Origin of the sequence: Nostoc sp., from assembly GCF_036917675.1 — a bacterium.
In the GTDB taxonomy this organism is placed as follows: Bacteria; Cyanobacteriota; Cyanobacteriia; order Cyanobacteriales; family Nostocaceae; genus Nostoc.
Window position 1 is genome coordinate 57672 of sequence record NZ_JBALCT010000053.1, and the last position, 230686, is coordinate 288357.

Below are 230686 nucleotides of genomic sequence, written 5' to 3' on the forward strand. Positions count from 1 at the left end.
TGGCTAAAAATATATTGATTGTGACATGACTCCTTTCCTGTTGGTACGCAGCAACTAAAGAATCACTTCAAAGACTTCCTAGTTACTCCCTTACAGGATTTCGACTTTGACCTAGACCGGAGGCGGAGCGTCTCCGGCTCCGCTGAGATATCTCAGTACAAGAGCAAACCGTCTGCATTGGCGTTTTGGATTCCCGACTGTCCATCGGTACTAATTAGTATCTTAATATATTAGTGGCAAATGCAACACTCGTAAATATAAAGCCGTGCTTCTAGCACGGGGTTTTAAACCCAACTTTTCGATAAATTTAGCAAAGTTTCACAAGACCCCAGCGCTTTGCTAGATTGTAGAAGCAAATTACTTTGGGCTAGGCACTATGCCAGTTCAGATGCAATCGAAAGCAATGGGTGGTTTTCCACACCTAATGGTGCGGCTAGCCCCTCTGGTTGATGGGCGAGGTTTTCCTCTCCTACGTAGCACAATTGTAAAAGAGACAGCCGACTCGGCAGTGAGAAGTCTGAGCAGAGGCTTCCCCTGTTCCTAACTTCTATCGCTTTTGTCGTCTCCCACGAGGAAAGCACCTGTTGCTCAAGATTTGTCGGTGATTTTTGTGAAAGGTAAAGGGTAAAATCAGTTATTAACAAAAATTAATTTTCTCTTCTGCCTGACCTCCGGCAAGCCGTCCTCTGAAGGACACTGCATTGCTCTTCCAGAGCTTTAGGCATAACGCCTTCCCACAGGGTAGCAAGTGACCGTGAGTGACCTTCTACTGTCCTTCGGGTGATGCCTCCGGCACGCCAAGGGCGAACGCCCGTCGCTCATGGGGGAAACCCCCTGTTCTGCGCGTCTGGCTCACCTTCTGCTTTCTTCCTTCTAACTTTTACCTTTGCTATATGGCCCGCGACTATTATGAAATCCTGGGTGTCTCTCGTGACACCGACAAAGAAGAAATCAAACAAGCCTATCGCCGTTTAGCCCGGAAGTATCACCCAGATGTGAACAAAGAACCCGGGGCGGAGGATCGCTTTAAAGAGATTAACCGCGCTTATGAGGTACTCTCGGAACCAGAAACCCGCGCTCGTTACGATCGCTTTGGCCCAGAGGGTGTGTCTGGTGCTGCTGGCGCGGGCTTCCAAGATGTCGGCGATATGGGCGGTTTTGCCGATATCTTTGAAAGCATTTTTAGTGGCTTTGCTGGCGGTATGGGTAGTCCCACTCAACAAAGACGGCGCAGTGGACCTGCCAGAGGTGATGACCTGCGGCTAGACCTGAAGTTAGACTTTCGGGAAGCAGTATTTGGCGGTGAAAAAGAAATTCGCATTTCCCATTTAGAAAATTGTGAAGTTTGTAGCGGTTCTGGTGCTAAACCTGGAACCCGCCCTCGGACTTGTTCCACTTGTACGGGATCGGGTCAAGTCCGTCGTGTCACCAGAACACCCTTTGGCAGTTTCACCCAAGTCTCGACTTGTCCCACCTGTAATGGGACAGGGATGGTAATTGAAGATAAGTGTGATGCGTGTGATGGTAAAGGCGCAAATCAAGTTACAAAGAAACTCAAAATTACCATTCCCGCCGGGGTGGATAATGGCACACGCTTGCGGATTTCTAGTGAAGGAGATGCTGGTCAACGTAGTGGTCCTCCTGGGGATTTGTACGTTTACTTGTTCGTGAATGAGGACGAGGAATTCCAACGGGATGGAATTAATATTCTCTCGGAAATCAAAGTTAGCTACCTGCAAGCGATTTTAGGTTGTCGGTTTGAGGTAGATACGGTAGATGGTCCGGTGGAATTGATTATTCCAGCTGGAACCCAGCCGAATACGGTGATGAAGTTGGAAAATCGCGGCGTACCCCGTTTGGGTAATCCCGTCAGTCGTGGGGATCATATGCTGAACGTATTAATTGATATTCCCAACAAAGTCACCCCAGAGGAGAGGGAACTGTTGGAGAAGCTGGCTAAAATTAAGGGAGATCGCACTGGTAAAGGCGGTCTAGAAGGATTCTTGGGAAATCTATTTAAGTAATAATGAAGCCCTCTTCTGTTTTAACTCCCGATGCTCAACTTGATTTGCGCGGCACCCCTTGCCCAATTAATTTTGTGCGGACAAAACTACGTCTGGAGAAAATGCCATTGGGAGGTTTGCTAGAAGTCTGGCTAGACCCAGGTGAGCCGATTGAGCAGGTTCCCGATAGTCTGACAATGGCAGGTTATCAGGTGGAACAAATTACAGACTACACTAGTTATTTTTCTCTGTTAGTGCGCCGTCCAGTTGTTGAATGACAGGGGAAAATTTTACCGCAACTGGACAGTTATTGGGTACGGTGGTTGCTGTACAGGCTAATTTTTACCGAGTACAGCTAGATCAAGAGGATGGGGAGCAGAGGAGTCGGGGAGCAGAGGAGAAACTGGATTTGAATGCCCCTGTGCCCCTCTTCCCCCCTGCCCCCTTGACTCCCCTTCTCCTGTGTACTCGCCGAACCCGCCTGAAAAAAATTGGGCAACAGGTGATGGTGGGCGATCGCGTTGTGGTAGAAGAGCCAGATTGGGCTGGGGGACGGGGTGCGATCGCTGATGTCTTACCCCGCCAAAGTGAGTTAGATCGTCCAGCGATCGCCAATGTGAACCAAATCCTCTTGGTATTTGCCGTCGCCGATCCACCTTTGGAACCTTACCAGCTAAGTCGGTTTCTAATTAAGGCTGAGTCTACTGGTTTGGATGTGCTTTTATGCTTGAATAAAAGTGATTTAATTTCACCGCCAGAACAGCAGCAAATTAGCGATCGCCTACTTAGTTGGGGCTATCAACCGATATTTATCAGTGTTCAAGATGGTATAAATACTGAGCAAGCAGCCAGATATTTGAGCAATAAAATTACTGTAATTGCTGGGCCTTCCGGCGTTGGTAAATCTAGCCTGATTAATGCGCTGATTGACTCTGCCAAGCTGCGAGTCGGAGAAGTTTCTGGCAAACTGGCTCGTGGTCGTCATACCACTCGTCATATAGAATTATTTGAGTTACCTGAAGGTGGTTTGCTTGCAGATACTCCCGGCTTTAATCAGCCTGACATGAATTGTAACCCAGAAGAATTAATCCGTTATTTCCCGGAAGCCAGAAAGCGGTTGGCAATTGCTAACTGTCGGTTTAGTGATTGTGTGCATCGAGATGAGCCTGAGTGTGCGGTGCGCGGAGACTGGGAACGATATGAACATTATTTAGAATTTTTGGACGCTGCGATCGCTCATGAAACTCATTTGCATCAACAAGCTGATCCAGAATCCAGCTTGAAGTTAAAAAGCAAAAGCAAAGGCAAAGGGCAGAGTCAATACGAACCCAAGCTAGAAAGTAAGAAGTATCGCCGGATTTCCCGAAAGACTCAGTTACAAGACTTGCAAGAGTTATATCGGGATGAGGAATAAGCAATGCGATGTCTACGACGGGCTGTTCGGTGTCGCACTTCTCTATAGCGTTTCCTTTCCTAGTACATCATAACCCCCTCCCTGCAAGCGGGGAGGGGGGTTGGGGGTGGGGTTCTTGACCTCACTCAAGTGAGAACTTCTATATAAAAGTTTGTCACGATAGCATGGATACAAACAGAAAAACTATCTTCTATGTCTTTGCCCCTTGCCACCACCTCTAGTTTAGAAGCTGTCACTGAGAGTATAATTTTCCCACCAGGCGACATTTATAGTGACGAACCCCCGTTGGAATCTGATTTGCACCGAGAACAAATTGATTTACTGATCCGCCTGATTAAATGGTGGTGGCGCGATCGCCAGGATTTTTATGCTACCGGCAACCTGACTATCTATTTCAGCCCTAACCAGAAAAAATCAGAAGAATTTCGAGGCCCTGATTTCTTTGTGGTTTTAGATACAGAAAAAAAAGACCGCAAAAGCTGGGTTGTCTGGCAAGAAAATGGTAAATATCCCAATGTGATAATTGAGATGTTATCGGATTCCACTGCCTCAGTTGATAAAGGTTTGAAAAAGCAAATATACCAGAATACATTTCGCACTCCTGATTACTTCTGGTTTGATCCAAATAACCTAGAATTGCAGGGATTTCACATAGTTGATGGCCAATATCAAGAACTTGCTCCCACTGAGTTGGGTTGGTTGTGGAGTCAGCAGTTAGATATGTATTTAGGAGTTGAGTCTGGTAAATTACGCTTTTTTACCCCAGATGGGCAGCTGGTAATATTGCCAGAAGAAGAAGCAAACCAACAGTTGCAACAAGCAAATCAACAATTGCAGCAAGCGAATCAACAATTAGAACAGGAACGCCAACGGGCTGAAAAATTGGCAGAACGCTTACGAGCCACAGGTATTGATCCTGAGCAAATATTCTGAAAATAGAATTTTATCTCTAAACTAGGCATGGAAAAATAGTGCTATGAACCAAACAATATCTGATCGAGTCCGTTGGACAACCTCAGACTTAGAATTACTCACAACTGACGAATGGAAGCGCTATGAAATTATTGACGGAGAACTATTTGTAACTAGAGCGCCTCACTGGAGACATCAAGGGACTACGGGAAATATATGCTTAGAGTTACAAATTTGGTCTCGCTCTAGTGGGCTGGGGGAAACCCGTCAAGCTCCCGGTATAATTTTTACAGATGCGGATAATGTCATACCGGATGTAGTTTGGATTAGTCATGAGCGTTTAGCACTATTGCTAGATGACCAAGGGCATTTGAGAGGAGCGCCAGAACTGATTGCAGAAGTGCTTTCTCCTGGGACAACCAACGAACGCTAAGACACAGAAGCCAAGCTCAAACTATACTCATCCACAGGAGTTCAAGAATATTGGATTGCAAATTGGCAATTACAGCAGCTAGAAGTTTATCGCAGAGAAGCTGCCCAATTAAAACTGATTGCAACCTTGCTGGCTGATGACGAAATCACATCACCACTTTTACCAGGTTTTGGTGTTCGAGTTCAGCGTTTTTTTGGATAATTCTGGCGAAAACTTATTTTCAATAATGTGTGCCTGCCACTTTCCCTCGAAACACAATGTAATTGTAGATGTTGTAAAACAACATAATGGGAATAAGAAAGCCAATGAAGATAATCATGAAGACTAATGCACTAGGTGCTGCGGCTGCCTGATAAATGGTGATGCCTGGGGGGATGATATAGGGAAAAACAACTAATCCTAACCCCACAAAGGTAAGTAGGAAAAGCAGTACTGTCCAAACGAGGGGAGTAGTTTCTTCTTTGCGGTTTAGACTTCTAATCAATAACCCAATCAGCAACACACCTAGCACTGGAATGAGTGAGAATAGATACACTTCCGGCTGGTGAAATAACTTTGCCCTGGCATTTTCATACACAATAGGGGTGGCGATCGTGATTAAGATTGCACCTAACAGAGTTGTCCAGGCAGCGAGTTTGGCTGTGCGGTAATGAGACGTTTGCAGTTCTCCCTCAGTTTTTAAGATCAGATAAGTGGAGCCAATCAATACATAACCCTGGATCAATGTCAAGGCAACCAAGAGCGATCGCCAATCAAGCCAGTCCCACATGCCGCCGATAAAGTGACCCGCTTCATCCACCGTAATGCCTTCCAAAATGCTCCCCAAGGCAAATCCTTGAAACAGCGCCGCCATGAAACTACCGACTCCAAACGCCACATTCCAAAACATTTTGTTCGTAGAATGCTCTCGAAACTCAAAGGCCACAGCCCGAAAAATCAAGCCAAAGATCATCCCAAAAATGGGAATGTAGAGCGCATTCAGAATGGTGCCATAAGCGAGAGGAAATGCCCCAAACAACGCACCTCCCATTAATACCAACCAAGTTTCATTTGCATCCCAAATATTACCCAAACTCGTCATTAAGATGTCGCGTCGGTCGTCATTGGAACTAGTTAGCGATAGGATGCCTACGCCTAGATCAAACCCGTCTAACATGACGTAGAGAAATAAAAACAGAGCCAAGATGACAAACCAGACCTGCGCTAAAAAGTGTTCTAGATTCTCCATACAGTTACCTATTGATTTACCATACTTAGCACGGGCTAAACCCTAGCTATCCGCTAACAGCACTCTTCATTGCTCTGCTTCAACAGGGCGTTGATCTGGAACAAATTTAGCCGGAGTAGTTTCTACCGCAGGTTGAGTGTCAATACCTGGAACCGGAAGCTCCAGATTCGGGCCTTGACGAATGATCCGACTACCAAAGAATAAGGCACAAATAAACAGGGCTGTATAAATTCCAGCAAAAATCACCAGAGATGTTAAGACCTCACTAGCAGGTAGATGGGAAGCTCCATCTGCCGTGCGAATTTGCCCGTAAAGCACCCAAGGTTGACGCCCAACACAACGCACAATCCACCCCGATTCGACGGCAATGTAGCCCAGTGGAGCCGCCAAAATCCAGATTCGCAGTAGCCATTTCTGCTGGGCGATCGCCTCTGATGAGAGTTTACCCCGCAACCACTGAATCACACTGAGGCCCATCAATCCAGCTAAAAAGAAGCCAATGCCGCTCATCATGCGGAAGGCGTAATAAATCAAACCCACCATCCGGGGGCGATCTTCAGGTTTCCAATGTTTCAGTCCGAGAACGGGTTTAGAGAGGTTCTTTTTGAATTCTAAAATGTAGCCTAAGCCGTTGGGAATTGAGATTTCCCAGTCGTTTTGCTCGGTCTGATTATTGGGCAATGCCACTACACTCCAGGGAGCAGGCTGACCAGCAGGAGAGGTTTCCCACTTGGCTTCCATTGCCGCGAGTTTGGTAGGCTGATAGTCAGCTACCTGCTCGGCGCTGAGGTGTCCGATATAGATTTGTAATGGGGTGACAGCGATCGCAGTTGCCAAGACAATTTTGAGCGATCGCGCAAAGAAAGCCTGATGACGGTTATTGAGAATATACCAGGCGCTAATTCCCCCAATCACAAACAGAGAAGTTTCCAGCGTGGCCAAAAACATATGCGAGACGCTGTTGACCATGAAGGGATTTAAGATTGCCTGAAAGTAATCATCTACAACAAACTTCCCATTTACCATTTCTCCGCCTGCTGGAGTCTGCAACCAAGAGTTTGCTGCTAAAATCCAGAAGGTAGATAGGTTTGCGCCAAAGGCAACCATAATTGTGGCAAAATAGTGAATCACCGGGTTTACCCGTTCCCAGCCAAACAGCATAATGCCCAGAAATCCGGCTTCTAGCATGAATGCCATCGAAGCCTCAAAACCTAAAATGCTACCAAAAAAGTCGCCTACCGCTTCCGAAAACGGTGCCCAGTTCGTGCCAAATTGAAACTCCATCGGCAAGCCGGATGCTACACCAATGCCAAAGTTCAACACATATAGCTTTGCCCAGAAACGAGCATGGTGGTAATAATCAGGATTGCGTGTTTTTAGCCACATTCCTTCGACAATAACCAGATAAATCCCCATCCCAGTGGTCAGAACAGGCCATAGCATATGAAAGATTGCCGTCAGTGCAAACTGCATCCGCGATAGGGCAACGGTGTCAGATAGAAAATCCATTTTAACTAAATTTAAAACTGCTATAAATCTACCTTACGATCCCCATAAAGTCTTAAAATATTGTTGATTTCTGCCCAACCTCTCGACCTTCAACTTACAAGTATCACCCCAAAATCATTATGGCTATCGGCTACGTCGCGCTTGTACTCCACGCACATCTACCCTTCGTTCGTCACCCGGAAAGTGACTACGTGCTGGAGGAAGAATGGCTTTATGAAGCCATCACAGAAACCTACATCCCCTTATTGAAAGTATTTGAAGGCTTAAAGCGAGACGGTATCGACTTTAAAATCACGATGAGTATGACACCGCCCCTAGTGTCGATGCTTCGCGATCCTCTGCTTCAAGAACGCTATGAAGCACACTTAGCCCAACTAGAAAAACTTATAGAACTAGAAGCAGAACATAATGTCAATAATGGGCATCTTCGTTATTTAGCCGAACATTATGCTACTGAGTTTAAGGAAGCGCGTCAGCTATGGGAAAGCTATAACGGTGACTTGGTGACAGCTTTTAAGAAGTTCCAAGACAGTAATAACCTGGAAATCATCACTTGCGGCGCTACCCACGGCTATTTGCCGTTGATGAAAATGTATCCAGAAGCAGTGTGGGCACAGATTCAGGTAGCGTGCGAACATTACGAACAAACCTTTGGACAAGCACCCAGAGGCATTTGGTTGCCGGAATGCGCCTACTATGAAGGTTTAGACCGGATGCTAGCGGATGCTGGGTTACGCTACTTCCTCACCGATGGGCATGGCATCCTTTACGCCCGTCCCCGTCCACGCTTTGGTACTTATGCCCCAATTTATACAGAAACTGGTGTTGCTGTCTTTGGTCGAGATCAGGAATCTTCCCAACAGGTATGGTCTTCTGAGGTGGGCTATCCTGGAGCGGCGGAATATCGAGAATTTTATAAAGATTTGGGCTGGGAAGCAGAATATGAGTACATCAAGCCCTACATCATGCCCAATGGTCAACGGAAAAATACGGGGATTAAGTATCACAAAATTACTGGACGTGGTTTAGGGCTGTCAGATAAGGCACTCTACGATCCCTATTGGGCTAAGGAAAAAGCAGCAGAACACGCTGCTAACTTTATGTATAACCGAGAGCGGCAATCGGAGAATCTCCATGCTCTAATGGGGCGATCGCCAATTATCGTTTCGCCTTATGACGCAGAGTTATTTGGACATTGGTGGTATGAAGGACCCTGGTTCCTCGATTACCTATTCCGCAAGTCGTGGTATGACCAAGGAACATATCAAATGACCCATTTAGCAGACTATTTGCGGGATCAGCCAACGCAACAAGTCTGTCGTCCTTCGCAGTCGAGTTGGGGTTTTAAGGGTTTCCACGAGTATTGGTTGAATGAAACGAATGCGTGGATTTACCCACATTTGCACAAAGCTGCTGAACGGATGATTGAAATCTCACACCTGGAACCAGAGGATGAGTTGGGGTGGAAAGCATTGAACCAAGCAGCGCGAGAATTGTTATTAGCACAATCTTCTGACTGGGCTTTTATTATGCGGACGGGAACAATGGTACCCTATGCAGTCAGACGGACGCGATCGCACTTGATGCGGTTCAATAAGCTCTACGAAGACGTGAAAATCGGCAAAATTGATAGTGGTTGGCTAGAAAAAGTCGAATTAATGGATAATATCTTCCCTGAAATCAACTATCGCGTTTACCGTCCGCTATAGTCTTCACAAAAAGTAATCAACAGTAGTAAGGTGGTCACTGTCCACCTTATATTAATAGTAAGGAGCGTTTATTTTACCAACAACAGAGCAAGCCTTAGCCTGTGTAAGGGTTTGTCAAATGCTGTCAAATCTTTAGTTGCCACTGGGAAATAATTACCATCGACCAAGTGTAAACCCTGGAGTTGGGGATTAAGATAATCGCCTGTAGGGTCATATTGGAAATATTCACCTACTCCCAGAAAGGCGTAAATTCCTTTCTTTGCACCTTGGTCTTTACTGCGGGTAGTTTTTGAGGTAATCTCTAGAACAAAATCTGGGGTTTGATTATTTTCTTCCCAGGTTTTGTAAGATCGTCTATCATGATTTTCCACTCCAAACACCACAAATACATCTGGTGCAACAGCTGATTCTGGATAACCTTTTTCGTAGTAAATAAATAGATTACCAGCGACGTATACATCTGGATGATTTTGGAAATAAATTTCCAGCACAGTGGTAGCGTATACGAGACACTTGCGCTGTAAATCACCTTCAGCCATCGGCTTACCGTCCTCATCTGGGTACTCAATTGGGGTAACAGGGATATACTCTACCGAGGCTGTCATGGCTAGTACCTCAACTCAACTAGGGCTAGATTAAATTTAGCATCTGAATTCTTTAGCCAAACTGACATTTTACTGACTGCGACATTTGGCAGCATGGCGTTCATAATCTTCAAATCTTAGCTTTGCGATCGCACTTCTAGAAATTGTTCTAGCAACAATTCCCTCCGCTCGATCCTTTGCGCCTTCATCAAGAGCAACACTAGTTTTAGGAATTATCTTTTTGAGAAATTCGTGTGTTTCCTGGATACTTACTGGCATTGCAGGAATTGTTGTAATTCGTGGTGTTAGTTCAAATCCATAATTAATTGCTCTGCTATTCAGCACCCATAAAACCCTACTAGTGCCACCCACGGAGGTTCTACGGGATCAACCGATCTGCGCGTAGTTGCTCGAACAGGTCGAAAAACGACTCGTCCGTTTTTTGGTATATAGAGAAGCCGAGTTTGCGGCTCTTCGACATGTCGGTCATGACCTCAATCGGACGCCCAAGATCAAGATCGGTGTGCCACGCAGACGACAGACGGCTCAGATCCGGCTCGGCGAGGCCATGCTGCTTTGCGATCTCGCGCCAGAGAGCATCTTCATTCGCCATTTCAGCTTCGAGCGGGTGGATTGTGCCGTCGAACCCGATAGGCTCGATGCCGAACCAGTCAGCCAGCCGCCCCCACAACCATATCCAGCGGAAGATGTCGCCATTGACGATGTTAAACGCCTCATTGTGGGCCGCTTCGGTCATCGCCGCCCAGACTAGGTGCTTCGCTAGCACCCGTGCGTCGGTCATGTCGGAGATGCCCTTCCACTGCGCTTCAGAACCTGGCCAGCGAAACGGGCGTCCGGTCTCCTTGCAAATCGCGGCATACACGGCCAGCGTCGTGCCGAGGTTCATTGCATTGCCGACCGCCTTTCCAATGATAGTGTGAGGGCGATGAATGCTCCAGGTGAAACCGTCACGGGCAGCTGCTGCATAGACCTCATCTTCCTGAGCATAATAGAAATTTTCGACATCGAGCCGCGGATGCTCCTCACGCAATGGAGTTTCTGGCAACGATCCGGCCTTGGCGTATGCATCGAATGGCCCAAGATAGTGCTTGAGTCCGGTGACGAGGGCGACGTGCTGCACCGTGTCCTTCGGTGACAGAACATCTAGCAGATTGCGAACCATTGTGCCGTTGACCCTGACGTTCTCGGCCTCTGTCGTATTACGCATCCACGTCGTGATGAAGATGTGCGTCGGGGCAATGTCTGACAGTGCAGTTTTCAGGCTAGCTAGATTGAGCAGATCGGCAGCAACAGGGCGTAACCCTTGCACCTCGTTTCTAAGATTTCGGGCCAACCCGTAGGTCGTCCATCCATTCGCGATCAGTTCCCGCGCAAGATAGCTGCCTATGATGCCACTTGCGCCCACAACTAAAGCTGTTCCATGCATGTCGTGTCTCCAGTTCCAGTACGGAAATTTTATATGTAATATCCAGATTTGGATATCAATACCTTCGCCAATTTTTTAGAAAGCCCACACAATGCGGGTTTCGGGATATAGGCTTAAAGCCCAATTCAAAAGCCTGAAACCATTGTAATCCAAGGGATTGAGCCTTTTTGTCTCCCCCTAACCCTCTAATTTTGGCAGAGGTATTGGATAATGCCTTCATCTTCATTAGCTTCATAAACATTAGAGACTTCCATAAGTTAATATAAATATTTTTGACTAATTACATAATCTTCCCGAAGGGAATTTGGATATAAATATTTAAGTCTCATGCACAGTTTCTTCATCTTCAACCTTTTCTTCCGCACAACTATCATTGGGTATAGTCCCTTATTCTTCCATAAATTCTTTTTGAAAAAGGTGTATTTTGTTTATTCTTTTAAAGCATTTACGTTCAAATACTAGCAGTCAAGTCCCAAATTTCCAGGCTTTGTGTAAATAACGTAAAAAAAGACAGGCATCTTGCCTGTCCTACAAATAATGATTGAACAAAAAAATTAGAAATTCATCTCAGCAGCTTGAACTTTCTCAACCTGTTTCTTCTTCAGCACTAGCATAACTTGAGCCAACATTACAAGAGCGATGAACGCAATCAACCATTTGACTCTAGAGGAATCTTGCAATACGATTTCTGCATCTTTTTGACCGAATCCACCGACGACGTTCGGGTTATTGGTCAAAGCATCACCAGTTTTAACTGTTTGCCCTTCGGAAACAATCAATTCTGGCCCTAAAGGAATCGTGTCAACAACAACATCACCGGATTCAGGTTGGATGTTTACTAGATATTTGACGTTCCCATCTGCATCTTCCTCTTTAGCTATCTTGGTAATTGTGCCAGTAGCGGAAGAGTTGTAAACAGTGTTGTTGCTCTTTTCGCCAGTGGGATAAACTTGTCCGCGTCCGCGATTAGCACCTACGTGAACTGAATATTTACCGAAGTGGATGTTCTTGTCGGTTGCGGGGTTGGGAGAAAGAACTGGGAAGACGATTTCTTGATACTGTTCACCGGGTAAAGGTCCGACGATGACGATGTTTGTTTTGTCTTCGCTGTAGGGTTGGAAGGGAGTGTCGCCAACTTCTTCTTTAAGTTCCTCGGAAAGACGATCTTCAGGAGCAATCTTAAAGCCTTCAGGTAGCATCAGTACAGCACCGACGTTCAAGCCAACTTTAGAACCATCGGCACCAACCTGCTGGGCGCTGGTATCGTAGGGGATTTTCACCACAGCTTTGAATACAGTATCAGGTAGCACCGATTGGGGAACTTCCACAACTGTCGGCTTGGCTGCTAGGTGACAGTTGGCACAAACAATCCGCCCGGTTGGTTCGCGGGGGGTTTCGGGATAGGTTTGCTGTGCCCAAAAGGGATAGGCGGCAGCAGATTGGGGAAGGGCTAGATCGCTGGTGAAGTAAAATGTCACGGTAGCGATCGCTATGAGCAATGTTTTGACGATCGCTCTAGCACTGCGAGTTAACCTCGCTGTTAAGAAAACATTTCTCATCTCTAATAAGGGCAACGATTGAATTAGTCATTAGTCATTAGTCATTGGGCATGGGGCATTGGGCATGGGGCATTGGGCATAGGGCATGATTATTTCTTCCTCACTCCCTCACTCAGCACTCAGCACTCAGCACTCATTAACTCCACCAAGGTGCATCACCAGTGCGGAAGTCGGTTTCAGTCCAACGGGTCAAAACAATTTTGTCGTCGTTTACTTTGGTATGAGCTAAAGCCAAAGATAGAGGTGCTGGTCCGCGAATAACCTTACCAGTTTCGTCATACTGGGAACCATGACAAGGACACTTAAATTTGTTCTCAGCAATGTTCCAGGGGACGACACAACCTAAGTGGGTGCAAATGGCGTTAATGCCATAATCTTTGATCGCCTCTTTGCTTTCTACCACAATATAGGTGGGATCTCCCTTTAGTCCTTGGACTAGGTTGCGATCGCCTTCATTCCGGTTTTCGAGAAATTTACTGACGCTAACATCGTTACCTAGCTCGTCTTTTGCTGTTGCACCACCACCAGCACCGCCAGTTACCGGTGGAATAAAGTACTTCACAACGGGATACAATGCACCCAGAGCCACTCCAGTGACAGTCCCAAAAGTGAGAAGATTCATGAACTGACGGCGCCCCATATCGGGCACGTCTGCTGATTCAGAAAATTGAGCCATAATCTACGCGCTCTTTGTGTATTTTGTTAAGCATTTTGACAACAGTACTAGTACTTGAGCAACTCTTGTCTAAGTCGAAATGCTAGCGCTCACAAGGATGCCATACTTCTTAGTTCCAAGACATATTTAGCATCTTTTCTGTTAGCATTACATTTCTTTATATCCTTATCATACTGGAGTCACGGAACTTAACATCATAACTAAATGTAAAATCTGATTGAGAAAAGCTATGACAGGACAGGAATTACGTCAGATGTTGCTTGATAAGTGGGGATATTCTTACGATGTCCAGTTGCGGCGGGCACAGGGAAAGATATTTTTGCAAGTAATGTGGAAATATCTGGAACAAGCTTCTTTTCCCTTGAGCGAGGCGGAGTACCAAGAGCATCTTGATAGCATTGCCAATTATCTTCATGGCTTGGGTGGGTCAACACAAGTACAAATTTTTATTGCCCAAACACGCGATCGCCCCCGGCTCGGCAAAGCTGTCAGCATTCCTCTAGATTTGGGCGATCGCGCTTCGGAATGGATATTATGACCTACCATTGCATTAACATTAATAAACTTCTGAATAATTACAGTATTTTTTATCCAAAAATACCATAACTTGCTCTAAAATTCCGTTGCCCATCGCTACATCTCTATTGGGCTGAATTAATAGAACTTCTCTATCGTTTAAAACCACTCCCAAGACTAAAACTACTCTCTCAGAGAGGTTTTAGCTTAGGCGATCGCTCTTTTGAAAAAAAACTTTTCGATTTTTAGATTCACAACTTTTGATTTCCAAAATCGCTTACTTCAGTTATGCAATCACCAAATCCGATCTCACTTTCCTCACTCACCTCTATACTGACGGCTTTAGAAGTGTGCAGTGATGAATCAGTATATTCTCCCGGTTATATTCAGCCGCATGGAATATTGCTGATGCTGCAAGAGCCACACCTGAGAATTTTGCAGATTAGTGAAAATGTGGAACAGTTTTTTGGGATTTCGGCAGAAGCATTGCTGGGTAAACCTTTACAACGGTTGTTTTCTGGCGATCAAGTGCAGCGACTTGCTGGCTATCTAGCTGAAGATAACCTGGAGCTTTGCAATCCATTTGAGCTAAAAACGCGGCGGAGGGTTGCCGAGACTGATTGGCAACGGAAAAATCAGACATTTACAGGTGTAATGCACCGGGTGGTAGATGGGTTGATCCTGGAACTAGAACCTGTGCGATCGCTCAAAAGTACCGATTCAACCCAGTCTTATCAGCGCCTGCAAGCCGTGATCGCCAATTTCCGTAATGCCACTAGCCTGAAGAATCTGGCTCAAACCCTTGCCAGAGAGGTGAAAGCAATGACTGGGTTTGATCGGGTTATGATCTACTGCTTTCTGGCAGACGACAGTGGCGTGGTGATTGCGGAGGAAAAACAGAGGCATCTAGAAAGCTACCTGGGACTGCACTATTTGGCAATAGATATTGCCCTGCCAGCCCGCAAGTTGTTTTGCCGCAACTGGATGCGATTTATTCCCGATATGAATTACACCCCTGTCTGCCTGATTCCCACCAACCATCCTCTGACGGATACACCCCTTGATCTGAGTAATTCTGTGTTACGAGGAGTGTATCCCTGTCACATTGAATACTTACAGAATATGGGAGTTGCTGGGTCGATGACGATTTCGTTGATCAACGACAAAGGGCTTTGGGGATTAATTGCCTGTCACCACTACAGCCCGAAACTAGTGGATTATGAAATTCGCAAAGCCTGTGAATTTTTAGGACAGTTTGCCTCGATTGAACTGGTGCATCAGCAAGAACGAGAATTGTATGTTTACCGAAGGCAGGTGAAAGCGATTCAGGATGAATTGCAACAGACGTTATTGCAGGAGTTCAATTTTATTGAGCAAGTGTTGATCCGAAATACTTTTCACTTGCTGGATCTAGTTCATGCTCAAGGAGCCGCGATTTTGCTTGACGGTCATCTGACATTAATTGGTCAAACGCCATTCGCTACCCAGGTGCAGGAGCTGGTGACGTGGTTAGTGCAACACAAGGGAGAACGAGTGCTTGCTACCGATTCGCTCTCACGTTTATATCCAGAAGCTAAGGCATTCAAAGATCAAGCCAGCGGCCTCCTGGCAATTTCAATTTTATTCAACCATGTCAAACAAAAGTCTTACCACATTATCTGGTTTCGACCGGAGCAAATCCAGACGGTGAATTGGGCAGGCAACCCCCACGATACGGTAACAATCAACGAAATTGGAGAGATGCAATTGTCTCCCCGGAAATCCTTTGAAATGTGGAAGGAAACCGTGCGGGAAACTTCTTTGCCTTGGGAGGTTACGGAACTGGAAGCCGCTACTGAGATGCGAAATACGCTGATGTTGGCAGTGCTGGAGTTTTCCCAGATCGCCCTAGAACAAGCCGCAGAACAAGCCGCGATCGCCAGCCGCGCCAAAAGCCAGTTCCTCGCTAAAATGAGCCACGAACTACGGACTCCCCTAAATGCCATTTTGGGATTTACTCAGTTGATGAATCGCAACGAGAAGATTCCATCTGAGTTTCAAGAAGATTTAGGCATCATCAGCCGCAGTGGAAAACACTTGCTAACTCTGATCAACGATGTGCTGGAAATGTCCAAAATTGAAGCGGGTCAGTTAGAGTTAACAGAAAGCTCTTTCGATTTGCATCAGCTAATCCACTCGACCAGAGATATGGTTGCTCTCAAAGCTTTAGAGAAAGGAATTGATCTGATCACAGAGCAGCATCTGAGCGTTCCTCGCTATGTGTATGGTGACAAATCAAAATTGCTGCAAATTCTGCTCAACCTATTAAGCAATGCGATCAAATTTACGACAACAGGCAGTGTCACCCTGCGATTCCAAGCTTTGACTAGGAGAGTCGGCAGCGTCAACTCACTTGATTCAATTTCTACCGATGATTCCAAACGAGTCATCACTCTTCATGTGGAAGTTGAAGATACTGGATGTGGTATCGCTCAGTCCGATCTGGAGACTGTGTTTGAAGCCTTCACGCAAACAGAACCAGGTCGCTATGTTCAAGGTACAGGCTTAGGCTTATCGATTAGCCGTCAGTTTGCCCGTTTAATGGGTGGTGATATTACAGCGCGAAGCACCCTGAATCAGAAGTCAACCTTCATTTGTGAGGTTTTACTGAGTCTGGTAAGCTCAGTGGATATCATTGCGCCGGAAACGACTCGCACTGTTATCGGTCTGGAACCGGGACAGCCCACTTATCGCATTCTGGTGGCGGAAGACTTGAGAGAAAATCGTCTGTTGCTCGTCAGGCTATTGGAATTAGTTGGGTTCGATGTCTGTGGAGTCGAGAACGGAAAGGAGGCGATCGCTCTGTGGTCAGAATGGCATCCCCACTTGATTTTGATGGACATTCAAATGCCTGTGATGGATGGCTACCAAACTACCCGGCAAATTCGAGGGAGCGAGGGAGGTAGAGAAGTAGTGATCATTGCATTGACAGCCTATGCCTTTGAGGAAGATTACAGCACCAGCATTCAAGCAGGCTGCAACGACCACATCACCAAACCATTTACAGAAGCTATCCTATTTGATCGGATGGCACACTACTTGGAAGTCCGCTACCGCTACAAGGAAGAAGCTTTACCAGGGTTAGACCAGCAAATCTTACTTCAGAAATCCCTAACCGCCAAAGATTTACAAGTAATGTCGCCAGAGTGGATTATTCAGGTGCAGGAAGCAGCTCTGGATCTCAACGATGCCAAACTCTACAATCTCATCGCCCAAATCCCCAACCAGGAGCAAGTTCTCGCCAATGCTCTGAAATCTCTGGTAGATAACTTCCAGCTGGAAGCGATCGCAATTCTAACCCAAACTTAGAGGATGTTTGGAAAGTCGTAAAGTATACTACGGAAAACCTCACCCTGTCCTGGCGGACATCCCTCTCCTTATTAAGGAGAGGGAGAGATGAAAGCGTAGCATAACCCCTTGGAAAACCTCACCCTGTCCTGACAGACATCCCTCTCCTTATTAAGGAGAGGGACAGGTTTTGCGTAGCATAACCAGGGTGAGGTTTTTTGCGCTACTCCGATAAACAGACAATTGCGTTGAGAAAGACTTGTGTGTAGACGATCGCTTAGAGAAGCGGAAAAGGAATGGAAAAGAAGAGAATTAATTTAGAATCATCAATGATACCGTTACCTGAACCTATTACGGAAAATTACTTAGAAATTCGAGAAGTTTCTACAGGTTTTGTGGTGACTTCTATCGAAGTTTTATCTCATAAAAATAAACGCCCAGGCGAAGGGAGAAAAGCGTATGAACTGAAAGGCAAACAAGTTTTAGCTAGTCTTTCTCACTTAATCGAAATTGATTTACTCAGAAGTGGAAAACCCATGTCACTTTTAGGGGAAGTTCCTGTAACAGATTATCAAATTATTGTTAGCAGAAGTGAAATACGTCCTCAAGCTAAATTATACGGATTTAGCATCAGAGAAACGATTCCCGTATTTCCATTACCGTTACAGTCAGAAGATACAGAACCGATTGTAGATTTGCAATCTTTATTACATGGTATATATAATCGCGCCAGATATTATTTAGCAATTGATTATAATAAAGAATCAGTACCATACCTAAAACCAGAAGATGCTGTATGGTGTGATACCCTTTTACGCGAACAAGGGTTAAGGAGTAATTAGTAATTGGTAATTTGTTAAGAATTTTTCCCATTCACCCTTACCTTATGGCTAATTTACTTAAATCCGCTTCGGAAACCAATATCCTAATCGTGGACGATACCCCTGACAATCTACGATTGTTAACCAAAATATTAGAGTCGCAGGGTTATATCATCCGTAAATCGCTCAATGGGAAAATGGCATTACAAGCTGCCTCTCGACATCCGCCCGATCTGATTCTGCTTGACATCAATATGCCCGAAATGAATGGCTATGAGGTTTGTCAACAGTTGAAAGCATCAAAAACAACAGATCAAATTCCGATTATTTTTATTAGCGCCCTTGATCAAATCAATAATAAAGTGCTGGCATTTGAACTGGGTGGACAAGACTATATCAGCAAGCCCTTTCAAGAACTTGAAGTGCTAATCAGAGTCAGAAACCAGCTACTCATCAAACAGCAAAACCAAGAACTTATTGAACAAAATGAACGCCTAGAGCATGAAGTTAAGGAACGCCTGAAGGCTGAAGCAGAGGTAAGGGAGCTATCCCTAACTGATGAGTTGACAGGACTATATAATCGACGTGGTTTCTTTTGGCTGGCACATCAGGAATTAAAAATTGTTCAACGCAGACAAATGTTCTGCTGTCTTTTGTTTGTTGATATAGATGGTTTAAAGCAGGTTAATGACTCTCTAGGTCATGAAATAGGAGACAGAATGATCGTTGACACAGGCCAATTATTAAAAGAAACCTTCCGTGATTCGGATATTATTGCTCGTCTAGGAGGAGACGAGTTTGTAATATTAGTTCCTATCGAGTCCATAAATACAGATGAATTTTATCCTCGATTGCAAGCAAATATTGCTCGCTTTAATCAAGAGCATAATTACTCCTATCAACTATCCATAAGTGTTGGTGTCACGCAATGCGCCTTAAATGAAAATGTTTCACTAGAACAATTGATAGAACAGGCTGACAAACTAATGTATGAGGAGAAACGCGCTAAACGCCTCGTAAATAAAAAAAAGTTATCAACGTAATTTACTGAGGTCAGATAAAAAACAAACGATGCCTATGCTGGTTTTGATATCTGATTTGACGCTTCCCGTGCTAAAGCAACGGGGATTCTTAAAACATCACTGTTTTAATATCCTGATTTATCAGGTTCCCAGGCTCACCACGTTTGCACAGAAGTGCGTAGTGATATCTCCTTATAGTTGTTTCGGGCGTAACTTTCTCCCAGTCCAGGAGTAGGTTTTTAAATCTTGTCTGATAAGGTTATTAAACCATGTTTTACTCAGGCGTAAACACCAAAATCCGCCTTCATCCCTTGCCTGAAGTACGGAAGACGCAACTACATTGCTGTTACTCAAGGGTTTTCGGCATCTTTGTTATAAAAAATAATCACATTTATTCTCTATGTTATTTACCTGTAAGCTTAACCAGTCCAACACCACCGAAATAAAGCGCTAAAACTGCTCCCGCTAAGAGACTTTGAGTTAGAGGGTCAGTAGAAGGTGTAAGAACGGCTCCTAAAACCACTGCTCCCATAATCACGTAACGCCAACCAGAAATCATCCGTTCTGACGAGACAATGTTCAAATTACCGAGCAACAGTTGAATGATCGGAATTTGAAATGCTAAACCAGTGCTGAATAACAGTAGCAGCACAAATTCAAAATATTTATCAATTGACCAGAGTTGTTCGACTACATCTGCTCCGTAGCTAATGAAAAATTTCAACGCTGCGGGGATAAGCAGTAAATAGGCAAATATTAACCCCGCTCCAAACAGCACACTCGAACCCAAAACCACAGGCCCCAGTAAACGGCGTTCGCGGCGAGTCAGTCCTGGAACCACAAACTGGATAATCTGGTAAAGAATAAAAGGACTAGAAAGTATGAACCCAGTGTAGGCTGCCACTTTGAGGGAGACAAAGAAATATTCTCCGGGTGCAAGTTGGAGAAATTTTACTCCTTGTGCTGGAACCTCAAGTAACTGAACAATCGGTTTAACGGCAAAGAAACAGCCAATAATGCCCACCGTTACGGCAATCAGCGAATAGAAAATCCGTTGTCGCAACTCTTCTAGATGGTCGAAAAGAGACATTTCGATTTCACCTGGTAACTCATCAAGAGGATCGGTGTCTGAGTTACCATATTCTTCGGCGTCGATGTTGGGAACGTTTACAGTATCTACATCTTGTGAAGGCGTCATGAGTCAGCTAGTAGGCAACATTTATAATTGAGTAATGAGTGAGCGGTTTTTTAACTCAGCACTTTTTATTATTTTATTCGGGGAATGGAGCTACCAAGATATCTTTTTGGCTGCTGTGGGTTTTTATCCTGTTTTTTGGGGTTGCATCTGCATAAGTTAGTAGGAAGCGATCTTGTAAGCAATGCCTAACCTAAAAAAAAGGGTGGAACCGATAATTTAGAAATCACGTCTCTGCGGCTACTAGCGCTGAGTAAATCGACACAACATTAGCATAATAATACTCAGTTTTAAAAATCCGGTTCATCAAGGTGGCATCTATCTATACATAGCGCAATCGGAAATTTTTAGCTGAGGTTGGGTATGAACCGGACAATTTGCATTGCCCTGATGGCATTGCCTGTTTATTTATACAATGTTGAGCTAGGCAACAGTTGTAGTCGTGACGTGCCGATTGTTAAAAACCAGTTTCCCATAATAGCTGCTCTAATTGCTTACAACGCAAATACTCAGTCAGACAATTTTCCGTGGCAAATATCGGCTAGAGATGACCAAACGGAAGATTGTCTTCGCGCTGGTACTTGCAAAGATTGATACTAATTCGTAATTACGGCAGTCTGATCATAAAAAAAATTAATGGTTACAAAGAATCAACTTACGGTAGTGGTTACAGGAGCATCAACAGGAATTGGTCAGGCTTGTGCTTTGCTTTTAGACCATTTGGGCTTCTCTGTTTTTGCTGGCGTGCGTCAAGATATTGATGCTCAAACACTTAGACAGAAAGGGTCAGAAAGGCTTATTCCGATTTTTTTAGATGTTACTGACGCTGAATCGATCGCAGCTGCGGTTGATAAGGTAACAAATGCAGTCGGTGATGTCGGGATTTTAGGTTTGGTGAATAATGCCGGAATTGCTGTTCCTGGGCCGTTGGAATTATTAACGATCGCAGATTTTCAATATCAGATGCAGGTTAATGTTACCGGACAATTAGCTGTCACACAAGCATTTCTTGGTCTATTACGCCAGAGTCGGGGTCGAATTGTCAATATGGGTTCCATTTCTGGTATAAGCCCTGCGCCGTTTTTGGGAGCTTACAATGCCTCAAAGTTTGCTTTGGAAGGACTCACTGATGTAATGCGGATGGAGTTACGACCTTGGGGAATCTCGGTTTCCATTATTGAACCTGGTGCGATCGCTACTCCACTCTGGGAAAAGTCTCTAAGTCAATCTGAAGTAGCACAGGAGGATTTACCACAATCGGCACAAAATCTTTACGGACAGGCGATGAATATTGTCCGTAAAAAAATGCAGATTCTTGCATCTAAGGGAATTTCTGCGGATATTGTTGCTCAAGCTGTTGTCCATGCGCTGACTGCAAAACAACCTAAGACACGCTATCTTGTTGGACAAGATGCAAAAATTGCAGCTGTGCTAAAGCATATTTTACCCGATAAGCTACATGACCGGATAATTTTATACTCAATGGGTTTGTAGGGTACTTACCCAAAGAAACCTCACCCTGGTTTTGCGAAAGCAAAACCTGTCCCTCTCCTTAGTAAGGAGAGGGTGTACACACAAGTCCGCAGCCATATTTTTATTAATATATCAGTCTCATTCTGTCTCACGATCCCTCTCCTTTATAAGGAGAGGGATTGAGGGTGAGGTAAGCCAGGGACATTTTAAGAAAAAAATCGTCTTTTTAAGAAAAAAGTCATCTTTTTAGGAAAAAAATCATCTTTTTAAGAAAAAAGTCATCTTTTTAAGAAAAAAGTCATCTTTTTAGGAAAAAAATCATCTTTTTAAGAAAAAAGTCATCTTTTTAAGAAAAAAATCATCTTTTTAAGAAAAAAATCGTCTTTTTAAGAAAAAAATCATCTTTTTAAGGAGTAAATAATCGCGTTAAGGCGTAACCCATCGCTTTCACGGGTAAATCATCACTTTCAGGACTAAATTATCCCTTAAAGGAACAAATTTCTTCCATTCCGAGTCTCGGCCTCTTAATGCCTCATTACGGCTCTGCCGCCAGCAAGGGAGGCGGAGCCTCTAGAACGGCATTCCCAGTCGGAGACTCTTAACGAGAGAATCTAAAAGCTGGTTCTAGGCAGGTTTTTACATTAAGTTCACACCTATGCCCTGTCCCCGCCCTCTTCGTTGAGAACCGCTATATATTTAAGAGCGCGACAAAATTGTACTTAACAGTACCTTTTTTTGTGCTAGATTTTTTTAAAATTGATAAGATAACCTTATTAAATATTAGCGATATCTCCTAGTTCTACTTATAGCAGTATTTCTGCTTACTTAAAATCAAATATTAGCCTTGCCTTGTGCTAGATAAAACCTAGATATGAAAAATCATCCCGAATACTGTTAATTTAGTTAGTATTTTGAGTGAGATGTACTTAAATTAAGGAAGAAATTCCCTAAAACCAAATATATTTATTTAGCAGATTTTTTCATCCCTATTCCTAAGTGAACTCGATTAGTTATGCTCCTAGATTTAGAAAGATTTTATCAGGCTTGCAATCCCAGCAGACCTCTAATTATAGGAAATGCCAGCGATCGCAGATACTATATCGATTTTGCTGCGGTGCGGGGTGGCAAAATCATTGAGGCTTTGCAGCGCACGATCGCTCGCATCTCCCCGGATGCTCCAACTTGTCAGCTATTTACAGGACATCTCGGTTGTGGAAAATCAACGGAGTTGTTACGGCTGAAAGCTGAGTTAGAGGAGGAGCAATTTCATGTAGTTTATTTTGAGTCTACCCATGTCTTAGAAATGGCAGATGTAGATGTGACTGATATTTTGTTAGCGATCGCCGGACAGGTAAGCGAAAGCCTAGAAGCGATGAAAATTAGGTTTAAGCCTAGCTACTTTACTAAGTTGTTTGGTGAACTCGTGGATTTTCTGCAAACGCCAATTGATCTGAAGGTAGAAGCAGAGTTGTCTGTGGGAATTGCCAAAATTACAGCTAAAGCTAAAGAAAGTCCCCAATTGCGGCGGCGGTTAAGAGATTACTTGGAACCGCGAACAGCAAATATTTTACAGTCAATTAATCAAGAATTGCTAGAACCTGCCACCAAGGAACTGAAAGCTAGGGGTAAAAAAGGACTGGTGGTGATTGTTGATAATTTGGATAGAGTCGCAATTCGGCCTTTACCATCGGGGCGATCGCTGCCAGAATACTTATTCATTCAGCGTGGTGAACAGTTACGCAAACTTAATTGTCATGTAGTCTACACTATTCCCTTAGCTCTGACTTTCTCTAACGATAGCGCCGAACTTCAGCATCGTTTGGGGGGAGGAGTCGCGCCAAAAGTCTTACCGATGATACCTGTACGTTTGCGCTCTGGGGAGATTTTCCCGCAAGGCTTAACATTGTTGCGGCAAATGGTGCTAGCTAGAGCTTTCCCAGACATTTTGGCTAGCGATCGGTTAGGCTTAATTACAGAAGTGTTTGATAGTCTGAAAACCTTAGATCGGTTGTGCCTGATTAGTGGTGGTCATGTACGCGACTTGCTAGGGTTGCTATTTGACTGTCTGCGAGAACAAGATCCACCTTTTGATCGGGAGTGTGTTGAACTGGTGATCCGAAGACAGCGTGATTACCGAACTAATGCTATCGATCCCCATGAGTGGGAATTAATCTTTCAGGTGGTGCAACAGCAGAGAGTTAGAGGTGATATAGAATACTACACCCTATTGCGAAGTTTGTTTGTATTTGAATACCGCGATCATCAGGGAGCTTGGTTTGCCGTCAACCCAGTTTTAGCAGAGACAGAAAAATTTAAATCATGGTTGAACGACACCCACAAGCAGATGTAACAGCAGCTAATGAGCGAGCTTTGAGAAATTTGGGAAGAGCAATTGCCCTTTCTAACGGTCAATTCTCCCTGGTTTTGGTGTGCTGCAATTATCAAGTTTTGCAAGAGCAAATGCTGCAACAACTCGAAGAACTCTCTTCAGGAGTACATCAAATTCAAAAGGTAGTTTTGCCGCATAATGCTAGAAGTCTTTACACAAGTATTCATTTACAACTCCTAACCGAAAAGAATCCGCCATCGGCGTTGATGATTTTGGGTTTAGAGTCAGTAGATGGACTTGATGATCTACTTAGGTCGATCAATCATATTCGTGATGAATTTCGCAAACGTCACCCGTTTCCAATGATTGTATGGGTGAATGAAGAAGTGTTGCAAAAGGTAGTGCGTTTAGCACCAGATTTTGCTAGTTGGGCGGCAACACCAATTCAGTTTGAAATGACTAGTCAATCACTGCTGCAATTTTTGCAACAGGGAACTGACTCTTTATTTGCTACGGTATTACCAACCGATGTTGCACCAAACCAACATCCTGAAGTTCTAAAGCATTATTCCACTGTGGAGCAAGTCTGGAAACATAGCTATGAACTCCACTTCGCCATTAAAGAGTTGCATAATCGTGGTATTAGCTTAGAGCCAGAATTAAACGCTAGTTTAGAATTTGTTTTTGGTCTAGATGATTATATTAGCGATCGCATTCATCCAGCTTTAAACCATTTTCAGCAAAGCTTGCAAGTTTGGCAAAAGTTGGCACAAAGAGAAATCAATTCCAAATACCAAATTTCAAATTCCAAATTCAAGGAAAAAACTGAGGATAAGGGAGTATTTTCTGATCCTACGCCTCCTAATCGCCCATCTCCCCTACTTTTGCGACAGGGAATTTTGCTATTTTATATTGGGCTGTGTCATTGCCGTTTTGCAGAGCAAAATCAAATAGAAAACCGCCGTCATTGGTACACAGCTAAATCTTATTTTCAGCAATGCTTAAATGTTTTACAGGTGGCTGGACGTTTAGATATAGTTGCTGGATTTATTAATCAACTCGCAGAGGTTTTGCAATATCTGCAAGAGTGGGAAGAATTGCAGACGGTTGCTCAAAAGTCTCTGGAGTTACATCAAACTTATGGTACTCAAATCGAATTAGCTTGTGACTACGGTTTTCTGGCGCAAGTGGCTGTGCAGCAGTCGCGGTGGGTACAGGCGAGTATATTAGCACACGTATCACTGTTGAAATTAGGTGAGGCGCAAAAACACAACGACCCTTACAACTGCTTATTTCCATTATTATTGGGGCAAATTTACTATTTAGTTTTAGCGAAAGCCCAGCGAAATTTAGGTGAACTAGAAGTTGCGCGTGAATACCTCGACAAGGCAACAAAAGAACTACCAGCAGCCTTAGAAAGCAGCGCCCATCAATACGATGCCCATCGTTATATTCGCTTATTGCGGAGACTGCGATCGCTCTACTTTGAAGAAGGGCGCTATTTGGAAGCCTATTACATTCGACAGAAACGGCGTTCTGTTGAGCAACAGTACGGTTTTCGGGCTTTTATCGGTGCGGGACGCTTGCAACCGCAAAGACAGGCGACAAACCCCGCATTGATGTCACCTTTTGGGAGTAGCAGCGTTGCTTTAGAAATTGCGGCTTCTGGTCGAGAGCGTGATATTAATAACTTAATTGGTAGAATCAGCCGCGCCGATCAAAAGCTGACGGTGATTCACGGTCAATCAGGGGTGGGTAAGAGTTCTACTGTCACGGCGGGCTTAGTTCCAGCACTGCAAAATCGAGCCGTTGGCGATCAAATAGCCGTGCCTGTGGTATTGCAAGTTTACACCGATTGGGCGCGAGAATTAGGAAAATCTTTAAGTGAGGCGATGTCTAGTGACACATCCCTTGCCATCTACGCTGATATGAAGCCAGAAGTAGCCATTAAACCGGAAGCTTTAGCTTACTATGCCCAACCGATCACTATCATGAGGATTTTACAACAACTAAAAGAAAATGCCGATCACCATTTGATCACAGTTTTGATTTTTGACCAGTTTGAAGAATTTTTCTTCGGTAATAGCGATCGTAAGCAAAAGCAAGAATTTGATAAATTTATTAGTGACTGTCTGAATATACCCTTTGTGAAAGTTATCCTTTCCTTACGAGAAGATTATTTACATCGGTTATTAGACTTTAAACATCTTTCGGCACTGGAAGCGATTAATAATAATATTCTCGACAAACATATTCGCTACCAGTTAAATAACTTTACGCCAGAATATGCCAAAGCAATTATCCGAAAATTAACAGAGCGATCGCAGTTTAATTTAGAACCAGCTTTAATTGATGCCTTAATCGAAGATTTATCCACAGAATTTGGAGAAGTCCGCCCGATTGAATTGCAAGTTGTGGGAGCGCAAATTCAAGATGAGCGCATTACTACACTAGAAGAATATCAGCCATATAGACCGAACAAACTCATTGAGCGATATCTTAAGGAACTGATTAAAGACTGCGGCCCAGAGAATGAACGAGCCGCGTTACTCGTCTTATACTTATTAACAGATGAAAGTAACAACCGACCTTTTAAAACTCGTGCTGAGTTAGCGACGCAGCTAGCAGAGTTAGAAGATGCTAGCAAATTAGAGTTAGTCTTAGACATTTTAGTACGCTCCGGTTTAGTGGTACTATTCCCCGATGTACCAGAACGTTATCAACTGATTCATGATTATTTAGTAGACTTGATTCGCTACTTGCAACAACAAGAATCGAGTTTACAGGTACAACTAAATCAGCTACGCCAAAAAGTAGAACAAAGTCAAGCTGAGATTGAACGACTTAAGAGTGAACTTAGCCAAAATAAACAGCGTTCCAAATTAGTAGATATTCATCCCCAACCGGGTTTGGACTTATTAACAGAATTGCGGGAGTTACACAAGCGGGAAGAATTGAGTCAGTTAGAAATTGAACACTTGCGAGCTGAACTTAAAGAAAAAGAGTTAACAGCTAAACTCGCAGAAAGTCAAAAGAAACAAAGGCTAAGTGAAGCTCAATTAAATCGTTCGCTGAAAATTGCCCTAACTGCTTGCGTTCTGGCGATATTAGGATTAAGTGTTTCCATAGTCACAGCAGTAGATAGTGAAATTAAAACTCTCAGTGCATCCAGTGAAGCCCTCTTTGCTTCCCAAAAAGGTATTGATGCTTTAAAGGAAGCTTTAAAAGCGGGGAGAAAATTACAACAAACAGTCTGGGTAGATTCCAATACAAAAGAGGAAGTACAAACAGCACTCTATCAAGCAGTTTCTGGGGTAAGAGAGTATAACCGCTTAGAAGGACATATATCTGGAGTAAATAGTGTTATATTTAGCCCCGATCGCTCTTTAATTGCTTCAGCCAGTGCGGATAATACAATTAAACTCTGGCATCCCGATGGTAGCTTGGTTAAAACCTTATCGGGGCATGAAGATGTAGTTAATAGCGTCAGTTTCAGTCCCGATAGTCAAATCGTTGCTTCCGCCAGTCAAGACAAGACAGTAAAACTTTGGAATCGGGACGGTCAACTGCTTGCTACTCTATTAGGACATCAAGCTGTAGTGAATAGTGTTAGTTTCAGCCCAGATGGTCAGATTATTGCTTCAGCGAGTACAGACAAGACAATAAAACTTTGGAGTCGGGATCACAAGCTGCTCAAAACTTTGCAGGGACATGATGGTGCAATCTTAAGTGTCGCTTGGTCGCCCGATGGTCAAACTCTTGCTTCCGGGAGTGCTGACAAGACAGTAAAATTGTGGAGTCGGGATGGTAAGCTGCTCAAAACTTTCCAGGGACATGATGATGCAGTCAAAAGTATAGCTTGGTCGCCTGATGGGAAAGCGATCGCTTCTGCAAGTTTAGACCAGACTATCAAACTATGGAATCTGGAGGGTAAGCTACTGCGAACCTTATCCGGGCATAGTGCTGGAGTTACCAGCGTCAGCTTTAGCCCTGATGGTAAGACGATCGCTTCTGCAAGTACCGATGAGACAATTAAACTTTGGAGTTCTGAAGGTGTGCTGCTGGGAACTTTGAAAGGGCATAATAATTGGGTGAATAGCGTCAGTTTCAGCCCAGACGGCCGCACCCTTGCTTCTGCAAGTCGGGACAAAACTATTAAACTCTGGCATTGGGATGATGTGCTGCTGCGAAAGCCCAAAGCCGATAATGATGACTGGGTAACTAGCATCAGTTTTAGCCCAGGCGATCGCACCTTAGCAGCAGCAAGTCGAGACAAAACTATAAAACTTTTCAGTCGAGACGGTAAACTAATCCGTATTTTCACGGGGCATCAGGGTCAAGTTTGGGGCGTTAGTTTCAGTCCTGATGGTCAAGCGATCGCTTCGGCTAGTAAAGATAAAACAGTGAAACTTTGGAGTAACGATGGTAAATTACTCAACACCTTACAGGGTCATAATGATGCCGTCTTGGGTGTAGCTTGGTCGGCTGATGGTAAAGTAATTGCCTCAGCTAGTAAAGATAAAACAGTGAAGCTTTGGAGTAGGGACGGTAAACTGCTTAACACCTTGCAGGGACATCAAGACGCGGTGAATTGGGTAAGCTTTAGCCCAGATGGAAAATTGCTAGCCTCAGCCAGTGATGACAAAACCGTGAAAATCTGGAGTGTAGATGGTAAATTACTATACACATTAACTGGTCATAGCCGCCGTGTAAATGGGGTTGCTTGGACACCTGATAGTCAGGCGATCGCTTCAGTTAGTATTGATAGCACGGTAAAGATTTGGAGTCGGGACGGTGATTTGCTAACTAATCTCGCTGGAGATGGCGATAGTTTTATTAGTGTCAGTTTTAGTCCAGATGGCAAGACTCTGGCAGCCTCCAGTGATGACGAAGTGAGGATTTGGAACCGAGAAGGGACTTTGCTGATTGCTTTGAAAGGTTATAAGGATGAATTAACCAGCGTTAGTTTCAGCCATGACGGTAAAACTTTGGCTGCGGGTAGTGCTAACGGTACGGTGATTTTACAGAATTTGGCAGATATCCAACTGGAAAAATTACTGGCACGGGATTGCAATTTACTACACGATTATTTGAACACTAACCAGAAAGTAATGAAGAGCGATCGCGCTTTGTGTTCTGCTAGGTGAGGAATCAGATTTGAAGCAATGATTATATAACTAAATAAATCATCAGTTGCAACTACTTTCTAACTGTTTTATTTGCTGTTCTTGATATTCTTCAGGAACGAAACTGTAACCAAACTCAGAACACTTAGACTTAACGATTTTGGCTAATTCAACCATTTCTTTTTTTCGATTACCATTCTCAAACTTGATTAAATTTTTCTCATCAGCCCCCTTAGCTTCAAATTTAGGGTCTGCTAAATTATCTCGTAAATTTAGACGTGTTGGGTTTTTGATATTTGTAAATAAGGCTTGAATTAAGACTTCAGCAGCATCGTAAGCTGTCACAGCCCAAGGACTAATTTCTCTACCTTGCCATAATTCTTTGGCTTTATTAGCAAAATTGGATTGATAAACTGTTGTTTGTATCCACGGAGCAGTCACCACTAAACGATTTACAACATCTTCACCTAACAGAAGTGTTTCATCAGTGAAAAGGGGATTTGCTCCTACTATCACAAAATCTTTAGGACTAGCTTTGATTAATTTAAAGGTATTAAGTAGGCTATAGTCAGTGGTTCCTCCATCAGGAATAACGACAAAGGCTTTAACCCCTTTATTATTTGCATATTTAATAGCTTTGCTTGGCTTAAAGAAAGGGCTAGATAAATGAAATAAATGAAAATGTTTATTTTTTAAATCATTTTCATTTATAATATCTATCTTAAAGTTATAGCTGCCAGAGAAATTACTCTTTAATTCGTTCAAAAATGATCTACTGAATGCACTGGATGGATTGTAAAAAACTGCTACTTTATGAATATTTTTATTTTTTAGATATTCTGCTACAGTTGTAGTGTTTACCTTAAGAGAGGGAATTGTGCGGAAGAAAAAATGATCCTTTGGACGTGGAAGTTCTGCGGAAGTACTCCCAGGAGAAACCGATACTAACTCGCCCTTTTCATAAATGTCCCTTGTTGCCAGAGTAAGATCGCTAGCATAATGACCTATGACTGCAAGTATATCCTTCTGTTCTACTAAAATGCTTGCAATTTTTATAGCTTCCTCAACGTCATTTGCGTCATCCACTATCAATACTTTAAGAACTTTACGACCACGCTGATATTTTACTTTACTCAAAAATTCTTGTTGGGCTTGGGCAACTCCCCTTAAAATTTGTAATGAAGTATAAAGGTTGCTATTTATAGGAACTACTACAGCGATTGTATAAGCTTGTGTCTTTTCTTTTTCAATTCTGGCATTATTAAGATATATCAATGTTTCAGGATCATTTGGTTCTTTGTTTATTGCTTTTTCAAAAAAATCAATAGCTGTTGGATAATCATTGCTCTTATAAGCCTCTATGCCCTTGCTTTTATCAGTTAAAATAGACCCTGATATTAGAGATTTTTCACCGCAACTTAAAGATTTAATCGATGAAAAGTTTATCTTGCTATTTCCCTTAATATTTGGACAAATAGTATTTGAAAAATTTAATCCTATTGCTAACAAAAAGCCGATACTTATAATTCCAACAGGAATCAGTATTTTTTTTAAATGTCTTCTGATTCCAATTTTGTGCGTTTTTGAGCCATTTTTACTTGTATCGAGCGGATTCCTTACTGGTTGAAAATCACCTGTTTTTGGTTGTGATTCCTCAATCCTATCAGGTAACTTTTCTATCTGAGTTTCTTTTGCTTTTGATGTTTTTAAATTTTGCTCTATTTTTACAATCTCATTTTGATGCTCTGTTATCCTTTGATTTATTTGTTCAATTTCATTTGTCCACTTAAATTTTCGCCTTGGATCTGTTTCACAACGCTCCTTATTGCATAGCTCATTCCATAGCTTCCTATCTTTTGCAAGTTGCTCTTGGAGATATTTAAGCTGATCATCCATAGCTTAGTTCCTCCGCAACTTAGCGATTAACTGTTCCCAAGCAGACTTAATGTTAAAACCACTTCCAAACTCCAACTCACCTTCGTATTCCACAAGCATCGGCACAATTGGTAGAGTTATTTTTAGCTTATGTTTGGCATCTAGCTCAGGATCTTTGATAATTTCAGCTACTGCTACACTATTGAGAGGCAAAGCAGGAATTCGTTCTTCTAATGCTGCTAACATCTGTTGCATCTGTTGCTCTGAAATCAAGTTTGCTTCCAATGCATCTATTAGGTTCTGAATTAAAACTAATTGTGTTTGGTCTAGTTGCTGAGTAATAGCACTAATTATGGCTCGTTCGATAGCATCATAGCGGTTTAATAGAGCTTGACGCATTTGATTCTGATTTTCATAAATGGCAACTTGACCATTTAGTAAAACGTTTAACTTCGCATCCATCTGCTGCAATTGGCTTTCGACTTTCTGCATCTGAGCATTTGGAGTATTTGATAATTCTTGATCTAGTTCAGCGTACTCTTGCTTGTAGCGAGCAAGTGAATCGCATTGTCGCTCAATTTCCTGGCGATACCCAGCCTTTACACGAGGGTTTGTCTCGTAACGTAATGCTTCTTCAAACTCCTTAAGCAGTTCTTGGTCTTTGCTAATGTGTATTTCCAAATCTTGTAGTCTTTGAGAAAAGCCTGGAGAGAGCATAAGGTTAATTTTTTACTTCCTGGATAGCTAACTTTGTAAATTGCAGATAGATTCAGTAAACTCAACAACACTTGGTTTTTATTCGGAACTCAACTGAAGTGAAGCCATACCGTAATTACCGTAAGTCCTTTTTAGTGTAGCAATGTCTCGTAGGCGCAGGGGGCGATCGCACCCCAAAAAATCCTTAGCTGATAAATAACTCAACTTAAAAGCGATCGCACTATATCACCAATTGCGATCGCCTTTTATTACCCAACCTCAAGCCGTTGTTTCAGAACTACAGCAGGAAAATCAGCCAGAACTCATAAACAAAGCTGTACATCTTGGTAGCATTGAGTGAAGTACCCGTCAGCAAGGGAGCGAGGGCGATGTACGCAACCGTCACACAACCACTGACTTTTGAAGAGTTTCTTGCCTGGGACGATGGTTCAGGCAGAGACTTTGAGCTATTGGATGGGATTCCCGTGCCATTATCAGAACCAAATGCAAATCATGAGGATTTGATCCAGCGACTGTGTACCTATTTAGAAAATCACTGCCAAGAAAATGACCTACCTTACATCTCGCGCCAGTCCAAGCAGGTTCGGCTCAAAATAGCACCAGGAGAAAAGGAAAAAAGCCGGAAAGCAGATATTGTCATATTTGCAAGAGTTGAATGGCAGAGGATGAAAACTAGCTCTAGTTCTGCTGCTGCATATATTCCACCACCCGGAATCATTGAGGTCGTTAGCAACAACTGGAAGGACGACTATCTGACAAAACTTGCTGAATATGAGGACTTGGGCGTTTTCGAGTACATCATTGTGGACTATGCTGCTTTTGGTGGCATTCGGTTCATTGGCTCTCCCAAGCAGCCAACCATTACAATCTACCAACTTGAAGATGGAGAGTATTTACCCCCAAAGGTGTTTCGAGGGCAGGATCGAATTGATTTTAGATTGTTTCCGAACATTCCCTTAACGGCTGAACACATTTTTGCAATGAGTCGCTGATTAGTATTACTCAAATTCACACAACACTTTGAGCAGATGGCTTAGTTAATGGTATTTCATCAATCTCAGTTTATGCTGTCGGTGGTACGTTGGTCAGGAATAAAATTAAATAATATAGAATTTATGTCCCTGGCTTACCTCACCCTCAATCCCTCTCCGATATATTGGAGAGGGAAGCTAGAAACAGGATGAAGTTTTACATTTTATTTCAAAAGGCAGTGAAAGCCCTGATTTCCCGTAGGGGCAATTCATGAATTGCCCCTACAGCGTGTAGTTTTGCCTAAGTCTTATATCATATAAAATCCCTATGACCTGCTATTAGTTAAGGTCTTAGGGATTTTTTAATTACGGGACTAGTGCGGCTCGAACGCACGACCTGACGCTTAGGAGGCGTCCGCTCTATCCAACTGAGCTACAGCCCCAAATAGGAAGCATATATAATCATAGCAGGAGTTTTAGCGAGATTGCCAACAATTATCCCAAGAGCCGCCGCCTACTTCTAAACCACAAAGAAAACTTTCTGCTTTTAGGATTATTTGAGATTTTCTGCCATTTAGTTCTCGTAACTCTAAATTTAACTTTCCTTGCATGGTGTCTCGGCAACAATATCTTAAACCATCCTCTGTGGGCGCACGCAGAGGTGTACCAGGTAAATCCGTGGTTCCTGTCAACTCAATTTCATAATTAGAGTTTGTAGCTTTCATTTGCCATCTACCCCAAGGCTGAATTTCCCAGTCTACTTGTGAATTCCAGGGAACAAATTCATAAAACTTGCCTTGATAGTGCAATCCAATCATCGCTACAGATTCCATCCACCACAGCACACCCCGCCGTCCACCGCCAGCAGTTAATGCTAAGTCGGGTTCACCCTCGAAGCAATTACAGTTTATCCAAAACCATTTTTGGGGAAAAGCACCACCCCAATTTTTCTCGCCGTAGGCTGGGGCGTTGGTGAATTCGTAGATTTTGCCATTCCAGTCAATCTTCCCACTGGCTAAACCGTGAGCCATCAAAATTTGCCATCCGGGTTCAAAAATCTGCAAGAATGACACCCAGCCTGCGGTTGATTGCTGAATGCTATTTTTATTGCCCCAACCGTATACTGGTTGAATTTCATAGTCCCAACGGCAATAATTATTGGTGGCGCGTTCGCCCTTGGCGTTGGCGAAGCCATCGCGGATAATTCCCTGATTCAAGGTGGCTGTGGCTTGATATCCCTCTTGAACATGATGCTCAAACTCTGTTGGAAGCAGGTATAGGGGAGAAACTTGCAAATCTGTTTTACCCCAATGACCTAAACCCAGAACATCTCGACTACCCCAAAATTTGTTCACATCAGGAAAAGTACGACATAAATACCCATCATCCGGTCCGAGGATTTGGGCTGCACCGCCGCTATGGGGTTTACCGCCAATGGGGTCTTCAATGGAGTACATAAAGGCGAATGTTTGCCCAATTTCTGGTAAGGTGACGCGATAATACCAGCCTTCAAAGAAGCGGCGACTACTACCATCCCAGTGATAACCAGAATGGGGCGTTTGAGTTGATTGGAGAAGATTTAGGGGAATAGTTAACATAGATTTATATAGTTGCTTATTTCTCAGTATGCGCGATCGCCTGGATATCAATTATGCTTATGAAATTCTTGGGCTGGAACCTGGTGCATCACAAGCACAAGTGAAGCGAGCTTACCGTCAACTGGTGAAAATTTGGCATCCCGATCGCTTTGTTGAGCAAAAGCAAAAGCAGGAAGCTGAGGAAAAAATCAAATCAATCAACGCAGCTTATAACCAGCTTAAATCTGAAAGTCCATCTGAGGCTCCCACTAGTGAAAATCCATCTTCATCTTCGCCTACAAATCCCCCAAAAATATCTGTCAATCGTTGGGATGCAGAAACTTTCTATACTTTGGGAGTAGAGAATGCTACAAAAGAAAGATATGAGGATGCGATCGCAGATTTTACCCACGCAATTCGTCTCAATGCTCACTATATTGACGCATATAAATATCGTGGGCTAGTTTGCTCTCAACTGGGATACGAATATAGAGCCGCTTCAGATTTAAATAAAGCCGCACAAATAGAACAAGAGTTAAAAAATCCGGGTGCTACGCGGACATCGCGATCGCCTAGATATACATCAAAACCTAGACCTCTGCTAAAAAGATTTTGTCAAGGGATTAAAAAGGTATTGCGGTTAAATCGGCGTTGGAGATAAGAAGCGGAATACATACCATTTGTAAAAGCGCAGCAATGCTGTACCCCTGCACGTCGCTTCAGATGGCGACACCATACCTTGAGTTAGATAGTACGTGTAATTGGGAATACTAAGTTTAGTAAGATTTGCTGCTGATTTCTTAGTTTTCCTAGTATGAGCGATCGCTTTGATATAAATCATGTTTACGATATCTTTGGGTTAAAACCAGGTGCATCTGTTGATGAAGTCAAGCAAGCTTATCGCCAGATGGCTAAAACTTGGCATCCAGATTGTTTTCTGGAACCGCAGCAAAAGCTAGAAGCAGAAGAAAAAATCAAAGAAATTAATCAAGCTTATGCAAGGTTAAAATCTTATCAGCCAAGTGAGATAAATCAATCTGCTTCCACTACGACCAAAATTGATTTCACTCCATCCAATGCTGAAAGTTTCTACAAACTGGGCATGGATAAAGCACAAAGAGGAAAATATACTGAAGCAATTGAAGACTTTACCCAAGCGATTCGTCTCAACCCTAACTACTCTGAAGCCTATAAATATCGAGGGCTTGCTTGCTCGAAACTAGGATATGAAAATAGAGCCGAGTCAGATTTCAAAAATTCTATACAACTGGAACTGAAACAGAAAAAAGCAGCACCCAAACCTACATCACCACCGCCAAAGCCAGCAACGCCACCACCTGAATCGCAGTCTCAACCTTCACCTTTTAAAAATACCGCAGAACTGGAACTAAAACAGAAAAAAGCACCGCCCAAACCTGCATCACCACCATCAAAGCCACCAACACCACCACCTGAATCGCAGTCTCAACCTTCACCGTGGAAATGTGTACACACCCTGAATCATCTAAACTGGGTTTTTACAATTGTAATCAGTCCAGATGGGCAAACTTTGGCTAGTGGAAGTACTGATAAGACTATCAAAATTTGGCATCTCGACACAGGGAAATTACTACATACTCTCACTGGTCATACAAAATGGGTAAGATGCCTAGCCTTTAGCCCGGATAGTCAAACTCTGGTTAGTGGCAGTGATGACAGCAGCCTGATGATTTGGGAAGTGTCTACAGGTAAATTACTCAACACGCTCAAAGTACATTCAACCCCAGTTTTTTCTGTAATCATTAGTCCAGATGGTCAGACTATTCTGAGTGGCGGTAGAGATACTACTATCAAGATTTCCCATATAGAGATGGGACAATTGCTGCACGTCCTTAAAGGTCATTCTTACTTGGTTTACTCCCTTGCCATTTGCCCAAAGCAGCAGATTTTAGTTAGTGCTAGTGCAGACAATACCATTAAGCTGTGGAATTTAAAAAGTAGAAAACTGCTGCAAACTATCAACGGGCATTCAGGTTACGTGACTTGTGTCGCCATTAGCCCCGATGGACAAATTTTAGCTAGTGGGAGTTATGACCAGACTATCAAGTTATGGAACATCAATACAGGTAAGCTAATTAACACACTTGCCGGACATCATAATTATGTTTGCGCGATCGCTTTTAGCCCCGATGGTCAACATCTCGCTAGTGGTAGTGCAGATCATACGGTGAAACTATGGGATATTAACACCCGACAAAATCTTTATACTTTGGATAACCATTCAGATTGGGTTAACTCTGTCGCTTTCAGTCCTGATGGCAAAACTTTGGTTAGTGGTAGTCGAGACATGACAATCAAGCTTTGGGGCTGCGATGTCTAACCAGAAATTAAAAATTTAGATGATTTCAGTAAATTGCTATATTTTGTATAAAAACATCAGATACTAGCTTAGTAACATCCATCTTTGGGATACTTTTTCTTTAGATTAAGTATTAACTCCTTAGAAATAGAGCCACTTGCTGATCACAGAGGTTATACTGAAAACTCCCAACAGTTGAGTAGCAAATAAAACTGATATTCATCAGCAACATAGATTTTTGGACTCATTAAAACCTCTCGTTTTTACAAAGCTTTAGTTTCTCAATATCGTATCAAGGAGTTAAATCAACAGTTATGCCTATTCCTACCAATAAAGGCGAAAGTGAAAACAGTGAAGTCAAGCAAGAGTCTTACACTGATAGTAATGGTGATACTCACAGCCATGTGACACGAACCACTGAAACATCTAAAAACAACACACCTGATCCCAACTCTTACCAAAAAGGTTACGTACAAGGTCGAAATACTGAGCATGGCAATCAGCAAGCTGATTTAACCGAGCGTGATAATAACAATGCTAATGGTGGTTTGGTGTTGGGTATTATTATTACTTCCGTGCTTGCTTTGGTTATAGGTGGGGTCTGGTACTTCAGCCAGCAAAATAACGCACCGGTTAACAATATTGTGCCAGTCGTAGTTCCTGTACCGAGTAAGAGTAGTCCAACTCCTAGTGCATCTGCTCAACCACGAACGACAATCATCGAAAGAACCAGAGAAATACCTGTTGTTGTTCCTGTTCCTGTTCCACAACAGCAGGTTACACCTCCATCTGTACCTCGCCAACCGAATATTAACATTACTGTTCCACCCCAGCAGCCTGCGGCAGAAAAAGCACCTGTAACCCAGCCAACCCCGAAAGCGGTACAAACTCCGACGACGAGTCCAACTAGTACTACTCCGACTTCGCAGAACAAGGACGATGCTTCTACTAGTACTGTCGCTCCAGGTACGAAAAGTGATACCTCTAAAACCACTCCACCTCAATAAGTAGACCAGTCAAACAGTAAATCTAATTGCAGTTCTGCTCAATAATGGCTTCTGAACTTTCAACCCACTTGATATCCTGGCATTAACGCCAACATATCAAGTGGGACAATTTTTTAGTCAATATTTCGGAATTGTTGCGATAAATTAATGGTATTTAAGTTTAGTAAAGATGTAGTGTAGCTAAACAAACATAGGCTAGATTAAGAGCAAGGTACAAACAGGTTAAAAGTTAAACAAAAACTTTCAAGTTAGAGCCTCTGCCTCCTGCTCTAATGTTCTTGCGTAGGCATAGCCCGTCGTAGACATCGCTCTGAAGTTGTAGCATCCATTGAATGTATTTTTACATTGAGTTCAATGAGTTGTTTGGGAGGTTTGAAAACGCACAGCCCGAAAATGCCTGTCTAACTTCAAATGTAAGGATGTGCAATTCTGAGTATAGCGAGCGCGAATGCTGTCCACCTTAGTTAGTTGAGTTATTTACTTCTGAATTCTCTAATCTTCAAGAAACCGTCCCAAGCTGCTGAGATTTATCCATCGCAGCTTCCGGCGGTTTCTGCGTTGAGTTAATTAAAAAGTTCAGAATTGTTAATGACTAATTAAGGTAATCACAGTCACTTCTGGCGGACAAAATAAGCGTCCTGGTTTATAAGTTCCTAAACCCCGATTGACATATAGTTGATTTTTTTCAACCTTGTGAAACCCTTGCGCCCACTCCCAATATCGCACTACTTTAGAACAGTCTCCCAGGAAAAATATTACCCAACGCCGTAATTTTTTGGGAATTTGTTTGAGGAGCTTTTTATAATAGAGTACTACAGGTCCAATGCCGGGAATTACGATGTGACCACCGTGGGTATGACCAGATAGTTGCAAATCTACGCGCCATTGTTGCAATATCTTAGCTGTATCTGGATTATGGGATAAAACGATGCGGGGTGTAACGCAGTCTAGTTGATTCATGACTGGTGCGGGGTGAAATTCTCGTGACCAATAATCAGCTAGTCCTATTAGTGGTAATTCTTTTCCTAGTGGATAGGCGATTTCATTCCAAAGCACATGCACCCCAATGCTAGTTAACGCCTGGGTAACTTCTGCTTTTGAGTGGCTGTAATAGATATCGTGATTACCAAGTACGGCGTAGATACCATAGCGACTTTGCAGATGTTTTAGTCGAAGCACCAGTTGGTGAATTGGCGTGGGATCGTCAGTTACGTAGTCACCAGTTAATAGAATTAAATCTGGTTCAGCTTGGTTAGTAAGTGCGATCGCTTTTTGTAACATATCTTCCGATAGCCGCAAACCATCGTAGTGAAAATCTGACAACTGCACTAGCGTTGTACCTTGTAAAGATGCAGGAAGATCCGCAATCTTAACCGTTATTTTATCTACTCTTAAATGTCCCGTAAACAACCAATGCATAAAGCAACCGATACTCCTGATACCAGCGTTTACAGCTTACCAAAAATCAAAATGCAACTTGAGTAACTGCAATAATTAATGTCACATACTCCAGATACAATTAACTAATTGATTTATTTGAAATCGCTGAATTTAGTTATAGGGTTTTACTGCTGCCTTCTCATTCACCTTGTAGCGTGATTATAGTAACTTCTGGGCGGCAAAATAAGCGTCCTGGGAGGTAGGTTCCCAAACCCCGATTGACATATAGCTGATTTTTTCCTAGCCGATGGAAACCTTGTGCCCATTCCCAATGCCTGACTACAGAAACATTGACTTGCAAAAATGGGACTCGACGCCGCACTTTTCTAGGTATTTTTTTTACAAGCTTTTCGTAAAAAAACATCGCCGGGCCAATTCCGGGAATCACGATTTGACCACCGTGAGTATGACCAGATAATTGTAAATCGACTCGCCAGGATTGTAATATCTCCGCCGTATCTGGGTTGTGGGATAAAACGATACAAGGTGTATCGGGGTTTAGCTGGTTCATGACTGGTGCGGGGTGAAATTCCCGTGACCAACTATCCGCCAGCCCAACGAGTGGCAATTCTTTTCCTAGTGGATAGGCAATTTCATTCCAAAGGACGTGAATTCCAATGCTAGTAAGGGCATCTGTAACTTCTGCTTTTGCGTGTCTGTAATGTATATCGTGATTGCCAAGAACAGCATATATACCACTGCGACTTTGGAGATGTTTGAGTCGAAGTACGAGTTGGTGAATCGGTGTCGGATCGTCAGTTACGTAGTCACCAGTTAATAGAATTAAATCTGGTTCAGCTTCGTTAGTAACTGCGATCGCTTTTTCTAACATATCTTCCGACAGCCGCAAACCATCGTAGTGAAAATCTGACAACTGCACTAGCTTCTTACCTTGTAACGATGCAGGCAACCCTGCAATGTTAACCGTCAATTTCTCTATACTCAACGGCCCAGATAACAACCAATGCATAAGACGTTCAATAAAGCTCAATCATAGCGCTTACAGCTTAACTGAACATTGTCGGTTTGTGTGTAGTGACCAGTGCAACTTCTTGAAAATTTTATGAAAGTTATAGACTTTAGCGTATTTATATTTATTTAAATGAGACGTAACTTTGCTGTTATTTTATATCAGAGTATGGTGCATTTTTCTGAAAGAGGAGGGATAGTGAATAAACTATACGGTGAAGGTTAATTTTGGTAGAGTATACTGTATTACATACTACTGGATTAAAGCAAAACACTTAAAGCAGTTTATGTCATCACCATTAGAACCACAATTCATCCAGGATTTTACCCACTTTGAGCAGCACGTAGCAAAACTGATCCATAAAGCAGGTTGGACAGTTGAAACTGCAAAGACGAATCAACCTGGCTATGATCTAGTAGTCAAAAAAGGAAACCTAGTTGGTGTTGTTCAGGTTAAATGGCTAAAAGGTAACGTAACAGCGCCGCAGCTTTTAAAGTTTGCTGACTTTTTAGATTCTGACGAAGGTAAAAAATTTAATTTTGGTTGGTTCATAACCACAAAAGGATTTGGCGGCCCAGCATTGGCATTAATGAGAACCTGGGGTAAAGATACTAAAATTCGCTGTGGGATTGCCCATGAAAATAAGCTGGTTGGGATTGATAGTGATTCTGTTATTGCTAGCAGAGATAATCCGAACTCTCACGAAGAAACTACGCCAAAAAAAGTTTATTTTGGAGTTTTTACATGTAAAGGTGGAGTAGGAAAAACAACTGTAGCAGGGCATTTAGCAGGAGCATTAGCACTGCAAGGATTTAATGTGGCGCTTGTCGACTTAGACCCAGAGCCAGAGCAAAATCTGCACAAATTAGTAGGTGATGGTGTTTTCGTTCCCAATCCTAAAGGGGTAGGTACAACTATTCAAGTATTTGATGGAGATGATTGGGATGAAGATGCCGCACGTGACTGTCAAATAGTAATTTGCGATTGCTCACCTGCACTAGAACGTAATCCATCAGATATCATTAAGCGATTAAATTATTGTATTATCCCAACAACCTTCAATCCACTGGGAATAAGTAAGCATGGTAAAGTTATTCAAGAAACTGTTACACAAATACGTGAAATCAATAATGAAGCTCATTTATTTGTGCTAGTTAAAAATTTTAAAGATCCTGGGATTAAGCGTTTAAGGCTTTTAAAAGAAGTCTATTCTAATGCTTATAAGGAAATTAGCAAAAAAGATAATAAGTTTCATTGTATAGATCCAGAAGAAGTTTGTATTCGGGCTAGCGACCTACTTTACTACTGGGGTATACATATACTCGAAAATCCAGAAAATCCTGCCAGTAGATTAGCATTTGATCTGGTTGGCGGAAGATGCTACCCGCGTGAAGATTTTATCAACTTAGCAGATTACATTGAAAGAGAAGCTGGCATAGGAATTCTTAGAGCTAATTAAGACTTTTAAGCAAAATCTATTGCTGTGCGATCGCACAGCATTAGCTTACCAGCAATTATTGTTTTATTTATCAGTAATTAAAAAAATAGCGCCAACCTAATTACAGGTTCGCACTATTTTTTTGATTTAATTCACAGTTAAAAATAGTTAGATAAATTTGCTAAATCTTTCTCGTTAGATTCACCGCAATCTTATTTCTATACAGCACTGCGGTTGGTTAATAGATTCCACAGGAAGACTGCGACAATTGCACCGAGAACTGCTACCCCAATTCCTGGAATGCTGAAAGTAGGAGATGCCAGAGCTAAAGTACCCGTACTAAAGAATACACCTAAACTACCGCCAACAAAAGCACCGATGATTCCTAGCACGATTGTTCCCAGAATTCCGCCACCTTGATGACCAGGGTAGATAGCTTTTGCGATCGCACCAGCAATTAGACCTAAAACAATCCAAGCAAGAATATTCATTGTTCTTAATTCGGTAAACGTTTTTTACTTCAATGAATTTATATTAGCAATCTTAATCTTTTGATTCCATCTATCATCAGAATTAATTAATTATATCCATAAGGAATAGTTTAATCGATACTAATTTTTTTAAAATATAACCCACTTGAAGTAGATAATCAATTAAAAAAAAGCTCCTAGTAGGTCTTTAACTAGGGGCTTATCAAACAAACTATTGCTTGGTAATTGCAGTATATGCCTTTTAATTAGTTCTCTCCTCTACTAGAAGAATTAAGCTGAGTTTTCAAAGACTGCCTCTAAGGTAATGTAAAGGAAGCAAAATCAGGCGATATCTACGGCGGGCGTTGTTGTAGCAACTTTTTTAGCAGCATTCTCCACTTGGGCATCCTATTTATTCTCTACGAGACGCTACGCGAATATTTCTAACTTTTAATTTTTAATTGCTTATCCCAATTACTCTCAATGACTCGATGACTGAGAAATGGCAACAGTCTGCGGTAAGACCAATGCATATTTAAGAAAATCAAGCTTACCAAGGTGAGCAGCATAACGCCCAAAATCGTTCCATATGCCTTAGTGTGCCACCAAAATCTTGCACTTAGTCGCACAAGCTTCCACAAGCTACCTATATCGACGCTTTCGGAATCTTGAATGCTAATTGCTAAGGATGCTGCTGTGTTTTGTCGCGCAATTGTCATTTTAATTACTCCTTTAGACCTAAACACTGAGGTATTTAATCTGAAAATACGGTAAATTGATAGGCTTTATGATGTTTATATGTAATATCTCATAGCTTGATGCAAGAAGCAAGTTTTAAGAGCATTGGGGATGAGGTATTGGGCATTAGTATTGAAAATTAGGTATTAGGAATCCCTAGTCCCCAATCCCTAATTCCCAGTCAAAATGCCTAATCAAATTTGGTTATCACAGTTGCAAAAACATAAAGCGATCGCAGTCATCCGCGCCCCTAAAATCGAAGTAGGACAGCAAATGGCAATGGCTGTAGCATCTGGGGGAATGCAGTTAATAGAGATTACCTGGAATAGCGCTAGCGCCGGGGAATTAATCAGTCAACTACGCTCAGAATTACCAGCCTGTATCATTGGCACTGGTACGCTATTCAATGTGCAGCAGTTACAAGAAGCGATCGCATCTGGGGCGCAATTCCTCTTCACACCTCACGTTGACCCTGCAATGATTCAAGCAGCACAAGAAAAAAATGTGCCTATTATACCAGGAGCGCTGACTCCTACAGAAATTGTTACCGCCTGGAGTCAGGGCGCTAGTTGTGTAAAAGTGTTTCCCGTGCAAGCAGTGGGAGGGGCTGACTATATCAAAAGTTTGCAAGGGCCACTAGGTCAGATTCCCTTAATTCCTACGGGCGGTGTCACTGTGGAAAATGCTAAAGAATTTTTGCAAGCCGGAGCGATCGCAGTCGGTTTGAGCGGTGAATTATTTCCCAAAAAGCTTGTCACAGAGGGAAATTGGTCAGCGATCGCATCTGGAGCAAGAAAGCTGATGCGACAGTTAGCTTAACTTAGAATCAAATCATCAAAAATTCACGTCTATTAAAGTAATAGATATGGAAATAAAGGTGAAAACTGATAAGTTTCTCAAAACCCGATGATTTGAGTGTGAGTGTATCTAAAATGAAAAGACTAATTTCTCCTGACTGGGTGCGTCGCTTACAAATACTCCTTACTGGTACAGCACTGTCCTTAAGTGTTTTTACTACTACTGGAACCAGTGAAGTTTGGGCGAATTCCAAAGATCAAGTGATTGCACAAACAATCCAGACATTACAACAATCGGATCAACGCTGGATTCAAATTAATCTTTCAAAGCAACGGTTAATAGCTTGGCAAGGTGACAGAGTGGTTTATGGAAGTGCTATTTCCTCTGGTAAAAAAGCTACTCCTACTCTTGTTGGTACTTTTAAGATTCAATCTAAGTTCAAAACTACACAGATGCAGGGAGAAAACTACAATGTTCCCAACGTTCCTTATGCGATGTTTTACCAAGGTAATTACGCTATTCACGGAGCTTACTGGCATAAGAAATTTGGCACTCCAGTGAGCCACGGCTGTGTGAATATCTCACCTAAACATGCTAAATGGCTATTTGAGTGGGCATCAGTAGGGACACCAGTAGTCATCCAGAAATAGTAGGTGAAGCAGCCAAAAAGCAATTTAGGTAAAATCATAAATAACAATAAATCAAGACAATTAAGTGATTCCCAGCAAGATTTTATGCTGGGAATCTTCGGAGTCGGAATTACTGAACTTGAAATAAAATATAAAAGAGGGCATTCAACAATTGTCCCAAAAAAATAAGCGTAAATCCTGACAATTCCTGTGTGAAATTACAAATGCAAATATGAATTCGGGGAAAATTTGCATTTAGGCATTTAAATGACAGATTTTTTGTAAAGGCTGTCCTTTGTAATTAGTCATTAGGAATGTGGATTAAACAAAATGCAAAACTTCTGTTTCGTAGGGTGCGTTAATCAAGGGCATAACGCACCATCACAATATTTTTGGTGCGTTACAGAAGCCGTAACACACCCTACGAATAAATCTGTGTTCCTTAGTCAATAACAAATGACAAATGTGCAAATGGGACGCAGATTAGCTTAGGACTTGTCTTGAGAAGCATTAGCGGATGAATTGCGTAAATCCTCGACAGGAAGCTAGTAGTCACTCTGGAAATTTGTAGTTTTCCAGAAAATTACTTCACTTCATGATTTTTGCGTAGTTTATAAGATGAGGCACAATGCAAACCTGGATTCGCAATGGTGGAATTCGTTCCTCTGGAACTTTTTGTACAAGCGTGGCGCTGATGGTGGTGACTTTATTCTCTTGGTCATCACCGTTAACTGGTACACCCAACTCGACTACAGCAACAGCCACGTCAGTTGATGAAAATAACATCACTGCATTTAATAATATCAGGCAAAGATCCCAATCTCGCTGGATTGAAATTGACCTGTCAGAGCAACGCTTACGTGCATGGGAAGGTAATAAAGTTATTCATTCATACCGCATTTCCACAGGTAAGCGCTCGACTCCCACACCCATAGGTAGATTTCGGATTAATTCTAAGTATCGCACTCACCGAATGCGAGGCAGTGACTACAACATTCCTGACGTTCCTTACACAATGTATTTCTACAGAGGCTATGCCATCCACGGTGCTTACTGGCATCACCGTTTTGGAACTCCAGTCAGCCACGGTTGCGTAAATTTACCTGTTACACAAGCTCGCAATCTTTACAGATGGGCTTCAATGGGAACTTTAGTAGTCGTGCGGAAATAATTCGTAATTAAGAGTTTCAATTACGAATTATCGTGATCATGAATTAATCATTGCTGGAATTCTTACCTTGATGTGTGGACAGGTGCGTTTACCGAGTCTAACGCACCTGTTCATATATACTGTTAGACTAAAAACATATCTTCGAGGGATTCAGGAGCCATGAGCGCCACAACTACTCAACGACTTACCCTGAAGGAATTTCTGAAGCTCCCAGAAACAAAGCCTGCAAGCGAATATATTAACGGTGAGATTATTCAAAAGCCAATGCCGAAAGGGAGACACAGCCGCTTGCAAGGTAAACTCGGTGCTGTAGTTAATCAAGTCACGGAAAATCAGAAGATTGCCTATGCATTTCCCGAATTACGGTGTACTTTTGGGGAGCGCTCAATTGTACCCGATGTAGCTGTATTTCAGTGGAAACGCATACCGTTCACCGTTGATAATGAACTACCTGATAATTTTGAACTTCCACCAGACTGGACGATTGAGATTCTTTCGCCAGAACAAAAACCCAACAAAGTAATTGGGAACATTCTTCACTGTCTAAAGTATGGCAGCCGCCTGGGATGGTTTCTTGATCCTGATGACTTCAGTATTTTGGTATTTCTACCAGAGCAACAGCCAGTGCTACTCTAGGGAGAAGATTTTTTGCCTGTATTACCAGAAATTGAACTTGTACTAACCGTCAATCAAGTTTTTCGATGGTTAAAGATGGGCGGCTAGAAATAACTCGGCTGGAATGAGAAGGTGCCGTAGCTACGCCCGTCGTAGACATCACTCTCTGGCGAAAACCAAATTATAGACATAAATCGTGTCTATAATAGGCATGATTATGAATAAAAGAGGTAGGAGAATGAATTGGAGAATTGCAGAAGCGAAACAGAGGTTCTCCGAACTAATTCATGCTGTAACGAAAGAACCGCAACTCATCTACAACCGAAATCAACTGGTAGCTGTTGTTGTTGAAGCTGAGATGTTTGAAGAATTCTTGACGTGGCGCAAGCAGCGCGAAAAGATTTCTTTAGCTGATGCCTTCAAAGAACTACGTCAGATAGCTGCTGAAGAAGATTATATCCTCGAAGTACCATCCCGCCAAGACCGTCCTAATTCTTTCGCTGATGCCATTGATGACTTTTCTCTGTGACACTAACATTATCAGCGAATTAGTAAGACTCCAACCTAACTCTGGTGTACTAAAATGGGCAGCATTAGCTCCCTCAATAGTTCTGAGTGCAATCACCGTTGAAGAAATATTTTACGGACTGACATTTAAGCCCAATTCTAGAATTCAAATATGGTTCGAGAGCTTTTTGGAAAATAACTGTGAAGTATTGCCCATCACCATTGAAATTGCGAAGCGCTCTGGTGAATTGCGAGGTCAACTAAGATTAAGTGGGAAAACACACACTCAAGCAGATATGATGATTGCTGCTACTGCTCAAATTCATCAATTGACCTTAGTAACGCGCAACATCCGGGATTTCGACGGTTGCGGTATCCCACTTTTAAATCCTTTTAGTTAATTAACTCAATTGTGCTACGAGTTGATTTTCCAAAAGTGTATTATTTGTTAACAAATCTTCAACGGTGATTCGCAAAAAGCGTTGCTCATCAACTTGAAAAAGAATTTTGATCCGATCGCTTCCAGGATATCCGGCTGGTGTCAGTTGGGCAATTGTCCTGGCACCTTCTTGATCGTTGAGGGGTTTGACGCTGGTTTCACTACTGTCCACACGGCGAGTAATTAAGCGATCGCCATCAAAATAAACTTCAGTATTGCCTGTATCTGCTCCCAACTCTCCCATAATTAATTCAATGCTGGGTTGATTTTCCACAGAAGCGCCTAAGACTAATTCCACTGGCTGACTCATTGGATATGCCTGTCCAGCTTTAATCAAAGAATGCCATTTGTGGCGCTGATTGCGGCGATCCCAGTAGCGGATACCATAACTATGATACAGAAAGTCTTTGATTTGTATCCCTTGAGCTAACTGTAATGCACCTTGAGCGATCGCTTCAAAAGGACGTTCGCAACGGATTTTTTCTGGCTCAAAATACTGTTTGATCCATGTCTGCACTGCTGGTAATTGCACTGTCCCACCAACTAACAAAACTGCATTAATGTCTGGAAGTTCTATCCCTTGGCGTTTTGCTTGCTGCAATAGTGTCGTCATCGACTCATCCAATAACTCAAAAAATGCGTGTTCTTTGAGGATATTTTCAAAAGTGTCGCGGTTTAGTTCCAGTTCATAACTTTCAAATGTCTCATCGTCAAAATAAACTTCACTAGCTTGGTTTTGGGTTGATAACTGAATTTTCACCCGTTCTGCCAATCTTGTTGTCAAGGGACTTACCGCCAATTCTTGAGTTCTAGCAAAGTAATCTACTAACCAATTATCAATATCAGTACCGCCCAAGTTTTGCCCAGCTTTCGCCAGGACACGGGCTGTTTTGACTTTTTGTTTTGAATCTTCAGCCAAAGACTTGTTACCCCACTTGAGGATAAATCCCAGAGGCTTTGTGCTTGCTTGCACACCTTGATCCAATCGGACAAGAGACAAATCCAAAGTACCGCCACCAAAGTCAATCACCAAGAGAATTTCTTGATCTGCCAAGCCATAACCCAAGGCGGCGGCTGTGGGTTCATCCAGCATCCGCACCTGTTCGACGGGAAGGGCTTGACAAACTTTCCCCAACCAGTGACGATAAGCTTCAAAACTGTCTACGGGTACGGTTAATACTAGAGAATCTAACCCACCTTGCAGAGGTGCTAGTTGTTCAATCACCTGAGTCAGAAACCATTGCCCTACTTGTTCAAATGTGACAATTTGCCCATCTAGTTCGGGTAAGAAACCTTGGATATCTGCACCGATGCCCCGCTTGAAGCTGCGGAAAAATCGCGTTTCGCCTTTGAGGTCAAGACCGCGATCGCGTACTTGTTGCCCGACTAAAACTTTATTTTGGGCTGCGTCTTCAACATAAACCAAGCTGGGAATCAGTGGCGGATTGAGACTTTGTTTAATTGATAAACCTGGTAGAGTCAGGGTTTCAGGCTGCTGGGTAACGGGGTTCCAACGAGCAATGACTGTGTTGCTAGTACCAAAATCGATTGCGATCGCCATATTTTATATTTATTATCTCGCACGAAGAGGCCAAAGCTGCTTTATTTTTGATTATTCTCTATAAAGTCACCAAGAATGCAAATGCGCCCAGATGCTTGCTTCTTTGTATCCCAACCCAGATATTAATTTAGTCCGTTCTGGTGCAGCTAGTCTTTATCTCTCCTCTGATGTCAAAACTAGTACTCTGTCAAATACATTTTGACAGATACTGGGAGATATATTTCCGGCAATATATAAGCTATGCCCGCAAAACGATACATTGTCTCTCTGACTTCTGAAGAACGCCAAAGTTTAGAAAAATTAACCAAAACAGGTATTGCCGCCGCCGCCAAAATCAATCACGCTCATATCCTGGTGAAAGCAGATGTGAATCATCCAGATGGGGGATGGAAAGATCAAGCTATCAGCGATGCTTTCAAGATTAGCACCAGAACCATTGAGCGTGTCCGGCAACGGTTTGTGGAAGAAAGTTTAGACGATGCCCTTGTACCCCGTCAGCGACATTCATTAAAGTTGCGACGGCTAGACCGAGAAGCAGAAGCTCATTTGGTGGCAAGGGAAATAAACAACCCATTTCAAATCAACGAAACGCTTACGCTGTATACCTATTTGACCCAACTTTTGAGAGGCTGCGCCAACGACTTCGCTCAGGATCAACGCCGAGCAAAGTCGAGGCGTTGACTTCCGCCTTGCCGTACTAGCCCTTTTTGTCCCCCCGCAAGATTTTTTTCTCATTCATACAAAAAACCAGATCAGGTGCCAATAAATTTTCCTACAGCTTCTCGCAATTGTTCAGCATCAAAAGGTTTGATCAGATATTCTGTTGCACCCGCCAGATGCCCCTTCACTCGGTCGAAGGGGGAATCTTGAGAAGTCACCATAATCACGGGCAAATGCTGAAACTGGGGTAGGCTTCGCACTGTGCGGCAAAACTCCAACCCATTTACATCCGGCATCTGTACATCCAACAGTAAGACTGAAATCCGTTGATGATAAATGATTGACAGGGCATCAACCGCGTTAGCGGCTGTCATCACTTGATAACCCGGTTCTAAGGCTCGTTTAATCATTTGATGAATCACAGGGCTATCATCAAGCGCGAGAACAATCGGTAAGCTTGTCGTACCATTTGACATACTTTACACTCGATGAATCAATCATCGTTGGTCATTTACTCTAGCATTCCTAAAGCAAAACTTGAACAATCAATATTTTGATAATTTTATACACACTTCAAGTACTTTTAAGCAGAAGCTGAACCGGAATTTGAATCCAGAACTCGCTACCTTTCTCCAGTTCTGATGAGCATTTTAAAATGCCACCATGTTTTTCAACCACAATTTGATAGCTGATGGACAGTCCCAATCCGGTTCCCTTACCAATTGGTTTGGTGGTGAAAAATGGATTGAACAGTTTTTTCTGGGTTGTTTCTGTCATCCCAGAACCATTATCTCGAATTCGAATCACTACACTATCCGCGTAGGAGAGTTGGGATAGATGAGAACTATCCGATTTTTGTCTACTAATGAGTTCTGTTTCAATGGTAATGATGGGATTAGGGGTTTCATCTAAAGCATCGATCGCGTTACCCAAAAGATTCATGAATACTTGATTCAATTGCCCCGCATAACAATCAACAGGCGGTAAATTTTCGTATGCTTTAATCACTTGTATCTCAAACTTGGCACTGGTGAATTTCAAGCGACTTTTCAAAATCAACAAAGTGTTGTCAATCCCTTCATGGATATCCACAGGTTTCATCTCAGCTTCATCCAGGCGCGAGAAATTCCGCAGAGACAAGACAATTTGCCGAATTCGTTCTGCACCCATTCGCATCGACGATAATAGATTGGGCAGGTCTTGTCTTAGGAAATCAAAGTCCATCGCCTCCATCTTTTCTTCAATAGCAGCAGTCGCATTTGGACAGGTTGCCTGATAAAGATCCAATAATTCCAGCAAATCCTGGACATAATCGGTTGCATAAGCAATATTGCCGTTAATAAAGTTCACCGGGTTATTGATTTCGTGGGCAACTCCGGCAACCAATTCCCCCAGGCTCGACATCTTCTCTTGCTGCACCAGTTGCATTTGGGTTTGCTGCAACTGGCTCAGTGCGTTCCCCAGATAGCTTGCCTGAGTTTGGGCAGCAAAGGCGGTTGCTTGAGTTTGGGCAAGCAGTTCTGCCTGATCAAGGGCGATCGCCACTTGATCGGTGACAGCTTTGAGTAACCGGACTTCGCTATCAGTCCATTGGCGAGAACCGCGACAGTGATGGCAAATAATAGCACCCAATTGACCAGAATGGGTTCTGAGTGGCAGCAACAGCAACGAGCTTACTCCCAGTTGGCGCAGCAGGGAGTGATCCTCCGGGGTGAGTGCCTCTGAGGTAGCAGAAATATCTTCAATCCTTAGCATATCTAGATTTAAGATGGTTTTTGCCAGAATGGAGCCTGGCCCAAGGGAAAGTTCTCCCAGCGCCATGCAAATCTCTGGGTTAATAGCTTCGTGAGTCACCATAAAGTTGAATTGATCTTTGTTGGGCAGACACCATACAAAGTCACAGCGATCAACTTGCAACAGAGTATGAATCTCATTCACCGCCGTTTGTAAAATCGTGTCCAGATCCAGAGAATTACGGATTTGAGTTGCCAGATTAAACAAAATTGAATCTTGTTGACCAAGCAATTCCTGAGTCATCAATTGCTGTTTTAGTTGTTTGATTTCCGGGATTATTTGACGCAGCTTCGTGGTGTTGCGCTTTAGCTCAAACTGCGCCATTGCTTGCTGGCTGAGTGTCTGCAATCCTTTTCGTTGTTTCTGGTTCAGGTGACGCAGTTCGGAGTCCATGACGCAGAGTGTACCCAGGACGCAACCGCCAGCCGTTACCAGTGGGACTCCGGCATAAAACCGGATATTGGGAGCATTTATGACGAGGGAATGGGTGGCAAAGTCGGGATCAGCCAGGGTATCTGGAATCACAAAGACATCTGACTGGCGAATGGTGTGGTTACAAAACGCGATATCTCGTCGAATTTCTGTTAACGTGATTCCGACCTTAGACTTAACCCACAGGCGATCAACTCCGATAAAACTCACCAAGGCCATTGAAGTTTGACACAGATCAGCCGCTAGTGCTGTCAAGTCATCCAATGCCTGATCGGGTGCGATATCCAAACTCTGAAACTGATATACTGCTTTAAGTCGTGTCAGTTCGTTGGTGCAGGGCATCGTTGTACAGGAAAGTATCGAATCAATTAGTAATTCCGAAATTTTCATCGTTTTTTAATTAAGGCGTGATTGAGAAGGAGTGAGAAGATGCTGACTGCTGATTTCTCAACTCTGGCTCACACTGTAATGATTCCCTCTGCTCTCCTAATATTTGCAGGCATTCACAAATTTTGTAACAATGCGACTGAAACTGAACTTGAAGAAGAATTCAGAAGTCAGATTCCTATTGTTCTCTCGTTCTTATGCAGAGCATATTCGTAACAACTTAAAGTTACGGTTCATTTATCAATAAGCAATCATACTTAAAATATTGCCCAAATCTGGGTAAAAAACATAATTTTTAGCTCGGCGATCGCTAGCCTTTAAACCCATCATGATGTTTTTGTGCTGAAAAGTCAGTATGGAAGTGAATTTAATACCTTATTTTCCACTACTGTTCAAGGATAATTACGAATTGACAAAATTTTTTATGTCTTAAGTTGTCACCAATGTGCAGAGCATGGGAACGAGGAAAGCCTCATCAAGCTAGGTTTTTGAATTTTCCCCCTTCCCCCGTCGGGAAGGGGTTAGGTTTAACGCGAGCTTTTCCACATGACCTGAATTGTCAGATTCTGTTTCGATAAGGCTAACGCCGCAAAAGAACCTCCCAAGTAGAGCCACCAACTACACCGTCAGCTTCTAAACCATACCGCTTTTGTGCAGCTTTCACAGCTTCCTCGGTTGTTACGCCAAAATCCCCATCGGCATCGCCTTTCAAGAAACCAAGCTTTTTCAGTTGTTGTTGCAACTTAACAACTTCAGAACCACTCAACCCTAAACGCAAAATTGGCAATCCTTCTGAGGTGTATTGAATACCAGGGGTTCGCTTAGTAGTTGTGTTTGACTGAGCTCGAGTAGTTGATGTAGTACGATTCGGTGTTTTCTGTGTCCTGGAAGTTGTACCTTTTTTTGGTGTAGCAGGTTTTGGCTCAGGGTTGGTCGCAACAGCTTTTTTTGGAGTAGGTTTTGGTTTGGGGCTAGTCGCAACTTGTGTTACTGCTTTTTTTGGTATAGTAGGTTTTGGTTTGGGGCTAGTCGCAACTTGTGTTGCTGCTTTTTTTGGAGGGTTGGAGTTGGGATTTGCAACGTTGGTGAGGTTGCTAGCCTGGGTTGGAACAGGAAAATTCGTGGTTGAGTTAAATCTTGGCTGGGATGAAGGAACGGTTGATGCTGCTACCGGTTGATTAGGGAAAAGTCGTTGCCAAGTGCTGGCATCAACAATGCCATCTGGGTTTAAGCCAGCTGCTTGTTTAAAGCGGGAAACAGCACTGGCCGTCTTCTCACTATATACACCATCTACGGCACCAGAGTAATAACCCAAAAGTTTTAAAGCTCCTTGAAGTTCAGACACGCGTTCGCCTTGACTACCAACTTTCAGGGTAGGGCGGTTGATGTTATCTCCAGGATTTGCTTGGGCAATTTTTTGTGGTGCAGCTATTGATACTACAGCCGTTGAGGCAATCAAGAGAGGTGTAGTGGAGAACAAGAGTATTTCAATAGCTGATAAAGATTTAGAGCGTTTTGTCCACCAACCTTTTTGCCGTTTTTCCATCTTACAGCGATTTACAGTTGGATCTAGTAATTTTAAGTAACTCAAAATACTTGCTCTCAGGCTGCCTTGCATGGAATTTACTCCCAAATTATTCTCATGCTAATGGTACAGCCGCTTGGTCTAAAAAACAGCTGCATTTACGGATGTCTCCGACGGTCACTGAGCTTGCCTGCCCTGAGCCTACGTCGTACCCCTACGGGGAAGCGTAAGAGCGTCTCGTAGAGAAGGGTCGAAGTGCGGGCATAGCTGCGGCACATAATCCAATACGCTTGCTCCCTAACGCTTCTCAAAAAAGGGAGAATTAAAGCAAGTCTATGCGTAGGCGCAGCCCGTCGTAGACATCGCTCGATTAATTGCTTCTTCTTGACCAACTAAAGACAAGTAAGGTGATTTTAAATACTTACAGGCTGAAGCGATCGCATCCTTGGCACTCACAGCCGCAATCAATTCTTGAAACTTTGTGTCAAAATCAATTCCTAAGCCCAAAATTTCATACCAGCCGTATATTTGAGCAATTTGCCCATTCGTTTGTTTACCCAAGGCATACTGCCCCAATATCTTATTTTTAGCAGCTTGGAGTGCGCTTTCAGATATTTCAGCAGTAGATAATAAATCTACTTCTGTCCGCAGTCCTTCTAGGGCGATGCTGGTGTTCTCCGGTGCTGTACCCATGTAAACCACAAATGACGCTGGAAATAGCCTTGTGGAGTAAAAGGCGGATACTTCGTAAGCTAAACCTCGTTTTTCCCGCAATTCGACAAACAAGCGACTAGAAAGCCCATTTCCCAAGTAGGTACACAGCAACTTCAGTGGGGCGTAGTCAACAGAACTCACCGATGTTCCCAAATAACCAAGCATCACGATTGATTGTTGTGTCTGTACTGGCTTCACCCTCACCTGCGGTTCCACCCTAATTTCAGGTAAATTTAGTATTGGCAGTGCTTGGGCTGGCGCTTGCCAATCAGCAAAAACTTCTTCCACTAATGCTATTGCATCTGCGGGTGTGACTCTACCAGCAATACTAATTACTACATTATCTGGACGAAAATAAGTCTGGTGATACTCCACTAAATCAGCACGGGTTAAGCGGCTCATGGTGGTTTCATCTCCCAGTACTGACATAGAGTATGGATGATTTTGGTACATTACCTGTCGCATTTGTTCAAAGGCGACATTGAAGGGTTGCTCTTTTTGGGAACGAATATCTTGGAGTGCTAAACGCCGTTCTAGTTCCACTTGAGTTTCGGGAAAAGTAGGCGATCGCAAAATCCGCCCCGCCAATGTTAAAATTTCCGCAAAATCTGATGTTACCGTTTTGAAAGATAGCAAAAAATAATCAGTACTGGCATCTGCACTCAAACTCGCTCCTACAGACTCGACAATTTCGGCAATTTCCAAACTAGAAAGACCATCGCATCCTTTTGTCATCACTGCTGATAGCAAATGTGCTAACCCTGCTTGCTCCCGGTTTTCGTGACAACTACCCGCACGCACAAAGATTCGGACCGCAATAATGTCAGCAGCAGGGTTTTCTGCCACTAGCCCGACAATGCCATTTTTCAATACGGTGCGATGGATAGGTGATTTTTGCAGCAAGGTTGTCATTTATAATTTGTCCTTTGTCCTTTATCAAAAACTAATGCCCAATGCCCCATGCCCAATGCCCAATGCCCAATGACTAACACGGTTTAAGTACAGTAACCGCATAATTTTGCGGCGAGAGATACTGTTTAGCTAATTTTTGCAGTTCTTGGGCATCAAAAGACTGAATCTGTTGGGGATATGTCACAGCTAATTCCGCTTTGGCGATCGTATTGTAATATCCATAAAGCCCTGTTAGCTGATTTGGCGTTTCGGTAGAAAACGCATACTCATTACATAGCAACCTGCGTCCGCGAGCAAGTTCCTGTTCACTAATTCCTCTACTCTGCAAATCATCCAAATGAGCGCAAATTAAGGACTCAACTTCCTCCAGATTTTCTGGTTCCAACCAGGCAGTAATTGTAAATAAACTTGATTCCCGTTGTAGAGAAAAACTACTGCAAATTCCCTGTACCAATTGCAAATCTTCTCGCAAATCGCGCACTAAACGCGAAGTCCGCCCTTCTGCCAATAACACCGACAACAAATCTAAACCATAACCAGTGCGGATTTCTTCTACTCCGGGTACCAGCCACGCCATCAACAATCGCGCTTGCTCAATGCGTGGTAAACACAGTTCTTCACGCTGAATACCTGTTATCACTGGCTTTGCTACTTTCTCAAACTGCGGACAATTCGAGCGTTCGGCAAAATCAGCAAATGAATGATTTACCATTTCCCAAGCTGGTTGCTGGGCTATACCCCCGGCAATTACCACCGTCATGTTTTCCGGTTGATAGTGAGTGCGGTGAAAACAGCGCATTGCTTCTGGTGACTGCTGCATAAGTTCTTGCTCAGTACCCAGCACCGAACGTCCGTAAGGATGATGTTGATAGATGCTTTGAATCAGAGCTTGGAATCCTATCCAGTCGGAATCGTCATTACAAGAGCGAATTTCCTCTAGCACCACGTCCCGTTCGCGGCTAAATTCATCTTCTGGAATTGCCGCATTCAGCAGTAGTTCTCCCAAGTAGGGCAGAGTATCTTTTAAATAAGGGGCAGCTGTGGTGAGTGAATAATGAGCATAATCATAGCTTGTCGCCGCATTACTTACGCCCCCACGGTTTTCAACTTTATAATCGAACATTCCAGGGGGTAGCGTCGCTGTACCTTTAAAAATCATGTGTTCTAAAAAGTGCGCCATGCCGAACCAGGGTTCTGGCTCTAGGCTTGCTCCAGCACGCACCCAAACATCCGCCACAACTACAGGAGTAGTGGGAATTTCTTGATGAATAAACGTTAAACCACTGTCTAGTCGGAAGACCGAGCCTGGAAACACGGTATTAGTTAGTTGTTTTAACAATTTTTGTAGCTTTAACCACAATTTCAGATAATTTTGTTATCTTAACTCTGAACGATACCTAATTTAGAATCAAGTTATACAGATTTTGTAGAATTGTGTTGTTGCTGTTCTCCACACTACCGAGAAATTGGAAGCGTTAGGCATTGAGAGGAAAATCGTTCTACTCCTGTCTCAAGAAGGGATTTAATTCCTCTTGCCATCTCAAAATAAGCGAACGTACAGCACAGGTAAGTAGGTAAGCGTAATTAAATATAAGATCAAACCTCACCCTCAATCCCTCTCCTTATTAAGGAGAGGGAAGCCGGAGGCAGGGTGAGGTATTATATTTAATTTGACCCACTTACTTATCTACTTCTTGAAATCAGAGTAGTAGCCATTAAGATACTGGAATCTCAATGACAAATTCTGTTCCTTCGCCCAGCACAGAATTGCAACTCAACCGCCCATTGTGGGTTTCCTCGACAATTTGACGAGCGATCGCTAATCCTAATCCCGTTCCTTTCCCCACCTCTTTAGTTGTAAACAGGTGGTTAAAGATCCGCGTTCTAATCTCCTCTGGCATCCCCTGACCGTTATCTCTAATGCAAATTGTTACCGTGTGTTGGTCACTGGATACTTCGGTGTGAATCAGTATTTGCTGATGCTCGGCTTTCACTTGGGCAAAAGAACGCCCCTGAATAGATGTATCTAAGATATCAATTGCATTAGCGAGGATGTTCATAAATACTTGATTTAACTGTCCTAAAAAGCACTTGACAGGCGGTAATTTTCCATATTCGGTGATGACTTTAATCGCTGGACGTTTTTCGTCAGCTTTCAGGCGATACTTCAAAATCAACAGCGTACTCTCAATTCCTTCATGGAGGTTACAAGCAACTTTTTCGGTTGTATCGGCTCTGGAAAAGGTGCGGAGACTGGTACTAATGTCTCTAATCCGTTCGGAAGCTACCTTCATTGAGCTTACGAGCTTTGGTAAGTCCTCAGACAAGAATTTTAGGTCAATTTCTTCGCTATGCTCAATGACTGCGATCGCAGGAGTGGGATAATGTTGTTGGTAGGATTGGATATGCGCGAGTAAGTCTTGAGTATACTCTTGGGCATTGTTGAGACTGCCTTCAAGAAATCCAAGAGGATTATTAATTTCATGTGCCACCCCTGCAACTAAATTGCCCAAGGTTGCCATTTTTTCATTTTGCACCATTTGTAGTTGGGCTTGCTCAAGTTCTTGCAGCGATCGCTCTAACTCTTGTCCATAATTTTGAGATTCTTGATAAAGACGGGCATTTTCTAGAGAGATGGCAGCTTGGGTGCATAGCAGTTGGATAACTTCAATGTGATCGCGAGTAAATGCACCAATTGTGAACGGATTTTCTAGATATAGCAGCCCGATGATTTTACCCTGATTTAATATCGGCATACACAACACACTCTTAGGTTTTTGCTGCATGAAATATGAGTCGGCGATAAAATCAGTTTGTGCTGTGGCATCATCTAACACAACAGTTTTTAAGCTGCGTTTGACAGAGTTTACCAGTGTAATCGGAATGCATTCGCTGGTTGACAATGGTACAGATACCAGAGTGACTCCTTCATTGATGCTGGCTACAGCCTCAACCACTAAGTTGCCCTGTTGGAGTATAAGCAGGGCAGCTTTTTGTGCCCCAGCATTTTCCATCACCACTTGCAAAAGAACAGTGATTAATTGCTCTAGTTGAATTTCACTGGAGAGAACTTGTGAAGCTTTAAAGATGGTGGCAAAATCGAGGGCTTGATAAATACTGCTGCTAGAAAGGTTTCTGTGGATGGTTTGATATGGGAATGATAATGTATCGACAGTTGAACTCAGTTGAAAGTGATTAAGTTGCCCTTGTAAGATGGGAGCCAGAAGTTGAGGATAACGTTTTTCTAAGTCCTCGGTTTTGGCTTTAGCGCCCCAACGGGCATAGCAATAATAAGCTTCTTGCATATAAATTTGAGCGATTTTTTCTTTGCCCCAGTCAAGGTAGAACTTGGCCGCGAGTTCATTGCTCAAGGCTTCTTCTTGGATATATTCGTTTTCTTTAGCCAGAGAAATGGCGCGATCGTACAGTTCCATTGCTGCCATCTTTTCGCCCAAAACCCGATGGCGTTCTGCTTCCACCAAATCAAATTTGTGCTGGAAATTCATCGGTGCAAATTTGGCTCGAAACTGTAATTTTTCCTGGTTTTCGCTAACCTTTAAGAGTAATTGCTCCTGTTGAGACGGTTCAGCCGTTAGATAGATAGCAAGCCGGGACAAAGAATCGTAGTAGTAGAAGACTGGCACAGATAGCATTCCTGGGACACCGTTGAGGTATTGATCTCCCTGATTTGCATTCTCAACTGCCGCCGGAAAATTCTCAAACAGATAACTGAGTGTTAACTTATTTAAAAAAAATATATGGGGTGTTAATTCGTCTTCTTTGAGGAGCGCAGATAAAAGTTGTTCTTCTTGACAATATTCACCAATAAGTAACTCTGGATTATTGCTATATTCGGTTAGATTTTTAATGCTTTGACAGACTATATTAGACCAATTTAATAAGCGCTGGTTTTTGGCAAAATGCAACTTGTAGGCTTTAATATCTGCTAGCAGGATTTCTAAAACTTCTTTGCCACTTAAATAGACATAGAAGAACTTGAAAATCATGGATGTAAGCACATGAAAAAAATCGCCTGTCTCTAATCCAATAGTATGAGATTCCTGTAATAAACTTATTGAGGTGCGAACATGTTGTTTATTATATTGATTTAATGCAGCTACCTTAAATATAGTCATGCTTTGAACAGATTTTGCTTGAAATCTATCTACAAGCATTAAAGCTAGCTTACCAAATTCGTAGCCTGACTCCAGTTGGTTGCAAGCATTAAGTACAATTCCAAAATCTGCATACCCTGGTGCAGAAAGTGGTGCATTGCCGTATTTAAGAGATAAATTCACTTCTTCGCAGGCCAAAATTGGAAACAGATACGAGCAATTCTGGTGGATGGCGGGAGCGATACTAGCCATAATCCGCAAAGCAACTAAAGCTTTGGGATCATCCATCAATGGCAAATCAATTAAGCCCTCAATACTTCTACCGGCCAATGTAGAGAGCGTGTTTAATACATATTGCTGAATGTCTGAAGGTGTTACTGATTTAGGTAATGTTACCCCAAGTTGCTCGAGAAGTTCACGCCCAGTTACGATCGCTTCTAATGATTGATCCCGCAACTGATAAGCTTGAAGTTGAACTTCATAAACTTTCACTCTATCCAGTATGGTGGTTGTTTCTTGGATGACAACCTGGATCAGAGATTCCATCTGCTCAAATTCATTGTTGAGAAAGGCAGCTTCGGCGGCTTCTTCGTATAAATTTAGAGTCAGTTCGTAGGCGATTTCCCAACTATTAATCGTCAACAGCTGCATTCCATAATTGAGGTAATGAATTGCTGCACCATAAGCGGTAGCTTCTTTCGCTTTTCGACCAGCATTCAGATTTAACTGAGCTAATTGTTGACGTTCAGTCGGCTGGGTAATTAGTGTTATTCCACAATTTAACTGACTGACAATCTCAAAAAGTCGCTCCTCTTTCTGAGACTCAGAGGTATTTTGTAAGAGTAATTGACCAATTTTCAGATGGGTAAATTGTTTCTCTTCATCTGGAATCAGCGAATAGGCAGCTTGCTGGACACGATCGTGTAAAAATTTGTAGATTGGGATTTGGAAATTGGAATTTAAGGGGTTTGAGTTAGAATTATGCCCACTATCTTGAAAGAATTTATAAACTTCACTAGTAGGTAAAACTAACCCTTCTTGTAAAGCTTTCCATAAAGATGCTGCCGTTTCGGTTTCACATTGTTCAGAGACGATTGCTAAGGTTAGCAAATCAAACTGGTTGCCAATGCAGGCGGCTAATTTCAACATATTTTGCGTTGCTGCTGGCAACTTCTGCAATTGTAGCGCTACGAACTTTACGACATCATCCGTGAGGGCGAGTGCCTTCACCGCAGCAATACCACATTGCCAGTACCCTTGATCAAAATTAAAACTAATCAGTCTATCTTCATACAATGCTTTAAGAAATTGCGTTGCAAAAAACGGATTTCCCTGGGTTTTTTGATAGACGAGTTGTGTTAGAGGTTGGGCAATTTTATCTGAACAACTCAAGGTATCAACCACCAATTGATTTAAACTGGCTTGACTTAACGGAGCTAAAGTAATAGTGTGAATCGTGGCATTGGCTTTGCGAATATCGGCTAAAGTCAACATCAACGGATGCGCTGTAGATACTTCATTGTCTCGATAAGCCCCAATTAAAAGTAAACATCCACTTGCTGATTCGCTCATCAACAACTGCATCAATTTGAGTGACGCTGAATCAGCCCACTGCAAATCATCGAGGAAAATTACTAATGGATGTTCTTTTGTGGTGAATACCTGAATGAACTTTTGGAAGAGTAAATTGAAGCGATTCTGGGCTGCACTGGGTAAAAGTTCCGTTGCAGGTGGTTGTTGACCAATAATTTGTTCTAGTTCGGGAATTACCTCAAGAATGACTTGCCCCTGCTCACCCAGCACTTGTAAAATTTTATTTTTCCAAGTTGACAATTGGGCATCACTTTCACTCAGCAATTGCCCCATTAAGTCTCGAAATGCCTGCACAAAAGCAGAGAAGGGAATATTCCGATTAAATTGGTCAAATTTGCCTTTGATGAAGTAGCCTCTCTGCCGAGCAATGGGTTTATGAACCTCGTTAACCAAAGCAGTTTTACCAATACCAGAAAAACCAGCTACCAGCATGAGTTCTGTCTGATTGTTGATAACGCGGTCAAAGGCTTTTAGCAGAGTTTCGATTTCATACTCACGACCATAGAGTTTTTCTGGGATAATAAAGCGATCGCACACATCCCGTTGAGCAATTGGGAAACTCTCAATTTTCCCTGTTTCCTTGAGTTGGTCTAAACAAATTTCTAAATCATATTTTAGCCCGAATGCACTCTGATAGCGGTCTTCGGCATTTTTCGCCATCAATTTGCTAATAATAGATGAGAGTACAGGCGGAATTTGGCGATTAATCTCATCTACTAAAGGCGGAAGTTTGGCAATATGACAATGTACCAATTCCATTGGATCGTGCGATTTAAATGGTAATTGCCCTGTTAGTAATTCGTAAAAAGTTACACCCAAAGAATAAAAATCAGTCCGGTAATCAATCCCCCGATTCATCCGTCCAGTTTGCTCTGGAGACAAATAGCCGAGTGTCCCTTCTAGCACATTAGGACTCATCAAGATTTGAGTTTCTCGTGGTAGCAGAGATGCAATACTAAAGTCAATTAACTTAACTTCTTTAGTTTCTGGATGAATTAAAATATTGGCAGGTTTAATATCTTTGTGAATGATCCGATTACGAATTAGAATATCTAATGTATTGCACAGAGCGATCGCAATTCGTAAAAACTCCATCAGAGATTCTACGTTTTCCCCCACTCCCCATTGCCCACTCCCTATTCCCCATTCCTTCAAGGAAATTCCCCCAAAGTCTTCCATCACTAACGCATAGCCATTCTGATAGGGTTCCAAGCTGTAGGTTTGGATGATTCCAGGTAGATTCAGATTTTTGGCGATGGTGAACTGGTTGCGAAACTGTACCAATTCACTGAAGCTGGGATAAGCAGTTTTCATCAGCTTAATCACCACAGATTTCTGGTCAGTTTCTCGATTAGCGCCATAAACTAAGGTTCTCGAACCGTTGTATAGTTCTTTGCTAACCTGATATCCGGGAATGCTGACCATACGGCTTAATTCTTGAGACTTCAGTATCTAGCGTTCCCAAAAATAGGGCAATATTTACAAGTAATACTGATTTAAATTATTAAAGCTCCCAAATTCTAACTGACTTTGGGAGCTAATAATTTTAAGTTCACCGCGACGCCGTTTTACCTAAGTTTATGACCTGGTTTAACCAGGTGGGAATCAAATTTCTCGTTTAAAGTTTCCGGGTACATGCCCGGTCTACTGCCACGAAAACTGTTTAACTCCCTTGTCTTTAAAGGCATAGATCAAAAAACTTGATGGCAGTCACCAACGTCGTAGTGCAACTCACCCATTATAGCTTTCAAAAAGATGTTGTGTGTTCAACGTCGAAAGTTTCTGAAAAATTTACCTGGGATACCAGATAGATTCTATGTTTTGAGCGATGGCTGCGCCGACACCAAGGGCGTACGCACTTCCCGATTCTCTATTTTGATTATCTAGCAAAACGGTGACATGTCCCAACTTTCGCCCAGGACGTGATTCTGTCTTCCCATACCAGTGAAGGTGCGCCTGGGGAATCTCTGCTATTTGTTGACGCTGGCTTTGGTAGTCGCTGTGAGAATTTTCATACCCCAAGAGGTTCACCATCACAGCACCAGCGCACTGCAAAGCCGGATTTCCCAAAGGTAAACCACAAACGGCTCTCAGGTGTTGTTCAAATTGAGAAGTTTCACAAGCATCAAGAGAAAAATGCCCAGAATTGTGAGTCCGGGGCGCAATTTCATTTACCAGAATTTTGCCATCAGCACTGAGAAATAGTTCAATTCCAAAAATTCCCACTACTTCTAGGCTATTTAATAGAGTATGCGCGATCGCTTGGATTTCTGCTACTTGATTGGGCGTAATCTGGGCTGGCGCAATCACCCGCCGACACACTTGTTGTTCTTGTTGGGTTTCTACCACTGGATAAGTTACAATTTCTCCCTCTACAGAACGCGCTGCAATTATTGCTAGTTCTCGTTCAAATGGGACAAATTCTTCTAACAAGAAAAGTGATTGATTTAAAGTTAGCTTTTGCTCTAAAGTAGCAAAATCCTGAATTATGAAAGTACCCTGACCGTCATAACCGTGGCGTCGGGATTTGAGAACTGCTGGAAAACCTAGATATTCTATTTTTGATTTAAGATTTTCTGCCTCGTCAAGGGCGAAAAATTCAGGAACTGGTAAGCCCAAATCGCGTAAATAGCAGCGCTGATGATATTTATCTAAAAGAGGAGCCAAAGCTTCTAATCTGGGACGGAAACAAACGCCTTGCTGTGCTAAAAGAGATAAAGCTTGCACGTTAACAAATTCGTTTTCAAAAGTGATCACATCACATTTTTTAGCTAATATCTCTGTAGCACTGGCATCATCTACCGGGGCGAAAACGATTTCCTGAGCAATTGACACGGCTGGGTCGTGTTCACTAGGAGTTTGTACTACCAATTCTAATCCTAGTTTTTCTGCTGCATTCGCCATCATCCAGGCAAGTTGTCCGCCACCAATTACACCAACACGCTTCATTGACATCCTAGAGAATCACGAGTTTGCACGCCTGTTTTGGAATTCACACCACTGGCTTTCTGGCACAATTCTTTGATTTGCACCCTATCCAAAATTGCATCTGTAAAATCTGCACCGTCGATATTCACATCATTAAAGACGGCGCCCAGCAAAAGAGCTTCTTTGAAAACTGCATCGCTCAAATCTGCCTTAGTCAAGTTTACCTGATCAACCATTGCATTAGTTAAATCTGCTCCGTGGAGATTTGCTTTTGTCATCACCGAAGCGCTCATGACTGCTCCCCGCAAGTCAGCCTTTGCAAAGTTAGCCAGTTCCATATTGGCGTTAGAAAACTCCGCAGCTTGCAAACTGTCACCAGAAAAATCACGTCTTGATAACTCTGCATTGCTAAATGACAGTGGATGAGTCCAGTCTACTGCCAATGCGGGATTAGCCACACACCAGATAATAATTCCTAGAAGGAACGCAAACCCTTGCCGCCAAAACATATCGAGAGCCAATTTGGTGTCTAATCGCTGCATTTAATTACCGCATTTGAATATTAGCAAGACTGGTTTATCCTAATTGAGACTTGCAGCCTTGCTACCGGACTTGAGGAATGTGTATTTCCCTTGCTTAATATTTTGTAACGCAAAAAGGGCATAGGTGTAGCCCGTCGTGGACATCACTTCTCACCTTTAGCCAGAGAGCGACAATATTAGGAGCATTAGGAGCGATCGCACTCAGTATATAGCGTTTCTTAAGCAACTGAGGTACACTCAAATCTTTTTTACTAAGATTAGTAACTTTGAAAACGTACCTCACCAAGTCGGAAACCACTATATTCAGACATCACGCGCTTTGAAAAAATTATAGATAGCAAGGGCAATGGCTAAAAGCAACACTGCATGAATTAAATTTCCAGCAATATGAAGTGTCAGCCCTAATGCCCAAAAAGCAACCAGTACAACAACAATACCCCAAAGTATACTGAACATATATTTGCTCTGAGTCAAGTAAGTTTTAATTTACTCATTGATTTTACTCTTAGCTTCACTTTAATTCTATTTACCCTCAGAGAGGTATATAAATTTAAATCATCTTTCTTGAGAAAGAAAATTAATTACATGGGCAATTATCGCAATCAGCACCTGTTGTGGCAATGAGTCAACTAGAGCATCACACGGCCGGCAATACTTTTGGGTTAAGCGTAAACTACTCCCTCATGTTCTGGGTAACTGAAAAGTATTGAGATAGTATGCATTTCTGGAAAAGAGATTGTGGCATGTGTAGTAAGAGAGCAAATAGCACTTGATGCTTAATTTAGCTTAAGGGGGTCTGATGATTGATCGCTTTGTGAATTTAATTTTTATCGATTCCTTTGCCCTGGCAATTAACTTGACGTTTGGTATATTGCTTCGCACTAAAATCTGCAACTATTCATGGGAGGGAGCTGTAGGTAATGAGCTTTCAACACCAGAGACTAGCGGTAGTCCTTCGGAATCGACACCATCCTTAGAGGAAGCACCATCCTTGGAGAAAGTAGATATAACCACTTCTATTTCATGAAGCCTTGCCTGCTATTGTTGTCGAACGCGATTGCAATCGAGGCAGTAACCTTATGCAATCGCTTTTGATGGGAGCATCCCAAATGTGTAAAAACATCAGCTGTCATTGCGAGCGTAATGAAATGGAATCAAGCAATGCCTACGATGGGCTGTGACAGTCGTTAATTTCTTCACAATTCTTCATTTTTAGATTTGAATTTCCGGATATGAAGAGTTTTTTTGAGCAGTAATACTTACTGACTTCTTTACAATACTTTACTTTGAATTTTCCAAGTAAAGTTTATTATCTTTCAAAGTAAACAGCCCCGATCAGCTGTTAATCTTTTAATTAATTAAAGCAAGGTTTGAGCGTAATTATATGCGTCTCAATTGCTTAACAAAGCTTAAAAGTCCGATAATTAGCGTTAATTTTATAACGATTAGTTGGTTCTTCAGGAATCTCCAAGAGTTTACATTCACCAAGTACACAACTTCCACAAACCAAACTCCGAAACCCGATGATGAATCATTACTCACTTCAATGGATTGAGGCATGGTGCCAAGAAAATGGTTGGACAGATTTATTTGTAGAGCGACGTAACAACTTCTGGGCTTTCCCTCCGGGTGGGGTAATGCCGGAACCAATTCCAGTTCATGTTCTCAGATTGATTAAAGCCGAAAAGGGATTGACTTTTGAAGAACGATTGTGGTCGATCTCCGCAGTAATTGGCACAATCTTAGCTGTTCTTTTTACCTTTTGGTTTCAGTCGCCGATGCCATTAGTTTTGGCTTTCGCTTTTAACGCGGTTACGGTGGCTCAATTTGAACTTGAAGATGCCTAAATTCTTATGTTGAGCTTTGCGAAATTAAAAACTGCTCTTGTTTGCTTTTAGCAAGAGCAGTTTTTAATTTCACAAAAAGAGACGAAATCACCACAGTTTCAGCTAAAGATTATTAGTTACTCATTAATGAATTCTGTTTGTTGGCAGAGCAGATATTGTAAAACATTAGCATTTGACAGACACCTCAGTTACATTGCTGCGAAACTGCACCATCGCTTCACTCGCACCAAAATGTGTTGCAATCTGAGGTAACAGCATCTTTCGTTGTGTCGCCCATAGTAAACCACGTTTAGGAATTTGAAGACATCCCCCCAAATAAGTTGCTTCATCCTCGTTGTTTTGTTTACGTTTTGGTAGTCCGGTAACAGAATCAAAGCCAACAGACTTATGATTCAGCAACAAATGAGCTATTTCATGCATCAGATTTGATTCATACCGTGCAGGTGCATGACGGGGATTATATACAATCCAGAGCGGGCGATCGCTTATAATTGCTCCTGACCACCCATCGCTAGCAAGTAATACTGCTACTTGCTCTGGCTCTAAGTTTGGAAGCTGATCGGGTGTAAAAAGTGTTGCTCCTAGCTTGGCTGCTAGAGTGTCTGCGGGTAATGGCTCAAACGATCGCACTCGAAGCAAGCTTCGTTGTTCAGTCGCGGTCGCTTCACAGCGTTGTCTAAATTCAGACGATAGACTTTGAATTAATGACATATCTTTAGGGATCTTGCTTCAATTCGCCATCATTTTTAGACAGATCGCGATACGCTGCTTTAACTAAAGATGCTAAAGCATTGGCGATCGCTGGATCAAGATTTTTGTCAGCACGTAGTTGAATGGCGATCGCTTCAGGTGTATCCAGTTGAGCCTCCTTTGTGGTTCTAAACAACTCAGCAGGTGGTACTTCTAGCCAGTTACACAGTGCTAGAAAAGTTTCCATATCCGGCATTTTGCCACTCTCTACTCGTGAAAGAGTGGATGGACTAACATTACCAATCTCCGTCGCCGCTTCGCGCAGTCCTCTGCTGCCGCGTTTTTTGCGGACTAGGCTTGCCAAGCGTTCTATATCTAGATAACTTCCCATTCTTTTGCTCCTGTGTCACGTAAGAATAAATAGTTTCTTAGTTGACACAAAATAAATAATATTGTACGGTTTATGAAACAAATGTATCACGAATGAAAAAGTTCATGTTGTTAAAAAAATCCTCAAAATGAAGGATTACCTCTAATGGAAAGTACTGAATTTGACGGTCTTGTTCTTGGTTTAGCAGAGTTTGTCCGTCGAGATGGCAGGTATCCATATCCAGAACTGCTTAGTCATGCTCTTAATAAACTAGCTCTAGAGGTAACGGCTGTACCATATCCTCGGACTCTAACTGGTCTTTTAGCGTTACTTGAAAAACCTGTAAAAAATTGGTATCCACGGCGTTCACTACCAAAAGAATTTGACTCAGATTTTGGTCTGCTCTATGAAGGGGTGTTGAGTGAAGAAGCAAGTCGGTACTTTTATGAGGAACTGCTTGAACAAGGCAAAATACCTGAGTTCGCTACTGCTGCAACTAAGCAGATTGCCATAGAAAATTACCAATTTTACAAAATTTTGGCCCGGTTGCAAGAACTGTACAATAACGATACTGATCCTAAGCGCGTTCAACAGGAATATGTTTTGCTGCGGCTATTTTTGATTAAAAATGGTTACACAACTCCGGCGGAACTTCGCAAGGTATTTTCTAAAACTCGATATATTGATATTCAAGAAATTGGCGATCTCTACGAAGATTGTTTAGAAGATGAGGTTTGCTGGAATTGCGATCGCTGTGGACCTTTGTTTAAAAAGTATGGAAAGTTACGTGGCATTAAACCCAGTGCTTGCAACGACCATCGCCAAAATTTGCCCTATGTTCGACAAATCACTTGGAAACAAGGGCTGCGTCGCCTAAAGTTTGGTATTCACTTGCGTATTTGTTTACCGGGTATACCGGAGATACGTTTATTTTCTACTTTAGAAGAACTTCACAAGAAATACCCAGAACAGCTTTGTAATATCCATCTTTATCCTGGTATTGATCGCTATGACTTACAGCTATGCTTCTGTGACAAATCAACGTGGGCTGTGGATATTAAAGATTACCGAAGTCCCTACAATTTAGCACCCAAACTTACATCTCTATTCGGTGAGGGCGATCTGCGTTATGACGAGGGCTTTTATGTTATTCCCATCCAACGCCTACAACAACGAGAGGACTACCTCGAAATTCTCCGCGAACAGGTGACAAAGCTGCCAAGCAGTACTCACCTTTTGAGCGATGCTGTATTTGAGGAACGGGTTATCAATAAAATTGAGCAGTTGCGGGAAGGAAAATAGTCCATGATCCAGATGAGCTTATTTGAAGTACCGACTGAATTTAAAGACCGCCTCGAACAGTTGAAGGAAGCAGGTTTGGATCGGACTCAAGCTGAATTGTTGCTTCAGGTAGAGCTTGGCTTTGCTCTCATGGAGCATTTGGAACTTGATGATGAGCCAGTCACCGCACCTTAGGCAATCTTGAGTGGAATGCCTTTGAGACATCCACGCTTACAGAATTTGAATGAAATGGAACGTAGAGCGATCGCCAACACTCGCCAAATAGTTCCATTTTCCGCTCGTTTTGCTTGGTTAGGCGCACTACGTTCTTATCTGAGGATTCCTTTGGATCAGCGTAATTATGGCGACTTCACTCCCCAAAACTGGGATAGCTATATTATCAATGCTGCCAAAAATCTTCGGCATCCAGTTAATCAAGATTTGTATGAACAGTGTCTAACTGCCAATTTAGATTTCCGGCTTCGCACGGTTAAACGGGTAGAAGCCGGAACCAATTATCAGTTTGAGGCAAAGACAGGAGAAGAGACGGTTATAGTACCAGTCAAATTTACACAGCAGCAAGTGCGAAATGCACAAGTACAACGCCTACCCTGGTTTGTCTCTCGTTCTCGTAGTGCGTTTTCGCTTCGCCTTTCAGATTTAGAGCTAGATGCAGCATGGATTGATGAGCGAGAGTCAGCATTAGCGCGTCAATTTGGTTGGAATGAGACTGCCAAGGGACACTGGGTTGATCGCTTTCGCAAAATTAACTTCCACAAAGTTCAGGAGAACGGAACACTGTTTCCGCAAGAGGAGCGAATTCTTGAGTTAGATGGCTTCACAAACATTGCAGGCATGGTTGCTTCTGGAAAAACCACGATTTCGCAGTTGTTCAGTGTTAATATTCTGCGGCATCATTGCGATCGCCGCATCACGTTAGTAGTTAACGATGTGCAATCAGCAATTAAACTAGCTAACCAAATTAACTGGTGGTTTTGTAACGATCCAGAGAATGATGATCCAGTAGCAGTACCAATTTTGGGGCGCAGTAAACGCGATGCACATCTGCGGAGTTTCTCTGCCTCAAAAGATTATCAGGAACATCGACAACGCGGACAGCCTCACTGGGGTGAGCGTTGGTTAGGCACTGCTTGCCCTCTACAAGGTCGGCTCAATCAGAATTTTGTTAGACAATTCTTAGATAACAAAGCACTCAAACCGGGAACTGAACCCTGTCATTCTCTAAAAAAGATGCCTAAAAGCGATCGCCAGCAGCGACGTAAAAACCTCGGTTCATCCTATTTGTGCCCATTCTTTGATAAATGCCCATCCCAACAAGCTTATCGTGATATGCCAAATGCCCGTGTTTGGATTACAACTCCTGGCGCGATGGCAATGGCAGGATTACCTCGTCATTTAGAGTTGCGCCGTATCAAAATCGGTGAACTCGTCAATGAACAATCAGATTTTGTTGTTTTTGATGAGATAGAGACAATCATCAAGTGGTTTGATGACACCTACGCTGAGGAGGTGGTTCTGACTGACGGCGGTAATAGCGGCGTTTTTGATGATATTGGCGTGAAAACAGAACAATTCTCAAAAACTAACCGTGTTATGCCCCCATCAACACAGCGATGGACTGGCGCAGAACGTGATGCACAAAAAGCTATTACAGCAACACTAACCCTACTCGATAAACAGGTTGGGCATCAAGTTCTCCGAGATTGGATCAAACGAGGTTACTTTACACCTAACTCTCTTCTGTTCAAATTTGCCCGTCGTCTTGCTGGATTAGAAGAATTTGAACATCCAGATACATCTGATGCGCTTTCAGGAGCAAATGCTCGACTTATACAGCCAATTGTGCGCTATATTGATGCACTACTCAACGAGGATGATCCTTTACGGATGCAGCCTTCATCTAACCCATACCGAGATCCAGTCTTTCGCCTTGCGCGTCTTATGCAAGAAATCAATAGTACTGGAGAAAGTGCTTCAGATGAGAATATCTACAGAGCTTGCAGAGCTTGGATTATCGAATTTTTCCGAAATACAGAACGGCGTTTAGCGCAACTGCGAACAGAATTGGAGAATCGTAATCAAAGTTCTCAACAACAGCGACGTTCACCGAACGGGGATGAGGCAGATGTAGATACTGTTGAAACCTTGGCTTATCGCCTCCAATTTGCGCTGACGATCGCGCTTTTGGAGCGGCACACTCGAATTGTCTTTTATGAATGGCACAATCGACCGACATCAATCAACGATGATTCACCCCATCGTCGAATGCCTGCTGCAATGTTGAATATTTTACCATTGCCTCCCACGGGACGACAGTTCGGCACTTATTACTCCAGAGGAAATGATGACAACAAAAAAGCCAGAAATGGCAGCAATAATGCGCTGACGTTGTTTGCCTACACCAATATTGGACGCTGCTACATTTTAAACTTTCATCGTTTATTCACAGATTTTAATGGTCAACGTGGCCCTAATGTGCTGGCACTTTCTGGAACATCCTACTTACCGGATTCTACCAGCTTTCACGTTGGTAATCCGCAAGGTGTTTTGATGCCAGAACAGGAGGCAAGAGATGCGATCGCTCAAAGCCACTTCAAATTTCTTCCCCAATTCCACCAAAAGAACAAACCCCTCCGCATTTCTGGCAGCCCTGAACGGCAGAAAATGGGCTTGTTTCAGGAAATAGCGCGATCGCTCGTTGGTAGTCACGGTACAGGGCATTTAGAGCAAGAACTTAGGGAATTAAAGCGTCTTGGCGAGAATGATTTGGATAACCACTGGAGCGATCGCGATCGCCTTCTCTTGATAGTTAACTCATACGACCAAGCCCGTTGGGCAGCAAACGAAATTCGCAATTGCTGGTCAAGTATGCAGGACTTTGTTTATCACCTAGTCCCTGACAATATAGACACTTACACGGAAGATGACTTTGATGAACTAGCGAAATTTGTCAAACCACCTGATAAAGGTGCGCTCAATCGTGCAGATATTGAAACTTTTGGGCAAACTAACGGAAAGATTCTTATTGCTCCTATGAATGCGATCGGACGTGGTTTTAATATTTTGAATGCAAACGGTAAAGCCGCATTTGGTGCTATTTATTTTCTGACTCGTCCATATCCACATCCACATGATACACAAGCGATCGCCCAAGAAATGAACCGTCGCGCTTTAGATTGGGCGGATAAAGCAGACTTTTTAGCATGGCAACAAGGAGACGGAATTGTACAACGTGCTGAAAAGGTGCGCCAACTAGCAGCACGTTACTGGCGATCAGTTGAGCAACGTTCTTACTATAAAACTCTACGTGATAATGAGGAATTACTTTGTTTTCCCCGATTCGACCTTGCTGCTACCACTGCTGGGTTAGTTATTCAAGCCGTCGGTCGTCTCTTACGTGGAGGAGTCCCATTTCGTGGTTATTTTGTCGATGCAGCTTGGGCACCTAAGAGTGCTGCCAGGAAAGCTGATCCAGAACTCTCTGAACCGGATACAGAGCAGACAAGTCTTCTGGTTGCCATGCTTCTACGAATCTGCGATTACGCCAGCGAGGAAAACACAGTGGGAAATGCGCTTTACAAGCCTCTAGCCGATGCACTGGAAAGAATCGAAGACCTGCATTGGTAACTTTGTTGTATTAATAAATTCATAATGCCTAAAAAAGACGTGCGACCTCCTATTCTCTTACCTGCCAGAATGAATCTTGCAACAGATACGTTCGCAGGTTTAAAAATTGAACTAATTTCATTTCCATTTGCAGAAATTGTTGATAAATTTCGTAACAGTATGGAAGAGGTTCTATCGCCTAATCGCAAGAAAAAGGTCTGGATACCATATCGACAGTTAAACAATGGATTGCTTGCCTGTGCATCAACATTGACGCATGGTTTTGAATACTTTGATACAGGCGATTATCGAGCTTTGGCTGTAGGATCGGTTGAAAATCCACTGCGAGTTCCAACGCCTGAGCAAATACATGAGTTAGTGATTATTTGGGCGCAGGAGTGGACAAAACAATTTGATGGTAAAGGGAAAGCAGATCAGGTAAATAGTGTTTGCGATCGCTTCCTTGAAAACATGGCAATAATTCCTACTAATTGGAATTGGCAACCTATCACCCCAGAAAAACTTATTCAAGATATCAACGCCGAAAAAGGACTTGGATTCCAAGCAATTCCTAGTTTCTTGGCAACATTGCTACATGGAAAAATCTGTGTCATTCGCTCCGGTAAGAGAGAGCAAGAAATCCATTGGCGAAAGGTACAAGGCGATGGCTCAGGCCGCACTGGGCTATTTATAGTCAGTCAACCATTTCTGGCACTGTACACAGATGACTATGGCAAAGAAAGAGAAGGTTATTTTGTCTATCGCTTAGATTTTCGCGTTCAGACTCAAACTGGGCGATTTAATCAAAACGGTAAGCTTAAACCGTGGATTTTTTTGGATTTAAGTTGTCAAAGATATGCTCATGAACCATTAATCGAAACTAATTATGGTCGTGATATTTCTGTACTCATAGGGATGAACGAGGAACGTTTATCTGGTTATGAAGTAGATTCAACGCTGATACGCCTTACCATTGATAACAGTGCAAGAGAAGATAGTAAGCCGTGGAAATTACAATTACCCAATCTACTAGCTGCATTCAAAGCGCGTGCATTAGAAACAACCGAAAACATTCTTGGTAATCCTGCTACATACGGAAATTTAGATAATAATTCCGACTGGAATAAAGATGAATATTATTTAGTTCATGCTGAAGGATATAAGTATGAACACGAAAAGCATAAAAGAGGACACAGCATTAAGCCAGGATTTAGTTTGCAGGAACGCGGCGATATCGTTGCTCAAGTATTAAATCTTCTAAATGGTGTTTTGATCCCAGATGATCCAATGCAGTGTGATATTCCTGCTCCATCTGGTCAAAAAACACCCTTGGCAATGCGCGATTACGGGTATATTTCTGAACCTCCAACTTTTACAAAACAACAAAAAGAAAAGCTGAGTGGAGAAGAAATTAAGCAACGGGTAGATAAACGTCGTAAAGAAAAACAAACGATAATTACTGATGCTATTGAACGAGCGTTGGAAGGAAAACCTATACATTTTTCTCTTCTGTGGCGCGAACGAGATACCTGTGATGTAACTATCCAAAAGTTGCGTGATGCTTTCCTGCTTAATGAAGGAGAAGATTTTCCAGAGCATATCAAAGTAGCATCTGTGCGGATTGATGATCCAAATCTTTTGAAGCCCCTCAACACATCAGGATATGTACCTAAAGATGGTCAGGAGTTTGATAAACAGATCCGCAAGCAGCATCAAATGAAACTCGATGTATGGCGCGACTTTTTGAAGCAGAAGGTTATTCCGTTAATTGACTCTACTACTAAGCCTTACTGCTTTGCAATTATTGAGATTGGACAAACGAAAAAGAAGGGAGTTCATCCTAAACAAAGTATTTATAGAGCAGTTCGCGAAGCTTGTGTGCTAGAAAATATTGGTTCTCAAATGGTGCAAACTGTTAAACCAAAATCATCTGAAAAAGAAGATGAAAGCACAGACACATCGCCATCTTATAACAAGAAGACAGAAGGACGTATTCTAAATGCTGTACTGGATGTGATGCTACGCCAGATTGGGGCGCTTTATGGAATACCTTCAGAAGTCTACGAACGAGCAGGAATACCCAAAGAAATCGCCAAAAACCTAGATGTAATTGCGCTTTGTCGCCGAAAAACCACTCAAGGTCAAGATAATATTCACTATGCCTTGGCTGTTCGTCTACGGGCAACGGGTGCAGTTGACGTGTTATTTCCTAATAGTAACAATTGGATTCCTTACGCACAAGCGGGGATTGAAATAGGGCAAATTTTCTCGCAAGTACGACGCGATCGCAATTATCTTAACACAGTTCAGTTAAAGGGAATAAACCTTGCAAAATTTGCGGCAGATGTACTAACGCAAGTGGGCGAACAGCCTACTCTTGTCTTAATTGAAGCGGATGTATGGCGTAACGAGCGTGGTGAGGAAAATGGAGGTCAAGCTTGGTTCCAACTAAAAAATGAAAATCTCCTCGCAAAGCGGGACGTCTTAGACTTTCAACACGTTCCAGGTCATACTTGTGTATATCCTCGTGACCATAACAAACTTAGGAACCTGCTTGGAATAATTCGCTTCCGCACTGGTGACGAGACAACTCAATACATAACCAATCGACAAGCTTGGAATGATAATTCTCCAGCACGAGATTTAATTCACTTAAGTGGTTTTTCTGATATATCTGTACCTGAGTTGTTCCATTACTTCTCTATTGGAAGATTACCGAAAACACAAAAAGCCCAAGATACCTTAACAGCACGCGAACTCTATATGCTCGATTCTCAAGATGATGAATCCGGTGTAAATATTGCATTCAAGCACCAGCAGATGTTAGAAATGCTTCCCTTCTTCATTCGTTCGGATTTCCAAAAAACAGAAGAAAGCCTAAAATCACTTTGCCGAGTGCCACACTACTTACGAATCTCACCAGCGTGGTCTATAGGTAATATTCATTCACCATATCCAATGCATTTAGGCAAACAACTAATAAAAGATCACTTATGCATCCTTGGTGTAGAAGTCTGAATCAATATTTCTCATAGATGAGGAAAAAAGTACTCAGGACTCAGCACTTTTAACTCAGCTTTAATAACTTCAGGGTAAATTTAGCCTACATACTCAGTATTTTAGGTGTAAAACTTGTATTTAAATATATTTACTCTTATAAACTTGTGATAAACATTTCCTGGATGCTACCTTCTACAAGGTGACACAGGATTTGGAGTGATTTTTTTAACCATGAAGCGCAGACAGAAAGTAGCTTATAGCTTGACATCGGTGATCAGTCTCAATTTAATATATACCTTGGTTGCATTTGATTGGGCGATGGCTGCGCCAACGTCTCCGACGAACGCCACACCACCGAGAACCCCAGACAAAAGTATCAATTGCGAAATTTTAGTTGTGGGTGGTGGACTATCTGGCGTCGCCACAGCTTACGAGGGATTGCTAGCAGGACGAACAGTTTGCCTCACGGAAATTACTGACTGGCTGGGAGGGCAAATTTCTGCTCAAGGGACATCTGCGTTAGACGAACGCCCAACTCAGCGAGCTCTCAAATTCTATTCTCGCGGCTATCTAGAATTGCGAAACCGGATTGGGCGTAAATACGGTAAACTTAACCCCGGTGACTGTTGGGTAAGTGAATCTTGTTTTCTTCCCCGCGATGCTCACACCATTTTGACTCAGATGCTCAAAGATGCCGAAAACCAGGGCAAAGGGAAACTGCAATGGTTTCCTAACACAGTAATTAAAGATTTGGAAATCGCTGCTGATGGCAAAATAATTAATAGTGCGATCGCTATTCAACATCAACCAGCAAAAGGCGCACCACCTCTCAATACTTTTACTTTATCTCAAAGTATTGAAGATTCTTATAACTACGAAAACTCATCTCGGTTTACTAAAACTATTCTTCGTTTTATCCCCAAGGCAACGAAAGGGGATGCTCCTAAGTGGTACGTTGTAGACGCCAGCGAAACTGGAGAAATTATCGCCCTTGCTGATGTCCCCTACCGATTAGGCATTGATGCCCGTTCCTACCTAGAACCTTCTGCTTCCAGCACCAACAATGATCCATATTGCCCTCAAGGCTTTACCTACACCTTTGCAATGGAGGCAACCAAGGAACCGCAACCGCAGACGATGCCCCCATTTTATTTAGAATACGCGCCATATTTCAGCTATGAATTAATGCGACTGGCTAACTTTGATTTGGTTTTTACCTATCGTCGGATTTGGAGTCCAAACAAAGGAAAACCAGCAAAATTCGGCGGTGTAAATTTTACTGCATCCACGCCAGGGGATATCTCCATGCAAAACTGGACTTGGGGTAACGACTACCGCCCAGGAACAGCCAACGATAACCTGATTTACAGTCGCCAACAGTTACAAGCTACTGGGCAGTTAAAGCCAGGGGGCTGGATGGGAGGACTGCGGACAGAAAGCCTCCGCAAAGCAGAGGAAAATGCCCTATCTTTCTATTACTGGTTGGTAGGTGGGACTACAGATTCCCAACTAGGGGAGGGTATAAAGCAGCAGCAAGCCAATAACCGCTTGTTGTCAGGGCTAAATTCCCCGATGGGGACAGTGCATGGTTTATCCAAATATCCCTATATGCGCGAAGGACGGCGCATCATTGGCCGCCCCAGTTGGGGACAACCCGGAGGCTTTGGTATTTGGGAAATTGATATTTCTCGCCGAGATTACAAGGATGAGTATTACCCCAAGACTTTGCCAGCAGATATGTATCGTCGGCTACGAGCAGCGCTTGCAGGTTTGGAAGCAGTATCAGTAATTGACGGTAAAGTTTCACCAGACAAAGCAATGCGACGGACTCGTTCTACCATCTTTCCCGATGCTGTGGGTATTGGTCACTACGCTATAGATTTCCATCCTTGCATGGTGAATAGTCCCCCAGAAGCCCCTGGTAACACAGAACGTCCAGGTGAAAGACGTGGTGCTGGCCAAGCTTATCCCTTCCAAATTGCTCTGAGGGCGATGATTCCCCAGAAAATTAACAATTTGCTGGTAGGAGGCAAAAGCATTGCTACTAGTCATATTGCTGCTGCTGCCTATCGGGTGCATTCCTTTGAATGGTCGTCTGGCGCAGCTGCGGGGACTGTGGCTAGTTTTGCCATCAAAAATGCGATCGCACCTTACCAACTAGTCGATGACTTACCCAAACAAGAGCCACAACTAGAAGCACTCAAACGGCTTTTGCAACAAAATGGCAACCCTACCGCTTTCCCAGATACATCTATTTTTAACGAAAACTGGGATAATTGGCGATAGGGCATTGGGCATTGGGCATTGGGCATTGGGCATGGGGCATTGGGCATGGGGCATGGGGCATGGCGCATGGGTCATGGCCCATGAATTCTTCCTAACTCCTGTACAGACGCGATTAATCGCGTCTCTCCTAACTCCCCACTCCTAACTCCCCAGACAATAGACTAAACTATTTACTTGTAGTGTAGTTTTGTAAAATTATCTTGCTCAATTTTTCTATAGTTATGACACTTTCAGCAGATGTTTACGGGATGGCCACAGCACCAACTATAGCTCCCGAACGGTCTAGTCAAGTTACCAGCAAGCCGTATCCGAATTACAAAGTGATTGTATTAAATGATGATTTTAATACATTCCCACATGTGGCTGAATGTTTGATGAAATATATTCCGGGGATGACTGGCGATCGCGCGTGGGATCTGACTAATCAGGTACACTATGAAGGTCAAGCGATCGTCTGGGTCGGTCCCCAAGAACCTGCGGAACTTTATCATCAGCAGCTGCGCCGAGCAGGTTTGACAATGGCACCTCTAGAAGCAGCTTAATCATCATGGGCAAACCCACCGTAAATCCCCTCCGGGCAGCTTCCCAAAAAGCTGCCAGACTGGTTTGGAATCACTCGACACACCTTTCTGGCCTGATCCCTATTTTAGAACGTCTTTGTCAGCAGGATAGCATTCAAACCGTGACACCGGGAGTGATTGGGCGGGCAAAAGGTCATTGCCCAAAAATGCAATTGCGTGTCTCAGTACCAATTCGCGGCGGCTATAAAGTAATTGCACGGCAGGGCAAGACGGTACAAGAGGTGTTCATTTTAACCCCTTTGGCTCAGTCAGAACTGGAAACGGCATTAGCGATCGCTATGAAATCTTAATCATGCCCAATGCCCCATACATGACTATTCCTCAACACGGTGGACTGCAAATTTGTGTAGTGGCAGACTAACAATACAAGAAAAAGTTAAGAAATATGACAGAGCTGTAGTTATTCTCAAAGTCATGACTATAGATTCCCAGTCGGGTAAAACTATTTTCTCGATACCAAAGGCTACACAATAAACTAACCAGTAAGTAAAGCTCATTCTAAACAGAATCTGCTCTGTTTGTTCCATATCATTTTTTTGCTCCTTACCGTCCCACAGTAATATTAGTCCAATAATGCAAGCTACAAAGGAAACAGCAACTACAAATTCGTGACAAAATATATTTAACGAATGCATTTGTGTTTATTCCCATATTTTTCAGTTAAAGATCAGTCTAAAGGAATATTGCTTGTAGAAATACAAAATATTTACAAACCTCAATAGAGTCATGCAGTTGATGTAAACAAATGCAACAAAAATTGTTGTTTTACAAATCTAGATATTTTTACTAAAAATTAAGTATTTCTGTTAAGCAGGTGTTGGGGAATTAGAGATTACTAATTGGAGGTAGCTTAAATAAATACCATTATACTGGTACAGAAGTTTGTAAGTAGAATTACTTCTAAGTTGAAGTACTAAACTCGAATTAATATTATTATTGTTTAAATCTATAAGTATATACTTAAAAATTTCATTACCCTTTTGTAACTCCCAATCTTTATTAATTAACTTAATAATTTGACGTTTACTTAAATGGGGAGCAATATTAGATGTTGTTAAAACACTTTCCTTAGTTTTAACCAAACTTATCGCGTTATATAAATAAGGTAGATTAGGTAAATTTGGCAAATAACGTGTTACAAAAAAACCATATTTAGCTAACACCAAAAAAGAAATAATAGCAGAAAATATTAATATCTTAGGTTTCAACCAATGCTTTTTATTGTCTTGTTTAAACTCTTTTATAGAATGTATTAACCATACAATAATAAAAGGAAAAATAGGTAATGAATAATGGCTAATCAAATCTCGCTGTGGTGCATAATCAGAAAGAATATTTAATAAAAACATAGCTAAAGCAGGTATTATAAATATTATCTGCTTCCAATACAATCCAATAATTACTGGTAATAAAAGAAGGAAGTAATAAAATAATGTATCAGGAGAAAAAAACTTTCCTAAAATTAAGTTAGGATTACTAATAGTATTAAAGATTATTTCTTTGGGAGAACTACCAAGAGAAGCATAAAAAACAACTCCTCCTGCTGGACCACCTCTTAAAAGCGGTGTTAAATAACCAATAGTAAAAAAGTACCAAAATAGTCCTATTAAAGTACAAGCTAATCCATAGACTTTTCTATGTCGTAAAAACAAAAAAATCCCAAAAGCTATTACAGTTAAACTTAAGCTATCCTTACAAATTAAAACTAAACCAATAGCAAAAAACAATTGATAACTACACTTCTCTATCGCTGCCCACATTGCCCACAATAATGCAGTAACTGCTATAGTTTCTGGACGAAAATCAGTAAAAAAATTACTATTAAATAAAGTAGGATAAAGTAGATAAGAAAAAGCAATTGCTCTTGAATAAGCTATAGACAATCCAGCTTGTAGACTTAATAAATAAACAGGTAGACATCCAATTGATAAAGCAAAAGCTTGAATTAAAAGCAACCAATATACACTGGGATAAATTTTCTATGTTAGACTTATAGGGTATAATATAAAGGCTGCATGATCACCTATCACATGAAATCCAAAGAAAGAAGAGATTGGTTGTAGATTCTGACTTATTAAATATACCCATTGGTCAAAAACAGCTAAATCAAGAGCGGTAGATTTAAATAAAAAATGTCTTAAACTACTAGATAATAATAGGATTAAAGTTCCTATAGTAATTAAAAAACTAATGTAACCAAACTTTCTTTGCATACTCATAATTAAACAACAATCAAGTTACTAGTTTAATCCAAAAGTACTTAGTAAAAAATAGGTTAATAAAACTTATTAAATAATCTTGATGAAGGTAACGCGATGTGCGACTTAATATTTCGCAAAATACTAAAACCTAGTCATAGTCAATATTCTGTCAATGAGTGTTTTGTCTTGATTTAAATCGCTCATCTTTAGAATGCTTGTGAAATAAGAGTTTTGTAAAAGTTGCACACAGCGCAAGGTAGGTAGTAAGGATGGTTAATCTGTAGCCCAGAATAAACTTATAGTTTTAATTCGTGTACGGCGATAAACTTTCAAAACTCATTCATTATTTAAATATTATTTAATAATAAATATATTATGTAACTCTATCTATTAACTGTAATTGACACTCCCCCGTTTATAAAACGGGGGATTCTTGGGTCCAAAGGGAGCTAGTGCTTAACCCCTCGCCAAGCATCTTGACCGTATGCCCTACGGCTGCAAGACCACGTTGCATCACCACCATAGCGGCGGCAACGTCTCTATCTGTCTGAAACCCACACTCACTACAACGATGTATCCGCTCACTTAAATCTTTCTTCCCAGTGTGGTGGTTGCAATTAGGACAAGTTTGACTAGTTCCATTGGGGTTGACCTTGGCAAAATAAACCCCGCGCTTCCAACACACCCATTCTAGGATTGAGAGGAATTCACCAAAACCTGCGTCCAAAGTATGCTTTGAAAACATCCCTTTAGCCCAGGACTTAAAGTTCAAATCCTCAGCAAATATCATTCCACCTTGGTCACATAAATGATGTGCTAACTTGAAATGAAAATCCTTGCGACTGTTGTGAATATATTCGTGTATTCGTGATACTTTCTGTTGAGCTTTTCGCCAATTATTTGACCCCAATTTCTTATGGCTAACTCTTTGTTGCAGCAATTTCAGCTTGCGTTGGAGATCCATAAAAAATCTCGGTCTAGCGATTTGTTCCCCAGTGGATATGGCTAAAAAACTTTTTAACCCTAAATCAATACCAATAGGTTGACCATGTGGTGCAAAACTTGGAACATCGACCAAGGCTTGCAGCGTGAGCATCACATACCATCCTGAAGCCTTCTTCACCACTTGAGCTTGTTTAGCAACAAACCCATCTGGGATAGGTCGGGATAGTTGCATTTTTACCCATCCCACGCCAGGAAGCTTAACTTTGCTTCCTCGTATTGGATTAACCCCTAATTGTGGAAACAATAAAGAACGTATTCTACCTTGTTTTTTGAATCGGGGAAAACCTCTTCCTGACTCCCACATCCCGACGAATGCTTTCTCCAATCTCCTTAACACCTGCTGCAACATCTGTGAGTGTGCGGCATTAAGATAAGGATTAGTTTTGCGGGCTTGCGTTAAAGCTTTGCACTGAGATGCAAATGTTGGTCTGGGCGCGTCAGCAGGAATAATATACTCACTCAATAAAGAGCAAGCATCGATTCTGCATGACCTTGAATTATACCAATCCTTCCTTTCTCCCAACGCAAAATTCCAAACTCTACAAGAGGTTAAGAGCCATGCGTCGTAGGTTTGGGACTGTTGCTGCAAAAGTTTTAGGCGATAGGTATAAGTCAGGTTTAGCATATACCTATCATATCTTAAAAACTAGTGAATTCTTTTTAAAGCCAAATAAATTTGGCTCATTCGCTTATATCCCCCGGTTTCTAACCGGGGGCTTTACGCATCACGAGTCGTAAGTCGGCGAGAAAAATTCAATGTATATGAAGAAATATAAATTATTTGTAGGGTGTGTTACCCCGTAGGCTAACGCACCTTGAATCGTTGACAGTGTGTTACGCTGCGCGACAACGCACCCTACATTTAAATTTCTTAACATAGCTTCAAATATTAGCGTCTACTTACTTAGTTAAAAAAGTGTCATCCAGCAATTAGCGCGGCACACATCCTGTTCGCTAATTGCTGGATGAATTGCCGCGTGTTCAAGAGATTGCACTTATTTGAAGACAATAGCTCAGAAAGCTTAACAATTTTCTGCTGATGTTTCACAAGCACCAATACTCACCCAGCAGCTAGAACCATCTTCCCAATGCTCTTTCTTCCAAATTGGTGCTTGGTGTTTAAGCGTATCAATAGCATACTGACAAGCTTCAAACGCCTCACTCCGATGAGGACAACCCACTGCTACTAAAACGCTAATTTCTCCAACTTGCAAACGTCCGGTGCGATGATGAATCACTACCCGATTCACATCAGACATAGATAAGCGAATATCAGCAGCAATTTGATAAAATATCCGCAATGCCATAGGTTCGTAAGCTTGATACTCCAGAGCAATTACAGATTTACCATCAGTTTGATTGCGAACCACGCCACTCATTATAACCACAGCACCATTGGCTGGATCGTCAGACTTGGCGTAGATTTCTTCAAGAGACAATGGTGCAAAGCTAATGGCAAAACTATCTTCAGCTCTTGGTTTAACAGCAGAGGCAAGTGTAATCGTCATAACTGCGTTGGTATTATGTAGGCTTTTTCTATTCTCTCTGAACAAAACGCTGCTGGTATATATTTAGTTGCTCTTGCTAATGCTTTTGGGCAAAACTTTTAGGATAACAAGAACAATTTAATTTCTGTAAAGAAATGTATAATTAACATAGTTACATATATTACCATTTACCTATCTTAGCCTCAGTAATTTTATCTCCCCACAAAAAATTATTAGGGTGTAAATATTCTAAAATTTAGTTAAAATAACCAAAATTCTCTCTTATCCTTATTAAAGGAGATTAGTATAATTAAAGTCATCAAGCTATATGCTTGCTATGTTATTTAAATCAATCTGCTCGTGACTTTATTGAGCTTGCTGAGTTTCCCACTTACCGAGTATTCCTATGAAATCTTTAGTGTGTAACAATGAAGCAGCAAGGCTTGAGGCTCTGCGTCAGTACCAGATTCTCGACACTCCACCTGAAGAAACATTCGACGAGCTAGCATTCTTAGCGGCACAGATTTGTAACACACCGATCGCCTTGATTAATCTAATTGACGCTAACCGCCAGTGGTTCAAAGCTAAGGTGGGGTTAGATGTACAGGAAATGCCACGAGATCAGGGGTTCGGCTCAATTTGCATGGAAAGTGGTGAAGTTTTGATTATTCCTGACACCTTAGCTGATGAACGATTTGCGACGAATTCTATAGTTACTTATGCTGAACTTGGTGTGAGATTTTATGCAGGTGTACCTTTGTTAGCACCAGGAAAAGAAGCGATCGGGACTCTGTGTATACTTGATTGTGTACCACGCCAAATCAGTTACAAACAGGTAGAAGCACTGCAAAATCTGAGCCGCCTGGTAGTTAGACAACTAGAGATCCGGCGGAATTTAGTTGAACTGGAAAGCATCAAACAGGGTTATAAAAAGGCACAAGAAGCATTACACCAAAGCGAATCTATTTTGGGCGGTTTCTTTAAACAAGCGGCATTGCTAGATATTATCAGTGATGCAATTGTCGTGCAAGATTCGTCTAACAAAATTTTATTATGGAACAAAAATGCTGAGAAAGTTTACGGCTGGAAGTCAGAAGAAGCTATAGGTAAGCAGTCAGATGAACTTTTGTCTACTGAATCTTTGTCGCCAAATCTAGAAATTTATCAGACTGTCTTAAAGGATGGATCTTGGCAAGGTGAGTTACAGAAAACCAGCAAATCTGGCAAAAAACTCATCGTTGAAAGTCGCTGGATGCTGATAGATGATCAACATTCTCAAGCTAAATCAATCCTTGTAGTTGATACGGATATTAGCCAGAAAAAACAAATAGAAAAAAACTCTTTACGTGCTCAACGCCTGGAAAGTATAGGCACTCTTGCTAGTGGCATTGCTCACGATTTAAATAATGTGTTATCACCAATTTTGATGTCAGTGCATCTGCTCAAAGCTAAAACCTATGATCAACAGATTAGCCAGATGCTGTCAATAATAGAAAGCAATGCCAAACGTGGTGCTGATTTGGTAAAGCAAGTGCTGTCATTTGCTAGGGGAATTGAAGGCGATGTCGAAGGACAAGTCGCTACGCGTCAGCACACCGTGCTTCAAGTCAAATACCTGATTTTAGAAATGCAGCAAATTATCTCACAAACATTTCCTAAATCAATCGCAGTATACACAGAAATTCATGAGGAATTATTACCTATTTGTGCCGATAGTACCCAACTGTATCAGGTATTGATTAATTTGTCTCTGAATGCGCGGGATGCCATGCCTACAGGCGGAACTTTAACAATATCTGCCGATAATATTTGGATTGATGAAACTTATGCCAGTATGCATCCAGAAGCTAGAGTTGGTGCTTACATTGTTCTGACAGTTGCTGATACGGGGCTTGGAATCAACAGCGAAATATTAGATAGAATATTTGAACCATTTTTTACAACAAAAGAGTTGGGTAAAGGTACAGGACTTGGGCTATCAACAGTAATGACGATTATTAAAGAACACGGTGGTTTAGTCAACGTGTCAAGTTATCTAGGCAATGGGACAAAGTTTAAGGTGTATTTGCCAGCAGTTAATCAAGTTCCAATCCAGTTGTTAGAAAATTTATAAATACCAACTGGATCTGGAGAATGTATTTTGATTGTAGATGATGAAGCTGCCATTCAGGAAATTACTAAAACATCCCTAGAAAACTATAATTACACAGCAATTACTGCTAGTGATGGTATGGAAGCATTAGCAATTTACGCCCAGCATAAAGATAAAATTAGTGCTGCAATTATCGATATGATCATGTCCAATATGGATGGAGGAACTACCATTCGCATATTGCAAAATATAAATCCGTTATTGCCAATTATTGTTGTCAGTGGACTTGTAACAAGTGAACAAATCCCAATCGATAAAACAGCTGAACATACAGCTTTTTTACCAAAACCTTACACAACGCAAGAATTATTGAAAACTCTACATGCAGTTATTAGTCAATAGTATAATTTGCATTATCTAGACGATCGCAGTTATATTTCAATCCGCTTGGGTTAGTGCCAAAAGCCTTAATCTGCGTAGGTTGGGTTGAGGAAAGAAACCCAACATTTTCGAGACTTTGTTGGGTTTCTTTCCTCAACCCAACCTACAATTATCCTTAAATAATATACAATTTATGTCCCTGGCTTACCTCACCCTCAATCCCTCTCCTTATAAAGGAGAGGGAACCTAGAGATCGGAACTATTGCTTTCTCTTAACTACTCAACGCCTTTAAGAACCGTTGTAAACTCTTAAACACACTGGGCTTTCTCTGTGGTGTCGGATCTGTTGTTGTTTGTGGTTGTCCCTTCAAGAGGATGAGATCCAACTCATCACCCGATGGTTTTGTGGGTAATTCGGCAATTCTTTGATATTCGCCGTTAGTTTCCAGCCAAACTTCCCACTGTCGTGGGTAGCAGCGACATAGGGCACTTTGATCGTCTATGGGGCGCAGGTAATAACAGGATTCAATGGTATTGGTGAAACGCTCACGAGTTTGCCTTGCTGCATAACCAATACCCACAACCCCGGAATCTTCTAAGCGGGGATTTAAGAAGACTACAGGGCGATCGCCTATTTCTTCACATAACTTTTCCAACTGCGGTACTTCTACGGAAGTGGGGGCAATGAATAAGAAAATTTCATCCTCTGGCTGAATTTTTGTCTGCAAGGAAGCAGCCCTACCCGTACCAATATCCAAAATTTGAAATGGTGCATCAGCCCAATTGCGGCGGGCTAAGGCCGCAGCCCCAGCGTCAGCAAAGAAAATCTTCAAACGGGAACCATATTCTGTAAACAGGGGCAGAAATTGTTCCGCCACCGGCATATACTTGAGTTCTGGGAACAAGAACTCAACTTGTAGGCGAGTACAGCCATCGGCAAGGGCAGCTTGGACGGCTACACGAGATTGGGCGATCGCATCTTCAAGACTATTGGGAAGTTCACTCATGGTTTATATTTCACTCTAGCATTACTTCCATTGTTTCAGTATTAGCTCTGATTTTGGCGTTGCTAAATTTTAATATGAATAATTTTGTCTTGATATGGGAACCTTAAAAATAAAGTATTGATATCAAGGTCTTTGATGAAACCTGTTTTGCGTAAAGGTAAATTAACAACATGGAAGGATGACAAAGGTTTTGGGTTCATCCGCTCCAGTGATGGCACTCAAGACGTTTTTATTCATATCACTGCACTCCAAGAAACAAATCATCGTCCACAAGTTGGTGATGTGATTTGCTATCAGCTAACGGCTGATAAAGACGGAAGAATTCATGCTTGCAACGCCTTCATTGAAGGAGTTGTATCCAAACCTATGCCGATAATCTCATCTTTGGCAATCGAGAAAGAAACATTGCAGCCTAAAGCTAAATATTCTTTAATGTTCGAGGTATTGCTCTTATCTTTATTACCAGGTTTAGGAGCAATGCATTTTGCATTGACGACTTTCAACCCAATTCCTCTGATTCTCTATCCTGTGATGAGTTTTATTACCTTTGCACTGTATGCAGATGATAAATCTCGTGCAAAGCAGGGGCATTGGAGAATACCAGAAAAGAGATTACATTTGTGTGAATTGATGGGTGGATGGTTGGGGGATTCATTGCCCAACGAAGATTACGTCATAAAAGTAGCAAGGTGGTCAGAAATCAGTGATAATTTTCTCGACTCGGCAATGCCAACCAACTGATAGCCTTTGGTTTATTAATCGCCGATCTAATTTACTCAATGTTGCTGTTAGTAGAGCAAGAGAATTGTTTATTTTGGTGGGGAGTTTAGCACGAATTTATGAAGGCGAGTATACCAGAGAGTTGGTGGAATATATCAAGGAATTTGGCAAGATGCGATAATTTAAATCAAGTGCAAATGCCAAAATCTAATACCTTTGAAGAAAAATATCCTTATATTTCCAGCCTTGTAGAACAATACGGCTGGATTTAAATCGGAGAGAAGGAAGCTATACATTGCTCAAATAACTTTCTGTCAGTTTTTTTTGCTTTCCGAAAATCCTCAATTATATAAACTAATTTAGGAACACTTGCCAATAAAGAAACTGTATTAATTGGTTTTGAGTTCTGTTGAATCTTTTCAGGACTTAATGCAGATAAAACCTTGTAAATAATATCAATATCTGTGGCTTCAGGTAATTGATAAAAAAGTATTATTATATTATCTGTATGACTATAACATCTAGTAGATATTAATTCAATATTTATATTCAAAGTTTCAATAGTATTTATTTTTCCATTATTTATTTGTCTTTCAATTTCTTTTAAATTGATATAAATATTAGCTATTTCTTTGTATAGAGAAAGCCTAAGTCGCCTAATTTCCAACAGATTATTTATCCAATTTTTGATAGGTTCTGCAAAAAAGCCGACAACAACAGCTGCTAATGCACCTGCTAATACACTTGTAATATTCTGGCTTACCATACTTTTATAAATACAAATAAATTACATTGCTATCATACGGCAAACGCCAAGCCGTGCAGCAGCATCTGCATATTCCCTCAAGTCTTGCGATCGCAGTGGGTTGGGTTAACTTCCCTATTTTTTGACGAACTTGATCACGTAAAGTATGATTCATTTGCTCCCAGATGCCACGTTTTTGCCACTTCCGGTAGTAGCTGTAAACAGTTGAACTAGGCGGAAAATCCCCTGGCAGCATATCCCATTGACATCCTGTTTTCAAGTGGTAGTAAATGGCGTTACATATTTCTCGCATATCAGTAGTACGCGGATGCCCACCAAATTTAGCTGCTGGTATTAAAGGAGCAGAAGACACACTCAAAATTTTACCTATTGGTAAAAAACTCGTTTAAGGCTTTGGGCGATAGTGACATAGAGCGCCGATCAGATAAAACCGAGATATTTTGATACGCGATAGCCAAGCCAAATCCCCACAAGGCCACCAATGACGCCCAAGAGGATCGAGGTGAACGATAGCAAACTTCCAGCCCACAATGCAGGGATGTAGCTGCCAATCGTAGAGCCAACAAACATCCCAATTCCAATGATGGTTTTACTCATTCCAGAAAAGCCTCAATCAAAAGTAATGAAAATAAGTCATGCTTGAACTCCTTTATGACTCAAAATATTACCTTTTGGGAAAAGACTTGTTTAACACTTTCGGCAACCGTGACATAGGGAGCTACGCTCACCCCGACTCTCGAACTTGCACCAGATCAGCGATGTCTACGACGGGCTACGCCTACGCATTTCCCAAACGAGTGAAGTGATTCGGATTCAGCGTCAGGAGAACAGCTACCTCTGCCTTCAAGGCAGCTTGAGCAATCAGAGCATCGAAAATACCGCCACCAGAAAAGTTTAAGGCTGCCATTTGCGCGATCAGCAGCCTGATAGTCATTGGAGAGTAGTGGAATCCCCTCTAAGTACTGCGAAAAATCTATAATAATTAGCTGAACTTCTTGGGGAGTAATACGCGGCTGAATGGGTAAGCGCGTGATTAAGGCGATCGGCTATTAACGATAGATAGTGTTAGCTTTGATAAAGCAAAATTTGGGAAAGGGTGAATGAGCGAGACATATAGTTTTGAAGTGCTTTGCGTAGATCCACAGAATAAAACAGTCTTGCAAGAATCCCAGAATGTTATTCATGTTTTATTTGCAAATTCGACATTATGGCAATCTCCATCTTTGACTGGGATCTCTCAGAACTTAGAAATTCGAGATGAGGATATATCACTGACTGTTGCGAAGTTAGAGATAGAGTCTACCTCAGAATCTCTTCTGAAGAGAGCCTTTTCAGTTAGGTGTTCTGGATCTTACGAAAGACTAGAAAAGGTAAGACTACCTGTTTGTCAGTATTTGAAATCCCAAGGATTTGAATTTGTATATATTCTTCTCGATGAAATATCAGAGTTTATTGCACAGCAAATATATCCTAGTATTAACAGAGTTGAGAATAGGCTTAGAAAGTATATCATTAAGTTTTTCGTCACAAAGCTTGGCCCTAACTGGTGGGAAGTGACTGCTGATGCTGAGATGAAAAAGAAAGCCAGTCAAAGAAAGAATAATGAGACAATTTTTGGGTCAGTAATTGATAATAAAGTCTACCTTATAGACTTTGGGGAACTGGGTAAGATCGTTTACCAACAGTCGTCAGGTTACATTAGTCGAGAAGATATCATCCGAAAAGTTCTTGAGATAGAAAGTAGTGAAAATGCTGTTGATAGACTTAAAGAAGAGTTACAGAGTAACTATACAAAGTTTTTTCGAGAAACTTTTAAAGATCAAGATTTTCAACATCAGTGGGAGAAACTCGAAAAGCTGCGGCATAAAGTTGCACATAATAATCTATTCACCAACGATGATCTTCAGAACTGTCAGAGGCTTGCTACATCATTACTTAAAACAATTGAAGATGCTAATTTAAAAATTGAAACAATCGCCTTCAGTGCAGATGATTTAGAAACAATAAAATCTAATATTATTGAAGTAGCTGATCCATATAAAGTAATTTCTGAAGAAGAACTGTTAAATCATTTGAGGGAAAGACAAGAACATTACTTTCGTACTAATGGTTTCGTTGGATTAGCTAGTTTTGTAAAGAATTATTTGGGATTAATAGGCTATGATTACTCTGCTTCATACTCCGTCATTAAGCAACTTGAGCAACAAGAAAAGGCAGAAGTCTATCATATTGATGGGCCAAATGGGTTTCGAGTAGCAGCAGTAAGATTGAAGGAAAATCGAAGTTTCCAAAGCTAACAAAGTATGCAAACGATGTTAATATCAATCAAAACTCTTACTAAAGATACTTCTCCACCCGACGTTCTTCTAGCATGGACTCCACCTGTTCATCAGTCAGCGCTGGTCGGTCTTCAATAAAGCTTTCATCTGCTTGATAATGCGCGATCGTTCAGGTGGTTCGGTTGGAACATCTTGTAAGGATTGGATGATCGCACGGACGAGTTCAAGGCGATCGCTCACTGGCAGTTGACGGGCTTTAAGCTCTTGCAGGGACATAGAAAAGACTCCGACAAATACTGTATCTAAATTTTAGTATGAGCGATCAATGCTTAACTAAAGATAAATCCGGTGTCAGCCTTTGCAAAACTTGCTTCAACACCATTACCGTCCAATCCACATCAGCTTCAGTCGTATCACGCCCCAATGTAATGCGAATTCCGCCCAAGGCAGCTTTTTCGGAATAACCCATCGCTAACAATATCGGGCTAGGGCTAAGTTTACCACTGTGACAGGCAGCACCAGCACTGATGCCGATACCTGCAAGGTTTAGCTGCCGTACCAAGGTTTTACCACTGAGTTTTTCGCCATCGGCGTTTTCTAGGCACATACTGATATGGTGAGGTAAACGATCGCAAGCATCCCCTGTAGGAATTAAACCAGGAATCTCAGCTAGTTGGGCAAAAGCGCGATCGCGTAACTCAATCAACCGTGGTGTTTCTGTAGCTAATTCTTGTGCTGCTAATTCTGCTGCGACACCAAACCCCGCAATTATCGGTACTGCTTGCGTACCAGAACGCAGTCCCATTTCTTGTCCACCACCACCTAGTAAGGGCATCAAATCCACACCAGGACGCACATACAGCGCCCCCGCACCTTGCGGCCCATATATTTTATGACTGGAAAGGCTAAGTAAGTCTACGGGCAGTTGTTGCACATCTATGGGTAAGCGTCCCGCAGCTTGCACCGCATCTGTATGAAACAAAGCCCCATGCGATCGCACAATCTTACCTAATTGTGCGATCGGTTGCACTGTCCCTACTTCACTTTGACCGTAAATTACGGAAACTAAAACTGTGTTATGTCGCAACGCCGCCTTTAAATCTAACGGATTGACTCTACCTTTAACATCTACAGATAAGCGCGTAACTTCCCAACCCCACATCTCTAGCAACCGTACTGTCTCAGAAATTGCGGAATGCTCAACACTGGAAATAATTATATGTTGAGGAACAGCATACAACCGAGCTACACCCATAATCGCCAAATTATCAGCCTCAGTGCCACCAGAGGTAAAAATGATCGATTCAGGACTGGCGGCGTTAATTAAACCAGCAACTTGGACTCTGGCTTGTTCCACAACCGTTGCAGCCCGTTGTCCCCACTCATGTAAGCTGGAAGGATTGCCCCACTGTTGAGTGAGGACTGTTTGCATAACTGCGATCGCTTCTTTTCGAGTGGGTGTAGTGGCGCTGTAATCTAGATAAATTTGCATATAACCGATAATGGTGAGAACACACGTTGGTAGTAGGCTGCTGATCTTCTCAGCATATACAGTTTTAGTGGACAAACCCTAAAAAAAATCTCTGTAATTCTGCCTCTAGCAGTAGATTTTTCCCTTTACTTGCAAAACTATTTATCTACTTAATTCAGAACACAAAATTTTGGGAATGATAAATATAGCGGTTCTCAATTGGGTGCAGTAGAGTTTTAACCTCTCTCTAAACCTTTCCCCCAGAAGGGTAGAGGCTTTGAGTCTTACTCCCCTTCCCTTGTAGGGAAGGGGTTGGGGATTAGGTTTTATATTTAACTTAAGTCAAAACCGCCTTATATCCACTCCCAATCCACTTTTAACAGATTACAGTGCAATTTATCTCTAGACAAAGATATTTTTTATATATCTTTTTACTGATCTTCCCCCTCGCTGGTTGTCAACGAGTCCAGTCCTACAATCAGCGTCCAGCACCCTTACCACAAGACCCGTTAGTTCAAGTTTACTTTAACCATTCTGAGTCTTCAGAATACAAAGAAGCTTACCGTCAGCAAACTCGCCTGGGGGATGATTTAGAAAAACAGATTGTCGATGCTATTTCGCACGCTAAATCTACAGTAGATGTGGCGGTGCAAGAATTACATTTACCCAAAGTTGCCCAAGCATTGGTTGATAGACAAAAAACTGGGGTAAAAGTCAGGATAATTTTAGAAAATACCTATAGCCGACCTTGGAGTAGTTTAACATCTACTGAAGTAGGTAAGTTAGATAAAAGAGAACAGGAACGCTATCACGAATTCCGCCAATTTATCGATATTAACCAAGATAATCAACTCAGTTCAACAGAAATTAATCAAAGAGATGCTTTGATAATATTGCAGAATGCCAAAATTCCCTGGATAGATGATCGAGCAGATGGTTCAGCCGGTAGTAATTTGATGCATCACAAATTTGTGATTGTGGACGATCGCATTGTAATTATCACTTCAGCTAATTTTACTTTAAGTGATACTTCTGGTGATTTCACAAATTCCAGCAGTTTAGGTAATGCCAATAATTTATTGCAGATTGACAGCCCGGAGTTAGCATCTTTATTTACACAAGAGTTTAACATCATGTGGGGAGATGGTCCGGGAGGTCAGCCAGATAGTCAATTTGGTTTAAAAAAGCCGATGCGTTTACCTAAACAAATAACTTTAGGTAACACCCAAATTACTGTGCAATTTTCGCCTACTTCTCCCACTCAACCTTGGAGTAACAGTAGTAATGGCTTAATTGGTAAAACTTTAGATTCAGCAACCAAATCTATTGATATGGCGCTATTTGTTTTTTCTGAACAGCGTCTTGCGAATATTTTAGAAAAACGCCATGAACAAAGTGTGGAAATTCGCGCTTTAATTGAACCACAATTTGCCTATCGTCCTTATAGCGAAGCATTAGATATGATGGGGGTTGCTCTCAGTAACAAATGTAAATATGAAGTTGATAACCATCCGTGGTCAAATCCAATTACTACTGTAGGTGTACCTGTGTTACCCAAAGGCGATTTATTGCATCACAAATTTGGTGTTATTGATAGTCAAACAGTAATTACAGGTTCTCATAATTGGTCAGATGCTGCTAATAGTGGTAACGATGAGACACTTGTAGTAATTAAAAGTCCCATAGTAGCTGCCCATTATGTGCGAGAATTTGCTCGTCTTTATACCAAAATTAAACCGGGCTTACCACCAGGAATTCAAGAAAAAATTAAATTAGAACAAACACGGTGTCCCCAGATAAAAACTTCTTCATCAAGTGAACTTCAATCAATTCAAAAAGTAAATATCAACACCGCAAGTCTAGAAGAATTAGCAACTCTCCCTGGTGTGGGTAACAAGTTAGCACAGAGGATAATTATTAGCCGTCAACAGCAAAAATTTACATCTTTACAAGACTTAGAAAGAGTTCCAGGAGTTAAGGCGAAGACATTGGAAAAATGGCGCGTAGGCGTAGCCCGTCGGTAGACATCGCCTGATTTGGTAATAGGGGCGTACAACTAGCTGTGCGCCCCTACGATGGTCTGTATTCTACGTAGTTAAAAACATGTAAGATTACACAAATGCGATATTTAAATGCGATCGCTAGCTAAATCAACCAAACTGCGGAAATGCCCATTCTGAGAAAATCGTTCTGCTATTATTTGTTGATAAACCGCCTCATAGCCATCAGTCATGTGCTCAACGCTGAAAAGGTTTTCGACATACTGGCGACAGGCATAGCGGTCTAACTTTATTACCCGATCAATCGCACTAATGCACTCTTGAATATTATTGCAGAGGAAACCCGTCTCACCGTCAGAAATTACCTCTTCAGTAGACCCCAATTTTATCGCAATCACTGGCGTACCCGAAGCCATTGACTCAATCATTACCAATCCAAAGGGTTCTCGCCAAGTTATCGGGAACAGAGTTGCTATTGCACCTCCCATCAGAGCATTTTTTTGAGCATGGTTGGCTTCACCCAAATACTCAATTTGCTCTCCGTCAATGTGCGGTTTAATTTCCTTCTCAAAGTATTCCACATCAACGAAATCTATCTTACCTGCCATTTTCAAATGCCAACCAGCAAGTTTTGCAATTTCTATGGCTAAGTGCGCTCCCTTCTCTGGAGACATCCGACCCAAAAACGCCAGGTAAGGCGGATCTTCTGGTTGGGCATGAAAATTATAGCTGTTAACATCAATGCCGTTGTAGACCGTCGCTATACAGTTCAACCCTAAGCTTGGTTCTCGTTGTGCATTAGAAATATTGACGTAGGGTTGTTTTTTAGCAAAACTAAACATCTTTTCGTTGTCAGGGGTAAAAATACCGTGCAACGTGTGAACTGTAGGGGTTGTGACGAGATTTGCGTAAGCCAGTGCCCCATGGCCGATATGGGAGTGAATAATATCAAACTCTTTTGCACGTTCATAGACCGAAGCTAGATTCAGCATCTCGTAAATGCCGAAATCTTTGATAGTCGGATCGAGTCTGAGGGCACGGGGATGAACTGACGTTAGTGTTGCCAGACTAATAGAATCTCCCGATGCAAATAAAGTTACTTCATGTCCGCGTCGGACTAATTCATCGGTCAATAACCCTACTACTAACTCTATACCACCATAAGCTGGAGGTGGTACTCTCTCCCACAATGGAGCTACTTGAGCAATTTTCATCACAAACCTCCTAAAAAATAAAACTTGAATTAGAAGTTTTTTCTTTCTGTTGTTGTAGTGCTTGTAATTTATTCAGTCTGCATTAGAAAGTAACTTCAGATACGAAACTTATTAACAACTTTCTTCAAATCTTATGCTATTAGTTTTATATTTTTTGTCTATCCTAGTACGGAAATTACCCACTCCTAAAGAGGTAAATACATTCTAATTTATTAATTTTTGTGTGATTTGGTGAAATTTTAAATAGAAATTTTTTTATAAATAGGAATTTTATCGAAACGTCAAAATCAAAGCTAAATGATGATAATGGGCTAAAAAGCTCTACTATCGCCTGTTAATTATCTGATTTTAAAATGTTAATTAAAGAATCAAGTGTGTTGTCACTCTTTGGACGGCTTTCCGTACCTAGAGGATAACCCGTAGCCGCCTAAAGGGGAGATTTTCGTAAAGTAAGTAGTTTTAAATCAGAAGAGTCTTGAGCGTTTTCTCTTGTCCTAGCTATCAATCTCTTTACCTTAATTCCAAGTCACTGACTCAGATTTCCTTGTGAGTCGAAATCTACACCCAAGGTTTTACCTCTTTGAGACAAAATTATAGCTAGATTCACGACTGTAGTGGTTTTTTTAGAACCGCCACTAAAGCAAGCTACAGCTATAACAGTTGCTAGTTTAGATGATTCTGGGATATAAGTAGGTCGGCAATACAAAACAAACCTATGTAACAAAATGTTAAATATAGAACTCCGATTTGATTTTTGAAACCATAGTGAGACTGAAAAGCTAGTTTTATCGGCGTTCTATCTGAAATCTTGTTCAGAAATCAGACAGGAGTTCTATATCTGTATTTCGCTTTAGCGCTAAAGCACAACTATGAATCAGTGACAATTATTTGTGCAGACTTACTTAGTTTAGAAAATTATAGAAAAGCCATTAACCTAGTTTTTGCTCCATTGTCACTAATACGCCAGTAACTTTATTCAGTAAGTGATAGCAAGCAGTTAAATATATGCTTACGATAGTTGATATAGGCAGCAGATTTGAGAATTTTCTTCCGGTCAAAATTTGTGTAACTATATTCCTCTTCCATTAGTAATTCATTCAAAATCCTTAAATCTTTTAGTGCTTTTACCTGTATACCGAACAGTTCGGCAATACCTAAATAAAGCTCATAAGCACTGGAATTATTAGCCAAATATTCAAACAACTCCCACTCTGTAACAACAAATTCAAGTCTGTAACTATCAAAATTGTATGTTGGTATCCAAGGAGGAGTGTAATTATCCTTGTCTCTGCCGCAGTCAGGTTTATAAATAGTCCAAGCTTTTCTTACTTCAGGACTATATCGCTTTTGCATTGAATTACTAATTATGTCATAGTCATTGATATTTATCAGAATTACTATGCAACGTATTCCATCATCACCTTGATATTCACCAGCAACTACTGAACGAATAACATCAAAAAGAGATGTTAATTTATTTATTACTTTTAATAAACGTTTGATTTCACGCTCAATTTGAGGTTGTTTCAGTAAATATTTTTTAACTTTACAACCGTTTAGTTCTGGTTGAAACAAGTTGATATAATATCGCTCCTGCTCATATAAAAAATTGATTGGGAATTCTTTCCAATAAATTTTATGGCAGATCTGACGATTAGACCTAATTAATTGTGGATATCTATGGTGCGATTTTCCAGCCCATCTGCCCTTAAGATTTGCAGCCTGACCTACATACCAAACGCGGTGGTTAGTATCAGCTATCAGATATACTCCAGAACAGGCCGGCAAACTATACCGTTGTCTAAACAGAACATTTGACCAATCCTTCCACTCCATAACTTCACAATAACAGAGTTAGATGCTTACCTTTTTCATAGAATGCCCACTTTAGCCTAAAAGTTTAATCTACACAACACCCATATCCGGAATTTTACGTCAACTACTTCTACTGGACTGACGCTCTAGAGGCAGAGCCTCCCTAAACCTATTCCAAAACATGAGGCAATGAACGAGAAGTTGATAATTTTTGGACGGTAAAAGATGAATAAATGCGTGCTTGCCAAAATCAAATCAACTCCCAATCAAGGGTTTTAGAATACTTGCACCCACCTTGAAAGGGCTGGAGAAGAGAGTCAAATCATTGACTTATTACATAAACTATGATATTATGTATTGGTATCAATAAAAATCACATATAAACGTGAATATCTCTCCATCTCTTAAAAAACCGCGTGTCTCATGGCAGGCGGTTTTCTCACTGCTAATATTTGTGTTCATGTACCTGCCCATACTGGTACTTGGCTTTTATAGCTTCAATCAGTCGCCCTACAGTGCAACTTGGCAAGGATTCACTCTTGATTGGTATGGCAAGTTGTTTAGTGACGATCGCATTTTATCAGCTTTGCAAAACAGCATGATCGTTGCTGGTTTTGCTGTCGGGATTTCAGCAGTGCTGGGAACCTTGATGGCGGTTGGGTTGGCGCGTTACGAATTTCCGCTTAAGAAATTGTATCGCGGTATTGCTTACCTACCGTTAATTATTCCCGATATTGCGATCGCAGTAGCTACCCTAGTATGTCTAGCGGCGTTTGCAATTCCTTTGAGTTTGTGGACAATAGTTGCAGCCCATGTGGTGTTTTGTCTAGCCTACGTCGGGCTTGTGGTTGCTTCCCGACTGACTAATTTAGATCCTCACTTAGAAGAAGCAGCACTAGATTTAGGCGCTACACCAATGCAAGCATTCATCAAAGTATTGCTACCTCAATTAATGCCTGGGATTGTCGCTGGTTGTCTCTTGGCTTTTGTTCTCAGCTTAGATGACTTTCTCATTGCCAGTTTTACGGCTGGTAGCGGTTCTAACACCCTGCCAATGGAAATTTTTAGCCGCATTAGAACAGGAGTCAAACCTGATATTAATGCTCTCAGTATGATGCTAATTTCAGTATCTGCGATCGTAGCTCTTGTAGCTGAATTAATTCGCGCTTCTGGAGAGAATAAAACTTTCAAATAATACTCATAATTGGCAATACAAATTATGGGTGATTTGGTTCTTCGTGAACTTTTTTCGGTGAGTAACAACAGCTATCTTGAAGAAGTCATAATTTATAATTCACAAGTAAGGTGCGTTATCCCGTTATCCTAATGCACCACGTTACCCAACCGAATTGTACAGCACGCGATTAATCGCGTCTCTCCTGTACAGACGCGATTAATCGCGTCTCTCCTAACATATTTTTATAATTTTTAAGCACATATAAAAAATTCCGTGTTCGCTTCTCTACATGACTGTTTTCAATTAGATAACATTGGGGCTAACTTTGGAGAAGATGCTATTTCCCCCTCATTATGCAAATCTGCCAAAATCCCAATTGCTCAAATCCATTCAACTCTGATAGCAATAGATTTTGCGTGAGTTGCGGACAAAGCAACTTTGGCAAATTTCTCAGAAACCGTTACCGCGTATTAAGACTTTTAGGTGAAGGTGGATTTAGCAGAACCTATGCTACAGAAGATGTAGACAGACTAAACGCCCCTTGCGTTATCAAGCAATTTTTCCCACAATTTCAGGGAACAGGACAACGCACTAAAGCAGCCGAATTTTTCAAAGAAGAGGCTTTTCGGTTATATGAACTGGGAGAAAATCATACCCAAATTCCCAGATTACTAGCTTATTTTGAACAAGGTGCTAGCTTATATCTCGTACAAGAATTTATTCAAGGAAAAACTCTCTTACAAGAAGTTCAGCAACAAATCTATGGTGAAAAACAAATTTGGGAACTTTTAGCTGATTTATTGCCAGTTCTGGAATTCATTCATACTCATAATGTCATTCATCGGGATATCAAACCAGAAAATATTATCCGCCGTGCAAGTGATGAAAAACCCGTATTAATTGACTTTGGCGGTGCTAAACAAGTAACACAAACCAGTTTAGGAAGACAAGCCACAGTAATTTATACCCTTGGTTATGCCCCAACTGAACAAATGGCTGGATTTGCTTGTCACGGCAGTGATTTGTATGCTTTGGGTGTAACTTGCGTGCGTCTTTTAACTCAGTGTTTGCCTTTGCAAGATGCTTCTGGACAGATTAATGACCCTATTTATGATGCCATGAATGCTAAGTGGTTGTGGCGCCAACGGTTACAGGAAAAAGGTATTAATATCAGCGACGACTTAGGGAAAATTTTAGATAAATTACTAAAACATTTACCGAGTGAAAGATATCAAACAGCAGTAGAAGTTATCAACGATTTGAAGTTTAGGATATCAAACATTGAACCTGTTGCCCTAAAATTTGTTTCAATGTCTCAACCCAGATTACCGCCACTACCACAAAAAGTAACAGTACCATTACCTCTCTTAGAAACCTTTGAATTTGACGTAGTGACAGTAGACACAGGTGGTAGAGAAGTAAATCGCGTGAGTTGTAATGCAAAATTTTTTGCTGAAGAATTAGGTAAGTCTATCACATTAGAAATGGTATCGATTCCTGGTGGTACTTACATGATGGGTTCACCAGAGTTTGAAGGGGATGCTGACGAACGTCCTCGACATAAAGTTACCGTTGAACCATTTTTTATGGGCAAATTTCCCGTAACTCAAGCACAGTGGAAAGTAGTAGCAGCTTTCCCGAAAGTCAAACAAGCTTTAAATCCCAATCCATCGAAATTCAAAGGTCTAGATAGACCCGTGGAAAATGTATCTTGGTATGAGGCTGTAGAATTTTGTCTGAGGCTATCAGAAAAAACTGGACGCGACTATCGTTTACCGAGTGAAGCTGAATGGGAATATGCTTGTCGGGCTGGAACTACAACCTCCTTCCACTTTGGCGAAACGATTACCTCTGAGTTAGTCAGTTGCACTATCGAACCAAAAAGCAAATTTCGTAAAGAAACAACAAACGTCGGTAGTTTTGAAGTCGCCAACGCCTTTGGATTGTACGATATGCACGGGCTAGTTTGGGAATGGTGCGCTGATTCGTGGCACAACAATTACAACTATGCACCCTTAGATGGAACAGCTTGGGAAGTTGGCGGTGATATTCATCGTCGGGTGCTGCGCGGTGGTTCTTGGAGTTTCAGTGCAGAACTTTGTCGCAGCGCCAGTCGTAGCTGGAATGAGTCAGACGGTGGACTGAGGGTTTGTGGCTTTAGAGTAGTATTTTCCGTAGAGGAGATTATTTAGCAATTTAATTCAGAGGTTATATAAATTATGAACGACAGAATTGAGAAAGGTGACATAGTACTTATAAATAAAAGTGGAAAATATCATAAGCAAGTGGGTGAAGTAAGTGAGATTGATTACAATATTTTCTTCGTAAAAATAGTGTTAGTAAAGTTAGGTAATCAAGAAGAAAACTTTGAAGAAAAAGATTTACAATTACAAACTAAAAAGCCGAATCTGCAAGAAGTCATGGCATCACTAGACAAAATTATAGGACAAGTTGATCAGATTACCCAGTTGCCGACAAGAGAGAAAGTAGAGTTACCCAACCGTCTAAAATATCTTAAATTAGATATTCCTAAACTAGATAAGCAGTTGATTCAAAAAAACTTCGACAGTATAGAGAAAATACTCGCAGCAACAAGAGAAGCAGACTCCTCAGCAAGCTTTTGGCAGGAAATAGTTTCTAATTTAGAGAAAATAAGCTGGTGGATTAGAACAAGTCTATGAACCAATAAGTAAGCCGGTGAAAATAAATAGATCCAAGGTGTACTAGGAGTTTTGGCAGCAGGTGCGGCTCTCTTAGCAACGAGATTTTATAAAATTAAATGTACTTGATATCTTCAAGCATGGCTAAATGCTTATTAACAGATGCAAGCGTATTCGCAGCAATCAGCCCACTGGCGGCTACTGCTGGTAAACCAATACCGGGAAATGTTGAGTCGCCACAGCACATCAGTCCTGGTAGAGGTGTGCCAGGGCCAGGAAACATACTAGTTCCAGCCTGAATTGCTGGGCCGTAGGAACCTTGGTGACGGCGGAGATAACGCTCGTGGGTTAGAGGTGTACCAACAAGCGTGACTTCGCAACGAGAGCGAATATCTGGAATGATCCGCTGTAGCGCTTGCCACATTACTTCTGCACGCGATCGCTTTTGTTCGGCATATTCCTGGTTTCTTCTATCCATTCCCTGCCAGATAGCATACGGCTCACTACCAGGAGTATACACATGAATCACATGCTTACCTGCTGGCGCTAAGGATGGATCGAGAATTGAAGGGATGGAGATCACCACAACATTCTGAGGTGCTGTGATGCCCAATTCCCAGTTATTAACCACAATGTAATGACAGCGCAAATTTGGCTGTAATCCTTGAGCATCAATGCCTAGATGTAGATGCATGAAGCTATCACATTCTGGCGTCGCCTGTCGTTTGCTGCGGTACTGTTTAGGTACTGCTTTTTCTGGTAGTAGCTTCAGTGTGTCCCAAACCGAGGCATTAGAAATCACTGCCCGACGCGCCCGAATTTCTTGGCGATCGCGCAGACGCACACCCACCGCACGATTACCTTCTACAAGCACTTGCTCCACATGAGCGCCCAGCATCAGCTTCCCTCCATGACGTTCCAATCCGTGTACGAGGGTGTCAACTAAAGCACCACTACCACCAATCGGATATTCAAGTACTGCATCTGGCCGATACCAGTCCGCAAACATAAATGCTACCTCTGCGGCGCTAGTGCCATCTGCTGGCAGTCCAGAAAGTAGAAAACATAGCAAATTGAGCCAATTTCGGGTAAAAGGGTCTTTGACAACACCATCCATAATCCGGCTAAAAGGTCCCGTCAATTTGATCACATCTGCCAAATGTTTTGTCAGAGATGGCACAAACGAGCCTACAGTTCTAACTGCACCAAGATCAAAGCGTAATGCGGCTGGTGGTATAGAAGTTGCTGCACTAGCGAATGGTTCCATAACGCGCTGGAGTTTCTGCCATTCGGCGACAGCATCATCACCACGGAATCTCATCAGCACTTCACAAAATTGCTCGGCACCAACCGACGTGTCAAAATCACCTTCTGGTAGACAACAACCCCAAGTATCGTAGGTTACACATGATAATTCAGAGCCAATTGCATCTAGCACTTGTCGCAGGGGATTGGCAGAGGGGCTGTAAGACAGTCCAGAGTAGAGGGACGGGCCAGAGTCAAACTTGAAACCATTGCGCTCAAAAGCATGGGCAGCGCCTCCAGCAATGGAGTGGCTTTCGCAGACTATCACATCAAAACCATACCGTGCCAAAAGAGCAGCACAACTCAAACCGCCAATACCACTACCAATGACAACTATATCTGTGTTTTGCATATCCCTGATGTTAGCAACAATAAATTAAAACAGTTATGGAAACTTGGATAATATCATTCACTCCCCCATCCATAAACCGCTCTAATTGGTTAATATCATCACTAAGGATGGACATAAAACCGTCAGTGCTGCGTTCTTTAGATTAAAAGTTTGATTCAGACATACTAATGAGAAACTTAAAGTAGTAACTGAGTTTACTCAAGCTAAAGTAAAACTTATTACTCAGCACTAGGGACTAGGGAGTAGGGAGTAGGGGCTAGAGAAGGAAAACAAGAAGAAAAATAATAACTTTTAATGACCAATGACTAATGACTAATGACTAATGACTAATTCACATGGAGAGAGGAATTTGAAAAATCAGCAATTTGGAAATTGGCAAACCACAGTTTTAGGAATTGTGTTAGCAATACTAGTGATTATCGGACTAAATTCCTTTATCATTATCACTCCTGGACAAGCAGGAGTGATCAGCATCTTAGGTAAAGCCAGAGATGGCGCTTTATTGGAAGGGATTCATGTAAAACCGCCTTTTATCACCGTGATAGATGTGTATGATTTGACGGTGCAGAAGTTTGAAGTGCCAGCAGAGAGTTCTACTAAGGATTTGCAAAATTTATCTGCGAGATTTGCGATCAACTTTCGCCTCGATCCCATAAAGGTAGTTGAAGTTAGAAGGAAACAAGGAACCTTAGAAAATATTGTATCAAAAATCATTGCACCTCAGACACAAGAAGCATTTAAAATTGCAGCCGCCAGAAGAACAGTAGAAGAAGCAATTACCAAAAGAAGTGAATTGAAAGAAGACTTTGATAATGCGTTAGGCGATCGCTTAGACAAATATGGAATAATTGTGTTAGATACTAGCGTAGTTGACTTAGCGTTCTCACCAGAATTTGCCAAAGCAGTGGAAGAAAAACAAATTGCTGAACAGCGGGCGCAAAGAGCCGTTTATGTAGCACGGGAAGCTGAACAAGAAGCACAAGCAGATGTGAATCGCGCTAAAGGTAAGGCAGAATCTCAAAGACTCTTAGCAGAGACACTCAAAGCCCAAGGAGGACAGTTGGTTCTACAAAAAGAAGCAATTGAAGCTTGGAAGAGTGGCGGCGCTCAGATGCCAAAAGTCCTGGTTATGGGTGGTGACTCAAAAAGCGGCGTCCCCTTCATATTCAACCTTGGGAATGTGCAAAATAAACCTTGATTCGAGTCAAGACTACTTAGTAAGTTGGGCTAATCTCAACTCAAACACAACAGCAAAACTAACAAGATAATAATTGGAGTTTATGTCAATCCCCAATCATCAAAATCTCAGCGCCGAGGAAGCGAAAAAATTACTGAATAAATTCAACTGCCTAGACATTGCCCCTGTCCTAAAACCATCAGAAAAAGCAGTAATTCGTAGTGCGTTAATTTTACTTACCAACCTTGCTGATTATCAAATTTTAGGAATTTGTGCTGATACAGCAGAAGAAGGAATACTAGCTATGAAGACCTATTCTCTGGCTTTAGGTTATGAACCACCAAACAATTTACTTACACCTGAAGGCCCAGTTTATATCAAATTAAATGGTAAAAATGGCTTGTGTTATCTCGATTCCTATGCTGGACATCATCGTGGTGTATTAGTATCTTGTCAGTCTGATGACGAAGAGGGAATTAACGAGATGTATGGACATTTACCCTTGGATTTATTTGTATAGAATTTGGCAAATGTAGGTAGGGTATGTGCCTTGCCTACTCACTAATGAAAAATAATTAATGACTTAAACCTTATGAGTATTCTTACACTGCAATCAGTCAAAAAAGACTTTGGCATCAAGGAAATTTTAAAAGATGCTAGCTTTAGCCTCGATGCTACCGATAAAGTTGGTTTAATTGGTACTAATGGTTCTGGTAAATCAACCATATTAAAAATGATCGCTGGTCTAGAATCGATTGATAGCGGTCAAATTTTGATCAACTCCGGTTCTAAAATTATCTACTTACCACAGCAGCCAGATTTAGATGAAAATCACACAGTTTTAGAGCAAGTTTTTGCTGACAGTGGCGAACACATGGCTTTGGTGCGTGAGTATGAAGAACTTTCCGATAAATTGGTTCACTATCCAGATGATAACCAACTAATGTCTCGCCTTTCTGTGGTGATGCAACGGATGGATGCGAGTGGTGCTTGGGAACTAGAAACGAATGCTAAAATCATCCTCACAAAATTAGGAATTTCTGACTTTGATGCCAAAATAAGCACTTTATCTGGAGGCTATCGCAAGCGTATTGCTTTAGCATCAGCATTGCTATCAGAACCAGATGTTTTGCTCATGGATGAGCCGACAAACCACCTCGATGCTCTTTCTGTAGAATGGTTACAAAGTTATTTAAATCGCTATCGGGGCGCACTTTTTTTAATAACTCACGATCGCTATTTTTTGGATCGTGTTACCAATCGGATCATTGAAATAGACCGAGGCGACATTTACACTTATACAGGCAACTATTCATATTACCTGGAAAAGAAAGCTCTAGCTGAAGAATCTGCCGTAAGTAGTCAACGTAAACATCAAGGCGTGTTGCGGCGCGAGTTGGAATGGCTCAAAAAAGGGCCGAAAGCCAGAAGTACTAAGCAAAAAGCTAGAATTGACCGCGCTCATGCTTTGCGGGATACTGAATTTAAACAAGTTCAGGGTAAAGTTGATATTTCTACAATTGGTCGTCGTATTGGCAAAAAAGTTATTGAATTAAATAACATTTCTAAAGCATATAATGGACGCACCTTGATTAATAATTTTACCTACGAATTTAGCCCAGAAGACCGCATCGGCATCATCGGCGCTAATGGTGCAGGTAAATCTACTTTAATGGATATGATTACTGGGCGGGTTAAGCCCGATTCTGGCATTGCGGAAATTGGTACTACAATTCACATTGGTTATTTTGACCAGCATTCTGAAGAATTGCTCACAGCATTGAACGAAAATCAGCGCGTGATTGACTACATCAAAGAAGAAGGAGAATTTGTCAAAATTACCGATGGGACTCAAATTACTGCTTCCCAAATGTTGGAGCGGTTTCTGTTTCCTGGTAATCAACAGTATGCCCCAATTAGTAAACTTTCTGGTGGTGAAAAACGTCGTTTATTTCTGTTGCGGGTTCTGATGGGTGCGCCCAATGTGTTGATTTTAGATGAACCGACAAATGATTTAGATGTTCAGACACTGGCGGTATTAGAAGATTATTTAGAGGATTTTGCAGGGTGTGTAATTGTAGTTTCTCACGATCGCTACTTTCTCGATCGCACCATCGACACAGTATTTTCCTTTGAGGAAGGCGGTAATCTCCGGCTATATCCAGGTAATTACTCGATTTATCTGGACTTTAAGAAGGCTGAAGAAGCACAGCAACAAGCTGCTAATGCTAAGGAGAAGCCTAAAAATGTCGAAGCTCAAAATGGTGTGGCTTCACCCAAGGATGTAGAGAATCAAAAGCGACGCAGGTTATCAAATTGGGAAAAAAAAGAATTTCAGCAGTTGGAAGGTAAAATTGCCCAGTTAGAGGCTGAGAAGGCAGAAACCGAGAAAACACTAGCGAATGTCTCACCGGGGAATTATAGCCAAGTGCAAAAACTCTATGATCATGTGGAAAAGCTCAAACACGCGATCGATGTGGCGACTGAACGCTGGTTAGAATTGGCTGAGATGGAGTCTTAGAGAATCTTTGAAGACTTGGAAATAGCGATCGCATAACTCATTATCTCTGCTCTGAGCGTTTAGCAAGATATTCATCTATAGTCAAGGACTCACCATCTCTATACTCGTTTTACGATTCGATTGGAAAATCTTCCTATTCAACCTACGCGTAGCGTCTCGTAGAGGTTTCGTAGAGAAGGCATCGCCCTGCTTCTTCCTCCGCGCCTGGAGTGCCTTTACATGAGACAAAAAAGACAATGTGGTTCATTTAAAATAGGTAGGCGTACCCCTACTCAAAAGCCAAGCTACGCCTAGTGGATGCATCAGAAGGTATTGCTTATTTTTTTTAACTAAGTGTCCGTTTCATCGGAATTTCTATCCAGAACTCACAGCCCTTACCAGCTTCAGAAACACACTTGATATTACCACCGTGTTTTTCTACAATAATTTGGTAGCTAATAGATAACCCCAAACCAATACCTTGTCCAGGTTGTTTGGTCGTAAAGAAAGGTTCAAAAATGCGCGATCGCATCATCTCTGGAATCCCACAACCATTGTCAGTAATGCAAATCAGAATAGTATTCTCTTCAATGACTTCTGTGCGAATCCAAATTTTAGGATTGTCAATTATTTTTCCACTAGTTGCTGAGTTTTCCAGTGCATCGATCGCATTGTTCAGAATATTCATAAATACCTGATTCATCTGGGCTGCATAGCAGAGTACTGGTGGCAATTGACCATATTGCTTAATTACCTCAATAGCAAAAGAATTAGTCTGTGGTTGCAGTCGATGTTGCAAAATTAGCAAGGTACTGTCGATGCCTTCATGAAGGTTAATGGGCTTTATTCCTGCTTCGTCAAGTCGAGAAAAAATTCGTAACGACAAGACTAGTTGAGAGATCCTCTCTGCCCCCACCTTCATTGAAGTCAGAATTTTGGGCAAGTCATCAGCAATAAAATATAAATCCAGTGCAGCTGCTTGCTCTTCAATTTCTCCTGTTAGTTTGGGATACTGTTTCTGATAGAGGTGCAGTAATTTAAATAAATTTTCGGTATGTTCAGTAACATAAGTCATGTTACCGTAAATGAAACTAATCGGGTTATTAATTTCATGTGCAACACCAGCAACTAACTGCCCTAAGCCGGCCATTTTTTCACTTTGAATCAACTGACTCTGAGTATTCTGTAATTTTTTCAGAGTCTGGGTCAGTTCTTCTTTTTGACGTTGAGTTTGTTCAAGTAATTCCGCTTGCTGAAGTCCTACTCCTAACTGAGTACCAATCTGCATCAGCAAATCTACCTCATCTTCTTGCCAATCACGGGGTTTGATATTTTGATAAGCTGCTAGTAATCCCCAAAGTTTCTCACCCTGAAAAATCGGCACAATTATATATGACCTAGCCTCCATTAGTTGGAGCAGGGCAATATAAGGAATAGAATAATCGGTGCTGTAAATATCCTTAATGATCAGAGTTTTATCATTAGCAAAGTCTCCTGCTTGGGTTTGTTGCAAGTAATCATCTGCGGCAGCTACGCCCGTCGTAGACATCGCAGGTACAATTTCCTTTACTGGTGTCCAACCTGGGGCTAAAGACTCAGCAACAAATTCGCCACTCCCATCAGCTCGGAATCGATAGATTGTGACTCGATCAACTTCCAATAGTCGTCGGACTTCTTCTGTACTGGTAGCAAAGATCGTGTCAATATCAAGAGACTGGCGAATTTTCTCTACCGTTGCGGCTAATGCTTTCTCCCTTTGGGCGGCTTTAGCCAGTTTTTGGGCTTGCATCTGCACCTGTTTCAATGACTCAGCTTGCTGTAATGCTACCCCCAATTGGGTGCTAACTTGGGTAAGGAAGTAAACCTCATCTTTTTGCCAATCACGGCTTCGGGCATTCTGGTATACTGCTAGCATGCCCCAGAGGTTCTGACCGTGATAAATGGCAATGATCACATAAGCTCTTGCTTGATATATCTCTAAGATTTTAATGTAGCAGTCGCTAAAGCCTGCACTGTAAATATCATTACAAACACGGTAAACTTCACACCGACTGAAGCTACCACCCTCTGTATCTTGTAAGTAGGTATCAGTGAGCGGGGGTTTAGCTAAATCTTTGGCGCTACATTCGCTGACGTTTTCTTTCAATTCCGGGCACTGTAACTGCTGCTCCATGAGGGAGATCCAACCCTCTGCCACTGATTCAAACACGAATTCACCACTCCAATCGGGATTGAAGCGATAAATAGCCACGCGGTCAGCATTTAGCATCTGCCTAAGTTCTGCGGTGCATGTGTGGAAAATGCTTTCCAAATCTAGGAATTGACGAATTTTCTCAATGGTTATGGCTATGCTTTTCTGCCATACTGCTGTTTTTTCTCTGGCTTTTGCTTCTGCTAGTTGTACTGATTGTAGTTTTACTTGTTCCAGGTAATCTGCTTGCTGTAAAGCAACTCCTAGATGTTCAGCAATAAGTTGCACAAACTCAATTTCTGATGCTTCCCATTGCCGTGGATTACTACACTGATGAATACACAGCAATCCCCATAAATCTTTACCTTTGATCAAGGGGACATTTATATTGGCACTTACCTGGAATCTTTCTAGTATTTGGACGTGGCAATCACTAACACTAGTTTGATGAATATCAGCTATTGCTTTAATCCGACCTTGCTGATATTTTTCTGCAAAATCCTCCGCAAAACAGTGGTCGTGCAGTTTGGCTCCTAGTGCCGAACCCCATTCTGCTCCCACATCTTCATAGATAAATTCCCCTTCCCATCCCAATTCGGGATAAAAACGAAACACACTAACCCGATCAGTTTTCAGAAGCTGGCGGACTTCAGTGACTGTAATTTTGAAGATGGTATCTATGTCTAAAGACTCGCGAATGCGGGCAATAACTCCAGACAAGGCTTTTTGTTGCTCATTCTGAGGCAGGGAGAATGTCATATCTGAAGGAGATTCTTGCTGCTCTGAATTTGGTTGTATAGGTTGAATTGTAGAGGCGTTTTCCATTGCCAGTCGGATTTTAAATATTGAGAGTCTTCTATCTCATAATTCCCTTAGACAGTGGAAAGGTAACAATTATTTCCTTTAAATCTGATAAAAACAATGTAGGGACACGATAATATCGTGTCCCTACAAAAACATTTTTCAACCACAAGTAAATTATCGCCGCTTGGGAAGGGCGCTGCGGGTGGTGCGTTTCTCTTCATCTCGACGACGGCGATCGCGCCAATCTGCCAGGGTCAAATAACCAATACCACCAGTGACTACTACGAGCAGCACTACGGCAACTAAAGCCAAAATATTCAAAAATGGACTTTCCACCATGCCTCTACAGTCCGTTACGTCCCCAAACTACCATTGCAATTGACCAAGTGAACACAACTAACAGTGATACCCAACCTAGTGTCAAAATCTCCATAGTCCCACTTTTCAAATAATTACAAAAGGTTTCTAACATTTATCATACAGGGATTGGGCAGGCTCAGATTTTTTTTATAAATCACATTGGAAGTTTGGTGGGCGATGTCTACGACGGGCTATTCGGCGTGGCAAAGGATACACATATTTTCTTTGTACGGTAGTAGTTTACGTCATAATCAAGACGAATGTAAAAAAATAGCGATCGCGGTTTTCCACTTGATGTTTTGGGAATACTAGGGTTATGGATATATATTTCAAATCCAGCAACCCCTGATATCATGCCGACATTTTTCAACTATCCTTTCCACTCTGACGGTTTTATTCCCCACGGACATTGTTATCTTTGGCAAACTGGATTAGTTTGGCTCCACATTATTTCTGATGCCACGATCGCTTTTGCCTATTATTCTATTCCCTTCCTACTGATTTACTTTATTTCCAAGCGCAAAGACGTTCCTTTCAATGGAGTCTTTTTGTTATTTGGTGCTTTTATCATTGCCTGCGGTACTGGACACTTGATGGATATTTGGACGCTTTGGTATCCAGACTATTGGATTGCAGGTGCTTTAAAAGCTCTAACTGCCATTATTTCGATATATACAGCATTTGCGTTATTTTTTCTCATGCCGCAAGCTCTGACGCTACCCAGCCCAGCCCAGTTAGAAGTTATCAATGGAGTGCTTTCAACTGAAATTGTCGAGCGTAAGCGCATCGAAAAAGAATTACGCCTTGCACAAGAAGTCGCTCAAAACTCTAGCCAAGCCAAGAGTGAATTTCTCGCTAATATGAGCCATGAACTACGCACACCCCTTAATGGCATCCTGGGCTATACACAAATTATCCAACGCACAGAATCTTTGAGTGAAAAAGGACGCAAAGGACTCAGCGTTATTTATCAATGTGGTTCTCATCTTTTAACCTTAATTAATGATGTCTTGGATCTCTCCAAGATAGAAGCCCGGAAATTAGAATTGTATCCAGTTGATTTCTACTTGCCTGCCTTTATAGATAGCGTCGCTGAAATTTGCCGCATCAGGGCAGAACAAAAAGTCATCGCATTTAACGTCGAACTTGATCCTGATTTACCAAACGGTATTCATGCTGATGAAAAACGCTTACGACAAGTACTGATTAACTTACTTAGTAATGCCATGAAGTTTACTCATCAAGGCAGTGTCACCTTCAAAGTTCAGGTCATTGATCAAGAATCAAATGCCAATGAAAAAACTAACTACAAAATTCGCTTTCAGGTAGTAGATACTGGCACGGGTATAACCCCTGAACAAGCCGATAAAATCTTCCAGCCCTTTGAGCAAGTGGGAAGTCAGAAACGACAATCTGAAGGTACAGGCTTAGGATTAGCAATCAGCCAAAACATTGTTTTATTGATGGGTAGTCAAATTCAGGTGCAAAGTGAATTTGGCAAAGGTAGCACTTTCTGGTTTGAGGCAAAATTGCCAGAATCTAAAGACTGGGCAAAAGTTTCTAGAGTAGTTGAGCAGGGAACTATTATTGGTTATCAAGGACAAAGGCGCACCATTTTGATTGCGGATGATAAATGGGAAAACCGATCAGTAATTGTAAATTTACTAGAGCCAGTTGGGTTTACTGTTGTAGAAGCTAGTCAGGGTCAGGAAGCATGGGAACAGTCTCTAGCCCACAAACCAGATATGGTTATCACTGACTTAGTGATGCCTATATTGGATGGATTTGAGTTGATTAATCGTTTGCGTCAGTCTAGGCCATTTAAAGAGATTCCGATCATCGCTTCGTCAGCAAGTGTGTTTGCAGCCGACCAACACAAGAGCATTGGTGTAGGTGCAGATGCATTTCTCCCAAAGCCTATAGAAGCTGAAACGCTGCTGGAAATGCTACGACAATTTTTGCACCTGGAGTGGATTTTTGACGGAAAGATAGACGTAACAAAAAAAACCTATAAAGATGGTTTGGTTCAACAACATGAGATGATTTCTCCTAGCAAAGAGGTTTTGCAAGAGTTGCTAGAACTAGCACAAAATGGCGATATTCAAAATATTTTAGAAGTGTCCGAAAAGCTTTCTGCATCTGATGAACAGCTAAAGGTTTTTGTTCAGCAAATCGTCCATCTGGCGAGTAATTTCCAACTCAAAGGTTTGGAAAGCTTTATTAAACAATACATCAATTAATTGGAGTTCAATTTAACTTTTAAATCCATCATGAGCAAACCCCAAAATAACGGATTTATTTTGATTGTGGATGATAATCCGACAAATTTATCTGTCCTGTGTGCAGCGCTTAACAGTGAGGGTTTTCGTTTCCGTGTTGCAGTCGATGGAGAAAGTGCGATCGCTCAAGCCGAACGCAATCAACCAGAGTTGATTTTGCTGGATGTACAAATGCCGGGTATTGACGGATTTGAAGCTTGTCGTCGCCTGAAAGCGAATCCTGTCACTGAAAATATTCCGATTATTTTCACCACCGCCTTAGCGGATACGGAAAGCAAAACGAAGGGATTTTCCCTCGGTGCAGTAGACTATATCCCTAAACCGTTTGCACACGAGGAAGTCATTGCAAGAGTGCGCGTGCATTTGCAACTCAAACAATTGACTGAATCTTTGGAACAACAAGTTAGCGATCGCACCAAGGCTTTGCAACAAGCCCAAGTCCAACTAGTGCAGCAAGAGAAACTATCAGCACTCGGAGAGTTAATTGCTGGTATTGGTCATGAACTCAATAACCCCATCAACTTTATTTCTAGCAATATTCCACCCTTGCAACAATACATTGCAGGAGTAACTGAGTTGATCTTACTGTATGAACAAGAGTATCCAAACCCAACAGCCAAAATCGCCACTGCTATTAAGGACTTGGATCTAAATTTTGTTCTCGAAGATATGCCAAAAATCTTGAACTCACTCAAGCTAGGAAGTGAACGAATTAGCAACCTTTCTAATTCACTCCGCAACTTCTCTCGCTCGGATAGTGATGCCAAAATATCTGCTGATTTGCACCAAGGACTAGATAGTACACTAATGATTTTGCAACACCGTCTCAATGCTAATGGCGATCGTCCCCGGATTGAAGTTATTAAAAATTATGGAGTATTACCACAGGTTAGCTGCTATCTAGGACAGATGAATCAAGTATTTATGAACATTCTGGCAAACGCAATTGATGCCCTTGATGAAGTTATAATGCAAGGCCAAATGAGCAATCTAATTCCTCGGATTCAAATTGCAACAGAAATAGATTCTGAAGAATTGGTTGTAATTCGGATTGCTGACAATGGGATTGGTATTCCTGAACGGCTTAAAAAACGCTTGTTTGAGCCGTTGTTTACCACAAAAGTCGTTGGAAAAGGCACTGGACTTGGCTTATCGATAGCATATCAAATAGTTGTAGAAAAACACAAAGGTGTATTAGAAGTGAATTCTCAACCAGGTCTAGGAACCGAGTTTATCATCAAAATTCCCACATGAAAACAGTATTTAATTAATTACAAAACTGCTTTAGCATTTATCATAGTGGAGAGTGGGGAAAAATTTTACCAATACCCAATCCCTAATTTCTATATAGAGTGAATGCAACTTTAGATCCTCAATTAATGGCAGAACGCATAGAATCCCTTAAGGCTGGAATAATTGGCGGATTATCTGTGTGTTTTGCTTTTGCTATTACTAGTCTGTTGAATACTTTTGTACTCGCAAAGTATTTTCAGACACTCGCAAGTCTGCAAATTGATGTTAACTGGCAGTGGTTGGTGAGTGGTGGAGTTGCAACTTTTACTGGTTTACTATTTGGTGTCACCTACCGCTATATCATCCGCTCAGATAAAAATCCTCAACTCAAAGCTGGCGGGGTGCTGGCATTTGGCTTAGTGCGGGGATTAACTCAGATAGAACTTGGGTGGAATTCTCATAGCAGAATTTTGCCTTTTATGGTGTTAGCGGCAGAAAGTTTATTGTGGTTTGTGTTTGCTGCAATCGCTCTTGATATCGTAATTAAACTCCGTTGGGTTAAACCTTTTTCATCAATTTCTATTCCCTAATATGCAAACTAAAATATCCCACTATTATCTGATAGTTGATCTGGAGGCTACGTGCTGTGACAGTAGGACTATTCCCCGTCACGAAATGGAAATCATCGAAATTGGTGCGGTGATGCTCAATCGAGCAACATGGGAAATTGATTCCGAGTTTCAGCAATTCATCCAACCTGTGAGACATCCGCAACTGACAGGTTTTTGCACAGAATTGACTAGTATTCGCCAGCAAGATGTTGACGAGGCTCCAAAATTTGTAGAGGCAATTTCTCGCTTCAAAGAATGGATTTATTCATTTCCCAATCATATTTTTTGTTCGTGGGGCAATTACGACAAAAAGCAATTTATTCAAGATTGCGCGTTTCATAATTTCCCTTATCCTTTTATTTCAGAACACATAAATATCAAAGAGGAATTTTCAGAATATCTTGGCGTGTCTAAAAAATTTGGTATGGCACAGGCTCTCAATGAGTTGGGGATAGAATTAAAAGGGACACATCATCGCGGCATTGATGATTCCCGCAACATTGCAGCTATCTACAGACAGATTAAAACTAAAAAACTAAGTTAAATGGAAAAGTTGCCCGTTCCTGACACTAAGTTTGATGTGTAAATAAGTTTGGAGTTAGGGCTTTAGTCCTGTGAGAATTATTATCCTTAGCCAAAGGGATTTTTGGAGAAACGTTTTTTATTATTGGGTGAGTATTCAGAGCAATTCATCGCTTCTTTAGTAAGAACAATAGAAGGGTTTACGGCACATTTTAGATAATGATTATGGGAATAAAAGCGACAGTTTTTACAGGGGAGTTTATCTAATCCTTTGATGGAAAAAACCATTTTATCATCTAAAAATGCCCGCGCTTTTCGCAATATCAGGAAAAAACCTATCCAACCAATTATAAAGCCAACAGGAAATAAAGATATCGCTAGATCAGGGAAAGTTAATTCATGCGTTTGTGCTTGCTCTTTTTTTGCTTCACTCAAGTTTGCTTGATGTAAATTACTATTGGCTACTACAGTTTTTTGCAACATTTGATCATGATACATACTATTTACGTTTTGCTATATGCCTTTACTATCTTAATTTTTGATAGCTGGGTAACTAAGTAGTTTTTCAGTAGCTAGGTTAACTTTTAGTGTTGGCAAGGTTTTAATTACAGGTTTAGCAAAATAAAACTTCAGCTATATCTGTCAAGAGTTTTGCTTGTCATTTTAAGTTATATACCCAAGGGAATAAATTAGATAATGGACTTATAATTAGATATTTTTATGTTCTAATTACCCGAAAAATATTCTGATAAGTTTCTAGACATGAAAGCTATGTCACTTTAAGATCAGATATGCAGCAGTTTGCAAGTAAGTCAGGTAGACAATGTAGGACTGAAATTTGTACTTCATCCAAAAGAAAACTGCTGTATATTGTCACGACGAAAGAGTATGTCCTTAAATTAGCTCTGTAGATAGAGAAATATCCTAAGCAAAGCTAGTATATTTACAGGCTTAAGTAGTAAAATTTTTGACTAATATTAAGAGATTAACTTGGTATTTTTACAAGCCTTGGCAGTATGAATGTGGAATTTTTTAACAGGATTCCTTTGATGCCTTTAGTATTACTCTTATTGGCTTACACTCTTCTGGGATGGTATCTTGCTGCTAATCATATAATTTGGTTAGTGGGAGCTTTTGTCGCTGCTATGGTTATAGCTGTAGTGCGAAAGAGCATTTCTTGGTTAGATCGTTTAGTTGAATTTGGCTCTCAAACCTTAGTTATCATATTATTTTTAAGTATATCAATTGCTTTAGTAGCAACTTGGTCATTATTATTACGGCTCTTTATCATACCCTTAGCAACTACGCTTTTAGCTGATTTTGAAATGCGCTTTTCTGGCTACAACAAGCTAGATTCATTTTGGGTTTTAACATTTATAGCGGTATTGGGTTTGGTAGTGGGCGAAGTAATAGATATTCTACTTTTTTCCAGTAGTAGATACTAATTCATCAGGCAGCAGGCAGAATAAACCTAAACTTAAAAACGTGGGACTGTGCCAATTTTAAATTTGGAATTGAAGGAATAATCTAAAATCTAAAATCTAAAATTGTTTGACTGAATACAAATTCAAGCAAGGGCAGCTTATACCAATTCTATATGAGGCTGCGCTTTATTCACGTAGGGGCAATTCATGAATTGCCCCTACAGCCTGTAGTTTTGTATCAGTCTTATGGGCGCATCTTCAAACAGAAATGGTATTAGGGAGGAAATATGATAGTGTTAGAAGGAAAGAATGTCTTAATTACAGGTGCAACGTCAGGTATCGGTCAGGCGATCGCAATCAGACTTGCCTAACAAGGGTGCAAGATCGCCATCAATTACCGCAAAGACCCTAAAGCTGCGACAGACACAGAAGAGATGGCATTGCAAAAAGCCTGCAAAAATATCGAAAACTGTGGTGTGAAGTCGCTACTGGTTCAGGGAAATGTCTCCCAAGAATCAGACATTGTTGAGATGTCAAACCGTCGTTAAGGAATTTGGTAGTGTAGATATTCTAGTTAACAATGCTGGTATTCAAACAGAAAGTCTATCCCACGAAGTTACCACAGCAGACTTTGATCGAGTAATTGCAGTCAATCTCCGGGGTGTGTATCTCTGCGCCCGTGAAACTATTAAATACCTCCTGTCTCTTAATCGTTCGGGGATGATTATTAATATTTCCAGCGTTCACGAAATTATTCCTCGACCGATGTATATCATACATCACCCATCACCGGACAAACGTTGTTTGTAGATGGTGGATTGACTCTGTATGCTGACTTCCGAGAAACCTGGTCAATTTGAGGTAAGGCTTGCGTACTTTCCACAATTGAGCCGATACATACTATTAGTGGAATTAAACGCTTATGACTAGCACGATCGATAATAACAGTCTGCTGGAAACAGAAGCCTGGAAACTGTTGGAAAAGTCGATAATTTATTACCAGGGAAAACCCATTGGGACTATAGCCGCCCACGATCTGGAGTCAGATGCACTCAATTATGATCAGTGCTTTCTCCGCGATTTTGTTCCTTCTGCCTTAGTGTTTCTCATGCACGGCAAACCAGAGATTGTCCGCAACTTCTTAGTAGAAACACTGAAATTACAAAGTCATGAAAAGCAGATAGACTGCTTTGAACCAGGAGCGGGATTAATGCCTGCAAGTTTCAAGGTACATTTTAATGGGAATGAGGAATTTTTGGTCGCTGATTTTGGTGAGCAAGCGATCGCTCGCGTTCCCCCAATTGATTCCTGTATGTGGTGGATTCTCCTGCTACGGGCTTATGAAAAAGCTACAGGCGATTTGTCCCTAGCGCGTCAGCCAGATTTTCAAGCAGGAATCAAACTAATTTTGGATCTTTGCCTGGTACATCGCTTTTCCATGTACCCAACAATGTTAGTTCCCGATGGCGCGTTTATGATTGACCGTCGCATGGGAGTCTACGAACATCCTCTAGAAATTCAGGTGTTATTCTATGCGTCCTTGAGGGCAGCTAGTGAATTGCTTTTACCAGATGGAGATGGCGATAGCTACCTCACCAAAGTCAATAGGCGATTAGGATCTTTGAAATATCATATCCGCAACTATTATTGGCTAGACTTGAAGCGATTGGGGGAAATCTATCGTTACAAGGGTAACGAATTTGGTAAAGAAATTGTTAATAAATTTAACATCCACTCAGAATCAATCCCCAGTTGGTTAACCGACTGGTTGCCCGAAACTGGAGGATATTTAGCAGGAAATCTGGGGCCGGGACGGATAGATTTTCGCTTTTTTGCTCTGGGAAATCTGATGTCAATCTTAGTTTCCTTAGCCAGCGACACAGAATCTCAAAGCATCATGAATTTATTTGCCCAGCGTTGGCAAGACTTGATTGGCTATATGCCTGTTAAAATCTGCTTTCCAGCCTTGGAAGGTTTAGAGTGGAGAATTGTTACAGGATGTGACTCTAAGAACAGCGCTTGGTCTTATCATAACGGTGGTAACTGGCCAGTTTTACTGTGGTTATTTGCTGCTGCGGCACAGAAAACAGGTCGAACAGAACTTGCCCAAGCTGCGATCGCTATTGCCGAAAAGCGTTTATTTAAGGATAAATTCCCGGAATACTACGATGGCCACAATGGTCGTTTAATTGGCAAAGAAGCCAGAATTTATCAAACTTGGAGCATTGCCGGATTGCTTGCTGCTAAACAGTTCGTGGAAAATCCAGAGTACTTGGAATTAATCAGCTTTGCAGAGGGTCTTGAAGGTCCAGGCTGTAGCATCTAGGTGCTGAATTGCCCCGCAAGGCTCTAAAGAGAAGATGATTTAGCGGTGTAATTATACAGGGTGTCTTTGCCAACTAGTACAGCTTGGCGTCAGTCCAGCTACCATCTCAATTAACAAGACTTAGGGCAGACAAGTTGTTCAGAGCAACTGGTTAAAGGTAGGCAAACTTACGCCTGTACTAGCTACACTGACACAACATCATAAGGGGACAAACTCTTAGTAAGTAGAAGTTAATAAATACCTAAGTTATGCCATATAAAATCCTGATCAACAGATCGCGGCTCGCACAGCCTCTTCTCTACCAGAAGCTGCGCCAACGAGTTACCGGGCGTCTAAATTCCCTTCTCAAACACCCGATAACTGATACACTATATAGTAAGAGGTATCTGAAGTGTCATACTTAGTAATATCATCAGATAGTCTTTGCATCCTTAACACGTTTTAACGTGTATAAAACATGAAAACTGCTTCAGATTTAATTCCAGAATTTGAAAAACTATTCAGACAAAAATTACAACTAAATAATTGTAAACTCAGAAAGAAAAGACAAGAGAATAATTATGAAATTATTACTCCAGCGAAAGACATATTTTTGATGTATTGGTCTGAATTCCCAGAAATTAATTTAATATATCAGGCTGTAGGGGTACGCACTCAGCAGACTGGAGTTTATGAGCGAGCTATCCGCTCCCACATTAGTTTTTGTCTGAGTAGTATTAAGGAAAATCCTCACTCGGAATCACCATTACTAGTGAACTAACTAATACTCAGATAACACAGACAATACTTACCGAAACAGTGCTGAGTGCCCAGAAAGAAGTGGTGAGTAAAAAAGTAAAACTAGACCAACCAGGCATCAACTTGGTCTAGAGCAAGTGCCTTGAGGGATGGAAAAGAAATCCCTATTTATTTCGAGCCTTAAGTGCGATAACTCAGTACTGATTTACCGTTCGCCCTTGGCGTCTCATGCCACTTGCTACAATGGGCGGAACCCCAGCAACGCAGGCAGTGGCTTCCCTTTCCTAAAGGGAGACGCTAGCACTTGCCGTAAGATGCCCAAAGGGCTGTAGGGAGAAGTTCAGATAGCCCCCAAGCCTTATCTCCGACTTCTCACTGAGTGAAAAGATTAATTAAGTACTACTTATTACTCAGCACGGGCTAAACCATAGCTATCCGCTAACAGCACTCCTGAATAAACTCTCGCCAGTTTTGTCATATAACTGACGAGAGTGGATCAACGAAAATCTCTTGATCAAGAGATAAAAGTGGAATCGGAAAAAAATCAAGATCAAGATTCAGCTAGATTATAAAACCTTGTTAGCCAATGCAAAGCAAGCTTTAAAAGTTAAATATCATAAATCAGCTGCTTTAGCATCCCAACTGCAAGCCATAAAAACTCAGTTGGAGCAAGTTCAGGCTGAAAATAAAACTCTGAGGGAGAGTGCTTATGAAGATGTAATTAAGCACTGTGAGGCGGGTACTCAACCAGCAGAAGCACTAGCACTAAAAACAGAAGTGCGTCAAAAGTTCCTTGAAGCCAATGGTTGCAAGGATGATCAGAGCTTCGATACTCTATAGACATCTCCGAAAATAATCAAAGCCTTTGTATAGCTAGGCTTTAGAACGTAAATCCCATCATCAAGAATTAGCTAGAATGTACACAAAATAAGGCTTTGAGATATTTGTTGTTGATAATTAGGCAAAATATATAGTTACAGCAGAATTCAAGTATTTGAACCACATCTGTCGTAGGGGCACAGCATTGCTCATACGTGTGATCTTAACGTGAAAACCAGTCTATAACTAGCTTTTAGATTGTCTCGTTAAGAGCCTCAGGCTGGGAATGCCGTTCTAGAGGCTCCGCCTTCTTTGCTGGCGGCAGAGCCGCCAAGAGCAGCATTTCCAGCAAGAGGCTAGAAACGAGGTTTTAAAGGAGTTTGCGCTTAAGTTGACACCAATGAGCATTGCTGTACCCCTACCGCGTGGTCTATTTACCTGAAAATAGCTGTAAATTGGTATTATTCCCAAAATAATACCAATAACCGCACCTTTACAGACGGACACCACTACCGTTAGAAAGATTAAAACCTCTTAACCTTTCGTTACATTAGAGACATCGAGAAACACCAAAGCAAACCTCTCGAAGCGGAAATCAAAGGTGAACGAGATGAATGGCACAATTCGCGTTGGTAATCTCTTCGGAATTCCCTTCTATATCCATCCGTCATGGTTTTTAGTTCTAGGTTTAGTAACTTGGAGCTATAGCAGTGGACTGGCGGCACAATTTCCCCAATTATCTGCGGGATTAGCTCTGCTACTAGGATTGATGACAGCGTTGATGTTATTTGCCTCTGTCGTCGCCCATGAATTAGGCCACAGTTTTGTTGCGATCGGTCAAGGTATTGATGTTAAATCCATCACACTGTTTATATTGGGCGGTTTGGCTAGCTTAGAAAAAGAGTCGAAAACCCCAGGTGAGGCTTTCTGGGTAGCGATCGCTGGGCCAATGGTAAGCTTACTACTATGTGGTATTGTTACAGCTATTGGCGTTACAACTACTGCATCAGGCCCGTTAGCGGCAATTCTTGGTGTTTTAGCTTCTGTTAACTTGGCATTAGCCCTGTTTAACCTGATTCCTGGCTTGCCCTTAGATGGCGGAAATATACTGAAAGCCATTGTTTGGAAAATTACAGGCAATCCTTATAAAGGCGTTACCTTTGCTAGTCGAGTTGGGCAAATCTTTGGTTGGGTAGCAATTCTTTCTGGTATAGTTCCCCTACTATTCTTTGGCAGCTTCGGTAACTTCTGGAACTTGTTAGTTGGCTTCTTCTTATTACAAAATGCTGGGAACGCGGCTCAATTTGCTAGAGTGCAAGAAAAACTCACAGGTTTGACTGCCGAAGATGCTGTAACTCAAGATAGCCCGATTATATCTGCGAATCTTACCCTCAGAGAGTTTGCCGATGAGCGAGTCATAAGCGGGCAAAACTGGCATCGGTTCCTGGTGACTGATGATGATGGACAATTAGTAGGTGCGATGTCTACGACGGGCTACGCCTACGCAGTTGATAATTTACGAACCATCCCAACAGCACTGTGGTCAGAAACTCAAGTCAGAGAAGTCATGCGACCAATTACTGAATCAACCACAGTCCAATCAGATCGACCTCTGCTGGAAGTCATGCAGTTACTCGAACAACAAAAGCTGTCTGTCCTCCCCGTGATTCGTGAGAATGGTGTGCTAGTTGGAATCTTAGAAAAAGCTGCAATTATCCAACTACTGCAAAGCCGAACTCAACCGAACCCTGCATAGTTTATTGACATTCTCCCACCAAGCTACACTGTGGTGCGAGATTCTTGTTCCACACTAAACAAGAGTAACTAGACGTAAAAGCCAATAGCTTAAAGGATTTTAAACAAGATTACCCCGTTAATAAACGATGGTGCGATCTCTAAAGTTCGATAATTTAAATAAATCAAGTATCATATTCTTATATTGTTTAGTCAACGCCTGATCTCTCAGTCACACTAACTATAAAGAATAATATATGAATTCGACAAATCCTCCTGAAAACGTGATTAATTGTTTGCAGACTATTTTGGATGCCACTGCTGCGGGAAATTACGAACTTTTTCTTAGGGTAGGTGATTTAGAGTACAGAAGAGATATTACCAAAGAAATATTTGACCAAGTTAGCTCCCCGCTAATTCCACGTATGTCTGAGGGTTATACAACTACTTATTTCGGTCATCTCAAACAAGGAGAAACTCAGACCTATTTGTGGAAGCTGAGTTTTGCTGATGATGGACATGAATTTATAGTACGTGTGGGGATGAAGGGAGATAAAGTTAATCTGATATGGATTACTTAAAATATAGCAAATCTGCTGTGATAGCACGTTGCCAAGTTAATTCTTTTGTAGTTTCATCCCAATGCCAGCGTAATAAATTAGCGGGTTGACTCTTGGCAATTCCTGGAAAACCAATCGCTTGTCTAGGTGCATTAGTAGCTAAAGCGATCGCACTTTCTACGTCACAAATTCCCCATTTTACCAAATTCTGAACTCCCATCAACAAGGGTAAAGTCGTCCCCGACAAGGTGCCATCCGCCAGTTGTGCCGTACCGTTTTTAACTTCAATTTGCCGACTATCCCAAGGATACACGCCATCGGGTAGCCCCAAAGGTGCAAGGGCATCGCTAACAAGGAACAGCCCTTTTTCTTGATAGCTAGCGCGAAGCAAAATTTGCAGCATTGTGGGCGAAACGTGTTTACCATCAGCAATAAAACCACACATCACATCAGGATTAGTAATTGCTGCCCCTAATAATCCTGGTTCGCGGTGATGTAATACTGGCATAGCATTGAAAGCATGAGTTACCATCGTTGCGCCCTCCTCAAAAGCACGTTGCGCTTGGGCGGATGTTGCTTGAGAATGTCCTAAACTGACAATAATCCCCAGAGAACGCAAATATGGAATTACTTCACCAGTGAAATCTAACTCCGGTGCTAAGGTGATAACTTTCACAACATGAGCATAATTACCCAAAACTCGCCTTACCTCGTCAATTGTTAAGGGTAACAAGTACTCTGCTGGGTGTGCGCCGCGCTTTTGAAAATTCAAAAATGGGCCTTCTAGATGTACTCCCAGAATCTTAGCACCTGCTTGTTGACTGGGGATAACCTCAGCAATAATAGCAAGCGATCGCTGAATCTTTTCTACTGAAGTTGTCACAAGTGTCGGTAAAAATCCATCTATCCCGAAATCCCACAAAAATTGTGATATCTTCACCAGCAAGTGAGTATTTTTAGCCGTCAAATCAGGAAATGCCAATCCCAAAGCACCGTTAATTTGTAAATCAACGCCACCCAATGAAATCCAGTCGCCAGCAACATTTATTACGGATGCACGGCTGTGTACCCCTACTGTACCCATTGGCAAGATTTGCTCAATTATGCCTTCTTGGTTAACCAAGAGCATCTGCAAATCTTTGTAACCAGGCACTCTAGCATTGATAATATCTACAGGATTTTGTGTTGCTTGGGTCATTACATTGGCGAGAAGATAGCTAAATCTGATTTTAGATGCAACCAAGACCAATGAATCAATATAAAGCAACGCCAATAGATGAGATGATGATCGGCATTACACAGCTTTCATATCTTGCTCAAACAATTTTGAATTTTGAATTTTGAATTATTATGACTCCCCTAGTTGGTATTATTATGGGCAGCGATTCTGATTTGCCCACCATGAAAGATGCGATCGCAGTTTGTGAAGAATTTGGCGTTGAGAGCGAAGTGGCGATCATTTCTGCTCATCGTACTCCAGAACGCATGGTGCAATATGCTCAATTTGCACACCAACGTGGTATTAAGGTGATTATTGCTGGTGCGGGTGGTGCTGCCCATCTGCCTGGAATGGTAGCCTCTTTAACTCCACTTCCTGTGATCGGTGTTCCTATACCTACTCGTAACTTACAAGGTGTTGATTCTTTGTATTCTATTTTACAAATGCCTGCGGGTATACCTGTAGCAACAGTGGCGATCGGTAATTCCAAAAATGCTGGGCTTTTAGCAATACAAATCCTCGCAACTCAGCAACCAGAATTGCTAGAAAGAGTGCAACAATATCGCCAAAGCCTATCTGAATCAGTAATTGCAAAGCAAGCAAAACTAGAAAAACTAGGCTATGAGCAATATTTACAGCAGATGTTTTAAATAAATTTAAACACCAGAGTAGGGGAGCAGCAAGTCTTTCCCCAATGCCCAATGCCCAATGCCCAATGCCCAATGCCCAATGCCCCATAACAAATGACTAACCAAACTATTCGCATTGTTGCCCGTGGTATTGCTTTGCCTAACAAAGTAGAAGAATTAAAAGCTGTACTGTTGGAACTCATCGAGCCAACCCGACAGGAAGCAGGTGCGATCAGGTATGAACTTTTGCAAAACCAGTCCGAGCCAACAGACTTTACTTTTATAGAGGAGTGCACTTCTGATGAAGCCCTGAATACTCATCTAGATTCACCCCATTTCCAAGCAGTAGCTGCCAAACTTGAAGGTTTAGTAACTGCTACACCAGATATCCGCCGTTACCATCTTTTGGCATAATCACATATTGCTAAATATTTCTCAATTCATCAGACTCGACACACATTTAGCTGCATTCAACAAAACATTTACGGCATCGATTCTAAGGTAAGCGCTAAACCAGCAAATCAGTTGAGTAAGTTGAGAAACCTAGAGAATAATTACTGTTTTGAGAGATTGACAATAGCACAAGTTTCTAAATGGTAAAAAAGGGTAATCAATCTCTCTCTTCTATTTTCAAACCAGTTATCATTAGTACCTGCCCATAAACAGCTAGGAAGATGTCCACTAGGTTTTAGAGAACAATAATCGCAATCGTCTGACTTACGCCAGAAATAATTTCCCTCTTTATCAGGGATTCTCCAGCCTATTGATTCTCCAAATTTATCTCGTATCGCGCCATTAAATTCTTTAGTTCCCCCAAAACTTTGATAAATTTCTTTTTGCACTGAAAAACCAAATTTTCCTTGACTGTAATTTAGCCAAAGCTTATCAATTGTGTTTAAATCTCTAGCTGGTATTTTAAGAATTAGTTCGTTATTTAATTCTGTATACGATGTGTTACCGTTCGGGAATATATTAAGTCTTTTATCATGATTAGTAACCGCTAAACACATAAGCTTCGTTGTTTCTGTATCAGCTTGTTTCCAATTATTTTCTGCTAATAGTTTCTTCAAATTACTATAATCTAGTCCCAGAGAGGATTCCATCAGCCCTATAAATCTTTCATCATTTCTCAGACTATCAAAGCTCGGACTAACTCTTATTGCTTCTTGAGAATCTTCTGGGTTTAACGTTATCGCTTCTTTGAGATTTTCTAGAGCAAGTTCTGAATCTCCCATCCATATCATACAGGCAGCTTTCTGTATAAAACACAGATATATATCAGGACTAGAAGAATAAATTGAAATAGCTGTATCACTAAGGTTAATTGCTTCTTGGTATTCCTTTAATTTATAGAGAGAAAAACTTTTTGCACGTAATATATTAAAAGTATTACAACCTTGAGAAATAGCATTATCACATACGAAAAGGGCAGTTTCATATTGTTTTAGATGATATTCTAAAACCATTATTTTATTTTCTAAAGCAATAGAAAATTTATTATTAATTTTAATAGCTTCATCAAACGCATCAATAGCTTCTTCATACTTACCTAAGCAACTCAAAGCATTACCTTTATTATTCCAAGGTAGATACCGATGGGGATTTAAGTTGACGGCTGTATCGTAAAACTTAATAGCTTCTATATTATTTTTATTATCTAGACACTTGTTTCCTTGTTTAGTAAGTTCTTCCGATTGTACAAAATCTTGATATTTAATAAGATTTATTTTATATAAACTATTAATTAAGTTAGAAATTTCCTCATAACAACTTTGTAACCAAATATTAAATTCTCCATTTAATTTATTTTTAGCCGTATCATATTTATTAAGAATTCCCTCCATTTTATTTTGTTCATTATTACCTGCAAACCACCCTCCAACTGCACCACCAATTACACCCCCTAATCCGGGTATAATAAGATTACCAATTACACCCCCTACAATTACTTCTGTAAATTGAATTCTTCCTGTAAGACCATCTACGGCTCATTTAAAGAAGGCTTTTAACTCGCTTGTTTCTTCCTTAAAATTAAAACTTAAAACTTCCTGTATAGATTTATCCATCTGCTTAATTGCATTTTTTAGACTAGAAAACCTATGATTGGAAATATCATAAAATATTCTTCCTACTTGGTTTATATCTAAAGTGAGATAAAAGTTATCTTCTAATGTTTTTACAATTTGCTTTTCTATTTGCCTTATGGATAGCTTGATATCCTCTTCTAGAGTAGAAATATTGAAGGCGTTTACTATTTGATGAATTTTATTTTCTTCTTCTTCAGCTTTTAACCTAACTGATAGAGGTTCATATATTCTATTTGGGAGAAACTCATAATATAGATAGTTTGACAACTTGACAGAATCTATATTTTCAATTTGACTGGGGCTTACATTTATAATATCTTTAGCTTTAGTCTCATTAACTGAGACTAAAGCTAAAGATACTACTGTTTTTTCTGAATTTTTAGTTAGTAAATCATAGTTAATTTCTTGATGCCATACTGGAAATTCTTCATTAGTTTGTTTACCATATACTATTAGTTTATTAACAGACTCAATATTTAATTTGTCCAATTCATTAGTTAGTATAGGGAGTATTAATTGTTGATTAGGAGCTTCTTGCCCTTCCAGTATTACTCGCAAGCAACCATCTTTAAAATTTACTTTGGCTATAACACCTTGAGGTTGTAAATACTGATTTATCACGATATTTATTGATTTATTATCACCAGTTTTAGCCATTTTCAACAGTTCTTGTGCTGTTGGTTCTACTAAATCAAGTAATTCATGCCAATCAAAAAATACTTCTCCCGGCCGTTTTCCATAAACTTTAATAGTTTTGATTGCAGTAGCACCCAAATGGGTGAAAGATTTACGGAAGTATTCAACTATAATGTGTTGTGGTGGCAATTGAACTGCTTCTATAAGAATTTGTAAACAGTTATCTTTTAAATCAACTTGAGCAATGATACCTTTAGGCTCTAGTTGTCTGTTTATTATAGTTGCAATAGCTTTTGGATTTCCTTGTTTAGCAAGTTGGAGTATATTAGGTTCTGGTTGCGACATAAACGCCTACTTTTGAAGTGAGATTTTGGCTTACATCTTATCTTTCCCAGTTGCAGTCGTTAAATAACGCGAAACTTTGCTGCAATTAAATGTTTGCCCCAGAAAATATAAAGTGGAGCCTAACAGCAGTTCAAATGTACTAAAAAGGGTTAAATACTAGAGAATTAGTAGAAATTATTGAATAGTAGGCTGAAAGCATTGGTATTGTGTTAGATGAACACCTTTACCAGAAGTGGGTGTAGAGTCCATATCCAAGCAGCCAGAACCGAATTGAAGAATAAAGCGCGTTTTTCAAAATCCAAAATCTAAAATCCAAAATCCTATTGCCCAAAGCCCCCTTTTTCAGTGGATTGGGGATTTTCTGTTGCGGGTGCGTAAATCCCAAGAGAAAATTTTTTTCTGAAAGTACTTTACAAAACGCAATAAATTATTTAAGATGTGTAACAGGTAGTGAAACCTACCTAAATTCATTCACAAATAATCGCATTTATAAAACAATGACAACAACCTTACAACGTCGCGAAAGCGCCAACGTATGGGATCGATTCTGCGAGTGGATCACCAGCACCAACAACCGTATCTACATCGGTTGGTTCGGCGTAGTAATGATCCCTACCTTGCTAGCAGCCACCGCCTGCTTCGTAATCGCTTTCATCGCCGCACCTCCAGTAGACATCGATGGTATCCGTGAACCCGTTGCAGGTTCCTTAATTTACGGAAACAACATCATCTCTGGTGCAGTAGTACCTTCCTCCAACGCTATCGGCTTGCACTTCTACCCAATTTGGGAAGCAGCTTCTCTAGATGAGTGGTTGTACAACGGCGGTCCTTACCAATTGGTAATCTTCCACTTCCTGATTGGCATATTCTGCTACATGGGTCGTGAATGGGAACTATCCTACCGCTTAGGAATGCGTCCTTGGATTGCGATCGCATATTCAGCTCCGGTTGCAGCAGCATCCGCAGTATTCTTGGTATACCCCATCGGACAAGGTTCCTTCTCTGATGGTATGCCTTTGGGTATAAGCGGAACATTCAACTTCATGATCGTGTTCCAAGCAGAACACAACATCTTAATGCACCCCTTCCACCAATTAGGTGTAGCAGGTGTATTCGGCGGAAGTTTGTTCTCTGCAATGCACGGAAGTCTGGTAACTTCTTCCTTAGTTCGTGAAACAACCGAAACCGAATCACAGAACTACGGTTACAAGTTCGGTCAAGAAGAAGAAACCTACAACATCGTTGCAGCCCACGGCTACTTCGGTCGTCTAATCTTCCAATACGCTTCCTTCAACAACAGCCGCAGCTTGCACTTCTTCTTAGCAGCATGGCCTGTAATCGGCATCTGGTTTACCTCCTTGGGTGTAAGCACGATGGCGTTCAACTTGAACGGTTTCAACTTCAACCAATCAATCATTGACTCTGAAGGTCGTGTGATTGCGACTTGGGCAGATGTAATCAACCGGGCTAACCTGGGTATGGAAGTAATGCACGAGCGCAATGCTCACAACTTCCCCCTAGATTTGGCTGCTGGTGATTTTGCTCCTGTAGCTCTTACCGCTCCTGCTATCAACGGTTAATCATAATCTGAGATCCGTTCTTCACGATTATCTATAAGTAAAAAACGCTCTCCCGAAAGGGGGGGCGTTTTTGCATTGGGTTAATTGGTACGTTAAACATGGCGCTGGACACTTTTTTTGAAGTGCAAAAATATTGATGGGTGTTGCATCAAAACTAGACCGCCATAATTCACAACCTAGGCAATAATTATCAAAAAGTAAATTTTACGGGTAATAATTGCTAGCAGCGCAGATAATTGCCTCAAAGCTCAAGTATAAGGAGAAGCCAAGAATGATTTTACACCGTGGGCGTAGGGTAATAGCCGCTTTGTTGCTGTCAATAGTACTACTGACAACAGCCTGTACTCCAAAAACACCTGGACGTTTTGATCAAGCACAAAAAGAAAGCACTCAACAAAGAAAAGGTCAAGCGGTGACTAAAACCGCAACTCAGGGTAGCGAATTTAATAAACTTTTCCCTGATGCAGGTGATGGCTACCAGCGCGTCTATACCCAAGAGAAAAAAGGTTTTGCGGAAGCGAAGTTGAAAAAAGGCGGTAAAGAAGTAGCGTTGCTGTCTATTTCTGATACCAGCAGCACACCGAGTGCAGCAGCAAAATTCTCGAAAAGTACCAAAAAAATTGGGGGTTATCCCGCAGTAGAGCTTGGTAACACGCAAACTGCAATTTTGGTAGGTAAGTACCAAGTAAAAGCACTTTCCCGCGATCCGTCATTTAAAGCTAGCGATCGCGCCAATTGGCTAGAGAAGTTTAATCTTAATGGTTTGGCTAAACTAAAATAATTTGCACCACGAACATTCAGATAACAAAACCTAAATAAGGAGATTTTTGTGAGTAAATCGATTGTTGAGTTAGTTGATCAATTACCAACTAGCGGTTTGACCATTTCTATGTTGAATTCCCTCGATTTTGTTGCTCCTGGCCAGTGGCAAAATACCGTGGGTTTTGTCAACACTATTAAGACTGTCACTGGCGAAGAAGACGAAGATTTAATTCAGCAAATTGGTGAAAGAGCGATTTATCTATTCAACGACAAATCCCAAGGATACCAAACAGCCTTGTGGTTATATCAAACCGTTGATGGTACAGATAGAGCTATTGGTGCAGCAGCTTTAGCTAACAAAGTTGGCGAGAAAATTCCTTTGTTGGGTTTTTTAAACTCTGTCACTCCTAAACCTGACAAAGCCCAAACCATCGATCTAACATTAAAATTAGTGGCTGAGTTAGTAGCCTTCTGCCAAATTAACGGCATTCCTGGAGACAGTATTGGGGATTTTGTCGCCTCTTTAGGTGAGTATAGTGGTGAGTCACTCATCCGCATGGTGGCATTAGTTTGTGTTGATGGTTTGATCCCTCTTGGGCCAGACTTCATCAGCAAAGCGATATCTGGAATTAATCAAACAAATCCACAGGAGTTAGAAAAAAACTCGACTTTCCAAAACATCAAAGATGTGATTCCAGGGAACAATGCTGGTAGTAAACTCGCCTTTATCGGCGAAAGCTTTGACTCAGTTAAAGGTTGGATGAGTGGGTTAGTCAACGGCAACAATTTAACGCCACAAAAGGTAGTTGGCAATTTGCAAAGTTTTGTTGATATTGCCGATGACAAGTTAGACTACCTCGCGGCGTTCCTAGATGTAGCAACGAATTATTATGAACACACTGGCACGCAAACTTTAGCACGTCGCCTGATTGAACGGGCGGTGGCTGAGATTTAGGTTGATTGGGAGTAGGGGAGTAGGGGAGCAAGAATTTTAGATTTTAGATTTTGGATTAAAGAATTGAAATTTAATCCAAAATTTAAAATCCAAAATCCAAAATTGAATTGCCCCATGCCAATTAGGGTAAACCCAAATCTGCTGCGATCGCATATAGGTAAGGTTGAAAAATAGCCAAGTTTTCCAATTTATCAAACTTACCTGTTTGCGTACTTGGGCCAAATGCAGTGGTAATTACGTAAAGTTTACTACCATCAAAGGCAACATGACCGATATATTGCTCTTGTACTCCACCTTTTTGCTTGAGTCCGGCAAATCCATAGCGGATTCCCTGAAGCTTACCAACGGGTACTGGTTCCGGTGGATAGGCTGAGAAAAAAATCTCTTTTCCATATTCACCCTGACGGTCTTTCGCAAAAGCAGCGTAGTGGTCTGCAACCCAAGCCTTGAGTGCTGTTAATACCTGGGTTTGGTATTTGTCACTTTGGTAGTCCACCTTGTTTCCTGGTGGAATACCAGCTGCTACGAGTTTCTTTTGAAAATCCTCATCGTTTGCTAGTGAGTAAACGTTAATCTCAACTGTACCCAAAAGTTTCCCTTTCGAGGAAACACACAACAGGGGCGCATTTCCCTTACAAGCAGCAACTTGCCAGTTAGTCGGAGCAGGAGTATTTCCCAGGATTTTCTGCCAGATATTTCCCTCGTTAGGGTTGGGAAGTTTTGCAACGGTAGGGGATTTTACCGCGTTCGGTGGAGAAAATTGGGGGAGAAGAAATTTTACTGCCAGTGGTATTGACACCAGCAAAATAGAACCTATTAATAAATGATAAAGTCGTAACATTTTTTTGAAACGCAAATTAAAAAATATTCATCTGTCGCATTAGCTATGCTCAAACTGCGCTAAAATTCTTTCTGCTTGCTGACACAGTACTTCGTGATATTCTCCGTTGCTAGCCAGTAAACCTCCCCATTGATTGATATCACCGGTGTTATACTGCAACGGAGTTCCATCGAAATGGGTAAACCTACCACCAGCTTCTGTTAAAATCAGTTCGGGGGCTGCCATATCCCAATCTTTGGGCGCAGACTTGCCGGAAAGGGAAATATAGATATCTGCCTGTTGCTCAACAATTGTGGCGATTTTGCAGCCTACACTTCCCACAGATTTCTGATTTTGACAAGGTAAGTTTTGTAGTAAGTAATCTAACCGTTGGTTGCGGTGAGAGCGACTAACGACTAAGGTTAAATCCTCAACTCCTTTACCTGACGACACTTGTAAAGGAATAGATTCATCACAAGTTTCTACAAATGTACCCCCACCTTTGGTAGCATAATATAACTTTTGAGCCTCTGGTACTACTACCACTGCCAAAACTGGGCGTGTTTCCTTAACTAAAGCAATGTGAACCGCATAATCCCCAGTTTTTTCGATAAAGTCTCGTGTGCCATCTAAAGGGTCAATTATCCATACCCAAGGGGCGGAAGGCTGTGCTACACTACTTGGCGATTGGTAAGTTTCTTCACTGATGTAAGCAAAATCTTCGTTACCTAAAGTTGCTTGTAGTCTCTGCAAAATGTATTGACTTACAGCTACATCAGCAACAGTGACAGGCTCATTTTCTTTATACTGTACTTCTAAGTTAGGGTCTTTTGCAGTGCCGTAGTAATACGATCGCAGTATATCTGCTGCACCCCAACCTACCTCACGAGCGATCGCTAATATTTCTTGTAAGTCTTTCATTAATTTGGCCTAATCTAAAAATATATATAACGTAAGCATCCCTACTTTAAATTTATCCAGCACCGGATGCCGAAAAATTTACCGAATCAGCAGCAATATTAGCTGCCAGTACAGTGCATCAGTAAAACTTTCTCTTAAAATGTAATCACAGAAAGCACGGTGGAAAATATCTCCAACCCCTAATAGACTTATACTTAATATAAGCTTTGTGAGGTAATCAAAGAATAATTAAGAAATATGCGAGTAAAAAAATACCTTATAAGTACTGCGAGTCAATCCTGCTCCTGCCGTTCCTGCATCTCTTGAGTAGAAATCATACTGCTGACTTTCTCTACATCTACCATCATTAAAACTGCTCCCTGCATTTCAATGCCAAGCAGGGGAGTAATTGCCAGATAACATTTTATTTGCCTACCCCGACGATTGGTAGCATCAAGGATCATTTCTTGAAACTGTTTTTTCTTGGATAGGGAGTCGCGAATGGGCGATCGCAACTGCTCGACGGGTAGCCCAATATCTAGGCTGAAGATAGATTGTCCTAAAACTTCATCAATTCGCAAGCCCCATAAATCTTCTACCATGTAATTCCAAATTGAGATGTTAAAGCTGCTATCAATTACCACTATTCCAGCTTGGAGACTTCTGAGAATAGAGATCATGAAAATGTTAGTGCGATTAAGTTCTGTGGTGCGATCGTTCACTTCGTGATTAATTGTTTGTAATTCTTCATTAGTAGATTGTAACTCTTCATTCATCGTCTCCAATTCTTCATTAGTAGATTGTAATTCTTCGTTAGTGGTTTCTAATTCTTCATTAGTAGATTGTAGCTCTTCGTTGGTAGTTTCTAATTCTTCATTAGTAGATTGTAGTTCTTCGTTGGTAGTTTCTAATTCCTGTTGGGAGCGTTGTAGTGCCTCTTGCAGTTTAATATAACGGGTGACATCATGAAAGGCGATGCTGACTCCTAAAAAACTGCTGTCTGTTTCTTGCAAAGGCGTAATTTGTACATCCAGATATTGCGTTTCTGTGTTTGACAAATAGCGCTCTACATTTGTCAGGCTGACAGGACGGCGTTCACTATAAGCCTGTTCAATTAGCGATCGCAATTCAACTGGTCGATAGGAAAGTTCTAAATCCTGGAAGGGACGAGCTAAATCCTTGCGAGAAAGGGCGAACAAAGTCCGCGCCTCCTCGTTCATCATTACCAGAGTGCCATTAAAATCAATGAGTATTTGGGCGATTGCTGCTGTGTCAAAACCCATGTCTCGCAGCCGGAGATTTCGAGACAAACGACCGCTAGATTCTTCATCTACTGAATTTGCCATAATTAAGAGGCGATCGCGTATATTCACAGACGATAGCTTAGTAAATATCCGGGTTTTCAAGTCCAATGGTGTAAACAAATTAGAATGCATCAATAGCATCTCTGCTTTCCCCAAAAACAGATAGCCATTATCATTTAGTGCAAAATGAAACCGGGCGAGAATTCGCCCTTGAGTCTCAGAATTAAAATACATTAATGTATTGCGGCTAACCAGCAAATCTAAGCGCGAAATGGGCGCATCTTGAAGCAGATCGTGGCGACCAAAAATCACTGAGCGGCGTAAGTCTTGACGAAAGACATAGCGGCTCGCAATAATCTCAAAGTATTTCTGGCGCAGTTCATCTGGCACCGTCTGGACATCTTTTGCTGAATACGTAGCAAGACGTGCCTGGTTGAGAGCATCTTCATCTACATCTGTGGCGTAGATTTTCACTCGTTGGCGAAATTCCTCTACTCCCAATATTTCAGCCATCAATATTGCCAGCGTATAAGCTTCTTCCCCAGAAGCACAGCCAGCGCTCCAGATGCGGATTTGGTCAGAAGTTTTTTTATTTTTAATCAGATTAGGCAGTATTTCCTCTGCTATATATTTCCAAGCTGATAAATCTCGAAAAAAAGTGGTGACATTAATTAAGATAGTGTTTAAAAGATAATTGAATTCTTCTGGATGAACTTCTAGGTAGTCTAGATACTCTTCAAAGTTCTCTATGGTCAATGACTGCATCCGCTTGCTTACCCGACGCATCAAAGTCGAGCGCTTATAGCCTGTAAAATCAAATCCCCGGCTTTGTCTGAGATAAATCAGTAGATTTTCAAATTCGGGGTCTCTTTCTGCGAAAGTCATACCAATTTGGGATTTTAGATTTGCGATTTTAGATTAAAAGTCTTTTTATTCAGTCGTCTTTAGACAAATGAGTGCTATTAGCCTCAGAATAAATCATCAGACAGCTGTTGGGACTAATAAATATCTCAGTTGATTTCAACATTACCCATAACCAAAGTCATCAGGGTACTGGAGATATTATCAAGGGGGAGAATAAAATCTACGTTGCCAGTTTGAATTGCGGCGGAGGGCATCCCGGAAAATTCGGCGGTTTCTACATCTTGGACAATGACAGTACCGCCCATTTTTTTAATCGCTTCTACTCCCATCGCACCGTCGCTACCGGTTCCAGTTAGCACAAGGGCGATCGCTCTATCTTTGTAAGTGGCTGCAACCGATTCAAATAATAGGTCAGCCGAAGGACGTAAAAAATGTACTAATTCTGACTGTGATAAGGAAAGTGTCCCATCACCGTTAACTAACAGGTGACGATTAGGTGGGGCAATGTAAGCCGTTCCTGGGGTAAGGCAATCTCCCTCTTCTGCCTGCTTCACGCTAAGAGTCGTGCGCCGAGCCAGAATTTCTGCCATGAACGAGCGGTGTTGGGGACCGAGGTGTTGCACAATGGCGATCGCGGCTGTAAATTCTCTTGGTAGAGTCGATAGCACTTTAGCTAAAGCAGTCAGACCGCCTGCTGAGGCTGCGATCGCCACAACATCAAACGCAGCATTAGTAAAGTGAGGTAGATGATTGTTGCCATCTTCTGCCATCTGGATCATGATTTTACGGCTATGACTATCTGCTAAATTTTTTTCCTGGCAAATAGCATTAATTAACTTACAATTATTCATCGTTAGATTTAAATAAATTATACAGTGCTTTTTACTTACTTTCTTTCTTCATTTCTTTACTTACTTAACTTTCTTTCTTTCTTTCTTTCTTTCTTTCTTTCTTTCTTTCTTTCTTTCTTTACTTTGTTAAATTCATGTCTTAATCTTCCTGCTCTAAAATGCGTTTTGCCTGCAACAGTTGCTGCCTATGTTCCTCACTAACTATCGGGTATTGCAGATTTAGTTCTTGTAATTTTGTGCAGATGATATTAGCAACGGTCAGGCGTGTAAACCATTTGCGATCGGCAGGAATAATATACCACGGTGCCCATTTACTACTAGTATAGTTAAAAACTTCTTCATAAGCATTCATATAATCATCCCAAAAAGCTCGTTCTTGAACATCGCTATCTGAAAACTTCCAATTTTTTTCAGCAGATTCAATCCGTTCTAAAAAGCGCTTTTTCTGCTCTGATTTCGAGACATTTAGAAAAAACTTTAGGATGATCACACCATTATTTACCAAATGTTTTTCAAAATCATTGATTTCTTCAAAGCGCTGTTTCCATATCTTTTTTCCCTCAGGTAAATGGGGAAGTTGTTGTTTTTTAAGCATTTCTGGATGGACACGAACCACAAGCACTTCTTCATAGTATGAACGGTTAAATATCCCAATTCGACCTCTTTCTGGCAAAGCCTTCGTTGTTCGCCACAGGTAGTCATGGTCTAATTCTTCAGCACTAGGTTCCTTAAAACTAAACACCTGAAATCCTTGCGGGTTCACACCAGAGGTAACGTGTTTAATTGTGCTATCTTTACCAGCAGCATCCATTGCCTGAAAAATAATCAGCAAGGCATAGGTGTTTTGAGCATAGAGAATATTTTGGTAATTTGTTAATCGTTCAATATCTGTTTGTAATTTGATTGCAGCATCAGTTTTTTGATCAAAATCAGTCTTATAAGCTGGGTCATAGTTTTTTTTCAGAGAAATTTTTGAACCTGGTGGAACAATGAAAGCATCGTGATTCATGTATAAAATTTCCTAACGGCTGCTTATACCGAAGCACATTTTGAAGTGCTAACTTCTAAAAATTATCATTTATTAATTAAAGAATTTTGATGCAAAATTCATTTTCGTCACTTTGGCATAGGACGCATCGCTTCACGTCCCAAGATAAACATCCCCGTAACACCCAAGCTGACAGACCAAACATATTGATACCAATATTGCCGAATCTTTTCAACCGTGCTGAGTTCTAGATGAAACGTGTTTAAGTACAATAGCAGCACTAATATCATCAGCGCCCCAAAACCAACAAAGCTGAAGCCAACGCAAATTCGTACAGGTCGCAGTTCAAAATCACTAATAGTGTCTAGGTCAATTTCTACCAGTTCCTTAAAGGAATCATCTGCCAAAGATGAGCTTGCTTGGAATCTATTGCACAGTTTTGGTGGCAAAATCGGCGACAGTGTTGCTACAGTTGGGCGACGTAGGAAAGCCTCAGTATCTCGCAACAATTCCAGTGGCTTACGGGTAGTAGTTGTTTGAGCAAACTCTATGTTGTCTGTAGCAGTTGGGGCATTGGCTTTGCTTTCAAAATCCATAGCACGTCTCAGAAGAACCAGCATATATAGCCTAGCGAATCAGGAGACAAATGCGCCAAAATAATTCGTAATGAGCGCCCCGTGTACGACTTTCTTTCAAACCTAACCCCCAGCCCCTTAATAGCAAGGGAAAGGGAGGAAGAATCAAAGCCTCTGACACCACGGGAGCAATACTCTAACAGTGAGGTGGGGAAGCAGGGGAGGCAGGGGTCTTACCGCGATTCGATAAATTAAGTGTATTTGTCTCGTTCCCAGACTCCGCCCATTGGTGACAACTTAAGAAAAAGGTAAGCTTGTCAACAGGTGGATGAAGGGAAAAAATGATGGTCAATTCAAGAGTGGGAAACCCAGACCACAAGCGGGATAGAAACATAAGTAATCGGACAAGATTAATTACACAAAAATCTGGACTGAAATCCTTGACTGGCAAAGAATTGGTAAATAACTAATATGTAATTAATTCTGTCCAGGTACTTACCAGCGCCAGAAAACGAAGTCATAGCCGCGCGGATGGAGGAGCTATTAAGACCACTGGTATACAATCAACTGTCGTATTACCAGCAGTTGGGACTAGGCGATCGGATTCTGGGTTTACCTCTAATGGTGGCAGCAATATTAACACTACTGTGGCGACAAGTACCATCGGTGCGAGAGTTACATCGATTATTAAATCGAGAAGACAATGCTTGTTGTGCAAAGCGACTTGCGTATCACAATAAGCATTGTCTAAGCGATTTCTAGTGCCTCTAATCGAGAACTTGACCACGACCTTATTGCTTATCTTACTTCTCCTAAAAATCGAGATTTGGGAATTGTTAAATATCAACCCAAATCTCGATTGCGAGATCCTTTGGACTTATCTCCATACCCCACTTGACATTTTGGCGTAGGTGTAGACCGTCGTAGACATCGCTTTAAGTTGTCACCAATGGTCTCTGACTGGGAATGCCTATGTGAGGCTCCGCCTCAAGACTTGCGGCAGAGCCGCTTTTGATTTGCATTTCCAGCCAGAGGCTGGAAACGAGTTTTAAAAGGGTTTGCGCTTAAGTTGACACGTATGAGCATTGCTGTGCCCCTACGACAGATGTGGTTCAAATACTTGAATTCTGCTGTAAATACGCAACAGCTTATCTTCCTAATACGGTTCGGTGAAGTTCTCAACCGAACCGTATTGTAAATTTTCCAGTATTGGCAGCTTGCGTCACTGTTGCATTGGAATCTCAATCACAAACTCAGTACCCTTTCCAGGAGTTGAATCACAGCTTAACTGACCCTTGTGTTTGTCCACTACTTGATAGCTAATTGACAACCCCAACCCCGTACCACTTCCTACTGGCTTAGTAGTAAAAAAAGGATTAAATATTTTCTCCTGCACCTGTGCAGTCATGCCGTGACCGTTATCAGCAATCCGAATCTTCAGCGTGTTTGCTTCTCCTAGTTCAGTACGAATCCGAATCTGAGGATTTTTGCTTGGAGAATCTCCTTCATTATTGTACTCATCTAAAGCATCGATCCCATTACTTAAAATATTCATAAACACTTGGTTGAGTTGACCAGCATAGCAAATAACATCCGGCAGTTGCGCGTATTCTTTAAAGACTTCAATTTCCGGGCGATCGCTCTTTTCCTTGAGTCGGTGCTGCAAAATCATTAGGGTACTGTCGATGCCTTCATGAATATTTACAGGCTTCATTTCCGATTCATCTAGACGAGAGAAGTTACGTAAGCTCAGAATAATATTTCGGATACGGGAACTTCCCACGTTCATAGAATCGATAACCCTTGGTAGGTCTTCTATCAGGAATTCTACATCCATTTCCTGAATTTTTTGCTCCACTATTGCTGAGGGATGGGGATATTCTCGCTGATAAAGATTAATCAAATCTAGCAATTCTTGAACATAGTCACTGGCGTGAGTAATATTACCATGAATAAAATTGATTGGGTTATTAATTTCATGGGCAATTCCCGCTACCATTTGCCCTAACGAAGACATTTTTTCACTTTGAATTAATTGACTTTGGGTACTTTGTAATTCTTCTAGTGCTTCTTGCAGATGTTGATTTTTTTCGTTAATTTCTGCTGTTCTTACTACCACTTTTTCCTCTAGTATATGACTATATTCCTCCAAGCGCTCATTAGCTTCAGTCAAATTGTTATAGAGAATGGCATTTTCTAAAGAGATTGCGGCTTGGGTAGTTAAGAGTTTTATAACTTCTAGACGATCGCGTGTAAATGCTCCTGTAGTTAAATTATTCTCTAGATAAATAAGCCCCATAAATTTGCCTTGATTCAGCATCGGAATACATAATATGCTCTTTGGTTTCTCACGGTTAATATAGTTATCTACCGCAAAATTAGCTTGAGCTTTGATGTCATCAATTACTAATATTTCTTGGGTTCGTTTGACATAATTAATCAAAGAAATAGGAACATAATCGCTGAACTCTAAAGGAATAGATAAAAACTCCGTGTGAGTAGCTCCAAAAGTGGAACCAGAACTAATTGCGGTAATAGTTAAGTCTAAGTTATTAGCTTCACTCAATATCAGCACACATTTAGAAGCTCCTGCATTCTCCATTAAAACTTCCATTAAAGTAGAAAGTAGTGCCTCCAGTTCAATCTCTCCAGACACTGCTTGAGAAGCTTTAATGACAGTTGCCAAATCTAACATATCTGAAATACTAGTGTTGGAAACAATGAAATTTTCATTCGTAACCAGAGTAGATTTAGTGCTAAGTGTAGATAGATGTATGCTCAGTTCAGGTAGGTTTTTTTCATTGTAAGAATGGCTAAGTTTTTGTTGCTGAATAATGGGTACAAGTAATTGAGGATAGCGTTTTTGCAAGTCATCAACTTTGGCTAATGCTCCCCAGCGAACATAGCAATAGTAGGCATCAGTGAGGTAGAGTTGGGCGATTCTTTGTTTACCCCATTTGAGATAAAATTTAGCTACTAATTCGTAAGCAAGAGCTTCTTCGTTAATGTACTCATTTTCTTTGCTAAGAGAAATAGCGGACTCGTAATTATCTATTGCTTCAAGATATTGACCAAGAACTTGATGTCTTTCCGCCTCTACTAAATGAAATTTATGCAAGTGATTCATGGGAGCATGAACTGCCCAATTTTGCATTTTTTTCTGATTTGCTGTCACTCTATCGAGGATTTGTTTTTGTTCAAATTCCTCGAAATCAGAATATACTGCTAGATGCGTCAATGAATCGTAGAAATAGAATTGAACAGTAACGAACATGCCTATAACAGCATATAAGTACTTTTCTACCATTACTGTGTTTTTAAGAGCTTGAGAGTAATCAGCCAGCAGATAACATAGGTGAAGTTTGCAGAAATATAGGAAAAAAAGTGCTCCTCCATCTTTAGCTTTAAGATGAAGTGGTAGCATTCTATCCTCATCATACACTTCACCGATTAAACTCTGCGGATTTTTCACATTTCCTCGAAGATTCAAGATTGTCTGCCGAAATATTTCATTCCAATAAAATACTCTTTCTTGCTTTATTTGCCTAATAGTATGGCTATATGTTTCTATATCTTGTTCAAGTTTTCCTAGTTCTTGTCCTAGAAAATATGCATGTTGGCAGTAACCATAAAGAGCATAAGCTGCAAATTCCATATCTCCGACTTCGAGATTAGTAGTATAAGCCTCAAGGAAAGGTTTCAATGTTTGCTTTAGATGCTCTTTCCAATGTCTGATCAGATGATTAAATGTTTCCATAACCTTGCCACTTACTTCTCTTGTTTGGAAATTAAGCAACAAACTCTCAGCCAGTTTCCCAAATTTATATCCAGAATCAATGTCTCCTATTACCCCACACAACATTACTCCATACATCACATATGCAAAAGCAGACAAAGGAGAATTACCAAATTTGATAGATAAATTGATCTGTTTCAGAATAATCAACACTAATAATTCTGGCGCAACTGTATAAGCAAGAGCAATTCCACTAGATAGAATACGCATGATTATCAGTGGTTGGGATTCTGTATTTTCCGGTAGTTCAATTAAGTCTTGAATGGGTCTATTAGCCAATTTTGCAGATGTTGTCTCTATTTCTACCTGAATATCTAATTGGCTGGGATTTGTCGGAAACTCTACTCCCAAAGTTTTCAAAAAGGTTTTTGCAATATTGACAGCTTCCAGTTCTTTTCTTTGTGCACCATAAGACTGTATTTTGACTTCATAAGCTTTAACTTGATCTAGTGGAGTTTTTGCTTTTACCAACACAACCTGGACAAATTTTTCTGTATATTCAAAGTCACCACTGAGATATGCCGCTTCTGCTGCCATATTATATAAAGCTAAGGTGATATCGTATTTTGTATCCCAACTATCATCTGCTAATAGCTCCATTCCAGTAGTTAAATACTTAAGTGCCGAAGAATAAGCTGTTGATACCAAAGCTTTACGTCCCGCAATCAGACTCATTTCAGCTAACTCATTACGTTTAGCTTGATCGGTGATGAATTCAACTGCAATATTAAAATGATTGACAAGCTCAAAAATATTTTCTTCCCGTTCAGCAACTGGGGTATTTTTCAAGAGAAGCAGCCCAATTTTTAAGTGTATTTGCTTGATTTGGTCTTTGGGAATTAAAGAATAAGCTGCTTGCTGAACTCTATCATGTATGAATTTATACTTAATTAATTGGGAATTAGTAAATGATAAATTTTCCGATTCTCTAGTTGAAAAGCTTAATAGTTGTCTATCATTTTCCGGTGCAAGATTATAACCATCTTTCTGAGGTACAATCAGTCCTTCAAGTAATGCTTGCCATAAATCTGATGCAGTATCTATTACAGACTTTTCATTAACAATTGACAATGTTCTTAAGTCAAACTCATTACCAATACAAGCAGATATTTTTAATACATTTTGTACATTTATGGGCAATTTTTCTATTTGGATGCCCATAAATTCTACTACATCATCTGTAAGAGATAAGGTTTGAATTTTGGTAATATCGTACTGCCAATGACCAGCATCAAAATTTAATTTAATTAGTCCATCATCATACAATAACTTGAGAAATTGAGATGCAAAGAAGGGGTTGCCTTTAGTTTTGATAAACACCATTTGAGTCAGAGGCACAGCAATGGCTTCTCCACAACGCAGCGTATCAGCAATCAGATGATTTAAATCAATCTGACTTAAAGGTAAGAGTTTGATTGTCTTAATTAATGCTCCTGTTTCGGCCATTTCTTGTAGTGTCAAATATAGCGGATGTAGATTTGACACTTCATTATCTCTATAGGCGCTAATTAGCAGCAAACTACCTTTACTCTCATATATATTCTCTGCATTCTTAGCAATGGGAGAAGGACTTCGATCAATTAATAATTGAATAAACTTCAAGGAAGCCGTATCTGCCCATTGTAAATCATCCAGAAAGATTACCAGAGGATGCTCTTTAGTACTGAAAACCTGGATAAATCTCTGGAACAATAAATTGAAGCGATTTTGAGCAGCACTACCAGTAAGTTCAGCAGATGGAGGTTGTTTGCCAATAATTATTTCAAGTTCAGGAATTACATTAATGATTACCTGAGATTGCGTACTCAATGCCGATAAAATTTTGGTTTTCCACTGTTGAATTTGGGCATCTGTTTCGGAGAGTATTTGCCCAATTAAATCCCGCAAAGCTTGCACCAACCCTGACAATGGGATATCACGTTGGAATTGGTCAAATTTCCCTTTGATAAAGTAACTACGCTGTCTTGCAATGGGTTTGTGGACTTCGTTGACTACAGCAGTTTTACCAACACCTGAGTAACCAGAGACTAAGATCATTTCCGTGCTTCCGCTTGTCACCCGGTCAAAAGCAGTGAGTAGAATTTCAATCTCTCTTTGACGACCATAAAGTTTTTCAGGAATGGCAAAATGGTTTGAGATATCCCGAATCCCTAATTCAAAGACTGTAATATTTCCTTTCTCTTGCCATTGGTTTTGACATCTCTCCAAGTCATATCTGAGTCCATGAGCACTCTGATATCGGTCTTCGGCATTTTTTGCCATCAGCTTGCTGATAATATCAGATAAGATTGTGGGAATATTGGAGTTAATCTGGCTGGCATTTGGCGGTTCTTTGGCAATGTGAGAATAGATTAATTCCATCGGTTCAGTGGTACTAAAGGGTAACTGCCCAGTCAGAAGTTCAAAGAAGGTGATACCCAAGGAATAAAAATCGGTACGGTAGTCTATACCTCGATTCATGCGTCCTGTTTGTTCAGGGGAAATATAAGCTAGAGTACCTTCTAGCACGTTGGGATTTGTGAGAAATTGAATTTCTTTTGGTAATAAAGTAGCAAGACTAAAATCGATGATTCTGGTCTTACCTGTTATGGGATGAATCAAAATGTTGGCAGGTTTGATATCTTTGTGAATGATGCGATGGCGATGTAGCCCTTCCAAGGTTGCACTAATTTCAATGGCAATATCGAAAAACTCACTCAATGAAACAGAATTTTTTCCTTTTTCCTGCTGTTCTTGCTGCCAGAGATTAAGGGCTATACCACCAAAGTCTTCCATTACTAGAACATATCTATTTTGGTATTTTTCGAGGTTTATTGGCTTGACTATACCTGGAATTTCCAGATTTTGGGTAATGGTGTATTGATTGCAAAACTGATTAATTTCAGCGAAGTTAGGATCTTCATTACGCATCAATTTTAAAATAAATGATTGGTGATCTTTTTCTCTGATAGCTCGATAAACTAAGGTTTTTTTCCCTAAGTATAATTGCTCAGTAATGTGATAGCCAAGTATAGGAAATACTGTATCTGATACTACTAACATTGCATCTGGTTCTCATAGATTTTCTTTCTATCGTTTAGTGTACCCAGGACATAGTTACTACTATCATTAGATAGGACTTTTCCCGTTAAGTCTCTCTAGCAAACTGGCAACCCTCTCTATAAAGGTTGTATAATTTTAACCAGCCTCGCCACAAGACCTGGATGCCAATCTGACTTTTGCCGTTAAGTCTCAAAAAGCTGACTCACAAAAATTTAGGAAACAACACAGCATATACCAATACTCTGGACATCGTGCAGGATTTCAACCTTTATATAGCTAGGGTGATACGATGTATGCTCCTACTACAGCCAATTCATATGTTATAAAGATTTTTAAAATGGGATCACGCCACACCAAAGATGAAAGACCAAAAGTTATTAGGTAAAGGTTACGAATTAAATATTTTAGTATAACTTGTACAAGTTATACACTAATAGGCTTGGGTTAAGGATAATTGTAGGTTGGGTTGAAGGTCGTGAAACCCAACAAACGACGACAAATGTTGGGTTTCGTTCCTCAAACGCCACTTGGAACTCCTGCGGGGAGACGCACAAGGAAGAAGTCAGGAAACCGCAAAGGCGCAGTGCCTCCCCAACCTACACTGCTTTTGGTTTTTGGCGCTAACCCAAGCGTATTGAGTTATACACTAATCAAACCCTTGGTTAAACATGATTTCTAGTATTAGTATGTCATCCTAATTTTTGTTAATAAATTAATCAAAGTTAGTGAAATATATGGTTAATAAAACACATCCTTCGGAGGTTTCGATGGACACCAGAAAAGGTTTTTGCTAGATATCCGAAGGGATTCTAAAATTCCTCGCATCACCTCTGTGCAGTACATCCAGTGTCCCAAATCTTCATACATGCGATCAGGATTAAACTCGACATTATAGTGCAACACATTGGGAAGGTCTAAAAACTGATCATCGCTTTGGGGAGAAAGAAGCAAGAGATGAAATGGTTTCCCCTGGCATTGTTTTTGCAGCTTGTTGAGTAAATCTATCACACCAGTGCGATCGCTAATTCCTGTGCGGACGAAAAGCACTTTGTCGCAGCGCCGCAGTGCGTACCAAAACCTTTCAGAGCGTGCTGTGTACCGAAGGCGCATCCGTTCATGGACGGGAGACATATCACCCGTCGGGTCGTCTGTCTCCTCGATTTCATGGGCAAAGGATAGACCTGACCACTTACTGTGGTAGATTCTGCCTGCATCGGGGCTGTAGTGCAGGAAGGCAGGGTTCCACATATCATCAAAACCATTTTCGATCGCATCGGCAACATCTGCAATATTGGTGGTGCGCGTTAAATCAAACGGGAAGGCGGGACCATCATATTCCATCTTATACAGCATCATGCGGACAGCACAGCGATCGCCAAGGGGAAGAACGGCCACACGGCTGATATCCGATAACTTGCATTTGTATTGGAAAAACACCGCAGACTTAGGTGGTGCTTTCACCCGGCTTTCTAGCCCATTGTTACCAATAATCATGGTGCCAAAGGGAATGTCGGGATGAAGCGGATCTTCATAGACACCCGATGGCATGGCTTTAAGTGCGTTGCAAACCTCCTGCCACATTGGCTGGATGTTGTATTCGTTGTCTGATTCGTTGATCACCCAGAGGTGGTGTTCGTCCGCTTGCAAAATCCCCAGATGCCCGTCATAGAACAAAATGTTGTTCGGCGAAAACAGATTGAAGGCGGCGCTATATTCTAGGTCGGCATCAGGCGGGATGTTTACTGTGGTTGCGATCGCGCCATCCTCCTGCACGGCAAAGAAGGGGAGCGTCCCTGGCTGGGTATCCTTCGCAATGTAAATACCTGGAATCAATCTGGCCTGACTTTGCAGTGCAGTTTGTAGTTCCTGCCAATAGGGAGCGATCGTGTAGCTGTATTGTGATGGATTAATGATCCGTAAACGCTTCTCTTCGATACATACAGAGACATGAAAGCCCCCATTGTCAAAGTAGATCGGAAGTTCATTCGGTTGCCGGAAGCGTTGTTTTTCTTTTGCCAATTCGTCTTTGTCGATGTCGAATAGGTGCTGGTCGATCTGCTGATACATGAGGCTGTTACCGATAGTGTTCGGGTGAGCCGGGTCGAAAGATGTTCCTGCTTTCCATCGTCCTTGCCCATCGTCCACGGCTGCCAACCAATCCAGTACAGTCAGGCCCCAACTTAGCATCCGGTTGTGTGTGTTTCGGATCAGCCAGTAATGTTCCTGGGAATAGTCGCCATTGGGATAGACTCCGCCCAGCATCGGAATTGCTCCGATGTCGCGCGTCATTTTCACCAGCTGCTGCAAGCCACTTTCAAACCGCCTTTGTATTATCCGCCGTTGCTGAGGGCGACAGTGGGCTAACCCTTCGTTGCCCAGAGACAGGGCAATGATCACGATATCCGGTTGTTCTGGAGTGACAACTGAGGGAAATCGAGCGATCGTTCTGCTGACATTCGCCCCCACTTCCGACACATTCACGAGTTTATGCCCATATTTTTGCTGTAAAGCCTGTGCTAACAACCAAACCCAACCTCTCAAAAACCAGGCTTTATGACCTAATGCGACGGAACTGCCAATGACTACGATTTTTAACCCTTCAGACTTTTCATCCAGGGGTATTTTGACAGCAGGCTCCTGAATGTATCCAAAGGGGTAAGGCTGTAAATAACCGAATGCGCCATCATCCACAATAATCGTGCTGAAATGATCGTTAGGGTCAATCGGAATCCAGCGATTTGTATCTAGTAAGCTCTCCCATCGCGCGTTGCCGTTTTCATCTAAATGTACGTATTTATACTCAATTATTTGGCGATCGCCTGACTCCAAAAATCGTTGAATGTCAATTTCTATATCTGTCCACCATAAAGGATAGCGATCGCCACTTGTCCGCAGGTGGATACATTTCCTAATGTCCCACAGTCCTAACTCTGGAGTAGAACCGACTAGACCAATGGATTCCCCCGTTTGAGTGTATGCACTGATCTGGAATCGATACATAAAGTTTATCCTGATTTAGTGAATACGATACCAAACACTCAGGCTGAATCCTTAAATCTGTTTTGACAGTATCACATAGAACTCTTAACAATCCGGTATCAATCTTGCTAAATATTGTGAAGCTCTGATTTACATCACCCAAAGCTACATCGGTCAAGCTTTTCAAAAATTAAATCGGATTTTTAGAGAATATTTAATACTGATTAAGTAAAATATATTGCATCAAAAGTCTTGGCACAACTAAGAGAAAATCAAGAAAAGGATAAGATTAAGTTAATAATTTCACTAAAATACGCAAGTATTTGGTAGCGAAGGCTATTTATTCCAGTTAACCAACATTTATAGGTGATAACCAAGACCTTGAATAAAACCTAACTATAGCAGCGATTACAGTTAGTGCTGTTGAAATTCTAGAGTTGACGGAGGAAGAACAAAGCGATCACTTGCACTTGGAACGCAAAGTGGAGAGAGCCTTTTTTGAGGCAGGCAAGGCTTTAGATGATGAATCGATAAAGCAGAGATTATCAGGTCATAGGAACCACCTAAATCAGTCTCAACATAGTCACCAATTAAGATTTTGGGAGATTTACCCATTTTGCTAAATCTCAACTTAGCTTTCTCTAACATCTCAGGGGCTAAATCCAGCAGGGTGAACTCTGCATTGGGGAAGACGGACTGAACCATACCTGAGTAAAGTCCAGTACCAGCACCCAAATCTAGAATCTTCAAAGGCGCAGCGCCGTCGCCTGGGATGATTTCAACGGCTGTTTTGTAAAAGTCATCAAAACAGGGAATTAGAATGCGACGTAAATTGTCGTAATCTACTGCGGCAGAATTATAAGCTTCTTGAATATTCATTTTTTAATTTTTAATATTGGTAGCACTTTCTGTTTTAACAACTCAATTAAAGCTGGTTCCATGTACTCATATTCATCTGGTATATCTAAACAGATAATTTTTTTATCTTTAAGAAAGGGCTGAAAATTTTTCGATAGCTTATTTTTATGAGATTTTTCCATTACAAAGATCATATCAGCCCAGATAATAGCCTCCGTTGAAACTGGTACTTCAGCATAGCGATCTAAACCTGCCGAGTCTGTTTCAAGTCCTTCATATTCAGAAAATACAGCCTCGGCGGTGGGACTTCGTAGTTTATTCTAGCTACAGATAAATAAGAGCTTTTTCATTAGATGTATCCATTTTGCTCTCCTGTGCAGCATCCTAAACTTAACGTGAGTTCGATGAACCTCTCCCTCCGAAACGGAAAGGGAGGAGCAATGAAAAATTAGGCTTTTGGCTCCCCTTTCCGCGTCGGAGAGGGGCTGGGGGAGAGGTCAAAAAAGATTTGTCGAACTCACGTTAAACTTATTCTAATTGGGCTTAAGGTTAGCGTAGCTCTACAGTTTAACAGTTTAGATAAACTACTTTACTTTGCGATCGCACCACAGACAACCCCAAAACTACGCCAAGTATAAGCGATCGTATCTGTTTAGCTTTTGAAAGTTGCATTAGAGTGTGGTGTTTATTCTTAGACAATAAAAATCAGTCAAGGGAAGACCTAGCTTCCGCGATCTGAAAAGGTTAGACCTCTTGACTGCTAACTATATTATAAGCTGTTATATCTCTAACATAAAAATTTTACTACAATAGATTCCTTATTTCAGGACTTACACCACCAGCAGATAAATAAAAATCCTGAATTTTTTTAACGTACTCGTAAACAAGTTTGTGCAAATCTGAATCAAAATTTGAAAATCCTTGCTCTGATGATAAATCTTCGTCTTCATGTTGCCATACTAAATGGCCAGGACATGGTTCTTTTGATTTCCAATTTTTTTTGTCTTTCTCTGAAGGAGTAATGCTTTTATCCCATACACGAATTATATACATATCATTTGGCCAACTGAAGTAAACTCCTAGCTCAATAAAAGATTTTTCCAGACTGACATCTATTTCAGATAACCTTATAGATGCATCATTTTCTTCATAGTCAGTAGAAGTTTTTAATTCACACTTGTTAGATTTTAAACCCTGAATAATTGATTCCGAAATATGTATTAAATTATTTTCCAGCTGACGGTAAGTGAAATCACTTCTATTGTTCTGTTTCATAGTGCCCCTTCTGAATTGAGATGGTCGCTTACAATACACTAAGGTAAGTTTGCTCAGAATTCATCGGCAAAACCCACAACTTCCGGTTTTTAAGGTCTGGTTCTAACCCTAAAACTTCCATTGGTGTCACACCCAAAAGCGCATAGTGTACTTCTGTGAGTTCCAGACAGTCAAAGGTTCCTTGACGTTCTCCAATACTAAGTTCAACATCTCGGAAAATCCGCCCCTGCTGCACTCCAGCCGCAGTCTCTACCTGGGCTTCTCCACCTTGGACTAAACCTAGTTGACTAATAATGCTAGCAGGTAAACACAGTAACGTTGCACCCGTATCAACTAAAACATTATCCAGAATATAAGAGCGAACTTCCTCTGGAGAAATAAAGCCTCGCTGTGCCAAAACTTGATCAATTCGATTCGTGACAGTGAGGGTAACTATTACTTGCCCCATTTGCTTACCTTGAAGATTTGGCAGTACCAGCTTACCCATTTCAGCAAACTCCTAGTTAGGATTTAAAATTTATTCTAATTGAGCTATAAAACGAAGAAATAGTTTTACATAAAAAGACGTGTTAACCAATTGGTAAACCTTCTAGCGATATCTGTATCTGGGCGCAAAGCTTGCTTAGTAATCGCTTGCCCCATAGGACGACCAGGTTCATCTTGCCAAGCAAGATATGTGTGAATAACTCCTTTACTAATATCTAATGGTTTGAAAGTTGTTAAGTTCTTTGCTTTAGCATTTGCAATACATTCTCTTGCAAATGCTAAAGCTGTTGGTTCTGCTAGTTCGGCACAGAAATCTTCTAACTTACCAGAATTTTGATTATTTGGCATCAGCCAAAATCCAAGTTTAGGTTTATCTGGAAGACTCTAAACTATTGTTCCATAAATATCAGGGATATCTGGTAATTTATAGCTATAGTGACTTAATTTACCTTTGATATTTGCCCATCTGCCTTCGATAGAAGTATCAGCATCAAGCATTACTCCTATCACTTGAGGATATTCAGGACGTACAATCAAAGCATTCAAACGTTTTAAAACTTTTGTATCTCCACCACACTCATATATTCCAAAAGTTTCAGGAACTTGGTGAGCAGCACACAAAGCCATTACGACATGGCAATCATCTATCCCTTCAACAAGTAATATTTTATCGGAATCTTTCTTACAGATATCACTCATATTATTCAGCGTATTTCTACGTCCGTTTCAAGAGAATCGGTAAGCGTTTCGGAAGTGTATTCTGTTACTTTAATGACATTATCTTTAGCTTCAAGTCTGAAGAAAGCACCAAGTGAAGGATACTTATTCCATGCGCTGTCAAAACCATTTACACAATCTCGACTATGTGTTGTTGCAAATACTTGAACATTCAGCCTTTCAGACAAATGAAAAACAATATCCCAAACTTTAGGCTGTACTGTCCAGTGCAATCCATTTTCAAATTCATCAATTAAAAGGATGCCATTTCGAGCATTTACGAGAGCAACAATTATATGGAATAAACGAGTCATACCATCACCCATACTTTTGAGAGGTAATGGCTCATCTATATCTTTAATTTTTACTAGTGGAATACGATTATCGCCTCGGCTTCCTTTGGTAATATCCTCTACAAAAGCAACTCCAGATATTTTAGGTTCAATAAGTTTAAGGGCAGAAATAACTTCTGATTCCAGATTAGTTAAACTTATCAAATCCCAAAGAGCAGCTAATTTCCCATTAGGCATATTTTCTGTCGAAACAAATTGCCATGTGTATTTAAATTCAGCAACTCTAGATGTGAGCCTCGTATCTCTAAAATCACGATTTAATCTGAAGAGTCTCCGAATTCTTCCACTTTCTTTTGCTACGAGAACAACTTCAATATCTGATAAATCCTCATGAAACTGCTTATCAGTGATGCGGATTCTTTTTATAGTCCCTTCATCATCGGATTTAATCTGATATGCAGCAACACTAATATGAATCTTTGCGCTTGAGGAAACTTCTCCCAGAATGATGCCTTCTTCTCCTATGTCGGGTAATTTATGACCAAAAAAGAGATGGCGTATGGGATTACTAAGAAAAGTTTGGGTATGTGGTTGTGCCTCACTAACCCAAGATTCTTGCCTCGAATCTACAAGATCAAGAAAACTCATAGGTGAGGCGTTGCTGGCATAAAGTTCTACTGCTTCGAGAAATGTACTTTTACCAGCATTATTCCTGCCCACAATGAGGTTAACATTACCTAATCTTTTAACCTCAAGATGATCAAAAAGTCTGAAATTATGTATTTGGAAGGACTCTAGCATATAGGCTCGACATCATCCTTTTTGATTAACTTACAAGATACTGCAATATACAGCATCCTCAATCAAGAACGCTGATTACTGGTGAACAAACTGGAAAAGAAATGCTTTTTCCTTGATAAAAGTAAGGGATTTGCTCTTTCAGTAACAATACTCAAATGATTCTTCTGCCAAACGAATGCACTACTAGCATAAAACAAAGACGCAAAAACGCCTCTGCGCCTCTGCGTCTCTGCATGAGATATGGGATTACTTACACCATTTCAGACGAAGGCTGCATCATCTGCTGCGGCTGCGGCTGGAACATGAACAACGAATACACCACATCTCGGCGAATGTTAACCATCATATCCAAGAAGAGTTCGTAACCCTCGCTCTTATACTCAATTAGCGGGTCTTTCTGACCATAACCGCGTAATCCCACGGATTCGCGCAAGGCATCCATTTGTTGCAGGTGTTCCCGCCACAGTGTATCAATGCGTTGCAAGATAAAGAAGCGTTCACCTTGGCGCATCAGTCCGGGTTGAACTTGGTCAATCTGCGCTTCTTTGAGGTCATAAGCAATTCGCACCTGTTCGTGGAGGAAGGCTTTAATCTCACTAACAGACATATCCTCTAATTGATTTGGCAGCAAATCCGCTAGCAGATAGACGAATTCTTTAACTTTCTCAACCAACTTTTCTAACTCCCACTCTTCTGAGGGCAAGTCTATGTTGATATAGTAATCAACGATGTCATCCATCGTTTTTTCAGCGTACTTGATTACCTGTTCTTTCAAATCTTGACCTTCTAACACCCGGCGGCGTTCGGCATAAATAGCACGACGTTGATTGTTCATCACCTCGTCATACTCAAACACCTGCTTACGAATGTCGTAGTAGTAGGTTTCAACTTTTTTCTGAGCGCCTTCCAAACTGCGGGTGAGCATCCCAGATTCGATGGGCATATCTTCTTCCACTTGGAAAGCATTCATTAACCCAGCAACCCGTTCGCCACCAAAAATCCGCAGTAGGTTATCCTCTAAACTGAGGAAGAATCTCGTGGTTCCAGGGTCGCCTTGTCTTCCTGCACGTCCGCGCAGCTGGTTGTCAATCCGCCGCGATTCATGGCGTTCTGTACCAATTACGTGCAAACCGCCGATTTCTACGACCTCATTATGTTCGCGAGTAGTAAATTGTTCGTATTCCTGCTTAACGCGATTGTAAGCTTCCCGCAATTTCAGAATCACGCGATCGTCAATGGGAGCTTTTTCTGCGGCGATCGCTACCTTGTCTTCTGCTTCCAGTTCCGGTAAACTGCGATCGCCATACTCACGCACCGCAATTTCTACTGCTTCTTTGATTAGTTTTTCTGTTTCTTTTGTCAACTGGGTGGGGAAAATTTCTGGCGAAGCCCGCCAAGTTTTGACTTTTTTGCCGGGGGCAAAGCCTTGACCACTGCCGTGTCCTGTTGGTAATCCGGCTGGTCTTTGAACGCTAAAGCTGTCTTCATCTTCTGGCATGACGATTCGGGGCATGAAGTATTCCCGCAGTTTCAGACGTGCCATGTATTCGGAGTTACCACCGAGGATAATGTCTGTACCTCTACCAGCCATGTTAGTAGCAATAGTAACAGCACCTTTTCGTCCGGCTTGGGCGACGATTTCCGCCTCACGCTCCACGTTTTCCGGTCGGGCGTTGAGTAATTCGTGGGGAATCTCCAGTTGCTTCAGCAGTCGGCTGAGAAGTTCGGATTTTTCTACACTAGTGGTTCCTACTAATACAGGTCTGCCGAGTTCGTGCATTTCGGCACATTCTTTAGCGATCGCCCCCCACTTGCCCGGTTCTGTCTTAAAGACCATATCAGACAAGTCTTCGCGTCTTCTGGTTTGATTGGTGGGAATTACCGTGACTTCCAGTTTGTAAATTTTTTCAAATTCTGGTTCTTCTGTTTTTGCTGTTCCGGTCATTCCACCGAGTTTTGGATACAGCAAAAACATATTTTGATAAGTAATTGTCGCTAGAGTTTGAGTTTCTGGCTGAATTTCTTCGTGTTCTTTGGCTTCAATAGCTTGGTGTAGTCCATCACTCCAACGCCGTCCGGGCAGTACCCGACCGGTAAATTCATCCACAATTACCACTTCCCCATTGCGGACGATGTAATTTACGTCCTTGAGAAAAAGTTCTTTGGCTTTAATCGCATTGAAAACGAAGTGCGCCCAAGGATCATCTGGGTCAAATAAATCTGTGACTCCCAAAAGATTTTCCGATTCAGCAAAGCCTTCATCTGTCAATAGCACGTTACGAGCTTTTTCATCCACATCGTAATGCTCGTCTTTCTTGAGTGTGAATGCAATTTCAGCCGCTTGTAGATACTTTTCTGTAGGTCTTTCCACCTGCCCAGAAATAATCAGTGGTGTCCGTGCTTCATCAACTAAAATCGAGTCTACCTCGTCAATCACACAATAATTGAACGGGCGTTGCACCACATCTGCCATTGATGTCGCCATGTTATCCCGCAGGTAGTCAAACCCAATCTCACTGTTGGTGACATAGGTAATATCGCAGTCGTAATTTTTCTGGCGTTCGCTGGGAGTCATGCTTGCCTGGATTAACCCCACACTCAGCCCCAAGAATCGATGCACCTGTCCCATCCATTCCGCATCCCGACGAGCCAGGTAATCGTTCACGGTGATGACGTGTACACCTTTACCAGTGAGGGCATTCAAATAACTCGGTAAGGTGGCGACCAATGTTTTACCCTCGCCGGTTTTCATTTCGGCAATTTGCCCTATATGCAAAATGATCCCGCCAAGGAGTTGGACATCAAAGTGCCGCAAGCCTAAAACTCGTCGTCCTGCTTCCCGGACAACGGCGTAAGCTTCTGGCAATAGGTCATCCAGAGTTTCACCTTTGGCAACCCGTTGTTTAAATTCGGCGGTTTTACCTTTTAACTCATCATCGGAAAGAACCTTAATGTCTTCCTCTAAAAGGTTAATTTCAGTAACAGAAGGTTGGTATTTTTTAAGCTTACGAGCGTTGGGGTCGCCCAACAAAAGTTTTAGCATGGCAGATTATAGAACTGAATCAAGGGGGATGGGAATTAAAGGTTCGGCATTGATTATAAACATTTAACCCAGCCCAACCGTTTCGGTCGTGGATGGGTGTGAAATGAGAATTACCTCAAAAACAGGAGAAAAACGAGCCAATCACTTTCTTAAATGATTGATTTTAACTCTTATCTTATATTTACTCTTTCTTCATAGTATCATTTTGCCCGCAGATGAGGCCAGAGAAGGAGTGGGAGAATAGAGTGAGGAGTTATGAGTTAAGAGTTATGAATTTTTTTCAACTCGTTCCCAGTCTCAGACTGGGAATGCTGCTCATTGGGGCTGCCGCCTCGCTTACTCGCGCCAAAGCCGCAATCAGCAGCATTTCCAAAACTCCTCCCTCTTCACTTCCACTCTGCTGTCAGGCGGCGGAAATTGTAGTCACTAACACTGGGATGACAGCTGACACAACTGCCAAGCTGGACGGGACGTGGTAACTTAACTCCTGGATGCAAAGCTTTGAAATAACGCGAGTTGTTGACGCGATAGGGTGTTTCTTCGTCGTCTAGCTGGACACGGGAGAAAGTCGAAAGATATTTCCACACCAAGATGCGCTGCGGATCGACTAAAGGCTTTAGTTGTGCGCCGTAGTGCTGGGAGTCTTCCAGAAGATTTTTCCAAGTTTGGGTGGGCAAAACGGCTGGTGGTAAGCCGATGTGGCATGTGGAGCAGTTTTCTAAATACACTTCTTGCCCTAGTTGGTACTGTGGAGGCACTACGTCAACAGTGCCAATTTCGGCGGAAGGAGTAGCACTTTGAGCGTTAGTTGCCAAAGCTAGAAGCCATCCCATAGCTAGGCTCCAGGTGACAATTACCAGAAGTAAACCGAAAAATTGGCGTTTGAATTCACGTTCGGCGCTTTGCTGTAACGATCGCATTTCGCCATCGCGGGTTTTGCGCTTAACAAAAATTGACATTCCTCACATTCCCAGATATTTAGAAGTGGCGCTTGTGCTAATCATAAGACTTACGCAGTATTGGCAGTATTTGGTGATTTTGCCTAAGTACTTTTGGCAACCAACGCATCTCTCATATCCACAACAGTAAACGGCGTTTTTGTACCCCCACCAAATCGCATGGTGGGGGTATTCAACCATAGGATGCAGAAATTTCCATCTGCGATCGCTATAGTTTTATAATTCAGATGACCAATCTGCCATCAGCCTAACCAATTAATTTCTGCCAGTTAGTAGGCCCGACAATCCCATCGGCTTCTAAACCATTTTGCTTTTGAAAGTTCTTAATTACAACCTCTGTTTGCGGCCCGTAGACGCCATCATTATCAACACCTAAACGGTATTGCAAGTATCTGACAACTGCACCACCAGCATGATTTGGTCTGATAATTCGTTTTGCCAAAATTAGATTTATGGCATTCCATGTACCATCATCAGCAATTCCAGTCGGCTGAACCCCGACAATAGTCTGAAATTTTTCTACGGCAGATTTGGTGTTAGCTCCGGTGAAGCCATCTTCTATTAACGCTTTACCATTTTTATCCGTTATTTTGAGTCGATTTAAGGATTTTTGTAGTCTCTGAATAGTGGTATCTACATTCTCCTCTTCATCTGGTACGGGGTTAACAGGAACACTTGGCACTTTACCAGTTAAGCCTTTGACGATCGCATTAGCTATTGCTTCTGGATTATAAAGATTCATATCTTTTTGCGAATCGACAAAGCAACCTTCTACCAGGATTGCGGGCATATCTGTATTTTTCAGAACATACAAGTGGGAACCACTCTTAACGCCGCGATTAAAAAATCCTAACTTGAGGATTTCATCTAGTACAGGTTTAGCGATTTTTCTCCCCGTATCGCTATTCGCATATACTTCTGTGCCATTAGCCTGTCCGTTAAAGCAGTTAAAATGAATCGAAACGTAAATATCTACTTTACTCCCATTAGCTGTAGAACATCTTTTTGAAAGCGATTCAGTTACTGTACGAGCGCTACTTGGTCTACATACTACGACTTCGTTCCCCAAAGCTCTTAACTTGGTTATAACTCTATTACCGACATCTAGAGTTAAATTATCCTCAAATTTAATCCCGCTCGCTCCTGTATCTGGTGAACAATTGTGGCCGCTATCAATTCCAAATTTCATGATTTCATCCTCAAGTTAGTTATTTTGACACTAGTACCGCAGCGCGGAATTCAAAATTGAAAATTCAAAATGGTATACAGTGTAAGCTTTTTATTGATTTGGAATGGGTGGTTTATTTCCGCACTGCTGTACTAGTTTAAATCTCTTGCAATTATAGATACAAAGTTTTGTTAATAAATTTTTTGAAGTAGATGTTGGGAATGTCCACATTATTTGAAGTCCTACTACACTGGTAGATAAAAGAAGTTTTTGGTTGAATCTGAACAGCAAATTTACTGTGGTAAAATCCACTAATTCAAAGGTATATTTTCACCAAAAACAGAACCATTATAATTTATCCAAATCGGGAATAACCCGTTAATTTTTGCAATAAATTGAAATGCAGCAATTGCCTCCATTATTCAGATAATAACGCTGACAAATGTACTTAGTAGACTGTGACGGAAGTTTACCGACCTTTAACCAGTTGCTCAAGCAATTGTCTTCTTAATTGAGATGGTAGCTGAATTTACGTCCTACCTCAAGGTACTACTGACCGAAATCTGTGGGTAGATATTTAACAATCAGCCTGTGAGCCAGTTTAAAATTTAAGTAAAGAAATATTTCGTAGCTTACAGGCATGAAACGCATCGTCTTGGTTGCTGGGTTTGAATCGTTCAACGCTGACTTGTATAGAAAAGCAGCTTTTTTGGCTAACTCTCGCTGTCCAGAGTTGGATATTCGGGTATTTAGCGATCGCGATATTACCAGTAAACGCACCGAGGTAGAAGCAGCACTTCATGAAGCGGATGTATTTTTCGGTAGCCTACTATTTGATTATGACCAAGTTGTGTGGTTGCGCGATCGCATTGCCCAAATTCCCATCCGCCTGGTGTTTGAGTCAGCCTTGGAATTGATGAGTTTAACCAAATTGGGTGACTTTGCCATTGGCGACAACCCCAAAGGAATGCCCAAACCAGTTAAATTCATCCTCGACAAATTTAGCAACGGACGAGAAGAAGACAAACTCGCTGGTTACATCAGCTTCTTAAAAATTGGCCCCAAACTACTGAAATACGTGCCAGTGCAAAAAGTCCAAGACTTACGCAACTGGTTAATTATCTATGGTTACTGGAATGCTGGCGGTTCAGAAAACGTCGCTTCATTATTCTGGACACTAGCAGAAAAATACTTAGGTTTAAAAGTCGGCGACATTCCGCCGCTAGTCGAAACCCCCAACATCGGATTACTCCATCCCGACTATCCAGGATTTTTTGAATCGCCCCGCGAGTATTCAGAATGGTATAAAACCCATTATAGAGACGCGATTCATCGCGTCTTCCCTAATCGCGTCTCCCCTAATCGCGTCTCCCCAGTAGTAGGAATTCTCCTCTACCGAAAACACGTCATCACGAAACAACCCTACATTCCCCAACTAATTCGCAGTTTTGAATCAGCCGGGTTAACTCCTTTGCCCATTTTCATCAACGGCGTGGAAGGACACGTAGCGGTACGAGATTTGATGACAACCGACTATGAAATTCAGCAACGACAATTAGGTAATATAGAGACTCCCTCACTTTCTAGTGAAGCAGTTAAAGTAGATGCGATCGTTTCGACAATTGGCTTTCCTCTGGTGGGTGGCCCGGCTGGTTCAATGGAAGCTGGGCGTCAGGTGGAAGTAGCAAAGCGCATCCTCACTGCCAAGAATGTACCTTATATTGTTGCTGCACCACTATTAATTCAAGATATTTCCTCGTGGACGCGCCAAGGTGTCGGCGGATTGCAAAGTGTCGTGTTGTACGCGTTACCAGAATTAGATGGTGCTATTGATACCGTTCCCCTCGGTGGTTTAGTGGGCGAAAATATTTATCTAGTTCCCGAACGGGTGCAGCGATTAATTGGTAGGGTGAAAAGTTGGGTGGCTTTGCGACAAAAACCGGCATCGGAACGCAAGATTGCGATCATTTTATATGGGTTTCCTCCAGGTTATGGTGCTGTGGGCACAGCTGCATTATTAAATGTCCCGCGTAGTTTGCTGAAGTTTCTCCACGCACTCAAAGAACAAGGTTACACCGTCGGGGATTTGCCGGAAGATGGGGAAGAATTGATTCGCTGGGTGAAAGAGGCGGATGAAGCTTTAAATGACGGGGAGAATATCCCTGCATCTGTCAACGTCCGCACATTAGAAAAATGGCTAGGATATCTGCAAACCTCCCGCATCGAAAAACAATGGAAATCTCTCACGGGGACTGGAATTAAAACCTCTGGCGACGAATTCCAAATTGGTGGTGTGCAATTAGGAAATGTGTGGATAGGTGTACAACCACCTTTGGGTATACAAGGCGACCCAATGCGCTTAATGTTTGAACGAGATTTAACGCCCCATCCCCAATATGTTGCTTATTATAAATGGCTGCAAAATGAGTTTCAAGCTGATGCTATAGTTCACTTTGGGATGCATGGAACGGTAGAATGGTTGCCTGGTTCTCCTTTGGGTAATACGGGTTATTCTTGGTCGGATATTTTGTTAGGGAATTTGCCTAATTTATATATATATGCAGCGAATAATCCTTCGGAATCGATGTTGGCAAAACGTCGCGGTTATGGTGTATTAATTTCTCATAATGTACCGCCTTATGGTCGTGCAGGTTTGTATAAGGAATTGGTAGCATTGCGAGATTTGATTTCAGAATATCGTGAAGATCCACAAAATAATTATGTCTTGAAGGAAGGGATTTGTAAAAAAATTGTGGACTCTGGTTTAGATGCAGATTGTCCGTTTTTAGAGGCGAAAAAGTTGGGTATTGCCTTTACTCCCGAAAATGTGCGGATGTTTAGCGCTCATGCTTTTGATGGTTATTTGGTGGAGTTGTATGGATATTTGCAAGTTTTAGAAAATCGGTTGTTTTCTTCTGGGTTGCATACTTTGGGGGAAGCACCGAATGAGGAGGAATTGGGGTCGTATTTGGAGGCTTATTTTGGAGACGAACCGCGAAGGCGCGAAGGACGCGAAGAAGAAGAAAGAGAGGAGGAGGAAAGGGTAATAAGGGATTTGTTGATGCAATCTACGGATGAGTTAACGAATTTGTTAAGGGGATTGAATGGGGAATATATTCCGCCTGCTCCTGGTGGTGATTTGTTACGGGATGGGGCTGGTGTTTTGCCTACGGGGAGGAATATTCATGCTTTAGATCCTTATCGGATGCCTTCACCTGCGGCATACCAACGGGGACGAGAAATTGCTCAAAAAATTATCGCCCAGCATTTGGATGAACATGGGACATATCCAGAAACTGTGGCGGTGATGCTTTGGGGATTGGATGCGATTAAAACTAAGGGTGAATCTCTGGGGATTTTGTTGGAATTGGTGGGGGCTGAACCTGTTAAGGAAGGAACTGGCAGAGTTGTTCGTTATGAATTAAAGCCGTTGGCGGAAGTTGGACATCCCCGTATTGATGTGTTGGGTAATTTGTCGGGGATTTTCCGGGATAGTTTTGTAAATATTATCGAATTGTTGGATGATTTATTTCAACGGGCGGCTGATGCTGATGAACCGGAAGATCAGAATTTTATTAGAAGACACGCTTTAGCTTTAAAAGCCCAAGGTGTAGAAAATGTATCGGCGAGATTGTTTTCTAATCCGGCGGGTGATTTTGGTTCTTTGGTGAATGATAGTGTAGTTGATGGTAACTGGGAATCTGGCGAGGAGTTGGGCAATACTTGGCAAAGTCGCAATGTATTCAGCTACGGGAGAGAAGATAAAGGTCAAGCTAGACCGGAAGTGTTGAACACGTTGTTAAAAACTAGCGATCGCATTGTTCAAGAAATCGATTCGGTAGAATATGGTTTAACTGATATTCAAGAATATTACGCTAATACCGGCGGTTTGAAAAGGGCAGCAGAAAAACAACGCGGTAAGAAGGTTTCAACCAGCTTTGTGGAAAGTTTCTCGAAAGATACCACACCCCGCAATTTAGATGATTTGCTGCGAATGGAATATCGCACCAAGTTGGTAAATCCCAAATGGGCGCAAGCGATGGCGAATCAAGGTTCTGGTGGTGCCTTTGAAATTTCCCAACGGATGACGGCGTTAATTGGTTGGGGTGGTACTGCCGATTTTACCGATGATTGGGTTTATGACCAAGCGGCTGATACTTATGCCTTAGATGCAGAGATGGCGGATAAGTTACGCAAGGCAAATCCTGAAGCTTTTCGCAATATTTTAGGCAGAATGTTAGAGGCGCATGGGCGCGGTTTTTGGCAAGCTGATGATGATAAGTTAGATAAGTTGCGCCAGTTGTATGAGTTGACAGATGAAGAATTAGAAGGGGTCGTTGTTTAATCCAGTATAAATACTGAATTAATATTGAAACTGTCTAAGTAAGATAAGTAAACACATTTACATGCAGAATATCTACCTCAACAATCTACTGTTTCTATGTACTTTTGTATGACACCAAATATTATTCATCACTATGGTTATTGAAAATTATCTGAACATATCGACACATCTTGAAGATGTCTGGCGCGAACTATGGTACTTTTTGGGTTCCCATGAATCTTGGATAAATGATCCAGCCAAGTGCAAGGATATACAGAGGAGGCTCTCTTACTTCAACCAGACTCATTCAGACAACTCAGACCATATCTGTGATATTATCCAAGCCTTATCAAAAGGATTTTATCTGATGAAATCTGGCTTAGAATGGGAGGAGCCTGCTGTTGGCCATAACTGCGATGACAAACCCAATGATACACATAAAGCACGTGGTATTCAGTGGCGACTTGTAATGACTTGGGGTGGATTTGAAACTATTATAAAAACATTGTTGCTGACAAAAGGTAATGGAGGTTTGAATCCAGAAAGTATTAAAGATTTCACTGTTCAATGCGACTTAGCAAACAACTATAATCCATTAAATCCACCGAAGTCAACAAGGGTGAGTCTTGAGAGATGGCTTAATAAAGATCCATCAATTGAAGGAAAGAGCGCACTTGCAGATTTTCTCAGTCTTGAAAATGGAGATCAAAAAATCATTGAACATTGGATAGTTAAATCTCAACCTATTTCTAACTGGGTTGAGGCTGTAAGACTCGCTAAAGCACTGCGGAATGCAACTGCTCATGGCGCTCTTTCAGCAACTAAAGTTAAAGAATGGGGACTCCAAAAGCCACTCCTAACTTTATCAGATAACCTAGCAGAAATTGTTGTGGCTGGAATGCAAAAGCTTATATAGTTATAGATTTGAAGTGAGGCATTTGGCTTTGGGTATGGAAAATTCTTTCACTGCTGTATTTGAAAAGATAGATGATTGGTATATCGGCTACGTTCAGGAGTTACCCGGCGCTAATATACAAGAGAGAACGCTGGAAGAAGCTAGAGAAAGCCTACGGGAAGCGATAGAGTTAATTCTAATATCAAATCGGGAACTCGCAGAGCAACAACTCTCCGGTAAAGATGTCGTCCGTGAACAGATTACTGTCAAATTATAGTGAAAAGACGTGAATTGATTCGCCATTTGGAAAAGAACGGCTGTTTGTTTCTTCGGGAGGGTGGAAGGCATACGATTTATTACAATTCATCAAACAACAGAACCTCGGCAGTTCCAAGACATACTGAGATTGTTGATATTCTAGCTATCAAGATTTGCAAAGATTTAGAAATTCCCCCACCCTAGTATCGAATTGTTAGATGATTTATTTCAACGGGCGGCTGATGCTGATGAACCGGAAGATCAGAATTTTATCAAACAGGAGTCAGGAGTCAGGAGTCAGGAGTCAGAATTCAGAATGAATTCTGTACGAGTGGCGGATGAATAACTGGGTTTAAGACCCCCACAAAACAAGGAAATTTGGTGGTCTTCAATCAGTCGCGGGTCTGAATCCCCGACTGATTGATTCTGACTCCTGAATTCTGACTTCTGAATTCTTCTTCAATTCCCCCGTCTCTGTTTTTTAACTGCATACCCGTAGGGCAAAGGCCAGTTCGTTTCCTCATCCAATTGGCAACGGGCACGAATCGACCAATATGGATCGCGGAGCATTTCTCGACCAATGAGAACCAAATCTGCACACCCACGAGTAATTATTTGATTGGCATACTCAGCCTCAGTTATCATCCCCACAGCCCCTGTCCTAATCCCAGCCTCCTCTCGGATTTTGGCAGCAAAAGGCACCTGATAACCTGTCTGCACGGGAATCCTGGCATGAGGGACTAAGCCTCCTGTGGAAACATCGATCAAATCAACGCCTAATAGCTTTAGTTCGCCAGACAATATAACTGATTGCTTGAGATCCCAACCTCCCTCTACCCAGTCGGTAGCAGAAAGACGCACAAAAAGCGGCATCCCACTTGGCAGAATATCTCGCATTCTTTTTACCACCTCCAGCAATAAACGCATTCGGTTTTCCAACGAACCTCCGTAACGATCTGTTCGTTGATTACTTAGCGGCGAAAGAAAGGAATGCAGTAGGTATCCATGAGCTGAGTGGATTTCGATAATCTGAAAGCCCGCTTGAACGGCACGCCCGGCTGTGGCAACGAAGGCTTGAATCACCTCTTCAATCCCATCCTCATCCAGGGGTATGGGAACGGGGCCGCCCTCTTGAAACGGAATTGGGCTTGGCCCGACTACAGTCCAACCGCCTTGTTCAGGTGTCAGTGGTGTACCACCCAGCCAGGGAAGATTGCAGCTCGCCTTCCGGCCAGCATGGGCTAATTGAATCCCGGCGATCGCTCCCTGTTGGCCAAGGAAGCGCACAATCCGAGCTAGTGGCTCAATGTGCATATCGTCCCAAAGACCAAGGTCGCCGGGGGTAATTCGTCCTTGGGGTGTCACGGCTGTCGCTTCCACTACAATCAGGCGAGTACCTCCAACAGCCCGACTCCCCAAATGGACAAAGTGCCAATCGTTTGCGAATCCATTCTCTGCCGAGTATTGACACATTGGTGACATCGCTATGCGATCGGGCAGGGTGATATCTCGAATTGTCAGTGGACTAAACAAGTCTACTTCCGGTACATCCGAATCGTGCAGACTTGTTGAGTAACAACCGGGAGAATCTATGAATTCTAATTCCGTCTGGGCTGGGGATGATGGCAAAGTTGTTAGTTTCTCTGTAGTCATGCTAGTACTTTTCCGTGCTTTGTGGACTAACACCCAGTATCTGAGTTAGCTCGTCAAAATCGATTTTGGATAAACAGTTTCAGATATTGGGTGTCTGATTTTTCTCGCTTATCCAACGATTTTTAACTAATCCGCCTAATTCACCATCCCTCTATAGAGTGGGGAATTAACGCGAACAAACAAAAGAAGGAATGCAAGCGGGTTCAGGAGTGCTGAGTGCTGAGTGCTGAGTAACCAAGAGAGATAAATCTAGGGGATTGAAAACTTGGACGTATTATAACTTGATGGCACTTTCCGCTCGAAATAAATATTTATTTCTTTTTCCATGACTTTTAAATAGTTGCTCTCAGACCTTCTGTGCTGAGTCTTTTATTACTTTTTTACTCAGCACTCGTTCCTGGGCACTCAGCACTGTTTCGGTGACTATAGTCCTCCAAACCACTCATAGCCTTGATCCTCCCAATAGCCTTTAATCGGTAACAAATTACTGACGAATGTAATTTGAGTCACCCACTTGCTTTGCTTGTAGCCCAGTTTAATTGGGGATGCTAGGCGTATGGGCGCACCATTATCAGCCGATAAAGGTTGTCCATTCTTTTGATAAGCCATGAGAGTTTGAGGATGTACAGCCGAGGCAAGATCCCAGCTTTCATAGTAACCATCAGCAGATTTAAAATAGACATAGCGGACATTTGACTTCGGCTGTACCAGCGCTACTAAGTCTCGCAATCGCACGCCTCCCCATTGAACGATCGCAGCCCAGCCTTCAACACAGATATGCCGAATTACCATTGAAGTCAAGGGAAGTTTTTGAATATCTGCCATGCTCAATTGCATCGCGTTACTAACCTCACCATCAATCTTCAGGCGAAACTGCGCCGGATCAATTTGCGGAGTGAAGTCAAAGGTATTAATCAGCAATTTATCTGCTTCTATGGCACTGACAGGAAATTCTGGTATAGGTTTTTGAGATAATAGCAGTGCTTGCAGACGTTGATTTAGTGGCTCAGATATTTGCCGCACATTATTTGAGAACAAACTTGTCCCACAGCCATCTAAAAGAAAGCCTACCCCTGAAAGTCCAGACACTTGCAGTAACCGACGACGAGATAGGGTGCGTTTGGGAAGAATCAGACTCATAACTACCTCTACACGAACATAGATTTAACTAGACGGATGCTTCCTACCTTCAGGGCAAGTAAGGAGTGAGCAATTGTAAACAGTATGACAGTGGGAACGGTGATAAAGTGAACAGTGCGTAGAGTTTGCCAACTACCAAACAGCCCGGAAATCCAATGCAGTTGAGCCGGTTTGTACATCGCCAGACCACTCATGATTGCCAGCAGCAGCACTGGAATGATCGCAGTATAAACTACCCGATGCCATGCGTAATTCTTGCGCTTGGGGTTCTGGCTGACTTGCAATGCTTTTAAGTCACCGCCATCGGCAAATCGACGCTGCCAACGACGAGTTACAAAGATATAAACTCCATACCAAAGTAAGTTGAGCGAAAACAGCCACATTGCAGCAAAATGCCAGTTTCTACCACCCCCTAGCCAACCTCCTAGCAACAGAAAGTCAGGAAAATTCCAACCTCCACGCCCTCCAAATACCGGATTAGCATTATAGATTTGCAGTCCGCTAGCGATCATCAAGATGAGACTGATGATATTAATCCAGTGAAAGGTCTTTGATAGAAAAGTTTGACTTGGTGTTGAGCGAACTTTGCGTTTTGATGAAGTCATACCAATTTTGGATTTTGGATTTTGGATTTTAGATTTTTATATTGTTCCCAGTTAGAGTTTCAGATTGGGTCTTCTAATCCAAAAATCTAAAATTGGCACATCTCACAGAGATTGAGTGGGAAAGAACGGAGCCAGCCAAAGTTGTATCTGCACATCCCAACCCAAAAGAATAGCAATTGCTGTGGACACGATCGCAACGCCACCAATTCGCTGCAACATTGCACTATGGGAGCGGAGATTGAGGATTCGTTTGCTGAGTACTCGCCCACCGTAGGCGATCGCCAACAGAGGCAAACCTGCTCCGATTCCATAGGCAACCAGTAGCCAAAATGCACCTGCGACTTGATGATTAACTGCTGCTAGTACTAAAATTCCCCCCAAAACCGGACCAGCACAGGGAGTCCATAAAAGCCCCAACTGAGTCCCAAGCCAAAACTCTCCCATGAGTCCGATTCGTGGAGTATTTTTAGCCCACTTGCCAATTGGAATATAAGTAAATATTCGGTAACTCCAGGTGGGAAAAATTGCCAGTAATCCCAAAAATAAAAGGACTGCGATCGCACCATTCCGTAATAAATTAGCCAAGCCTGTAAACCAGCTTGCTGTTACACCTAGTAAACTACCTGCCAGTGCAAAACCAGCGATTAATCCCCCTAACAGTGCTACTGGTCCGTAAGTATGCGATTGGAGCGATCGACCCAATAGCACAGGCAAAATAGGTAAAACACAGGGTGAAAGCACATTCAGAACTCCCCCCAATAACGCCAGACTGATTGATAAAGTAGAAGTAGTCACACAATTTTGGATTTTGGATTTTAGTAGGACTTACGCAAAATATCTCTCAAACTCTGATTTCTCTGTGCCCTCAGTGCCTCTGCGGTTCGTTATTCCGTAACTTCCTATTTAGATTGACCCCATGCCTTAAAACATTGGCTCTGGTTAGAGATTTGGTATTTTTCGATAGTTAAAATAGAGAGGGCTGCTGAAACCTTTTTAGATTTGAGAGTTTTGAATCTTCTAATCCAAAATCCAAAATCCAAAATCTAAAATTCGCTCATAATCCTTCTAACCCAATAGCTGGCGGATAGTTTGCTCTATTTTTTCATATTCCCCTTCACCAATATGGTCATATTGCAACAAGCCCTGACGGTCAGCCAAAAACATATGAGGCCAATATTGATTGTCGTAGGCCTTCCAAGTTTTATATTCGTTATCAACCGGAACCGGATAAGTAATTTTGTGTTGTCGTAATGCCTTTTTTATGTTGTTTGGATCTCGCTCAAAGGCAAACTCTGGTGTGTGGATGCCAATTACCTTGAGTCCCTGCGACTCATACTGCCGATGCCATCTAGTGATGTAGGGCAGGGTACGCTGGCAATTAATACAAGCAAAAGTCCAAAACTGGATCAGAACAACACTGCCTTTGAGGTCAGCGATCGACAAAGGTGTAGAATTAAGCCACTGACTGATACCCTGAAACTCTGGCAAACTCTTGCCTGCCGGAGGTTTCGCTGCAATAGCTTCCGAACCTTGCGTATTGTTACGATTTGTAGAAGAGATAGAAGGGGCATTCACTTTTCTGAAGTTGGGAAATGTTGTGGCTGCACCGATTCCGACAACCCCTAACCCAAGGTAAAAAAGTAACTGACGCCGGCGAAGCAGGTTGTGATTCATCAAAATTTCTGCTGTTGAGGTGAAAGCGCCAAAGTATAGAGATTGGAATCAGGATTTTCCTGGTTAACCAATCCCTAGTACTCAGTAGAAGAAAAGTGAGATGCAAAGCTAGTTGTGGCTAGGGCTTGGTGGAAGCGGGTGATTGCTTCATAGCATCGCCGGCTTTGTCTTTACTCATCGCACCACCGGCTTTATCTTTGCCCATAGCACCACCGGCTTTGTCTTTACTCATCGCACCACCGGCTTTATCTTTACTCATCGCATCGCCGGCTTTGTCTTTACTCATTGCATCGCCGGCTTTGTCTTTACTCATTGCATCGCCGGCTTTATCTTTGCTCATCGCAGGAGTGGCTTCAGGAGCAACTTGATTGTTGGTTTCAGGAGTGCCAGAGCAAGCAGTGAGACTGGTAGTTAAAATCAGACCAGCAATTAAAGAAAGTGTTTTCCAGTTCATAGTCTTCTTTTATCCTTTGGATAGTTCTTTTTGTATTGATTGATCAGAGGAAACTAAGCTACAGGCAGATTCATCAAAGCTGTTGGAGTCCAGAAGATAGCTTCTTGTAGAAGACTCTATCAGACTTTTGCTACTGCGATCGCTTCAGTGCGATCGCATCTACGTGGCAATAAAATAACGCCTTCGTTTATAACACAACTTTTGAATAATAAAAGTAAAAGCGATTGTCTTACTCTTGATGTTTGAGTTATCCCGAATATCCAAACTATCTCTGTTAGGACTGAAGTCTATCTGAAACTAAGCCATGATTTTCATAAATTTATTCCTTGATAAATTTTAGGTGATTCTCAGCATTTTCTCAGGCAATTATGGTAGTTTAAAGCTACCGCCTAATTTAAGTATTCTCTCAACCAAACCTCATTCTGAAGTGAATGAACGCAAGTTAGCATAATGAGGAATGCCTTAATAAGCCACTAACCCCTGCTAAACCTACGCTGTGGTAAACCAGCCTGATGAAAGATACATTCTGGTTTTGGGAACACTAGATTTACCACTAGAGCATCGATTCAGTCATCAAAAACTTAACCCCCTAGCCCCCTCTTCCCTACCAGCGTTGGGGGAGTTTAGCTTCCCTCTCCGAAACCGAGAGGGGTTGGGGGAGAGGTTCTTCCAGGATTACTGAATTGGTGTTCTCGACTTAACACGAAGGAGTTGATATCTAAAGGCGAATGGAATAACATCTCGAAAAATACAGTTCCCCTGCAATTACCCATAATATTTTTAAAACCAGTGAAGCGTAATACAATTACCCATGAATTTGACTCTGGTTCGCAAGTAGAAATACTACCTCCACAAGAAAGTGACGACCATTTATCAGAAGCCTCCAAGCTACTACGTCAAGGAATTCAACAGCAGCAAGCTGGTGAATTAATCGTGGCGATGAAGTCTTTACAACAATCCTTGGAGCTGTTTCAGGCAGTTGGGGATTTACCAAAACAAGCACAGGTACTTTCTTTTTTAGGATTGGTAACTTACAGCGCTGGAGACTACAAAGGTACTATCTCCTACTCCCAACAGTGTCTGTCTTTGAGCGAAGATACCTCAGATTTAGCAGTGCAAATGCAAGCACTTTCCCATTTAGGCAATGCATACCGTCATCTGAATGACCATCAAAAAGCAATTGAGTTTCTAGAAAAATGTTTGAAAATAACGCAGCAACTACAAGACAAACGCAGTCAAGTGGCAGCACTGAATAATTTGGGATTGGTGTATAAAGCTTCAGGCAACTTTACACAGGCAATTGAGTATCAGCAGCAAAGCCTAGAAATTGTGCGGGAACTCAAAGATAATTGGGGCGAGGAACAGGTACTCAAGAATTTGGGTAATGCTTGGTATGGTTTGGACAATTACCCAAAAGCGATCGCCTATTATGAGCAGTGTGTAGTAATATCACGCTCCTTAAAAAATGTTCGCAGTGCTTCTCAGGTGCTAAAGAATCTCGGAAATGCTTGTTATGCCTTAGGTGATTATGCTAAAGCCATTAAGTATTATGAAGATCGCTTGCAATTAGCCAAAGAAATTCAAGACAAGCGTGGCGAAGAACAGTCTTTAGGTAGTTTAGGAGTTGCTTGTGAAGCTTTGGGTGACTATAGCAAAGCAATTACATATTATGAAGAACGTTTGCTGTTAGCTAGGCATATCAAAGACCGTCGCAGTGAAGAACAAGCTCTCGCCAGTCTGAAAGTCGCTTGCTACGCCTTGGGTGATTATGCCAAAGCTATGCAATACCAACAGGGAACATCTCCAAATAGTTAAACTTGATGTGATGGACAAGTCAAGTCTTTGAGCTAGATCGGCTAATCTCAACTTCTGACTATTACGCCTTAATTCTCCAAACCTATGCTGTATTCGCTTCCTAGCTTTTCTCTCTTTTATTAAAAAAGATGTGACTAATGCATAGTGTAAATTGGCTCAGGTCTTGAATGTTGTTACATAATGTTATGAGGGAGTGAAATCTCTTGCCTGAGCAAATCATCATCTTTGACTACGATACCCACTGGCCAATTCTCTTCGAGGAACTACGGGTTTCCGTGGCCGAGGTTCTTGGTGACTTGGCATTGGCCATTGAACACGTAGGCAGCACCTCTGTGCCTGGACTCCCGGCAAAGCCAATCATCGATATGGACGTGGTTGTAGACGCATCTGCCCAGATCCCAAAGGTGAGTGAGCGACTCGCTACTCTAGGGTATGTGTATGAAGGTGATAAAGGCATTAGAGGGCGGGAAGCCTATGTTTGGCCACCAAACAAGCCACGCCACCATCTTTATGTCTGCCCGCGCGATAGTGAGGCACTCCAACGCCACCGATTATTCCGAGACTATCTTCTTAAACATCCCAATGAAGCGCAAAGATATGGATGCCTAAAACGAGAACTCGCTCTCAAGTTCACAAATGACATTGAAGCGTATACTAATGCTAAAAGTACATACATTCAAATGATCGTTGAACGAGCGTTAAAAGATGGCTACTGGCAATGCTAGCAAGAAACATCTCTTATAGTTATCAGTTTTTCTTCTACACTTGCATGGGCGCATTTCCCGACTTGAGCAAAGTGTCCGTAGCGCAGAGAGAAAAAAAGAGATTTTACGAGTCACCTTGAAAGGGCTAGTTCTGAATTTAAAATTCAAAATTCCTCGCACAGATCAATTCCCCCCATTATCTTTTGTTGTTGGAGATATCTGAGAACTTCTAATGTATCTACTTGGGGAAATTGGGCGTAAAAATTACTCACACTCCAAAAGGGTTCCGGTGTTTTCAAGACAATTGTGCGATCGCCCCACTGTTCTAACCAAGGTAGCAATTTTGGTGGCGCTACTGGAGTACATAGCCAAACTGCTGCTGGAGAAAGCGCTTTCATGGCAGTTGCCGCTACCGCTATTGTCATACCTGTAGCAATGCCATCATCAACTAAGATCAGCGTACCATTCTCGGCATTCACCTCCGGACAAGCAGAAATTAATTGAGCCTCAAGAGACTTAGCAAGGTTTATCGCTTTATTTAAAGCTACTTCCCGCTTCCCCGCATCATGTTTAGACCGAAATAGCTTTTGATCAGTCCAAAGAACATTCCCGGAAGTCGTGACTGCACCAATTGCTAACTCTGGGTTTTCTGGATGGCTAATCTTTTTCGCCACAACAATTGTCAACGGACAATCCAAAAGACGTGCTATTGGTGCTGCTACTGGTACACCCCCTCTTGGTAAAGCATAAACAATTGGTACTGGCTTTACGCCAGAATCAATTGTTTGCTGAGTCAAAACATCATGAATCACTCGCGCCAACTGCTCACCCGCATGGGTGCGATCGGCGAAAAGTGGGGTATGTGACATGGTTTCCCCCAGCATCTTAGGACGGCACTGCTTTTATGATGACTGAATTTTGTCTCAAATTAACTGATAGAATCAGATTTGTATAAATAATAAGTATTCAGCAAAAGTCTATTTATTCTGATAAATCTCCAACCAGAGTAGTATTTAACTCAGATAAGACAGCTGGTACTAATGCCAAAATCTTGATTTTCATGAGCAGCGAAACCCAACTCAGCCTCTTCGACGACTCAACCTTTAATCAACGAGAACTGATTCCTACAGACGCGAAAATTGCGATCGCTCCGGGAACTTATCCTACCATAACGGAGTTGACACAGGATTGCGATCGCTGTCACCGTTGTCCATTGGGAGACACTCGGACTCATGCTGTTGTCGGACGTGGCAATCTCAAAGCCCCAATTATGGTTATAGGGGAAGCGCCTGGTCAAAATGAAGATGAAACGGGTTTACCATTTGTGGGCAGATCGGGGCAGTTGTTGGAGAAAATTCTGGCATCTGTGAATCTGACTACTGAGCAGGATGTATACATCGCCAATATTAATAAATGTCGCCCACCAGATAATAGAGTTCCCACTCCTGTAGAAGTGGCGGCTTGTCTACCCTACTTATTAGAACAAATTCGCCTAGTTGACCCCAAAATAATTCTGTTAACAGGTGCAACTGCTGTCAAAAGTATCACTGGCGATAAGCGAGGGATTACGAAAATTCGCGGCCAGTGGTTGCAGTGGGAAGGGCGTTTATGTATGCCAATTTTCCATCCTTCTTACTTGCTGCGTAACCCTTCCAAGGAACAAGGTGCGCCTAAATGGTTGATGTGGCAGGATATCCGGGCAGTGCGTGCCAAGTTAGACGAAATCCAAAATAACAGCTAGTTTGGTAGAATTATCCAAAATATCCTATATCGTATTTAACTAATTGCGATCGCTTGTTTTGATTGAAGTGGAAGCGATCGCATTTACGTTCAACGCTGACTTTAGCGAATGTGAACTTTCCGCAAGCTGTTGTGTTTTTGGCTCTAGGCTAATTAAATGATTAAAATAAAAATTGTGATGTAATAAGTTTGAATTTGAACAAGTTAAAACATTGTAAATATTACCTTGTATTATTATGTACACTAACCAAAAACTATCTGAAATTCTATCCACTTTAGAAAATCTATCCAAAATGGAGTTAGTGAATTTAAAAAATATAATTGATTATCTTATTTCTAAGAAAAGTGCAGAGGATCGAAGTTTCGTTTCTTTGATGAATACTGAACAGAATGACGCTCGGAGTGAATCCGTACAAGTAGTTGTCATAGAATCAGGAGTCATAAAATCTGGATTAATAGAAAATCCAGATGATATTTATAAAGCTATTCCAAATCTACCGGGGGTTCCAAAAATTGGTGGTGCAAGTATTCGAGGTAGTGTAAAGACTATAAAAATTGCTGATGTAAGCGAAATAAAAGTAGAAATTAAAAAACCTATTTTTACACCAAAAAGCCGTAGACCTTCGGGGTTTTGGAAAGGAAAAGTAAGTATGCCAGATAATTTTAATGATTTATCAAGTGATATTGTTTCTGACTTTGGCATGGATTGAGAATGAAATTGTTACTTGATACTTGCGTTGTAATATGGTTTCTTCAAGAAAATCCATGTCTTTTATCTGAAACTTATGAAGCAATTGCAGATTCTGAAAATGAAGTATTTGTTAGTGCTGTTAGTGCTTGGGAGATTGAAATAAAAAGAGGGAAAAGAGGTTTTGAATGCCCTGATGATTTATTAGCTGCTATAATCTATAGTCAGTTTAATGTTTTATCACTCACAATTGCTCACGCTATTAAGGCAGGGTCTTTACCTATGAACAATAATCATAAAGACCCTTTTGATAGAATGTTAGTAGCACAAGCAATGATAGAAAAAATGGTTTTAGTTACTAGCGATACTAAAATAATAGGGAATTATGCAATTGCAGTGTTACCTGCTAAAAACTTATAAAAATATTTTCTAGTACTTTACATTTTAATTTGCTGACTTAATACTTTATTCATCCCACATGGCTTCAGGATTCGCATTATGGGCAAACAGTACGGGAAAGTATATAATTTGCCGAATCTCTACAGCAACGTTTATCCTGTGTTCAACCTGATTTGATTCTCATTTGTTCTCGCTTGTTAGCTCAACAACAATCTTAAGCTGATGTTGAGCCTGTTAAGCGATGAAAACTTTGTAAGTAATTTATACAAAGTATTGAATTACTTAGCAGTCTTAGCAGTCTTTTTGATACGTTGCCAGATTTCTCGTAGTCGCTTCAAGTTAGGCGTATGACCACCATAACGCCAACTAACATAGGCTTGGCTAATCTCATCTATTACCTCAGCAGTTGCTGGGGCATGATGCTGGTATGAGACACTGGCATACTCTAAAGGTGTTTGTGCTGGATGTTTGCCTAAACCTTTTTGGGTTGTCCATTGCAGCATTTGTTGATAAAGGCTTTCCATTGCTGGCAATTTCTTTAACCATCGACGGTTGCGCCACTCTCGCCACTGACCCCAACCCAGCCAACCGCAGAAAGCTGCTATAGTTGCCAAGATTAAGCCAGTCAATACGCCAAACCAACCTTGAGAGAATAAAGCTAAAAACCAAGCGATCGCTCTAATCACCCAATTCAATATTGTCCCAAATACATTATTCAACAAACCTGTCACTGGAGAAGGCAACCATCCAGCAACCCATTGCCACAACTGGCGCAACACACTAAAAGTCTGAGTATCTTCTACTGATGGCGGAATCAGGGGATGATTGGGAATCGGGTCAAAGGGAAACCAGCCATATTTCGGAAAATACACTTCCGTCATCGCATAAGCGTCGGTATTACGGACAACATACAGCCCTGTAAATGGATTAAATTCTCCGGCACTAAACCCCGCCACTAACCGCGCTGGGATGCCAATGGAACGCAACATCACCGTCAGAACTGTAGAGAAGTGGTCTGGATAGCCTCCTTTTTGCTTAAACAAAAAAGTTTCTACCAAATCTTCTTTTTCACTCAAATAAGGAAATTCTAAGGGATTTTGGGGAACAGAGTAGTGTTGCTTTAGGTATTGAGCTAAGTAGAGAGCCTTTTCATAGGGTGAATCCAGGCTTTTAGAAAACTTTGTAACTCCGTCTTGCTTGTAGCTAGCGAGAATTTCTTCAGTCTGTTGCCGGACTTTTTCGGCAATTTCGGGAGGAATTTGCAGATAATACTTTTTAATATGTTTTGGATAATTAGTCGAAGCTTTACCTAATAAAGTGCGATCGCGGTATGGGACTGCGGAAATTACTGTGTAGGTAAGTCCTTCTGATAATTCTACAGGCGATCGCAATCCGTCTTCTTGATCAACAGCGATCAGTGCTGTCGGAAAGTAAACTTCCTTGGGATAAGCCATCGCTGGAATTAGGTTAGGCAAATCCTCCACCACTGTATAAGTTTGTACTACCTCTTGGGTTTTACCAATGAGCACAGATGGGTAAAGAAAAATTTGGTAAGACCAAGGCGATCGTTTAATAGTCGTCACATCTTCATTCCGGGAAATCTCCCATCCCTTACCTGTATAACGGTCAAATCCTAGCACTCGCCAAAAACCCTCAATTTGCGATCGCACCCGCATTACAACTTTAGGTTTCATCTCGCCGCGCAGATTTTGGTTAATTTGGCTATTAAAACCGTAATAAAAGTTATTATCTACTTTCCCTGGTTGACCAGTTTGATTTTGCCCCGTACCACCGCTACCACTGCCTTGATTATTACCTTTACCTTGGCGGACATAACCGGGATTGATAATACTACGTCCCGTGAAACTACCTTTTACTTGAATAGTAGAACTTACAGGAAACGTTCGTAATTGATAGCCAGGGAATCGGGGTAAAATAGCAAAAATTGCCAGACCCAGACCGACAATTAGCAAAAAATTCAGAATTAAAAATTTAAAATTAAGAGTTGAATAATTCTGCTGATGGGATTTTTCCTTTTGAGTTTTTAATGGCTGCAAACCCAAGCGTGAACGATAATCTAGAACTAAAGTTGGGAGAGCGATCGCTAAAAATAACAGCAGCACAGGTGCAAATGCTAAAGTCTGACTTAGGGTTCCAGCCACACCCAATAAAATCAGTCCGATAACAATCGAATAGCCCAAATCTTTGCGCCGGGGTGTATCAAAGCTGTGTAACACCTGGAGTTGAATTAATAACTCTGCCAAACCTAAGCGCGTATCATTCAACTCCCCCACTAAGCGCCCAAAGAAAGCACCCAGTCCTACTAACATTCCGATAGCGATGCAGAATTTAACTGCAACATTAGCATCGCGGCGACGATAATAACTCCAAATCGCACCCACTCCACTCAGGGGAAACGCCCAAAAACTGAATGAAGTCTCGGCGGCAATATCCGTCGCCACAATTCCCAAAATAACCAACGCTAGCACCAGCACCCGCAAGGAAATTGAATCTTCCACTTCTATTAAAGGCGACCTCTGCCGATTTCGCCGCCAGAAATTACCTACAGAGGGAGGCCAAAACCGATTCATCCTGGATAAGTTAAACATTTGAGTCTAAGCGAAGCAATAATGTAGATGCAACAGACACAATACGGAAGACGTAATTGCCTACCCTACTACTGTGTCAAATAAAAAATGATCGATCAAGGGAGACACGAGAGGGAAGAAGACGCAAAAAGGCGGAGAAATTATCAAATACTCTCTCCGTGTTCTTGTGTGTCCATATCCCTGCGTCCCTGTGTCTTTGTAATAACTGCTTCTCGTAGACGCCCTAATCACCCCTTGTTGAAAAATAAGATAAGCTCCAAAGCCAGGAAAATCTTCTTAATATATATCGACGTAGTGTGCTAGCGGTGGTAATTTAAACTAAATCGTGGGACTAATCACAAACAACAACGATTGTTGGTCTATTTCGGGAAACTCAACTTCCAGGGTATAAGTTGGGTTAAGTTGCTCGCAGCCTAACTCTACAGTTAAGTATCCAGGACTCGAAGATGTTGCCATTGCTAAGGTGCCACTTCCCCGCAGCGTCAAAGTTCCTTTAACAGGTAACTCAGCCTGAATAAGTAACCTCGTAAGTTTACCTACAGACTGGTACTCTACTCTGATATTCAAAGTACCAACACTGGTTAGCCATTGTCTTTCTACCACTGGACTAGTTGTTGAAAGTGGTAGAGTCAGATTTTCTAGCAGCTGTTTAGCTGCTAGCAACGACAAAGCCATCTGTTGGCGCGGCTGTAAATCTGAGTAATCGCTCTGAATAGTGGGCATCGTCTCCAGAGTATTTACAGATCGATAGGTGCTTCTTAGCACCAATCCAGCTATATCGTTTAACGCTTGAGACTCGTTAGGAAAAAAGTTCTCCACCGCCTGAACTAATTTTGCCCCCAGAGGCACTGAAGATGTCACCAAAGCCTGACACTGTTCTAGCAATTGCTGGAAAACTCTTTCCGGTAAGCGAGTCGGCAACTTCAGTTTAGACTGTTGTACCATCCATCCCCACGTAGGAACGAGTGTCATTGACGGCTCATCAACAAAATCAGGATAGTCGATTAATTGTGTTTCCCAAGGAAACAACGGTGGATGGTCTTGGACTTGGATTTGTAACCGACGCTTAAGGACAGCTTGAAAACGATCTTGCACAGTAGGAATTTCTCCCAATTGAAGGGTCTGGGGCGTTCCTCCCAATTTTGGCTGACTGCTTTTTAAAGCAGTAGCTTGCTTGAGGAGGTTTTCTACCCCGTCATTTTCCTCACATTCTACCGATTGCTCGTTAGTTCTGACATTATCTGTCAATAACCAATAGAGAAACTGGGATTGTAAGGATTCTGAGTCACTATTCATGAGTAGATGCACCTGATCCGGATACTAATGAGTTACGAATTTCCCAAGCTTGCTCAAGAATCTTAAACCATCGTTTTTGAAGTTGTGCCATTGACAGCCCTAAAGTTTTTGCTATTTTTTCATCGGCTTGTCCTTGTTGCTTCAACTCTAATAAAGATCGTTGCTTATTGTCCAGTTGTGCGGTATATATTTGCCATTGCTGGGGAGTTAAGCCCAAATTTGTGTGTAAAGAAGCTTCCAGCCACTCGTGAACTAATTCCCAACGGTGTAACAAGGCAAATCGAATCAAATGATACTTAAAGCGCTGCTGCAAATAATCTCTCTGACGAGGGGTTAAACCTAAAACCGACTCAATTTCCTGTGCTGATAAATCCTGGAGGCGGAGGGAAAAGTAATCAGCGCAGTCAGATTGTTGTCGTTGTTCGAGATAATTCATCAATTCTGTAACGACAACGGAGCGCAAGGTGTCTTCTTCGGGTTCGGGTTCGGCTTGCGTTGCCATTGTGGAGCGTAATTGGTGAATTGCTGGCTCTTCCCAAGAACCGTCACCTTCATTATTGCTACCTTCTGCGGCTTGTTCTATATCTACGCTGGTTTCTGGGGGCTGGTGTTGGGAAAAAGTTTGCGCCCGCAGGATAATTAACTGCTGCTGACGGCCTGGTAAAGGAATGCGTCGCTTGCCGTAGCGCTCGGTAAATGCCATATACTCGGACAATTCCAAAAGCGTCTGAGGGCGATAAGTGGCACCGAGTTGATTTTCTCGCCGGAAAGCGTTCAATGCCTCCAGATAAAAACTCTGTAAAAAATCTTCAATTATAGTCAGTCGCCCTTGATAACTCAATTGCTTCTGAGGGGGATTAATATATCGATAAATAATTGCACTCAGAGTACTGTGTAATTCTACCCTACCCCGATTTGAACCCAACTGATAGTACCTGAGACACTGTTGTAGCCGATGCCGAGCTAGGGTCATCGCCGAGCTTTCTACAGACCCAGAAGCTTGGATACGTTTGCTTTCATGACAAATCCGATATACTTCGGTGGTAATACGTCTTGCTACGTCGTGGCAATTCTGTTCCGAAGCTTTGGTTGATTGTTGAAACTCCTGGGACAGGAGTTGAAAGATCACCTCCACGCCTTTAGAATTTTCTCCCAGAATAGTTGCAGATGGAATAGTTGCGGTTGCGGCTGAATTCATAGTCTCGATTTTCAAAAGACCCTAAGTATTTAAATACAACCTGTAGGACTGTGGGTATTGGCTTTTTGAGTTTTACGTATAAGCTAAACGCAGACCAATCCGATATTTAGGATGTGGCTGATTTTATTATTCCCAAGTTTGATGGGATTGTTCACACTTTGATAGATGTTATTGCCATTACCCAGGAGTCGTATACAAGTCATTATGGATTTAGAAGCACAAATTCAATTGCTGATTGACAATGCACCCCGCGATGGTATAACACCAAATCTGATTGCAGCAATTGCTCCTGCCCTTAGAGCGATCGCTCAAAAATTACGTTACTCCCAATACTATATTCTCCAAAATTCAGAGGAAAGCTGGGTTTTAACTACGTTGAGCAATCGTACTAATCCAGGATTGGAAAAGCGTGTGATTTACGCTTTCCCTACCATACAGGATGTCTCTCTAATTTCCCCTGCTGGGCTTGACCCTCAAATGCTAGCTAAAATTGTTCCTGTAACCCATATTTTGTTTCAAATGGTGGCATTGTCACCCGTAGATAGTATCGTTTTTTTGGAAACGCCGGGTAAGACCACTCATACCCTTGAAGTTCGGCGATCTGAACTAGAAAAACTGATGCAACAACAGTTGCGACAACAGCGATCGCCTAAACAGATACCCCCTGATATTGCATAGAAAAAATTTGGATGTGGGGTTTTTTAGATACAATCCCACATCCAAAATTTTAAATCTTAAATTCCTTTAAAAAAGTTTTCTAAATCAGGAAAAAAAGAAATTTTTTCTTTCCCTTACACCACACCACAAGCTAAACTCTCGGTGAAACCTAAAATTTCTTAAAAAACAGTTATCAGTGAACATTTTTCAGTTTTAAAGTTTTAGTTTCCCAGTGAAGTAGAGTCGGAAGCCCTAACACACCCTACACCTAAATTCCCACTTTCTAACTGATAACTGATTTAATAGAGCCGACTGAGTGTGTACTCAGCGATCTTAATCAATGCCTGGTGGGATTCTGAGGGTGGAAGAACTGCAAGATGTTCAATTGCTAACTTCGCATGGTCAGCAGCTAACTCTCGCGCCTGCTGTATACCTTGACTATCTTGAATTAGTTCCAGTGCTTGCTCTAAATCCCCTTCTTGAGCAAACTCCCGGTCAATCAGCACTTCCAAAGCTGGTTTTTGGACTAAAGCAAATAAAACGGGTGCAGTCAGATTACCACTTTTGAGATCCGACCCCACTGGTTTACCCAAGGCATCTGTTGTACTGGTGAAATCTAGAATGTCATCAACAATTTGAAATGCTATACCAAAATGACGCCCGTAGCTATACAGATGCTCAACAGTTTCTCGTGAGACTTCACTGAGCAACCCAGCAGCTTTAGAACTGTTGGCAATTAACGAAGCTGTTTTGTAATAACTCTTCTCAATGTAAGTTTCAATAGAGATACTAGCATCAAAACGATTCAGTCCCTGCTGAATTTCCCCAGTAGCCAGATCCATAATCACTTCTGAGAGGAGTTTTACCACCTCCAAATTGTCTAAGTTTGCTAAATACCAGGACGATTGGGCAAAGAGAAAATCTCCTGCTAATATGGCAATACGATTACCGAACAAACTATGAACGGTAGGAACGCCTCGCCGCACGTCTGATTCATCTACCACATCGTCATGTACTAAGCTTGCTGTGTGAATCATTTCTGTAATCTCAGCAAGGCGGCGATGACGCGGTGTAATCTCTTGTTCTAACATTGTTGCCCGCGATATTAGCAGGACAATTGCTGGTCTGATACGCTTTCCCCCAGCTCCGAATAAATGTTCGGCTGCTGCAAACAAAATGGGGTGGCGATTTCCAACTAGCTGTTTTAGGTTATCTGCTAGTAGTCGCAGGTCTGCTTCCACAGGGGTAAACAGGGAGGTGGCTGGGGTCATGGATGGGCGGACTCTGACTTAGGTTACGAAAGTTTACATATCCTACACTCATTTTAAGATAACCCTGTGCCAGCGCAAAGTTTTCATAAAGTAATCCCATATTCATGAGCATATCGGTGATAAGTAAGGTTACTGGGGATTATGTCAATAAGCAATTATGCTTATTTTTTCGAGACTCAGGTTTTAAACTAATTTAAAACATGAATTCTCAGTATACGGGAATAAATATAAGCTTAAATTATCTTAAGTAGTTTCCCAGTTCACGTTTCCCGCCACAGTTCAAAACATAATTTAAGCAATATTACTTATTGACAAAATGGATACAATTTAATTTTTTGGTAATGGGTAAAACTAAGTTTCTCCAAGACTGAAGTGCAGCTATTCAAAAAATTTGAAATTTAGCACTAAAGTGGGCTTAAAATTTAGGGCCGTTGTGTTAGGCTAAAATATAGGAATTTTAAATTTTTCAGATATTCACACCCCAAAAGTAAGTCACCTACTAGTTGATTTTACTAAGTTGGTGATGTAAGTCTAAAATAATTAATCGTAGCTTAGATTAAGGGAATAATTCCTTGGATTTTTCCTACGATATGCAAAACTCCGGGTTTGGAGCTATGCGATATCCCTATGGGAAGCCGCTACACGTCTTTAGCGCACGTTGAGCGTAAGCATTGCTCTTGTCACAACAGTTTGAGCAAAAAAAGCAGATCAAGTAGACCGGTGAGAATGGTAGTTTTAGATTGCCAAATGGCAAGCTAACTGCTGTGGGATCTATGGTCTGCAAGAAGTCGCATTAGACAATAAATTATTTGTCCGTAGATAATTTTATCTCTATAGGTAATTTTACCATAGGAAACTACAGCTATCAAGAATGCCCTTGGTTGGCTGAGATTCTACTTATTTTATGGAATTTTATATTTGTTTGAAAAGGTACTGGTAAGACTAATGATTTACGGAAGTATGTCTATGATGATTTTTATTTTAGCGTCTGGATATTTGTTCACAGTCTACCTGTTATTAGCACTGGCGAAGCGAACGGGTACAAAGACTGTTACTACAAGTTTGCCTTCATCTGCTAAAGGGAAACACCAGCAGGAGATATTAGTAAGGACAAAGGCGACTCAAGCGGTTAATAGTCAATAGTTAATAGTCATTTGTCATTTGTCCTTGGTCATTTGTTTTGATTAAAGGACTAAGGAATAAAAATTAAATAACATACAATTTATGTCCCTGGCTTACCTCACCCTCAATCCCTCTCCGATATATTGGAGAGGGATCGTGAGACAGGATGAGGTTTTGCATTTTACTTAATCCACGTTCCTAAGGACTAAGGACTAAGGACAAATTAGTTTTATTGGAGTTGGGAAATCGCGGTATCAGTGAAGCAAACCTCTTCAACCATTGGGGTATAGCCTAGCCACTGCAATCCTGACTGGGAAAACTGTTGCGGACAACCGCTCACAGCGAAGCGAGTTGGCAGTGGTGGGTGAGTATTTCTTAAGCCTAGTAAGTCTAGCTCTTGGGCACAAGCTGCCACAACATGAACAGCTGGATCAATTAACTGGACTTGAGAGGGGAGGAGCGATCGCAATACTGGTGTGAGGTGGGGATAATGGGTACAGCCATGTACTAAGGTGTCAATTTCCTTCTCTAATAAAGGCTCTAGGTAGGCTCGTGCTACTTCAGCCGTGTAAGGGTCGTGAATGCGGTTTTGCTCAATGAGTGGCACAAACTCTGGACATCCAACTTGCCAAACTTGGACATTAGGATCAATTTCGAGTATAGCGTGCTTATAAGCATTACTCTTAGCCGTAGCTGGAGTGGCAATCACACCAATGCGCCTTCCTTGCTGTACTGCTGCCCTTGCCCCTGGTAAGATAATGTCAAGGATTGGTAGAGAAAATTCCTTACTTACTGTCTCCAGCGCTAGTGCCGAACTGGTATTACAAGCCATAACAACCATTTTCACACCCTGCTTTTCCATCCAGGTGAGGATTTCACGCATAAACTGGATAATTTCTGCTTGTGAGCGGATGCCATATGGAACTCGAGCTGTATCGCCAAAGTAAATAATAGATTCATTGGGGAGTTGCCGATAGAGTTGTCGCAGTACCGTTAGACCACCCACACCACTATCAAAGATGCCAATTGGGGCACGTTGGGGTTCTTGATCTGCAAAATCGTCAAGATTTCCTTGAAAAATGGAAGATGAATACACAGGCAGATATTGATTTAGGTTTTTGGATATAAAATACAGAATCTAGCAGATAATTCGCTAATTTACCACTAAATTCTGCACCGAAAAGAGGTCTTTATACCACCTCTTGAATGAGTAATTTGGACTATATTAGCGGTGTAAGTATTTGAGGATACCACGAGCGATCGCTTCTGCCATGCGATTTTGATACTCTCGTGTTCCCAATCTAGGATTATCCTCGTAACCAGTCATATAGCCTGTTTCCACTAAAATAGAAGGTATGGAGTTTTTCCTGAGGACGTAGAATCTGGCTTTGCGGGTTCCCCGGTTTTTAATAGTACCGATGTCCTGGAGGATGGTATTGCGAACTACTTCAGCCAGAGCATAACCGCTGTCATAATAATATACTTCTAACCCATTGACATCAGGGCGATTATCAACCGAATTAGCGTGAATGCTGACAAACAAAGTCGCGTTAACTCGTTTCGCAATCTCTACCCGTCCCTGAAGTTCTACGAAAAAGTCAGCATCCCGCGTTAGTACCGCTTGTACACCATTTTGCTCTAAAATTGCTCCGACCTTTTTACCAATAGGCAGGATTACATCCTTTTCTAAAAGTCCACCCAGACCAGGGGCACCTGAATCTTTTCCACCATGTCCTGGGTCAATAACTACTAGCAATTTCCCTCTGGGAACCGAGGGGTGTGTCCGTGGGTGGGAAATTGGACGGGGATTATCTGTGGGGTTTGGGAATTGTCCTGAGTTTAGCGATGGCAGGGGAGGTAAAGCAATGGGCGGTGTGATGCTGCTACTAGAGCGTTGTAATTCTAAAGCCAAAAGCTGGTCGCCAACCTGGTTGAGTTCCCCAATTTGCACACCGGCTGCTGGTTGAACCAAGACGACGACAGTATTGGATTCTTGTGGTTGCAGGCGTACCCGCAGGATAGGGCTATTAGCATTAAAAGCAGGTCCTATGACTCTGGGAGCTAATTTAGCATTGTTAATAGTGATGCGGAACAGACCAGAGCTTCTATCCCAACCGCCTGTAGCAGATAAAGTTTGGTTGGCTCTAATCAGCAGTTGTGTACCATTATTAGCCAGTTCCACAGACTCAATAGTAGCAGTTGAGGTGTTAGCAGGTTGTATAGGGCGGGGACTATTACCTCCAGACAACTGGGCAACCCCACGATTGGGTAGAACCACAAAACCACCAACGCTGCTATTAGTTGCTCGCCAATTGGGACTATTTTCATCTACCTGTAAAGTCAGGCGAACAACAGATGGGCTTGTTTGCAGTTGGGTGAACTGGATACGGCTGACACCATAGCGATTAATCGACAAATCTCGCTGCTCTAGATTGGGTGATAAAGTTGCGCCAGCAATGTCGATGTTGATTGCTTTTTGATCGTTGCTACGATTTACTTGAATCTGAGGATTACCACCACTTGTACTGATGAAAAAACCATCGCCTGTTACCCGTAAGTTCTCAATTTGAGTAACTCTGGCGACAAGCATTCTGTTGTTAGGTGGATTCAGAGAGCCAGTTCTCACCACATTGTAAATATTCCTTGGGGAGAATATTGGTGTAGATGTTCTTGGTGAAGTTTCTCTGGCTATAACTTCTCCTTGCTGTCCCTCAGTATTTTTTGAGGGGAGATTTTCGGCTTCTGGTGTAGGTAATTGCACCGTCCAGCGATCGCCAGTTGTGGCTACAAATTGCACTCCCTTGGGGTCAAGAGTATAGCCAGGAGTTAATTCAACGACTATGCGCGTTGTTTGTTCGTCAAACTGCCCAACCCGGATGGAACGAATTCCACCGCCTACCTGTTGGGTCAGCTGCGGACGCCCAAATGTCGTTCCTGGCAAATCAATTACTAAACGAGTGGGGTTAAAAATTAATTGTGCTTGGGGTTGAACATTCCCTAAAGTATTAAATTCAAGCCTGTTTTGATTGGCATCGAAACGCCAAGATTCCAGTTTCGCGGCCATTGCCGGCGACGATAGCATGAAGATAGTTCCAATAGTACTGGATAGTAACCAGTGTAATTTCACAGTCCTTTCTCCTGATTCACATTCATGGCAGCCGTCAACATCTGAACATATTGGCAAATCCTCACACCATCACCGCACACACTTGAGTTTTTTGCTGTTATTAAGACCCAGCTAATGGCGTAGAATATATCATGCTCCTCTGATTTTGCCATGCCATTAGCCCATATAAATTTGACTACGAATTTTAAATTTTAGATTCCCAATTGCAGAAAAGCCGATTTTAGGTTCATGCTGAACTAAGTCCCGCTACGCTAACACTCCTTATGAGTGACACAAATCCAAAATTTAAAATCCAAAATTTAAAATCCAAAATCTGTTTACTTGCAAGCCATCAGACGACAATAACTTTGAAGCTACTCTTGCCCCGGAGGAAGAATACTTAAATCGTTGTACTACTAAACTTGGATAAAAATGGTAAAGATTAGATGTATTTACTCAATAGTTTGGACTAAATTACTTATCTTCTCTTTAGATACTGAAGGACACCACGAGCGATCGCTTCTGCCATTTGATTTTGGTAAGCTGAGGTTCTCAGCCTAGCCATATCCTCTCGACCAGTCATATAACCCGTTTCCACCAGAATGGAGGGCATAGAACTTTTTCTCAGGACATAAAATCTGGCTCGTCGCACTCCCCTGTCTTTGAGAGTACCAATACTTTGGAGAATGCTACTGCGGACAATCCGAGCTAGATCCAGACCACTGTCATAATAATAGACTTCCAAACCATTAACATCGGGACGACTCGCACCGGCTGAATTAGCGTGGATGCTCACAAACACATCAGCATTAGCTCGCTCTGCTAATTGCACTCGCCCCGGAAGGGTAACAAAATAGTCAGAATCCCGCGTCAGAATTACTTGTATGCCATTTTGCTGCAAAATCTGACCAAGTTTCTTACCAATAGGCAAGATAACATCCTTTTCGCGTGCCCCCCCAAGACCAAGCGCTCCAGAGTCTTTACCGCCATGTCCTGGGTCAATAATCACTACTACTCGTCCATTGGTAACTCGGCGCTGTGGTTGTAATCGGGGCTGGAGATTGGGATTATTTGGGTCTGGGAATGGCCCCCGGTTTGGCGGTGGTAGCCCCGGTAAAGCAAACGGGGGTCTTCCAGGGAGGGAGACAACTCGCCGAGAGCTTTGTATGGGTAAAGACAAAAGCTGGTCGCCGATTTGCTTGGGTTGCCCAATTTGCACTCCGGCTGCTGCTTGAACTAAGACAATCACAGTGTTGGGTTTTTGGGGTTGCAGACGTACCCGGAGAATGGGGCTATTGGCAGCAAAGGTAGGCCCGGTGACTTTCTTAGCTAATTTAGCATTGGGAATTGTGACGCGAAACAGACCAGAGGCTCTATCCCAGGTTCCCGTGGCAGATACAGTTTGATCGGCTCTAATTAGCAGTTGTGTGCCGTTATCAGCCAGTTGCACAGAGTCAATTGTGGCTGGCGAGTTGTTGAGAGATGGTCTACGAGGTAAGGAAATGGGTTGTAACTGATTGTCCGGTAGGTTGTTTGAATTATTACTTTCCGATAATGTGACAACGCGACTAGGTAGAATTACCAAACCACCGCCGCTACTATTAGTTGCTCGCCAGTCTGGGCTATTTTTATCTACCCGTAAAGTCAGGCGGACGCCAGGAGGTTGGGTTTGTAATGAGGTAAATTCGACGCGGCTAAGACCATATTTGTTAACGGGTATATTATTGTGTTGCGCCAGATGTGATGATAAAGATGCGTCAGAGATATCCATGAAGATGCTAGCGCGATCGCGGCTCCGAATTACCTGAATCGGAGGATTACCACCACTGCTGCGAATGAACAACCCATCGCCTGTTACTTGTAAGTTCTCAAGTTGAGTCGCCCCTCGTGTAGTAGTAGCAACCCTTGAAATATTAGGTTGAGGCTCAGAGTTTGGGGTGACTACACTGTAAGCACTTCTGGGAGATGAGGCAACTTTATCGACTTCCGCCTTAGGTAATTGCACCGTCCAGCGATCGCCAGTTGTGCCAACAAATTGGACTCGTTTGGCGTCTAAAGTATAACCAGGAGTTAGTTCGATGACTATACGTGTTGTCTCTGTATCAAACTGCCCAACACGGATCGAGCGAATTCCACCGCCTACCTGTTGGGTTAGCTGCGGACGCCCAAATGTAGTTCCTGGCAAATCAATTACCAGCCGAGTCGGGTTGAAAATTAGTTGTGCCTGGGGTTGAACTGTTCCCACAGTATTAATTTCCAGCCTGTTTTGATTGGCATCAAAGCGCCAAGATTCAAGTCTCGCTGCCATTGCTGGCGACGATAGCATGAAGATAGTTCCAATAGTGCTGGGTAGTAACCAGTGTAATTTCACAGTCCTTTCTCCTAATTCACGTTCATGGGAGCCATCAATATCTCAACTTATTGGTAAATCATCACACTGTCACCACGTAAACTTGACCTCTGATGCCTTTTTTGATTTTTAAGCTGGTATAAAGACACACTTAAATTAGTTATCAGGTTTCATATTGGGTCTAAATCCCCATGTGAAACCTTCCACCTGTAGAGGTGGGGAACTCTGACTGCCAATCAAGCTAGAAAACTGATAACTGATAGCCGCCCACCTAGTTAAGTGTTTGTTCTTTGTTGCGATTGATGCACTGAGTAGATTATTCCCATTACTGTCAGATGATCTAGCAAAATCTATGGGTGTTACTCCCAATTACCTGGAAAATATTTAGATAAAGGCTCACAAGCCGAGGGAGACTGGAAATAAATAACATTCTCAATGCTGGTAGAAATTAAAAACAAACGATTATTCTACAATCTCACGGGACGGAAATTTGGGGAGAGAAGTTTCCACTGCACAATCGTAAAATCTTCAAAACACGGTGATAGTACTGAATTCAGAGTCCTGAGTTCTGAGGGAAAATTACTCAGAACTCAGTAAGAATTTACCCAAGACTTTGATTAACGATCGCCAGAATCTGGGGTTACTTCCAAATTGCCACTGTCATTTGATGCTGGCACCCTCGACGGAGGTGGTTCAATTACCAACGATGTCTCAGAGGAACCGTCTAAAATTAGTTGCTCTGAGCCTGCATCCACGGTTTTTGGATCTGGAAATACAAATCGTAACAAAGGAGGAGCTAAAAAGGTTGTCAAGATAACCATCATGATGATTGCCGCCCCTAATGGTTTCGAGAGAGCGCCACTGGCAGCGCCGACACCAGCAAACACTAACCCAACTTCCCCTCTAGGTATCATCCCCACACCGATCGCTAAACGGTTGATTTCCGGTTGACCAAACACGCTTAAACCTGTGATTACTTTACCGAGAATGGCTACTGTGATCAGGAAAATTGCCATAATTAGACCTTCACGATTGTCGGGAATTGCTGGGTTTAACACTCCCAAATCGGTTTTTGCCCCAACAGTCACAAAGAAAATGGGCACTAATATATCAGCAATGGGACAGACTTGTGTTTGCAGTTCTTTGCGCTTATCTGTCTCCTCTAGCACTAAACCCGCCGCAAAAGCTCCCAGAATTGCTTCTAAGTGAATGACGGCGGCAAGATATGCCATAGCAAAGGCGAAGATGAATGCTGGTATTACCAGTCCACCGCGTGTTTTGAGTTGATCAGCGATCGCTACAAAGGACTTATTGAAAACATTGCCTAGTAGGATTGCTCCCAAAATAAAACCAGTGGCGCTGATAATCAAATAAATGACTTTACTTACATCTACCACGCCATCTTTAGCTAGGCTAGCAACTACCGCTAAAACGATGATTCCTAATACATCGTCAATTACGGCAGCACCGAGAATAATCTGCCCTTCTTTAGAATTGAGTCGCCCCAATTCTGACAGCACTTTGGAAGTCATCCCAATACTAGTGGCAGTTAAAGCCGCCCCGGCAAAAATTGCCGGGACAGCATCAATACCAAACAAAGTCATCAGTCCTACAGTCCCAGCAGCAAAGGGTACTACTACCCCCACTACTGCGACGACGCTGGCTTGGATACCAACTGCCATTAAGTCTTTTAGGTTCGACTCCAAGCCGATTTCAAATAGCAGGATGATCACACCCAATTCTGCCAAAACGGAAATGACCTCAGATTGCGCTCCAAACACGGCTGGAGTGGCTTCAGGGGTTAAACCAGCAGTGATTTGCAGGAAGGACATGATCAAAGAGCTAGAACTGCCTGTGCCGCCTTCTGGAAAGACTAAAAGGTGGAAAACAGAGATGCCAACTACTACACCACCTACGAGTTCCCCTAAGACGGGCGGCAAACCCACTTGGTTTGATAACTCTCCACCAACTTTGCTAGCGAGGTAAATTACTACTAAACTCAGCAGCACTGCTGCTACTACCATTGAACTGTCTGCGGCTTCTGTTGCGCTGGCCAGCAGAGGAAAAGAGTAGCTGATTGGATCTAACAAATGCATGGGTTCTGTGAAAATCCTTCTCTTTGATTCTGACGCGTTTCTGAAAAACATCTATCTGAAAAGACGCAATTGGCAACTTTTAAATTTTAATTTGTGCCATTTGTCAACTCAATCAAGCACTGCCAGTAGACTTCCCCAACCGGGACTACAGACAGTCTCGGAAGTCGCAGCAAGTCAAAGTCTGTGAATTTATTGTCCTGTTTGATTTGGGCTAGGGTGACGGGTTGGTGTACTCTTCGTAATGCCCGCACATCTACAACTGCCCGTTTGCTGTCATTGAGTGCTGGATCGATATAGGGTTGACTAACTATCTCTGCTAAACCGATGACTTGCCGTTCTTTGCCTGTGTGATAAATTAACGCCAAGTCCCCAAGGAGCATGGTACGTAGATATTTCAGCGCTAGGGAATTGTTGACTCCATCCCAAACTGTACTGCCGTCCCGTTCCAAATCGAAGTAGGAATAATTTTCCGGTTCAGTTTTCAGCAGCCAATACGCCACGACAAAATCTCCAAAAAAGCTAGTGTAATTTTTTTAGTATCCAAAAATGTAACCATTTCAGCTTTTGACGATCGCAGTGTCAAAGTAAGAACATAGAAATTGGATAAGTGCGATCGCACTTAAGTTGTGAAAAACTTGTCGTAGCCGTTGACTCTCAACGGCCACCAAAAGATTGTTACATCCGCTTGTTAAAAACATCTGTGGATACTTTGAGGAGTGCAAATCTTATGACTAGAGCCACTTTACCCGGTTCTCAGTTTCCCAATGGAAACTTGTGGAAAATACTGCCTTTAGCAATGCTTTTATGTGCAACTTTTGTACTACCTGCGTTGGCACAAGAAAAAGAGAAATTGTGGCGAACCCTTAGTGTCAGTGGACACGGAATGGAAACAACTCCTGCAACCCTGGCGCAAGTCAGTTTAGGAGTAGAGATTCAGGGGAAAACAGCCCAGGAGGTACAGCAAGAAGCCGCCCGGAGGTCATCAGCTGTAGTTGCGTTCCTCAAGAGCCAAAATGTCGAAAAATTACAAACTACTGGTATCAGTCTCAACCCAGTTTATAGCTACACCAATAATGTGCAGCGAATTACAGGCTATGCTGCCAATAACACCGTAAGTTTTCGTATTCCTACCGAGAAAGCTGGTACATTATTAGATGATGCAGTGAAAGCGGGTGCAACACAAATTAACGGTATTAGTTTTGTTGCGAATGATCAAGCGATCGCGGCTGCTCAAAAACAAGCATTAAAAGAAGCCACCCAAGATGCCCAGCAGCAAGCTGATGCTGTTTTCAGTGCCTTGGGTTTAAAATCCAAAGAAATAGTGAGCATTCAAGTTAATAATGCCAGTCCACCTCGACCACCCATGTTTTTACGGGCTGAGGCTGCCAAGTTAGCTGATACTTCCACTCCTGTTGTTGCTGGTGAACAGCAAATAGAAGCATCGGTGACACTGCAAATTAGTTATTAGTCATTAGTCATTAGTCATTAGTCATTAGTCATTTGTGAGGACTAATGACTAATGCCCCATGCCCCATACCCAATTAAAAATGTTCTGAAGACGTATCTCCTGTAGCGCCTTCTCCATCTCGCTTAGAGCCTAATAAATCTAGTTGATCTACTCTAATAATCGGTGTAGAACGGTTTGCTCCTGTTTGGCGATCGCTCCATGTGTCAAACTTCAAGGAACCTTTGATGCCAATTAGGCTTCCCTTACGGACATAATTACCTGCTACCTCAGCCGTCTTATCCCATAATTCCAGCGTGAACCAGTCAGGCTCATCACTGTTGCGCGATCGCCTTTTTACAGCTAGTGTCAATCTACATTTAACACTACCAGATTCAAAATATTTTATATCAGGGTCGCTGCCTACACGACCAACAAGGGTGACAATATTGATACTCATCTGCTTTACCTTTAAGTACAAGTGTACTGATTAATTCTGACTTTCATCATAGCGAATTGTGAAACACTTGAAAATAATGTGTTAAACAGTTAACAATATAATTGAGTTGAAAAATTATACATACTACTTGGAGAAACACATAAAAGTATATGGATATACTTAGTTAACCAGAGGATATCAAAAAATACAGGACTCAGACATAGTAAATATTCCTGGGAATCATCTAAAAATCTAGTCTAGTTTACTCAACTCAGGATACAAACTTTATCAAATCCGGCACGATTAACTCTTACCGTTGTAGTCAAAAAGTATCGCACATAGGGGGCTTAGAGACGCGTGGGTCTTTTTAGGAACTTTCGCACATCATGGGATATGGGTATCGACCTCGGTACCGCTAACACTCTCGTTTATGTATCTGGTAAAGGTATTGTACTGCAAGAACCTTCTGTAGTTGCGATCGATGTCAACGAAAAGGTCGCACTAGCAGTAGGAGAAGAAGCCAAAAAAATGCTCGGTCGTACACCTGGAAATGTGATTGCCCTCCGCCCCTTGCGTGATGGTGTAATCGCTGACTTCGATATAGCCGAGCTGATGCTGAAAAGCTTTATTCAGCGTGTAAATGAAGGCAGATCCTTAATCTTACCTCGGATTGTCATTGGTATTCCCAGTGGTGTCACAGGAGTAGAAAGGCGAGCTGTCATGGATGCAGCTCATCAAGCAGGAGCAAGAAAAGTGTATTTAATCGATGAACCAATAGCTGCGGCAATTGGTGCAGGACTACCTGTTGCCGAACCTACTGGCAACATGATCATCGATATTGGTGGTGGTACAACAGAAGTTGCGGTGCTAAGTCTTCAGGGTACAGTAATCAGCGAATCAGTACGCATTGCTGGAGATGAACTGACTGAAGCGATCATTCAGTATATTAAGAAAGTTCATAACTTAGTCATTGGTGAACGTACTGCCGAAGACATCAAGATTCGGCTTGGTTCTGCCTATCCTACTCATGATGATAATGAAGCCATGATGGAAGTCCGAGGCTTACACCTGCTTTCGGGTCTACCGCGAACTGTCACAATCAAAGCCCCAGAAATCCGTGAAAGCATGTTGGAACCACTATCAGTAATTATAGAAGCTGTGAAGCGGACACTGGAACGCACACCTCCAGAACTGGCAGCAGACATTATTGACAGAGGTATTATGTTAGCTGGGGGCGGTGCTTTGCTTAAAGGCATAGATACCCTGATTAGCCATGAAACAGGGATTATAACCCACATTGCTGCCGATCCTTTGTGCTGTGTTGTGCTGGGAACAGGTCGTGTGTTAGAAAACTTCAAACAGTTGGAACGAGTTGTCACCGAAAGCTCTCGCAATATGTAGCAAAAAAAAATATCATATTTGAGTTGTATTTGAGTTCTATTTGGGTTCTATATAAATAGAATCCAAGTAGAACTTAATTTATATAAATACACGTAGGTATATATGGTTACAATACGGCGTTGGTGGGATCGTAAAGGGTTACAAATCGGATTGTTAGCTCTAGTAGTTGGTAGTGCTTGGATATTGCGACAGACTCAAGGTGAACTAGTGCTTGAGACATACCAGGCAATTACCCGTCCATTAGAGATGTTGCAGTCAGGGCCAACTCCAGAAGAACGTCTTAGAGATGCCCGGATATTGGAATTGCAAACTCGAATAGTAGATTTGGAAACTCAAAAGACAAAGCTACAAAATTTATTAGGCTATGTGGAAAAAGAGCCACTGGCATCACGGCCAATTCCAGCACGCGTGGTAGGACGTAGTGCTGACCAGTGGTGGCAACAAGTTACGTTGAATCGCGGTGCGAATGTGGGGATTCAGGAAGGCTTCATAGTCAAGGCAGATGGCGGATTGGTGGGTCTGGTGGAGAATGTAACTCCCAATACTAGCCGCGTGTTGTTAATCAGTGACCTCAATAGTCAAGTGGGTGTATCAGTTAGCCGCACGTCAGCTAAAGGCGTTTTGCGAGGAGATGCTTCTGCTGAAGCTGTGTTGGAGTTTTATGAAAAAGTCCCAAATGTCAAGGTAGGAGATTTAGTTTCCACATCTACTTATAGTCAGAAATTTCCCTCTGGCTTGGCAGTGGGACGAATTAAGTCCCTAGATTTAAAGAAACTTCCCGCATCAGTGGCGAAAATTGAGCTTTTTCCGCCAATCCGCTATCTCGATTGGGTAGCTGTTTATCCAAAGCCAGAAAACCAAGAGTCGGAAAAGTCTAAGTAAATTCTCCCTTAAAAATCTAGAGAAAAATGAAGATTCCTGCATTTGGTAACAGCAGGCAGACAAAGCCAAAATCCTCAGAGCTAAAATCGAAATTCCAAATCCAGCCGCTTGCTCGTTGGCATCCCGGTATACGTCAGTTGTTGGGTTGGATAGTGACGGGTGGATCTGTACTGTTATGTTTACTATTATTGCCAACCCGCCTGCCAGGTATGGAATTATTGGGAATTGGCCCTAATTGGCTATTAATTTGGGTGGTAGCTTGGAGTGTGAAGCGCCCAGTGTTTTCTGGAGCATTCGCAGGTATAGTTCTGGGGCTACTTCAAGATTCAATGACATCACCTAACCCTACTCATGCGCTCAGTTTAGGTATAGTGGGAATTTTAACTAGTCTGCTCCAAAAACAACGTTTTATCGAAGAAGATTTTATTTCGATTGCTGTAATTGTCTTTAGTATGGCAGTTTTGGCAGAAACTATCTTTGGCTTGCAATTAACTTTGATCGGCGATGAGCGCAAAATAACAGATATTTGGACATATTACCAGCGTGTCGCCCTAGCTTCTGCCATTCTTAGTAGTTTGTGGGCACCTGTAGTATATTATCCCCTAAATCGTTGGTGGCAGAGGATGAAATCTTTAGAGCAATTAGTAAAGGGAGTTAGGAATTAAGAAGAGGATAGGCTACAGGTGAGAGTCAAGAAAATTATTCTGTGTATCCTGTAACCTAAATCTTTATGGAATTTGGTCAACCTCTGGCAATATAGATTTAAGCGACAGTGAAGTGAACTACTCAGACTTGCCTAAGGCTGAAGTCTGAGCTTCCCAATTCATCGGAAATAGCCTCCAGAACTCCGTAGTTTTTTTGGTCTGACATTCCCTCCAAGGGCAGGAGTCCTGGTTCCCAAGACCCAAAATTTTTCTTGCAACATATACCTGTTAGCTTGGTTTTCGCTTGTGGCATTGATGCTCAAGATAATACATATCTTACCAGAAAATAATTGGGGAAACAGTCATCCATCTGGAATTTGTTTTCGCATAAGCAAAAAATCAATTCCAGATGCAATCTTTACTCCGTGACGCTGTTCGCGTTCATCACCCGCTCACGATCCCCATCTTAGGAGTACCTTGTTCGCGTAGCGTCTCGCAGAGAAGATGGGGACTTCCGCGAAACGTTAAACAACACCGTATCATGGTAGTTAGTAGCATTCATGTCTGATACTTTCTTTTTTGCCTTAAAAAAAAATCAGGTAAGTCATCTCCTGATTTCCTGACGGCAGAATGTGGAAGCTTTCACTGATTAACCTAGTTGGAGAACGCTGATGTCTAAGGAAAGAAAAAGTAATAAAGAAGTTAAAAAACCTAAAAAAGATCCCAAAGACAAAAAGGAGAAACAAGAGCCAAGCAAATAGGATGATTTAGCCTAGTGCGTGCGATGTCTACGACAGTCACTGAGCTTGCCTGCCTTGAGTCAACGTTGAAGCGTCGAAGTACTGGCTACACCGGTGCAACTAAATCAAGCAGGAACAAACTTCAGCGAAACACCGTTCATGCAGTAGCGCTGACCAGTGGGTGCAGGTCCGTCATCAAAAACATGACCCAGATGACCACCACAGCGACTACAATGTACTTCAGTTCTGGTCATAAACAACGACTTATCAACAGTTAGAGCGATCGCACCTTCAATTGGATTAAAAAAGCTGGGCCAGCCAGTACCACTGTTAAATTTTGTATCAGATGTAAACAGTGGTTGTTCACACGCAGCACAAAAATAAGTGCCATTGTCGTATTCCTTATCCAATGGGCTGGTGTGAGGGCGTTCAGTTCCATGCTTACGCAATACACTAAACTGTTCTGGCGTTAAAATCGTGCGCCACTCTGACTCTGGTTTGGTAATTTCAAATCCACTCTGAGAAGTTGTCATCGCTTCTGACTCCCAATTGATATACCTTGATAACACTGCTGTGCCGACTACTACTGCACTAGCCTGTAAAAAATAGCGTTTGTCCATATATCTATTATTTTCTATTTTGCCGTTAACTGGCCAATCAACTCCAGTACGGGATTCACTACTTCATAACTATAATCAGCGATCGCTCTGAATTAGCCCTGATAATCTGATTAAAATTAGCTAAGAAACAACAAAATACTGCACGAGAATCCGATCAACTTGACCTGATTTTGGATACTACACTCTAAATCTGTGTTACAGGTCGTGCATAGATTGTAGGGCAAGCAGGGGAGCAGGGGGACAATTGATGCCCGATACCCAATTTTTCCGAGCGCCAGCTGATTGAACACGGTTTAATATACATTGGTCTGATAGAGATACCGGAGTTTTCTGAAAACTTCTTGCGGGCTTTTGTAGAATATGTGATACTCTGAAGCTATAAGCAAAGCACGGTATATCTATCGAATTACCGTAGTTTAAAAGGACAGGATTAATGCAGCTACTATGGTTCATCCCAACCCACGGCGACGGACGTTACCTTGCAACTGCTACAGGCGGAAGGGCAGTAAGCTTTCCTTATCTGCGGCAGATAGCCCAAGCGGTGGATGACCTTGGTTATACAGGGGCATTGTTGCCCACGGGTCGTTCTTGCGAAGATGCTTGGATTGTAGCGTCAACGCTGGTATCACTGACGCGACAGATGCGTTTTTTGGTGGCAATTCGTCCCGGCTTAGTATCACCTGGAGTCGCAGCACGGATGGCGGCGACTTTTGATCGCCTCTCTGGTGGACGCTTGCTGATTAACGTTGTTACCGGCGGCGATCCCGTAGAGTTGGCGGGAGATGGCTTGCATTTGGATCACGATCAGCGCTATGAATTAACAGATGAATTTTTGACAGTATGGCGAGCGATCGCTAGTGGTGAACAAGCCAATCTTCAGGGCGACTATCTCAATATTCAGGATGGTAAACTGCTGTTTCCACCCGTTCAGAAGCCATATCCGCCCTTGTGGTTTGGCGGTTCCTCTGCCGTTGCTCAAAAAATTGCTGCCAAGCATATAGATGTCTATCTAACTTGGGGCGAACCACCAGCGCAAGTAGCCGAGAAGATTGCATCAGTTCGCAGACTTGCAGAATCAGAAGGGCGAACTTTGCGGTTTGGAATTCGCTTACATGTGATTGTGCGAGAAACCGAGAGTGAAGCTTGGGATGCGGCGAATGACTTAATTCGGTATGTGGATGAAGAAGCGATCGCGAAAGCTCAAAAAGCTTATGCGCGGATGGATTCTGAAGGACAACGCCGGATGACTCAATTACACCACGGTAATCGTGAGGCATTAGAGATTAGCCCGAACCTGTGGGCGGGAGTCGGTTTGGTGCGGGGTGGTGCGGGAACGGCCTTAGTAGGCGATCCGCAAACTGTAGCTGCCAGAATGTTGGAATATGCAGATTTAGGTATTGAATCCTTTATCCTCTCTGGTTATCCCCACCTAGAGGAAGCTTATCGAGTTGCAGAACTTCTATTTCCGCATTTGCCCTTAGAGAATCTGCCAGCAGTGGAAAAACAACATATTTTAAGTCCATTTGGCGAGATTGTGGCAAATGAAGATTTCCCTAAGCAACAGCATCAGCAAAGAGCAACGTCGATATCCTAGTAATTAATAACTAGAAGATTAGCAGCCATGTTGCACCAACAAATTGACCAAAAAATCTCCGAAAAACAAGCGTGGGTATTGCGTCGTCAGTTGGGGATACCTAACAATAAACTCTTGTGGGTGCTAGCTTGCATGGACGAACGTTTACCTGTGGAGAAAGTATTAGGAATTGGTGAAGGGGATGCTCATATTTTCCGTAATGCCGGGGGGTTAGTTACAGATGATGCTATTCGGTCAGCGATGTTAACTACACAGTTTTTTGGCACAAAAGAAATCATCGTTATTAATCATACCGAATGTGGCATGATGACAGCATCAGGAGACTTTCTCAGTGAGGTATTACGAAATCAAGGTATTGACGTGGATCAAGTTAGTATCGATCCTGCTTTGCCAGAGTTGAAGCTACCAAAAGGCGTTTTTTCCAAATGGATAAAAACGTTTACCGATGTGGATGAAATCTGCACACAGCAGGTGGAATTGCTGCGTAATTCTGCTTTAATTCCCCAAGATGTAGTTATTCATGGCTACATCTGGGAAGTAGAGAGTATGAGTTTGCGCCATCCCTACAAACGTCTGAGTGAGAAGGTCAACACAGCATCAGCTATGAAGACCAAAACCACGAAAGATACTCAACCCGTTTTAGAAATTGGGAGTTTAATTGAATGACTCATATTCTAGCGATCGCTGGTAGTCCAACTCATCCATCTAGAACCTATGGTGTTGTCGAATACACTGCCAAGCTTTTACAACAAGAAGGCTTGGATGTAGACATTATTTCAGTTCGGGATTTGCCTGCTGAAGATTTAATTTTTGGACGATACGACAGCCCTGCTTTAGAACAGCCAAAAGCTTTATTAGCAAAGGCAGATGGTGTGATTATTGCCACCCCAATTTACAAAGCTGCTTATACAGGAGTGCTGAAAACATTTCTAGATTTGCTGCCCCAAAAATCATTGACAGGTAAACCCGTGTTACCAATTGCTCTTGGTGGGACGATCGCTCACTTATTGGCAATTGAATATGCCTTGAAACCTGTGTTATCTGAATTAGGAGCGCGGCATATCCTAGCTACTATTTATGCGGTAGACAAACAAGTTCAACGACAAGCTGATAACAGCGTCCTCTTAGATGAGGAAATTGAGCAAAGACTCAAAGATGTTCTCAAGGAATTTGTTAAAGCTGTAGAATATGATGCCGCAGCGCCTCAAGAATTGGTTCATGCCAATTAAATAATCAAAAAAATCGGCGGAAATCCCATCTCAACAAGGGGTGGGAGGAATAGCCGCCCGCCGATTTGGTCATTAGTCATTGATCATTGCTACTAATGACTAATAATATCAAGTTCGGATAATTAGTTATGATTACCACAGTCATTGCACCCCACCCCGCGGGCGGGGTGGAGTTCTTGGGGTTTTATAAGTAATCAAGCGGACATAATATGACTAATGACTTCGATTTCCCCACGGCAATTCAAGAAAACGAGTGAACGCCAAGAGCGTGTCGTTAACCTTGCGATGTTTTCGTAGCTGTGGGATGAGTAAAGTTTATACCTCCGTTTACTCGTAGCAGAAGGGTAATTTTTACCCATCTGCTACCTTTTTTTTAAAGTTAATCAGAGCATGAACTGGGCCATTCTTTCCACAGCAGTTTCTAACAAAAGTGGCTCATGCACCAAGGCAAAACGGACATACCCTTCCCCAGATTTACCAAAGCCAGCACCTGGGGAAGCGGCTACACCAGTTTGTTTGACTAACTGGGTACAAAAATCTATGGAGTTTTGACTCCAAGGTGAGGGCAACTTTGCCCAGATGTACATTGTGGCTTGAGGAGTGGGAACATTCCAGCCAATGCGGTGTAAAGCGTTGATGAAAGCATCACGCCGCCCCTGGAAAGTAGCGACAGCAGATTTTACACCAGATTGAGGGCCAGTCAGAGCAGCGATCGCACCATTCAAAATCCCCCGATACTGATTAAAATCAACTGCGGCTTTTACCTGACGTAAAGCGTTAATTAACTCAGCATTACCGATGGCGTACCCAATACGGAAGCCGCCCATATTGTAGGACTTGGAAAGGGTGAAAAATTCAATCGAGACGCTTTTCTCTGGATCAGCTTGGAGAATTGAAGGAATTGGGCATTGGGCATTGGGCATGGGGCATGGGGCATTGGTTATTCTTTCTCCCCCTGCTTCCCTTGCTCCCCTGCTTTCTTTTCCCAACTCCCCAGTTTCCCCAAATACCAAATCTACATAGGGGAAATCGTGAACCAGGGCGAGATTGTGTTGCTGACAGAAGGCGACAGCTTCTTGGAAGAAAGATAAAGGTGCGATCGCAGCTGTGGGATTGTGAGGATAACTTAATACCATCATCCGCGATTGAGCCAAGACAGGGGCAGGAATATCAGCAAACACTGGTAAAAAACCGTTTTCTGCCCGTAGTGGCATCGGGTAGATTTGACCACTAGCTAGGTAGACTCCCCCGGCGTGAGAGGGATAACCTGGATCGAGCAACAGGGCGAAATCTCCGGGATTGAGTATTGCTAGGGGTAAATGGGCGGTGCCTTCTTGAGAACCAATCAGAGGTAGTACCTCAGTTTCGGGATTGACTTTGATGCCAAATTTTTGTTCGTACCAGTTGGCTGCGGCTTGGCGAAACCCAAGGGTACCGTTAAACAACAGATAGCCGTGGGTAGTGCGATCGTAAAGAGACTGGGCGATCGCCTCGATGACATGTGCCTCAGTTGGTAAATCAGAAGACCCCAACGACAAATCAATTACTTGTCGTCCAACTGCCAAAGCAACTGCCTTGGCTCTGTCCATATCAGCAAATACATTAGATTGCAGGGGTTGTAAACGCTTTGCAAATTGCATGTTAGTCATTAGTCATTAGTCATTGGTCATTGGTCATTAGCTATAGACTATGAACTATTGACTACTTAAGTGCTTATCTAAGAGTTCGAGTAATTTTTCTTTGCTGATGACTCCCTCAGTAGATTCTAATAGTTTGTCTCCTTGAAATAGTCTGAGGGCTGGCACGCCTTCCACTTTGCACTGGTTAACAGTGAGTGGGTTGGGGTCAATTTCCATTTTCACGATTTTGAGGCGATCGCTATATTTGCTAGCAGCTGAGTTAATCACGGGCGGCATTAATTGACAAGGCCCACACCAGGAAGCCCAAAAGTAAACTAATACAGGCTGCTCGGCTTTTAACACTTCTGTTTCAAACTCAGCATCAGTTATGGTGGTGATTACAGCCTTACTCATTGCAGTCTCCATCAGGTGGCGATCAAACTTGGCACACACAATACTTTATCCCAAAGTATTGACTAATAACGTAAAATCCCACAACCAACAGGCGTGGGACTGGCTCAAATAAGTTTTCTGCCAATTTTACAATTGATCCAATTGCTTGCGTAGGGAATCCAACTCGGCATCAACCACCTCATTAGACTTAGGAGGAGTGGTTTGTTGTTGCGGTGGCAGTTGGGGTTGATTTACTGGAGTAGCGGGTGGTAAAATTTGGGCTTTCAAAGCTGCCAATTCATCATCAACATCGCTACCACCTTCCAACTGGGCAAATTGGGTTTCTAAATCTGCACCTGCTAACTCTCCTAGTGCCTGGGCCCGGGATTCTTGCACCAAGACTTTTTCTTCCATCCGCTCGAAGGCAGACATTGCACTGCTGGTATTCATCCCACGCACCATGCCTTGGAGTTGCTCTTGGGCTTTGGCAGTGGTAATTCTAGCTTTGAGCATTTCTTTCTTGGTCTTAGCCTCAGAAATCTTGCTTTCCAGCTGGATTAAGTTGCGCTTGAGGGTTTCAACTTGAGTGCTTTGTGTATCTAAACTAGCTTTGAGGGCGGCGCTGGTGTCCGTATAAGTCTTCTTGCGCTCTAGAGCTTGTCGTGCTAAGTTCTCATCACCTTTTTGCAGCGCTAGTTGGGCATTGCGTTGCCACTTATTTATTTCATTTTGGGCATCATTGTACTGTTTCTCACTGCGTTTTTGGCTGGCGATCGTCTGGGCTACTCCCTGACGCAGCTGCACCAAGTCTTCCTGCATTTCCAGGATGGCTTGTTCGAGCATTTTTTCGGGGTCTTCGGCTTTGTTAACCAGGTCATTGAGGTTAGAACTAACTACTCGCTTAATGCGATCAAATAATCCCATAACTTTGTTTTTCCTTGTCTGGTTTACGCTTTTTGTTGGACAGTTAGCTTTTTTACTTTTTAATAGCTACCTATTTAAATGTAATCTTTCCGCTTTGAATCAGTACCTCCTAACAACTCTTAATTGTTAAGATAGCTCCAAACTGGGGTAATTAGCCGAACTCAAGAGTCTTGGGTTTTGGGTAACTGCTGCGCTGTGTTCTGGTTCTCCTGGGTGAGGAGACTGTTGTGGTGTGTGTTTTCTGCCTGGTTTAAAACCTGCACTTTCATCGCTGCCAATTCGGCATCTACATCATTAGTAGATTCCAAAGAAGTAAATTGTGTTTCCAAGTCGTCGCTACTGAGTTCAGAAATCGCTTCTGATTTAGCTTCTATCTGCAAAACTTTTTCTTCCATCCGCTCAAAGGCACTTAGACTGCTGGTAGCAGAAACTCCCCCAAGCATTTCCTGGAGGCGATAAGACGCTTCCGCAGAACGGGCGCGAGCAATATACATATCTTTTTTAGTTTTCGCCTCGCCAATTTTTAACTCCAGCGATCGCATATCCTTTTTTAGCCTAGCTACTATATTGTTTTGCTGCTCTATCTGAGAAAAGAGGGCTGTAGAGGTTTCTTTATAAGCTTGGCGCTTAGTCAAAGCTTCGCGTGCTAGAGGTTCGCTGCCTTGTTGCAGCGCCAATTGAGCGCGGCGATACCATTCTTCTGTTTGAGACTGAGCAGCCCCCGCCTGTCGTTCCGTACGTTTTTGGGTAGCGATCGCTTGTGCGACACCCTGCCGCAACCGCACCAGATTTTCCTGCATCTCTAGGACAGCTTGCTCCAGAATCTTTTCTGGATCTTCTGCACCACCGATCAAACTATTGAGATTAGCGCGAATCACCCGCAGGATACGCTTGATTAATTCCATGTCGGCTCTCCATTCACGAAACTCAGTAATGAGTGCTGAGTGCTGAGTCCTGAGTGCTGAGTATAAGATTTTTTGTCGTCGGGTAGTTATGCAGTGATGAATGCTCAGTTAGAGTCCTGAGTATAAGATTTTTTGTCGTCGGGTCGTAAACAAGCAAGATTTTGCCTCTATTATTTCAGCACTCTTCACTTTTCACTCATTGACTCAGCACTCAGCACTCAGCACTGTTATCTTATGGTATCGTAGATTTTTGCAACTCATGGCTGCTGAACTCGTGCGTTAATTCCCTTTCTCTGTAAGAGTTGCATCTGTTGTTTTACTTGCACTTTAGTCTTAAAAGCACCCAGATAAATCAATTCTTTGTTGGCTGATAAATAAGCATCAGGAACTACTTGTCGTGCTGAGGCTAAAGCCGCGCCTTTATTCTCTATCACTATATGATAGAAACCATCTGTTCCTGGTTTGATTTCTGGATTCGGCTTTGGTGAGGTTGCGATTGGCTTGGGCGAAGTTTTTGCCGGTGAAGTGGGAGGCAAATTCAAAAGAGGTAAGGGCTGTACCGTCGGTACTGGTGCTAAGGCGATCGGAGTTGTCGGCTTTCGGGCTGTGTTCGTGCTAGGCAATGCCGCTTGAGGATTTGCAAAGTTTTGGGGAGCGACTGGATTAGGCACTACTGCGAGGCTTGGTTGGACTTTGGGTTGTAAGCCAACTACATCATTGGGATCTCTCACTTCAGGAAACTCTTGGGCAGCTAGATTGGGATACTTAGGTATAGAACTGCTTGGTGGCTGGATTTGAGGTTGGATATTACTCCCAACTTGCTCAGTATTTTCTGGTGCGGCAGACGAGTTCCCGTTAAACAACTTCCCTAAATTCCATTGTGGCAAGCTTTTGGGATTGAATACTACATAACCCAAGGTAAGACTCGCAACCAATAGCAGCAACATGGAGCCGATACCCAAAGGTGATAGCAGACTGTCGTTATAATTGCTTGGCTTCTTGGTTTCTGCTTGTTCTTCTTTCACACTTCGCAGCAGTGCTTCACTAGATTCTAAATAGTCATCTGGGTGCTTAGGGGTGTCATCTGACTGCAAGAGATTTTCGCTCTTAGTATGTTTAACGACTACTGGCACGATGCTGCTAGTAAAGTTGGTACTCAAGTCGGGCGGGGGTGGTGGAAGTTGAGTTTCTGTTTTAGCAGAATCGGAGATGGAAGGCACATTGAGATTATTTAGTTCTTCAGTATTTGCCGTAGCTGGCGCTGGGTTCATTTCCGGATTCACAGCTACAGATGCGGGTGGTACGTCAATTTTTGCCGTAGCTGGCGTTCCCTGATGATTCACGGGTACAGATACAGACGGCACGTTGGTTTTAATTTCCGTTACTGATGACTGAGTTGTGCCCGATGTTGTCGGAATGGCAGTCAACGGCTGGGTTTGACTACTCATGTAACTTGTAACACGGCGCTGCTTCGATGACACCAAACCAGTTCGCGTGCGTCGGTATCGAGCTAACTCTTGATCTAGCGGCACCTCTAAACTCGCTAGTGCTGCTGCAAGTGCTGGTTTCAACCCAGGTGTTTTAGAGGATTGAGTACCGGAATCATTCAGGGGGTTTTGAGTCATTGCCTCTGTGCCTCAAATATAGACTGCTGGAATTAACTTTAGATATTATTTGTGACAATAGTAACGGAAATTATTAAGACTGGGGATTGGGCATTGGGGATTGGGCATTGGGCATTGGTTAATTCTTCCTCACTCCCACTCCCCCACTCCCCCACTCCCCAGTCCTCACTCAGCACTCAGCACTTTAAATGATGTCGTTGAAATCAATTAATGATATTTTAGGCATTCTGGAAAAGCAGGCTAAATGGCAGGAGCAACCATTTCAACGCCTGCTCAAGTTTTGGCCAGAAGTTGTTGACCCAGTGGTTGCTGCACATACTCGACCATTGTCGATTCAACGCGATGTTTTGTCGGTAGCAACTTCTAGTGCTGCTTGGGCGCAAAACCTGACCTTTGGTCGCACGTCTCTGCTTTTAAAGTTGAATAAAAAGCTGCCAACACCTTTGGTTGATATTCGCTTCTCTACTGCTGGCTGGCAGAATCCATCTGTGGAGAGAAAACAGCAACAAACGGTTTCAGCCCATGAGCATCCCAGTTACCTTGGTGATGAAATTAGCCACCCTGATGTTACACCCACCAAGGATGTAAATTCTGCTTTTGGGCATTGGGCTAAGGTCATGCGATCGCGATCGCATGGCTTACCTCTTTGTCCTCAGTGTCAATCTCCCAGCCCACCTGGAGAACTCCAGCGCTGGGAAGTCTGTTCTGTCTGTGCTGCTAAACAGTTTTGAAGGCAGTCAGTCCTGACCTAAATTAAAAGCAAAATAGTTTAGCGATTATTTATTGAACAGAATTTATCCTGAAGTAACTTGCTGTTACCACATAAAATAGTTCTGCCTCTGGAGAAAAAAGAGATTTTAAGGCGAGAATATGGTGAATTTGGCATCTAAAGCAGACTATTTATCTAAAACTCTCTACCTTAAACTCTCCTTAAGGAGGAAGTTAAAAGGCCGGAGAAATCAAAAGCTTTACTTTTAGTCTTGATCCCTAATAATTTATAGCCAAAATCTATATGTAATCACTCTCAATATTATTGAAATATATAACAACAATATAAAAATATTATAAAGTTTGTTTTTCCCTTGCGATCGCTGAAACCTAGATAAAATAATAACTTTTTGGCTCTTATCCGTATTTATATATAGAAGCAGAATAGAAGGGTGAAATACAGCCTGAAACGAAACTAAAGATGAATCAATATGAAACCCATTAAATTGTTAGCATCTGCCTGTAGATATTGCCGTCATTACCAGCCAGAGGGTCGCCGTGGCGGAATGTGCCAGCAGTTGGGAGCACCTGTTCAAGCAACTTGGAAGGCTTGCTCTTTGGCGCTCCCACCTTTTGCACCTACTTGGGAAACCTTGGAAGATGCTTGGAGTTTGCCAGATGCAGCCCCAGTTTTAGCCTGTTCTCATTCCCCAGCCTCAGATTTAGATAATGCTGCTCTTGCCCCTGTAGAGGAAATAACTGCCTCTATATATTCTGAAGAGGCCAAGACTGAAGCAGTGTTTATTTAGTTATCCATTATTACTGAACTGATTTTGTAGTTTGCTTAAGATAAGATTTGTTTTTAAGATATTTAGTGCTGTAAACGTTGACATCTACAAAAATCGCACCTCAATAAAGGGTGCGATTTTTGCAATTCTAAGGTAGCCAAGGAAAAGAGCGAAAATCTGGTGGACGCTTTTCGAGAAAGGCTTGTTTGCCCTCAGACCCTTCTTCTGTCATGTAATAGAGTAGGGTGGCATTACCAGCTAGCTCTTGTAAACCAGCTTGTCCGTCACAATCAGCATTGAAGGCAGCTTTGAGACACCGAATTGCGATCGGACTTTTTTCTAAAATCTCCTGCGCCCATTGAATACCTTCGGCTTCTAGTTCTTCAACTGGGACGACGCAATTAATTAAGCCCATTTCTAGAGCTTGTTGGGCATCATATTGGCGGCAGAGAAACCAAATTTCTCTAGCTTTTTTTTGCCCCACGATGCGGGCGAGGTAGCTGGCTCCAAAGCCACCGTCGAAACTGCCGACTTTGGGGCCAGTCTGCCCGAAAATGGCGTTATCGGCAGCGATGGTAAGGTCGCAAATCAAGTGTAGAACGTGTCCACCACCGATCGCATATCCAGCTACTAAAGCAATTACCACTTTTGGCATGGAACGAATCAGACGTTGTAAGTCCAGCACATTCAACCGGGGAATGCCAGTTTCGTCCACATAACCCCCATGTCCGCGCACACTTTGATCGCCACCCGAACAGAAGGCATATTTGCCATCAGTGTGTGGGCCATAACCAGTAAATAGGACAACACCAATAGTAGTATCTTCACGAGCATTACAGAAAGCGTCGTACAGTTCAAAGACAGTTTTAGGACGGAAAGCATTGCGTTTGTGGGGGCGGTTGATGGTGATTTTCGCAATGCCATCGTTTTTTTGATACAGAATGTCTTCGTAGGTTTTGGCAGTTTGCCAGTTAATTTGCATTGGTATGGAGTGCGCTGTTGTGCTTGAGAATTTTATCGCGGTCTTGGGGACAAGCGATACCTGCGCTGGGCTACGCCTACGCTAAAATTGGTGTCTCAAGCCTTAACAATCTGGTAATTGTGTGTTGAGGAATAAAAATGCGACGTGACCCATCTTCTAGAAATTATTTAAGCTATTTCCTCTTTTGCTGTTTGAATTAGTAGATGAACCACCCGCAGAAGCGGAGAACTACCAGTTTGAATCAGTTGAAGTGAAAGAAACGGCGTTTCGGATTGATGGAGTGTTTTTACCTCCGGCTAATGCAGTTTCCAAAACCGTCTTTTTATGCTGAAGTCCAGTTTCAGAAAGACGAAGACTTCTATCACCGCTTCTTTAGTGAGTTGTTTTTGTTTCTCTACCGCCACTCAATCCGTTACGATGACTGGTTTGGAGTCATAATTTTTGGCTCTGGCAGCCTGGAACCCTCCAACTCAAACATTCACCGCGCTTTGTTGGAAAGTGGTCAAGTTAGGCGGGTTTATCTGGATGAGTTGGGGGATTTGCGAGAACAACCTTTGGGATTGGGTTTGATGTTGCTGACAAATGTTACTTCTGAAACGGAAGCAGATGAAGGGGCGCGGTTTTTGCTGGAGCAAGCACGGCAACAATCGGAGCAAGCGATAATTGATTTAGTGACGACGATTATCGTCTACAAGTTTTCTACCTTAAGTCGAGAGGAAATTCAAGCGATGTTAGGACTGAATTTGGAAGAATCACGGGCTATTCGGGAAGCTGAGGAAGTTGGTGAAAGAAAAGGACTAGTAAAAGCTCCGAGAACGAACCCAAGTAGAACATACTTTGGCTCATATCGGTCGATTCTTGGAAATCGCGCTCGTTATCTCGGTTGGCGTCAGAACTTATTTGATTCACGTTGTGTTGCAGCAGTTCACAATCTCCATGTAATTGCACGGATGCAAAATGTAACTTCTAACCAACAAGCTTGTTAAACTCCTTAATTAACGATCGCGTCTTTACTATTCCTGTTTTTCGTCACATCACAACATTTCTTTTTTGTTAATCCGTATTACTTGACCGAGGCTCTAGCACTGATAAGATGCGAACAATTGCAGAAATTAACGAGAAAATCAGCCGCCAACGTGCGGTAGTGTTGACAACTGAAGAATTAAAAGCACGAGTTGTAGAAATCGGTGTTACTAAAGCTGCTAAAGAAGTTGATGTAATTACCACTGGCACCTTTGAGCCGATGGAATCAAGTGGTGCAATTATCAATCTGGGACACACTGACCCCCCGATAAAAATTCGCCGTTGCTGGTTAGATGGCGTGCCAGCATACTCTGGTTTTGGGGCAGTAGATTTATATTTGGGTGCGAGTTGTGCTATGGAAGCGATGGACGGGGAAGAAATCCGAGAACGTGGCGGGGGTCATGTAATTGAAGATTTAATCGCTGGTAAACCTATACACGTAAAAGCGCAAGGACAAGTAACAGATTGTTACCCCAGAGCAAATTTTGAAACTACGATTACCAGTGAAACGATTAATCAGTTTTATTTATTTAATCCGCGCAATCTTTATCAAAATTTTATTGTTGGTGTAAATGGTGGCGATCGCCCCCTCTTCACCTATCTCGGTCCTTTACAACCGCGTCTGGGGAATGCCGTTTACTCTAACCCTGGTGCTATTTCACCCTTACTCAACGACCCCGATTTGCAACTCGTTGGTATAGGTACTCGAATTTTTTTAGGCGGCGGTGTTGGCTATGTCGCTTGGGAAGGCACTCAGCACTTCCCCTTACAAAAGCGTTTAGCTAATCGTACACCGATTGGGCCTTGCGCCACTTTAGCTTTAATTGGTGATGCCAAGCAAATGGATGCTCATTGGGTGCGGGGGTGTTACTTCAAAAGTTATGGACCCTCATTGATGTTAGGCGTTGGTGTACCACTCCCTGTATTAAATGAACAAGTAGTTGAACACTGTGCTGTGCAGGATAAAGACTTAGTAGCCCCAATAGTCGATTTTTCTATTCCCCGGCGCGTCCGTCCCACCTTTGGTTTGGTGAGTTACGCCCAACTCAAATCTGGGCGGATCACCATTGAGGGCAAAGCAGTACGCTCTGCCCCCTTAGCGAGTTTGTTTTTTTCTAGGCAAGTCGCCCTAGAGTTGAAAAAGTGGATCGAAGCAGGTACGTTTACCCTTACAGAACCAGTTTCCCCAATTCCGATGGAGCGATCTTTTCTACCCCAAGACCGTCGGACGGATTTTTGATCCTGGGGAGTGCTGAGTGCTGAGTGGGAAATCTCACTTCTTTACTCAGAACTCGCAACTCAGAACTCGGAACTGTTTTGCCCCATGCCCTAATCTTGAGTTGGTTTTGGTCGCTTGATGGGTTTAGGAGCGGGCGTTTTTGGTATAGGTTTTGACACCACAGAGGGGTCGCCGCCTGCGCCTGTTTTCTTGATGGGACGAGGGGTTTCGCCACTGCGTCTGGGGGGGAATGGTTTTCTACCACCAGCACCACCAAAGCCACCAGCACCACCAGCACGAAGTCCACCTTTGAATGGTGGTTTGCGTTTTTTGGGCAAGTCAGCGATCGCCTCAGCTTTTTCTACTATCAAAACGTCAGCTTCCCGCTTGGCTTGGAAGTCCCAGAACTTTCCTACTGCTTTGGTGGTCAGCACACCCCTCAATTTCAACTTAAAATACTTAGGTTTATCAGTTGATTTCCGTGGAGCCTGCCTAATTTTGACTACCAAGCTTTTAGCATCAAAAGACTGGTATACTACTTCACCACGAACAGAAAAACCACCATCTGCAACTTCTGATGAGGGTATCAGGGTAGTTGTACTTAATTCAGAGTTTTCGGATAAGCCATCATCGGTTGTCTCTAACTCTTGCAACTCCAAATCTGACTCGTCCTCATCTGTTGAGTTTTTAGCCAGATTTTCTGGCTCCCAAACTCCGACGATTTGGATATGCAAGGTATCATTTTCTTGTCTTGTACGTGGATATACTACCCACAAGTGTTCTTTTTCTAAGTCTAGATGATTCTTGACTAAGCTCATAATCCGGCCTAGGAGGACGGCATTGAGTTCTACACCATCTGCGGTTAGCAGCGTACCTTGAGTAAATTGTTCGCTGCTAGCATGATAGCGACCCCGGACTAACCCGATCGCTCGATATTGCATCGGCTCACTGGGAGGCGGAATCGGTTGCTGTCGATTGATCAAGTTCCCATTTGAGTCAGTCTCAATGGGATTGACAGGCGAATTTTCAACTTCTTTAGAGGACTGGGCGGCTATGTGAACATTAGCGGCTGCCTCTATGTTAGTTGGGCCCTGGTTAGAGGCAGAAGAATTAGAGGATTCAGGCAACGGCATCAGGTCGGAATTCATAAAAACTCCTTGTGGCACAGACACATCCCATTGTGGGATTTTACAAAGGCAGCTGGAAAGAGCATTTGTACGACAGATGAAAGTATATTTACTTTTCACAAAGTCACACCAGACTACTCTAAAACAATCCTAAAGGCGCTAAATTTAGTGTTTATACACTAAATGTGTAATTTAGGACCTCAACACTAGTTTCGGAAGCATATCATAGCTACAATTCTGACGGCTCCTCCTAAAGTCATCACTTACTTTAGCAGTGTGGATAGTTAATTGTTATAAAATTCACAGGCAATTGGCAGTATTCCGCAAAGTTTTGGAAATTTTTAACTTTACGATTTGTGTAAATGATAATGTCATTAGAGTTTAGGAGAAAGACAAAACTGTGACTCAAACACGCAATCGCTGGATAGTTCAAGTCGTCTTGGCGCTGGCAATTGTTGCTTTTGTGGGTGTTTCGGTGATTCCCATAATTGGAGCATTTAATAATACGCCACCCTCAAGCCAGAATACCACTAGCACCAGAGGCAGCTTGTCCTCCTCTGACCAAAAATCAAAATTGGAAGACGAAGTACGGGGTTACGAACAGGTTTTGCAAAGGGAACCAGAAAATCAGACTGCACTTAAGGGCTTATTACAGGCGCGGCTACAACTACTGAGTCAAAAAGAAAAAAATGAGGTTAAACCAGCTGATATCCAAGTCGTCATTGAACCCCTAGAAAAGCTAGCCAAGCTGAATCCCGAACAGTCAGAATATTCAGTGCTACTGGCTCAAGCCAAACAGCAAATTGGCGATCGCGAAGGAGCTGCTCAAGCTTATCGTTCGATTTTATCCACGAAACCAGGCGATTTGAAGGCTTTACAAGGAATGGTGGGTCTGTTGATCAGTCAGCAACGTCCCGAAGCAGCCATTGGTTTGTTGCAAGAAACCCTTTCTAACGCAGCCCAAATAAATACAATTCAGCCTGGAAGTGTAGATACAGTAGCCGTGCAGGTGCTGTTAGGTTCTGTTCACGCTTCCCAGAAACGCTACGCTCAAGCTAGTTCTGTATATGATCAGGCAATTAAGAAAGATCCCAAGGATTTTCGCCCCGTTGTGGCAAAAGCGATGCTCCTGAAACAACAGGGTAAAGACGCAGATGCAAAACCTTTCTTTGATCATGCCGCAGCTTTAGCACCTGCTCAATACAAAGACGAAATTAATAAGGCAGCGACGTTTTCCCCCATTCCTAATCCTGCTGCATCTCCCACGCCTTCATTGAAAAGTACTCCTAAGTAATGGGCATTGGGCATTGGGCATTGGGCATTGGGCATTGGGCATTGGTTATTAATTCTTCTCCCTCACTCCCTCACTCCCCCTGCTCCCTGCTTCCTGCTTCTTCCCCTCACGCTCCCTCAATGGCAGCAACGACACCAAAAACCAAAAACAGGCATCCGCCAATCAGGGTGAGTTGACGCTCAGAAATGCGTCCGGCAATCATTTTGCCGCCGATAACTGCGAGCGCAGCACAAATGGCATGTCCTAAAATTGCACCTATTGTGACTCCAATTGGATTATTACCTGCTGCTAGGGCAATGGTGGCTATTTGCGTGCGATCGCCCCACTCTCCCATAAATGTCAACACAAACGCTTCTATTACAATTCCCAAGGAGGTCTTTTGCTTGGGTAGCTGCAAATCTGCTTTTTTCACCGCAGCTTCCGCTTCTTCTACAACTTCTCGATCACAAGCAGCAGACATCTTACTAGCGTCATACAGCAGCTTGATACCAAAGGCAATAAATAAAGCTATTTCGGCGTAATGGATATAAGCTTTTGGCAACAAAGATACCACTTGTCCAAATACCACCGAAAGGATTGTCATCGCGGCTAAAGCAGCTGTAACACCTGTAAATACCAGCCGCCGGGGGTGGTGCATTGCCAAAATCACGGCGATAAAAAACGTTTTATCGCCTAGTTCTGAAACTGTAATTAATAATAAAGCTGCGGTAAAAGCTGTTAACACTCTCTCAAGCTCCTGAAGAATCGTTTACCGATGTGAAGCTTGATGAGAACCAAAAGACCTCACCAAGTTTCACACTTTTCGGTGTGAACTTAGTGAAGGTCTCGCTTTCAAATATTGATTATTTGCCACCTGAACCAGGCTCATCGCCAGTATGTTGATTCAGATGTACTGGCATTTTATTTTTTTTGCCAGCAGCTACTCCCCTTCTATGCAATTTTTATTATATATCTTTCTCCAGGTAGAAGTCAAGACCAGAGAATGGAGATATATAACTGTAGAGAGAGTGAAGCGGCACATACAGCCCGATTCAGTGCTTAGTGAGGTAAAAACTCATCATTTGTGACTTCTGGTAGCTGGTATGGACAGATCAAAGGAAAGGATTTCACTGACAAACCAGTTTCAGCTTTTGCTTGCTTAACCGCTTGTGCATAACACTCACCAAAAATGCTCTCAAGATCGGATTTGAGACTAGGCGAATCATCTAGAGCTTCTTTGACACGTCTACGATGTTCAATAATGCTTCCTTCCCAACTACCGCTTCTTTTTTCTGGTTGGAATTGCCATTTGAGCAAATGCACCAGAATTATAATCAGATTACTCTTGAGACTCCGACGCTCACTCCTTCCCATGTCGGCAATTTCTTCGATGAGGTTTTCCCAGTCCACGTTCGCGTAGTCCTGACTTTGCAATTTTTCCACAGTCGTTTCTATCCATTGCAAGTAATCAGTCTCATATAAAGTTTGGGAATGCGCCTTTAGGGAAGACATGGCAGTTTCCATAGGAAATATTTAGATAATTTATCGCATATCTTTACTGTGATTATAGTTTGGAAGAATGTGTAGGCGTAGCCCGTCATAGACATCGCACTGACGCTAAAACCCAACCCTTGACTTCAAGATTGAGAAGGAAAAACCTCATCTAGAGGTGTGATAAACTAATTGTCATTGCCTAACTAACGCGATGTGCGACTTTTTCTTAAAACCCCTCTCCAAACCTCTCCCCGAAGCGGAGAGAGGCTTTAAGTTTTGCTCCCCAACCCTGGCCAGGGTTGGGGCTGGGGGTTAGGCTTGAGAGAAAGTTGCACACCGCGTTAACTAATGAACTACTTTAAGCTTTGCCAATATCTCTAGGCGTTTCAGATAATTCTTCATGTGTTCATTACTCTTGGTTGGAACACAACCATCGTTGTACAGGTAAATTTTGTCTGTACTTGAATCACCATTCCAAGAAAGTTTTCCTGCTGTTGCTGAACGTAGACCTTTCAATTCAACACAAATAGGATACTTTTCATACTCGATGTGTTCCGTGGTCTTAAAACCAACTGGCTTGTATTCCCTATTAAGCACTATGTATCCTCCATCAGGTTGTTTTTCAATGCAATAAGGAAAAAATACTGATCTGAAATCGTTAAGTGCCATATCGTTTCCCTTGTCTCCAACTTTACACTCTCTATGATTTATTACTGTTAGCATTAATACCAGCTTTTTCCAAAACTGTATTGGCTGTATAGCGTAATTTCAATAAAACTATCAATAAAGTCAGAGGTGACTTAAAATCACCTCAACCATTGCTTATATACACGCATAGTAACGCCAAGCCCTATGCCAATCACGCAAGTCCAACCAACTTTGCGCTTAATTCCCACATCCGATCGCCTTTGTCGTCATCGCGGGCTTGAGGAGAAACCTTTTGAACAAAGGACTTACCATCTTTTTTTTGCCGATTTCCCCAACTCCAATAAACACCCGATTGATTATACTCAGGATCGGCAACTACCGCCGCAACCCGTTCTCCCGCCAACTCCTGAGACACATATCCCCCAGTGATGTACTTCTGAAATAATGGGAAAATTTTCTGAAACAGAGGATAGTGGTTTCTAAATAGCGGCGTTTCTGCAACACATCCCGGATAGAGAGAATTGAAGACGATACCGGTTGACTCGTGATAGCGCTCATGCAGTTCCCGCATAGTCAGCACGTTGCAAACCTTACTATCTTTGTAAGCTTTGACTGGTTCAAATTTCTTACCATCAATCATTGATATTGGCTCTTTAAACCCTTCTGCAAAGCCTTTTAGTTCGCCCAAGTCGGGACGCGGCGGAATCTTCCCACCCAACTCGTCTGGATTGTGAGTGACAGTTCCTAAAATGACGAGCCTTGGCTCTGAAGATGACTTTTTGAGATCCTCTAGCATTAGGTTGCACAATAGGAAATGTCCAAGGTGATTTGTCGCAACGCTTAACTCGTAGCCTTCTGGACTGCGTAACGGCTCCTTTATTAAGGGCATATAAATTGCGGCGTTGCACACCAAAGCATCTAGGGACTTGCCAGTTGCTCGGAAGTTCTTCACAAACTGTCGAACGCTTTCCAAGGAGCCAAGGTCGATATGTATGCTGGTATAACTGTTGTAGGGAATTTCCACAGCTTGGGCAGCTTTTTGTGCCTTCGCTAAATCCCGACAGGCTAACACCACATACCATCCCCTTTCAGCAAGAGCTTTTGCAGCATACAAACCCACGCCCGAAGAGGCACCCGTAATTACAACCGTTGGCTTCTGATGGTGTTCCATTCTATTCAGCTTTTATTGACTGTCTCTAGGATCTCACACCAGTGAGTTTTACCAACTATTTTTGTCAAATTTAGGAAAATATTACTTTGGCCGCTTAATCTTGTCATCAAAAGTTTACGAAAGTTCCCGATTACGAAAACCATTTACAGTGTAGCCCAAGCGATCGCTGTTAATTTTGATATTTTGTTTCTATGAGTAATCTATCTCGGTTATCCCTAGCTTCTAACTCACAAGCTACAACTTCTCCTTTGCGGTTACTTGTATTAAGTAATGGTCATGGGGAAGATGTAATTGCAGTTCGGATTTTGCAAGAACTCCAACGACAATCAAACCCACCAGAAATCTTTGCTTTACCTCTGGTAGGTGAAGGACGTGCTTATCAACAGTTGGATATCCCTCTGATCGGTTCAGTCCGCACTATGCCTTCTGGCGGCTTTATTTATATGGATGGACGCCAATTAGCGCGGGATGTACGCGGTGGTTTAGTGCAACTTACCCTCAGCCAGATTAAAGCTGTCCGCCGTTGGGTGAGTTCTCAAAAAAAATTAGGTAATAAAAGAGCGATTTTAGCTGTGGGAGATATTCTTCCCCTGTTGTTTGCAACTTTCAGTGGCGCTAATTATGCTTTTGTGGGTACAGCGAAATCTGAATATTATGTGCGGGATGAAGCTGGACTATTACCACGGAAATCTTCAGGTGCGCGTTGGGAAAACTTTTCCGGTTCAGTTTACCATCCTTGGGAACGTTGGTTGATGAGTCGTCGCCGTTGTCAGGCGGTGTTTCCTAGAGATGCGCTGACGACGGAAATATTAAAACAATGGCCAATTCCAGCTTTTAATTTGGGTAATCCCATGATGGATGGTCTAGAACCGACGTTTTCACGCCAACAATTCTATAGTCAGGATAGCCAACAGCAAGAGACAGTTCGGCCTTTTATGGTGACTCTTCTTCCTGGTTCCCGTCTGCCAGAGGCATACGCTAACTGGGAAACAATTATGATTGCCGTATCTGCTTTGATGGCAAGTTTCCAGGAGCGAGATTCGGTGTTTTACACTTCTGGCACAGTAGTATTTTTAGGTGCGATCGCTCCTACTTTAGACTCTCATATTTTATCTCAAAGTCTGCAATCCCAAGGCTGGCGAACTGAATCAGCATCTCCTATCCAACTTCACGATCCAAATGTCTTGACATTTAAACAAAGAAATGTGTATCTACTGCTGACACAACAAGCCTATAATGATTGCTTGCATTTGGGAGATTTAGCGATCGCAATGGCAGGTACAGCTACAGAACAGTTTATCGGTTTGGGGAAACCTGCGATCGCGATTCCCGGTAATGGGCCACAATATAACCCTACCTTTGCTGAAGCTCAAAGTCGTCATTTAGGCTCATCTTTGATTTTAGTCGAGCAGCCAGCAGAAGTTGCCAAGATTGTCCAGTCCCTCTTCAAAGATCCTGATATTTTGCAAATTATTGCCGAAAATGGTCTGCGACGCATGGGTAAATCTGGAGCCGCACTACGCATTGCAGAATGTTTACAGGAACGATTTTGAATGGGGATTGGGCATTGGGCATTGGGCATTGGGCATTGGTTAATCTTCCTCATTTCCCCCACTTACTCACTCCCTCACTCCCTCACTTCCTCACTCAGCACTCCTGACTCAGCACTCCTCACTCCTCACTCCTCAAGCCACCAACCCAGAACGTAGCGCCCTCACAGCAGCTTGAGTACGGTCATCGGCACACAGTTTATTTAGAATATTGCGAACATGGGTCTTTACAGTACCAACTGTAATGTAGAGTTTTTCCGCAATTTGCCCATTGCTACACCCAGCTACAATCAACTCTAGGATTTCCAATTCCCGTTGAGTCAGGGGGTATGTTTCCAAAACTTGCTCGTATTCTGTCGCCAGCGCTTCAATTTTTACAGTCTTCGGCTTGTCCGAATTTTGGCTCTCTCCAGGAATACCTTGCCGCATCTTCCGCAATACCACGTTGGCAATTGCCGGATCAATCCAAGAGTTACCGGCGTGAGTTGCTTGTATTGCCTCCGTTAATTTACTGATACTTGTTTCTTTCATATAATAAGAATCAGCACCCGCCGCAAAGGCTGCAAGTACAGCATCCTCTGTATGATCCATTGTCAGGATCAGAATCTTTGTAGTCGATTGCCCAGTTTCAGCTTGGTAGCGTTTGAATTTACGGGTCAGTTCGATGCCATCCATGTCAGGCAAGCCGATATCTACAACAGCTACATCTGGCTTTGCCGTTTCTAAAAGTTTTAATCCTTGGGTAGCATTTGCCGCTTCGCCAATTACTTTCAATGCACTGTGAGACTGTAATGCTGCTCGTAGCCCCATTCGCGTTAAGTCATGATCTTCAATTAAAATAATGCTAATTTCATTCATCGCTACACTCACTTTTTCGCTGTTTGCCTCTTTCAATGTATTACCTTTTGTAAGTGCTATCTCTTATTTTCCCATACCAAAGATAGATGATATTTCCAAAAGTCTGCATCCACCGAGAGAAATAATAAATACCCGATTTTTGGATATTTCGATAGAGGACAAATCTAGCTGGGGATATATGGATACTTGCACAAAAAGTATGAAATATTGAAACGAATCCCAAATTGTTCCCCCTTGCTTAGAATTCAACTTTGAGTTGGTATGTTCCATTAGTTAATTCTGTATAAAGCTTATAAAAATGGACAAATTACAAAAGGTCAAAGTTGCCTTACGAGAAAGTGAACAATGGTTTCGAGTGATTTTTAAACAAACTTTTGGATTCATCGGATTGATGGAGCCAATAATAATCCTTATGCAAGGGAATCAGACAGCATTAAAATTTGGTGGAATCGCCAGCAGTCAAGTAATTTGTTGTCTTTTGGGGGAAGCTTGTTGGTCTGACTTTTCACGGGATATGTAGGTTTCGCCCTCTTCTTTTCCACAATAACGTGAAAAGTCAGGCTCGATGGTATTCTTCCTAAAGTTCAAGGGAATTCTTGGTAATTTTCCCAACAGTGCAAGTCCGCGATCGCTAGGAAAATAGTAACATAGGTCTGGCGATCGTTAAGAAAATTGTCGAAATTCCAGGAGGGAGGATTACTTCAGATTCACAAATAGCTATAGGCAGTACTTTCTTTTTCATCTGGTCTAACGAATCTGATGGTTGAAACCGCTCAAGCTTATGGTAGACGATAATGGTGTGCAACTCTCACCAAGGGCTGACGACGGTCGCTTGCTGACTCATTTATAATTGTTTTAAGCTTAAATAAAGTATTTGATTTTACTTTATATCTAGCTCTGTTTAGTGTATTCAGTCCAATAGTTTTCGGTTTATTAATTGCTAATTTTTTGAAAGCCATTGGTGATTTGCTAAGAGTTTAATTTCAATACTTTGGTAAATTAATTAGATTCAGGATACAACAGACTGAATTTACCTTTGACTTTTCCTAACTTTGTGGAGATAATCACAACGCTCAACAAGTATTGGATATTGTGCGAAATGCCTTAGTCAATCAAGTTACAGATTTTAGATGTCCGAAAATCTTATATTATTTAGTTGGATAATCTGAAAAAAGAAATGTTATACATCAACCTATGTTTGGCGGCGAAAATAAAACACGATGGAAGAGACGCTGAAAATTTTGGTTGTAGACGCTGAGGAAATAGACCGGATGGCAGTCCGTTCTGCCCTGACTAAAGCAGGTGTTCAAATGGAGCTGTCTGAAGTAAGCGATGGCAATCATGCGTTTTCTGCCTTAAGCACTACTGCCTATGATTGTGTTTTCCTCAACTATCACTTACTAAACCAGGATGCACTAACCTTGATTCAACAGCTACGTTCTTCAGAAATTAAAGTTCCTTTAGTAGTCTTAACTGATCAAAGAGATGAAGAAATTGCTGTTCAATTATTGAAAGCTGGTGCCACAGACTATCTTTCTAAGTCTAGAATATCTCCAGAAAACTTGACACAAGTTTTGCGGAGTGCGATTCGGGTTTATCGGGCTGAAATGCAGGCAGCTTTAGCAAACCAGCAGCTCAGAGAAACTCATGAACAACTCAGTCGTAAGAACCAAGAATTGGAGAGACAAGAGCAATATATTCAAATGCAAAACTTCAACCTATTGGAGGCATCAAAGCTAAAATCGGATTTTTTGGCAACTATATCCCACGAACTCAGAACGCCGATGAATGCGATTATTGGTTTTTCGCAAATACTGCTGCGTCCCAAGTTCACTCAACTAACGCACCAGCAAGCAGATATGATTGAGCGCATCTTGAATAATGGCAAGCATTTGCTGATGCTAGTCAACGAAGTTCTCGATTTTTCTAAGCTGGAGGCAGGACGATTAGACTTAAAGGCGGAAATATTTGATCTATCAAAGGTAATAAATCTCGCCGTTGGTGAATTGCGTTCCCTAGCTGATGCCAAAAATCTATCATTGTTCGTGCAAACGGATTTGCAAAATATTTTGGTATTTAATGATCCAATTCGTGTCAAACAGATTTTAATGAATTTGCTCTCCAACGCTATTAAGTTCACCGAGTCTGGTGAGATTTGGGTTGAGGTTAAGGAACTGGCTGAAAATCGAGTGGTAATTCAGGTTGGGGATACAGGTATTGGCATAGCACCCAAAAATTTTAAACGTATTTTTGAAGCATTTCGGCAAGTAGATCAAACTATCACTCGCAAATATCCAGGTACAGGTTTGGGTTTGGCAATTATAGATTCACTGGTACGAATGATGGGCGGCAAAATTTTTCTTGAGAGCAAATTGGGGATCGGTTCAATGTTTAAAATTGAATTGCCACGTCAAATCACAATGTCGAATGTAGCAACTGATGCTCGATCTTCACAGTTAGATGCTGACGGGGTTTTTTGCTCTGCTAAAAATCAGCATCATTCATCTTCTCAAGCCAGTAAAGCATCAACAGGATATCCGAAATTTAAACTATAAATTAGTTCCAAAAAGAAACTGATAAAACTTGATAAATCATGTCTGAAGTTGAAGATAATAAAATATATCGTATCCTCGCAGTTGACGATATTCAAGATAATCTCATTTTGGTTCAAGCAATTTTAGAAAGTGAGGGGTATGAAATTGATTTAGCTTCAGATGGAATAAAGGCTTTGCGGAAAATTGAACAATCTCCACCCGATCTGATTCTGTTAGATGTGATGATGCCGGGAATAGATGGTTATGAAGTCACACGTCGGATTCGGAAGAACCCTGCAATTTCTTATATTCCAATTCTGCTGATTACTGCCTTTCACGAATCCAGCGTTGTCCAAGGTTTGGATGCTGGTGCTGACGATTTTATTCGCAAACCATTTGATACTGATGAACTACTGGCAAGAGTGCGATCGCTATTGCGTCTCAAGCACAGTCTTGACGAACAGCAAAAAATGGCCCGCCAACGGGAAGATTTTGTTTCTCGTCTGACTCATGATTTGCGAACTCCCTTAGTAGCATCCGATCGCATGTTGAATTTGTTCGAGATGGAAACATTCTGCAAAATTTCGCCGGAAATGAAACAGGCGATCGCAGTCATGATTCGCAGTAACCAAAATTTGATGGACATGGTAAACACCCTGTTAGAAGTCTATCGCTTCGAGGCAGGTAAAAAAACGTTGAATTGGGAGATATGCGATTTATGTGAGATATCTCAAGAAGTAGTCAGCGAACTGAGTCCTTTAACTAATGAAAAAGGCTTGACTCTAGAAATAGATACCAGTGAATTAGAACCACTGAGTAATAAGGCTGGGATTATTATGGGCGATCGCTTGGAACTACGGCGGGTACTAAACAACTTGATCGCAAATGCCATCAAATTTACAGATATAGGAGGCATAACAATCCGCATTTGGGAAACATCACCTCATCCAGTAAATCCAGATTTGGTAACAATTGAGGTACAAGATACAGGATATGGGATTGCGCCAGAAGATCAGGCAACAATTTTCGAGCGATTTCGCCAAGGTAGAAATAAACGCTCAGGCAGTGGCTTAGGGCTACATCTATCCCACCGGATTGTCGAAGCGCACGCTGGAACCATCCAGGTAGCCTCTGAAGTAGGTAAAGGTAGTTTGTTTACTGTGCAACTACCTAAAAACACTTAGGAACGGGGATTTAATAAAATTCAAAACCTCACCCCCAACCCCTCTCCTTATTAAGGAGAGGGGAGATTTTGACTTTTGTCAAAGGCGGGGTGAGGTTAAAAACCATATTTGGACGTTATTTAATTCACATTCCTTAAGTTCTTCTTCTTCAAATTTAAGCCATTCTCATTTGATGATTTCATCACCACCAAGGAAAGAATCTTTTAACAATAAAGTTGACTGCGTTCTGACCGAGTTAAGGAAAATAAACTACTGATAAAAGCTGAGATGTTTAATGTGTCAAGTTAGTATAGTAAATGAAAGATTACAAGCAATCTTGCTCATCTGAATTATCTGCCAATACGAGCAAGTAAGCTCTGAAATAAAACTTCTTGAGCTAACTTTTCAACATCAATACATACTAATAAGCTCCCTGCAAGAATCTCTGAATTGTAAGAACTCCTGATTTCCTTCCTCAGATAGGGTCTGATGTACCAACACAAAAGCTCAGTAAAATCATGCCCATGAATTTTATATCGTATTTCTATCAGTTCTTTTGCACGTAATTCTTCGAGTTTAATTCTGAATATCGATTCTTGTGAGTGATTACGATTACTATTTAAATATTTATTAATGAAAGTTGTGGAATCAAACTGAATCTGATTATTGTTTTTATTCAAATTACAGCAGTCACCAAATTTTTCAAGCCATCTCATATTTAATTCAAGTGCTTCATTGGTAGCCCTAATTAAGAATAAATCCTCTAATACTCTAGATACTTGATTAAGTACTTCCCTAGCTCTGGGCTGAGATAAACGTAGTCCTAAACGCAGGTATTTATCTAAAACAACCTCGTTAAATAGGTATATCTCAAGACACGAATAATCAGTAAATAATAGTAAATTACACTGATACTCTTTGCCAAATAGCAAATCAAAATCTTTATCTGCAATACATGTAAGATGCAGAGGAGTTTCTGATAGTTTATCTTGTATATATAGGGCAAGAGCAATAACACGACTTCGATTATTGTCTTTTAATCCTTGTTCAAATAATAATTGGGCAGGAATTTCAACTGTATCAATTTCATAAACAACGAAACCTTGATGTTCTTTTTGGTCTAAAAACCATTCTATCAATAGCTTATCTGTCTTACCTTCAACATATATATCACACAGATCAGGCGCAAGTTCATATCTAGTTACAAGTTCGTCAAGCGTGCGTCGTGTTTCATTCTCCATTTCTCAATTATTTCCCCATCTTCACAAGCTTAACGACATTGTTATTGTACTGAGAAAGTAATTCAATTGAATGAGTAGCTAATATAAATTGAACTTGGCTTCCTTTTGTCAGTTCAAGCAATGCATGAATAAGTTGACGCTGCCATTTGATATTTAGTGATATTTCTGGCTCATCAATAAGAAAAATTGTTGCTTTATCTCTCGCCGTCAGAGTATTACAAAAAAGTAGTAGGAGTTGCTTTTCTCCTGAAGAAAGCGTTTCTGGAGATAATTCTTCTCCTTCCTCAGTAAATATTTTTAGTCCGTCTCTGACATGCAACCTTATATATTTATCACGAAAAAATAAATTATTGATTGTCGTTTCAAAAATGGTCAATAAATTTTGTGTATCCTGGAGAGCATCAAAACGTGCTGTTACACTATCTAAATAAGGTTTCAACACTCTTGATATAATTGAAGAATCGGTTTTAGTATTAGATTTTAGTACGTTAATAATTTTTTGAGTATCTAATGGTGACATTAACCCAAAACTAGAAAAATCTTTACTACGATCCTCATGAGCTTTTAGCTCACTGATTAGCATTTCAGGTGATTCTGATAATTCTTCTTCGACTAAACTTCCTGAAGTCTGAAGAATTCTTGTAATAATTTCTTCGTATATATTATGAACATTTGCGTCTCCTTGATTAGCTCCTCTTAATGCTTGGTCACGAATCCATTCTTCAGTTCTTTGAATAGATATCCTCAGCGTCAACTCTCTATTTAAACTGGGCTTTTCTTCTAGAAGATTAACCATTCTTGACAACCAAATTTGCTTGGATCTTTCTTCATCTTTAAGTTCTTCTTGCCCATCAAATATATCACTATCTAAAACTCTATCGTCACCTAAAAAAAACAGACTCAATCGCATTTTTATAAAGGTCTTATAGAGTTCATTCTCTTGTATTTTTTGTATAACTTTTACATCATTATCTACGGGAATTTCAATAGAAAAAATTACATGATTCTTTTCTAGGAGTTTAAATTGAAATGAGCCAATCAAATTATCATTTTTTCGGCTAGCAATAATGCTTGTTCCGTCAGCTAGAAAAACTGAAAAGTTGGCAAAAGGAGTCTTTGCTAAAAAAGTAAGATGACCCTTACCTACGTTGGTTGATAACAGGTGAAATAAAAGTTTAAGGATAGTCGTCTTACCAGAACCATTGTCACCATAAAGGATAATTAGTGAAGAATCTATGTGAGGATTATTATCTTTTTTTGCCAAAGTATATGTATACTTACCAAAAAGCCCTTCTACTTGAATGCGAACTACAGATAGGGGAAGGCTAGCTGTGTTTATATCGAGCATCTGCATAAAATTGCTGTTCCTTATTTGAAGAGATAGGGTTGTAAAAGCTGAAATTTCTTTTACTCCCCTAATTACACTTTATCGTTCAATCAGTTGGCAATAAACTCTTGAACTGCATTTAGACAAATCTAGCTGCAATAATTCATTGCCTTTGACTAATTCACAATCTCTTACGCCTTAAACGTCAACACCGGACTCAATCGCGCCACAACGTCCACCATTTCTGCCTCAACCTGCACATCAATCACAGACTGAATCGGTTTATAAGCGGCGGGTGCTTCTTCAATTCGGCGTTCTTGACGCAGGGTAATGCAGTCTACCCCCGTTAATCCGAGTTCTGCTTCACTCTGAGATGCACCTCTGCGGTTGAGATCGAAGCGAGAATAAATTCTTCCCGCCCCATGTGAGGCAGAATTACAAAATGCTGGATTGCCTCTACCCACCATCAGATAAGAATAAGCACCCATTGAACCAGGGATAATCACTGGTTGCCCTACATGGGCGGGACAAGCGCCCTTGCGTGTTACCCATCCCTGACCTTCTGGCAAGGTGATGTTATGTGGCAAGTCATAAACTAGAGGTGCTTCGACATCTTTGTATACTTCCCGCAAACGCAGACGCAGCAGTTCCGCTAACAGCAGGCGATTGACAAAGGCATAGTTAGCAGCAGTGGCTTCAGCTTGCAGGTAACTCGCAACTAGTTCGGGGTGAGAATGGGTAGAGAGAGGAAAAATCTGAGAATCAGGGTACTTCAGACCTTTTTGCCAAGTCGCCTTAGCTTTATCTCGCCACATTCCCCCAATATACTTACCCACATTTCGAGAACCAGAGTGAATCATAAACGCTAGTTGTCCCTCGCGCACTCCCCAGGCGTGGGCAAGTGGGCGATTTTCGACTTTATCAACCCGTTGCACTTCTACAAAATGGTTGCCGCCGCCAATGGTTGCCAGTCCGCCATCGCGTACTAGTCCGGCATCGGGAACCAATTCTTCAGGCGCAAGTTTCCAGTCACCATCCATTGAACCACCTAAGAAGATGCGATCGCTCTCTTGGGCAAGTTGTTGCAAATCAGACTTGACTACACTCCCGGTAGGCTGATTTAGCATCGCATCCAGCCAACCGGGAACTCCGTACTGAAATAGCGATCGCATTGCATCAGCAGTCATGGTCACATCACGCGTACCGAAGAAGTAATCCCCCTTCATCTTTTCTACGAATTGGTCACGCTTTGCCAGAAATTCCTCAATTGTTAAATCAACAACATGCAAACGCATCCCACAATTGATGTCAGAACCGACAGCGCCAGGGATGACTTGACCCATAGTTTCTACAATTGAACCAATGGCAACACCCGCATCACCTGGGTGAAAGTCAGGCGTAGCACAGGCACGACAAACACATCCACCTGACGGGTGGCGGACGCTTGCCAAATTCGCTAACTGCTTCAGTGCCTTAGCTTCTACGGGGAAGCCTTCTGGTAGTAACACTTCTGCTACAGGCGCATCAGGAGAATTAACTAAACGGACTGAATAAGTGCGATTATTGTAAGTTACATCTAAACCCTGCCGCTCTAAAGCACGCAGGAGACGTTTGAGATTTTTTGGCTGCATGAAAACTCCAAATAGAGCCTTAAAAAAGACCCTTTGTTGTGAAGAGAGTAGGAGACTTGGGTTCAGCAGCCGTGTCTCGGGTGTCATTTTCCCAGAATTGTGGGGAAAACAACAGGTTATATAGCCTTGATAACACATACTTGCATCGACAGACAAGTGTTTTGTAGTATTTTGTATTTTTAGCGATTTATATACTACGTCTGTAAAGAAATTTGAAGTTTAGCGAAAAACTTTTAAAATTCTCTAGACTCTCCAGCCGGCTAGAGAGTCTAGGATGAATTCAAGGCGACTTTCTTTGCAGTTATTTCTGACTGTTGACGGTTGTCCCTCAGTCATCCAGTTTGGTCTGGCTAAGTTATTTATTTTATCCCGTAAATCTATGACTCTCCAACTCACAGTTCCCAACATGGCTTGTTCTGTTTGTGCAAGCACCATCACCAAAGCACTTCAGGCAGTCGATGCCAATGCTAGCATTCAGGCTGATCCAACAACCAAGCTTGTCAGTGTAGAAACTCAAGCATCAGAAACAACAATTAAGGAAGCGTTGGCTGCTGCTGGCTATCCAGTTGCTTAATAGACTTCTTGCATAAATCAATAAATTTGAACCCCACCCCGTCAAAGCGTAGCTTTGTCTCCCTGCCCCTAATCCCCAGAGGGGACCCCGAGTTCCCCGCAAGCGAAGAAGGGATTAAGGCTGGGGTGTTTGGGACTTTTGCAAGAGGTCTAATGTTTAAAATCCTGCCACACCAATTACAGGGGTTCATCTAGTTATGGATACTCTCACACTCAAACTTCGAGGCATGAGTTGCGCTGGTTGCGCCAACAATATCGAAAAGGCAATTCGCTCTGTTTCTGGGGTGATTGACTGTAACGTTAACTTTGGAGCAGAACAAGCTACTATCAAGTACGATCGCTCTCTAGCCAGTTTAGAGAAAATTCAAGCTGCGATCGCAGCTGCGGGATACTCTTCCGACTCACTCGCAGAAGAAATACTTTCTGAAGAAGATGATGCCGAAAAAGCGAGTAGGCGAGCATTACAACGCAAACTCTCTCTCAAAGTAGTGGTGGGAGGTATAATCAGCATTTTCCTATTTTTGGGATCGTTGCCCATGATGACTGGGCTGAACTTGCCCTTAATTCCCAGCTTCCTGCAAAATCCTTGGATACAGTTAGTGCTGACAACACCCGTCGTGTTCTGGTGTGGCGGATCTTTTTACCGGAATGGCTGGAAAACTCTGAAGCGCCATACGGCAACGATGGACATGCTGATTGCTTTGGGTACAAGTGCAGCGTATCTATATTCTTTGTTTGTGACTGTTTTCCCGAAATTTTTTATTGCTCAAGGCTTGATACCTCATGTTTATTATGAAGTTGCCGCGATCGTCATTACCTTAATTTTGTTGGGGCGGTTGTTGGAAAATCGCGCTAGAGGACAAACTTCTGAAGCCATCCGCAAACTCATCGGATTGCAAGCCAGAGATGCCAGAGTTATCCGTGATGGTAGGGAAATTGATATTCCCATCGCCGAAGTCAGAATCAACGATGTAATTTTGGTACGTCCTGGTGAAAAGATTCCCGTAGATGGCGAAGTGATTACAGGCGCTTCGACGGTAGATGAAGCGATGGTGACAGGTGAAAGTTTGCCCGTCAAAAAGCAGCCAGGAGATGAGGTGATTGGGGCGACGATTAACGGTACGGGTGCATTTCAGTTTCGGGTAACACGAGTCGGAAATGATACCTTTTTGGCTCAAATCGTCAAACTAGTGCAACAAGCGCAAGGATCTAAAGCACCAATTCAGCGCTTGGCAGATCAAGTCACAGGATGGTTTGTACCAGCTGTGATTGCGATCGCGATCGCCACTTTCGTTATTTGGTTTAATTTCACGGGCAACCTTACCCTAGCAACAACGACAACGGTAGGTGTACTGATTATCGCTTGTCCTTGTGCTTTGGGTTTAGCTACCCCCACATCTGTAATGGTGGGGACGGGCAAAGGTGCAGAAAATGGCATTTTGATTAAAGGCGCGGACAGCTTAGAACTAGCACACAAAATTAAAACCATCGTCCTAGATAAAACTGGTACTTTGACTCAGGGGAAACCTACAGTTACAGACTTCGTGACTGTCAACGGCACAGCTAATGGTAATGAAATCAAGCTTTTACAGTTAGCAGCAACGGTGGAACACAATTCTGAGCATCCCTTAGCTGAAGCGGTTGTAAAATACGCTCAGTCTCAAGAAGTGAGTTTAATAGATGCAAAGAACTTTCACGACAAGCCTACGGCAAGCCACTTCGTAGCGATCGCAGGTAGTGGTGTGCAAGCAGTTGTTTCAAATCAGCTTGTGCAAATTGGTACACAACGCTGGTTAACAGAACTTGGAATTAACACCATAATTCTCCAGCAGTATAAAGATGCCTGGGAAGCTGCTGGTAAAACAGTCATTTTGATGGCTGTAGATGGCGAACTACAAGGAATCATGGGTATTGCCGATGCCCTGAAACCTTCATCAACAGCAGTAGTGAAAGCTTTACAGAAGTTAGGTTTAGAAGTAGTAATGCTCACCGGAGACAATCGTAAAACTGCGGATGCGATCGCTCTACAAGTTGGCATCCAGCGAATCTTTGCCGAAGTGCGTCCAGATCAGAAAGCGGCGATTATCCAATCTTTGCAAAGAGAGATACAGAGATTTCCCAAATCCAAAATCCAAAATCTAAAATCTAAAATTGTGGCGATGGTAGGTGATGGCATAAATGATGCACCAGCCCTAGCCCAAGCTGATGTGGGTATTGCTATTGGGACGGGAACAGATGTGGCGATCGCAGCTAGCGATATCACCCTAATTTCTGGAGATTTGCAAGGAATTGTTACAGCTATTCAACTTAGTCACGCCACCATGAATAACATCAGGCAAAATCTCTTCTTTGCCTTTATTTACAACGTCATTGGTATTCCCATTGCGGCTGGAATTCTGTTCCCCATCTTTGGTTGGTTACTCAATCCAATTATCGCCGGAGCTGCGATGGCTCTTTCTTCGCTTTCTGTTGTTAGCAATGCTCTTAGATTGCGTAACTTTCAACCAAAAACTACCTCATAATTGCAGGGTAATTTAGCAAATGTTCAGTAAAAAAATGCTTTGGGGAAGCCTTACAGCTTTAGTGCTGCTCACTGGAACATCAGGTGTAACATTAGCAGAAATGCCAGCCCACTCGTCAGAGCAAACCAGCCAATTTCAACGCATTGAGCAACCTTTGGGCTTGAAAGTTGGTGTTGCGATCGGTGGTTTAGCCTTAATTGGACTAGAGTTGTGGTGGTTTCTTCTCTATAAAAGTTCTGAGTCCTAAGTTCTGAGTAAAAAATGAATAAATTGTTTAAACTTAATTTATTGCTTTTTCTTTCTTAGTATTAAGGAGCATTTTGAATTATGGGACAAATTCTATCCTCATGGTGGTCGCTGATATTCTTCCAGCCTGAAAGTAATCCCTTTATTTCAGAACGTAAAGTTAACAACTGATCAATTTGTTGATCAATCTGCAAAACCTTATCTTCGAGCTTTTCTTTGATTTCACCACAGGGAGTTTGTCCTTGATCATAAACCTGAAGAATATTTCCAATTTCTTCTAGGCTAAGACCAAGATTTTGTGCCCTTTTAATGAATGCTAGACGAGTTAGCACATCCAATGAAAACTGGCGAAAGCCTCCCTCTGTTCGTCTTGACGATTTAATTATGCCTAAACTCTCGTAATAACGAATTGTCCTGATAGGGATTCCGCTTAAATCTGTTACCTGACCAATTAAAAGCAGTTTTTTATCTTGAGTTAACACGGTAGATTTTCCCAACTCTTGTAATTATATTATCGAACGAGTATCAAAGACTCATTAACGAGTCCTATTTATACTAATTTGCTAAATTATAGCTAGTGCCTCTGTTCGGGAGCATCTCAATGAGTGTAAAAAGCCTTGTAAAACCTCACCCCAACCCTCTCCTTACTAAGGAGAGGGAGCAAGAATCTTGTTTCTCATCTGGTATATTTGCAAAACTGAGAATGAAACAAGAATTTTAAGCAATACTGGTACAAGAAGGAATATTTACACAAAATCCCAACATGACAATTCAACCTAGTGATAAGCCTTTGCTAGAGTGGGCAGGCGATAGTTTGGCAATTGGATTATTTGAAGATGCAGTAGAGCTAACCGGAGAACTCGCAACTTTAGATCAAAAGTTTTCTGGAGTCTTAAAAGAACTGATTGCTGAAGAAGAATTTAAAGGTAAAGCCAACAGTACAATTTTCACCCGTGTAAATGCTGATAGCCCAGTGCGTAAATTAATTTTGGTAGGTTTAGGAAAACCAGAAGCACTAAAACTCGACACTTTGCGCCGTGCTGCTGCTGCTGTAGCCAGAGTCGGAAACAAGCAAAAAAGCAAAATTCTGGGATTTAGTTTTCCATTATGGAACAACGATCCAGCAGCAAGTGCCCAAGCGATCGCCGAAGGTGTCGAATTGGCGCTTTACCAAGATATTCGGTTTAAATCAGAACCAGAAGAGAACGGTTCACAAATAGAAACCGTCGATTTACTCGGTTTCGGTGGACAAGAAGCCGCCATCGCCCGCGCCAATCAAATCGTTTCCGGGGTAATTTTGGCACGGCAGTTAGTAGCCGCACCAGCTAATGCAGTCACACCAATTACTTTGGCAGAAACGGCTCAAGCGATCGCCAATGAATACGGTTTACAACTGCAAATTCTCGAACGGGAAGACTGCGAAAAGCTGGGCATGGGTGCTTTTTTAGGAGTAGCTCAAGCTTCCGATTTGCCACCTAAATTCATTCACTTGACTTACAAGCCAGAAGGCACACCCAAAAAGAAACTAGCAATTATCGGCAAAGGTGTAACCTTCGACTCCGGCGGACTCAACATTAAAGGTGTTGGTAGCGGTATCGAAACCATGAAAATTGACATGGGCGGTGCAGCTGCAATCTTGGGTGCAGCAAAAGCCATTGCTCAAATTAAGCCAGATTCGGAAGTTCACTTTATTTCGGCTGTGACTGAAAACATGATTAGCGGTCGCGCTATGCACCCTGGAGACGTTCTTACAGCATCAAACGGCAAAACAATCGAAGTGAACAATACCGACGCTGAAGGACGTTTAACCCTAGCAGATGCCTTAGTTTATGCTGACAAATTAGGCTTGGATGCGATCGTGGATTTAGCCACCCTAACTGGTGCCAACCTCATTGCCTTGGGTGAGGATATTGCTGGTTTATATACTCCCGATGATGCTGTCGCTTCCCAGCTAGAGAAAGCTGCCCAAACTTCAGGGGAAAAGATTTGGCGGATGCCAATGGAAGAAAAATATTTTGAAGGGCTAAAGTCTGGTATTGCGGACATGAAGAATACAGGGCCGCGTCCAGGTGGTGCAATTACCGCCGCCCTTTTCCTTAAGCAATTTGTCAAAGAAACCCCTTGGGCACACTTAGATATTGCAGGACCTGTGTGGACAGATAAAGAAAATGGTTACAACGGCGCAGGGGCAACCGGCTACGGCGTTCGGATGCTAGTTAATTGGGTAGTGGAGAGTGGGGAGTAAGAATTTTAGATTTTAGATTTTGGATTTTAGATTGAAATTTAATCCAAAATTTAAAATCCAAAATCCAAAATTGAATTGCCCAATGCCCAATGCCGAACAATTCGTGCTATCTTGAGCTTGCCAGGAAAATTGTTGCAATAGTAACAGAATTAATTTGGCAGTCAGAAAGTTAAGCTTTTTCGGCAAAGCCATCTGGTAAAATTTGTAAGGTTTCTAGAAGCTGTGAGCAATGGGATCGACTCGCGTAAGGATCGCAATTGACGCAATGGGAGGGGATCACGCACCCGGTGAAATTGTTGCTGGCGCACTGCGAGCAAGGGAAGAATTGGGTGTAGATATATTGTTGGTTGGTGATCCCCAACAAATAGAAGCTGCTTTGCCGCCAAAAACAAGTTTAGGGCAGGTGGAGATCGTGACTGCAAAGGAAGCGATCGCAATGGATGAGGAGCCTTTAAACGCAGTTAGACGCAAACCCAAGGCTTCTATCAATGTGGCCATGGATTTGGTCAAGCAGCAGCAGGCAGATGCCGTATTTTCTGCCGGCCACTCTGGGGCAGCTATGGCATCAGCTTTGCTGCGTTTAGGACGATTGCCGGGAATTGACCGCCCAGCCATCGGGACAGTTTTTCCCACGATTATTGCTGGTAAGCCAGTGCTAGTGCTTGATGTCGGCGCGAATGTAGATTGCCGTCCCAAGTTTTTAGAGCAGTTTGGCATCATGGGATCGGCTTACAGTCAGTATGTCTTGGGTACAAGTGAACCAAAGGTGGGTTTGCTGAATATCGGTGAAGAAGACTCTAAGGGCAATGATGCCGCCGTCCGCGCCCACCAAATGCTCCGCGAAAATTCCCAAATTAATTTTATTGGCAATGCCGAAGGGCGTGATGTGCTTTCCGGTCGCTTTGATGTGATTGTCTGCGATGGCTTTGTCGGTAATGTATTGTTAAAATTTGCCGAAGCAGTCGGAGAAGTGATTTTGCAAATTCTGCGGGAAGAATTACCCCAAGGATTGCACGGTCAAATCGGTTCAGCACTCTTAAAACCAAACCTGAAGCGGGTTAAGCAGCGCATGGATCACGCCGAACACGGCGGCGCTTTGCTCTTAGGCGTGGCAGGAGTCTGTTTGATCGGTCACGGTAGTTCACAAGCACCTTCCATTTTTAATGCAATTCGCATGGCAAAAGAAGCCGTTGACAACCAGGTGATACAACGAATTCAGTCGCAATATATCCTAGAGCGCGAGAGCGGTTAGTCATTTGTCATTGGTCATTGGTCATTAGTTATTGGTCATTAGTTATTGGTCATTTGTCATTAGTTACGAGCAATAAAGGGAGAAGTCAAAAGTCTGAGGCTTCCTTAGATTCAGAACTCCAAGGACAAATGACAAAGGACAAGGGACAAATGACAAGGGACAAAAGGCAAAAAGCTGATAGCTCAGGAGATTAGGAGTGCAAAATTTAGGCGTAGCAATTACCGGAAGTGGCTCGGCAGTACCAGCAACTTCCCTACACAACCAGACATTGGCTGAACTAGTTGAAACATCAGATGAGTGGATAACTACAAGAACTGGAATTCGTCAACGACGATTAGCGTTGCCATCTGAGTCCTTGAGTGGACTCGCTACTGCCGCTAGCACTCAGGCGATCGCAGCTGCGGGAATTAAACCAGAAGACCTAGACCTGATTCTGCTAGCGACTTCCACCCCTGATGATTTATTTGGTAGTGCTTGTCAAGTACAGGCTCAATTGGGAGCCACCAATGCAGTAGCTTTTGACTTGACAGCAGCCTGCTCAGGTTTTGTGTTTGGACTGGTTACAGCAGCCCAATACATTAGAACAGGTGTCTATAAAAACGTACTATTGATCGGGGCAGATATCCTCTCTCGCTGGGTAGATTGGCAAGATCGGCGCACTTGTGTATTGTTTGGTGATGGTGCAGGGGCAGTAGTATTGCAGGCTTCTAAAAGCGATCGCTTATTGGGATTTGCCCTTAAAAGTGATGGAACTCAAAACCATCACCTCAACCTTGCCTATGCAGGCGCTTCCCAAGAACTGCTCACTGGTGTAAATATCACCAAAGGCACTTACCAACCGATTACGATGAACGGCAAAGAAGTCTACCGCTTTGCTGTCCAAAAAGTGCCAGAAATCATTGATAAAGCCTTGTTTCAAGCCAACCTCAGTGTTGACCAAATAGATTGGCTGTTGTTGCATCAAGCCAATCAGCGAATTATCGATGCCGTTGCCCAACGCCTGAATGTCCCAGAACATAAAATAATCAGTAATCTCGCCCAGTATGGCAATACCTCTGCTGCTTCCATTCCCTTAGCTTTAGATGAAGCAGTGCGTCAAGGTAAAATTAAACCCAATGACATCGTTGCTGCATCCGGTTTTGGTGCCGGGCTTACCTGGGGCGCGGCAATTTTTCAATGGGGAAGGTGACTCAATTTTGGATTTTGGATTTTGGATTTTGGATTTTAGATTTTAGATTGATCCCACACATGAATGCACACCCGCGATCAATAATTTTAGATTTTAGATTTGTTCTCGCGTTGAAATTCGCTTGCTCTCAGACCTTGTTAAATTTTGGATTATTCAATCCAAAATCCAAAATTTAAAATCTAAAATTCGGTAAATATTTTGTTCTTTGTTAATGACCAATGACCAATGACCAATGACTAAAACTGCATGGGTGTTTCCCGGACAAGGTTCCCAAACGTTGGGAATGGGAATGGACTTATTAGATATACCCTCCGCTAAAAACAAATTTGCCCAAGCCGAGGAAATTTTGGGCTGGTCTATAACAGAAATCTGTCAAAACGAAGAAGAAAAGTTATCACAGACGCTATACACCCAGCCAATTCTTTATGTGGTAGAAAGC

197 protein-coding genes, 1 tRNA gene, 1 other RNA gene and 12 pseudogenes (2 of these 211 only partly in view) are annotated in these 230686 nt (G+C 42.1%); 103 read left to right on the forward strand and 108 right to left on the reverse strand.

Going from position 1 to position 230686, the window contains the following annotated elements; all coding sequences use genetic code 11:
• A protein-coding gene (locus V7K31_RS20005; protein ID WP_335096374.1) for a type II toxin-antitoxin system HicB family antitoxin crosses the window boundary here: on the forward strand, positions 1-7 show its 3' end. 317 nt of this gene lie to the left of the window's left edge; the window shows 7 of its 324 coding nt (coding positions 318-324); the start codon falls outside the window, past its left edge; its stop codon occupies positions 5-7.
• A 367-nt stretch (positions 8-374) separates the two neighbouring features.
• On the opposite strand, the gene V7K31_RS20010 is transcribed toward V7K31_RS20005, so the two are convergent.
• Positions 375-644, reverse strand: coding sequence for a hypothetical protein (locus V7K31_RS20010; protein WP_335096375.1), 270 nt, complete (start codon positions 642-644; stop codon positions 375-377).
• A gap of 249 nt (positions 645-893) precedes the next feature.
• Between V7K31_RS20010 and dnaJ the strand changes: the two genes are divergently transcribed.
• The 5 genes and pseudogenes from dnaJ (at position 894) to V7K31_RS20035 (ending at position 4963) form a co-directional block, all read left to right on the forward strand.
• The gene (gene dnaJ, locus V7K31_RS20015; protein WP_334829079.1) at positions 894-2024 is read left to right on the forward strand and encodes a molecular chaperone DnaJ; all 1131 of its coding nucleotides are present in this window, start codon (positions 894-896) and stop codon (positions 2022-2024) included.
• Between the two features lie 2 nt (positions 2025-2026).
• Positions 2027-2281 carry a sulfurtransferase TusA family protein gene (locus V7K31_RS20020; RefSeq protein WP_334829077.1) on the forward strand — a complete coding sequence of 85 codons (255 nt, stop codon included), beginning with the start codon at positions 2027-2029 and terminating at the stop codon, positions 2279-2281.
• Positions 2278-3417: a small ribosomal subunit biogenesis GTPase RsgA gene (gene rsgA / locus V7K31_RS20025; RefSeq protein ID WP_335096376.1), complete on the forward strand. Its 1140-nt coding sequence runs from the start codon at positions 2278-2280 to the stop codon at positions 3415-3417. The genes V7K31_RS20020 and rsgA overlap by 4 nt, the downstream gene beginning before the upstream one ends.
• Positions 3418-3609: 192 nt before the next feature.
• The gene (locus tag V7K31_RS20030; protein WP_335096377.1) at positions 3610-4350 is read left to right on the forward strand and encodes a Uma2 family endonuclease; all 741 of its coding nucleotides are present in this window, start codon (positions 3610-3612) and stop codon (positions 4348-4350) included.
• Between the two features lie 43 nt (positions 4351-4393).
• A pseudogene (locus V7K31_RS20035) lies at positions 4394-4963 on the forward strand (Uma2 family endonuclease).
• A gap of 19 nt (positions 4964-4982) precedes the next feature.
• Here V7K31_RS20035 and cydB read toward each other — a convergent pair.
• Together cydB and V7K31_RS20045 are read right to left on the reverse strand one after the other, a co-directional pair.
• Positions 4983-5990 (reverse strand): cytochrome d ubiquinol oxidase subunit II, encoded by a 1008-nt coding sequence (cydB, locus tag V7K31_RS20040; RefSeq protein WP_335096379.1) that lies wholly within the window; start codon positions 5988-5990, stop codon positions 4983-4985.
• A 66-nt stretch (positions 5991-6056) separates the two neighbouring features.
• Positions 6057-7499, reverse strand: coding sequence for a cytochrome ubiquinol oxidase subunit I (locus V7K31_RS20045; protein ID WP_335096380.1), 1443 nt, complete (start codon positions 7497-7499; stop codon positions 6057-6059).
• Positions 7500-7618: 119 nt separating this feature from the next.
• Between V7K31_RS20045 and V7K31_RS20050 the strand changes: the two genes are divergently transcribed.
• Positions 7619-9208 (forward strand): glycoside hydrolase family 57 protein, encoded by a 1590-nt coding sequence (locus V7K31_RS20050; protein ID WP_335096381.1) that lies wholly within the window; start codon positions 7619-7621, stop codon positions 9206-9208.
• A 70-nt stretch (positions 9209-9278) separates the two neighbouring features.
• The gene (locus tag V7K31_RS31920; protein ID WP_442941340.1) at positions 9279-9344 is read left to right on the forward strand and encodes a DUF6888 family protein; all 66 of its coding nucleotides are present in this window, start codon (positions 9279-9281) and stop codon (positions 9342-9344) included.
• Positions 9345-9354: 10 nt separating this feature from the next.
• Here the strand turns inward: V7K31_RS31920 and V7K31_RS20055 are convergent.
• The 5 genes and pseudogenes from V7K31_RS20055 to petC all read right to left on the reverse strand — a co-directional run.
• Positions 9355-9813 (reverse strand): annotated as a pseudogene (locus tag V7K31_RS20055) (Uma2 family endonuclease); the annotation flags it as partial.
• Positions 9814-9882: 69 nt separating this feature from the next.
• A complete protein-coding gene (locus V7K31_RS20060) occupies positions 9883-10137 on the reverse strand; it encodes a hypothetical protein (protein WP_335096383.1) in 255 nt (84 codons plus the stop codon).
• A 34-nt stretch (positions 10138-10171) separates the two neighbouring features.
• Positions 10172-11239 carry an SDR family oxidoreductase gene (locus tag V7K31_RS20065; protein WP_335096384.1) on the reverse strand — a complete coding sequence of 356 codons (1068 nt, stop codon included), beginning with the start codon at positions 11237-11239 and terminating at the stop codon, positions 10172-10174.
• 554 nt (positions 11240-11793) lie between these two features.
• Positions 11794-12798, reverse strand: coding sequence for a cytochrome f (petA, locus tag V7K31_RS20070; RefSeq protein WP_335096385.1), 1005 nt, complete (start codon positions 12796-12798; stop codon positions 11794-11796).
• Positions 12799-12934: 136 nt separating this feature from the next.
• Positions 12935-13474, reverse strand: a complete 540-nt coding sequence (petC, locus tag V7K31_RS20075) for a cytochrome b6-f complex iron-sulfur subunit (protein ID WP_334829058.1) — start codon at positions 13472-13474, stop codon at positions 12935-12937.
• 229 nt (positions 13475-13703) lie between these two features.
• Between petC and V7K31_RS20080 the strand changes: the two genes are divergently transcribed.
• From V7K31_RS20080 to V7K31_RS20095, 4 genes are all read left to right on the forward strand, one after another.
• On the forward strand, positions 13704-14012 hold the full coding sequence (locus tag V7K31_RS20080) for a DUF3067 family protein (RefSeq protein ID WP_335096387.1): 309 nt from the start codon (positions 13704-13706) through the stop codon (positions 14010-14012).
• 266 nt (positions 14013-14278) lie between these two features.
• Positions 14279-17338 carry a response regulator gene (locus V7K31_RS20085; RefSeq protein WP_335096388.1) on the forward strand — a complete coding sequence of 1020 codons (3060 nt, stop codon included), beginning with the start codon at positions 14279-14281 and terminating at the stop codon, positions 17336-17338.
• 275 nt (positions 17339-17613) lie between these two features.
• Positions 17614-18159 (forward strand): DUF4058 family protein, encoded by a 546-nt coding sequence (locus V7K31_RS20090; RefSeq protein WP_335096390.1) that lies wholly within the window; start codon positions 17614-17616, stop codon positions 18157-18159.
• A gap of 44 nt (positions 18160-18203) precedes the next feature.
• The gene (locus V7K31_RS20095) at positions 18204-19181 is read left to right on the forward strand and encodes a GGDEF domain-containing response regulator (RefSeq protein WP_335096392.1); all 978 of its coding nucleotides are present in this window, start codon (positions 18204-18206) and stop codon (positions 19179-19181) included.
• 382 nt (positions 19182-19563) lie between these two features.
• On the opposite strand, the gene tatC is transcribed toward V7K31_RS20095, so the two are convergent.
• Positions 19564-20358 (reverse strand): twin-arginine translocase subunit TatC, encoded by a 795-nt coding sequence (gene tatC, locus V7K31_RS20100; protein WP_335096394.1) that lies wholly within the window; start codon positions 20356-20358, stop codon positions 19564-19566.
• 360 nt (positions 20359-20718) lie between these two features.
• On the opposite strand from tatC, the gene V7K31_RS20105 reads away from it, so the two are divergent.
• The 4 genes from V7K31_RS20105 (at position 20719) to V7K31_RS20120 (ending at position 29304) form a co-directional block, all read left to right on the forward strand.
• Positions 20719-20949 (forward strand): hypothetical protein, encoded by a 231-nt coding sequence (locus V7K31_RS20105; RefSeq protein WP_334943107.1) that lies wholly within the window; start codon positions 20719-20721, stop codon positions 20947-20949.
• Positions 20950-20991: 42 nt separating this feature from the next.
• The gene (locus V7K31_RS20110; protein ID WP_335096396.1) at positions 20992-21849 is read left to right on the forward strand and encodes an SDR family NAD(P)-dependent oxidoreductase; all 858 of its coding nucleotides are present in this window, start codon (positions 20992-20994) and stop codon (positions 21847-21849) included.
• Between the two features lie 991 nt (positions 21850-22840).
• Positions 22841-24178 (forward strand): P-loop NTPase fold protein, encoded by a 1338-nt coding sequence (locus V7K31_RS20115; RefSeq protein ID WP_335096397.1) that lies wholly within the window; start codon positions 22841-22843, stop codon positions 24176-24178.
• Entirely contained in the window at positions 24148-29304 is a 5157-nt protein-coding gene (locus V7K31_RS20120; RefSeq protein WP_335096398.1) for an nSTAND1 domain-containing NTPase, read from the forward strand. The genes V7K31_RS20115 and V7K31_RS20120 overlap by 31 nt, the downstream gene beginning before the upstream one ends.
• 42 nt (positions 29305-29346) lie before the next feature.
• Here the strand turns inward: V7K31_RS20120 and V7K31_RS20125 are convergent, their stop codons facing one another.
• Positions 29347-31179 (reverse strand): ABC transporter substrate-binding protein, encoded by a 1833-nt coding sequence (locus tag V7K31_RS20125; protein WP_335096399.1) that lies wholly within the window; start codon positions 31177-31179, stop codon positions 29347-29349.
• Between the two features lie 3 nt (positions 31180-31182).
• A complete protein-coding gene (locus tag V7K31_RS20130) occupies positions 31183-31875 on the reverse strand; it encodes a hypothetical protein (RefSeq protein ID WP_335096401.1) in 693 nt (230 codons plus the stop codon).
• Positions 31876-32198: 323 nt separating this feature from the next.
• On the opposite strand from V7K31_RS20130, the gene V7K31_RS20135 reads away from it, so the two are divergent.
• Positions 32199-32867, forward strand: coding sequence for a Uma2 family endonuclease (locus V7K31_RS20135; RefSeq protein WP_335096402.1), 669 nt, complete (start codon positions 32199-32201; stop codon positions 32865-32867).
• A 348-nt stretch (positions 32868-33215) separates the two neighbouring features.
• Here V7K31_RS20135 and V7K31_RS20140 read toward each other — a convergent pair.
• Together V7K31_RS20140 and V7K31_RS20145 are read right to left on the reverse strand one after the other, a co-directional pair.
• Positions 33216-33289: transfer RNA gene (locus tag V7K31_RS20140), tRNA-Arg, on the reverse strand.
• A gap of 33 nt (positions 33290-33322) precedes the next feature.
• Entirely contained in the window at positions 33323-34444 is a 1122-nt protein-coding gene (locus V7K31_RS20145; protein WP_335096403.1) for a tocopherol cyclase family protein, read from the reverse strand.
• A 28-nt stretch (positions 34445-34472) separates the two neighbouring features.
• Between V7K31_RS20145 and V7K31_RS20150 the strand changes: the two genes are divergently transcribed.
• Positions 34473-35084, forward strand: a complete 612-nt coding sequence (locus V7K31_RS20150) for a J domain-containing protein (protein WP_335096404.1) — start codon at positions 34473-34475, stop codon at positions 35082-35084.
• Here V7K31_RS20150 and V7K31_RS20155 read toward each other — a convergent pair.
• Complete coding sequence (locus tag V7K31_RS20155) at positions 35064-35264, reverse strand: hypothetical protein (RefSeq protein ID WP_335096405.1); 201 nt, start codon at positions 35262-35264, stop codon at positions 35064-35066. The two genes, V7K31_RS20150 and V7K31_RS20155, sit on opposite strands and share 21 nt — an antisense overlap.
• Between V7K31_RS20155 and V7K31_RS20160 the strand changes: the two genes are divergently transcribed.
• Together V7K31_RS20160 and V7K31_RS20165 are read left to right on the forward strand one after the other, a co-directional pair.
• Positions 35238-36782, forward strand: a complete 1545-nt coding sequence (locus tag V7K31_RS20160) for a DnaJ domain-containing protein (protein ID WP_335096406.1) — start codon at positions 35238-35240, stop codon at positions 36780-36782. The two genes, V7K31_RS20155 and V7K31_RS20160, sit on opposite strands and share 27 nt — an antisense overlap.
• 293 nt (positions 36783-37075) lie before the next feature.
• Positions 37076-37768, forward strand: coding sequence for a hypothetical protein (locus tag V7K31_RS20165; protein WP_335096408.1), 693 nt, complete (start codon positions 37076-37078; stop codon positions 37766-37768).
• A 585-nt stretch (positions 37769-38353) separates the two neighbouring features.
• Here V7K31_RS20165 and V7K31_RS20170 read toward each other — a convergent pair.
• Positions 38354-39187 (reverse strand): metallophosphoesterase, encoded by an 834-nt coding sequence (locus V7K31_RS20170; RefSeq protein ID WP_335096409.1) that lies wholly within the window; start codon positions 39185-39187, stop codon positions 38354-38356.
• 160 nt (positions 39188-39347) lie between these two features.
• Entirely contained in the window at positions 39348-40178 is an 831-nt protein-coding gene (locus V7K31_RS20175) for a metallophosphoesterase (RefSeq protein WP_335096411.1), read from the reverse strand.
• Between the two features lie 286 nt (positions 40179-40464).
• On the opposite strand from V7K31_RS20175, the gene V7K31_RS20180 reads away from it, so the two are divergent.
• On the forward strand, positions 40465-41637 hold the full coding sequence (locus V7K31_RS20180) for a nucleotide-binding protein (RefSeq protein WP_335096413.1): 1173 nt from the start codon (positions 40465-40467) through the stop codon (positions 41635-41637).
• 197 nt (positions 41638-41834) lie between these two features.
• On the opposite strand, the gene V7K31_RS20185 is transcribed toward V7K31_RS20180, so the two are convergent.
• Both V7K31_RS20185 and V7K31_RS20190 read right to left on the reverse strand, forming a co-directional pair.
• Positions 41835-42107, reverse strand: a complete 273-nt coding sequence (locus V7K31_RS20185; protein ID WP_334829023.1) for a GlsB/YeaQ/YmgE family stress response membrane protein — start codon at positions 42105-42107, stop codon at positions 41835-41837.
• Positions 42108-42529: 422 nt separating this feature from the next.
• The gene (locus V7K31_RS20190) at positions 42530-42805 is read right to left on the reverse strand and encodes a hypothetical protein (RefSeq protein ID WP_335096414.1); all 276 of its coding nucleotides are present in this window, start codon (positions 42803-42805) and stop codon (positions 42530-42532) included.
• A 205-nt stretch (positions 42806-43010) separates the two neighbouring features.
• Here V7K31_RS20190 and V7K31_RS20195 point away from each other — a divergent pair, with 205 nt between their 5' ends.
• The 6 genes and pseudogenes from V7K31_RS20195 to V7K31_RS20220 all read left to right on the forward strand — a co-directional run bounded on the left by V7K31_RS20195 (position 43011) and on the right by V7K31_RS20220 (position 46945).
• Positions 43011-43643: a bifunctional 4-hydroxy-2-oxoglutarate aldolase/2-dehydro-3-deoxy-phosphogluconate aldolase gene (locus V7K31_RS20195; protein WP_335096415.1), complete on the forward strand. Its 633-nt coding sequence runs from the start codon at positions 43011-43013 to the stop codon at positions 43641-43643.
• A gap of 113 nt (positions 43644-43756) precedes the next feature.
• Positions 43757-44272 carry a L,D-transpeptidase gene (locus V7K31_RS20200; RefSeq protein WP_335096416.1) on the forward strand — a complete coding sequence of 172 codons (516 nt, stop codon included), beginning with the start codon at positions 43757-43759 and terminating at the stop codon, positions 44270-44272.
• 607 nt (positions 44273-44879) lie between these two features.
• On the forward strand, positions 44880-45422 hold the full coding sequence (locus V7K31_RS20205) for a L,D-transpeptidase (protein WP_335096417.1): 543 nt from the start codon (positions 44880-44882) through the stop codon (positions 45420-45422).
• Positions 45423-45581: 159 nt separating this feature from the next.
• Positions 45582-46145: pseudogene (locus tag V7K31_RS20210) on the forward strand (Uma2 family endonuclease).
• A 130-nt stretch (positions 46146-46275) separates the two neighbouring features.
• A complete protein-coding gene (locus tag V7K31_RS20215) occupies positions 46276-46566 on the forward strand; it encodes a type II toxin-antitoxin system prevent-host-death family antitoxin (RefSeq protein WP_334866328.1) in 291 nt (96 codons plus the stop codon).
• Positions 46550-46945 (forward strand): type II toxin-antitoxin system VapC family toxin, encoded by a 396-nt coding sequence (locus V7K31_RS20220; protein WP_335096419.1) that lies wholly within the window; start codon positions 46550-46552, stop codon positions 46943-46945. Before V7K31_RS20215 ends, V7K31_RS20220 begins: the two co-directional genes overlap by 17 nt.
• On the opposite strand, the gene V7K31_RS20225 is transcribed toward V7K31_RS20220, so the two are convergent.
• Entirely contained in the window at positions 46946-48544 is a 1599-nt protein-coding gene (locus tag V7K31_RS20225) for an Hsp70 family protein (RefSeq protein WP_335096421.1), read from the reverse strand.
• A gap of 240 nt (positions 48545-48784) precedes the next feature.
• On the opposite strand from V7K31_RS20225, the gene V7K31_RS20230 reads away from it, so the two are divergent.
• Entirely contained in the window at positions 48785-49225 is a 441-nt protein-coding gene (locus V7K31_RS20230) for a helix-turn-helix domain-containing protein (protein WP_335096423.1), read from the forward strand.
• Positions 49226-49296: 71 nt separating this feature from the next.
• Here the strand turns inward: V7K31_RS20230 and V7K31_RS20235 are convergent, their stop codons facing one another.
• From V7K31_RS20235 to V7K31_RS20285, 11 genes are all read right to left on the reverse strand, one after another.
• A complete protein-coding gene (locus V7K31_RS20235) occupies positions 49297-49680 on the reverse strand; it encodes a response regulator (protein ID WP_335096424.1) in 384 nt (127 codons plus the stop codon).
• Positions 49681-49777: 97 nt separating this feature from the next.
• Positions 49778-51820, reverse strand: coding sequence for a GAF domain-containing protein (locus V7K31_RS20240; RefSeq protein ID WP_335096426.1), 2043 nt, complete (start codon positions 51818-51820; stop codon positions 49778-49780).
• A gap of 577 nt (positions 51821-52397) precedes the next feature.
• Positions 52398-53435 carry a peptidoglycan-binding domain-containing protein gene (locus tag V7K31_RS20245; protein WP_335096428.1) on the reverse strand — a complete coding sequence of 346 codons (1038 nt, stop codon included), beginning with the start codon at positions 53433-53435 and terminating at the stop codon, positions 52398-52400.
• 240 nt (positions 53436-53675) lie between these two features.
• Positions 53676-54968, reverse strand: a complete 1293-nt coding sequence (locus V7K31_RS20250; RefSeq protein ID WP_335096430.1) for a M16 family metallopeptidase — start codon at positions 54966-54968, stop codon at positions 53676-53678.
• 73 nt (positions 54969-55041) lie between these two features.
• The gene (locus tag V7K31_RS20255; protein ID WP_335096431.1) at positions 55042-56283 is read right to left on the reverse strand and encodes a M16 family metallopeptidase; all 1242 of its coding nucleotides are present in this window, start codon (positions 56281-56283) and stop codon (positions 55042-55044) included.
• Between the two features lie 400 nt (positions 56284-56683).
• Positions 56684-62101 carry a trifunctional serine/threonine-protein kinase/ATP-binding protein/sensor histidine kinase gene (locus V7K31_RS20260; protein ID WP_335096432.1) on the reverse strand — a complete coding sequence of 1806 codons (5418 nt, stop codon included), beginning with the start codon at positions 62099-62101 and terminating at the stop codon, positions 56684-56686.
• A gap of 123 nt (positions 62102-62224) precedes the next feature.
• A non-coding RNA gene (gene ssrS / locus V7K31_RS20265) (6S RNA) lies at positions 62225-62407 on the reverse strand.
• Positions 62408-62467: 60 nt separating this feature from the next.
• Positions 62468-63625, reverse strand: a complete 1158-nt coding sequence (locus tag V7K31_RS20270; RefSeq protein WP_335096633.1) for a 5-(carboxyamino)imidazole ribonucleotide synthase — start codon at positions 63623-63625, stop codon at positions 62468-62470.
• Entirely contained in the window at positions 63622-64113 is a 492-nt protein-coding gene (locus V7K31_RS20275) for a pentapeptide repeat-containing protein (RefSeq protein ID WP_335096634.1), read from the reverse strand. Before V7K31_RS20275 ends, V7K31_RS20270 begins: the two co-directional genes overlap by 4 nt.
• Positions 64114-64240: 127 nt before the next feature.
• A complete protein-coding gene (locus V7K31_RS20280) occupies positions 64241-64387 on the reverse strand; it encodes a hypothetical protein (RefSeq protein WP_335096433.1) in 147 nt (48 codons plus the stop codon).
• 62 nt (positions 64388-64449) lie between these two features.
• On the reverse strand, positions 64450-64602 hold the full coding sequence (locus V7K31_RS20285) for a lmo0937 family membrane protein (RefSeq protein ID WP_334828103.1): 153 nt from the start codon (positions 64600-64602) through the stop codon (positions 64450-64452).
• Between the two features lie 343 nt (positions 64603-64945).
• On the opposite strand from V7K31_RS20285, the gene V7K31_RS20290 reads away from it, so the two are divergent.
• Positions 64946-65173 (forward strand): hypothetical protein, encoded by a 228-nt coding sequence (locus V7K31_RS20290; RefSeq protein ID WP_335096434.1) that lies wholly within the window; start codon positions 64946-64948, stop codon positions 65171-65173.
• Positions 65174-65669: 496 nt separating this feature from the next.
• Complete coding sequence (locus V7K31_RS20295) at positions 65670-65993, forward strand: hypothetical protein (protein ID WP_322688342.1); 324 nt, start codon at positions 65670-65672, stop codon at positions 65991-65993.
• Between the two features lie 165 nt (positions 65994-66158).
• On the opposite strand, the gene V7K31_RS20300 is transcribed toward V7K31_RS20295, so the two are convergent.
• Positions 66159-66704: an ImmA/IrrE family metallo-endopeptidase gene (locus V7K31_RS20300; RefSeq protein WP_335096436.1), complete on the reverse strand. Its 546-nt coding sequence runs from the start codon at positions 66702-66704 to the stop codon at positions 66159-66161.
• A gap of 4 nt (positions 66705-66708) precedes the next feature.
• Positions 66709-67074 carry a helix-turn-helix domain-containing protein gene (locus tag V7K31_RS20305; protein WP_335096438.1) on the reverse strand — a complete coding sequence of 122 codons (366 nt, stop codon included), beginning with the start codon at positions 67072-67074 and terminating at the stop codon, positions 66709-66711.
• A 144-nt stretch (positions 67075-67218) separates the two neighbouring features.
• Between V7K31_RS20305 and V7K31_RS20310 the strand changes: the two genes are divergently transcribed.
• The 7 genes from V7K31_RS20310 (at position 67219) to V7K31_RS20340 (ending at position 78118) form a co-directional block, all read left to right on the forward strand.
• The gene (locus V7K31_RS20310; RefSeq protein WP_335096439.1) at positions 67219-68355 is read left to right on the forward strand and encodes a restriction endonuclease-related protein; all 1137 of its coding nucleotides are present in this window, start codon (positions 67219-67221) and stop codon (positions 68353-68355) included.
• A 3-nt stretch (positions 68356-68358) separates the two neighbouring features.
• On the forward strand, positions 68359-68529 hold the full coding sequence (locus V7K31_RS20315; RefSeq protein WP_335096440.1) for a hypothetical protein: 171 nt from the start codon (positions 68359-68361) through the stop codon (positions 68527-68529).
• A gap of 6 nt (positions 68530-68535) precedes the next feature.
• Positions 68536-71982, forward strand: a complete 3447-nt coding sequence (locus tag V7K31_RS20320) for a hypothetical protein (RefSeq protein WP_335096442.1) — start codon at positions 68536-68538, stop codon at positions 71980-71982.
• A 24-nt stretch (positions 71983-72006) separates the two neighbouring features.
• Positions 72007-74979 (forward strand): RNaseH domain-containing protein, encoded by a 2973-nt coding sequence (locus V7K31_RS20325; protein WP_335096443.1) that lies wholly within the window; start codon positions 72007-72009, stop codon positions 74977-74979.
• 213 nt (positions 74980-75192) lie between these two features.
• The gene (locus V7K31_RS20330) at positions 75193-77247 is read left to right on the forward strand and encodes an FAD-dependent oxidoreductase (protein WP_335096445.1); all 2055 of its coding nucleotides are present in this window, start codon (positions 75193-75195) and stop codon (positions 77245-77247) included.
• Positions 77248-77462: 215 nt separating this feature from the next.
• Positions 77463-77789 (forward strand): ATP-dependent Clp protease adapter ClpS, encoded by a 327-nt coding sequence (gene clpS, locus V7K31_RS20335; protein WP_335096635.1) that lies wholly within the window; start codon positions 77463-77465, stop codon positions 77787-77789.
• 5 nt (positions 77790-77794) lie between these two features.
• On the forward strand, positions 77795-78118 hold the full coding sequence (locus V7K31_RS20340; RefSeq protein ID WP_334828084.1) for a DUF2103 domain-containing protein: 324 nt from the start codon (positions 77795-77797) through the stop codon (positions 78116-78118).
• Positions 78119-78142: 24 nt separating this feature from the next.
• Here V7K31_RS20340 and V7K31_RS20345 read toward each other — a convergent pair whose 3' ends face one another.
• The 4 genes and pseudogenes from V7K31_RS20345 to V7K31_RS20360 form a co-directional block, all read right to left on the reverse strand.
• Positions 78143-78463 carry a hypothetical protein gene (locus tag V7K31_RS20345; RefSeq protein WP_334828083.1) on the reverse strand — a complete coding sequence of 107 codons (321 nt, stop codon included), beginning with the start codon at positions 78461-78463 and terminating at the stop codon, positions 78143-78145.
• A 171-nt stretch (positions 78464-78634) separates the two neighbouring features.
• Positions 78635-80047 (reverse strand): annotated as a pseudogene (locus tag V7K31_RS20350) (DUF2079 domain-containing protein).
• Between the two features lie 397 nt (positions 80048-80444).
• Positions 80445-81659, reverse strand: coding sequence for an RNA-guided endonuclease InsQ/TnpB family protein (locus V7K31_RS20355; RefSeq protein ID WP_335096446.1), 1215 nt, complete (start codon positions 81657-81659; stop codon positions 80445-80447).
• 397 nt (positions 81660-82056) lie between these two features.
• Complete coding sequence (locus tag V7K31_RS20360; RefSeq protein WP_335096447.1) at positions 82057-82542, reverse strand: molybdenum cofactor biosynthesis protein MoaE; 486 nt, start codon at positions 82540-82542, stop codon at positions 82057-82059.
• 385 nt (positions 82543-82927) lie between these two features.
• Here V7K31_RS20360 and V7K31_RS20365 point away from each other — a divergent pair.
• Positions 82928-85015 (forward strand): annotated as a pseudogene (locus tag V7K31_RS20365) (hybrid sensor histidine kinase/response regulator).
• 251 nt (positions 85016-85266) lie between these two features.
• Here the strand turns inward: V7K31_RS20365 and V7K31_RS20370 are convergent.
• A complete protein-coding gene (locus V7K31_RS20370; protein WP_335096449.1) occupies positions 85267-86001 on the reverse strand; it encodes a DUF1995 family protein in 735 nt (244 codons plus the stop codon).
• A 135-nt stretch (positions 86002-86136) separates the two neighbouring features.
• Between V7K31_RS20370 and V7K31_RS20375 the strand changes: the two genes are divergently transcribed.
• Positions 86137-86742: a cold shock and DUF1294 domain-containing protein gene (locus V7K31_RS20375; RefSeq protein ID WP_335096450.1), complete on the forward strand. Its 606-nt coding sequence runs from the start codon at positions 86137-86139 to the stop codon at positions 86740-86742.
• A 98-nt stretch (positions 86743-86840) separates the two neighbouring features.
• A complete protein-coding gene (locus V7K31_RS20380; protein ID WP_335096451.1) occupies positions 86841-86993 on the forward strand; it encodes a hypothetical protein in 153 nt (50 codons plus the stop codon).
• On the opposite strand, the gene V7K31_RS20385 is transcribed toward V7K31_RS20380, so the two are convergent.
• The 4 genes and pseudogenes from V7K31_RS20385 to V7K31_RS20400 form a co-directional block, all read right to left on the reverse strand.
• Positions 86990-87487 (reverse strand): hypothetical protein, encoded by a 498-nt coding sequence (locus V7K31_RS20385; RefSeq protein WP_335096452.1) that lies wholly within the window; start codon positions 87485-87487, stop codon positions 86990-86992. The genes V7K31_RS20380 and V7K31_RS20385 overlap by 4 nt on opposite strands.
• Positions 87488-87572: 85 nt before the next feature.
• Positions 87573-87857, reverse strand: a pseudogene (locus V7K31_RS20390) (transposase); the annotation flags it as partial.
• Between the two features lie 50 nt (positions 87858-87907).
• Entirely contained in the window at positions 87908-88084 is a 177-nt protein-coding gene (locus V7K31_RS20395; RefSeq protein WP_335096454.1) for a hypothetical protein, read from the reverse strand.
• A 181-nt stretch (positions 88085-88265) separates the two neighbouring features.
• Positions 88266-88421, reverse strand: a complete 156-nt coding sequence (locus V7K31_RS20400) for a hypothetical protein (protein ID WP_335096456.1) — start codon at positions 88419-88421, stop codon at positions 88266-88268.
• 166 nt (positions 88422-88587) lie between these two features.
• Here V7K31_RS20400 and V7K31_RS20405 point away from each other — a divergent pair, with 166 nt between their 5' ends.
• On the forward strand, positions 88588-89784 hold the full coding sequence (locus V7K31_RS20405) for a hypothetical protein (RefSeq protein ID WP_335096458.1): 1197 nt from the start codon (positions 88588-88590) through the stop codon (positions 89782-89784).
• A 96-nt stretch (positions 89785-89880) separates the two neighbouring features.
• On the opposite strand, the gene V7K31_RS20410 is transcribed toward V7K31_RS20405, so the two are convergent.
• The gene (locus tag V7K31_RS20410; protein WP_335096459.1) at positions 89881-90042 is read right to left on the reverse strand and encodes a hypothetical protein; all 162 of its coding nucleotides are present in this window, start codon (positions 90040-90042) and stop codon (positions 89881-89883) included.
• A gap of 46 nt (positions 90043-90088) precedes the next feature.
• Positions 90089-91258 (reverse strand): cysteine desulfurase family protein, encoded by a 1170-nt coding sequence (locus tag V7K31_RS20415; protein ID WP_335096636.1) that lies wholly within the window; start codon positions 91256-91258, stop codon positions 90089-90091.
• A gap of 368 nt (positions 91259-91626) precedes the next feature.
• Between V7K31_RS20415 and V7K31_RS20420 the strand changes: the two genes are divergently transcribed.
• The gene (locus V7K31_RS20420; RefSeq protein WP_335096461.1) at positions 91627-93261 is read left to right on the forward strand and encodes a phospholipase D-like domain-containing protein; all 1635 of its coding nucleotides are present in this window, start codon (positions 91627-91629) and stop codon (positions 93259-93261) included.
• Between the two features lie 104 nt (positions 93262-93365).
• On the opposite strand, the gene V7K31_RS20425 is transcribed toward V7K31_RS20420, so the two are convergent.
• From V7K31_RS20425 to V7K31_RS20435, 3 genes are all read right to left on the reverse strand, one after another.
• The gene (locus tag V7K31_RS20425) at positions 93366-94451 is read right to left on the reverse strand and encodes a glycosyltransferase family 4 protein (RefSeq protein ID WP_335096462.1); all 1086 of its coding nucleotides are present in this window, start codon (positions 94449-94451) and stop codon (positions 93366-93368) included.
• A gap of 526 nt (positions 94452-94977) precedes the next feature.
• Complete coding sequence (locus V7K31_RS20430; protein WP_335096463.1) at positions 94978-95175, reverse strand: ParA family protein; 198 nt, start codon at positions 95173-95175, stop codon at positions 94978-94980.
• Positions 95176-95423: 248 nt separating this feature from the next.
• Positions 95424-96287, reverse strand: a complete 864-nt coding sequence (locus tag V7K31_RS20435; RefSeq protein WP_335096464.1) for a GIY-YIG nuclease family protein — start codon at positions 96285-96287, stop codon at positions 95424-95426.
• Positions 96288-96651: 364 nt separating this feature from the next.
• Here V7K31_RS20435 and V7K31_RS20440 point away from each other — a divergent pair, with 364 nt between their 5' ends.
• From V7K31_RS20440 to V7K31_RS20450, 3 genes are all read left to right on the forward strand, one after another.
• Positions 96652-97461, forward strand: a complete 810-nt coding sequence (locus tag V7K31_RS20440; protein ID WP_335096465.1) for an ABC transporter permease — start codon at positions 96652-96654, stop codon at positions 97459-97461.
• 335 nt (positions 97462-97796) lie between these two features.
• Positions 97797-99635, forward strand: a complete 1839-nt coding sequence (locus tag V7K31_RS20445) for a bifunctional serine/threonine-protein kinase/formylglycine-generating enzyme family protein (protein ID WP_335096467.1) — start codon at positions 97797-97799, stop codon at positions 99633-99635.
• A 27-nt stretch (positions 99636-99662) separates the two neighbouring features.
• Positions 99663-100124: a hypothetical protein gene (locus V7K31_RS20450; RefSeq protein WP_335096469.1), complete on the forward strand. Its 462-nt coding sequence runs from the start codon at positions 99663-99665 to the stop codon at positions 100122-100124.
• Between the two features lie 94 nt (positions 100125-100218).
• Here V7K31_RS20450 and V7K31_RS20455 read toward each other — a convergent pair whose 3' ends face one another.
• Entirely contained in the window at positions 100219-101760 is a 1542-nt protein-coding gene (locus V7K31_RS20455) for a phytoene desaturase family protein (RefSeq protein ID WP_335096471.1), read from the reverse strand.
• A gap of 322 nt (positions 101761-102082) precedes the next feature.
• Here V7K31_RS20455 and V7K31_RS20460 point away from each other — a divergent pair, with 322 nt between their 5' ends.
• The 3 genes from V7K31_RS20460 (at position 102083) to V7K31_RS20470 (ending at position 105458) form a co-directional block, all read left to right on the forward strand.
• Positions 102083-102958: a prohibitin family protein gene (locus V7K31_RS20460; protein ID WP_442941334.1), complete on the forward strand. Its 876-nt coding sequence runs from the start codon at positions 102083-102085 to the stop codon at positions 102956-102958.
• Positions 102959-103040: 82 nt separating this feature from the next.
• A complete protein-coding gene (locus V7K31_RS20465) occupies positions 103041-103457 on the forward strand; it encodes a DUF1824 family protein (RefSeq protein ID WP_335096473.1) in 417 nt (138 codons plus the stop codon).
• 72 nt (positions 103458-103529) lie between these two features.
• Positions 103530-105458: an ABC-F family ATP-binding cassette domain-containing protein gene (locus V7K31_RS20470; protein WP_335096475.1), complete on the forward strand. Its 1929-nt coding sequence runs from the start codon at positions 103530-103532 to the stop codon at positions 105456-105458.
• A gap of 325 nt (positions 105459-105783) precedes the next feature.
• Here the strand turns inward: V7K31_RS20470 and V7K31_RS20475 are convergent, their stop codons facing one another.
• The 4 genes from V7K31_RS20475 to V7K31_RS20490 all read right to left on the reverse strand — a co-directional run bounded on the left by V7K31_RS20475 (position 105784) and on the right by V7K31_RS20490 (position 109147).
• Entirely contained in the window at positions 105784-108453 is a 2670-nt protein-coding gene (locus tag V7K31_RS20475) for a GAF domain-containing sensor histidine kinase (RefSeq protein ID WP_335096476.1), read from the reverse strand.
• Positions 108454-108606: 153 nt separating this feature from the next.
• A complete protein-coding gene (locus V7K31_RS20480; RefSeq protein WP_334828180.1) occupies positions 108607-108771 on the reverse strand; it encodes a hypothetical protein in 165 nt (54 codons plus the stop codon).
• A gap of 4 nt (positions 108772-108775) precedes the next feature.
• On the reverse strand, positions 108776-108865 hold the full coding sequence (petN, locus tag V7K31_RS20485) for a cytochrome b6-f complex subunit PetN (RefSeq protein WP_012408302.1): 90 nt from the start codon (positions 108863-108865) through the stop codon (positions 108776-108778).
• A 108-nt stretch (positions 108866-108973) separates the two neighbouring features.
• Positions 108974-109147 (reverse strand): hypothetical protein, encoded by a 174-nt coding sequence (locus tag V7K31_RS20490; protein ID WP_335096478.1) that lies wholly within the window; start codon positions 109145-109147, stop codon positions 108974-108976.
• Here V7K31_RS20490 and V7K31_RS20495 point away from each other — a divergent pair.
• From V7K31_RS20495 to V7K31_RS20510, 4 genes are all read left to right on the forward strand, one after another.
• On the forward strand, positions 109146-111032 hold the full coding sequence (locus V7K31_RS20495) for an ATP-binding protein (RefSeq protein WP_335096480.1): 1887 nt from the start codon (positions 109146-109148) through the stop codon (positions 111030-111032). The genes V7K31_RS20490 and V7K31_RS20495 overlap by 2 nt on opposite strands.
• Positions 111033-111062: 30 nt before the next feature.
• On the forward strand, positions 111063-112325 hold the full coding sequence (locus tag V7K31_RS20500) for a sensor histidine kinase (RefSeq protein WP_335096482.1): 1263 nt from the start codon (positions 111063-111065) through the stop codon (positions 112323-112325).
• A 125-nt stretch (positions 112326-112450) separates the two neighbouring features.
• A complete protein-coding gene (locus V7K31_RS20505; protein WP_335096638.1) occupies positions 112451-112894 on the forward strand; it encodes a hypothetical protein in 444 nt (147 codons plus the stop codon).
• A gap of 1 nt (position 112895) precedes the next feature.
• A complete protein-coding gene (locus V7K31_RS20510) occupies positions 112896-113459 on the forward strand; it encodes a 3'-5' exonuclease (RefSeq protein WP_335096483.1) in 564 nt (187 codons plus the stop codon).
• 86 nt (positions 113460-113545) lie between these two features.
• Here the strand turns inward: V7K31_RS20510 and V7K31_RS20515 are convergent, their stop codons facing one another.
• Positions 113546-113935: a hypothetical protein gene (locus tag V7K31_RS20515; RefSeq protein WP_335096485.1), complete on the reverse strand. Its 390-nt coding sequence runs from the start codon at positions 113933-113935 to the stop codon at positions 113546-113548.
• Positions 113936-114453: 518 nt separating this feature from the next.
• Between V7K31_RS20515 and V7K31_RS20520 the strand changes: the two genes are divergently transcribed.
• The 7 genes and pseudogenes from V7K31_RS20520 (at position 114454) to V7K31_RS20550 (ending at position 121059) form a co-directional block, all read left to right on the forward strand.
• Entirely contained in the window at positions 114454-114882 is a 429-nt protein-coding gene (locus tag V7K31_RS20520) for a hypothetical protein (RefSeq protein WP_335096486.1), read from the forward strand.
• 266 nt (positions 114883-115148) lie between these two features.
• Positions 115149-115721, forward strand: a pseudogene (locus tag V7K31_RS20525) (SDR family NAD(P)-dependent oxidoreductase).
• 62 nt (positions 115722-115783) lie between these two features.
• Positions 115784-117187, forward strand: coding sequence for a glycoside hydrolase 100 family protein (locus V7K31_RS20530; RefSeq protein ID WP_335096487.1), 1404 nt, complete (start codon positions 115784-115786; stop codon positions 117185-117187).
• Positions 117188-117644: 457 nt separating this feature from the next.
• Complete coding sequence (locus tag V7K31_RS20535) at positions 117645-117947, forward strand: hypothetical protein (RefSeq protein ID WP_334828019.1); 303 nt, start codon at positions 117645-117647, stop codon at positions 117945-117947.
• Positions 117948-118501: 554 nt separating this feature from the next.
• Positions 118502-118765 (forward strand): hypothetical protein, encoded by a 264-nt coding sequence (locus V7K31_RS20540; protein WP_335096489.1) that lies wholly within the window; start codon positions 118502-118504, stop codon positions 118763-118765.
• A gap of 589 nt (positions 118766-119354) precedes the next feature.
• Positions 119355-120500 carry a site-2 protease family protein gene (locus V7K31_RS20545; RefSeq protein WP_335096640.1) on the forward strand — a complete coding sequence of 382 codons (1146 nt, stop codon included), beginning with the start codon at positions 119355-119357 and terminating at the stop codon, positions 120498-120500.
• Positions 120501-120735: 235 nt separating this feature from the next.
• Entirely contained in the window at positions 120736-121059 is a 324-nt protein-coding gene (locus V7K31_RS20550; RefSeq protein WP_335096491.1) for a hypothetical protein, read from the forward strand.
• On the opposite strand, the gene nagA is transcribed toward V7K31_RS20550, so the two are convergent.
• Positions 121052-122236 (reverse strand): N-acetylglucosamine-6-phosphate deacetylase, encoded by a 1185-nt coding sequence (gene nagA / locus V7K31_RS20555; protein ID WP_335096492.1) that lies wholly within the window; start codon positions 122234-122236, stop codon positions 121052-121054. The genes V7K31_RS20550 and nagA overlap by 8 nt on opposite strands.
• A 152-nt stretch (positions 122237-122388) precedes the next feature.
• Between nagA and purE the strand changes: the two genes are divergently transcribed.
• Both purE and V7K31_RS20565 read left to right on the forward strand, forming a co-directional pair.
• Positions 122389-122907: a 5-(carboxyamino)imidazole ribonucleotide mutase gene (gene purE / locus V7K31_RS20560; RefSeq protein ID WP_335096493.1), complete on the forward strand. Its 519-nt coding sequence runs from the start codon at positions 122389-122391 to the stop codon at positions 122905-122907.
• A gap of 93 nt (positions 122908-123000) precedes the next feature.
• A complete protein-coding gene (locus V7K31_RS20565) occupies positions 123001-123300 on the forward strand; it encodes a putative quinol monooxygenase (RefSeq protein WP_335096494.1) in 300 nt (99 codons plus the stop codon).
• A gap of 140 nt (positions 123301-123440) precedes the next feature.
• Here V7K31_RS20565 and V7K31_RS20570 read toward each other — a convergent pair whose 3' ends face one another.
• Entirely contained in the window at positions 123441-124730 is a 1290-nt protein-coding gene (locus V7K31_RS20570) for a GUN4 domain-containing protein (RefSeq protein WP_335096495.1), read from the reverse strand.
• Between the two features lie 144 nt (positions 124731-124874).
• The gene (locus V7K31_RS20575; RefSeq protein WP_335096497.1) at positions 124875-125954 is read right to left on the reverse strand and encodes a hypothetical protein; all 1080 of its coding nucleotides are present in this window, start codon (positions 125952-125954) and stop codon (positions 124875-124877) included.
• A 497-nt stretch (positions 125955-126451) separates the two neighbouring features.
• On the opposite strand from V7K31_RS20575, the gene psbA reads away from it, so the two are divergent.
• The 3 genes from psbA to V7K31_RS20590 all read left to right on the forward strand — a co-directional run bounded on the left by psbA (position 126452) and on the right by V7K31_RS20590 (position 129251).
• Entirely contained in the window at positions 126452-127534 is a 1083-nt protein-coding gene (gene psbA, locus V7K31_RS20580; RefSeq protein WP_334781095.1) for a photosystem II q(b) protein, read from the forward strand.
• Positions 127535-127805: 271 nt separating this feature from the next.
• On the forward strand, positions 127806-128315 hold the full coding sequence (locus V7K31_RS20585; protein WP_335096498.1) for a hypothetical protein: 510 nt from the start codon (positions 127806-127808) through the stop codon (positions 128313-128315).
• A 48-nt stretch (positions 128316-128363) separates the two neighbouring features.
• Positions 128364-129251 (forward strand): hypothetical protein, encoded by an 888-nt coding sequence (locus tag V7K31_RS20590; RefSeq protein ID WP_335096500.1) that lies wholly within the window; start codon positions 128364-128366, stop codon positions 129249-129251.
• Positions 129252-129372: 121 nt separating this feature from the next.
• Here V7K31_RS20590 and V7K31_RS20595 read toward each other — a convergent pair whose 3' ends face one another.
• From V7K31_RS20595 to V7K31_RS20620, 6 genes are all read right to left on the reverse strand, one after another.
• Positions 129373-130092 carry a hypothetical protein gene (locus tag V7K31_RS20595; protein WP_335096501.1) on the reverse strand — a complete coding sequence of 240 codons (720 nt, stop codon included), beginning with the start codon at positions 130090-130092 and terminating at the stop codon, positions 129373-129375.
• A 39-nt stretch (positions 130093-130131) separates the two neighbouring features.
• Entirely contained in the window at positions 130132-130992 is an 861-nt protein-coding gene (locus V7K31_RS20600) for a 3'(2'),5'-bisphosphate nucleotidase CysQ family protein (RefSeq protein ID WP_335096503.1), read from the reverse strand.
• A 272-nt stretch (positions 130993-131264) separates the two neighbouring features.
• Positions 131265-133160 carry a CheR family methyltransferase gene (locus tag V7K31_RS20605; RefSeq protein ID WP_335096505.1) on the reverse strand — a complete coding sequence of 632 codons (1896 nt, stop codon included), beginning with the start codon at positions 133158-133160 and terminating at the stop codon, positions 131265-131267.
• 125 nt (positions 133161-133285) lie between these two features.
• On the reverse strand, positions 133286-133918 hold the full coding sequence (locus tag V7K31_RS20610; RefSeq protein ID WP_335096641.1) for a chemotaxis protein CheB: 633 nt from the start codon (positions 133916-133918) through the stop codon (positions 133286-133288).
• Positions 133919-134129: 211 nt separating this feature from the next.
• Positions 134130-134999 (reverse strand): polyphosphate kinase 2 family protein, encoded by an 870-nt coding sequence (locus V7K31_RS20615; RefSeq protein WP_335096507.1) that lies wholly within the window; start codon positions 134997-134999, stop codon positions 134130-134132.
• Positions 135000-135106: 107 nt separating this feature from the next.
• Positions 135107-135574 (reverse strand): hypothetical protein, encoded by a 468-nt coding sequence (locus tag V7K31_RS20620; protein WP_335096509.1) that lies wholly within the window; start codon positions 135572-135574, stop codon positions 135107-135109.
• Positions 135575-136084: 510 nt separating this feature from the next.
• On the opposite strand from V7K31_RS20620, the gene V7K31_RS20625 reads away from it, so the two are divergent.
• A complete protein-coding gene (locus V7K31_RS20625) occupies positions 136085-136315 on the forward strand; it encodes a hypothetical protein (RefSeq protein WP_335096511.1) in 231 nt (76 codons plus the stop codon).
• A 460-nt stretch (positions 136316-136775) separates the two neighbouring features.
• Here V7K31_RS20625 and V7K31_RS20630 read toward each other — a convergent pair whose 3' ends face one another.
• Entirely contained in the window at positions 136776-142391 is a 5616-nt protein-coding gene (locus V7K31_RS20630) for an AAA family ATPase (RefSeq protein ID WP_335096512.1), read from the reverse strand.
• A 475-nt stretch (positions 142392-142866) separates the two neighbouring features.
• Between V7K31_RS20630 and V7K31_RS20635 the strand changes: the two genes are divergently transcribed.
• Positions 142867-143070: a hypothetical protein gene (locus tag V7K31_RS20635; RefSeq protein ID WP_335096514.1), complete on the forward strand. Its 204-nt coding sequence runs from the start codon at positions 142867-142869 to the stop codon at positions 143068-143070.
• Between the two features lie 59 nt (positions 143071-143129).
• Here the strand turns inward: V7K31_RS20635 and V7K31_RS20640 are convergent, their stop codons facing one another.
• The 9 genes and pseudogenes from V7K31_RS20640 to V7K31_RS20680 form a co-directional block, all read right to left on the reverse strand.
• Positions 143130-145391 (reverse strand): DUF1796 family putative cysteine peptidase, encoded by a 2262-nt coding sequence (locus tag V7K31_RS20640; protein WP_335096516.1) that lies wholly within the window; start codon positions 145389-145391, stop codon positions 143130-143132.
• Between the two features lie 525 nt (positions 145392-145916).
• A pseudogene (locus V7K31_RS20645) lies at positions 145917-146249 on the reverse strand (class I SAM-dependent methyltransferase); the annotation flags it as partial.
• Positions 146246-146578: pseudogene (locus V7K31_RS20650) on the reverse strand (low molecular weight protein tyrosine phosphatase family protein). The pseudogenes V7K31_RS20645 and V7K31_RS20650, both read right to left, overlap by 4 nt.
• Positions 146579-147032: 454 nt before the next feature.
• Positions 147033-147503 (reverse strand): hypothetical protein, encoded by a 471-nt coding sequence (locus tag V7K31_RS20655; protein ID WP_335096518.1) that lies wholly within the window; start codon positions 147501-147503, stop codon positions 147033-147035.
• Positions 147504-147531: 28 nt separating this feature from the next.
• Positions 147532-147990 (reverse strand): retropepsin-like aspartic protease, encoded by a 459-nt coding sequence (locus V7K31_RS20660; RefSeq protein ID WP_335096519.1) that lies wholly within the window; start codon positions 147988-147990, stop codon positions 147532-147534.
• 65 nt (positions 147991-148055) lie between these two features.
• Positions 148056-148688: pseudogene (locus V7K31_RS20665) on the reverse strand (DUF3226 domain-containing protein).
• Between the two features lie 5 nt (positions 148689-148693).
• The gene (locus V7K31_RS20670) at positions 148694-149800 is read right to left on the reverse strand and encodes an AAA family ATPase (protein WP_335096520.1); all 1107 of its coding nucleotides are present in this window, start codon (positions 149798-149800) and stop codon (positions 148694-148696) included.
• A 250-nt stretch (positions 149801-150050) separates the two neighbouring features.
• Positions 150051-152843, reverse strand: a complete 2793-nt coding sequence (gene secA, locus V7K31_RS20675; RefSeq protein ID WP_335096521.1) for a preprotein translocase subunit SecA — start codon at positions 152841-152843, stop codon at positions 150051-150053.
• A gap of 386 nt (positions 152844-153229) precedes the next feature.
• Positions 153230-153763 (reverse strand): cytochrome C, encoded by a 534-nt coding sequence (locus tag V7K31_RS20680; RefSeq protein WP_335096642.1) that lies wholly within the window; start codon positions 153761-153763, stop codon positions 153230-153232.
• Positions 153764-153895: 132 nt separating this feature from the next.
• On the opposite strand from V7K31_RS20680, the gene V7K31_RS20685 reads away from it, so the two are divergent.
• On the forward strand, positions 153896-154024 hold the full coding sequence (locus V7K31_RS20685; protein ID WP_335096522.1) for a hypothetical protein: 129 nt from the start codon (positions 153896-153898) through the stop codon (positions 154022-154024).
• A gap of 25 nt (positions 154025-154049) precedes the next feature.
• On the opposite strand, the gene V7K31_RS20690 is transcribed toward V7K31_RS20685, so the two are convergent.
• On the reverse strand, positions 154050-154991 hold the full coding sequence (locus tag V7K31_RS20690; RefSeq protein WP_335096524.1) for an N-acetylmuramoyl-L-alanine amidase: 942 nt from the start codon (positions 154989-154991) through the stop codon (positions 154050-154052).
• Positions 154992-155610: 619 nt separating this feature from the next.
• Here V7K31_RS20690 and bchH point away from each other — a divergent pair.
• The 5 genes from bchH to V7K31_RS20715 all read left to right on the forward strand — a co-directional run bounded on the left by bchH (position 155611) and on the right by V7K31_RS20715 (position 160793).
• The gene (bchH, locus tag V7K31_RS20695) at positions 155611-159315 is read left to right on the forward strand and encodes a magnesium chelatase subunit H (RefSeq protein WP_335096526.1); all 3705 of its coding nucleotides are present in this window, start codon (positions 155611-155613) and stop codon (positions 159313-159315) included.
• A 133-nt stretch (positions 159316-159448) separates the two neighbouring features.
• Positions 159449-160210, forward strand: coding sequence for a hypothetical protein (locus tag V7K31_RS20700; protein WP_335096527.1), 762 nt, complete (start codon positions 159449-159451; stop codon positions 160208-160210).
• Positions 160211-160244: 34 nt separating this feature from the next.
• Positions 160245-160466, forward strand: a complete 222-nt coding sequence (locus V7K31_RS20705) for a type II toxin-antitoxin system HicB family antitoxin (protein WP_334862993.1) — start codon at positions 160245-160247, stop codon at positions 160464-160466.
• Positions 160466-160651, forward strand: a complete 186-nt coding sequence (locus V7K31_RS20710; protein ID WP_334862995.1) for a type II toxin-antitoxin system HicA family toxin — start codon at positions 160466-160468, stop codon at positions 160649-160651. Before V7K31_RS20705 ends, V7K31_RS20710 begins: the two co-directional genes overlap by 1 nt.
• A 7-nt stretch (positions 160652-160658) precedes the next feature.
• Entirely contained in the window at positions 160659-160793 is a 135-nt protein-coding gene (locus V7K31_RS20715; protein WP_335096529.1) for a hypothetical protein, read from the forward strand.
• A 113-nt stretch (positions 160794-160906) separates the two neighbouring features.
• Here V7K31_RS20715 and V7K31_RS20720 read toward each other — a convergent pair whose 3' ends face one another.
• The 6 genes from V7K31_RS20720 to V7K31_RS20745 all read right to left on the reverse strand — a co-directional run bounded on the left by V7K31_RS20720 (position 160907) and on the right by V7K31_RS20745 (position 165973).
• Complete coding sequence (locus V7K31_RS20720; RefSeq protein ID WP_335096531.1) at positions 160907-162100, reverse strand: NADH:flavin oxidoreductase/NADH oxidase; 1194 nt, start codon at positions 162098-162100, stop codon at positions 160907-160909.
• 423 nt (positions 162101-162523) lie between these two features.
• Positions 162524-163240, reverse strand: coding sequence for a molybdopterin-dependent oxidoreductase (locus V7K31_RS20725; RefSeq protein WP_335096532.1), 717 nt, complete (start codon positions 163238-163240; stop codon positions 162524-162526).
• A gap of 8 nt (positions 163241-163248) precedes the next feature.
• Positions 163249-163845, reverse strand: a complete 597-nt coding sequence (locus tag V7K31_RS20730) for a cytochrome b/b6 domain-containing protein (protein WP_335096533.1) — start codon at positions 163843-163845, stop codon at positions 163249-163251.
• A gap of 102 nt (positions 163846-163947) precedes the next feature.
• Positions 163948-164640 (reverse strand): cytochrome c biogenesis CcdA family protein, encoded by a 693-nt coding sequence (locus V7K31_RS20735; protein WP_335096534.1) that lies wholly within the window; start codon positions 164638-164640, stop codon positions 163948-163950.
• A gap of 270 nt (positions 164641-164910) precedes the next feature.
• Positions 164911-165519: a thioredoxin family protein gene (locus V7K31_RS20740; protein ID WP_335096536.1), complete on the reverse strand. Its 609-nt coding sequence runs from the start codon at positions 165517-165519 to the stop codon at positions 164911-164913.
• Positions 165520-165637: 118 nt separating this feature from the next.
• Complete coding sequence (locus tag V7K31_RS20745) at positions 165638-165973, reverse strand: hypothetical protein (RefSeq protein WP_335096538.1); 336 nt, start codon at positions 165971-165973, stop codon at positions 165638-165640.
• Positions 165974-166687: 714 nt separating this feature from the next.
• Here V7K31_RS20745 and V7K31_RS20750 point away from each other — a divergent pair.
• Both V7K31_RS20750 and V7K31_RS20755 read left to right on the forward strand, forming a co-directional pair.
• The gene (locus V7K31_RS20750; protein WP_335096643.1) at positions 166688-167788 is read left to right on the forward strand and encodes a tetratricopeptide repeat protein; all 1101 of its coding nucleotides are present in this window, start codon (positions 166688-166690) and stop codon (positions 167786-167788) included.
• Positions 167789-167991: 203 nt separating this feature from the next.
• A complete protein-coding gene (locus tag V7K31_RS20755; protein ID WP_335096539.1) occupies positions 167992-168513 on the forward strand; it encodes a GrpB family protein in 522 nt (173 codons plus the stop codon).
• A 143-nt stretch (positions 168514-168656) separates the two neighbouring features.
• Here the strand turns inward: V7K31_RS20755 and V7K31_RS20760 are convergent, their stop codons facing one another.
• Positions 168657-169361 carry a phosphoribosyltransferase gene (locus V7K31_RS20760; RefSeq protein ID WP_335096540.1) on the reverse strand — a complete coding sequence of 235 codons (705 nt, stop codon included), beginning with the start codon at positions 169359-169361 and terminating at the stop codon, positions 168657-168659.
• A gap of 191 nt (positions 169362-169552) precedes the next feature.
• On the opposite strand from V7K31_RS20760, the gene V7K31_RS20765 reads away from it, so the two are divergent.
• From V7K31_RS20765 to V7K31_RS20775, 3 genes are all read left to right on the forward strand, one after another.
• Positions 169553-170233 carry a uracil-DNA glycosylase gene (locus V7K31_RS20765; protein WP_335096541.1) on the forward strand — a complete coding sequence of 227 codons (681 nt, stop codon included), beginning with the start codon at positions 169553-169555 and terminating at the stop codon, positions 170231-170233.
• Between the two features lie 235 nt (positions 170234-170468).
• Entirely contained in the window at positions 170469-170942 is a 474-nt protein-coding gene (locus V7K31_RS20770) for a hypothetical protein (RefSeq protein WP_335096543.1), read from the forward strand.
• A gap of 2 nt (positions 170943-170944) precedes the next feature.
• Positions 170945-171340: a type II toxin-antitoxin system VapC family toxin gene (locus V7K31_RS20775; protein WP_196524707.1), complete on the forward strand. Its 396-nt coding sequence runs from the start codon at positions 170945-170947 to the stop codon at positions 171338-171340.
• Between the two features lie 257 nt (positions 171341-171597).
• Here the strand turns inward: V7K31_RS20775 and V7K31_RS20780 are convergent, their stop codons facing one another.
• From V7K31_RS20780 to hetZ, 3 genes are all read right to left on the reverse strand, one after another.
• Complete coding sequence (locus V7K31_RS20780) at positions 171598-173910, reverse strand: transglutaminase TgpA family protein (protein ID WP_442941337.1); 2313 nt, start codon at positions 173908-173910, stop codon at positions 171598-171600.
• Positions 173911-174246: 336 nt separating this feature from the next.
• Positions 174247-175224 carry a PatU gene (locus tag V7K31_RS20785; protein ID WP_335096545.1) on the reverse strand — a complete coding sequence of 326 codons (978 nt, stop codon included), beginning with the start codon at positions 175222-175224 and terminating at the stop codon, positions 174247-174249.
• Positions 175217-176422, reverse strand: coding sequence for a heterocyst differentiation protein HetZ (gene hetZ, locus V7K31_RS20790; protein ID WP_335096546.1), 1206 nt, complete (start codon positions 176420-176422; stop codon positions 175217-175219). The genes V7K31_RS20785 and hetZ overlap by 8 nt, the downstream gene beginning before the upstream one ends.
• A gap of 204 nt (positions 176423-176626) precedes the next feature.
• Here hetZ and V7K31_RS20795 point away from each other — a divergent pair, with 204 nt between their 5' ends.
• Positions 176627-177100 carry a hypothetical protein gene (locus V7K31_RS20795; protein WP_335096547.1) on the forward strand — a complete coding sequence of 158 codons (474 nt, stop codon included), beginning with the start codon at positions 176627-176629 and terminating at the stop codon, positions 177098-177100.
• Positions 177101-177378: 278 nt separating this feature from the next.
• Here the strand turns inward: V7K31_RS20795 and sds are convergent, their stop codons facing one another.
• Positions 177379-178350 carry a solanesyl diphosphate synthase gene (gene sds, locus V7K31_RS20800; protein WP_335096549.1) on the reverse strand — a complete coding sequence of 324 codons (972 nt, stop codon included), beginning with the start codon at positions 178348-178350 and terminating at the stop codon, positions 177379-177381.
• Positions 178351-179295: 945 nt separating this feature from the next.
• Between sds and V7K31_RS20805 the strand changes: the two genes are divergently transcribed.
• On the forward strand, positions 179296-179493 hold the full coding sequence (locus V7K31_RS20805) for a hypothetical protein (protein WP_335096550.1): 198 nt from the start codon (positions 179296-179298) through the stop codon (positions 179491-179493).
• A 208-nt stretch (positions 179494-179701) separates the two neighbouring features.
• Here V7K31_RS20805 and murI read toward each other — a convergent pair whose 3' ends face one another.
• The 6 genes from murI to V7K31_RS20835 all read right to left on the reverse strand — a co-directional run bounded on the left by murI (position 179702) and on the right by V7K31_RS20835 (position 187722).
• Positions 179702-180568: a glutamate racemase gene (gene murI / locus V7K31_RS20810; RefSeq protein WP_335096552.1), complete on the reverse strand. Its 867-nt coding sequence runs from the start codon at positions 180566-180568 to the stop codon at positions 179702-179704.
• A gap of 129 nt (positions 180569-180697) precedes the next feature.
• Complete coding sequence (locus V7K31_RS20815) at positions 180698-182599, reverse strand: N-acetylmuramoyl-L-alanine amidase (protein WP_335096553.1); 1902 nt, start codon at positions 182597-182599, stop codon at positions 180698-180700.
• Between the two features lie 457 nt (positions 182600-183056).
• Positions 183057-184949 carry an N-acetylmuramoyl-L-alanine amidase gene (locus tag V7K31_RS20820; RefSeq protein ID WP_335096555.1) on the reverse strand — a complete coding sequence of 631 codons (1893 nt, stop codon included), beginning with the start codon at positions 184947-184949 and terminating at the stop codon, positions 183057-183059.
• Positions 184950-185545: 596 nt separating this feature from the next.
• Positions 185546-187024, reverse strand: coding sequence for a cation:proton antiporter (locus V7K31_RS20825; protein ID WP_335096557.1), 1479 nt, complete (start codon positions 187022-187024; stop codon positions 185546-185548).
• Between the two features lie 86 nt (positions 187025-187110).
• On the reverse strand, positions 187111-187524 hold the full coding sequence (locus V7K31_RS20830; RefSeq protein ID WP_335096558.1) for an EVE domain-containing protein: 414 nt from the start codon (positions 187522-187524) through the stop codon (positions 187111-187113).
• A gap of 57 nt (positions 187525-187581) precedes the next feature.
• Positions 187582-187722, reverse strand: a complete 141-nt coding sequence (locus tag V7K31_RS20835) for a hypothetical protein (RefSeq protein WP_335096560.1) — start codon at positions 187720-187722, stop codon at positions 187582-187584.
• Between the two features lie 29 nt (positions 187723-187751).
• Here V7K31_RS20835 and V7K31_RS20840 point away from each other — a divergent pair, with 29 nt between their 5' ends.
• Positions 187752-188492: an SIMPL domain-containing protein gene (locus V7K31_RS20840; RefSeq protein WP_335096561.1), complete on the forward strand. Its 741-nt coding sequence runs from the start codon at positions 187752-187754 to the stop codon at positions 188490-188492.
• A 73-nt stretch (positions 188493-188565) separates the two neighbouring features.
• Here V7K31_RS20840 and V7K31_RS20845 read toward each other — a convergent pair whose 3' ends face one another.
• Positions 188566-188928, reverse strand: coding sequence for a single-stranded DNA-binding protein (locus tag V7K31_RS20845; protein WP_335096562.1), 363 nt, complete (start codon positions 188926-188928; stop codon positions 188566-188568).
• Between the two features lie 372 nt (positions 188929-189300).
• On the opposite strand from V7K31_RS20845, the gene V7K31_RS20850 reads away from it, so the two are divergent.
• From V7K31_RS20850 to mreD, 3 genes are all read left to right on the forward strand, one after another.
• Positions 189301-190308, forward strand: coding sequence for a rod shape-determining protein (locus V7K31_RS20850; RefSeq protein WP_292793711.1), 1008 nt, complete (start codon positions 189301-189303; stop codon positions 190306-190308).
• 102 nt (positions 190309-190410) lie between these two features.
• Complete coding sequence (mreC, locus tag V7K31_RS20855) at positions 190411-191190, forward strand: rod shape-determining protein MreC (RefSeq protein ID WP_335096563.1); 780 nt, start codon at positions 190411-190413, stop codon at positions 191188-191190.
• Positions 191191-191216: 26 nt separating this feature from the next.
• Positions 191217-191855 (forward strand): rod shape-determining protein MreD, encoded by a 639-nt coding sequence (gene mreD / locus V7K31_RS20860; RefSeq protein ID WP_335096565.1) that lies wholly within the window; start codon positions 191217-191219, stop codon positions 191853-191855.
• An 844-nt stretch (positions 191856-192699) separates the two neighbouring features.
• Here the strand turns inward: mreD and msrB are convergent.
• Positions 192700-193194, reverse strand: a complete 495-nt coding sequence (gene msrB / locus V7K31_RS20865) for a peptide-methionine (R)-S-oxide reductase MsrB (protein WP_335096567.1) — start codon at positions 193192-193194, stop codon at positions 192700-192702.
• A 433-nt stretch (positions 193195-193627) separates the two neighbouring features.
• Between msrB and ssuD the strand changes: the two genes are divergently transcribed.
• From ssuD to ssuE, 3 genes are read left to right on the forward strand one after another with little or no spacing between them, the layout of a single operon-like run.
• Positions 193628-194788: an FMNH2-dependent alkanesulfonate monooxygenase gene (gene ssuD, locus V7K31_RS20870; protein ID WP_335096569.1), complete on the forward strand. Its 1161-nt coding sequence runs from the start codon at positions 193628-193630 to the stop codon at positions 194786-194788.
• A gap of 27 nt (positions 194789-194815) precedes the next feature.
• Complete coding sequence (locus tag V7K31_RS20875) at positions 194816-195454, forward strand: beta-class carbonic anhydrase (RefSeq protein ID WP_335096571.1); 639 nt, start codon at positions 194816-194818, stop codon at positions 195452-195454.
• The gene (ssuE, locus tag V7K31_RS20880; protein WP_335096573.1) at positions 195451-196017 is read left to right on the forward strand and encodes an NADPH-dependent FMN reductase; all 567 of its coding nucleotides are present in this window, start codon (positions 195451-195453) and stop codon (positions 196015-196017) included. The genes V7K31_RS20875 and ssuE overlap by 4 nt, the downstream gene beginning before the upstream one ends.
• A gap of 383 nt (positions 196018-196400) precedes the next feature.
• Here the strand turns inward: ssuE and V7K31_RS20885 are convergent, their stop codons facing one another.
• From V7K31_RS20885 to V7K31_RS20910, 6 genes are all read right to left on the reverse strand, one after another.
• Positions 196401-197657: an LL-diaminopimelate aminotransferase gene (locus V7K31_RS20885; RefSeq protein ID WP_335096644.1), complete on the reverse strand. Its 1257-nt coding sequence runs from the start codon at positions 197655-197657 to the stop codon at positions 196401-196403.
• A 54-nt stretch (positions 197658-197711) separates the two neighbouring features.
• A complete protein-coding gene (locus tag V7K31_RS20890) occupies positions 197712-198050 on the reverse strand; it encodes a thioredoxin family protein (RefSeq protein ID WP_335096645.1) in 339 nt (112 codons plus the stop codon).
• A gap of 126 nt (positions 198051-198176) precedes the next feature.
• Positions 198177-198953: a PspA/IM30 family protein gene (locus tag V7K31_RS20895; RefSeq protein WP_335096575.1), complete on the reverse strand. Its 777-nt coding sequence runs from the start codon at positions 198951-198953 to the stop codon at positions 198177-198179.
• Between the two features lie 161 nt (positions 198954-199114).
• Complete coding sequence (locus V7K31_RS20900) at positions 199115-199858, reverse strand: PspA/IM30 family protein (protein ID WP_335096577.1); 744 nt, start codon at positions 199856-199858, stop codon at positions 199115-199117.
• 257 nt (positions 199859-200115) lie between these two features.
• On the reverse strand, positions 200116-201483 hold the full coding sequence (locus V7K31_RS20905) for a hypothetical protein (RefSeq protein WP_335096579.1): 1368 nt from the start codon (positions 201481-201483) through the stop codon (positions 200116-200118).
• A gap of 38 nt (positions 201484-201521) precedes the next feature.
• Entirely contained in the window at positions 201522-201659 is a 138-nt protein-coding gene (locus tag V7K31_RS20910) for a hypothetical protein (RefSeq protein ID WP_335096580.1), read from the reverse strand.
• A 15-nt stretch (positions 201660-201674) separates the two neighbouring features.
• On the opposite strand from V7K31_RS20910, the gene V7K31_RS20915 reads away from it, so the two are divergent.
• Together V7K31_RS20915 and V7K31_RS20920 are read left to right on the forward strand one after the other, a co-directional pair.
• A complete protein-coding gene (locus tag V7K31_RS20915; protein ID WP_335096646.1) occupies positions 201675-202214 on the forward strand; it encodes a DUF721 domain-containing protein in 540 nt (179 codons plus the stop codon).
• Between the two features lie 468 nt (positions 202215-202682).
• Positions 202683-203000, forward strand: a complete 318-nt coding sequence (locus V7K31_RS20920; RefSeq protein WP_335096582.1) for a hypothetical protein — start codon at positions 202683-202685, stop codon at positions 202998-203000.
• A gap of 127 nt (positions 203001-203127) precedes the next feature.
• Here V7K31_RS20920 and menB read toward each other — a convergent pair whose 3' ends face one another.
• Entirely contained in the window at positions 203128-203961 is an 834-nt protein-coding gene (gene menB, locus V7K31_RS20925; protein ID WP_335096583.1) for a 1,4-dihydroxy-2-naphthoyl-CoA synthase, read from the reverse strand.
• 184 nt (positions 203962-204145) lie between these two features.
• Between menB and V7K31_RS20930 the strand changes: the two are divergent.
• The 3 genes and pseudogenes from V7K31_RS20930 to V7K31_RS20940 form a co-directional block, all read left to right on the forward strand.
• Positions 204146-204758: pseudogene (locus V7K31_RS20930) on the forward strand (Rpn family recombination-promoting nuclease/putative transposase); the annotation flags it as partial.
• 7 nt (positions 204759-204765) lie between these two features.
• Positions 204766-204947: pseudogene (locus V7K31_RS20935) on the forward strand (IS5/IS1182 family transposase); the annotation flags it as partial.
• Between the two features lie 107 nt (positions 204948-205054).
• Positions 205055-206224 carry a homocysteine biosynthesis protein gene (locus tag V7K31_RS20940; protein ID WP_335096584.1) on the forward strand — a complete coding sequence of 390 codons (1170 nt, stop codon included), beginning with the start codon at positions 205055-205057 and terminating at the stop codon, positions 206222-206224.
• An 89-nt stretch (positions 206225-206313) separates the two neighbouring features.
• Here V7K31_RS20940 and V7K31_RS20945 read toward each other — a convergent pair whose 3' ends face one another.
• The gene (locus tag V7K31_RS20945; protein ID WP_335096585.1) at positions 206314-207351 is read right to left on the reverse strand and encodes a hypothetical protein; all 1038 of its coding nucleotides are present in this window, start codon (positions 207349-207351) and stop codon (positions 206314-206316) included.
• Between the two features lie 379 nt (positions 207352-207730).
• Between V7K31_RS20945 and V7K31_RS20950 the strand changes: the two genes are divergently transcribed.
• On the forward strand, positions 207731-208624 hold the full coding sequence (locus V7K31_RS20950) for a tetratricopeptide repeat protein (protein ID WP_335096587.1): 894 nt from the start codon (positions 207731-207733) through the stop codon (positions 208622-208624).
• Between the two features lie 106 nt (positions 208625-208730).
• On the opposite strand, the gene V7K31_RS20955 is transcribed toward V7K31_RS20950, so the two are convergent.
• The 4 genes from V7K31_RS20955 to V7K31_RS20970 all read right to left on the reverse strand — a co-directional run bounded on the left by V7K31_RS20955 (position 208731) and on the right by V7K31_RS20970 (position 211916).
• Positions 208731-209348, reverse strand: coding sequence for a TMEM165/GDT1 family protein (locus V7K31_RS20955; protein WP_335096589.1), 618 nt, complete (start codon positions 209346-209348; stop codon positions 208731-208733).
• A gap of 314 nt (positions 209349-209662) precedes the next feature.
• Positions 209663-210127: a DUF29 domain-containing protein gene (locus V7K31_RS20960; protein ID WP_335096590.1), complete on the reverse strand. Its 465-nt coding sequence runs from the start codon at positions 210125-210127 to the stop codon at positions 209663-209665.
• A gap of 315 nt (positions 210128-210442) precedes the next feature.
• A complete protein-coding gene (locus V7K31_RS20965) occupies positions 210443-210766 on the reverse strand; it encodes a hypothetical protein (RefSeq protein WP_335096591.1) in 324 nt (107 codons plus the stop codon).
• A gap of 190 nt (positions 210767-210956) precedes the next feature.
• Positions 210957-211916 carry a protochlorophyllide reductase gene (locus tag V7K31_RS20970; protein WP_335096593.1) on the reverse strand — a complete coding sequence of 320 codons (960 nt, stop codon included), beginning with the start codon at positions 211914-211916 and terminating at the stop codon, positions 210957-210959.
• 191 nt (positions 211917-212107) lie between these two features.
• On the opposite strand from V7K31_RS20970, the gene V7K31_RS20975 reads away from it, so the two are divergent.
• Positions 212108-213469 carry a lipid-A-disaccharide synthase-related protein gene (locus V7K31_RS20975; protein ID WP_335096594.1) on the forward strand — a complete coding sequence of 454 codons (1362 nt, stop codon included), beginning with the start codon at positions 212108-212110 and terminating at the stop codon, positions 213467-213469.
• 132 nt (positions 213470-213601) lie between these two features.
• Here the strand turns inward: V7K31_RS20975 and V7K31_RS20980 are convergent, their stop codons facing one another.
• A complete protein-coding gene (locus tag V7K31_RS20980; protein ID WP_300412224.1) occupies positions 213602-214324 on the reverse strand; it encodes a response regulator transcription factor in 723 nt (240 codons plus the stop codon).
• Between the two features lie 298 nt (positions 214325-214622).
• On the opposite strand from V7K31_RS20980, the gene V7K31_RS20985 reads away from it, so the two are divergent.
• The 3 genes from V7K31_RS20985 to V7K31_RS20995 all read left to right on the forward strand — a co-directional run bounded on the left by V7K31_RS20985 (position 214623) and on the right by V7K31_RS20995 (position 218042).
• Entirely contained in the window at positions 214623-214844 is a 222-nt protein-coding gene (locus V7K31_RS20985) for a hypothetical protein (RefSeq protein WP_335096595.1), read from the forward strand.
• Positions 214845-215544: 700 nt separating this feature from the next.
• Positions 215545-216879, forward strand: a complete 1335-nt coding sequence (locus V7K31_RS20990; RefSeq protein WP_335096596.1) for an ATP-binding response regulator — start codon at positions 215545-215547, stop codon at positions 216877-216879.
• A gap of 38 nt (positions 216880-216917) precedes the next feature.
• Positions 216918-218042 carry a hybrid sensor histidine kinase/response regulator gene (locus V7K31_RS20995; protein ID WP_335096597.1) on the forward strand — a complete coding sequence of 375 codons (1125 nt, stop codon included), beginning with the start codon at positions 216918-216920 and terminating at the stop codon, positions 218040-218042.
• Positions 218043-218371: 329 nt separating this feature from the next.
• Here the strand turns inward: V7K31_RS20995 and V7K31_RS21000 are convergent, their stop codons facing one another.
• From V7K31_RS21000 to V7K31_RS21010, 3 genes are all read right to left on the reverse strand, one after another.
• Complete coding sequence (locus tag V7K31_RS21000; protein WP_335096598.1) at positions 218372-219262, reverse strand: hypothetical protein; 891 nt, start codon at positions 219260-219262, stop codon at positions 218372-218374.
• A 7-nt stretch (positions 219263-219269) separates the two neighbouring features.
• On the reverse strand, positions 219270-220616 hold the full coding sequence (locus V7K31_RS21005) for an AAA family ATPase (RefSeq protein WP_335096599.1): 1347 nt from the start codon (positions 220614-220616) through the stop codon (positions 219270-219272).
• 164 nt (positions 220617-220780) lie between these two features.
• The gene (locus V7K31_RS21010) at positions 220781-222220 is read right to left on the reverse strand and encodes an RtcB family protein (protein ID WP_335096600.1); all 1440 of its coding nucleotides are present in this window, start codon (positions 222218-222220) and stop codon (positions 220781-220783) included.
• Between the two features lie 379 nt (positions 222221-222599).
• Here V7K31_RS21010 and V7K31_RS21015 point away from each other — a divergent pair, with 379 nt between their 5' ends.
• From V7K31_RS21015 to V7K31_RS21025, 3 genes are all read left to right on the forward strand, one after another.
• Positions 222600-222794: a heavy-metal-associated domain-containing protein gene (locus tag V7K31_RS21015; RefSeq protein WP_334832436.1), complete on the forward strand. Its 195-nt coding sequence runs from the start codon at positions 222600-222602 to the stop codon at positions 222792-222794.
• A 196-nt stretch (positions 222795-222990) separates the two neighbouring features.
• Positions 222991-225315 (forward strand): heavy metal translocating P-type ATPase, encoded by a 2325-nt coding sequence (locus V7K31_RS21020; RefSeq protein ID WP_335096601.1) that lies wholly within the window; start codon positions 222991-222993, stop codon positions 225313-225315.
• 19 nt (positions 225316-225334) lie between these two features.
• Entirely contained in the window at positions 225335-225562 is a 228-nt protein-coding gene (locus tag V7K31_RS21025; RefSeq protein ID WP_335096603.1) for a hypothetical protein, read from the forward strand.
• A 61-nt stretch (positions 225563-225623) separates the two neighbouring features.
• Here the strand turns inward: V7K31_RS21025 and V7K31_RS21030 are convergent, their stop codons facing one another.
• On the reverse strand, positions 225624-226043 hold the full coding sequence (locus V7K31_RS21030) for a heavy metal-responsive transcriptional regulator (RefSeq protein WP_334832324.1): 420 nt from the start codon (positions 226041-226043) through the stop codon (positions 225624-225626).
• Between the two features lie 281 nt (positions 226044-226324).
• Between V7K31_RS21030 and V7K31_RS21035 the strand changes: the two genes are divergently transcribed.
• The 4 genes from V7K31_RS21035 to fabD form a co-directional block, all read left to right on the forward strand.
• Positions 226325-227806: a leucyl aminopeptidase gene (locus tag V7K31_RS21035; RefSeq protein ID WP_335096605.1), complete on the forward strand. Its 1482-nt coding sequence runs from the start codon at positions 226325-226327 to the stop codon at positions 227804-227806.
• Positions 227807-228035: 229 nt separating this feature from the next.
• Positions 228036-229058, forward strand: a complete 1023-nt coding sequence (plsX, locus tag V7K31_RS21040; protein WP_335096607.1) for a phosphate acyltransferase PlsX — start codon at positions 228036-228038, stop codon at positions 229056-229058.
• A gap of 196 nt (positions 229059-229254) precedes the next feature.
• Positions 229255-230247 (forward strand): beta-ketoacyl-ACP synthase 3, encoded by a 993-nt coding sequence (locus tag V7K31_RS21045; protein WP_335096608.1) that lies wholly within the window; start codon positions 229255-229257, stop codon positions 230245-230247.
• 232 nt (positions 230248-230479) lie between these two features.
• A protein-coding gene (fabD, locus tag V7K31_RS21050; RefSeq protein ID WP_335096609.1) for an ACP S-malonyltransferase crosses the window boundary here: on the forward strand, positions 230480-230686 show its 5' end (the start). It continues 675 nt past the right edge of the window; 207 of the gene's 882 nt are visible here — the first part of the coding sequence; its start codon is at positions 230480-230482; the stop codon falls past the right edge of the window.

Excerpts from the sequence above, each read along its gene's own strand:
- V7K31_RS20030 (WP_335096377.1), top strand. The coding sequence starts at position 3,610 with ATGTCTTTGCCCCTTGCCACCACCTCTAGTTTAGAAGCTGTCACTGAG.
- V7K31_RS20190 (WP_335096414.1), bottom strand. The coding sequence starts at position 42,805 with ATGACAATTGCGCGACAAAACACAGCAGCATCCTTAGCAATTAGCATT.
- V7K31_RS20220 (WP_335096419.1), top strand. The coding sequence starts at position 46,550 with ATGACTTTTCTCTGTGACACTAACATTATCAGCGAATTAGTAAGACTC.
- V7K31_RS20080 (WP_335096387.1), top strand. The coding sequence starts at position 13,704 with ATGACAGGACAGGAATTACGTCAGATGTTGCTTGATAAGTGGGGATAT.
- V7K31_RS20980 (WP_300412224.1), bottom strand. The coding sequence starts at position 214,324 with ATGAATGAAATTAGCATTATTTTAATTGAAGATCATGACTTAACGCGA.
- V7K31_RS20510 (WP_335096483.1), top strand. The coding sequence starts at position 112,896 with ATGCAAACTAAAATATCCCACTATTATCTGATAGTTGATCTGGAGGCT.
- dnaJ (WP_334829079.1), top strand. The coding sequence starts at position 894 with ATGGCCCGCGACTATTATGAAATCCTGGGTGTCTCTCGTGACACCGAC.
- V7K31_RS20605 (WP_335096505.1), bottom strand. The coding sequence starts at position 133,160 with ATGACTTTCGCAGAAAGAGACCCCGAATTTGAAAATCTACTGATTTAT.
- mreD (WP_335096565.1), top strand. The coding sequence starts at position 191,217 with ATGAAGATTCCTGCATTTGGTAACAGCAGGCAGACAAAGCCAAAATCC.
- V7K31_RS20145 (WP_335096403.1), bottom strand. The coding sequence starts at position 34,444 with ATGTTAACTATTCCCCTAAATCTTCTCCAATCAACTCAAACGCCCCAT.
- V7K31_RS21020 (WP_335096601.1), top strand. The coding sequence starts at position 222,991 with ATGGATACTCTCACACTCAAACTTCGAGGCATGAGTTGCGCTGGTTGC.
- V7K31_RS20355 (WP_335096446.1), bottom strand. The coding sequence starts at position 81,659 with ATGCTAAACCTGACTTATACCTATCGCCTAAAACTTTTGCAGCAACAG.
- V7K31_RS20115 (WP_335096397.1), top strand. The coding sequence starts at position 22,841 with ATGCTCCTAGATTTAGAAAGATTTTATCAGGCTTGCAATCCCAGCAGA.
- V7K31_RS20460 (WP_442941334.1), top strand. The coding sequence starts at position 102,083 with ATGACTAATTCACATGGAGAGAGGAATTTGAAAAATCAGCAATTTGGA.
- V7K31_RS20895 (WP_335096575.1), bottom strand. The coding sequence starts at position 198,953 with ATGGGATTATTTGATCGCATTAAGCGAGTAGTTAGTTCTAACCTCAAT.
- V7K31_RS20680 (WP_335096642.1), bottom strand. The coding sequence starts at position 153,763 with ATGCGATCGTTACAGCAAAGCGCCGAACGTGAATTCAAACGCCAATTT.
- hetZ (WP_335096546.1), bottom strand. The coding sequence starts at position 176,422 with ATGAATTCAGCCGCAACCGCAACTATTCCATCTGCAACTATTCTGGGA.
- secA (WP_335096521.1), bottom strand. The coding sequence starts at position 152,843 with ATGCTAAAACTTTTGTTGGGCGACCCCAACGCTCGTAAGCTTAAAAAA.
- V7K31_RS20655 (WP_335096518.1), bottom strand. The coding sequence starts at position 147,503 with ATGAAACAGAACAATAGAAGTGATTTCACTTACCGTCAGCTGGAAAAT.
- V7K31_RS20885 (WP_335096644.1), bottom strand. The coding sequence starts at position 197,657 with ATGCAATTTGCAAAGCGTTTACAACCCCTGCAATCTAATGTATTTGCT.
- V7K31_RS20960 (WP_335096590.1), bottom strand. The coding sequence starts at position 210,127 with ATGGAAACTGCCATGTCTTCCCTAAAGGCGCATTCCCAAACTTTATAT.
- V7K31_RS20985 (WP_335096595.1), top strand. The coding sequence starts at position 214,623 with ATGGACAAATTACAAAAGGTCAAAGTTGCCTTACGAGAAAGTGAACAA.
- V7K31_RS20975 (WP_335096594.1), top strand. The coding sequence starts at position 212,108 with ATGAGTAATCTATCTCGGTTATCCCTAGCTTCTAACTCACAAGCTACA.
- V7K31_RS20260 (WP_335096432.1), bottom strand. The coding sequence starts at position 62,101 with ATGGTCAGCATTCCCGGATATCAGGTTAGCAAAGAACTATACAACGGT.
- V7K31_RS20225 (WP_335096421.1), bottom strand. The coding sequence starts at position 48,544 with ATGGCGATCGCAATCGATTTTGGTACTAGCAACACAGTCATTGCTCGT.
- V7K31_RS20415 (WP_335096636.1), bottom strand. The coding sequence starts at position 91,258 with ATGCAAATTTATCTAGATTACAGCGCCACTACACCCACTCGAAAAGAA.
- V7K31_RS20705 (WP_334862993.1), top strand. The coding sequence starts at position 160,245 with ATGGAAAATTCTTTCACTGCTGTATTTGAAAAGATAGATGATTGGTAT.
- V7K31_RS20360 (WP_335096447.1), bottom strand. The coding sequence starts at position 82,542 with ATGACGATTACACTTGCCTCTGCTGTTAAACCAAGAGCTGAAGATAGT.
- V7K31_RS20405 (WP_335096458.1), top strand. The coding sequence starts at position 88,588 with ATGAGCGAGACATATAGTTTTGAAGTGCTTTGCGTAGATCCACAGAAT.
- V7K31_RS20455 (WP_335096471.1), bottom strand. The coding sequence starts at position 101,760 with ATGCAAAACACAGATATAGTTGTCATTGGTAGTGGTATTGGCGGTTTG.
- V7K31_RS21005 (WP_335096599.1), bottom strand. The coding sequence starts at position 220,616 with ATGCAGATGCTCGATATAAACACAGCTAGCCTTCCCCTATCTGTAGTT.
- V7K31_RS20330 (WP_335096445.1), top strand. The coding sequence starts at position 75,193 with ATGAAGCGCAGACAGAAAGTAGCTTATAGCTTGACATCGGTGATCAGT.
- V7K31_RS20625 (WP_335096511.1), top strand. The coding sequence starts at position 136,085 with ATGGAGGAGCTATTAAGACCACTGGTATACAATCAACTGTCGTATTAC.
- V7K31_RS20385 (WP_335096452.1), bottom strand. The coding sequence starts at position 87,487 with ATGGTAAGCCAGAATATTACAAGTGTATTAGCAGGTGCATTAGCAGCT.
- V7K31_RS20380 (WP_335096451.1), top strand. The coding sequence starts at position 86,841 with ATGAAGGCGAGTATACCAGAGAGTTGGTGGAATATATCAAGGAATTTG.
- V7K31_RS20245 (WP_335096428.1), bottom strand. The coding sequence starts at position 53,435 with ATGCAAGGCAGCCTGAGAGCAAGTATTTTGAGTTACTTAAAATTACTA.
- V7K31_RS20550 (WP_335096491.1), top strand. The coding sequence starts at position 120,736 with ATGAATTCGACAAATCCTCCTGAAAACGTGATTAATTGTTTGCAGACT.
- V7K31_RS20875 (WP_335096571.1), top strand. The coding sequence starts at position 194,816 with ATGTTGCACCAACAAATTGACCAAAAAATCTCCGAAAAACAAGCGTGG.
- V7K31_RS20165 (WP_335096408.1), top strand. The coding sequence starts at position 37,076 with ATGCCTATTCCTACCAATAAAGGCGAAAGTGAAAACAGTGAAGTCAAG.
- V7K31_RS20410 (WP_335096459.1), bottom strand. The coding sequence starts at position 90,042 with ATGTCCCTGCAAGAGCTTAAAGCCCGTCAACTGCCAGTGAGCGATCGC.
- bchH (WP_335096526.1), top strand. The coding sequence starts at position 155,611 with ATGAAACGCATCGTCTTGGTTGCTGGGTTTGAATCGTTCAACGCTGAC.
- V7K31_RS20700 (WP_335096527.1), top strand. The coding sequence starts at position 159,449 with ATGGTTATTGAAAATTATCTGAACATATCGACACATCTTGAAGATGTC.
- msrB (WP_335096567.1), bottom strand. The coding sequence starts at position 193,194 with ATGGACAAACGCTATTTTTTACAGGCTAGTGCAGTAGTAGTCGGCACA.
- V7K31_RS20620 (WP_335096509.1), bottom strand. The coding sequence starts at position 135,574 with ATGGATTTTGAAAGCAAAGCCAATGCCCCAACTGCTACAGACAACATA.
- V7K31_RS20520 (WP_335096486.1), top strand. The coding sequence starts at position 114,454 with ATGAATGTGGAATTTTTTAACAGGATTCCTTTGATGCCTTTAGTATTA.
- V7K31_RS20570 (WP_335096495.1), bottom strand. The coding sequence starts at position 124,730 with ATGGAGGGAATTCTTAATAAATATGATACGGCTAAAAATAAATTAAAT.
- V7K31_RS20325 (WP_335096443.1), top strand. The coding sequence starts at position 72,007 with ATGCCTAAAAAAGACGTGCGACCTCCTATTCTCTTACCTGCCAGAATG.
- V7K31_RS20205 (WP_335096417.1), top strand. The coding sequence starts at position 44,880 with ATGCAAACCTGGATTCGCAATGGTGGAATTCGTTCCTCTGGAACTTTT.
- V7K31_RS20215 (WP_334866328.1), top strand. The coding sequence starts at position 46,276 with ATGAATTGGAGAATTGCAGAAGCGAAACAGAGGTTCTCCGAACTAATT.
- V7K31_RS20235 (WP_335096424.1), bottom strand. The coding sequence starts at position 49,680 with ATGTCAAATGGTACGACAAGCTTACCGATTGTTCTCGCGCTTGATGAT.
- V7K31_RS20200 (WP_335096416.1), top strand. The coding sequence starts at position 43,757 with ATGAAAAGACTAATTTCTCCTGACTGGGTGCGTCGCTTACAAATACTC.
- V7K31_RS20230 (WP_335096423.1), top strand. The coding sequence starts at position 48,785 with ATGCCCGCAAAACGATACATTGTCTCTCTGACTTCTGAAGAACGCCAA.
- V7K31_RS20395 (WP_335096454.1), bottom strand. The coding sequence starts at position 88,084 with ATGAGTAAAACCATCATTGGAATTGGGATGTTTGTTGGCTCTACGATT.
- V7K31_RS20470 (WP_335096475.1), top strand. The coding sequence starts at position 103,530 with ATGAGTATTCTTACACTGCAATCAGTCAAAAAAGACTTTGGCATCAAG.
- V7K31_RS20150 (WP_335096404.1), top strand. The coding sequence starts at position 34,473 with ATGCGCGATCGCCTGGATATCAATTATGCTTATGAAATTCTTGGGCTG.
- V7K31_RS20500 (WP_335096482.1), top strand. The coding sequence starts at position 111,063 with ATGAGCAAACCCCAAAATAACGGATTTATTTTGATTGTGGATGATAAT.
- V7K31_RS20295 (WP_322688342.1), top strand. The coding sequence starts at position 65,670 with ATGATGAATCATTACTCACTTCAATGGATTGAGGCATGGTGCCAAGAA.
- V7K31_RS20495 (WP_335096480.1), top strand. The coding sequence starts at position 109,146 with ATGCCGACATTTTTCAACTATCCTTTCCACTCTGACGGTTTTATTCCC.
- V7K31_RS20435 (WP_335096464.1), bottom strand. The coding sequence starts at position 96,287 with ATGGAGTGGAAGGATTGGTCAAATGTTCTGTTTAGACAACGGTATAGT.
- V7K31_RS20900 (WP_335096577.1), bottom strand. The coding sequence starts at position 199,858 with ATGGAATTAATCAAGCGTATCCTGCGGGTGATTCGCGCTAATCTCAAT.
- V7K31_RS20315 (WP_335096440.1), top strand. The coding sequence starts at position 68,359 with ATGATCCAGATGAGCTTATTTGAAGTACCGACTGAATTTAAAGACCGC.
- V7K31_RS20065 (WP_335096384.1), bottom strand. The coding sequence starts at position 11,239 with ATGCATGGAACAGCTTTAGTTGTGGGCGCAAGTGGCATCATAGGCAGC.
- V7K31_RS20730 (WP_335096533.1), bottom strand. The coding sequence starts at position 163,845 with ATGACTTCATCAAAACGCAAAGTTCGCTCAACACCAAGTCAAACTTTT.
- V7K31_RS20250 (WP_335096430.1), bottom strand. The coding sequence starts at position 54,968 with ATGACAACCTTGCTGCAAAAATCACCTATCCATCGCACCGTATTGAAA.
- V7K31_RS20610 (WP_335096641.1), bottom strand. The coding sequence starts at position 133,918 with ATGATCCAGATGGCAGAAGATGGCAACAATCATCTACCTCACTTTACT.
- V7K31_RS20305 (WP_335096438.1), bottom strand. The coding sequence starts at position 67,074 with ATGGGAAGTTATCTAGATATAGAACGCTTGGCAAGCCTAGTCCGCAAA.
- V7K31_RS20105 (WP_334943107.1), top strand. The coding sequence starts at position 20,719 with ATGAACCGGACAATTTGCATTGCCCTGATGGCATTGCCTGTTTATTTA.
- V7K31_RS20890 (WP_335096645.1), bottom strand. The coding sequence starts at position 198,050 with ATGAGTAAGGCTGTAATCACCACCATAACTGATGCTGAGTTTGAAACA.
- V7K31_RS20170 (WP_335096409.1), bottom strand. The coding sequence starts at position 39,187 with ATGCATTGGTTGTTTACGGGACATTTAAGAGTAGATAAAATAACGGTT.
- V7K31_RS20725 (WP_335096532.1), bottom strand. The coding sequence starts at position 163,240 with ATGAGTCTGATTCTTCCCAAACGCACCCTATCTCGTCGTCGGTTACTG.
- V7K31_RS20345 (WP_334828083.1), bottom strand. The coding sequence starts at position 78,463 with ATGCATTCGTTAAATATATTTTGTCACGAATTTGTAGTTGCTGTTTCC.
- V7K31_RS20445 (WP_335096467.1), top strand. The coding sequence starts at position 97,797 with ATGCAAATCTGCCAAAATCCCAATTGCTCAAATCCATTCAACTCTGAT.
- V7K31_RS20915 (WP_335096646.1), top strand. The coding sequence starts at position 201,675 with ATGTCGTTGAAATCAATTAATGATATTTTAGGCATTCTGGAAAAGCAG.
- V7K31_RS20535 (WP_334828019.1), top strand. The coding sequence starts at position 117,645 with ATGAAAACTGCTTCAGATTTAATTCCAGAATTTGAAAAACTATTCAGA.
- ssuE (WP_335096573.1), top strand. The coding sequence starts at position 195,451 with ATGACTCATATTCTAGCGATCGCTGGTAGTCCAACTCATCCATCTAGA.
- V7K31_RS20020 (WP_334829077.1), top strand. The coding sequence starts at position 2,027 with ATGAAGCCCTCTTCTGTTTTAACTCCCGATGCTCAACTTGATTTGCGC.
- V7K31_RS20120 (WP_335096398.1), top strand. The coding sequence starts at position 24,148 with ATGGTTGAACGACACCCACAAGCAGATGTAACAGCAGCTAATGAGCGA.
- sds (WP_335096549.1), bottom strand. The coding sequence starts at position 178,350 with ATGACCCCAGCCACCTCCCTGTTTACCCCTGTGGAAGCAGACCTGCGA.
- V7K31_RS20545 (WP_335096640.1), top strand. The coding sequence starts at position 119,355 with ATGAATGGCACAATTCGCGTTGGTAATCTCTTCGGAATTCCCTTCTAT.
- V7K31_RS20090 (WP_335096390.1), top strand. The coding sequence starts at position 17,614 with ATGGAAAAGAAGAGAATTAATTTAGAATCATCAATGATACCGTTACCT.
- V7K31_RS20095 (WP_335096392.1), top strand. The coding sequence starts at position 18,204 with ATGGCTAATTTACTTAAATCCGCTTCGGAAACCAATATCCTAATCGTG.
- V7K31_RS20490 (WP_335096478.1), bottom strand. The coding sequence starts at position 109,147 with ATGATATCAGGGGTTGCTGGATTTGAAATATATATCCATAACCCTAGT.
- V7K31_RS20175 (WP_335096411.1), bottom strand. The coding sequence starts at position 40,178 with ATGCATTGGTTGTTATCTGGGCCGTTGAGTATAGAGAAATTGACGGTT.
- V7K31_RS20840 (WP_335096561.1), top strand. The coding sequence starts at position 187,752 with ATGACTAGAGCCACTTTACCCGGTTCTCAGTTTCCCAATGGAAACTTG.
- V7K31_RS20905 (WP_335096579.1), bottom strand. The coding sequence starts at position 201,483 with ATGACTCAAAACCCCCTGAATGATTCCGGTACTCAATCCTCTAAAACA.
- V7K31_RS20615 (WP_335096507.1), bottom strand. The coding sequence starts at position 134,999 with ATGAATCACGATGCTTTCATTGTTCCACCAGGTTCAAAAATTTCTCTG.
- V7K31_RS20155 (WP_335096405.1), bottom strand. The coding sequence starts at position 35,264 with ATGATTTATATCAAAGCGATCGCTCATACTAGGAAAACTAAGAAATCA.
- petA (WP_335096385.1), bottom strand. The coding sequence starts at position 12,798 with ATGAGAAATGTTTTCTTAACAGCGAGGTTAACTCGCAGTGCTAGAGCG.
- V7K31_RS20085 (WP_335096388.1), top strand. The coding sequence starts at position 14,279 with ATGCAATCACCAAATCCGATCTCACTTTCCTCACTCACCTCTATACTG.
- nagA (WP_335096492.1), bottom strand. The coding sequence starts at position 122,236 with ATGACCCAAGCAACACAAAATCCTGTAGATATTATCAATGCTAGAGTG.
- V7K31_RS20775 (WP_196524707.1), top strand. The coding sequence starts at position 170,945 with ATGAAATTGTTACTTGATACTTGCGTTGTAATATGGTTTCTTCAAGAA.
- psbA (WP_334781095.1), top strand. The coding sequence starts at position 126,452 with ATGACAACAACCTTACAACGTCGCGAAAGCGCCAACGTATGGGATCGA.
- V7K31_RS20575 (WP_335096497.1), bottom strand. The coding sequence starts at position 125,954 with ATGTCGCAACCAGAACCTAATATACTCCAACTTGCTAAACAAGGAAAT.
- V7K31_RS20770 (WP_335096543.1), top strand. The coding sequence starts at position 170,469 with ATGTACACTAACCAAAAACTATCTGAAATTCTATCCACTTTAGAAAAT.
- V7K31_RS20835 (WP_335096560.1), bottom strand. The coding sequence starts at position 187,722 with ATGTTTTTAACAAGCGGATGTAACAATCTTTTGGTGGCCGTTGAGAGT.
- V7K31_RS20990 (WP_335096596.1), top strand. The coding sequence starts at position 215,545 with ATGGAAGAGACGCTGAAAATTTTGGTTGTAGACGCTGAGGAAATAGAC.
- V7K31_RS20640 (WP_335096516.1), bottom strand. The coding sequence starts at position 145,391 with ATGTATCGATTCCAGATCAGTGCATACACTCAAACGGGGGAATCCATT.
- cydB (WP_335096379.1), bottom strand. The coding sequence starts at position 5,990 with ATGGAGAATCTAGAACACTTTTTAGCGCAGGTCTGGTTTGTCATCTTG.
- V7K31_RS20300 (WP_335096436.1), bottom strand. The coding sequence starts at position 66,704 with ATGTCATTAATTCAAAGTCTATCGTCTGAATTTAGACAACGCTGTGAA.
- V7K31_RS20740 (WP_335096536.1), bottom strand. The coding sequence starts at position 165,519 with ATGAATCACAACCTGCTTCGCCGGCGTCAGTTACTTTTTTACCTTGGG.
- V7K31_RS20465 (WP_335096473.1), top strand. The coding sequence starts at position 103,041 with ATGTCAATCCCCAATCATCAAAATCTCAGCGCCGAGGAAGCGAAAAAA.
- V7K31_RS20400 (WP_335096456.1), bottom strand. The coding sequence starts at position 88,421 with ATGACTATCAGGCTGCTGATCGCGCAAATGGCAGCCTTAAACTTTTCT.
- V7K31_RS20515 (WP_335096485.1), bottom strand. The coding sequence starts at position 113,935 with ATGTATCATGATCAAATGTTGCAAAAAACTGTAGTAGCCAATAGTAAT.
- V7K31_RS20475 (WP_335096476.1), bottom strand. The coding sequence starts at position 108,453 with ATGGAAAACGCCTCTACAATTCAACCTATACAACCAAATTCAGAGCAG.
- V7K31_RS20720 (WP_335096531.1), bottom strand. The coding sequence starts at position 162,100 with ATGACTACAGAGAAACTAACAACTTTGCCATCATCCCCAGCCCAGACG.
- V7K31_RS20585 (WP_335096498.1), top strand. The coding sequence starts at position 127,806 with ATGATTTTACACCGTGGGCGTAGGGTAATAGCCGCTTTGTTGCTGTCA.
- V7K31_RS20340 (WP_334828084.1), top strand. The coding sequence starts at position 77,795 with ATGGGCAAACCCACCGTAAATCCCCTCCGGGCAGCTTCCCAAAAAGCT.
- V7K31_RS20275 (WP_335096634.1), bottom strand. The coding sequence starts at position 64,113 with ATGTTTTGGCGGCAAGGGTTTGCGTTCCTTCTAGGAATTATTATCTGG.
- V7K31_RS20940 (WP_335096584.1), top strand. The coding sequence starts at position 205,055 with ATGCGAACAATTGCAGAAATTAACGAGAAAATCAGCCGCCAACGTGCG.
- V7K31_RS20160 (WP_335096406.1), top strand. The coding sequence starts at position 35,238 with ATGAGCGATCGCTTTGATATAAATCATGTTTACGATATCTTTGGGTTA.
- V7K31_RS20670 (WP_335096520.1), bottom strand. The coding sequence starts at position 149,800 with ATGCTAGAGTCCTTCCAAATACATAATTTCAGACTTTTTGATCATCTT.
- V7K31_RS20995 (WP_335096597.1), top strand. The coding sequence starts at position 216,918 with ATGTCTGAAGTTGAAGATAATAAAATATATCGTATCCTCGCAGTTGAC.
- purE (WP_335096493.1), top strand. The coding sequence starts at position 122,389 with ATGACTCCCCTAGTTGGTATTATTATGGGCAGCGATTCTGATTTGCCC.
- plsX (WP_335096607.1), top strand. The coding sequence starts at position 228,036 with ATGGGATCGACTCGCGTAAGGATCGCAATTGACGCAATGGGAGGGGAT.
- V7K31_RS20920 (WP_335096582.1), top strand. The coding sequence starts at position 202,683 with ATGAAACCCATTAAATTGTTAGCATCTGCCTGTAGATATTGCCGTCAT.
- V7K31_RS20180 (WP_335096413.1), top strand. The coding sequence starts at position 40,465 with ATGTCATCACCATTAGAACCACAATTCATCCAGGATTTTACCCACTTT.
- V7K31_RS20805 (WP_335096550.1), top strand. The coding sequence starts at position 179,296 with ATGATTTACGGAAGTATGTCTATGATGATTTTTATTTTAGCGTCTGGA.
- V7K31_RS20290 (WP_335096434.1), top strand. The coding sequence starts at position 64,946 with ATGATTGATCGCTTTGTGAATTTAATTTTTATCGATTCCTTTGCCCTG.
- V7K31_RS20600 (WP_335096503.1), bottom strand. The coding sequence starts at position 130,992 with ATGAAAGACTTACAAGAAATATTAGCGATCGCTCGTGAGGTAGGTTGG.
- V7K31_RS20760 (WP_335096540.1), bottom strand. The coding sequence starts at position 169,361 with ATGTCACATACCCCACTTTTCGCCGATCGCACCCATGCGGGTGAGCAG.
- V7K31_RS20690 (WP_335096524.1), bottom strand. The coding sequence starts at position 154,991 with ATGAAATTTGGAATTGATAGCGGCCACAATTGTTCACCAGATACAGGA.
- petN (WP_012408302.1), bottom strand. The coding sequence starts at position 108,865 with ATGGAGATTTTGACACTAGGTTGGGTATCACTGTTAGTTGTGTTCACT.
- V7K31_RS20310 (WP_335096439.1), top strand. The coding sequence starts at position 67,219 with ATGGAAAGTACTGAATTTGACGGTCTTGTTCTTGGTTTAGCAGAGTTT.
- V7K31_RS20785 (WP_335096545.1), bottom strand. The coding sequence starts at position 175,224 with ATGAATAGTGACTCAGAATCCTTACAATCCCAGTTTCTCTATTGGTTA.
- V7K31_RS20945 (WP_335096585.1), bottom strand. The coding sequence starts at position 207,351 with ATGAATTCCGACCTGATGCCGTTGCCTGAATCCTCTAATTCTTCTGCC.
- menB (WP_335096583.1), bottom strand. The coding sequence starts at position 203,961 with ATGCAAATTAACTGGCAAACTGCCAAAACCTACGAAGACATTCTGTAT.
- petC (WP_334829058.1), bottom strand. The coding sequence starts at position 13,474 with ATGGCTCAATTTTCTGAATCAGCAGACGTGCCCGATATGGGGCGCCGT.
- V7K31_RS20480 (WP_334828180.1), bottom strand. The coding sequence starts at position 108,771 with ATGGTGGAAAGTCCATTTTTGAATATTTTGGCTTTAGTTGCCGTAGTG.
- V7K31_RS20450 (WP_335096469.1), top strand. The coding sequence starts at position 99,663 with ATGAACGACAGAATTGAGAAAGGTGACATAGTACTTATAAATAAAAGT.
- V7K31_RS21000 (WP_335096598.1), bottom strand. The coding sequence starts at position 219,262 with ATGGAGAATGAAACACGACGCACGCTTGACGAACTTGTAACTAGATAT.
- V7K31_RS20370 (WP_335096449.1), bottom strand. The coding sequence starts at position 86,001 with ATGAGTGAACTTCCCAATAGTCTTGAAGATGCGATCGCCCAATCTCGT.
- V7K31_RS20630 (WP_335096512.1), bottom strand. The coding sequence starts at position 142,391 with ATGTTAGTAGTATCAGATACAGTATTTCCTATACTTGGCTATCACATT.
- tatC (WP_335096394.1), bottom strand. The coding sequence starts at position 20,358 with ATGACGCCTTCACAAGATGTAGATACTGTAAACGTTCCCAACATCGAC.
- V7K31_RS20530 (WP_335096487.1), top strand. The coding sequence starts at position 115,784 with ATGACTAGCACGATCGATAATAACAGTCTGCTGGAAACAGAAGCCTGG.
- V7K31_RS20765 (WP_335096541.1), top strand. The coding sequence starts at position 169,553 with ATGAGCAGCGAAACCCAACTCAGCCTCTTCGACGACTCAACCTTTAAT.
- V7K31_RS21025 (WP_335096603.1), top strand. The coding sequence starts at position 225,335 with ATGTTCAGTAAAAAAATGCTTTGGGGAAGCCTTACAGCTTTAGTGCTG.
- V7K31_RS20375 (WP_335096450.1), top strand. The coding sequence starts at position 86,137 with ATGAAACCTGTTTTGCGTAAAGGTAAATTAACAACATGGAAGGATGAC.
- V7K31_RS20195 (WP_335096415.1), top strand. The coding sequence starts at position 43,011 with ATGCCTAATCAAATTTGGTTATCACAGTTGCAAAAACATAAAGCGATC.
- V7K31_RS20825 (WP_335096557.1), bottom strand. The coding sequence starts at position 187,024 with ATGCATTTGTTAGATCCAATCAGCTACTCTTTTCCTCTGCTGGCCAGC.
- V7K31_RS20505 (WP_335096638.1), top strand. The coding sequence starts at position 112,451 with ATGGCAGAACGCATAGAATCCCTTAAGGCTGGAATAATTGGCGGATTA.
- mreC (WP_335096563.1), top strand. The coding sequence starts at position 190,411 with ATGGTTACAATACGGCGTTGGTGGGATCGTAAAGGGTTACAAATCGGA.
- V7K31_RS20285 (WP_334828103.1), bottom strand. The coding sequence starts at position 64,602 with ATGTTCAGTATACTTTGGGGTATTGTTGTTGTACTGGTTGCTTTTTGG.
- V7K31_RS20130 (WP_335096401.1), bottom strand. The coding sequence starts at position 31,875 with ATGCTCTCTCCAGGCTTTTCTCAAAGACTACAAGATTTGGAAATACAC.
- V7K31_RS20270 (WP_335096633.1), bottom strand. The coding sequence starts at position 63,625 with ATGAAGCGTGTTGGTGTAATTGGTGGCGGACAACTTGCCTGGATGATG.
- V7K31_RS20050 (WP_335096381.1), top strand. The coding sequence starts at position 7,619 with ATGGCTATCGGCTACGTCGCGCTTGTACTCCACGCACATCTACCCTTC.
- V7K31_RS20780 (WP_442941337.1), bottom strand. The coding sequence starts at position 173,910 with ATGAATCGGTTTTGGCCTCCCTCTGTAGGTAATTTCTGGCGGCGAAAT.
- V7K31_RS21010 (WP_335096600.1), bottom strand. The coding sequence starts at position 222,220 with ATGCAGCCAAAAAATCTCAAACGTCTCCTGCGTGCTTTAGAGCGGCAG.
- V7K31_RS20965 (WP_335096591.1), bottom strand. The coding sequence starts at position 210,766 with ATGGCACTTAACGATTTCAGATCAGTATTTTTTCCTTATTGCATTGAA.
- V7K31_RS21035 (WP_335096605.1), top strand. The coding sequence starts at position 226,325 with ATGACAATTCAACCTAGTGATAAGCCTTTGCTAGAGTGGGCAGGCGAT.
- rsgA (WP_335096376.1), top strand. The coding sequence starts at position 2,278 with ATGACAGGGGAAAATTTTACCGCAACTGGACAGTTATTGGGTACGGTG.
- V7K31_RS20845 (WP_335096562.1), bottom strand. The coding sequence starts at position 188,928 with ATGAGTATCAATATTGTCACCCTTGTTGGTCGTGTAGGCAGCGACCCT.
- V7K31_RS20660 (WP_335096519.1), bottom strand. The coding sequence starts at position 147,990 with ATGGGTAAGCTGGTACTGCCAAATCTTCAAGGTAAGCAAATGGGGCAA.
- V7K31_RS20045 (WP_335096380.1), bottom strand. The coding sequence starts at position 7,499 with ATGGATTTTCTATCTGACACCGTTGCCCTATCGCGGATGCAGTTTGCA.
- V7K31_RS20970 (WP_335096593.1), bottom strand. The coding sequence starts at position 211,916 with ATGGAACACCATCAGAAGCCAACGGTTGTAATTACGGGTGCCTCTTCG.
- V7K31_RS20595 (WP_335096501.1), bottom strand. The coding sequence starts at position 130,092 with ATGTTACGACTTTATCATTTATTAATAGGTTCTATTTTGCTGGTGTCA.
- V7K31_RS20185 (WP_334829023.1), bottom strand. The coding sequence starts at position 42,107 with ATGAATATTCTTGCTTGGATTGTTTTAGGTCTAATTGCTGGTGCGATC.
- V7K31_RS20745 (WP_335096538.1), bottom strand. The coding sequence starts at position 165,973 with ATGAACTGGAAAACACTTTCTTTAATTGCTGGTCTGATTTTAACTACC.
- V7K31_RS20125 (WP_335096399.1), bottom strand. The coding sequence starts at position 31,179 with ATGGATGATCAGCTTAAATATCTCCAAGAGCAACTTGCAAAAGATAGG.
- V7K31_RS21015 (WP_334832436.1), top strand. The coding sequence starts at position 222,600 with ATGACTCTCCAACTCACAGTTCCCAACATGGCTTGTTCTGTTTGTGCA.
- V7K31_RS20425 (WP_335096462.1), bottom strand. The coding sequence starts at position 94,451 with ATGAAAATTGCTCAAGTAGCTCCATTGTGGGAGAGAGTACCACCTCCA.
- V7K31_RS20565 (WP_335096494.1), top strand. The coding sequence starts at position 123,001 with ATGACTAACCAAACTATTCGCATTGTTGCCCGTGGTATTGCTTTGCCT.
- V7K31_RS20110 (WP_335096396.1), top strand. The coding sequence starts at position 20,992 with ATGGTTACAAAGAATCAACTTACGGTAGTGGTTACAGGAGCATCAACA.
- V7K31_RS20795 (WP_335096547.1), top strand. The coding sequence starts at position 176,627 with ATGGATTTAGAAGCACAAATTCAATTGCTGATTGACAATGCACCCCGC.
- ssuD (WP_335096569.1), top strand. The coding sequence starts at position 193,628 with ATGCAGCTACTATGGTTCATCCCAACCCACGGCGACGGACGTTACCTT.
- V7K31_RS20240 (WP_335096426.1), bottom strand. The coding sequence starts at position 51,820 with ATGAAAATTTCGGAATTACTAATTGATTCGATACTTTCCTGTACAACG.
- V7K31_RS20850 (WP_292793711.1), top strand. The coding sequence starts at position 189,301 with ATGGGTATCGACCTCGGTACCGCTAACACTCTCGTTTATGTATCTGGT.